The 230,686-nt window shown below is 63.0% G+C and carries 204 protein-coding genes, 1 tRNA gene, 3 pseudogenes and 1 riboswitch (1 of these 209 cut by a window edge); of the genes and pseudogenes, 118 read left to right on the forward strand and 90 right to left on the reverse strand.

Going from position 1 to position 230,686, the window contains the following annotated elements:
• The first annotated feature begins 134 nt into the window (after positions 1-134).
• From EN852_RS06235 to EN852_RS43130, 5 genes are all read left to right on the forward strand, one after another.
• The gene (locus EN852_RS06235; protein ID WP_127874381.1) at positions 135-2,609 is read left to right on the forward strand and encodes an AAA domain-containing protein; all 2,475 of its coding nucleotides are present in this window, start codon (positions 135-137) and stop codon (positions 2,607-2,609) included.
• Positions 2,610-3,195: 586 nt separating this feature from the next.
• Complete coding sequence (locus tag EN852_RS06245; protein ID WP_189545752.1) at positions 3,196-3,636, forward strand: P-loop NTPase fold protein; 441 nt, start codon at positions 3,196-3,198, stop codon at positions 3,634-3,636.
• Positions 3,528-4,196 (forward strand): P-loop NTPase fold protein, encoded by a 669-nt coding sequence (locus EN852_RS06250; RefSeq protein WP_127874379.1) that lies wholly within the window; start codon positions 3,528-3,530, stop codon positions 4,194-4,196. The genes EN852_RS06245 and EN852_RS06250 overlap by 109 nt, the downstream gene beginning before the upstream one ends.
• Positions 4,154-4,444, forward strand: a complete 291-nt coding sequence (locus EN852_RS06255) for a hypothetical protein (RefSeq protein ID WP_127874378.1) — start codon at positions 4,154-4,156, stop codon at positions 4,442-4,444. Before EN852_RS06250 ends, EN852_RS06255 begins: the two co-directional genes overlap by 43 nt.
• Before the next feature lie 50 nt (positions 4,445-4,494).
• On the forward strand, positions 4,495-4,629 hold the full coding sequence (locus EN852_RS43130) for a hypothetical protein (protein ID WP_281407777.1): 135 nt from the start codon (positions 4,495-4,497) through the stop codon (positions 4,627-4,629).
• A gap of 90 nt (positions 4,630-4,719) precedes the next feature.
• On the opposite strand, the gene EN852_RS42180 is transcribed toward EN852_RS43130, so the two are convergent.
• Entirely contained in the window at positions 4,720-5,328 is a 609-nt protein-coding gene (locus EN852_RS42180) for a S24 family peptidase (protein ID WP_246694193.1), read from the reverse strand.
• A 942-nt stretch (positions 5,329-6,270) separates the two neighbouring features.
• A complete protein-coding gene (locus EN852_RS06265; RefSeq protein WP_127874377.1) occupies positions 6,271-6,951 on the reverse strand; it encodes a recombinase family protein in 681 nt (226 codons plus the stop codon).
• A gap of 148 nt (positions 6,952-7,099) precedes the next feature.
• Between EN852_RS06265 and EN852_RS06270 the strand changes: the two genes are divergently transcribed.
• Positions 7,100-7,294, forward strand: a complete 195-nt coding sequence (locus EN852_RS06270) for a DUF3072 domain-containing protein (RefSeq protein WP_348643423.1) — start codon at positions 7,100-7,102, stop codon at positions 7,292-7,294.
• A 9-nt stretch (positions 7,295-7,303) separates the two neighbouring features.
• Here the strand turns inward: EN852_RS06270 and EN852_RS42185 are convergent.
• The 3 genes and pseudogenes from EN852_RS42185 to EN852_RS42195 all read right to left on the reverse strand — a co-directional run.
• Positions 7,304-7,474 (reverse strand): annotated as a pseudogene (locus EN852_RS42185) (PBSX family phage terminase large subunit); the annotation flags it as partial.
• Between the two features lie 447 nt (positions 7,475-7,921).
• Entirely contained in the window at positions 7,922-9,931 is a 2,010-nt protein-coding gene (locus EN852_RS42190; protein ID WP_246694194.1) for a hypothetical protein, read from the reverse strand.
• A 17-nt stretch (positions 9,932-9,948) separates the two neighbouring features.
• Complete coding sequence (locus EN852_RS42195) at positions 9,949-12,726, reverse strand: winged helix-turn-helix domain-containing protein (RefSeq protein WP_246694195.1); 2,778 nt, start codon at positions 12,724-12,726, stop codon at positions 9,949-9,951.
• A gap of 214 nt (positions 12,727-12,940) precedes the next feature.
• On the opposite strand from EN852_RS42195, the gene EN852_RS06290 reads away from it, so the two are divergent.
• On the forward strand, positions 12,941-13,771 hold the full coding sequence (locus EN852_RS06290; protein ID WP_189545754.1) for a DUF1194 domain-containing protein: 831 nt from the start codon (positions 12,941-12,943) through the stop codon (positions 13,769-13,771).
• 183 nt (positions 13,772-13,954) lie between these two features.
• Here EN852_RS06290 and EN852_RS06295 read toward each other — a convergent pair whose 3' ends face one another.
• A complete protein-coding gene (locus EN852_RS06295; protein WP_127874374.1) occupies positions 13,955-15,142 on the reverse strand; it encodes an acetyl-CoA C-acetyltransferase in 1,188 nt (395 codons plus the stop codon).
• Between the two features lie 131 nt (positions 15,143-15,273).
• On the opposite strand from EN852_RS06295, the gene EN852_RS06300 reads away from it, so the two are divergent.
• From EN852_RS06300 to EN852_RS06365, 14 genes are all read left to right on the forward strand, one after another.
• The gene (locus EN852_RS06300; RefSeq protein ID WP_127874373.1) at positions 15,274-17,220 is read left to right on the forward strand and encodes an acetoacetate--CoA ligase; all 1,947 of its coding nucleotides are present in this window, start codon (positions 15,274-15,276) and stop codon (positions 17,218-17,220) included.
• Complete coding sequence (locus EN852_RS06305; protein WP_127874372.1) at positions 17,217-18,368, forward strand: thiolase family protein; 1,152 nt, start codon at positions 17,217-17,219, stop codon at positions 18,366-18,368. Before EN852_RS06300 ends, EN852_RS06305 begins: the two co-directional genes overlap by 4 nt.
• The gene (locus tag EN852_RS06310) at positions 18,368-18,808 is read left to right on the forward strand and encodes a Zn-ribbon domain-containing OB-fold protein (protein ID WP_127874371.1); all 441 of its coding nucleotides are present in this window, start codon (positions 18,368-18,370) and stop codon (positions 18,806-18,808) included. The genes EN852_RS06305 and EN852_RS06310 overlap by 1 nt, the downstream gene beginning before the upstream one ends.
• Complete coding sequence (locus EN852_RS06315) at positions 18,805-19,257, forward strand: MaoC family dehydratase (protein WP_052458707.1); 453 nt, start codon at positions 18,805-18,807, stop codon at positions 19,255-19,257. Before EN852_RS06310 ends, EN852_RS06315 begins: the two co-directional genes overlap by 4 nt.
• Positions 19,254-20,495, forward strand: a complete 1,242-nt coding sequence (locus EN852_RS06320; RefSeq protein ID WP_127874370.1) for an MFS transporter — start codon at positions 19,254-19,256, stop codon at positions 20,493-20,495. Before EN852_RS06315 ends, EN852_RS06320 begins: the two co-directional genes overlap by 4 nt.
• Positions 20,496-20,548: 53 nt before the next feature.
• Positions 20,549-21,403 (forward strand): GntR family transcriptional regulator, encoded by an 855-nt coding sequence (locus tag EN852_RS06325; protein WP_127874369.1) that lies wholly within the window; start codon positions 20,549-20,551, stop codon positions 21,401-21,403.
• 201 nt (positions 21,404-21,604) lie between these two features.
• The gene (locus tag EN852_RS06330; RefSeq protein ID WP_127874368.1) at positions 21,605-22,381 is read left to right on the forward strand and encodes a glucose 1-dehydrogenase; all 777 of its coding nucleotides are present in this window, start codon (positions 21,605-21,607) and stop codon (positions 22,379-22,381) included.
• Positions 22,382-22,407: 26 nt separating this feature from the next.
• Positions 22,408-23,067 carry an L-fuculose-phosphate aldolase gene (locus EN852_RS06335; protein WP_127874367.1) on the forward strand — a complete coding sequence of 220 codons (660 nt, stop codon included), beginning with the start codon at positions 22,408-22,410 and terminating at the stop codon, positions 23,065-23,067.
• Between the two features lie 105 nt (positions 23,068-23,172).
• On the forward strand, positions 23,173-24,174 hold the full coding sequence (locus tag EN852_RS06340; RefSeq protein WP_210238224.1) for a sugar ABC transporter substrate-binding protein: 1,002 nt from the start codon (positions 23,173-23,175) through the stop codon (positions 24,172-24,174).
• A 68-nt stretch (positions 24,175-24,242) separates the two neighbouring features.
• A complete protein-coding gene (locus tag EN852_RS06345) occupies positions 24,243-25,769 on the forward strand; it encodes a sugar ABC transporter ATP-binding protein (RefSeq protein ID WP_246693133.1) in 1,527 nt (508 codons plus the stop codon).
• The gene (locus tag EN852_RS06350) at positions 25,766-26,797 is read left to right on the forward strand and encodes an ABC transporter permease (RefSeq protein WP_127874366.1); all 1,032 of its coding nucleotides are present in this window, start codon (positions 25,766-25,768) and stop codon (positions 26,795-26,797) included. The genes EN852_RS06345 and EN852_RS06350 overlap by 4 nt, the downstream gene beginning before the upstream one ends.
• The gene (locus EN852_RS06355; RefSeq protein WP_127874365.1) at positions 26,794-27,777 is read left to right on the forward strand and encodes an ABC transporter permease; all 984 of its coding nucleotides are present in this window, start codon (positions 26,794-26,796) and stop codon (positions 27,775-27,777) included. Before EN852_RS06350 ends, EN852_RS06355 begins: the two co-directional genes overlap by 4 nt.
• A gap of 21 nt (positions 27,778-27,798) precedes the next feature.
• Positions 27,799-28,764: a sugar kinase gene (locus EN852_RS06360; protein WP_127874364.1), complete on the forward strand. Its 966-nt coding sequence runs from the start codon at positions 27,799-27,801 to the stop codon at positions 28,762-28,764.
• Complete coding sequence (locus tag EN852_RS06365; RefSeq protein ID WP_127874363.1) at positions 28,761-29,528, forward strand: SDR family NAD(P)-dependent oxidoreductase; 768 nt, start codon at positions 28,761-28,763, stop codon at positions 29,526-29,528. Before EN852_RS06360 ends, EN852_RS06365 begins: the two co-directional genes overlap by 4 nt.
• A 358-nt stretch (positions 29,529-29,886) precedes the next feature.
• Here the strand turns inward: EN852_RS06365 and EN852_RS06370 are convergent.
• The 5 genes and pseudogenes from EN852_RS06370 to EN852_RS06390 form a co-directional block, all read right to left on the reverse strand.
• Positions 29,887-30,497: pseudogene (locus EN852_RS06370) on the reverse strand (VOC family protein).
• Between the two features lie 56 nt (positions 30,498-30,553).
• Entirely contained in the window at positions 30,554-31,069 is a 516-nt protein-coding gene (locus EN852_RS06375) for a cytochrome P460 family protein (RefSeq protein ID WP_127874362.1), read from the reverse strand.
• A gap of 162 nt (positions 31,070-31,231) precedes the next feature.
• Positions 31,232-31,564 carry an SH3-like domain-containing protein gene (locus tag EN852_RS06380; RefSeq protein WP_127874361.1) on the reverse strand — a complete coding sequence of 111 codons (333 nt, stop codon included), beginning with the start codon at positions 31,562-31,564 and terminating at the stop codon, positions 31,232-31,234.
• Positions 31,561-32,241 (reverse strand): nitrile hydratase subunit alpha, encoded by a 681-nt coding sequence (gene nthA, locus EN852_RS06385; protein WP_127874360.1) that lies wholly within the window; start codon positions 32,239-32,241, stop codon positions 31,561-31,563. Before nthA ends, EN852_RS06380 begins: the two co-directional genes overlap by 4 nt.
• Positions 32,238-32,585 carry an SH3-like domain-containing protein gene (locus EN852_RS06390; protein ID WP_127874427.1) on the reverse strand — a complete coding sequence of 116 codons (348 nt, stop codon included), beginning with the start codon at positions 32,583-32,585 and terminating at the stop codon, positions 32,238-32,240. The genes nthA and EN852_RS06390 overlap by 4 nt, the downstream gene beginning before the upstream one ends.
• Positions 32,586-32,757: 172 nt before the next feature.
• On the opposite strand from EN852_RS06390, the gene EN852_RS06395 reads away from it, so the two are divergent.
• From EN852_RS06395 to EN852_RS06415, 5 genes are all read left to right on the forward strand, one after another.
• On the forward strand, positions 32,758-32,964 hold the full coding sequence (locus EN852_RS06395; protein ID WP_127874359.1) for a CbtB domain-containing protein: 207 nt from the start codon (positions 32,758-32,760) through the stop codon (positions 32,962-32,964).
• Between the two features lie 10 nt (positions 32,965-32,974).
• Entirely contained in the window at positions 32,975-33,691 is a 717-nt protein-coding gene (locus EN852_RS06400) for a CbtA family protein (protein ID WP_127874358.1), read from the forward strand.
• A gap of 168 nt (positions 33,692-33,859) precedes the next feature.
• Positions 33,860-36,109: a PAS domain-containing sensor histidine kinase gene (locus EN852_RS06405; RefSeq protein ID WP_246694196.1), complete on the forward strand. Its 2,250-nt coding sequence runs from the start codon at positions 33,860-33,862 to the stop codon at positions 36,107-36,109.
• Positions 36,106-36,753, forward strand: coding sequence for a response regulator (locus EN852_RS06410; RefSeq protein WP_127874356.1), 648 nt, complete (start codon positions 36,106-36,108; stop codon positions 36,751-36,753). Before EN852_RS06405 ends, EN852_RS06410 begins: the two co-directional genes overlap by 4 nt.
• A gap of 93 nt (positions 36,754-36,846) precedes the next feature.
• Positions 36,847-37,203, forward strand: a complete 357-nt coding sequence (locus EN852_RS06415) for a response regulator (protein WP_246694197.1) — start codon at positions 36,847-36,849, stop codon at positions 37,201-37,203.
• 21 nt (positions 37,204-37,224) lie between these two features.
• On the opposite strand, the gene EN852_RS06420 is transcribed toward EN852_RS06415, so the two are convergent.
• From EN852_RS06420 to EN852_RS06435, 4 genes are all read right to left on the reverse strand, one after another.
• Positions 37,225-37,527 carry a hypothetical protein gene (locus tag EN852_RS06420; RefSeq protein ID WP_127874354.1) on the reverse strand — a complete coding sequence of 101 codons (303 nt, stop codon included), beginning with the start codon at positions 37,525-37,527 and terminating at the stop codon, positions 37,225-37,227.
• 65 nt (positions 37,528-37,592) lie between these two features.
• Complete coding sequence (locus EN852_RS06425) at positions 37,593-38,537, reverse strand: AraC family transcriptional regulator (protein WP_127874353.1); 945 nt, start codon at positions 38,535-38,537, stop codon at positions 37,593-37,595.
• A gap of 39 nt (positions 38,538-38,576) precedes the next feature.
• On the reverse strand, positions 38,577-39,350 hold the full coding sequence (locus EN852_RS06430) for an alpha/beta hydrolase (RefSeq protein ID WP_127874426.1): 774 nt from the start codon (positions 39,348-39,350) through the stop codon (positions 38,577-38,579).
• 416 nt (positions 39,351-39,766) lie between these two features.
• Complete coding sequence (locus EN852_RS06435) at positions 39,767-40,579, reverse strand: response regulator (RefSeq protein ID WP_127874352.1); 813 nt, start codon at positions 40,577-40,579, stop codon at positions 39,767-39,769.
• Between the two features lie 464 nt (positions 40,580-41,043).
• On the opposite strand from EN852_RS06435, the gene EN852_RS06440 reads away from it, so the two are divergent.
• The 8 genes from EN852_RS06440 to tehA all read left to right on the forward strand — a co-directional run bounded on the left by EN852_RS06440 (position 41,044) and on the right by tehA (position 51,735).
• Complete coding sequence (locus tag EN852_RS06440; RefSeq protein ID WP_127874351.1) at positions 41,044-42,012, forward strand: MBL fold metallo-hydrolase; 969 nt, start codon at positions 41,044-41,046, stop codon at positions 42,010-42,012.
• Between the two features lie 203 nt (positions 42,013-42,215).
• Positions 42,216-42,629, forward strand: coding sequence for a DUF983 domain-containing protein (locus EN852_RS06445; protein WP_127874350.1), 414 nt, complete (start codon positions 42,216-42,218; stop codon positions 42,627-42,629).
• Positions 42,630-42,638: 9 nt separating this feature from the next.
• Positions 42,639-43,043 (forward strand): DUF302 domain-containing protein, encoded by a 405-nt coding sequence (locus EN852_RS06450; protein WP_127874349.1) that lies wholly within the window; start codon positions 42,639-42,641, stop codon positions 43,041-43,043.
• Between the two features lie 384 nt (positions 43,044-43,427).
• Complete coding sequence (locus EN852_RS06455) at positions 43,428-44,264, forward strand: alpha/beta hydrolase (protein WP_127874348.1); 837 nt, start codon at positions 43,428-43,430, stop codon at positions 44,262-44,264.
• 858 nt (positions 44,265-45,122) lie between these two features.
• Positions 45,123-48,017 (forward strand): winged helix-turn-helix domain-containing protein, encoded by a 2,895-nt coding sequence (locus EN852_RS06465; protein ID WP_127874346.1) that lies wholly within the window; start codon positions 45,123-45,125, stop codon positions 48,015-48,017.
• Positions 48,018-48,352: 335 nt separating this feature from the next.
• Entirely contained in the window at positions 48,353-49,543 is a 1,191-nt protein-coding gene (locus EN852_RS06470) for an ATP-binding protein (RefSeq protein WP_246694198.1), read from the forward strand.
• A 326-nt stretch (positions 49,544-49,869) separates the two neighbouring features.
• Positions 49,870-50,748: an MBL fold metallo-hydrolase gene (locus tag EN852_RS06475; RefSeq protein ID WP_127874345.1), complete on the forward strand. Its 879-nt coding sequence runs from the start codon at positions 49,870-49,872 to the stop codon at positions 50,746-50,748.
• A 3-nt stretch (positions 50,749-50,751) separates the two neighbouring features.
• Complete coding sequence (tehA, locus tag EN852_RS06480; RefSeq protein ID WP_189545756.1) at positions 50,752-51,735, forward strand: dicarboxylate transporter/tellurite-resistance protein TehA; 984 nt, start codon at positions 50,752-50,754, stop codon at positions 51,733-51,735.
• Between the two features lie 139 nt (positions 51,736-51,874).
• On the opposite strand, the gene EN852_RS06485 is transcribed toward tehA, so the two are convergent.
• Positions 51,875-52,630 carry an SDR family oxidoreductase gene (locus EN852_RS06485; protein WP_127874424.1) on the reverse strand — a complete coding sequence of 252 codons (756 nt, stop codon included), beginning with the start codon at positions 52,628-52,630 and terminating at the stop codon, positions 51,875-51,877.
• 1,013 nt (positions 52,631-53,643) lie between these two features.
• Between EN852_RS06485 and EN852_RS06490 the strand changes: the two genes are divergently transcribed.
• Positions 53,644-53,973 carry a hypothetical protein gene (locus tag EN852_RS06490; protein ID WP_127874344.1) on the forward strand — a complete coding sequence of 110 codons (330 nt, stop codon included), beginning with the start codon at positions 53,644-53,646 and terminating at the stop codon, positions 53,971-53,973.
• Positions 53,974-53,991: 18 nt separating this feature from the next.
• Here EN852_RS06490 and EN852_RS06495 read toward each other — a convergent pair whose 3' ends face one another.
• From EN852_RS06495 to EN852_RS06535, 9 genes are all read right to left on the reverse strand, one after another.
• Positions 53,992-54,807, reverse strand: coding sequence for an IclR family transcriptional regulator (locus EN852_RS06495; RefSeq protein ID WP_127874343.1), 816 nt, complete (start codon positions 54,805-54,807; stop codon positions 53,992-53,994).
• Between the two features lie 137 nt (positions 54,808-54,944).
• Entirely contained in the window at positions 54,945-55,982 is a 1,038-nt protein-coding gene (locus tag EN852_RS06500; protein WP_127874342.1) for a histone deacetylase family protein, read from the reverse strand.
• Positions 55,983-56,022: 40 nt separating this feature from the next.
• On the reverse strand, positions 56,023-56,373 hold the full coding sequence (locus EN852_RS06505; protein WP_127874341.1) for a cupin domain-containing protein: 351 nt from the start codon (positions 56,371-56,373) through the stop codon (positions 56,023-56,025).
• A gap of 1 nt (position 56,374) precedes the next feature.
• The gene (locus tag EN852_RS06510; RefSeq protein ID WP_210238225.1) at positions 56,375-57,109 is read right to left on the reverse strand and encodes an aldolase/citrate lyase family protein; all 735 of its coding nucleotides are present in this window, start codon (positions 57,107-57,109) and stop codon (positions 56,375-56,377) included.
• 41 nt (positions 57,110-57,150) lie between these two features.
• Positions 57,151-58,056, reverse strand: coding sequence for a DUF6282 family protein (locus EN852_RS06515; protein WP_127874339.1), 906 nt, complete (start codon positions 58,054-58,056; stop codon positions 57,151-57,153).
• A gap of 15 nt (positions 58,057-58,071) precedes the next feature.
• Positions 58,072-59,130 carry a dihydroorotate dehydrogenase gene (locus tag EN852_RS06520; protein ID WP_127874338.1) on the reverse strand — a complete coding sequence of 353 codons (1,059 nt, stop codon included), beginning with the start codon at positions 59,128-59,130 and terminating at the stop codon, positions 58,072-58,074.
• A gap of 78 nt (positions 59,131-59,208) precedes the next feature.
• On the reverse strand, positions 59,209-60,573 hold the full coding sequence (locus EN852_RS06525) for an aminotransferase (RefSeq protein ID WP_127874337.1): 1,365 nt from the start codon (positions 60,571-60,573) through the stop codon (positions 59,209-59,211).
• A 112-nt stretch (positions 60,574-60,685) separates the two neighbouring features.
• Positions 60,686-62,095 carry an NAD-dependent succinate-semialdehyde dehydrogenase gene (locus EN852_RS06530; protein WP_246694217.1) on the reverse strand — a complete coding sequence of 470 codons (1,410 nt, stop codon included), beginning with the start codon at positions 62,093-62,095 and terminating at the stop codon, positions 60,686-60,688.
• A gap of 151 nt (positions 62,096-62,246) precedes the next feature.
• Positions 62,247-63,008, reverse strand: a complete 762-nt coding sequence (locus tag EN852_RS06535) for an IclR family transcriptional regulator (RefSeq protein ID WP_210238226.1) — start codon at positions 63,006-63,008, stop codon at positions 62,247-62,249.
• Between the two features lie 421 nt (positions 63,009-63,429).
• Here EN852_RS06535 and EN852_RS06540 point away from each other — a divergent pair, with 421 nt between their 5' ends.
• The 5 genes from EN852_RS06540 (at position 63,430) to EN852_RS06560 (ending at position 69,466) form a co-directional block, all read left to right on the forward strand.
• On the forward strand, positions 63,430-64,638 hold the full coding sequence (locus EN852_RS06540) for an ABC transporter ATP-binding protein (RefSeq protein ID WP_127874423.1): 1,209 nt from the start codon (positions 63,430-63,432) through the stop codon (positions 64,636-64,638).
• A gap of 56 nt (positions 64,639-64,694) precedes the next feature.
• Positions 64,695-65,735, forward strand: a complete 1,041-nt coding sequence (locus EN852_RS06545; protein WP_127874335.1) for an ABC transporter substrate-binding protein — start codon at positions 64,695-64,697, stop codon at positions 65,733-65,735.
• 127 nt (positions 65,736-65,862) lie between these two features.
• Positions 65,863-67,044 carry an ABC transporter permease gene (locus EN852_RS06550; RefSeq protein ID WP_189545758.1) on the forward strand — a complete coding sequence of 394 codons (1,182 nt, stop codon included), beginning with the start codon at positions 65,863-65,865 and terminating at the stop codon, positions 67,042-67,044.
• A 5-nt stretch (positions 67,045-67,049) separates the two neighbouring features.
• Positions 67,050-67,874, forward strand: a complete 825-nt coding sequence (locus EN852_RS06555; RefSeq protein ID WP_127874333.1) for an ABC transporter permease — start codon at positions 67,050-67,052, stop codon at positions 67,872-67,874.
• Positions 67,875-68,368: 494 nt separating this feature from the next.
• Positions 68,369-69,466, forward strand: a complete 1,098-nt coding sequence (locus tag EN852_RS06560) for a polyamine ABC transporter substrate-binding protein (protein WP_127874332.1) — start codon at positions 68,369-68,371, stop codon at positions 69,464-69,466.
• A 50-nt stretch (positions 69,467-69,516) separates the two neighbouring features.
• Here EN852_RS06560 and EN852_RS06565 read toward each other — a convergent pair whose 3' ends face one another.
• Positions 69,517-71,262: an adenylate/guanylate cyclase domain-containing protein gene (locus tag EN852_RS06565; RefSeq protein WP_127874331.1), complete on the reverse strand. Its 1,746-nt coding sequence runs from the start codon at positions 71,260-71,262 to the stop codon at positions 69,517-69,519.
• Positions 71,263-71,524: 262 nt separating this feature from the next.
• Between EN852_RS06565 and EN852_RS06570 the strand changes: the two genes are divergently transcribed.
• Positions 71,525-73,276 carry an adenylate/guanylate cyclase domain-containing protein gene (locus tag EN852_RS06570; protein ID WP_127874330.1) on the forward strand — a complete coding sequence of 584 codons (1,752 nt, stop codon included), beginning with the start codon at positions 71,525-71,527 and terminating at the stop codon, positions 73,274-73,276.
• Between the two features lie 190 nt (positions 73,277-73,466).
• Here EN852_RS06570 and EN852_RS06575 read toward each other — a convergent pair whose 3' ends face one another.
• Positions 73,467-75,251, reverse strand: coding sequence for an adenylate/guanylate cyclase domain-containing protein (locus tag EN852_RS06575; protein WP_127874329.1), 1,785 nt, complete (start codon positions 75,249-75,251; stop codon positions 73,467-73,469).
• Positions 75,252-75,565: 314 nt separating this feature from the next.
• On the opposite strand from EN852_RS06575, the gene EN852_RS06580 reads away from it, so the two are divergent.
• Positions 75,566-76,804 carry an adenylate/guanylate cyclase domain-containing protein gene (locus EN852_RS06580; protein ID WP_127874328.1) on the forward strand — a complete coding sequence of 413 codons (1,239 nt, stop codon included), beginning with the start codon at positions 75,566-75,568 and terminating at the stop codon, positions 76,802-76,804.
• A gap of 191 nt (positions 76,805-76,995) precedes the next feature.
• Here the strand turns inward: EN852_RS06580 and EN852_RS06585 are convergent, their stop codons facing one another.
• On the reverse strand, positions 76,996-78,720 hold the full coding sequence (locus tag EN852_RS06585; RefSeq protein WP_127874327.1) for an adenylate/guanylate cyclase domain-containing protein: 1,725 nt from the start codon (positions 78,718-78,720) through the stop codon (positions 76,996-76,998).
• Positions 78,721-79,037: 317 nt separating this feature from the next.
• On the opposite strand from EN852_RS06585, the gene EN852_RS06590 reads away from it, so the two are divergent.
• Together EN852_RS06590 and EN852_RS06600 are read left to right on the forward strand one after the other, a co-directional pair.
• Complete coding sequence (locus EN852_RS06590; protein WP_210238227.1) at positions 79,038-80,762, forward strand: adenylate/guanylate cyclase domain-containing protein; 1,725 nt, start codon at positions 79,038-79,040, stop codon at positions 80,760-80,762.
• Between the two features lie 1,269 nt (positions 80,763-82,031).
• Positions 82,032-82,982 (forward strand): ATP-binding protein, encoded by a 951-nt coding sequence (locus EN852_RS06600; protein ID WP_189545762.1) that lies wholly within the window; start codon positions 82,032-82,034, stop codon positions 82,980-82,982.
• Here the strand turns inward: EN852_RS06600 and EN852_RS06605 are convergent.
• A complete protein-coding gene (locus EN852_RS06605; protein WP_127874323.1) occupies positions 82,979-83,713 on the reverse strand; it encodes a response regulator transcription factor in 735 nt (244 codons plus the stop codon). The genes EN852_RS06600 and EN852_RS06605 overlap by 4 nt on opposite strands.
• Positions 83,714-84,730: 1,017 nt before the next feature.
• Here EN852_RS06605 and EN852_RS06610 point away from each other — a divergent pair.
• Both EN852_RS06610 and EN852_RS06615 read left to right on the forward strand, forming a co-directional pair.
• The gene (locus EN852_RS06610; protein ID WP_127874322.1) at positions 84,731-85,516 is read left to right on the forward strand and encodes a hypothetical protein; all 786 of its coding nucleotides are present in this window, start codon (positions 84,731-84,733) and stop codon (positions 85,514-85,516) included.
• A 64-nt stretch (positions 85,517-85,580) separates the two neighbouring features.
• Complete coding sequence (locus tag EN852_RS06615) at positions 85,581-85,955, forward strand: hypothetical protein (RefSeq protein WP_127874321.1); 375 nt, start codon at positions 85,581-85,583, stop codon at positions 85,953-85,955.
• Between the two features lie 457 nt (positions 85,956-86,412).
• On the opposite strand, the pseudogene EN852_RS06620 reads toward EN852_RS06615, so the two are convergent.
• From EN852_RS06620 to cbiE, 8 genes and pseudogenes are all read right to left on the reverse strand, one after another.
• A pseudogene (locus EN852_RS06620) lies at positions 86,413-88,029 on the reverse strand (OFA family MFS transporter); the annotation flags it as partial.
• Between the two features lie 615 nt (positions 88,030-88,644).
• Complete coding sequence (cobT, locus tag EN852_RS06625; protein ID WP_127874319.1) at positions 88,645-89,655, reverse strand: nicotinate-nucleotide--dimethylbenzimidazole phosphoribosyltransferase; 1,011 nt, start codon at positions 89,653-89,655, stop codon at positions 88,645-88,647.
• A gap of 24 nt (positions 89,656-89,679) precedes the next feature.
• A complete protein-coding gene (locus EN852_RS06630; RefSeq protein WP_127874318.1) occupies positions 89,680-90,447 on the reverse strand; it encodes an adenosylcobinamide-GDP ribazoletransferase in 768 nt (255 codons plus the stop codon).
• Positions 90,444-91,760, reverse strand: a complete 1,317-nt coding sequence (locus EN852_RS06635; RefSeq protein WP_127874317.1) for a cobyrinate a,c-diamide synthase — start codon at positions 91,758-91,760, stop codon at positions 90,444-90,446. The genes EN852_RS06630 and EN852_RS06635 overlap by 4 nt, the downstream gene beginning before the upstream one ends.
• Positions 91,757-92,554 (reverse strand): uroporphyrinogen-III C-methyltransferase, encoded by a 798-nt coding sequence (gene cobA / locus EN852_RS06640; RefSeq protein ID WP_127874316.1) that lies wholly within the window; start codon positions 92,552-92,554, stop codon positions 91,757-91,759. Before cobA ends, EN852_RS06635 begins: the two co-directional genes overlap by 4 nt.
• Positions 92,555-92,568: 14 nt before the next feature.
• A complete protein-coding gene (gene cobM / locus EN852_RS06645) occupies positions 92,569-93,333 on the reverse strand; it encodes a precorrin-4 C(11)-methyltransferase (RefSeq protein WP_127874315.1) in 765 nt (254 codons plus the stop codon).
• Positions 93,330-93,839 (reverse strand): cobalamin biosynthesis protein, encoded by a 510-nt coding sequence (locus EN852_RS42205; RefSeq protein ID WP_246694200.1) that lies wholly within the window; start codon positions 93,837-93,839, stop codon positions 93,330-93,332. Before EN852_RS42205 ends, cobM begins: the two co-directional genes overlap by 4 nt.
• Positions 93,836-95,077: a precorrin-6y C5,15-methyltransferase (decarboxylating) subunit CbiE gene (cbiE, locus tag EN852_RS06660; RefSeq protein WP_127874314.1), complete on the reverse strand. Its 1,242-nt coding sequence runs from the start codon at positions 95,075-95,077 to the stop codon at positions 93,836-93,838. Before cbiE ends, EN852_RS42205 begins: the two co-directional genes overlap by 4 nt.
• 1 nt (position 95,078) lies before the next feature.
• Between cbiE and EN852_RS06665 the strand changes: the two genes are divergently transcribed.
• On the forward strand, positions 95,079-95,846 hold the full coding sequence (locus tag EN852_RS06665; RefSeq protein WP_127874313.1) for a cobalt-precorrin-6A reductase: 768 nt from the start codon (positions 95,079-95,081) through the stop codon (positions 95,844-95,846).
• On the opposite strand, the gene EN852_RS06670 is transcribed toward EN852_RS06665, so the two are convergent.
• The 8 genes from EN852_RS06670 to EN852_RS06705 form a co-directional block, all read right to left on the reverse strand.
• Positions 95,810-96,574, reverse strand: a complete 765-nt coding sequence (locus tag EN852_RS06670) for a precorrin-3B C(17)-methyltransferase (RefSeq protein ID WP_127874312.1) — start codon at positions 96,572-96,574, stop codon at positions 95,810-95,812. The genes EN852_RS06665 and EN852_RS06670 overlap by 37 nt on opposite strands.
• Positions 96,571-97,320 carry a precorrin-2 C(20)-methyltransferase gene (locus EN852_RS06675; protein WP_127874311.1) on the reverse strand — a complete coding sequence of 250 codons (750 nt, stop codon included), beginning with the start codon at positions 97,318-97,320 and terminating at the stop codon, positions 96,571-96,573. Before EN852_RS06675 ends, EN852_RS06670 begins: the two co-directional genes overlap by 4 nt.
• Positions 97,317-97,949, reverse strand: coding sequence for a precorrin-8X methylmutase (locus tag EN852_RS06680; protein ID WP_127874310.1), 633 nt, complete (start codon positions 97,947-97,949; stop codon positions 97,317-97,319). The genes EN852_RS06675 and EN852_RS06680 overlap by 4 nt, the downstream gene beginning before the upstream one ends.
• The gene (gene cobG, locus EN852_RS06685) at positions 97,950-99,443 is read right to left on the reverse strand and encodes a precorrin-3B synthase (protein WP_127874309.1); all 1,494 of its coding nucleotides are present in this window, start codon (positions 99,441-99,443) and stop codon (positions 97,950-97,952) included.
• Positions 99,440-103,048 carry a cobaltochelatase subunit CobN gene (gene cobN / locus EN852_RS06690; RefSeq protein ID WP_127874308.1) on the reverse strand — a complete coding sequence of 1,203 codons (3,609 nt, stop codon included), beginning with the start codon at positions 103,046-103,048 and terminating at the stop codon, positions 99,440-99,442. The genes cobG and cobN overlap by 4 nt, the downstream gene beginning before the upstream one ends.
• A gap of 17 nt (positions 103,049-103,065) precedes the next feature.
• The gene (gene cobW, locus EN852_RS06695; protein WP_127874307.1) at positions 103,066-104,103 is read right to left on the reverse strand and encodes a cobalamin biosynthesis protein CobW; all 1,038 of its coding nucleotides are present in this window, start codon (positions 104,101-104,103) and stop codon (positions 103,066-103,068) included.
• Between the two features lie 2 nt (positions 104,104-104,105).
• On the reverse strand, positions 104,106-104,528 hold the full coding sequence (locus tag EN852_RS06700) for a DUF1636 family protein (RefSeq protein WP_127874306.1): 423 nt from the start codon (positions 104,526-104,528) through the stop codon (positions 104,106-104,108).
• A gap of 39 nt (positions 104,529-104,567) precedes the next feature.
• Positions 104,568-104,775, reverse strand: a riboswitch (cobalamin riboswitch).
• A gap of 30 nt (positions 104,776-104,805) precedes the next feature.
• Entirely contained in the window at positions 104,806-106,005 is a 1,200-nt protein-coding gene (locus EN852_RS06705) for a winged helix-turn-helix domain-containing protein (RefSeq protein ID WP_127874305.1), read from the reverse strand.
• Positions 106,006-106,339: 334 nt separating this feature from the next.
• Between EN852_RS06705 and EN852_RS06710 the strand changes: the two genes are divergently transcribed.
• The 24 genes from EN852_RS06710 to EN852_RS06825 all read left to right on the forward strand — a co-directional run bounded on the left by EN852_RS06710 (position 106,340) and on the right by EN852_RS06825 (position 132,172).
• Entirely contained in the window at positions 106,340-106,705 is a 366-nt protein-coding gene (locus EN852_RS06710; protein WP_112127345.1) for an NADH-quinone oxidoreductase subunit A, read from the forward strand.
• Positions 106,696-107,277: an NADH-quinone oxidoreductase subunit B gene (locus EN852_RS06715; RefSeq protein ID WP_015317338.1), complete on the forward strand. Its 582-nt coding sequence runs from the start codon at positions 106,696-106,698 to the stop codon at positions 107,275-107,277. Before EN852_RS06710 ends, EN852_RS06715 begins: the two co-directional genes overlap by 10 nt.
• 4 nt (positions 107,278-107,281) lie before the next feature.
• A complete protein-coding gene (locus tag EN852_RS06720) occupies positions 107,282-107,884 on the forward strand; it encodes an NADH-quinone oxidoreductase subunit C (protein WP_127874304.1) in 603 nt (200 codons plus the stop codon).
• 21 nt (positions 107,885-107,905) lie between these two features.
• A complete protein-coding gene (locus EN852_RS06725) occupies positions 107,906-108,289 on the forward strand; it encodes a four helix bundle protein (RefSeq protein ID WP_127874303.1) in 384 nt (127 codons plus the stop codon).
• A gap of 48 nt (positions 108,290-108,337) precedes the next feature.
• The gene (locus EN852_RS06730) at positions 108,338-109,528 is read left to right on the forward strand and encodes an NADH-quinone oxidoreductase subunit D (RefSeq protein ID WP_127874302.1); all 1,191 of its coding nucleotides are present in this window, start codon (positions 108,338-108,340) and stop codon (positions 109,526-109,528) included.
• A 443-nt stretch (positions 109,529-109,971) separates the two neighbouring features.
• On the forward strand, positions 109,972-111,294 hold the full coding sequence (locus EN852_RS06735) for an NADH-quinone oxidoreductase subunit E (RefSeq protein ID WP_127874301.1): 1,323 nt from the start codon (positions 109,972-109,974) through the stop codon (positions 111,292-111,294).
• Positions 111,295-111,304: 10 nt separating this feature from the next.
• Positions 111,305-112,609: an NADH-quinone oxidoreductase subunit NuoF gene (nuoF, locus tag EN852_RS06740; protein WP_112127350.1), complete on the forward strand. Its 1,305-nt coding sequence runs from the start codon at positions 111,305-111,307 to the stop codon at positions 112,607-112,609.
• Positions 112,610-112,678: 69 nt separating this feature from the next.
• Entirely contained in the window at positions 112,679-113,359 is a 681-nt protein-coding gene (locus EN852_RS06745) for an NADH-ubiquinone dehydrogenase (protein WP_127874300.1), read from the forward strand.
• 72 nt (positions 113,360-113,431) lie between these two features.
• Positions 113,432-115,513: an NADH-quinone oxidoreductase subunit NuoG gene (gene nuoG, locus EN852_RS06750; RefSeq protein ID WP_127874299.1), complete on the forward strand. Its 2,082-nt coding sequence runs from the start codon at positions 113,432-113,434 to the stop codon at positions 115,511-115,513.
• A gap of 2 nt (positions 115,514-115,515) precedes the next feature.
• Positions 115,516-116,559 carry an NADH-quinone oxidoreductase subunit NuoH gene (gene nuoH / locus EN852_RS06755; RefSeq protein ID WP_127874298.1) on the forward strand — a complete coding sequence of 348 codons (1,044 nt, stop codon included), beginning with the start codon at positions 115,516-115,518 and terminating at the stop codon, positions 116,557-116,559.
• Complete coding sequence (gene nuoI, locus EN852_RS06760; protein WP_042643165.1) at positions 116,559-117,050, forward strand: NADH-quinone oxidoreductase subunit NuoI; 492 nt, start codon at positions 116,559-116,561, stop codon at positions 117,048-117,050. Before nuoH ends, nuoI begins: the two co-directional genes overlap by 1 nt.
• A 130-nt stretch (positions 117,051-117,180) precedes the next feature.
• Complete coding sequence (locus tag EN852_RS06765) at positions 117,181-117,801, forward strand: NADH-quinone oxidoreductase subunit J (RefSeq protein ID WP_027168993.1); 621 nt, start codon at positions 117,181-117,183, stop codon at positions 117,799-117,801.
• 1 nt (position 117,802) lies between these two features.
• The gene (nuoK, locus tag EN852_RS06770; protein ID WP_112100004.1) at positions 117,803-118,111 is read left to right on the forward strand and encodes an NADH-quinone oxidoreductase subunit NuoK; all 309 of its coding nucleotides are present in this window, start codon (positions 117,803-117,805) and stop codon (positions 118,109-118,111) included.
• 11 nt (positions 118,112-118,122) lie between these two features.
• Positions 118,123-120,096, forward strand: a complete 1,974-nt coding sequence (gene nuoL / locus EN852_RS06775; RefSeq protein WP_127874297.1) for an NADH-quinone oxidoreductase subunit L — start codon at positions 118,123-118,125, stop codon at positions 120,094-120,096.
• Complete coding sequence (locus EN852_RS06780) at positions 120,096-121,601, forward strand: NADH-quinone oxidoreductase subunit M (RefSeq protein WP_127874296.1); 1,506 nt, start codon at positions 120,096-120,098, stop codon at positions 121,599-121,601. Before nuoL ends, EN852_RS06780 begins: the two co-directional genes overlap by 1 nt.
• Before the next feature lie 14 nt (positions 121,602-121,615).
• Positions 121,616-123,052: an NADH-quinone oxidoreductase subunit NuoN gene (gene nuoN, locus EN852_RS06785; RefSeq protein WP_127874295.1), complete on the forward strand. Its 1,437-nt coding sequence runs from the start codon at positions 121,616-121,618 to the stop codon at positions 123,050-123,052.
• Between the two features lie 4 nt (positions 123,053-123,056).
• Positions 123,057-123,878: a biotin--[acetyl-CoA-carboxylase] ligase gene (locus EN852_RS06790; RefSeq protein WP_127874294.1), complete on the forward strand. Its 822-nt coding sequence runs from the start codon at positions 123,057-123,059 to the stop codon at positions 123,876-123,878.
• 95 nt (positions 123,879-123,973) lie between these two features.
• Positions 123,974-125,644 carry a ribonuclease J gene (locus tag EN852_RS06795; RefSeq protein ID WP_127874293.1) on the forward strand — a complete coding sequence of 557 codons (1,671 nt, stop codon included), beginning with the start codon at positions 123,974-123,976 and terminating at the stop codon, positions 125,642-125,644.
• Positions 125,645-125,766: 122 nt separating this feature from the next.
• Positions 125,767-126,171 (forward strand): methylmalonyl-CoA epimerase, encoded by a 405-nt coding sequence (mce, locus tag EN852_RS06800; protein WP_127874292.1) that lies wholly within the window; start codon positions 125,767-125,769, stop codon positions 126,169-126,171.
• Positions 126,168-126,452: a DUF1467 family protein gene (locus EN852_RS06805; RefSeq protein WP_127863352.1), complete on the forward strand. Its 285-nt coding sequence runs from the start codon at positions 126,168-126,170 to the stop codon at positions 126,450-126,452. The genes mce and EN852_RS06805 overlap by 4 nt, the downstream gene beginning before the upstream one ends.
• A 573-nt stretch (positions 126,453-127,025) precedes the next feature.
• A complete protein-coding gene (gene proS, locus EN852_RS06810; protein ID WP_127874291.1) occupies positions 127,026-128,354 on the forward strand; it encodes a proline--tRNA ligase in 1,329 nt (442 codons plus the stop codon).
• The gene (locus EN852_RS06815) at positions 128,351-129,637 is read left to right on the forward strand and encodes a lipoprotein-releasing ABC transporter permease subunit (protein ID WP_127874290.1); all 1,287 of its coding nucleotides are present in this window, start codon (positions 128,351-128,353) and stop codon (positions 129,635-129,637) included. Before proS ends, EN852_RS06815 begins: the two co-directional genes overlap by 4 nt.
• Positions 129,634-130,317, forward strand: a complete 684-nt coding sequence (locus EN852_RS06820) for an ABC transporter ATP-binding protein (protein WP_189400917.1) — start codon at positions 129,634-129,636, stop codon at positions 130,315-130,317. The genes EN852_RS06815 and EN852_RS06820 overlap by 4 nt, the downstream gene beginning before the upstream one ends.
• A gap of 604 nt (positions 130,318-130,921) precedes the next feature.
• Entirely contained in the window at positions 130,922-132,172 is a 1,251-nt protein-coding gene (locus tag EN852_RS06825) for an SRPBCC family protein (RefSeq protein WP_127863356.1), read from the forward strand.
• Between the two features lie 156 nt (positions 132,173-132,328).
• Here EN852_RS06825 and lipB read toward each other — a convergent pair whose 3' ends face one another.
• A complete protein-coding gene (gene lipB / locus EN852_RS06830) occupies positions 132,329-133,072 on the reverse strand; it encodes a lipoyl(octanoyl) transferase LipB (protein ID WP_127874289.1) in 744 nt (247 codons plus the stop codon).
• 236 nt (positions 133,073-133,308) lie between these two features.
• Here lipB and EN852_RS06835 point away from each other — a divergent pair.
• Positions 133,309-133,393: transfer RNA gene (locus EN852_RS06835), tRNA-Leu, on the forward strand.
• A 155-nt stretch (positions 133,394-133,548) separates the two neighbouring features.
• Here the strand turns inward: EN852_RS06835 and EN852_RS06840 are convergent.
• The 6 genes from EN852_RS06840 to EN852_RS06865 all read right to left on the reverse strand — a co-directional run bounded on the left by EN852_RS06840 (position 133,549) and on the right by EN852_RS06865 (position 141,448).
• Positions 133,549-136,230: a phosphoenolpyruvate carboxylase gene (locus EN852_RS06840; RefSeq protein WP_127874288.1), complete on the reverse strand. Its 2,682-nt coding sequence runs from the start codon at positions 136,228-136,230 to the stop codon at positions 133,549-133,551.
• 135 nt (positions 136,231-136,365) lie between these two features.
• Positions 136,366-137,265, reverse strand: a complete 900-nt coding sequence (sucD, locus tag EN852_RS06845; protein WP_095815516.1) for a succinate--CoA ligase subunit alpha — start codon at positions 137,263-137,265, stop codon at positions 136,366-136,368.
• 14 nt (positions 137,266-137,279) lie between these two features.
• Positions 137,280-138,467: a malate--CoA ligase subunit beta gene (locus tag EN852_RS06850; RefSeq protein ID WP_112127369.1), complete on the reverse strand. Its 1,188-nt coding sequence runs from the start codon at positions 138,465-138,467 to the stop codon at positions 137,280-137,282.
• 19 nt (positions 138,468-138,486) lie between these two features.
• Positions 138,487-139,440 (reverse strand): CoA ester lyase, encoded by a 954-nt coding sequence (locus tag EN852_RS06855; protein ID WP_127874287.1) that lies wholly within the window; start codon positions 139,438-139,440, stop codon positions 138,487-138,489.
• 10 nt (positions 139,441-139,450) lie between these two features.
• A complete protein-coding gene (locus EN852_RS06860; protein ID WP_127874286.1) occupies positions 139,451-140,641 on the reverse strand; it encodes an aminotransferase class V-fold PLP-dependent enzyme in 1,191 nt (396 codons plus the stop codon).
• 135 nt (positions 140,642-140,776) lie between these two features.
• Positions 140,777-141,448: a response regulator transcription factor gene (locus tag EN852_RS06865; RefSeq protein WP_127874285.1), complete on the reverse strand. Its 672-nt coding sequence runs from the start codon at positions 141,446-141,448 to the stop codon at positions 140,777-140,779.
• Between the two features lie 361 nt (positions 141,449-141,809).
• Between EN852_RS06865 and mgtE the strand changes: the two genes are divergently transcribed.
• On the forward strand, positions 141,810-143,228 hold the full coding sequence (gene mgtE, locus EN852_RS06870) for a magnesium transporter (protein ID WP_127874284.1): 1,419 nt from the start codon (positions 141,810-141,812) through the stop codon (positions 143,226-143,228).
• A 143-nt stretch (positions 143,229-143,371) separates the two neighbouring features.
• Positions 143,372-143,758: a MerR family DNA-binding transcriptional regulator gene (locus EN852_RS06875; protein ID WP_095815511.1), complete on the forward strand. Its 387-nt coding sequence runs from the start codon at positions 143,372-143,374 to the stop codon at positions 143,756-143,758.
• Between the two features lie 6 nt (positions 143,759-143,764).
• On the opposite strand, the gene EN852_RS06880 is transcribed toward EN852_RS06875, so the two are convergent.
• Positions 143,765-144,244, reverse strand: coding sequence for an isoprenylcysteine carboxylmethyltransferase family protein (locus tag EN852_RS06880; RefSeq protein ID WP_127874283.1), 480 nt, complete (start codon positions 144,242-144,244; stop codon positions 143,765-143,767).
• On the reverse strand, positions 144,241-145,242 hold the full coding sequence (locus EN852_RS06885; RefSeq protein WP_127874282.1) for a DUF1624 domain-containing protein: 1,002 nt from the start codon (positions 145,240-145,242) through the stop codon (positions 144,241-144,243). The genes EN852_RS06880 and EN852_RS06885 overlap by 4 nt, the downstream gene beginning before the upstream one ends.
• Before the next feature lie 284 nt (positions 145,243-145,526).
• Between EN852_RS06885 and EN852_RS06890 the strand changes: the two genes are divergently transcribed.
• Entirely contained in the window at positions 145,527-146,726 is a 1,200-nt protein-coding gene (locus EN852_RS06890; protein ID WP_127874281.1) for an MFS transporter, read from the forward strand.
• On the opposite strand, the gene EN852_RS06895 is transcribed toward EN852_RS06890, so the two are convergent.
• The gene (locus tag EN852_RS06895) at positions 146,695-147,885 is read right to left on the reverse strand and encodes an aromatic ring-hydroxylating dioxygenase subunit alpha (protein ID WP_127874280.1); all 1,191 of its coding nucleotides are present in this window, start codon (positions 147,883-147,885) and stop codon (positions 146,695-146,697) included. The two genes, EN852_RS06890 and EN852_RS06895, sit on opposite strands and share 32 nt — an antisense overlap.
• A gap of 103 nt (positions 147,886-147,988) precedes the next feature.
• Here EN852_RS06895 and EN852_RS06900 point away from each other — a divergent pair, with 103 nt between their 5' ends.
• The 3 genes from EN852_RS06900 (at position 147,989) to cobO (ending at position 149,969) form a co-directional block, all read left to right on the forward strand.
• Complete coding sequence (locus EN852_RS06900; RefSeq protein ID WP_127874279.1) at positions 147,989-148,675, forward strand: gamma-glutamylcyclotransferase; 687 nt, start codon at positions 147,989-147,991, stop codon at positions 148,673-148,675.
• A 132-nt stretch (positions 148,676-148,807) separates the two neighbouring features.
• A complete protein-coding gene (gene cobU / locus EN852_RS06905; protein ID WP_127874278.1) occupies positions 148,808-149,353 on the forward strand; it encodes a bifunctional adenosylcobinamide kinase/adenosylcobinamide-phosphate guanylyltransferase in 546 nt (181 codons plus the stop codon).
• A 1-nt stretch (position 149,354) separates the two neighbouring features.
• Positions 149,355-149,969, forward strand: a complete 615-nt coding sequence (gene cobO, locus EN852_RS06910) for a cob(I)yrinic acid a,c-diamide adenosyltransferase (RefSeq protein WP_112127377.1) — start codon at positions 149,355-149,357, stop codon at positions 149,967-149,969.
• Here cobO and cbiB read toward each other — a convergent pair.
• The gene (gene cbiB / locus EN852_RS06915; RefSeq protein WP_127874277.1) at positions 149,966-150,973 is read right to left on the reverse strand and encodes an adenosylcobinamide-phosphate synthase CbiB; all 1,008 of its coding nucleotides are present in this window, start codon (positions 150,971-150,973) and stop codon (positions 149,966-149,968) included. The genes cobO and cbiB overlap by 4 nt on opposite strands.
• Here cbiB and cobD point away from each other — a divergent pair.
• Both cobD and EN852_RS06925 read left to right on the forward strand, forming a co-directional pair.
• Positions 150,972-152,012: a threonine-phosphate decarboxylase CobD gene (cobD, locus tag EN852_RS06920; protein ID WP_127874276.1), complete on the forward strand. Its 1,041-nt coding sequence runs from the start codon at positions 150,972-150,974 to the stop codon at positions 152,010-152,012. The two genes, cbiB and cobD, sit on opposite strands and share 2 nt — an antisense overlap.
• A 74-nt stretch (positions 152,013-152,086) precedes the next feature.
• The gene (locus EN852_RS06925) at positions 152,087-152,596 is read left to right on the forward strand and encodes a tyrosine phosphatase family protein (RefSeq protein WP_127874275.1); all 510 of its coding nucleotides are present in this window, start codon (positions 152,087-152,089) and stop codon (positions 152,594-152,596) included.
• 18 nt (positions 152,597-152,614) lie between these two features.
• Here EN852_RS06925 and EN852_RS06930 read toward each other — a convergent pair whose 3' ends face one another.
• Positions 152,615-153,412, reverse strand: a complete 798-nt coding sequence (locus EN852_RS06930) for a creatininase family protein (RefSeq protein ID WP_127874274.1) — start codon at positions 153,410-153,412, stop codon at positions 152,615-152,617.
• A gap of 66 nt (positions 153,413-153,478) precedes the next feature.
• The gene (locus EN852_RS06935) at positions 153,479-153,862 is read right to left on the reverse strand and encodes a RidA family protein (RefSeq protein WP_127874273.1); all 384 of its coding nucleotides are present in this window, start codon (positions 153,860-153,862) and stop codon (positions 153,479-153,481) included.
• Positions 153,863-154,112: 250 nt separating this feature from the next.
• Here EN852_RS06935 and EN852_RS06940 point away from each other — a divergent pair, with 250 nt between their 5' ends.
• Genes EN852_RS06940 through EN852_RS06970 form a run of 7 tightly spaced genes read left to right on the forward strand, consistent with a single transcriptional unit; the run spans position 154,113 to position 160,692 of the window.
• Entirely contained in the window at positions 154,113-155,117 is a 1,005-nt protein-coding gene (locus EN852_RS06940) for an ABC transporter substrate-binding protein (protein WP_095815499.1), read from the forward strand.
• Between the two features lie 15 nt (positions 155,118-155,132).
• Positions 155,133-155,951 carry an ABC transporter ATP-binding protein gene (locus tag EN852_RS06945; protein ID WP_127874272.1) on the forward strand — a complete coding sequence of 273 codons (819 nt, stop codon included), beginning with the start codon at positions 155,133-155,135 and terminating at the stop codon, positions 155,949-155,951.
• Positions 155,938-156,789 carry an ABC transporter permease gene (locus EN852_RS06950; RefSeq protein WP_127874271.1) on the forward strand — a complete coding sequence of 284 codons (852 nt, stop codon included), beginning with the start codon at positions 155,938-155,940 and terminating at the stop codon, positions 156,787-156,789. The genes EN852_RS06945 and EN852_RS06950 overlap by 14 nt, the downstream gene beginning before the upstream one ends.
• 36 nt (positions 156,790-156,825) lie before the next feature.
• Positions 156,826-158,127, forward strand: coding sequence for a cytosine deaminase (locus EN852_RS06955; protein ID WP_127874270.1), 1,302 nt, complete (start codon positions 156,826-156,828; stop codon positions 158,125-158,127).
• Complete coding sequence (locus EN852_RS06960) at positions 158,127-159,524, forward strand: FAD-binding oxidoreductase (protein ID WP_127874422.1); 1,398 nt, start codon at positions 158,127-158,129, stop codon at positions 159,522-159,524. Before EN852_RS06955 ends, EN852_RS06960 begins: the two co-directional genes overlap by 1 nt.
• A complete protein-coding gene (locus EN852_RS06965) occupies positions 159,524-160,105 on the forward strand; it encodes an NAD(P)H-dependent oxidoreductase (RefSeq protein ID WP_189545764.1) in 582 nt (193 codons plus the stop codon). Before EN852_RS06960 ends, EN852_RS06965 begins: the two co-directional genes overlap by 1 nt.
• Complete coding sequence (locus EN852_RS06970; RefSeq protein WP_127874268.1) at positions 160,105-160,692, forward strand: NAD(P)H-dependent oxidoreductase; 588 nt, start codon at positions 160,105-160,107, stop codon at positions 160,690-160,692. Before EN852_RS06965 ends, EN852_RS06970 begins: the two co-directional genes overlap by 1 nt.
• A 141-nt stretch (positions 160,693-160,833) precedes the next feature.
• On the opposite strand, the gene EN852_RS06975 is transcribed toward EN852_RS06970, so the two are convergent.
• From EN852_RS06975 to EN852_RS06990, 4 genes are read right to left on the reverse strand one after another with little or no spacing between them, the layout of a single operon-like run.
• Positions 160,834-163,281: an FAD-dependent oxidoreductase gene (locus tag EN852_RS06975; protein ID WP_127874267.1), complete on the reverse strand. Its 2,448-nt coding sequence runs from the start codon at positions 163,279-163,281 to the stop codon at positions 160,834-160,836.
• The gene (locus EN852_RS06980) at positions 163,278-164,459 is read right to left on the reverse strand and encodes a pyridoxal phosphate-dependent aminotransferase (RefSeq protein ID WP_127874266.1); all 1,182 of its coding nucleotides are present in this window, start codon (positions 164,457-164,459) and stop codon (positions 163,278-163,280) included. Before EN852_RS06980 ends, EN852_RS06975 begins: the two co-directional genes overlap by 4 nt.
• Positions 164,459-166,912 (reverse strand): FAD-dependent oxidoreductase, encoded by a 2,454-nt coding sequence (locus EN852_RS06985; RefSeq protein ID WP_127874265.1) that lies wholly within the window; start codon positions 166,910-166,912, stop codon positions 164,459-164,461. Before EN852_RS06985 ends, EN852_RS06980 begins: the two co-directional genes overlap by 1 nt.
• Positions 166,913-166,931: 19 nt before the next feature.
• Positions 166,932-167,519 (reverse strand): XRE family transcriptional regulator, encoded by a 588-nt coding sequence (locus EN852_RS06990; RefSeq protein ID WP_246694201.1) that lies wholly within the window; start codon positions 167,517-167,519, stop codon positions 166,932-166,934.
• A 236-nt stretch (positions 167,520-167,755) separates the two neighbouring features.
• Here EN852_RS06990 and EN852_RS06995 point away from each other — a divergent pair, with 236 nt between their 5' ends.
• Positions 167,756-168,460 (forward strand): nitroreductase, encoded by a 705-nt coding sequence (locus tag EN852_RS06995; RefSeq protein WP_127863385.1) that lies wholly within the window; start codon positions 167,756-167,758, stop codon positions 168,458-168,460.
• 25 nt (positions 168,461-168,485) lie between these two features.
• Here the strand turns inward: EN852_RS06995 and EN852_RS07000 are convergent, their stop codons facing one another.
• The 5 genes from EN852_RS07000 to EN852_RS07020 all read right to left on the reverse strand — a co-directional run bounded on the left by EN852_RS07000 (position 168,486) and on the right by EN852_RS07020 (position 175,328).
• Positions 168,486-169,928 carry an MFS transporter gene (locus EN852_RS07000; protein WP_127874264.1) on the reverse strand — a complete coding sequence of 481 codons (1,443 nt, stop codon included), beginning with the start codon at positions 169,926-169,928 and terminating at the stop codon, positions 168,486-168,488.
• A gap of 204 nt (positions 169,929-170,132) precedes the next feature.
• Complete coding sequence (locus EN852_RS07005) at positions 170,133-170,720, reverse strand: sarcosine oxidase subunit gamma (protein WP_127874420.1); 588 nt, start codon at positions 170,718-170,720, stop codon at positions 170,133-170,135.
• A gap of 4 nt (positions 170,721-170,724) precedes the next feature.
• Entirely contained in the window at positions 170,725-173,718 is a 2,994-nt protein-coding gene (locus EN852_RS07010; protein WP_127874263.1) for a sarcosine oxidase subunit alpha, read from the reverse strand.
• Positions 173,715-173,996, reverse strand: coding sequence for a sarcosine oxidase subunit delta (locus tag EN852_RS07015; protein ID WP_127874262.1), 282 nt, complete (start codon positions 173,994-173,996; stop codon positions 173,715-173,717). Before EN852_RS07015 ends, EN852_RS07010 begins: the two co-directional genes overlap by 4 nt.
• 72 nt (positions 173,997-174,068) lie before the next feature.
• Entirely contained in the window at positions 174,069-175,328 is a 1,260-nt protein-coding gene (locus EN852_RS07020) for a sarcosine oxidase subunit beta (RefSeq protein WP_127874261.1), read from the reverse strand.
• Between the two features lie 193 nt (positions 175,329-175,521).
• Between EN852_RS07020 and EN852_RS07025 the strand changes: the two genes are divergently transcribed.
• The 13 genes from EN852_RS07025 (at position 175,522) to EN852_RS07085 (ending at position 192,310) form a co-directional block, all read left to right on the forward strand.
• The gene (locus tag EN852_RS07025; RefSeq protein WP_127874260.1) at positions 175,522-178,011 is read left to right on the forward strand and encodes a mechanosensitive ion channel family protein; all 2,490 of its coding nucleotides are present in this window, start codon (positions 175,522-175,524) and stop codon (positions 178,009-178,011) included.
• 310 nt (positions 178,012-178,321) lie between these two features.
• Positions 178,322-178,585, forward strand: coding sequence for a hypothetical protein (locus EN852_RS07030; protein ID WP_127874259.1), 264 nt, complete (start codon positions 178,322-178,324; stop codon positions 178,583-178,585).
• Between the two features lie 259 nt (positions 178,586-178,844).
• Positions 178,845-180,278, forward strand: a complete 1,434-nt coding sequence (locus EN852_RS07035; RefSeq protein ID WP_127874258.1) for a UbiA family prenyltransferase — start codon at positions 178,845-178,847, stop codon at positions 180,276-180,278.
• On the forward strand, positions 180,278-181,630 hold the full coding sequence (locus EN852_RS07040) for an FAD-binding oxidoreductase (RefSeq protein WP_127874257.1): 1,353 nt from the start codon (positions 180,278-180,280) through the stop codon (positions 181,628-181,630). The genes EN852_RS07035 and EN852_RS07040 overlap by 1 nt, the downstream gene beginning before the upstream one ends.
• A 122-nt stretch (positions 181,631-181,752) precedes the next feature.
• Positions 181,753-182,202 (forward strand): transporter, encoded by a 450-nt coding sequence (locus tag EN852_RS07045; protein WP_127874256.1) that lies wholly within the window; start codon positions 181,753-181,755, stop codon positions 182,200-182,202.
• Positions 182,199-183,206, forward strand: a complete 1,008-nt coding sequence (locus EN852_RS07050; RefSeq protein ID WP_127874255.1) for an NAD(P)-dependent oxidoreductase — start codon at positions 182,199-182,201, stop codon at positions 183,204-183,206. Before EN852_RS07045 ends, EN852_RS07050 begins: the two co-directional genes overlap by 4 nt.
• A 33-nt stretch (positions 183,207-183,239) precedes the next feature.
• Positions 183,240-184,706, forward strand: coding sequence for an aspartate aminotransferase family protein (locus tag EN852_RS07055; protein WP_189545782.1), 1,467 nt, complete (start codon positions 183,240-183,242; stop codon positions 184,704-184,706).
• 13 nt (positions 184,707-184,719) lie between these two features.
• A complete protein-coding gene (locus EN852_RS07060; RefSeq protein WP_127874253.1) occupies positions 184,720-185,952 on the forward strand; it encodes a hypothetical protein in 1,233 nt (410 codons plus the stop codon).
• Positions 185,949-186,701 carry an FkbM family methyltransferase gene (locus EN852_RS07065; RefSeq protein WP_127874252.1) on the forward strand — a complete coding sequence of 251 codons (753 nt, stop codon included), beginning with the start codon at positions 185,949-185,951 and terminating at the stop codon, positions 186,699-186,701. The genes EN852_RS07060 and EN852_RS07065 overlap by 4 nt, the downstream gene beginning before the upstream one ends.
• 155 nt (positions 186,702-186,856) lie before the next feature.
• Entirely contained in the window at positions 186,857-189,418 is a 2,562-nt protein-coding gene (locus tag EN852_RS07070; protein WP_127874251.1) for an FAD-dependent oxidoreductase, read from the forward strand.
• Between the two features lie 209 nt (positions 189,419-189,627).
• A complete protein-coding gene (locus EN852_RS07075) occupies positions 189,628-190,392 on the forward strand; it encodes a site-2 protease family protein (protein WP_127874250.1) in 765 nt (254 codons plus the stop codon).
• 58 nt (positions 190,393-190,450) lie between these two features.
• Entirely contained in the window at positions 190,451-191,392 is a 942-nt protein-coding gene (locus tag EN852_RS07080) for a phosphoribosylaminoimidazolesuccinocarboxamide synthase (RefSeq protein ID WP_127874249.1), read from the forward strand.
• A 75-nt stretch (positions 191,393-191,467) separates the two neighbouring features.
• Entirely contained in the window at positions 191,468-192,310 is an 843-nt protein-coding gene (locus EN852_RS07085; RefSeq protein WP_127874248.1) for a DUF1194 domain-containing protein, read from the forward strand.
• 7 nt (positions 192,311-192,317) lie between these two features.
• Here EN852_RS07085 and EN852_RS07090 read toward each other — a convergent pair whose 3' ends face one another.
• Positions 192,318-193,166, reverse strand: a complete 849-nt coding sequence (locus EN852_RS07090) for a hypothetical protein (protein WP_127874247.1) — start codon at positions 193,164-193,166, stop codon at positions 192,318-192,320.
• Positions 193,167-193,259: 93 nt separating this feature from the next.
• Between EN852_RS07090 and EN852_RS07095 the strand changes: the two genes are divergently transcribed.
• From EN852_RS07095 to EN852_RS07110, 4 genes are all read left to right on the forward strand, one after another.
• The gene (locus tag EN852_RS07095; protein ID WP_127874246.1) at positions 193,260-194,054 is read left to right on the forward strand and encodes a class I SAM-dependent methyltransferase; all 795 of its coding nucleotides are present in this window, start codon (positions 193,260-193,262) and stop codon (positions 194,052-194,054) included.
• Positions 194,055-194,185: 131 nt separating this feature from the next.
• The gene (locus EN852_RS07100; RefSeq protein WP_127863401.1) at positions 194,186-195,136 is read left to right on the forward strand and encodes an ABC transporter substrate-binding protein; all 951 of its coding nucleotides are present in this window, start codon (positions 194,186-194,188) and stop codon (positions 195,134-195,136) included.
• A gap of 167 nt (positions 195,137-195,303) precedes the next feature.
• Positions 195,304-196,077 (forward strand): ABC transporter permease, encoded by a 774-nt coding sequence (locus EN852_RS07105; RefSeq protein WP_127874419.1) that lies wholly within the window; start codon positions 195,304-195,306, stop codon positions 196,075-196,077.
• A complete protein-coding gene (locus tag EN852_RS07110; RefSeq protein WP_127874245.1) occupies positions 196,074-196,865 on the forward strand; it encodes an ABC transporter ATP-binding protein in 792 nt (263 codons plus the stop codon). The genes EN852_RS07105 and EN852_RS07110 overlap by 4 nt, the downstream gene beginning before the upstream one ends.
• Before the next feature lie 20 nt (positions 196,866-196,885).
• Here EN852_RS07110 and EN852_RS07115 read toward each other — a convergent pair whose 3' ends face one another.
• The 3 genes from EN852_RS07115 to EN852_RS07125 all read right to left on the reverse strand — a co-directional run bounded on the left by EN852_RS07115 (position 196,886) and on the right by EN852_RS07125 (position 198,806).
• Entirely contained in the window at positions 196,886-197,824 is a 939-nt protein-coding gene (locus EN852_RS07115; protein ID WP_348643424.1) for a GlxA family transcriptional regulator, read from the reverse strand.
• A 309-nt stretch (positions 197,825-198,133) separates the two neighbouring features.
• Positions 198,134-198,268: a hypothetical protein gene (locus EN852_RS43135; RefSeq protein ID WP_108702985.1), complete on the reverse strand. Its 135-nt coding sequence runs from the start codon at positions 198,266-198,268 to the stop codon at positions 198,134-198,136.
• 352 nt (positions 198,269-198,620) lie between these two features.
• Positions 198,621-198,806, reverse strand: coding sequence for a hypothetical protein (locus EN852_RS07125; protein ID WP_042645026.1), 186 nt, complete (start codon positions 198,804-198,806; stop codon positions 198,621-198,623).
• A 219-nt stretch (positions 198,807-199,025) separates the two neighbouring features.
• Between EN852_RS07125 and EN852_RS07130 the strand changes: the two genes are divergently transcribed.
• A complete protein-coding gene (locus tag EN852_RS07130; protein ID WP_040981895.1) occupies positions 199,026-199,925 on the forward strand; it encodes a LysR substrate-binding domain-containing protein in 900 nt (299 codons plus the stop codon).
• A gap of 267 nt (positions 199,926-200,192) precedes the next feature.
• Here EN852_RS07130 and EN852_RS07135 read toward each other — a convergent pair whose 3' ends face one another.
• The 3 genes from EN852_RS07135 to EN852_RS07140 form a co-directional block, all read right to left on the reverse strand.
• Positions 200,193-201,173 carry an alpha/beta hydrolase gene (locus tag EN852_RS07135; protein ID WP_127874243.1) on the reverse strand — a complete coding sequence of 327 codons (981 nt, stop codon included), beginning with the start codon at positions 201,171-201,173 and terminating at the stop codon, positions 200,193-200,195.
• A 166-nt stretch (positions 201,174-201,339) separates the two neighbouring features.
• Entirely contained in the window at positions 201,340-201,480 is a 141-nt protein-coding gene (locus EN852_RS40765; RefSeq protein ID WP_189545766.1) for a hypothetical protein, read from the reverse strand.
• The gene (locus EN852_RS07140; protein ID WP_127874242.1) at positions 201,480-201,665 is read right to left on the reverse strand and encodes a hypothetical protein; all 186 of its coding nucleotides are present in this window, start codon (positions 201,663-201,665) and stop codon (positions 201,480-201,482) included. Before EN852_RS07140 ends, EN852_RS40765 begins: the two co-directional genes overlap by 1 nt.
• 276 nt (positions 201,666-201,941) lie before the next feature.
• Here EN852_RS07140 and EN852_RS07145 point away from each other — a divergent pair, with 276 nt between their 5' ends.
• Complete coding sequence (locus EN852_RS07145; RefSeq protein WP_127874241.1) at positions 201,942-203,000, forward strand: acyltransferase; 1,059 nt, start codon at positions 201,942-201,944, stop codon at positions 202,998-203,000.
• Here EN852_RS07145 and EN852_RS07150 read toward each other — a convergent pair.
• The gene (locus EN852_RS07150) at positions 202,997-205,066 is read right to left on the reverse strand and encodes an ASKHA domain-containing protein (protein ID WP_127874240.1); all 2,070 of its coding nucleotides are present in this window, start codon (positions 205,064-205,066) and stop codon (positions 202,997-202,999) included. The genes EN852_RS07145 and EN852_RS07150 overlap by 4 nt on opposite strands.
• A gap of 89 nt (positions 205,067-205,155) precedes the next feature.
• Here EN852_RS07150 and EN852_RS07155 point away from each other — a divergent pair, with 89 nt between their 5' ends.
• A complete protein-coding gene (locus EN852_RS07155; RefSeq protein WP_246694203.1) occupies positions 205,156-205,398 on the forward strand; it encodes a hypothetical protein in 243 nt (80 codons plus the stop codon).
• An 80-nt stretch (positions 205,399-205,478) separates the two neighbouring features.
• Here the strand turns inward: EN852_RS07155 and EN852_RS07160 are convergent, their stop codons facing one another.
• From EN852_RS07160 to EN852_RS07190, 7 genes are all read right to left on the reverse strand, one after another.
• On the reverse strand, positions 205,479-205,847 hold the full coding sequence (locus EN852_RS07160; RefSeq protein WP_127874239.1) for a hypothetical protein: 369 nt from the start codon (positions 205,845-205,847) through the stop codon (positions 205,479-205,481).
• A 22-nt stretch (positions 205,848-205,869) separates the two neighbouring features.
• A complete protein-coding gene (locus tag EN852_RS07165) occupies positions 205,870-206,844 on the reverse strand; it encodes a methyltetrahydrofolate cobalamin methyltransferase (protein WP_095815463.1) in 975 nt (324 codons plus the stop codon).
• 78 nt (positions 206,845-206,922) lie between these two features.
• On the reverse strand, positions 206,923-208,014 hold the full coding sequence (locus tag EN852_RS07170) for a methylenetetrahydrofolate reductase (RefSeq protein WP_127874238.1): 1,092 nt from the start codon (positions 208,012-208,014) through the stop codon (positions 206,923-206,925).
• A complete protein-coding gene (locus EN852_RS07175; RefSeq protein ID WP_127874237.1) occupies positions 208,011-208,610 on the reverse strand; it encodes a methylenetetrahydrofolate reductase C-terminal domain-containing protein in 600 nt (199 codons plus the stop codon). The genes EN852_RS07170 and EN852_RS07175 overlap by 4 nt, the downstream gene beginning before the upstream one ends.
• Entirely contained in the window at positions 208,603-208,905 is a 303-nt protein-coding gene (locus EN852_RS07180; RefSeq protein WP_127874236.1) for a virulence factor, read from the reverse strand. The genes EN852_RS07175 and EN852_RS07180 overlap by 8 nt, the downstream gene beginning before the upstream one ends.
• A 134-nt stretch (positions 208,906-209,039) precedes the next feature.
• Complete coding sequence (locus tag EN852_RS07185; RefSeq protein WP_127874235.1) at positions 209,040-209,822, reverse strand: formyl transferase; 783 nt, start codon at positions 209,820-209,822, stop codon at positions 209,040-209,042.
• A gap of 92 nt (positions 209,823-209,914) precedes the next feature.
• Complete coding sequence (locus EN852_RS07190) at positions 209,915-210,490, reverse strand: DUF4893 domain-containing protein (protein ID WP_127863413.1); 576 nt, start codon at positions 210,488-210,490, stop codon at positions 209,915-209,917.
• Between the two features lie 126 nt (positions 210,491-210,616).
• On the opposite strand from EN852_RS07190, the gene EN852_RS07195 reads away from it, so the two are divergent.
• Positions 210,617-211,531 (forward strand): NAD(P)-dependent oxidoreductase, encoded by a 915-nt coding sequence (locus EN852_RS07195; RefSeq protein ID WP_127874234.1) that lies wholly within the window; start codon positions 210,617-210,619, stop codon positions 211,529-211,531.
• A gap of 7 nt (positions 211,532-211,538) precedes the next feature.
• On the opposite strand, the gene EN852_RS07200 is transcribed toward EN852_RS07195, so the two are convergent.
• Entirely contained in the window at positions 211,539-212,168 is a 630-nt protein-coding gene (locus EN852_RS07200) for a DUF1638 domain-containing protein (RefSeq protein WP_127874233.1), read from the reverse strand.
• 51 nt (positions 212,169-212,219) lie between these two features.
• Between EN852_RS07200 and EN852_RS07205 the strand changes: the two genes are divergently transcribed.
• Positions 212,220-212,354, forward strand: coding sequence for an entericidin A/B family lipoprotein (locus EN852_RS07205; protein ID WP_042645015.1), 135 nt, complete (start codon positions 212,220-212,222; stop codon positions 212,352-212,354).
• A 75-nt stretch (positions 212,355-212,429) separates the two neighbouring features.
• On the opposite strand, the gene EN852_RS07210 is transcribed toward EN852_RS07205, so the two are convergent.
• On the reverse strand, positions 212,430-213,128 hold the full coding sequence (locus EN852_RS07210) for a B12-binding domain-containing protein (protein WP_126099636.1): 699 nt from the start codon (positions 213,126-213,128) through the stop codon (positions 212,430-212,432).
• Positions 213,129-213,399: 271 nt separating this feature from the next.
• Between EN852_RS07210 and EN852_RS07215 the strand changes: the two genes are divergently transcribed.
• From EN852_RS07215 to EN852_RS42210, 6 genes are all read left to right on the forward strand, one after another.
• On the forward strand, positions 213,400-214,974 hold the full coding sequence (locus tag EN852_RS07215) for a trimethylamine methyltransferase family protein (RefSeq protein ID WP_127874232.1): 1,575 nt from the start codon (positions 213,400-213,402) through the stop codon (positions 214,972-214,974).
• An 89-nt stretch (positions 214,975-215,063) separates the two neighbouring features.
• On the forward strand, positions 215,064-215,753 hold the full coding sequence (locus EN852_RS07220; protein WP_127874231.1) for a 4Fe-4S dicluster domain-containing protein: 690 nt from the start codon (positions 215,064-215,066) through the stop codon (positions 215,751-215,753).
• A gap of 104 nt (positions 215,754-215,857) precedes the next feature.
• Complete coding sequence (locus EN852_RS07225; protein ID WP_127874230.1) at positions 215,858-216,586, forward strand: dienelactone hydrolase family protein; 729 nt, start codon at positions 215,858-215,860, stop codon at positions 216,584-216,586.
• Between the two features lie 181 nt (positions 216,587-216,767).
• Positions 216,768-217,331 (forward strand): sigma-70 family RNA polymerase sigma factor, encoded by a 564-nt coding sequence (locus tag EN852_RS07230; RefSeq protein WP_127874229.1) that lies wholly within the window; start codon positions 216,768-216,770, stop codon positions 217,329-217,331.
• 2 nt (positions 217,332-217,333) lie between these two features.
• Positions 217,334-219,523: a VWA domain-containing protein gene (locus EN852_RS07235; RefSeq protein WP_127874228.1), complete on the forward strand. Its 2,190-nt coding sequence runs from the start codon at positions 217,334-217,336 to the stop codon at positions 219,521-219,523.
• Positions 219,524-219,674: 151 nt separating this feature from the next.
• Positions 219,675-220,028: a hypothetical protein gene (locus tag EN852_RS42210; protein ID WP_246694204.1), complete on the forward strand. Its 354-nt coding sequence runs from the start codon at positions 219,675-219,677 to the stop codon at positions 220,026-220,028.
• A 9-nt stretch (positions 220,029-220,037) separates the two neighbouring features.
• Here EN852_RS42210 and bmt read toward each other — a convergent pair whose 3' ends face one another.
• Both bmt and EN852_RS07250 read right to left on the reverse strand, forming a co-directional pair.
• Entirely contained in the window at positions 220,038-221,054 is a 1,017-nt protein-coding gene (bmt, locus tag EN852_RS07245; RefSeq protein WP_127874416.1) for a betaine--homocysteine S-methyltransferase, read from the reverse strand.
• Positions 221,055-221,222: 168 nt separating this feature from the next.
• Complete coding sequence (locus tag EN852_RS07250; RefSeq protein ID WP_127874227.1) at positions 221,223-222,080, reverse strand: helix-turn-helix transcriptional regulator; 858 nt, start codon at positions 222,078-222,080, stop codon at positions 221,223-221,225.
• Between the two features lie 248 nt (positions 222,081-222,328).
• On the opposite strand from EN852_RS07250, the gene EN852_RS07255 reads away from it, so the two are divergent.
• Positions 222,329-223,330, forward strand: coding sequence for a fatty acid desaturase (locus tag EN852_RS07255; protein WP_127874226.1), 1,002 nt, complete (start codon positions 222,329-222,331; stop codon positions 223,328-223,330).
• A 77-nt stretch (positions 223,331-223,407) separates the two neighbouring features.
• Positions 223,408-224,247 (forward strand): PhnD/SsuA/transferrin family substrate-binding protein, encoded by an 840-nt coding sequence (locus tag EN852_RS07260; protein WP_127874225.1) that lies wholly within the window; start codon positions 223,408-223,410, stop codon positions 224,245-224,247.
• Here EN852_RS07260 and EN852_RS07265 read toward each other — a convergent pair.
• From EN852_RS07265 to EN852_RS07280, 4 genes are all read right to left on the reverse strand, one after another.
• Positions 224,215-225,555 (reverse strand): Xaa-Pro peptidase family protein, encoded by a 1,341-nt coding sequence (locus EN852_RS07265; RefSeq protein ID WP_127874224.1) that lies wholly within the window; start codon positions 225,553-225,555, stop codon positions 224,215-224,217. The two genes, EN852_RS07260 and EN852_RS07265, sit on opposite strands and share 33 nt — an antisense overlap.
• Positions 225,556-225,570: 15 nt before the next feature.
• Positions 225,571-227,133: a glycosyltransferase family 39 protein gene (locus tag EN852_RS07270; protein WP_127874223.1), complete on the reverse strand. Its 1,563-nt coding sequence runs from the start codon at positions 227,131-227,133 to the stop codon at positions 225,571-225,573.
• Between the two features lie 33 nt (positions 227,134-227,166).
• The gene (locus tag EN852_RS07275) at positions 227,167-229,737 is read right to left on the reverse strand and encodes an FAD-dependent oxidoreductase (RefSeq protein WP_127874222.1); all 2,571 of its coding nucleotides are present in this window, start codon (positions 229,735-229,737) and stop codon (positions 227,167-227,169) included.
• 76 nt (positions 229,738-229,813) lie between these two features.
• On the reverse strand, positions 229,814-230,686 hold the 3' portion of the coding sequence (locus EN852_RS07280; protein ID WP_127874221.1) for a trimethylamine methyltransferase family protein. It continues 705 nt past the right edge of the window; 873 of the gene's 1,578 nt are visible here — the last part of the coding sequence; its start codon lies off the right edge, out of view; it ends in the stop codon at positions 229,814-229,816.

Genomic DNA, 230,686 nt, shown 5'->3' on the forward strand with positions numbered 1-230,686 from the left:
CGCAGCGGTGTGAGACGGGCATTCTTATGGATGTTCATTCGGATCCTCCGATGGATGCTGAAGCGTGGTAACTCCAGTCTCCTCGGTCCGGTCCGAATGGACAACCTCCCGAAAGCTCACAGCTAGCTAGACATGTGAGTGACGCCAATTTGGCTGCCCTTGCGAACCTGGCTGCCGCAAAAATGCCCGCGGTCGGCAAGGCGACTTTCTGGAAATCGCTGGTTGACGCCACCGTTCCTGAGGCCATCGGAAAACAGGCAGCAAACGTATCCGACGATGAAGCCTGGCGGGCCCTGGTTGCCAGCGTGAGATCGTGTGCGCGAGCTGCGGAGTCGGTGCTGGATGCCGAACAGGCATTTGTTTCCGCAACAGGATTGGACGAGCAGATCTGGTTCGGGCATGGGAGACCTGCCCTTGCCGGAGTTGCTAGCCGAGCGCGCCTCGCCGCTGCAAATGCCGGCTTGCTGCCCCAGTGGCTGGACTTCGACCGTTTTCGTCGCTCGTCCGAACAGGGAATAGAACGAGAATTGGTCCATGCCGCCGCAGCCGGCAACCTCTCGACCGAACAATTGGAAGTCAGCCTCGATTTCCTGGTATTCGATACTTTGGCGCGAAAGGCGTTCGCCGACTCGCCCATTTTGCATTCCATCTCCGGAAAGTCGCTCGACACGCTGCGGGAGGAATACCGCTCGCTCGACGCGCAGGTGATGGAGTTTCGTCGCGCCGCGATTGCCGCCAAACTTGTGCAGCGCCGGCCGCCCGAGGGGCGCCAGTCAGGTCTAAAATCCCAGATCACCGAGATGGCATTGCTTCGTGCCGAAATGGCCAAGCAACGTCGGCATATCCCGATACGGCAACTCGTTGCGCGTGCAGGGCAGGCCCTCCAATCGCTGAAGCCTTGCTTCATGATGGGGCCTCTGTCCGTTGCGCAATACATCGCCCCAGGCAGCCTGAAATTCGACCTCGTCATCATGGACGAGGCATCTCAGATGCGCCCGGAAGATGCGATCGGGGCGCTTGCGCGAGGCGGACAGGCTATAATCGTTGGCGATCCGAAACAGTTGCCGCCAACCTCATTTTTCGATCGGATCGCCGAACGGGTAGGGGAGGACGAGGACGACGACGAGATTACGCTGGCCGAAGACAGCAAGAGCATCCTTGAGCTCGCCTCCAGCATCTTCGACCAGCGAATGCTTCGCTGGCATTATCGCTCGCGCCATGTGGCCCTGATCGCGTTCTCGAATCGCCAGTTCTACAAGGACGAACTGATCGTCTTCCCCTCGCCGGCCGGGCAAGCCGATCGTTTCGGTATAGGCTGGAGTTTCATAGCCGATGGGATCACGACGAAAGGCGTTAACCCGGTGGAGGCCCGAGCGGTAGCGGCGGCAGCGGCGAAATTCCTCATCGAGCAACAGAGCCGCAGCCTCGGCGTCGTCGCGATGAACATCAAGCAGGCGCAGCGCATTGCTGACGAACTAGCTGCGATGGCAGATCGCGATCCAGTCCTGGCGAAGGCGCTCGCCGAAGCAGAGAACGAGGCTAGCGGCGAGCCGTTCTTCATCAAGAACCTGGAAAACGTTCAGGGCGACGAACGTGACGTCATAATGATCTCCGTCACATACGGGCCCGCGTCCTCCGGCGGGAGGCCGCCACAGAACTTTGGCCCCGTCAATCAGGAAACCGGGTGGCGACGCCTCAACGTGCTCTTCACGCGAGCCAAGGAGCGGATGGAGATATTCAGCTCCATGCGGTCATCGGACATCTTGCCGAAGGAAGGTACCGACAGGGGCCCGCGCTCGCTGAAGTTGTTCCTCGAATATGCCGGAACAGGCTCGCTGGGCGTGGAGCCAGTTCGGTCGGGCAGGGACCCCGACAGCGACTTTGAGGACGCTGTGCTTGAAGGGCTGCGGGAACTGAACTTCGATTGCGTGCCACAGGTGGGCGTCGCAAACTTCTTCCTGGATATTGGAGTGAGGGACCCGTCCTCCCCAGGCGAGTTCATTGCGGCAATCGAATGCGACGGCGCCGCATATCATTCTGAAAAGTCGGCACGAGACCGAGACCGATTGCGTCAGGAGATATTGGAGAACCTTGGCTGGAACATAATCCGCATCTGGTCGACGGATTGGTTTCGCAACCCCGATGGGGAACTTGACCGAGTCTGCCGAGAACTCAAGGGGCTGATATCGGAAAGAGAAGAGACGCGAGTTCGCAGGGTGCAAAGGAGCGCGGTTTCGGAACAGCCTGCAGCACCCGTCGCAAAGGAACCTTCCGCACCGCCATTGCGACAAGGCACCTTATTCGGCGATCAGGTTACCGGGCGCTCAGCCGCAACGAAGAGGCCATCCGGCGGCATCTCGGTCGAGCAAGCGCGAGCCAAGCTGATTGACCTGCGAGAGCGCACGATCAAGGAGCGGTTCCCTGACGCAGACCCCGCCAGCGGCCTTCTCAGGAAATCGATGCTCGACGAACTTCTGAAGAAGCGCCCAACGGACATGGATGAGTTCCGCAACATGGTTCGGCTCGACCTCCGGCAGAATACTGACGCCGCCCAGGTAAAGGAGTTCAGCGAGCGCGTATTCGATATCGTGGCTGAGATCGACGCCTGATTGCCGCAGGGATGCTGGTTTTCCGGGTTCCGATTTCGCCTCAATATCGGTGAGGCACTTTATGTGACAGCGGCCGGCGTGGCGAGCTTGAAATGCCGAACCCACCCACCCATACAGCGCGGCACTATCAATTGAGCGGCTTCTACGAGAGGAGGCCCTCAAGAAACTCCGAACCTGGATTGATGCCAGATACGAACAGCCGATCCCGTGCCCGTGTTGCAGCCACGCAGAGCAACTTTGTTTGCATCGGCACCAGAGCGCGGAAAGCGACGCGTACAAACAATGCCGGGCGACGCAGTCAATTGCAATTGCACGGCTTATACAGGGCATGCGGGCGCTACCTGATCAATCAGCCTTTGAAGCTCTCTATAAACGATGCTTGATGAACGGCCCGGACATGGCCGCTGGCCTTCCTGACTTTGATGACGGCCTAAATTGCGTGGTTGCACAAGACCCAGCCACGCGAAAAGTGTTCTTCAGTGACGAACAGTAGCGGGCGGACGATCCCAAAAGAGAACGGTGGTTGGCTCGGCAGCGGTCGCGGCGCCTGGCGGTTATCGGCAATACGAACAAGGGGGGGATGATTGTGAGCGAACTAGACGAGATTTGGAGCAAAGATCTTCTGGGCCGGCGAGGCGACGCTGACTTTCTGGAAAAGTTCATAGCCGGTCAGGTGCGAATCAGATTGGAGAAAGGCGCTCACGGATCATTTGCGATCAACATTGATGCCGACTGGGGAGCGGGCAAGACGTTCTTCATAGAATGCCTTGCGAAGCAGCTTCAAAATTCCGGTCACGTTGTTGCGGGGGTCAATGCGTGGCGTGATGACTACCTCGACGATCCTTTCGTTGCGGTGCTTGCCGCCATCGACGAAGCGATTTCGCCTTTCGTGAAGAAAGACAGTGCCATTCAGAGCGCGTGGAAAGGCGTCAAAAAGGGCGCCGCTCCCGTCCTTGGGAGAGTTTTATCGGGGGTAGCGAAAACGGTCGTCAGGAATACGTCGGCGAGGAGATCAATGAGCTTTTAAGGAGCGATCCCGAAATCGCGGGGGATGCGGAGACCCCAAGTCTCATAGGAGAAATTGTTAAGTCGGGCACTGAGAAGGTTACAATCGAGATCGAGAGCATTATCGATCAAGGCACCCAGAAGGTGATTGATCAGTTCAACGGCAAGCGCAAAGCGGCCGATGATTTCCAGACGCGTTTGACCAGCGCTGTTGCGGCAATCGGTCACGAAAAGCCGTTACCTTTCTATGTGATCGTCGATGAGTTGGATCGTTGCCGTCCCTCATACGCAGTTGCCCTATTGGAGAGGGTCAAACATTTGTTTGGCGCCCCAAACATCGCGTTCGTTTTTGCTACCAATTCCGACCAACTTAGGCATGGTATCGCCGGATTGTACGGCCCTGCCTTCGACGGCTTCAAGTACCTGAAGCGATTCTTTGAAACTACCTATCAATTATCGACTCCCGATATCTCCCGCTTTGTCTCAGCAAACGCTCGTCAAATATTAGAGTACGGCCTGCGCGCGCTCCAGGAAACGATGTGGAACGGTTCCTGCAATTTGGATTTGACGCTTACAAGTTAAAAGCGCGAGATATCAAACGAGTTTTGGCGTTGATTGAAAACGTGGTCATTGCTTGGCCTCACATGCGGGTAGTTGACCTATCGTTGTTGCTGCCCCTAGCAATAGCATATTACAAGGAGGGTGACGCCAGCTGGAGCGGCGCTCTTGCGAATATCCCTGACAATCTGATGGTGCACGTCCAAGGCGACAATAGATATCGCGCTTACGATCTGAACATCCAAAATATGTTTCCCGATTCATCAAGATAAACAGTGATAAAACCGCTTTCAAATTGTTCATGGAGCGGGAAAACAACGATATGGAGGACAAGTATGTTTTCGATATCGTGCGTGAGGATTGGGATCGCCTGATGAACGAGGGCCGGCGAACTGTTCACGACGAGCTCGTTGCACTTGTTGCGCACGCCGGCAGCATTACGCCAACCAAAGAGTGAGGCGGGCAACCCCACGCGACGATAAAAAAGCACCCCTGCAATTACCCTCGCAGCATACTGCTGATACTGTCCGCGTCCTGACTATTGAATTCATTGGAGTTGTCGTTCGTTGGACCGGCCCGGCTTCTGTTCGGGTATTTGGTGCTCTCGCGGTAACTCGCTTCGGTTCACCGAGCATTGTACTTCCCCACTCACCCGATGGCAGATCGGCCAGTCGACCCGGCTCTCCGTAAACGTCTTCGCCGGCCGGTACTGCTCCAACGTCCACTCGCAATCGTTCATGCCGACCAGACGCTTGATGATCGCTTCCTCGTCGCAGCGCTCCTTGGGCGGCGTGTGGAAGAACACGGCGTCCGAGTCGCGCGCCGGCTGCAGATGCGGGTTCACAAGCGCGGTGTCGCCGGGCCAATAGGCGGGGATCATGGACTCGCCGCGCACCAGGATGCCGTAGCCGCCGCGGACATTCTGCAGCACTGCCGGCCGTTTCACCCAGTCGATCGCCTCGAAGGTGACGATCATATGGCCTTCGCCGCCCATGGCCGCGGCGTAGATCGGCAGGTCGCGCCCGCCGACCAGCTCGTCGCCGGGGATTATCGGCGTGCGCGAGGCTCTCGGCTTCGGCTCGCGCACGATCGGGGGTCCGGCGCCGGCCGAAATTTCCGAGGAATGTGCAAAGGAACTGGTCGAGATGATCAGCACAGACTAGCCTCCGGCTGATGCAGAGGCTCATTAGCAAGGCTGCATGGAGATCACGGTTGGTAACGTTCCACTGATTCTCTGTCCGGACGCTGTGCCGGCTGCCCGGCGCGAAGCGGCGTAGGCTCCGCGAGCCGAGCCTGACCGACGGTGCAACGGCGGAACGGCCCTTGCCCTTAATGGCCGATCTGCTGCCGTTTATTGGCGGTTAGCCATGTGAAGCACTTCACAAATCGCTAATGCAACCGAGTGGTATGCTTTACAGTCGGAATTTACCGACCGCTCAAAAACTGGGAGAACGTCCATGCCTGGTGAAATCGTCAAGAAAGTGGACCCGTTTGACGAACACAGTATGGCCCACACCTGGAAGCACGGTTCCGGCTTGGAGCCCGGCGGGGGTGATGGCACACAGGATGCTGCTGGATCGCAACCTTATTATGCCAACTGCGGAGATTGTCCGAGGAACGGGATAAACGGCGGCTGGGTAGGGCCAAATCGCGCAACGCGAGCTGAAGCTCAGGCCGATGCTAACGCCCACAACAGGAGCAATCCGGGTCACGGGGCTGTGGTAATGTCGCTGACGTAGTTGACACAACAAGGCCGCTGAACTGCCAGGGCCCGCACCTTGCGAATAAGCCGCCACTTATGCGCCGCATGCGCCACGGACTTACGGTCCGCGGCGTAACCGTTCCGCCACGAGGTCGCCGCCTCACCCCTAGCCGTGAGGCACTGAGGCGCTCAACAGATGGCTGTAGACGCGGTGAACGAGCCGTTACTATCCACAGCTCGGTTTTAGGCAAGGACAGTCTTCGCCGAGTCACGCGGTGCTGAGGCGGCTGAGCGTCGGTCGAGCGCGATAAAGGCTGCGCGCCTTCCGCGCGGTTCGGCGCCTCCATCGGATAGTCCTAGCCAATCCCGACGCCATTTTCCCGCCTATCAAAACCCTCAAGCGCCATTGATCTGGCGCAGCAGCAAATTCCTTACGTTCGAAACCTGCCACTGCCCTCCGCGAGCTGTGCGCACGCCTCGATTGTTGAGTGCGATGGCGAGGCCGCGCAGGCTGGCGATGCCTGATCGTTGAATGGACTCTATGATCGGCAACACGGTCTCAGCGAAACGATCCGCCTCTTCAGCCGAAACCGCGCGCCCCTTTGCTGCGGCTACGGCAGGATTTGTCGGGTTGCCAAGCTTGGCGCCGATGGACTTGCGGGAGGCGAGGGCGGCCTTAGTGCGTTCAGAGATCAGTCGCCGCTCTTTCTCGGCCAGTGCCGCGTAGAGATGCAGCATGAATGGATCAGCATCGGCTCCGAGTTCCGCGACGATGAACGGCACGCGCTGGACCATAAGCCCGGCGATGAATGCCACGTCACGGGAGAGTCGGTCCAGCTTGGCGACGATCACTGGACACTTGGCCTGGCGCGCTCGCGTGAGGGCGGCTGCGAGTTGCGGGCGCCGATCGAGCGCGTCTGATCCTTTGCCAGTCTCGACCTCGGTGAACTCCTGGATGATCAGGAGGCCTTCAGTCTCGGCGAAGCGAGCGACAGCAGCACGTTGTGCCTCGATGCCCAAGCCTGAACGACCTTGCCGCTGGGTTGAGACGCGATAGTAGGCAACCGCGCTGGACATGCACTCAGACTCCGCTGGTGTTCAAACTGCAAACCACCGTTTGCAGTGTGCTCACTATCCACGCAAAGCCAAGTCCGGAGAGGAACAAAAGCAGATCAAAGGCATTCCACCTCCTCAGACGTTGGAGTGTGTCATGCAGGACTCGAATGTGAAGAGCGATCTCAATGTCTCCAAGGACCCCGACGAGTGGGTGAGCGGCGATGATCCGATGACGCCGTCACAGGCATCATACTTGAAGACGCTTTGTGAGCAGGCCGGCGAAGAGACAGACTTCGATGAAAGGCTAAGCAAGGCGGAAGCGTCAAAACGGATCGATGCTCTCAAAGCCAAGCTGAAGCTCTGAGGCAGAAGCTCAGACCACCCAGCTCAAACTTGGCGCCTGATGGGCTAACGGGCGCCTTAGCTCTTCGTACGCTACGCTGATCAAACCAAATGCATCTGCACCATGACTTGACCAATCGTGTTCAAGGCCAAGCCCGATATTGCGGGCCTCGTCGTAATTCCCGTGATACCAGCCGAGGGCATCAAGACCGGGCGAGCAAGTTGCTTCATTGAACCAGAATGCCGTTTGTCCGCTGTGCCTCTGCAATGTTCGTTACGGGCATCGACGCAAGCGTTTCAGACGCGCTGGATGGCTTGGTCCGCTTCTCGACCCAGCTTGCAGAAAGCCGACAGTCTGTTCTCGGCCCCCTTTCCGACTACTAGTCTGATGGAGTTGAGCGAATGGCAGCTTAGCACCTCATTTCGGTCGTTGAGGTCGCCACCGCCGCTTTCCAAAAGCAGACGTCAAAAATGAACGCTTTGGTGATCGTGGTCGGGCCCGACCGCTAATCCGACGGGCAAGCGAAACAGTGACTGTTAAGCGCCACGCCGTCCGGAGGCGGGGCCGATCCGCCCGGTCATCACTTAGGTAAGACGGTTGGAGTTTCGAGCAGCCGGCCCAAGGGGCGAAGTCTGACCGTTGTCGACGCTAGCCCGGACAGGTGCCCTTTGCAGGGTCTTCAGGAAGGAAGAAGCTTCGCCGCTCGCAAGGCGTTAGTTCGCGAGGGACGGTATGGAGGGCGAAGTCAATAAGCTCCTTGGGTGTCTGGAAGAGGCGAACGATGCTCACTCTTTGTTCGCCGGAAATAATCGCGACGTGGTTGCCGTCGGCGCTGAGAGCTGCACGTGTAAAGCCCGGTCGAAAGGTTGCTCCGTCCTGGCTGCCAAGGACGGCAAGCTGGCGCCCCGATTGCGCCGCCCATAGCCGCACCGTTCGATCTTCGGTCGACGCGGTCACGACATACAAGCCATTGGGGCTGAACTCGGCGCTATCCAGCGCGCCGCTGTGGCCCCTAAGAACCTTTTCCAGATCGCCTGAGACGCTCCATATCCGGGCGGTTCCATCGCGCGAAGCGGTTAGCAACGACTGACTATCGGGACTGAAGGCGACCGCCGTGACCGCGCCGGTATGTCCCTCCAGCGTTCTGACGCTTATTCCCTCCGTGGTCGACCAAATTCGGGCCGTGTGGTCGAGTGAGCCCGTTGCGACCAGTTGACTGTTCGGGTTGAAGGCCGCTGCCGTGATGCGATCCCGATGCCCAACCAGAGCCCTGAGTTCGGCTGCGCTCGTCGTCAAGAGGCGTCCCACATTGTCTTCCCTGGCCGAGAGGATCAGACGTCCGTCAGGGCTAAGAACGGCTTGGGGCAGATTGCTGCTTGTCGCGATGACGTCCAGCTCCGTGCCGGCCGTCGCGTCCCGCAGTTGGGCGGTACCGTTGATCCATGCGCAAACAAGCGATTTGCCATCGCGACCAAACTGGATCTTGATCAGTCCGGCATCTGATCGGAACTGGGCGGTCTCGTGTCCCGTGGCCACATCAAAAATTCGGACCACGCCCTCAAGAGATGCTGTGGCGACGCGCTTCCCATCTGGGCTGAACGAGGCGCTTTGAATGATCTCATGCGTGTCGAGGCGGATTATCTCGCGCCCGCTCACGACATCCCACAGGTGCGCCGCGCTGTCGCCGCCGCCGGTAAGCAGGTGGACGCTGTCGGGGCTGAAGACCGCGAAAGTCGGCCGATATTTATGTGAGAGCGCCGTCGTCAGGGCGCCGTCGACATCCCAAAGCCGAGCGGTGCCATCGTGTGAAGCAGTCAGTAGAATGTTGCTGTCGACCGGGCTGAATTCCAAATGCTCGACCAAGGCTTCATGACCGGCGATCGTCGTCACCAACGAGGCCCGTTCAGTGTCCCAGATGCGGATCGGCCCATTGATCGAGGTCGTCGCAAGGAAGCGGTCGTCATGGGAGAAGGCACCGTTCATCTCCACATCGCGTTCATCTGTGTCGATGTCAGGCTTCAACCCCGAAACCTCTTGGCCGAGCACCTCATCCAGCGTTCCCAACGTTCCATCCCAAATCCGGGCAGTGCCGTCGAGGGATACCGTGGCGATCCGTTGACCCCCGTGGCTGAAAATCACGCCGTTTAATTGCATGTCGCTCTTGCTGCCGGCGAACTTTGCGATCTCCGTTCCTTTTGACACATCGAAAAGGCTGGAAGTGTCGCGATGTGAATGCCAGCCCCACGGGCCGGCCAGCATCCGGCTTCCGTCCGGGCTGAACGCCAGGGTGTATGGCCAGGAGGTCACTCGGATCGACTGCGTCAGTGCGCCGTCCGCGGTATTCCAGATAGACACAGAATGCTTGCCTGCCGTCGCGAAGCTGCGGCCGTCTGAACTGAAAGCAGCACGCGTATATGCGTCGCTGCTTACAGCCAGGACTTTCTTTCCGGTCCGAGCATCCCAAAGCGTCGTATTGCTGTTCTCCCCCGCCGTCAGCACCCGGGTGCCATCCGGGCTGAAGATTGCCGTCGGGTAATTGCCTACCGGCCGCAGGATGGAGAGCTGCTCTCCCGAGACGGCGTCCCAGAGACGTGCGGTGCCGTCCCTCGCGGCCGTCAGGATACGGCTTCCGTCGGGGCTGAATTCGGCCCTCTCCACGGCCCCATCATGACCCTTTAGAATTGCAGTTTCGGCACCGCTGGAGACGTCCCAGACGGCTGCAGTTTTGTCGTAGGATGCGGTGCGACGCGATCGCCTGTAGGATTGAATGCCGCATGCGCCACACCGCCGCCGGAGCGGAGAATTTCGATCTGCCGGTGCGCCAGCAGAGCCTTGTAGAGAGCTGCCTCCGCTTCAAAGAGATATGGCCGCTCGGGTTGCTCTTTCGAGGGTAGGGCCTCAAGCGCCAACCGGATCGCAGCCTCTGTGTTGCCTGCCGCGGCGGATCGCTCCGAGAGGAACGAGAGCGAAAGGAACTGATTGCGTAGCGCCTGATCGCGTTGGCCTCTTGCTTCCTCCCGCGCTTTAAAGGCGACCAGTGCGCCTGCACCCGCCATAAGAGCGAGCATTATTGCCACGACAGCGGCGTTCCGTGTCCGCCGGGCAAGCCGGTTTGCTGCGGCAGCCGCGAGGCTCCGGCGTTCGGCCTCGCGCTCCAGGCGCTCGCGTTTTGCCTCTTCGGCAGCCGCGACCAGCGCTAGCTCTGCCTGACGATCCTTCTCCTCCTTCTGCCGATGGGCACGCAAGGACTCCTCGATGTATTCAAGGACGGCAGCGTCGACCTCCTCCCGCCTTGAAAGCATCAACTCTTCGCCCTCCGCCAGGCGTTTGCCGGAGGGAAGGAGAAGCTCTCGATTCCTGCTTTCCAGGTGCCATCGTTGGGCGTCGGCCCGCAGGCGTTCGCGCGTCGCGATAAAGGTCCGGTTTGCATTCACAATGTCAGCGGCGCGCGGCCAACGGCTCAACAGTGCTTCATGCGCTAGACGAACAAAAACACGCCCCGCGGCGTCCTCGTCGCTGACGAGGAGCCGTGCGTCGATCAGGGCCCTGACGAGGGCCGATCGCGCGGGAGTGCCCGCAACTTCGGTATACGAGGCCGGACGTGCCGTGACTGTTTCATCGCCCAGGCTCGCAGTGGTGAGGGCGCGCAGCACCGCGGGCAAGGCCTCCTGGATGCCGGGCGCCAGCAAGTCCAGGACTTCGTCAGCGCGGCGCGCGATTGCGCCTTCGAGCCCGCCGAGCGCACGATAGTGCGCAAAGGTGAGAACGCGTCGGTCGCCACTGGCTTGGTACAACGCGTCGAGGACAAACTCGAGAAGCGGCAATGATCCGGGATCGGCAGTTGCTGCCGCCTGCAGCACGTCATCGAGCCGCCCCAACTCGGCACTCTCCTCGAAGCGGAGCCCGGCCACGACCGCAGGTTCGCGGATCATCTGCGCGATCTCTGGGCCGGTTGGTGGCAGAAGTTCGTAGCTGGCGAGGCCGTCCTTGAGCGCCGAGAAACCTTGGACCTCACCGCAGCGGTGAAAGAAATCCGAACGGATCGCCGCTATCACCCAGACCAGTCCGCTCGCGGCCAGCACAGCCATGAACCGCACAAGGGCCTCGCGCGTCGCCGGCTGCTTCTCCGTCGTGAACAGCTCCTCCAGTTGATCGATGACCACAAGCAGTCTGATCTGCGAGCGGGCCGGCCCGGCGGCCTTGCGAAGTGCCTGTCGGACCATCGCCAGGGCTCGATCCGGCCTGTTCCTGCAGAGTCGAGCAAACTCCGCGGCCGTTGCTTCTGAGGACAGCTCCGGCACAGCAGCGTCGTGAAGCAGCGCCGCAGCCAACACAGCGAATGCATCCGGTCCCTCGGAGAGGCGGATCAGGCAGCGGCGCCACAAGGATATGCCTGCCACGGCTCCAGGTCGCGTCAATGACGGCAGCAGGCCGGCGCGCAGGAGCGAAGACTTGCCACAACCGCTCATTCCGTAGATGAGCAGGAATGCCGTGCCGCTTGCTGCCTGCTGCTCCAGTCTGGCCGCGCAGGCGGCAATCGCCCGGGCTCGGCCGAAGAATAGATCGGCATCTTCGAATTCGAAGGCATCGAGACCGCGAAATGGCGACCTGACCGGCTCCTCGGACGCAAGACATACGCCGTAGATGCGCAAGGCACGGGCGACATCCTTCAGTTTGTGCTCGCCGAGATCGATGAATTCCAGCGAGAGGTGGTCCTGAGCCTGGGCGCGGACCGCTTCCGTGATGCAAATCCCGCCGGGGCGTGACAAGGTTTGAAGATGAGCTGCGACCTCGATGGCCTCGCCCCTGAGGTGGTCACCCTCGGCGACGACGTAACCGAGATCAACGCCGATGCGGAAGCGCATCTGCTTTGTCTCGGGAACCTCGCAGTTCCGCCTATCGACCTCATGCTGGATCTCGTTCGCACACCGCAGTGCCTCGACAGGGCCAGCAAACTCCGCAAGGACTGTCTCGCCGACGCTCGCGAAGACACGACCGGAATGTTTTATCAGCAGCCGATCAAGGACCTCCCTGTACGCCGGGGTAGGTGCAGCAATGCTCCGCTCATCCTTGCCTGCCGGCCGGACTTCGGCGGCCAATTCTGCCGCCAGAATTGTAATCAATCTTGGTCCGGCATTTGAGGGAAGGACCAACCTGTAACCGCGCCTCGGCACTGTCTGCACGACGGCCTGGCGACTGTCGTTGAGCGCCGCACGAATCTCGTGAATGCATTGGACCAGGCTGTCATCGGTGACGGCTAGCCCATTCCAGACCGCCTTCATCAGCTCGTCCTTGGTGATGACGCGATCAGCGTTCTCCAGAAGGTGGCGAAGTACCGCGAAGGTCTGGTGGCGAACTGCGATTGTCCTGTTGAACTGGTCGCGCAAGGTCTCCCTGCTCACGTCGGCGGTCACGCCGTTGAGCACGAACGTCGTGGGCGGCGAGCTGTTCAAGCCGGTTCCCCTCAAGCACGAAGCCGCAGTCCCATACTAGCACGGTTTCGCGCTGCGCAGAGTGATCATCATCCAGACCGTGTGGGGAGCGCGGATTTCGGCGAATGATCGTAAGCCGTTCGTGACTTGGCAAATGCCCCGGACCGACAATTTCACATTCCATTGTCGGTAAGAGGGGTTCGCTATGGACTGCTTAGTACGGATTGCTGCAAGCATGGGTGCAAGACCGGTGCTGCGGCTCACGGGCGCCTTCCTGCTCACCCTGATCTTCGCGACCGCGCCACAGGCTCACTCGACGGGCCGTCCCACGGGCGGCCTGGCCGAAGTCGATTTGCAATTGATCCTTGCCGTGGACGTCTCGCCGTCGATGAGCAGAATTGAGCAAAAAGTGCAGCGCAACGGCTATGTTGATGCCTTCCGCCACGCTGACATCGCGATGGCAATCAGGGCCGGAGAACTGGGAAGAATAGCGGTGCTCTATCTGGAGTGGGCGGGCCCAAATCAGCAAACCGTCATCGTGCCGTGGACCATTGTCGAAAGCCGCGAGGACGCTCTGACTTTGGCGGACAGGCTCGCTGCTCTGTCGTTGACTGAAGGCCGCGGAACGTCGATTTCCGCCGCATTGCAGGCCGCGAATGGACTGTTCGCAAAGAGCGGCTTGCGCAGCCCGCGCCGTGTTATTGACGTCTCTGGCGACGGACCCAACAATGCCGGAGCACTCATTGACCCCATCCGGCAGCTTCTTCTGGCGGAAGGTGTGACGATCAACGGGCTGCCTATCGCACTACCCCGCATTGGCGAGGCCGACGGGTTTGCGCGGTACGACCCCTCCAGCCTGCAATCCTATTTCGAGCGCTGCGTCATCGGCGGACCGGACGCATTCGCAATCGGCGTCACCGACGCCGCGATGTTCGCCACAGCGGTCCGTCGAAAGCTGGTTCGTGAAATCTCCATGAACGTGGATCAGGTGATCTACGCCGCGTACACGGAGCGTTCCGGCCGCACGGTCGATTGCAACATGATTGGTCAGTTGCCAGGTCGATAGGCTGCCCGCAGTCAAACAGGGCAGGTAGCAAAAACGGCGATTAACGCCGTCAAAGGAACTGAAGGGCTGCTCGTCGATAAGTTCGTTCCGAACCGAAAAGGCAAGTTTTGGCCCCGAAGATGACATGGCAGCTTTGCGCCGCATGTCGGCCATAAGCTAAGCACTTCCGTTAGTCTATAGCTGTCAAGTCGTGCCTGACCGCTCCAGGCAGATTGCAACGCCCTGGCCGCCCCCGATGCAGAGCGAAGCCAGCCCTTTTCGCGCATCGCGGCGGACCATCTCGTGCAGCAGCGTCACCACGATGCGGCACCCGGAGCCGGCCAATGGATGTCCAAGCGCGATGGCGCCGCCGCTCATGTTGATGACGTCCTCGTTCCAACCCATCTCGCGGTTGACCGCTATGGCCTGTGCGGCGAAAGCCTCGTTGATCTCCATCACATCGAGTTCGGACGCGCGCCAGCCAGTCTTTTCGAGCGCCAGGCGTGAAGCAGCGACGGGGCCGAGGCCCATATCCATAGGTTCGACGCCGGCGGACGCATAGGAGGCGACGCGGGCGAGGGGTGTCAGGCCGAGTTCCTTCATCCGCGCTTCAGACATCACCAGCACCGCCGCGGCGCCGTCGTTGAGACCGGAGGAGTTGCCGGCCGTGATCGTTCCAGCCGCATCGAACACCGGTTTCAACCGGCCGAGGCCTTCCATGGTGATAGATGGATTGGGATGCTCGTCACGGTCGACAATGAGATCGCCCTGCCTGGTCGTTATCGAGATCGGGACGATCTCTTCGTCGAATCGACCGGCCCGGATGGCGGCGTCCGTTTTCTCCTGCGAGCGCAGCGCGAACCTGTCTTGTTGCTCGCGGGTGATCTGGTAGCGCTGCGCCAGCGCCTCGGCGGTCACACCCATATGCACCTGATGGAAGGCGTCCCACAGCCCGTCGGTGATCATGGAATCCTTGACCGTGCGGTCGCCCATGCGGATGCCGGCGCGGACGCCGGAAACGACATGCGGCGCCGAGGTCATCGAATCCTGCCCACCGGCGATCACGCAATCGGCGTCGCCGCAGCGAATGGCCTGGGCTGCGAGATGGATCGACTTTTGGCCGGCGCCGCACACCTTGTTGACGGTCATGGCGGGTACGCTGACCGGAAGGCCGGCCTTGAGCGCGGCCTGCCGCGCTGGGTTCTGCCCGGCGCCTCCGGTCAGCACTTGGCCCATGATCACCTCGCCGACAGTGTCGGGCGCGAGTCGCGCCTGCGCCAGCATCGCCTGGATAAGCTGCGCCCCCAGCTCCGCCGCCGACAGGCTGGCGAACACGCCGTTCAGCTTGCCGATCGGCGTCCGATTGGCCGCAACGATATAAACGGCGTCCATTCCAGCCCTCCCAAAAGCCGATTGCCGGCCTGCGATCATCGCTTGACATTCTGGTTATAACCAATAATCTGAAACGCATCGGCAGGCAAGGCTGCGGCATCGAGTCCGGCCTGCATTGCGGGAGGAAATCCATGTCATCCGTGCTTTGGACGCCGGCGCCGGCCGCGTTCCGATCGTCCAACCTTGCGCGCTTTTCGGCAGCTAACGGCTTCGACCCGCATGACTACGAGACGCTGCATCGCTGGTCGATCGGCGATCCGGGGGCCTTCTGGCGGGCGGTGTGGGGTTTCGCCGAAGTGATCGGCGATCCTGGTGCGATCTCCTTCCTGCGCGACGACAATGCGCCGATGACAAGGAGCCGATTCCTGCCGGAAGCCTCGCTCAATCTCGCCGAAAACCTGCTGCGTGGTGACGAGGAGAGGGTTGCTCTCATCGAGGCCGACGAAAGCGGTCATTTCCGCGCCGTCACGCTCGGCGAATTGCGCCGGCTCGTCGCCAGGACGGCGCATGGCCTGCGCGCGGCCGGCGTCGGCAAGGGCGACTGCGTCGGCGGCATCCTGCCCAATCGCGTCGAGGGCCTCGCAGCGCTTCTGGCGACGCTCTCCATCGGCGCGGTCTGGTCGTCCTGCTCGCCGGATTTCGGCGCCGCCGCGATCGTGGACCGCCTCGGCCAGATCGGCGTCAAGGTGCTGTTCGCCGCGCCGCGCTACCGCTATGCGGGCAAGGAGCACGACATTTTGGGCAGGCTGGCCGAGATCGTCGCCGCCATGCCGGCGGTGACGACGCTGGTGCTGACCGGCGAACCTGGCGTCAAGCCGGGCTGCGCCGCGGATTGCATTTTGTTCGACGATTTCGGCAGCGACGCCCCGCTCACTTTCGAGCGCGTGCCATTCGACCATCCGGCCTATGTGCTCTACACCTCCGGCACCACAGGCGCGCCGAAGGCGATCGTCCACCGCGCCGGCGGCGTGCTGCTGCAGCATCTGAAGGAGCATCTCCTGCATGGCGACGTCCGCACAGGCGATGTCATGAGCTGGTACACCAACACCGCCTGGATGATGTATCACTGGCTGATCTCGGGCCTCGCCTGCGGCGCCTCGGTTGTCCTTTACGACGGCGCGCCGATCCTGAAATCGGGGGATGGCCTGGACCCCAGTCCGCTCTGGAAAATGGCCGAGCGTGCCCGCGTCACGCATTTCGGCACCAGCCCGAAATATCTGGCCACACTTGCCGCCGAAGGCTACGCGCCGGGGCGCCTGCATGATCTCTCGTCGCTGCGTTCGCTGCTGTCTGCCGGCGCGCCGGTCTCACCCGGGCAGTTCGACTGGGTCTACGAGCATGTGAAGCGCGACATGATCTTCGCTTCGATCTCCGGCGGCACCGAGATCATCGGCTGCTTCCTGCTGGGATCGCCGATCCATCCCGTGTGGCGCGGCGAGCTGACCGTGAAAGGGCTCGGCCTCGCCGTCGGCGTCATGGACGAGCGCAATGCGCCGGTCATCGGCCGGCAAGGCGATCTCGTCTGCACCGAGCCGTTCCCTTCCATGCCGCTGACCTTCTGGGGCAAGGACGGCGATGCGCGTTATCACGCCACCTACTTCGCCGCACGCCGCGAGATCTGGACACATGGCGACGTCGCCGAGATGACGGCTTACGGCTCTGGCGTCATCCACGGCCGCTCCGATACGACGCTGAAGCCCGGCGGCGTTCGCATCGGCACCGCCGAGATTTACGCTGCCTGCGAGAATTTTGCCGAGATCGAAGATTGCCTGGTCTTTGGCGCGCCGGTCGAAGGCGACGAGGAGATCGTGCTCTGCGTCAAGCTCAATGACGGTTATGCGCTGAGCCCCGAACTCGCCATGCGAATTCGCAAAGCAATCCGCGAAGGCGCCTCGCCCCGTCACGTGCCGCATCGCATCCACGCGGTGCAAGCCGTGCCCTACACACTGAACGGCAAGCGCGTCGAGGGCGCCGCCCGCACCACGCTCGAAGGCAAGCCTGTCAAGAACATGGCTTCGCTCGCCAATCCGGCATGTCTCGAGGAATACCGTGCGCTCGACCGGAGCAAGGCGGCATGAGCCGGGCAAAGGGAGCGATCGTCGGCATCGGCGAGTTGAAGCCGCAGCGCCTGACCAGCGGCGTGACGACGCTTGAGATGATTGCCGAGGTCTCCCGCCTGGCGGTGCTCGACGCCGGGCTGGAGCCGGCGGCGATCGACGGGCTGCTGGTCGGGCCGCAGGTCGGCGAGACGCCGCAGCATGTTCCGGCGACGATCGCCGAATATCTGGGTCTCGCGCCGACGATGGCCAATGTCGTCGACCTCGGCGGCGCATCAGGCGCCGGCATGGTCTGGCGCGCGGCCGCCGCGATCGAGGCCGGCATGTGCGAGGCGGTGTTGTGCGTGCTCGCCAACAACCGCGAGGAGGTTGCGCCCCGCTCGCCCAACCGCAATCCGATCCGCGAGTTCGACGTGCCTTTCGGCGCCTCGGGCGCCAACATCTCCTATGCGCTGCTGATGCAGGCGCATATGGCGGAATACGGCTCTACCGCGCGTGATTTCGCGCTGATCGCCGCAGCCGCCCGGGCCAATGCCCAGCTCAATCCCGACGCCATCTTCCATGGTAAGCCGGCCGATGTCGAAGCGGTGCTGGCCTCGCCGATGATAGCCTCGCCGCTGCATCTCCTCGAAATCGTCATGCCGGTCGCCGGCGGTGAAGCTGTCGTCGTGACTTCCGCGGAACGCGCGCGCACGCTACGCGAGCCTCAAGTTCATCTGCTTGGCGCCGGCGAGAAGGTGACGCACCGCGCGGTCAGCCAGGCACCGAGTCTGACCTCAGGTCCGCTGAAGAGCGCCATGGCAAGGGCCTTCGCTCAGTCCGGCACGCGAGCAGATGAGATGGACCTTCTGTCGCTCTACGACTGCTACACGATCATGGTTGCGACGACGATCGAGGATGCCGGCCTCTGCGCGCCGGGCCAGTTCGGCGCGTGGCTCAACGAGCACGATCTTTCGCACAAGGGTGACAAGCCGCTCAACACGCATGGCGGCCAGCTCGGCTTCGGCCAGCCCGACCTTGCCGGCGGCATGACCCATGTCGTCGAGGCGGTGCGCCAGCTGCGCGGCGAGGCGGGCGAACGCCAGATCGGCAAGGCCGGGCTCGCGCTGGTCACCGGCAATGGCGCGACGATGAGCGAAGCGACCGCGCTGGTGTTGGGAGCCGCCTGATGGCGATCGATTTGAATACGCTCAAGACCGCTGGACCGACCATCTCCGGGCTCACCCGGCCATTCTGGGATGCCGCCGCCGAGGGCCGGCTGACCATCCAGCGCTGCGAGGATTGCGGCAAGGCCATCTTCTATCCGCGCTCGATCTGCCCGCATTGCTGGAGCAGGCACCTGCTGTGGAAAGACTCATCGGGCAGGGGACGGCTCAAGTCCTTTTCCGAGGTGCATAGGCCCGGCCATCCCGGCTGGCTGCCGGCGGCACCCTATGTGGTCGGCCTGGTCGAGTTGGCCGAAGGCCCGACGATGCTGAGCTTCATCCTGCCCGGCACACGGCCGCTACAGGTCGGGGCCATGCTGCTTCTTGCGCCGACCGCCATCGGCGGCCGTGTCCTGCCGGCCTTCAGACAAATCGAACTCGCAACAGAGGAGCAGCCGCGATGAGCACCGAGACGAAAGACGGTTGGGTGGGTGTCGTGAAAGGCCGTCCGCAGGTCGGCGCCTTCGCCGAGCGCACGCGGCGCACGAGGATGAGCGACATCGAGGCCTTCACCGATATCACCGGCGACCGCAACCCGCTGCACTACGACCGCGCCTTGGCCGAGAAGTCGGTGTTCGGCAAGCTGATCGTCCAGGGCGGCGTCACCTCCGGCATCCTCAACGCGCTGGTCGCGGAGGATCTGCCCGGACCCGGAACTGTGTTCCTCGAAGTGGCGTGGAAGTTCGTCAAGGCCGTCGGCGTTGACGAAGAGATCACCGGACGCGTGGAGGTCAAGGAAGTGCGGCCCGACAAGCCGATCTGCAAGATCGAGACCAGCGTGCGCAACGGCCAGGGTGAGCTTTGCCTCACCGGCACAGCCACGGTCTTCACCGTGCCGCTGCAGAGCGCATGAGCACGGTCGGCGGCGGCCGGCTTGGCGTGGCGGCCGACAGCGAGCGCTGGCGCGTGCTGTCGCTGCTTTGCCTCGCGGTCGTCCTGTCGCTGACCACTTGGTTTTCGGCGACCGCGATCCTTCCCGAACTGAAGCAGGAGCTCGCGTTGGGCGCGAGCGCCGAAGCCTGGCTGACCAATGGCGTCCAGGTCGGTTTCGTCATCGGCGCGCTGGCGGCGAGCCTGGTCAATCTGCCGGATCTTGTACGGCTGAGCCGCCTGATGGCGGCGGCGTCGCTTGTCGCCGCTTTAGCCAACGCGACCTTGCTGCTTCATCCGGGGCCTGGCGGCATAATCGCCGCGCGCATCGTCACCGGCGCTGCGCTTGCCGGCGTCTATCCGCCGGCGCTCAAGCTGGTGGCCACCTGGTTCACGCGCGACAGGGGGCTGGCGCTCGGCGCGGTCATCGGCGCGCTGACAGTCGGTTCGGCGCTGCCGCATCTCTTCCGCGCCGTCTCGACCGTGCTTGACTGGCGTCCAGTGGTCGCCGCGGCAAGCTTGGCCACTGCTGCGGGAGCGCTGCTCTTCCTGCTGTTCGCCAAGGAAGGGCCCTATCCTTTCGGCAAGGCGGTGTTCGAGCCTTCGCGCATCGGCCAGGTGTTTCGCGAAAAGCCGCTGCTGTTAGCCAATCTCGGCTATCTCGGTCATATGTGGGAGCTCTATGCCATGTGGGCGTGGCTGCTTGCCTATACGCGCGCCGCTTTCGACGCGCAGGCGATCGGGACCGCCGCCGCCTCGCTCTCGACCTTCTTCGTCGTCGCATCCGGCATCCTAGGCTGCCTGCTCGGCGGCTATCTGTCGGACCGCGTCGGCCGCACCGCCACCACCGCCGGCATGATGGTCATCTCGGGAAGCTGTGCGCTGCTGATGGGCTTTCTGTTCACCGGACCGCTCTGGCTGTTCATGCTGGTCGCCATCGTCTGGGGCGTTTCGGTGATCGGCGATTCGGCGCAGTTCTCCGCCGCCGTCACCGAGCTCACCGACCGCCGCTTCGTCGGCACCGCTCTGTCGGTGCAAATGGGCGCGGGCTTCGCACTGACGGTGCTTGCCATCTGGCTGACGCCGCGCTTCGCCGATTTCATCGGCGGCTGGCGCTGGGCCTTCCTGCTGCTGGTCCCCGGTCCGCTTCTGGGCGCCGTCGCCATGCTATGGTTGCGAAACTTGCCGGAGAGCGTGAAAATGGCGGGCGGCCTCCGGTAGGGAGGCGCTGCCGCTTATCTGAGTCGCGGCAAGTGATTTGCGGCGGGACCCGAATGGAACAGGCAACCAGAACGCGCGGGCGTCCTCGTTACGACCAGGAAGATGCCGAGGCGGCAGAGGCTTTCCGCTCGATCGGCTCCAAGGTTCAACTTAACCGCGACGAGGCGGCTCCGCTCTGGGTGCAGTTGCGCAACCAGGTCGAGGAGGCGATCAACACCGGCCTGCTTGCCGCCAATTCGCGCATTCCGTCGGAACAGGCGCTTTGCGATTTCTTCGGCGTCTCTCGTCCCGTCGTGCGCGCCGCGATCGGATCGCTCTCCAACGAAGGCCGCATCATCAAGATGCCGCGCAAGGGCATGTTCGTCGCCGCTCCCCGCGAACATGTAGACTTCATGACCGCCAATCTCGGCGTGTTCGACGATTTGACCGCCAAGGGCCACAAGGTCTCGACCCGCACGCTGGAGATCTACCGCTGCCCGCCGAGCGAGAAGGAGTCCAAAGTCTTCGGCATTCCCGCCAATGGCAGCGTTGTCCGGATCAGCCGCGTCTACATGACCGACGGCACGCCGATCACCATGACGCGCATCAGCCTGCCGGGGCATCGGGTGCCGGGGCTGGAGAACATCCTGTCGGAAAACCAGTCGATCTTCGGCACCATCCGCGCCGTCTTCGGCCTGACGGTGAAGCGTGCCGACCGCTGGCTGCGCGCCGCGCTTCCCACCAAGGAAGAGGCCGATGAAATGGGTGTCGCCGCCAACACGCCGCTGATCGAGATCGAGTCGATCGCCTATGATTCCGACGGCGCCGCGCTTGAATATTACGAGGCCTTCTACAACTCCTCCGTCGCCCGCATCCACATGGCGGTCGAGCAGCCGTCGGCGACGGTGAACGGTCTCGATCGCACCTGAATTGCGCACCTCCAAAAAAGATTCCGTTTTCTGGTTATAACCAGATTGACGGGCCCGGAAAGCTTCTGTAACGTCCCTGTCATGGGGTCGGGAGGAGCCTGGCCCAGGAGGCATTATCAGGACCGGTTGGCTTGCGGCGCTGCTTCGGCGGCGAGGGCAGCGTTTTGCCCGCGCTCAAGCCTGTCCTGATGGAGGACGTGCATGGATTACCGGTCGCAATTCGACCTGACAGGCGAGGTCGCGGTCGTCACGGGCGGCGCCAGCGGGATCGGTCTCGAGGCTGCGAGGGCGCTCGGAACTTGCGGCGCGCGTGTCGTCCTGCTCGACATGAATGCGGATGGGCTGAAAGCCGCTGCCGAAGCGCTCAAGGCCGCTGGCGTCGCAAGCGTCGAGGGTCGCGCGCTCGACGTCACCGATCCGCAAGCCGTCGAGGCGATGGCTGCCAAGGTCGTCAGCGATTTCGCCCAGGTCGACATCCTGGTCAACAGCGCCGGCATCGCGCGTCTCAACACCGCGCTCGACACGCCGGACGAGGAATGGCGCCTGGTGATGGATGTGAACGTCAACGGCATCTACTGGGCCTCTCGCGCCTTCGGCCGCTCGATGGTTGCCCGCAAGAAGGGCTCGATCGTCAATCTGGGCTCGATGTCGGGCCTGATCATCAACCGCCCGCTAACCGCGCCGTCCTACATGGTGAGCAAGGGCGCCGTGCACATGATGACCAAGGCGCTCGCGGTCGAATGGGCGAAGTCGGGCGTGCGCGTCAACGCGCTGGCGCCGGGCTATGTCGGCACCGAGATGACGCTGAAGATGCGCGAGCGTCCCGAACTATTCAACACCTGGATCGACATGACGCCAATGGGGCGCTTGGGCACGCCGCAGGAAATCGCCTCGGCGATCCTGTTCCTGGCGTCGCCGGCGTCGAGCTACGTGACGGGCGCGATCCTGTCGATCGATGGCGGCTACACCGCTTGGTAATTGGCCTCGCAAGGATGGAATATCGCATGACCCTTTCGGACCGAGATGTGCGCCAAGCCATCATCGACGCCTGCATCGAGATGAATGCGCTGGGCATCAACCAGGGCACATCCGGCAACATCAGCTGCCGCCATGGCGAGGGCATGCTGATCTCGCCGACCAGCACGCCCTATCACACGCTGCAGCCGGAAGACATCGTCTTCATGGGGTGGGATGGCGAGGTCGACGGACGCCTGCCGCCGTCGAGCGAATGGCGCTTCCATCTCGACATCATGAAGGCGCGGCCCGAGGTCAACGCGGTCGTCCACGCGCATCCGACCTACTGCACGACGATCGCCATCATGGGCCGGAAGATACCGGCGGTCCACTACATGGTCGCGGTCGCCGGCGGCAGCGACATACGCTGCGCGCCTTACGCCACCTTCGGCACGGCCGAGCTTTCGGCGCATGCGGTGGAGGCGCTGCGCGACCGCAAGGCCTGTCTGCTCGCCCAGCACGGCATGATCGCCGTCGGGTCGAGCCTCGCCCAGGCGATGTGGCTCGCCGTCGAGGTCGAGACGCTGGCGCGCCAGTATCACGGCGCCCTGCAGATCGGCGAGCCGCCGGTGCTGTCCGACGAGGAGATCGAAAATGTCATCAAGCGCATGGCCAGCTACGGCCTGCGTGACAACGACGCCGCTGCCTGAGCGGAGGGCTCTGCCCGAAGCGACCAACAAGGGGCTGGAGCAGCAACCTACTGTTTCGCATATCCTCCGGGAAGGCCTGGAGCGATCAACAAGGGAGGAAATGAAATGACGAATTCAATGAAAGGCCTCGTCAAGGCGCTCGCTCTGGGGTTGGCGGCGGCTTGCAGCCTGGCCGCGATCTCCGGCGCGAGTGCCGAGGAGCTCTCGCTCAAGGGCAAGCGCATCGGCGTGTCGGCAATAGGCACCGACCACTATTGGGACCTGATGGCGTTCAAAGGCATCCAGGACCGCGTCAAGGAGCTCGGCGGTGAAGTCATCGCGCTCGATGCCGGCCGCAAGGACCAGCAGCAGATCGCGCAGCTGCAGACGCTGATCGCCCAGAAGCCCGATGCCATCATCGAGCAGCTCGGCAACCTCGAAGTGCTGAATCCGTGGCTGCAGAAGATCCGCGACGCCGGCATCCCGCTGTTCACGGTCGATACCGCGACCCCGCACGCCATCAACAACACGACCTCCAACAACTACAATATCGGCGCCGAGATCGCGCTGCAGATGGTCGCCGACATGGGCGGTAAGGGCAATGTGCTGGTCTTCAACGGCTTCTACAGCGTGCCGGTCTGCAAGATCCGCTACGACCAGCTGAAATATGTGCTGACCTCGTTCCCGGATGTGAAGATCGTCGAGCCGGAACTGCGCGACGTCATCCCCAACACGGTGCAGAGCGCCTATTCCAACGTCACCGACATGCTGACCAAGTCGCCCGAGAAGGGTTCGATCGGCGCGGTCTGGGCCTGCTGGGACGTGCCGCAGATCGGCGCCACGCAGGCGGTCGAAGCCGCCGGCCGCAACGAGGTGAAGACCTATGGCATCGACGGCAGCCCGGAAGTCATCAAGATGGTGATGGACGCAAAATCGTCGGCCGGCGCGGTCGCGGCGCAACAGCCCTATGAGATCGGCAAGACCTCGGTCGACAACGCCGCCAAATATTTGGCCGGCCAGAAGGTGCCGCCGTTCACTTTCGTGCCTTCGGTGCTGATCAACAAGGAAAATGCAGCCGAAAAAGGAAAGCCGTTCCTCGACGCCGCCGAGAAGGCTGGCGTTAAATAGAGCGGAACGAAACGACGGGCAGCCGCACCTCTATGGCTGCCCGTCACATCCAACCAGGATTGACGGCCATGCAGACAGCAAAGCGTGACATTGCTGTGTCAATGACGGGCATATCGAAGCGGTTCGGTCCGGTGCGCGCCTTGGAAGACGCGAATCTCGAGATTGTGCGCGGCTCGATCCTCGGCCTTGTCGGCCAGAACGGCGCCGGCAAGTCGACCATCATCAAGGTGCTGGCCGGTATCATCAAGCCGGACAGCGGCTCGATCGTCATCAACGGCGAGACCGTTACTTCGCTCACGCCGGCTTCGGTCGAAAAGCTCGGCGTACACTTCATCCACCAGGACAGGCTGCTGGTGCCGACCGCGACCGTCGGCGAAGCCGTGTTCCTCGGCCACGAAATCGGCTTCGGCCCGTTCGTCAGCCGCCGCGTCATGGAACGCAGGGCCGCAGACCTGCTGCAACGCTTCTTCGGCATGGAACTGCCAGCGGGCACGCTGGTGAAAGACCTGACCACCGCGCAGCAGAAGGTCGTGCAGATTACCCGCGCGCTGGCGCAGAAAGCGTCGGTGCTGGTGCTCGACGAGCCGACCGCGGCGCTGGTCAAGCGCGAGGTCGACAGCCTGTTCGACGTGCTGCGCCGGCTGCGCGACGACGGCATCGCCGTGGTCTTCATTTCCCACTACATGCAGGAGATCGAGAAGCTCTGCGACCGCGTCACCGTGATGCGCAATGGCACTGATGTCGGCACCGTCGATCCGCGCCAGACGCCGATCGACGAGATCATTGCGATGATGATTGCCCGCGATGTCGGCGAGATGTTTCCGAAGCGCTCGGTTACGCTCGGCGCGCCGGTGCTGGAGGTTTCCAACCTGCGCCTCGGCGGCAGCTTCGAGAATGTCGGCTTTAATGTCCGCGCCGGCGAGATCGTCGGTCTCACCGGCCTGCTAGGCTCCGGCGCGAAGGAAATCGTCCAGTGCCTGTTCGGCCTCAAGACCGCCAATGGCGGCCAGGTCAAGGTCGAGGGCAGAGAGCTTGCGTTATCGACGCCGGTCAGGGCGGTGCGCGACGGCATCGCCATGCTGCCGGAGGACCGCCGCGCGCATGGCGTGGCGCTTGGCCTTTCCGTGCGCGAGAACATTTCCCTGGCCAGCCTACGCCGCTATTCGCGCAGCGGCATGGTCAGCCGTGGCGCTGAGAACCAGGCGGTGGACAGCCTGATCAAGGAACTGTCGATCAAGACACCGCATCGCGACGCGCTGGTGCGCGAGCTCTCCGGCGGCAACCAGCAGAAGGTGGCGATCGCCAAATGGCTGAGCTGTCAGTCGCGCGTCTATGTGCTGGACGAGCCGACGGTCGCCGTCGATGTCGGCGCCAAGGTCGAGATCTACAATCTGTTGAATCGCCTGGCGGGCGAGGGCGCTGCGATCCTGCTTCTGTCCTCTGACCTGCTCGAGCTGGTCGGCGTCTGCGACCGCGTGCTGGTCGTCTATCGCGGCAGGCTTGCCGGCGGCTTCTCCGGTCCCTCGATGAACAGCGACGCGCTGCTCGCGGCCTCGTCCGGCGCCCGCTCGAACGCCGATGGAGTGGCCGCATGAGCGCGAGCGTTCTCCACTCGGAAGTCGGCGTGTCCGACGAAAAGCAGGCCGCCGCCAAGAGCGCCGGCCGGCGCTTTGGAGCGCTCGTCGTGCGGCTTGGCGCGATCGCCGCCTTCGCCGCGATCATGGCCTATTTTGTCATCTTCGCGCCGGGCTTCACCTCGACCTTCAACCTGATCAACGTCGTCGAGCAGTCGGCTATCCTCGGCGTGCTCGCCTATGGCATGACGGCTGTCATCATCGGCGGCGGCTCCGACGTCACCGAAGGCGGCATCGATTTGTCGATCGCCGCCAATATGGGCCTGTGCGCCGCCGTCTACGCGACGCTTCTGTCGATGGGCTATGGCGACTTCTTCTCGGTGATCGCGGCCATTGCCGTCGGCATGGCGGTCGGCGCGCTCAACGCCTTAGCGGTGGTCGGCCTCGGCATCCTGCCGCTGCTCGCAACGCTTGCCGTGCTTAACGTCGCAGCCGGCATGGAACTCACGCTCACCCAGAACACGGTTGTCGGCGCATCCTCCCCGCTGCTCGGTGTGCTGGTGTCGGGCAGCTTCCTCGGCATCTCCGCGCTTGCCTGGGCGCTGATCGTCTTCTCGGCGATCATGATCGTGGTCGTTCACGGCACCTCCTTCGGGCTCAGGCTCTACGCCGTCGGCGGACACCCCGAAGCGGCGCGCGCGGCCGGTATCAGCGTGCCGTTCTATGTGTCCTTCACCTATGTTCTCAGCGGTTTTTGCGCGGCGGTGGCGAGCGTCCTCACCGTCTCACGCCTGTCGGCGAGCACGCCCGGTTCCGGCGAACTGCTCCTGTCGGTGCTGGCGGCGGCGCTGCTCGGGACCGTCTTCTCGCGCCGCTTCGTGCCGACCATGGGCGGCACGCTGCTCAGCGTGCTGTTCATCGGCCTGCTCGCGAACGGCTTCCAACTGCTCAACGTCTCCAGCTACTGGGTCAACGGCGTGCAGGGCGCGCTGATCCTGCTGGTGGTGGCGATCACATCCTTTGCCCGCGGTTCGGAGGGTTCGCGATGAGCGTCTCGGCCAACGACAACAGCTCAGCCAGTGTGCGCGGCTTCCTCGCCAAATACAGCGTGCTCATCGCCTTCGCGGCGATCGTCGTCTTCTTCGCCGTGGCGAGCCCAACCTTCCTGACGCCGGCTAACCTCTTCAACGTGCTGGTCAACAATGTCGTCATGCTGGCGATCGTGGCGCTGGGCCTCACCATCGTCATCTCGTCGGGCGGCATCGATCTCTCGGTCGGCGTCTCGGTCGACATGGCAAGCATGATCTTCGTCATGCTTCTGGCCGCCGGCTATAGCGGCGTGGTCGGCGTCGCGGGAGGCCTCGGCGCCGCGCTGATCGTGGGCGTGCTGAATGCGATCCTCATCACCAGGCTCAACATCAGTCCCTTCCTGGCCACACTCGGCGTGCTCTTCATCGGTCAGAGCACGCAGCAACTCGCCACCAGCGGCGGCCAGCCGATCTATCTCACCAGCGGTTATGCAGCAGACCAGTTCAACGCCATCGCCCGCACCGCTCTGTTCGGCGTGCCGACCCCGGTGATCGTGCTGATCGTGCTCGCCGTCGCCGTCCATCTCCTGCTGCACCGCTCGGTCTTCGGCCGCTATGTCCAGGCCATGGGCGCGCAGCCGGGTGTGGCCTGGTATTCCGGCATCCGCGTGCCGCGCGAATTGTCGATGGTGCATGTGCTGTGTGCGCTGCTCGCGGGCGTCACCGGCATCCTCTTGTCGGCGACGGTGAAGTCGTACGTGCCGCTGTCGGGCAACGCCTTCCTGCTCGACGCCATCGGCGCCACCTTCATCGGCACGACGCTCAGCCGCGAGCGCAAGCCCTCGGTCATCGGCACGCTGCTCGGCGTGCTGCTCCTCGCCATCGTCAAGAACGGGCTGCTGCTGGTCGGTTGGAATTTCTACTGGCAGCAGGTCGGCATCGGCGTGCTGGTCTTCCTGGTGCTGGCCGCGAGCTTCGGCCTGCGCCGCGCCGCCCATTGAGTTCGAAAGGTCAATGCAGCCATGCCCCAATTCGACGTCAGCTCGATCGGCTTCTACGTCCTCGACATTCTCGGACGGCCAGTCTCGCGCATCCCCGAAGGCGGCCGCGCCGACTATATCGAGGAGATCCGCATGACCGTTGCCGGCACGGCGGGTGCCACCAGCATGGACTGCGCCATCCTCGGGCTGAAGACGCGCGCCGTCACCACGCTCGGTACCGACGACATGGGCGACTGGTTCCTAGCCAAGCTGAAGAAATATGGCCTGGAGACCAGCCTCGTGCGCCGCGACGGCAGCGTCCAGACCTCGTCCACCATCCTGCCCGTGCGGCCGAACGGCGAGCGTCCGGCACTGCATGTGCCGGGCACCGCCACCTTGTTCGAGGTCGCCGATGCCGATCTCGACGCCGCGCTGGATGCGACCGTCGTCCATGTCGGCGGCACCGGCCTGCTCAAGCGGTTCGACGGCGAGCCGACCGTCAGGCTCTTGAAGCGCGCCAAGGAGCTTGGCCGCATCACCACTTTCGATCTCATCCAGGCGACGCCGGAGACGTGGAAACTGGTCGAACCGTGCCTTCCCTATATCGACTATTTCGTGCCGAGCATCGACGAAGCCGGTGAGATGGCGCATGACCGCGACCCGGCCCGCGTCGCGTCCTTCTTCAAGGCGCGGGGCGTGAAGAACTGCATCATCACGCTTGGTGCCGGCGGCGTTTATGTCTCGCCCGAGCATGCCGAGGATTTCCATCTGCCGGCCTTCGAGGTCGAGGTCTTCGACACCACGGGCTGCGGCGATTCCTTCACGGCCGGCATCATCGTCGGCATCGTCAAGGGCTGGGATCTGAAACAGTCCGCGCGCTTTGCCAGCGCGGTCGCCGCCAAGGTGGCGATGGGGCTCGGCTCCGATGGCAAACTCGTTTCGTTCGACGACACGATCGCGGCGATGAATTCGCTCCCAGTCAAGGCATCAAAGGTTCAAGCAGCATGACCATTCTTCCTGAGGCCAAGGGCAAGACGGCTCTCGTCACCGGCGCCAGCCGCGGCATCGGCAGGGCGCTCGCCAAGGGGCTCGCCGAAGCGGGCTTCGACGTCGCGATCACTGATCTCCCCTCGCAGGCTGCCGAGCTCGACGTGGCCAAAGGCGAGATCGAAGCGGCCGGCCGCAAGGCCTATGTCTACACGATGGACGTCAGCAAGAAGAAGGACATCGAGGCGACCGCGCAGGCGCTGCTCGAGGCCGCCGGCAGCATCGACGTGCTGGTCAACAATGCCGGCATCTTGAAGCCCAGCCTGCTGCAGGATCTCGATGAGGCCAATTGGGATGCGCATTTCGACGTCAACGCCAAGGGCGTGCTGATGATGTGCCAGGCGGTGCTGCCGCATATGCGCGCCAGGAAGTCGGGCAGGGTGATCAACATCGCATCGATCGCCGGCCGGCAGGGCGTGCCGACGCAGGGTCACTACGCCGCGACCAAGGCGGTGGTGATCACGCTCACCCGCGTCCTGGCGCAGGAAGTCGGCATGGACGGCGTCACCGTCAATGCGATCTGCCCCGGCATCATCCTGACCGAGATGGGCAAAAACAATCTGGGCAGTGAGGCCGCGATGCGCCATTGGGAGGATGTCGCTGCGCTGAAGCGCCTTGGTGCTCCGGAAGACATCATCGGCCCGGTGCTGTTCTTCGCCTCGGACCTCTCGGCCTTCGTCACCGGCCAGGCGCTCAACGTCGACGGCGGCATTTACTACCACTGACCGCTCGCTGGGTTGGCCGCGCGGTCGCCACATCCGCTTCGTTGCGAAGCGTCGAGACTGTGCGGGCTGGAAGGTCAGCTTCATCGCCGAACCGGACCTTCCGCTTCCGGCCCCAAAGACGACATGGCTATGCGCTTGATGTCAGCCATAGAGGCAAACTTTGCCCCGCCCCGAAGCGGCTGACCAGGATTGGAGGTACGGTCGCGCGACAGGCCGACCTGGCATCCTCAATCAAAGGGGGTGCCCCTTTTCGTACACGACGACCAGAACCGCGACGCCGGTTACCAGGCCAAACCTGATCGAAATGCCACCTTTGTTTCAACCGGCCGCTGCAGAGTTCAATCATAAAGGGGAAAGGCTAGCCTGCTTGCTCCGCCACCAGGAATTCGGCGTACCACTTCGGCCAGTCTGCATTGTGTTCGCCGCCCGATTGCCTCTCGTACTCCCCATGTGCCGCAGCGGCACGACGTAAAGCCGACTCGAGTTCAGTCGGAGAGGTGAAGGTGGTCACATTTTCGTCTACGCGGCCCGGCAGTCTTCGGGTAACCTCCTGCAGCGTCCACTGGTTGCCATCCGGATCGCTGAACGATGCGAGGGAACCGTAGCTGCGCCGTTCCGGTTCTGGCCCGCTGACACGGCCTTCGCCGCCTAGATGGAAGGCTTCGCTGACGTCTATCCCTTTTTGCGCGAGCTCTGCGCGCGCTGCCACTATGTCGGAGACGACGAGATAGTGCGCTGACTTTTTGCCAAGGTGTATCGATGCCGGAGACCCGGGCGGGGTGAATTGAACCGCGCGCGAGCCATCAATTCTGGTGAAATCTGCATCGAGGCGCCAACCCAGCTTGCTATAAATTGTTGGGCGGTCTCCACATCGGCTACCGGAATGACGGCAATTTCCAGCTTCATGTCGATCCCCCGTGGTTCCGAGAGGCCAAGAGGGGGGTCACCGGCTGCGGTATTGTTTGTCATTCTCTGTTCTCCCTAAAGCGACCGCGTTGTTTTAGTGGGCGCCGCCCGCGGCGCCATCAAGGGGAGTAGTGGGAGAATACGAAATCCTTAGAGGGATCGAGCTTCACGTGACAGGCGAAGCACGTTTTGATCAGCGGCTCGCTCGGGTTCGTTACCCCGTTCTCGAACTGCCCATATCCCCAGCCGCCGGTCTCCGGATACTTCTTCGAATCCTTGATGCTGATCTGCACGTTCGTTGGCTTCCCGGCGACAAACGATTGGGGAGCCGTAACGACTTGGTCGTTCTCCGGAGAAGACTCGTAGAAGTAGGCGAGACGGGCGATGATCGTGCCGTCCGGGAATGGCCGGGTACCGTCCCGAAACGCCTTCAGCGCGATGTCGTTGCCCAGAACCGCCCGGATATCGTTGTTCTCCCCTGCTTCGTGGGCAACGGTGATGACTTCCCAGTGGCGATAGCCATCCGGTACCTTCACTCCATAGACCGGGGAGGAGTCGCCCGTCAGGCCGCTCGCAGCGACCGACGAGAGAACCACGAAGGCGCACGCCGATGCTAGGATTTTCAGTTTCGACATTTGTTTTCCTTCGTCAGGGGGTACATGAATTCCGCACATTGGCCGGGGGACTAGGTGACGAAGCAATCGACGGCGACATCAGCAGGCCGATACCATCGGCCGTCGCACGCATAGCCGGAGGCGCCTTCGACGAAGCAGCGGGCTGCTCGATAGGGCGGACCCTCAGATGTGTGACCTCCATCTTTCCTCCACCTCCGCCATCTTCGTCGCCAGTTCCTCAGGGGTGATCAATTGCTTTTGGAAGGCGACGTTCGCGAATGTGGCGATCCAGCGCTCGTAGTAGGTCAGCTTGCCCACCATCTCCGCTCCTAGGGCCTCAACACCGCGCCGCTTTTCCTCGGTGTTGATGATCTTGTGGAAGTCGAGAACGTCCGCGAGGGCGTGGCATCGCTTTTCCCACGGCAGGAGTTCGTGATCGGTCTGCTCGATCTCCGGAGCTTCAAGACCACCGATGTCGTTCGGTAGCCTTTTCAGAAGTTGCTCGCTACCGTTCATGACGATGCTCCTTGTACTGGCGGTTTCACCGGTATCACACCGATCATGGCGTCCCGCGTCACGAGGGAAGCGAGCTGCTCTTCGGACATGTGTTCTGTTCCTTCAGGGCGCATCGGAAGCACGAGATACCGCTGGATCGCGGTGGAGTCGCTTACCCGGACCTCGACGTCGTCGGGGATGACCGTGCCGAACTCGGCAAGCACCTTCCGAGGTTCGTAGACGGCGCGAGCACGATAAGGCTTCGCCTTGTACCAGTCCGGCGGCAATCCCAGCACCGGTCGAGGATAGCAGGAGCACAACGTGCAGACGATGAGATTGTGTACTTCGGGGGTGTTCTCGAGAACGATGAGTTCGGTGAGATCGTAGAAGGTGATGCCCAGCTCCTCACAGCCCGTCCGGCCATTCGCCAGCAGTCGCGCCTTGAAGTCCGGATCCGTCCACGCCCGCGCCACCACCTTGGCGCCGAGAGCGGGGTTGCGGGAATCCAGCACCTCGATCTGATGCCGGATCTCGTCCGCGCTAATATAGCCCTTCTCGATCATCAGCTCCTGGAAGGCAGTCTCCATGAGGTCGAAATAGCCAGGCATACCGGAGCTTTCGACGGGAGCGTGGCCATGCTCTTGATCGTGTCCGTCTTCGTGGCCATGCGAGGGTCCGTGATCTCCGTGCGCGGTCATCGCGACATTCCTTTGAGCCAGGTTTCGAAGACTTCGATGCGGAGGTTGTCACCGGGCTGGCCGGCGTATTGCTTCCAAAGTTCCGTCATCGGTACCGCGACGCGATAATAAAAGCCGAGCGATCCGGCGTTGCGGCCGAACCCTTCCTCCTCGTTGTTGACGGCTTTCGGCGACATGACGGCCTCGATCACCGCTTCCTTGCCGCGAAGGTAGGTGGGAACGCGGTAGTGTCCGACGGGAACTCGGTCATCGATGCGGACGTGCTGGCCAGCGCTGAGACGCGGCAGATCGGCGGGTGCGGGAACGAGGCCTCCGATCTGTTGTCGCGTAGGAGATGATGCCATGGTTGCCTCCTGAAGTTTCGGAGGAGGGTACGAAGAAGAGGTCGGGCTATCTTTCGGAAACGTGCGATCACAAGGTGGGAACCGAAAGACGGGCGAGATCGCACGCTTTCGAAAAACAGGAACAGGCGATCCGCCCATCATGCTCCTTCGGTTACCTCAGAAGGAGAACGTCATGACGTACATCACAACCCATGCCGCCCCGGCAACGCCTCTCACGGCAGCGGAGCTGCTTCCATGGATCGCTTTCATCGGCCTCCTTTCGCTGATGATGCTGTACTTCGTCGGAGCGGAGCAGGGGGCGACGTCGCTGATCCAGGGCAACGCCGTCCACGAGTTCGTGCACGACGGACGACACCTGCTCGGCTTCCCCTGCCACTGAGAATACGTCCATGATCGAGAGGCTTCTGGTCGCCGGGATGATCTCCGGCCTCATCGTTGCTATTGCGGGGTTTGCATTTGCGCGGGTGTTTTCCGAGCCGGCGGTCGAACGTGCGATCGTCTTGGAAGACCAAAAGCCACATGACAACGCTGAGGAGGAAACCGTCAACCGCGTCACGCAACGCAATCTCGGCCTCCTGACGGGTTTGGCGAGCTATTCTATCGCGCTTGGGGGCATCCTGGCTATCGGATCCGCATGTCTGCTCGGTCGCCTGGGCATCGGGCCTCGGGCCACCGTCTGGACGTTGGCGTCGCTGGGGTACGTTTCCCTCGTTTTGGTGCCGCAGTTCAAGTACCCCGCAAATCCTCCCGGAATCGGAAGTCCTGAGACGATCGGCAGCCGCACCGAATTGTACTTCCTGATGCTCGCCCTTTCGGTAGCATCGATGGCCCTTTCCTTCTGGGTCGGCTTTCGGTTGCGAAGACGCTTGGGCCGAATGTTCGCGGTTACGGTTGGAGTACTTATGTTCGCGGTGCTAGCACTCTGTCTGACAGCGGCCTTTCCAGAGGCTTCGAAAGTCCCGAGCGATTTCCCAAGCGGGCTTCTACTGACGTTCCGGATCCAGTCGGCCCTGTTGCAGGTGATCGTCTGGGGCGGTCTCGCAACGGTCTTTGGACAGGCTTCACTCTGGATCGTTGAGGAGAGGTCGGTCCAGAGCCGATGCTAGGGGGGGGTTCCAAATGCCTGATTTTAGGCGACCAGCGCTGTTGTGGTAACGTGTGGCGACCGAACCCGCTTCAGCGATCGCAGCGGCGGACCTGATGGACGAAGCGTCCCCGAAGGCGTTCGCATCATGCGACACAGACGTGCACGAGGTCGGACCGTTCGCGCGGCGGTGAAGCTTTCCGACGCCCGACGGGGATTCCTCTTGATCTTGCGGGGCGACGAACTGGCCGTGATGGCAACGGCGACCGGCGGCTCGACCGCTGTATCCTTCGTCTCGGGCAAGCCGGAGGACTTCGGCCTTGGCGAAAATTTCATCCGGTCCGTAATCGGGGCAGGGCGAAGCCGGATCATATCCCACGCAGAGCTTTCGATGGTATGTCTTCCGCTCACCTTGGCAGATCCGTGTGACGGCGCGCTCTATCTAGAGGTGGAAACTGCACCTGCCAACGTTTCCGATCTCGAGTGGCTGACAACAGCACTCTCAGCGGCTGCCATCGCAGATAAAATCCCCGGGCGCCCCTCTGCGGCCGAAAGTCCGCCGACCAACCTCGTCGGCGATCCCAAGCTTGCACTCGACATGATACCAGCCTTGACCTGGATCGGTGGCGTTGACGGGAGCCTCGAGGACGCGAACAGCCAGTGGTTCGACTACACCGGGTTAAGTCGGGAGGCTGCGCTTGGATGGGGTTTCATCAGGGCGTTTCACCCAGACGACGTGGAGAAGGTTACCAGGGTCTGGACAGAACTGCTGGCGTCAGGCGAGCCCGGTAGCATAGAAGCTAGAATGCTCAGGCACGACGGCGAGGCCCGGTACTTCATGTTGCGGGCGGAGCCACTCGTAGGCGACGACGGCACGATCCTCAGATGGTACGGGGTCAACACCGATATCGACCACTTGAAAAGGGTCGAGTTCGAGCTCGCCCAGAGCCAGCTGGTGATGGCCGTGGCGCAGCGGATCATCGAAACCGGGAGCTTCTCCTGGGACATGGCGTCCGACGTCTTCACCTGTTCGGCCGAGTGCGCCAAGATCGTCGGCCTCGAAGCCCATAAAATCAATTTCGCGTCCCTGAACGAAAGGGTTCACCCGGACGACCGGGAGATGGTGGCCGAAGCGCATCGCAAGGCGCTGCAGGGAGAAGATCTCAATATCGAGCATCGGTTCCTGCTGCCAGACGGAACGGTCAAGTTCATCCATGCACGCGGCCGTCTGATAGTCGAGGACCACGTCGGACCGCGGGCCTACATCGGGACGATCGTCGACGTGACGGAGACGAGGCGTTCCGAGGAGAGAATACGGAACTCGTTGATCGAAGCACAACGCGCCCAGGCGTCACTGGCCGAAGCACAGAGACTCAGTCACGTAGGCAGCTATCGCATCAACCCGTCGACAGGCGAAGTCACTGGGTCGGAGGAAACCTACAATATCTACGGGCTGGATCCCGCACTACCTTTGTCCCGAGAAGCGATCACCGAACGGGTCCATCCAAGCGACCGCGACAAGGTCGCGGCGGCTTTCGAAAAGGGCGTCCGAGAGCGCCAGCCCTGGGAGATTGAGCACCGACTGCTGATGCCGGACGGATCGATTCAGCACGTGCGTTGCGTCACGCGCGTTGAGACCAATCCCGACGAAGAACCTGAAGTCTTCGGGGCGATCATCGACCAGACCGAACGGGTGAAGAGCGACGAGGCGCTGCAGCGAGCGCAGGCCGACATTGTCCGGATGAACAGGCTCACTGCAATGGGTGCGGTCACGGTGTCCATCGCCCATGAGATGAACCAGCCACTGATGGCAATAGTGACCAACGCGGCGACTTGCATGAGTTGGCTCGACCGCCCAAATCCGGATGTCGCCGAGGCGAAGCAAGCCGCCGAACGCATCGTCGAGGAAGGAAAGAGGGCGGGTGACGTTCTCCTGAATATCCGCAGTATGGCGCGGAACTCGAGGCCTACGGCCATGACGACGGTCGACCTGGGCGAGGTTGTTGCCCACGTTCTGACGATCCTCAGGAGCGAGCTGCGGCTTCGCCAGATCGACGTCAGCGTCTCGCTCTCGCCGGGCATCGCTTCAGTGCGCGGAGACAAGGTTCAACTGCAGCAGGTCTTGCTGAACCTCATGTTGAATGCTGCCGAGGCCATGGCCGCGAATGACCAGACCCGCCGGATAGAGGTGTCCGGCGAGAACGACGAAAAGGGGTTTGTGGTCGTCCGGGTAGAGGACAACGGCGAGGGGATTGACCCCATTGCATCCGAACGCATTTTCGAAGCATTCTTCTCGACCAGGCAGGATGGCACTGGCATGGGCCTCGCAATTTCCCGTTCGATCATCGAAGCGCACAGGGGAACGCTATCCGCCCGTCCGCGTGAGGGAGGAGGAGCGGTCTTCGAGCTTTCGATACCGTTTGCGCGGGAGGGCGCATGAACCAAAAGCAACGCGACGGTACCCAGATCGTTGTGATAGAGGACGACGTAGGTGTCCGTGAATCTCTCGTCGGCCTGCTGCGGTCGATGAAGTTCAGCGCGACCGCATTTTCCTCAGCGGCCGAATTTTTGTCGAAGGGAAAGCTCGCGGCAGTGGGCTGCATGATCCTTGACGTTCGCCTTCCGGGCCAGAGCGGCATCGAATTCTTGCAGGAAGTAAGGGCGAATGGATTTCAGAGGCCCGTCATCTTCATGAGCGGGCACGCGGACGTTCCCATTGCTGTCAGGGCGATGAAGGCCGGTGCCGTGGAGTTCCTGACCAAACCCGTCCGCGAGCAGGATCTTCTCGACGCGGTCCATTCCGCAATGAAGCGGGATAATCGGGACACGATGAAGGAGCAGGCCGCGGCTCACGCTCGTGCCGATTTCCAGTCGTTGACAAGACGCGAGCAGGAGGTGCTGGTCCGAGTGGTCGAAGGCCAGAGGAACAAGCAGATCTCGGCCGCCTTAGGGATTTCGGAGGCCACTGTGAAACTTCATCGCGGGAAGGTGATGCAGAAGATGCACGTGCAGACCTTGCCGGAACTCGTGCGGTACTACGATATGCTTGACCTGAACCTGACCATGGTCGCTGCGAAGGACTGAGTGAGTGTCTGAAGGTCAACCGTCGGGTCTCTTGAATGTCGAGCGCATCTCGTTGCGAGGTAGGATGCAATGACCGTAGACCCAAGTCAGCTAGTGGTCTGCGTCGAGGACGACGAACCAGTTCGGGACGCGCTCCGTGGCCTGTTGCGGGCTTCCGGGATCAAGGTGGCGGCGTTCGCGTCTGCCGAGGAATTCCTTGTTTCGGATGAATTGCAGTCCGCCGCTTGCCTGGTCACCGACATCCAGCTCGGCGGGATTTCGGGTCTCGATCTGCTTGATCGTCTGGCCGGCATGACGGTGACGATCCCATCGATCCTGATAACGGCTCACTCGGACGTCGCAGCCGGCGACCGGGCACGGAACTCGGGCGCATCCCACGTTTTCCTGAAGCCTGTCAGTCCGGTCGAACTGCTTCAGGCTGTCCGGACCGCGCTCTCAAACGAGCATTAACGTCGTCACATATTATCTCACTTAGCGTCGCGTTCCCGCCGTCGCATAGGGCTTCTGATCGATGACGAAGGGCTTCGATCGCTCTATCGACGAGATGTTTTCCTGGAGGTAGCTGCCGATCCGCGAGCGCACCGCAACTGCTCGACGGAAGCGAAGCGGCCGATGAATTTCGTCGTCCTCGACAACATCCCGAATGACACGCTGCGCGCGCTGGGGATGGCCAGCGGAAAGCGACAAAAGAATCATAACGCTGCCGAAGACGGCAGGTCGATGGACGGTGCTTTCTTGATGGTTGGACGGGTCGCTTTCCGGCGCGACGTCCATGAAGTGGAAATTCGGTTAGTTACGGATCTTCCTCGGCTGACAGGCGACGATCGTGCCGTTCTACTTCATTGAAGGTTGAGACTGTCCGCTGCTTGATGTTCGAGCAGTGGAATGGCCGGAAGACGGTTTAAGCTGACGCCAGAGACCGAGCGGGCTTCCTCTCTGCGCGCGTTGTTCCGCCATCGACCTGGTGTTGTCGAGATCATCTTCTTAAAAACGGTCGTGAAATGCGCCTGGTTCTGAAATCCGGTCTGGAGCGAGATGTCGACCAGAGAGAGGTCGGTGCCAAGGAGGAGCTTCGCCGCCCTCTGGATACGAAGCCGCAGCAGGAACTCGTGGACGCTCATCGAGGTCGCGGCCTTGAAAGTGGCCGCGAAGTGGGCGCGCGAGAACCCTGCGACGTCGGCGAGTTCTTCGAGGGTCATCCGTTGGTCAAGCCTCGCTTCCGCATGTCGCTTCACGCGGTTCAGCCGCCATGACGACAGAGGGTGAACCCGTGGAAGGCGCTCGTATCGTTCGAATGCCATCCGCGAGAAGTTGCGCGCAATGTCGCCACGGCGGGCGGTCGATACATTGGCGACCTCCGCAATGAGTTCCGCGAGCTGGATGTCACGAATGCTGAAGTGGCCGCCGACCACCGGGCGGGGACCCTGATATCGTTCGTGCAGGTAAGTCAGGACGTAAAGGCAGGCGTCCGACTGCAGTTCGACCGAAATCGGATCCGATCCTTCGATGAAGGTCACGCTGTCTTCGACCATGATCCCATGATAGAGAAGTCGCCCCTTCTGCTCGAGGCGAAGCTCGGAATCCCGCGCGGCTATCAGGAAGGTTCCGACGCCCGATCCGAGGGATGTCGTTATGGCCCTGCTACCATTTTCTCGCGTCAGCTTCGCGAGGAAGATGTTTGGGTCGTCGACTTTGTAGTGCTCGACGTGTAGGCAGTCGTCGCTCGTCTCGAAGACGTCGCCGATTGTGCCGAGACTCACCTTGATGGCGATATCGGTTTGCATTGCTTTACCTTTCACCCGATCTGTCGTCGACTTAACCGGTTACCTGTCGCCGGCGGCCCGCTCGATCATCGCGGACACGAGATCGGGGTGAGAGATCATCACGACGTGTGAGGAACCGTTGACCTCGACTGCCTCCTTGGCACCGGCCCGCTTCGCCATGAAGGCGTGCAGCGCGGGAGGCAGATTCTTGTCCTCTGAGCCGTAGATGAAATGCGAGGGCAGGGTCTTCCACGCGGGCTCGGACGAGGGTTCCTCGAAGGCCTCGGCCGCGATCGGCCGCTGTTCGGCGCCCATGAGGGCCGCCTTGTCCTTGGGCACATCGGCCGCGAACTGCTTCCAGAACTTGCTCTGCTCGATGTAGAGATCGTGCTTGCCATCCGGCTGGAGAACTGGCGGTGCGAGCGTGCCTCCGAGCGTGCTGCCGGGGAACTTCTTTCCGAGCTCAGAGACGCTTTCGCCCTTCTCCGGTGCCAACCCCGAAACGAAGACCAGAGACATGACGCCCGTATCCTTGACCGTCACGTCGCTGATAACTGAGCCGCCGTACGAGTGGCCGACGAGAACGATCGGCCCCTTGATCGACTTCAGCACTTCGTTGACGTAATCGGCATCGTATTTCAGGCCGCGGAGGGGGTTGGCGACTGCCACAACCGGGTAGCCGTCCTTGAGCAGCTTTTCGGCGACGCGGTCCCAGCTTGCGGACTCCGCGAAGGCGCCGTGGACGAGTACGACGGTGGGCTTCGACGCGGCGAGCGCGGAGCCGCTCAGCAGGAGCGCCACCAGTATGGCGGAACCGGACAGGAACTTTTTCATCGGGATCACCTCTGTGAGCGCGGGGACCACACGCCCTGTGGCGCTGGGGTTTCATTGAGGTGAGGCTACATCTTGGGGCGCAGAGATGGTGTGAGATGTCGGGAATGGATGTGAGAAGCGGTTGGGCTCCGGCGTTGGGCAATCCACGTCGGTCCGCTTGCCTTACCGCCTTAAATGAGGCCAACAGCCTACCAAATGTCGAACTCAATCAGCCGCGACAAACCCGATCCGCATCTAACATCTGTCTGCTGGTGACCGACCGAGGGTATCCTGAACGTGCGGGGCACTGCAGGGCTGCCCCATGCAGAGCCTGATATCTTCGACGCTATGAAGCATTGGTCACGGCCATCGATGGCTAACGGTAGCCGGCGCGTGATTTTCCTGTCATGCGTGACGGAATGCGATGCGGGTGATGATCACGAGTTGATCGCGAGATCGACTGCGGACAGAAGATCCTGGTATCGCACGGGCTTGGTAAGGAACTCGACCGCGCCAGCCTTCATCGCGCGAACGGACATCGGAATGTCGGCGTGTCCGCTGATGAAGACTATTCTCTGCCGCAGGCCCGATTTGATGAGTTCTGCCTGGAAATCGAGGCCGCTGCGACCCGGAAGGCAGACGTCGAGGATGAGACAATCGGCGCGATAAAGTGTGTCGCTCTCCTCATACGCCGCCACTGAGGCGAACGTGCCTACGGCAAGGCCGACCGACCGGAGCAATCGGGCGATTGCATGACGGACGCCGTCTTCGTCCTCGATCAGAGCGACATATGGTTTCTCCATCTCCGATCCCAGAGGCATGCGGGTCCTCGCGGTGCTCGGCGTTGCTGGTTCGATTTCCTCGGCAGCGCCTTGCTGGACGAGCATGTAGCCCCGGCGAACGATCGTCTTGATCATGTCACGATGATCGCCAAGCGCCCGGCGAAGCGACCCGATCTGGAAGCGCAAATTGCATTCCTCGACCACCATCGAGGGCCACACCGCGTCGAAGATCTCCTCCTTGCTCACGATGCTGCCGCGCGATCGAAGCAGAAGCATGAGGAGGTCGAACGCTCTTCCGCCGATCTCACAGGGATTTCCGTCAAGAAGAAGCTGGCGCGAGTGCGGGAGTGCGCAGAAACGACCGAACCTTATGGCGTTTTCACCGCCGGCTCGCGGTGGTCCTTCCAAATCGAAGGGCAGGGCGTCGCCTGTGGGGAGATGGATGAGGGTGTCCGACGGAACTTGCATGGCTGTCTCCTGCCCACTGCAATTGTTCACCGCAACCCGCAGACCGTTTCGTTCCTTGCATTCCCCAAGGTGGATCGACTTCGGAAGCGGCTGCGAGGTCAGCGTACCTCCTTGTGGTTAAAGCTCACAATCCGACTTACGTCCGGAGAACACGGCGAAGGTCGAGGCAGACTAGACGATTGTCTAGATTTTCCAATGCCAGGCGGATGACCCGCCGGCTCACTCAAACTCACGAGACCTTGCGACAACTAGCTCGTGAACGCCCCTTAGCGGGCGTACCGTTCTAAGGATTGGTTTCGAGATTCCCCAGCAACGAGGAAGCCGAAAGCCACCTGATCTTCCACCGCATGACTTACTACTTCCTCGATCGAAGTCGGCCGAAACTATGATCGAGGGCGCCACCACGCCTCCTCCCGGCGTGGTGGCAATTCCTTTTCGCATCGACTGGAACCATGGAGCGGAAAATGACCAAGCACGGTAACGCACTTTCAAGACGTGGCTTCTGCCTTTGTTGCCTCGGCGGCGCCGCACTGGCGGCGACAGGAGAATGGCTCACCCCTCGGCAGGCGTTCGCCGCCGCCAAGAGCCAGGTCCTGATCATCCGCGAGGCGGCCGCCAAGGCGGACATAATCACGACGAAGCTGCGGGGCGGGGTCAACGTACTCACAGGCTCCGGAGGGAACGTCGCTGTCCTCGCCGGCACGGACGGGAAGCTTCTCGTCGACGCCGGAATCACCGCGACCCGTCCCCGAATCGAGAAGGCGCTCGCCGACATCGGGCCCCAGCCTGTCACCCACCTGATCGACACGCACTGGCACTTCGACCACACGGACGGAAACGAATGGCTCAATTCGGAAGGAACCGTCATCATGGCACACCCGAACACGCTCAAGCACCTCGAGGCCGCGACCCGCGTCGACGACTGGAACTTCGACTTCCCGCCGTCGCCGAAGAGCGCTCTTCCCACCCAGCTCATGAAAGAGGACGAGGAGACGCTGAAGCTGAACGGGAAGACGATCCGGCTGAAGTACTACGGCCCCGCGCACACCGACAGCGACATCCTAGTCTTCTTCGAAGAGGACAACGTCATTCATGTCGGCGACACGCTATGGACCGGACTCTATCCGTTCATCGACTCCTCGACAGGCGGCAGCATCGACGGACAGATCAAGGCAGCCCAGGCGAACATCGACCTGATCGACGACGACACCATCGTAATCCCCGGCCACGGGGACATCGCGAACCGGAAGGACATAATGGTCTGGAGGGACATGCTCATCGGCGCCAGGGAGAAAGTGGCGAAGCTCAAGAAGGCAGGCCGCACGGTCGATGAAACGATAGCCGCGAACCCCACCAAGGAGTGGGACGCCAAGTTCGGCCAGTGGGTGATCCCTCCAGCGCTGTTCACACGGGTTGTCTATGAAGGCGTCTGACGCATTGTCTGCCGAAGGTCCTGCCCGAGGGAGCACAATGGACACCATGCATCAGGTCTCGAGCACGCGTCTATAGTCGAGCATCTCATTACTGCGAATGAGCGAGCGTTCAAGTGACCGCTCGGCCCTAAGCCAGAAGGCCATTGGGGGCTAAGCCGCTTTGGATATCGACCCTATGCGATAGCGCGCACGGAGACGGACAGATGTCAGATGGACCCGTTAAGGTAGAAAGCAACGGCGACTACCCGCCACTCCCGCCTTTGCAGACGGGCGTTCGGGGCCTTTGTCCACGGTGCGGAAAAGGGCGCCTGTTCCAGGGCTTTCTGACCCTTCGGCCGAGCTGCGACGTCTGCGGTCTCGACTACTCCTTCGCCGATCCGGCCGATGGCCCCGCCTTCTTCGTCATCTGCTTCGCGTCGATTCCGACCGTCCTTCTGTCCGTATGGCTCGAAGTCGCGCACCAGGCCTCGATTTGGACGCAGCTTTTCGTCACGGGCCCTTTCCTCGTCGCGACTTGCATTCCGCCGCTGCGACCGCTCAAGGGATGGCTGGTCGCGAGCCAGTACTTCTACAAGGCCGAAGAAGGCCGACTATCCCGCGAGACCGCCACCGATTAGGAGAACGCAATGCTGGTCAAGATCCAGGAGCATCGGACGATGCAGGGGTTTCAGCAGACGCTGACCGCCGTCACGAAGGCGATCAAGAACGCAGGACTTACGATTTTCGCCGAGATCGATCACGCCGGCGCGGCGCGGGAAAACGGCCTCGACATGCCGGAGACCCGCGTCATCCTGTACGGGAACCCCAAAGTAGGAACCCACGTGATGACGCACACGCCTTTATCGGCACTGGATCTTCCACTTCGCGTTCTCGTCCGCGAACTACCCGGCCACCGAGCGGCGATCGCATTTCATCCTGTCACCGATATGTTTGAGGCACTCGGCGTGAAGATTCATGATGCTGAGAAATTCGACGTCGTCCAGAATTCGATCGCAAGCTCTGCCGCGGACTCGAAGAAGCTGCAGGCGTGAAACGATTGCCATTGCTCCCCTTTCTATCAAATCATCGGCCTGTCAACGACCGGACATTCTCAGACTGAAGGGCTGCGTCGAGCCCGCTGGTCGCCTCCCCAGCGCCACCCGACGATTCAGAAAGACCAAGCCGCATTGAGCCGGAATACTGCAGTCTCAAGCAACGCCGACAGCGTCCGCGAGATTGGAGACCGGGAATGCAGCTGCGGAGGCTCCGCACATGAAACAGAGGATGCATCGATGACATCGAAGATAGGTTTCGAACTTACAAGACGGGACGCGATGATCGCCGGATCCTCCGCAGTCCTTTCTCTGGCGATAGGCCCGACGGCGTCGGCCGCAAGCAAGCAGAAACAACAGCCAAAACGAACGGAGGATAAGAGTATGGACAGAGTAAAGGTGAAGGACGGCACGGAAATCTTCTTCAAGGACTGGGGTCCGAAGGACGCCCAGGTCATCATGTTCCATCACGGCTGGCCGCTCAGCAGCGACGACTGGGACAATCAGATGCTGTATTTCATCGCCCAGGGTTACCGTGTGATCGCACATGACCGCCGTGGCCATGGTCGTTCGTCGCAGAGCCGCACCGGGCACGAGATGGATACGTACGCCGCCGACGTTGCGGAAGTCGTCGAGGCGCTCGACCTCAAGAACGCGATCCACATCGGTCACTCGACCGGAGGCGGCGAGGTCGTACACTACGTGGCGCGCGCGAAGCCCGGCAGGGTATCGCAGGCGGTCATCGTCGCCGCGGTGCCCCCGGTCATGCTCAAGTCCGAGAAGAACCCCGGGGGCCTACCCATCGAGGTGTTCGACGGCCTCCGGAGGGCGCTAGCGGCCAATCGCTCGCAATTCTACATCGACGTCCCGACCGGTCCGTTCTATGGGTTCAACCGGCCAGGCGCGAAGGTCTCGCAGGGACTGATCGACAGCTGGTGGCACCAGGGTATGATGGGTGCCGCCAACGCCCACTATGAATGCATCAAGGCCTGGTCGGAGACCGACTTCACTGAGGATCTCAAGAAGATCGAGATTCCCGTGCTAGTGATGCATGGCACGGATGACCAGGTCGTGCCCTACGCCGACGCCGGACCCCTTTCGGCAAAGCTGCTGAAGAACGCCACCCTCAAGACCTACGAGGGTTATCCGCACGGGATGCTATCGACCAACCCGGATGTCCTGAACCCCGACATCCTGGCCTTCATCAGGGACAAGGCATAAAGCATACTGGGCGGGAGCCGGTTCACCGGGTCTCGCCCACGCCAGCGGCCGAAACCCTAGAAATTTCTGTGCCCGCTTGGGCGGGCGGCGTAATATGTCAGCTCCAATAATGTCGGACAGGCCGTGTCGCCTCCGCAAAATTCGATTAAGATCACGAGCCGCCCCTTTCGAGGAGATACCGGAGCTTCGTGATGAACCTGTCGGACAGGCGACTTTGTGGGAGGGCGGTGCGGAAAGCAGACATTGCACTTGCCTTCGAATCCGGCAGCACGTCCGGACGCCTGCATTAGTTCGAATGCGTCCAGCGGCGCCATCCTCAAGCGCCTCACGGCAAGGCTGGGCAGATGACGCATGGCGCGCGAACAAAGCCGGTGCTCGGTGTGCAATCGTCTTCGCCCTCGAATTCGCGGGAGAGCGGATATCCGACATCCCAGGGCGACGTCACCGTGAGGTCACCTGTCGGAAACTCGCCCCTGAAACCTCTCTTTCTATGATCCGTTTGAATGCCTCGACCTAGGATCGCCCGACGTCCGTGAGCGACAGCCGCCGCGACGACGTCTGAAACAATTGCGTACTCAATCGCGCTTGGAGTTCAGAGAGCTTGCGGCTGACTGTTGGCACCGGCATGCGCAGCTTCTGCGAGGGCGTGGATAGGCGGCTCGCCTCAGCGATGCTGACGACCACCGACATGGATTCGATGCAGTCCACGCGACCGTATTCAAGCCTTCGTGAGGCTGTTTCTCGGTTTACGGACTACCATCGGACGGGACAATAGTTTACACGCGGGGTGACCGTTAACCTCTCCTAACCCATCGTGACGAATTGTCGGGGCACGAGGCATAGCAAGACGAGTTTGGCGTGGCTGCACCGGATGCCTCTCGCATTGCACCTATCCGCCTGTTCGGACCTTTCCGGCTGTCAATCTTCGACAGAAAGCTGACGGTCGGTTCGCGCGAGATCGCCATCGGAAGCCGTGAATTCGAAATTCTAGCAGCGCTGACGGAAACGCCGCAGGAGGTTGTCAGCCACAAGACGCTTTTCGATCGCGTCTGGCCGGGACTGCACACATCGGAAAGCCTTCTCAGAGTCCATGTCACGGGCTTACGGAAAATTCTCTCGGCAGAAGACCGCACAACCTATGTGCTCACAGTCACCGGGCGCGGTTATCGCTTCGCCGGGGCAGTCGAGACGGTGGAGGACGATAAGCCGCGTTGGTCATCCGAGCCCGTTCTTCCGGCCATGCCGGTCCGCGTTATCGGCCGGGACGCTCAAATTGAAGAACTCATGGAAATTCTCTTCGAGCACGGATTCCTGACCGTGGCGGGCCCTGGGGGGATCGGCAAGACGACCGTCAGCCTCGCGATCGCTCATCGCGTGGCCGGCCGCTTTCGCGACGGCGTGCATTTTGTCGACTTCACCGGACACTCCGAGCCTAATCTCGTACCCAGCATCGTTGCCTCGGCAACGGAAGGCAGGCCGGTGGCGGCTCACACAGCTGAACAGCTTGCCGCCGACCTGCGCTCGCGGAACATGCTGCTCATTCTCGATAGTTGCGAGCATTTGATCGAAGCGATCGCTCAGGTCGCCGAACGGCTGCGCGCGAGCGCGCCAGGGGTGCACATTTTGGCGACGAGCACCGAGCCGCTTCGCGCGGCCGGTGAGTGGATCTATCGACTGCCGCCTCTCGGGTTGCCGAACAAGACGCCCGAAAACGAGCCAGAGGACATGTTCACGGCTCCGTCCGTGCAGTTGCTGATCGAGCGCGCTCACGCATCCGGCAACCGGGTGAAATTCGGGATGAGCGACGCAGCCGGTTTGGCGGAGATCTGTCAACGGGTCGATGGAATTCCGCTCGCGATCGAGTTCGCCGCCGCCCGGCTTGAGCTGCTCGGAGTCGAGGGCGTCGCCTTGCAACTGAAAGAAAGCTTGGCCCTTCTCAGCACGGGCCGAAGGACGGCGCTCCCACGCCATCAAACCCTGAGTGCGACGCTGGACTGGAGCTATCAGCTGCTTCATGAGGAGGAGCAGGCGCTCCTCCGGGCGTTATCGATTTTCCGCGCTCCGGTCACGCTGGAAGCGGTAGCGGCGGTAGCCGTCGATACGGCGGCCGTATCACCGGGCCTGCTCGACAACCTGGCGAGACTTGTTGCGAAGTCGCTTTTGGTCGTCGACGGCGCTTCGGCCCCACTACGCTATCGCCTTCTGGAAACCACTCGGGTCTACGCGTTCAAACAATTGATGTCCTGCCCCGACTACGCGACGGTCGCTCAGCGCCATGCGCGGTTCCTGATCGGCGTCTTTTCGAAACTAGGGTCCCCGTCTGGCGTCGAGCACGACGCCGTAGAAAGGCAAACCGCCTGGACGTTGATGAACGACGTGCGCTCAGCTCTTGAATGGGCTTTTTCCGAAGTCGGGGACCAGGCAGTCGCAGTAAGTCTGACAAAAGCTGCAATGCCGCTGTGGCGTCATCTCATGCTCTCCAACGCCTCCATCGACAGGCTCGCCAACGTCTCCGCCGACAAGCGTCACGATTTCCAATGGGCTCTGTCGGACGGCGGCCGATCGCCAGCGCGCAGCAGCATCGGCCTCTATGCGACGCTGGCGTCGCGGCAGCTGCTGGCGGGCGAGGACGCCGAAAGGTTGATGGCTGCATGGCAAAACGCCTTCACAATCACGCGTGATCAGACGGAAGACGAGAGAGAATTCTGGGCATTGTGGGCGTGCTGGTTGCAGAATTATCCAGCTGGCGAGCACCTCGTCGCTCTTGCATATGCAACGCGGGCGCACGCCCTGGTGGCGAATTCGAGCTATCGACTCGAGGCCGTCTGCGCGGAGTTCTTTATTGCGGTGTCGGAATTCGCGCTAGGTCGTTTCGCGTCGGTTAGCAGGCGTCTGGACCGTGCGACGCAGTTCGATCATCTCCCCATGAAACCGTCCGTTTTGATCAGCTTTCAATGGAACCCCTTCGTCGCCATGCGCTGCTACCATGCGGATTCGCAATGGCACCTGGCGAATTTCGATAATGCGCTCGCTTTGGTGAAGGTCAACTTCGAGATTGCGCGTGGTCTCAATCATCCGGCGTCGCTTTGGTGCGCGCTCGCGCATGGCGGATGCGCGATCGCGCTCCGATGGGGCGATATTGCACTCGCGCACACGTTTTCGGAGGCTCTGAAAGAGGTTTCGGCGCATAACCCGCCCTGGGGAGCCTGGGGCCGCTGCCTTCATGGCTGGCTGACCATTCGTCGCGGCGACGTGGCGGACGGCGTCTCGGAAATGCAGCAGGGTCTGAGCGAGCTGGAGCCTCGGGCGTACGGGCACCGCTATCCCGAGTTTGTTGGAGTCTTGGCGGAAGCCCTGTCTGCAACGGGAAATGAGGAGGAGGCGCTCGAAACCATCAACCACGCCATCAATTGGGCGAGAGAGTACAACGCCCTCTGGCACGGCGCGGAACTGCTACGGATAAAGGGCGACATCCACTTCAAGCAGGGAAACGCGGAGGCGGCGAACACCGACTTTGCGGCCGCCCTCAAAATCGCCGACGAGCAAGGGGCGCTCGCCATACGCCTTCGGGCCGCGACGAGCCTCGCCCGTATGCGGGTTGAACAAGGAAACTTCGCCGAGGCGCGCACCCTCCTAGAACCAATGTGCACGCGTTTTAAAGGTACTTCCGGAGCCCACGACGTGCGCAGAGCCAAAGCTGTGCTTGCCTCGACCGACCCTTCAGCTCCGCCGAGCGCGCCCACGTCGCTGTAAGGGAGCAGCCTTGTCGATTTAGCGCCCACCCGCGCAGATGCGTCGCGGGTTAACGTTTCTTACCGACGTTAAGCGCGACTTAGCGACACTTAACGTGCGACTCCAAGAGCTTTCATGCACTCTGCGTATCAGCCCGCTGTGGCCGTCGCGCGGAACTCAGTGACTATGGAGACGTGCTTGTCGCGGTTCGAGAAAAGGTTGCAACACTGAAGCGACAGGGTCGAACGCGAGACGAAGTGGTTGCCACCAGGCCACTGCCCCTTCGACGCTCGTTGGGGCAACTTCGTCATTGATGCAGGCTTCTACACCCGTTTGGTCTACGAGGGCGTTTGACGATGGGCAAGCTCGACCGGAAGACCGCTGAAATCACTGGCGCTACAACCGGTATCGGCCTCACCGCCGCGAAGCTTTTTGCCACCGAGGGGGCCCGCCGCGCTGCGGAAGAACTGCGCCTTGCATACGACATGATCCCGGCACTTGCCTGGACCAGCGACAACGATGGCACGCTCCTGAGCTTCAACAAGCAATGGTACGACTTCACCGGACTGACGCGGGAGCAGTCGATGGGCGATGGCTGGGCACGGGCCATCCATCCTAAGGATATCGGCAAGGTCAAGCGGAAGTGGACGGAGGTGCTGCATCTCGGCGAAGCCGGCGAGATCGAAGCGCGCATGCTTCGCTCCGACGGTGCCGTCCGGTCGTTTCTGATCCGGGCTACCCCCATGCGGGACGATCACGGAGCCATCATCAAGTGGTATGGGACCAACATCGACATCGACGATCTTAAGAGAATGGAGGAGGCCCAGAGGCTTCTCGCGCGAGCGGGCCGCTTGACGGCGCTGGGGGAACTTACGGCATCCATCGCACACGAGATCAACCAGCCCCTAATGGCTATAATCATGAACGCGGCTACGTGTCTGAAGTGGCTGAGCGAAGAACAGTTTGACCTCGGGGAGGCACGGGAGGCCGCCGAACGGATCATTCGCGATGGCAACAGGGCTGGGGATGTTATCGCTAGCATCCGCGCGCTGGCAAGGAAGGCGCCGTTGTCCATGGAGATCATCGAGGTCAACCCGATGATCGAGAGCGTGATCGTTCTGACGCGCAGCGAGCTTCAGCGGAATGACATTGCGCTTTCGACGGATCTCGATCCCGAAGCCGGGACGGTGGTCGGCGATCGCATCCAACTGCAGCAGGTCGTGCTCAATCTGATATTGAACGCTGCTGAGGCCATGGGATCGATGGAGAGAAAGCGCCTGCTTCATCTTCGCACGGAGCGACGGGCCGATGGCAAGACCCTCGTCGTGGTGGCCGACAGTGGTATGGGGGTCGACCCGCTGAAACGCGATCAGATCTTTGATGCGTTCTTCACGACGAAAGAAGCGGGTCTGGGCATAGGCCTGTCGATTTGCCGTTCGATCGTCGAGGCGCATGGCGGCACCATCTGGGTCGATCCGAACAAACCTGCGGGCAGCGTGTTCTCGTTCACGCTTAAGGGCGGAGCCGTCGTTCAGACCCAATCCTGACGGCGACGTGCGCTACTGCACGGACGGGGTTGCTTCGTCCGGACAAATGATCCCTCCAAACTGAGTCATGTCACGTTCGACGCGCGGGAAACACCGATCTCGTCGCACGCGCGACTGACGCGGGAGCTATAGAACCACGCCAGTCTGACTTCGGTGGTTTTGATACCCCATCCGATCCTGATCACCACATTTCTTTTGCCTGAGGCAGGCACCTTCTCGATGCTCACAAAAACTCACAGCAACGCATTCGCAATAAGGGCCCGGAGGCGACAAACTCCGGATTGGAGGCGCGACGTCCTCGCCCGCTGCAAGTCAAGGATTTGATCATGAATCCAGAATGCGAAATGCTCCCGCCCGGCGTCTTCTCCAGCGGCTTCCACAGGCTTCGGCACGGCCAATTCGACATTACGATCTTGAGCGATGGCTACATCACGCTGCCAGCCGAAATTCTCATGCCTGAAGCTGGACGCGACGAGCGCATGGCCACCCTCGGCCGGCTCGGCGGGAGTATGGACAGCGCTCCGTTGCAAACGAACGTTCCGTTGATCCGGAAAGGGACTGAGCTCATCTTGGTCGACACCGGAGCGGGAGCGAATTTTCAGCCAAGCGACGGCCGCCTCGCCGCCAATCTCGCTTCTAACGGCACGGATCCAGCATCCATCACCCAGGTGATCTTCACCCACGCCCACCCCGACCACTCCGGCGGCACGACGAGACCTGACGGATCGCTTTTGTTTCCAAAAGCACACTACTACGTCAGCGAAGCCGAATGGTCGTTCTGGAGGGATCCGGAATTCGAAACCAAGATGCCAGAGCCGCTGCATGAGTTTGCCCGCGGAGCCCAGCGGGATCTGTTCGCGGTAAAGGACAGGCTCACCCTCGTAAAGCCGGGAGACGAAATCTTGTCCGGCATGCACGTTGTCGGCACACGCGGGCACACGCCCGGCCACATTTCACTGGAACTGGCCGGGGATGGCAACCTCCTCATCGCCGGAGACGTCATCCCAAACAACATCATTTCTTTCGAGAACCCCACCTGGCACTTCGGCTTCGACACTGAGCCCGAAATAGCGCTCGCAAACCGCGCAGCGCTTCTGGACAAGGCGGTGAACGAGAAGCTCCGAGTCTTAGGCTACCACTGGACATACCCCGGCGTCGGTTACGTCGACAGAAAAGGGACCGCCTACAGGTTCGTGGAGGGTTAGGACATGCATGCAGGAGATCATGCGGGCTTCCCAAGAGTGCCCGCCAGCATGTACGGCATGGTGCTGGGTCTCGCTGGACTTGGTGGCGACTGGAGGCTGGCGCACGAACTATGGGGCCTTCCTGCCATGATCGGCGAAGCCATCAATGTCGTCGCGATCTGTGTCTGGGCGATCATCAGCGTCTTCTTCGCCGCCAAGTGGATCTTTGCAAGGGAGGAGGCAATGGAGGAGGCGGAGCACCCCGTCCACTGTTGCTTCATCGGTCTCGCCGGCGTGGCGACAATGCTGGTCGCGCGCGCCTTCCTTTCCTACTCGCATTCGATGGCAGTGGCGCTTCTCGCGCTGGGTATGGGGTTCTCGATCGTCTTCGCCACCTGGCGGACAGGCATCATGTGGCGTGGTGGACGGGCTCACGAAGACACCACAGCGATACTCTATCTGCCGACCGTTGCCGGATCGTTGGTGTCCGCTCTCGTGCTCGGCTCGTTCGGCTATGTTGCGCTTGCGCAGCTTCTGTTCGGCGCCGGGATGTTCACTTGGGCTGCGACGGAGTCCGTGCTTCTCCAACGCCTTTTCACTGCTCCGGAGATGGCGCTGCCACTTCGGCCGACGCTGGGAATCCTTCTGGCCCCGCCCGCGGTGGCCTGTGCCGCGTATCTAAGCCTGACGGCGCGTCCTCCGGATCTCTTCGCCAACGGATTGCTGGGCTACTCGCTACTTCAGCTCGCGATGCTGATCCGGGTTACGCCCTGGATCATGAAGCAGCCGTTCGCCCCATCCTACTGGGCAGCAACTCTTGGCATGACCGCCCTGGCGTCAGCTTCCATGAGGATGGCGTCAAGAGGCGGGGAGAGCATCGGTGGCCAGCTCGCGCCGTACCTGTTCTTCTTTGCGAACCTTCTGGTTTCAGCGATTGCCGTGGGGACGATAGCCTTGCTGGCACAAGGAAGACTATTGCCCACTTCGCACGTTGGGGCGGCCGAGTAGCTCACTAACGAAACTGCGACCGGCTTCCGCACTTCTCCGACCACAGCCGGACCCCGGTGCATTACCCTCGGCAGATAATCCTTCTATTTGCGACCGTCCCATTCTCTGGCGGCCGCAAGAAGCGGCCGCCACTGCAATTTCAGACCTGAGCCTTGCCGCCATCGGCGAAAAGCTCGACGCCGTTGACGAAGCTGGAGTCGTCGGAGGCGAGGAAAAGCGCGGCCTTGGCGATCTCCTCGGGCTCCCCGACGCGGCCGAGCGGGATCGTGGACGCCAGCGCCTCAAGGAAGCCCTGCTGTGCGTTCTTGTCGTCGCCGACGAGCTCCACGAGACCGGGGGTGCGGGTCGGTCCAGGCGACAGCACGTTCACGCGGACGCCCGTGCCCTTGAGGTCGAGCGTCCAGGAGCGGGCAAGGTTGCGGACCGCTGCCTTAGAAGCCGAGTAGATCGAGAACGCCTCTGTTCCTTCGATGCTCGTTGTGGAGCCGATCAGGATCACCGAAGATCCCTTGCCAAGTAGAGGAAGCGCCTTCTGCACCGTGAAGATAACTGCCTTCACGTTGCGAGCAAGAGTATCGTCGACCTGCTCCTCGGTGATCTGGCCAAGCGGAAGCACGGTACCGCCGCCCGCGTTGACGACTATGGCGTCCAGGCGGCCGTGGTCGACCTTAACCTGCGCAAAGAGGCGGTCGAGGTCTTCCATTTTCGTGGAGTCGGCATTTACAGCGGTCACCTTGCCGCCGATCTCAGCGACGGCTGCATCAAGCAGCTCCTTGCGGCGCCCGGTGATGTATACATAGGCGCCCTCGGCCGCGAACAGCTTGGCGGTGGCCAACCCAATTCCGCCGTTGGCACCAGTGACGACGGCGATCTTGTTTTCAAGCCTCTTGGTCATTCTTTTCTCCTTAATGAGGACGTTCAAAAGCATTCGGCCGGAGCACGCTCGGGCGGTTGAGGGTTTTGATGCGGGCAGGAGGAGCCATTGGTTGCGCTCTCGCCCTTCAATGGTCATGAGCTTGCGGCCTCTCGGAAATGTCCCGTATGTCACGGCCTTGATCGCCCGCCCTTCGACGACAGTCTGACAGTACCCTCAGCGTCGTTTCCGGGCTTTCGATTACGTCGGATTTATGTGTCTGGCGTCATCAATGGATTCCCCGAGACCGAAAGCGGAGCTTCAGCTAAGCCTAGATGCGGGGAAGGCCCCCATCGCTTGCACGGGGGCCTCTGTCGGACTGACCGGGTGGCCTACTGCCGGTTTCTTGGACACCGAGATAAAGTGTTTGACGGAATTGGAGAGTAGGAATGCGCATGACGCGAATGCTCGAATGTCTGTTATGACCGTTTTTGCGACCTAAGCGGCCATGCCGGTTGCGGCCTCACAACTGCCTTTCTGCAATGCGCCGCAACTTGGCCGTTCAGCCTCACCGGCGTGGATACTAAAGGCGGCCGTTCGTTCAGCGCCGGGAAGTCCTCGCCGAGATCGATCTCGACGATTTCACCCCTGCCGCGGCGAGGCGCAGAAGCGTTTTTTGGAACCGCGCCTCGACTCAAGGTCCACCATGTTCAGGCACTGGCGCGTCGCAAAGGCTAAACGGATCCCTTCAGATCAACGCGCGTCCAGCTCCGCCTCGGGCGCACTGGCGAGACCTGGTCGATCAGCAATCAAATCCTCGACGGCGGGCGAAGGCGCGCCAGGCGCCGCTTTTTGGCAGCGCTCGCGGGTATCGAATCCTTCAGACGGTTGACGTTCCCTGCACTTCGTTGTTGTTTAAAAAACGTTGTTTTGTTATACAAAACGACGTGCGCGCAGGCCCTACTTTGCCGATGTGCCGAAACTCGGACGCATCAACAAAGGGTCCTCGGCCAAATGACTACTACGCCCAGGTGTCTGCGGGAGCGCTGAGCGAAATGTACATTGACCACCACCATTTGCTCCCGGGCAGCGCGCCGTCGCTGCGCTTTGGACCGGCAACCGCTTCCCGCATTGATGGGCTCCTCGTGGAGGCGAAGGGCTGCGTGGTCGGTCGACAACGCGGTCGGTCTTTTGTCGACATCAACGTCGACGGCGCGCCGCAGCGCGTGGAGTTCGATCGCGATGCGGATCTGGGGCTGCTCCTTGCAAATATAAAGGCACGCGGTATCCCGCTGCATCGCGATCGCGAAGTTATCGCAGCGGTGCTCGGTATGGGCGGCGTCTTGATCTTGGCGATCGCGCTTGCCGTCTGGCTGAGGCCCTGACTTCCGATAGGTTTGCCGTCAGGAAGCGGCCGGTTGCATGCGCTTGCGCGCGTCGATGGCGCCGCGATCGTAGCCGAGGTTCCAGGAGATGCGCAGACTGGCCTTGAGCAGGGCCTCGATCTGCGCCTGGTCCGGCGTCGGTTTTATGTTCTGAACCGAGCCGACGATAGCAACTGTGCCCGCAACATCCCCCATGCGATCGAAGATCGGAGCCGCCACCGCATTGATGCCGAAGGTCTCCTCGTTGGGCGCGGTGATGAACCCCTGCGCGCGCGCCTGCTCCAGCTCGGCTTCCAGTTTCGCCGCATCGACGATGGTGTGATCGGTAAGGCGGGTGAGGCCTTGGCGCAGCACATGTTGAAGCAGCGAGCGATTGCTGAAGGCGAGCGCCACCTTGCCCTGAGCGGTGCCGTGCAGGATCAACTCGCTGCCCTGCCTGACGCCGATCTCAAGGTTGGATTTGCCGAACACGGTGCGCAGCACGACCAGAGAACGATTGCGCAGTGCCGAGACGACGACGGTCTCACCGATCTCGTCACGCAACGCGGCGATGGCATCGGATGAGGCCGTCAGCAACTCGATGCGGCCGGCGGCGACCTGGCCGATGAGATAGGACCGGGTGCCGAGCTTGTAGCGGGCCGAGACCGCGTTCTGGTCGACATAGCCGCGCTCGACGAGGGTCTGCAGATGGCGAAAGACCGTTCCTTTGGTTGTGCCGAGCAGGGCTGCCAATTCGCTCACACCAACCTCGCCAGGCGCCGCGGCGACCGCCTCGAGCACGTCGAAGGCAAGCTGGACCGATTTCACTCCGCTGTCAGACCGTTCGGTACCCATTCTTTCTTTCCCTTGCGTCCGTGCGCGCCGGCCCATGCTGCGTGAAGCGCTTTCTTGGTGCTAACCCGACGTGTCCTCCAATACAAGATTCGCTCAGGTCGCGGACGGTTGACATATTCCATGCCCGCAGCGGCTCGCTAGCCCTGCTTCGAGGCCGCCGCAAACACGGACAACACCGAGCGCAGTACATGGCCCACCTCCGAGACGGTGTAGCCGCCTTCCTGCACGAGCACCGTCGGCACCCGCAGCGCGGCCAGCCGGCGGGCAACCTCGACGAACCCTTCCGAAGTGACGTTGAGCGAGCCCAGCAAGTCGCTTTCATGCGCGTCGAGCCCGAGCGAGACGACCAGGAAGCCTGGGTCGAACCACCTTATGCGGTCGATTGCGATGTCGAGCGCAGCCAGATAGGCCGGGTCGCCGGAGCCAACTTCAAGCGGCAGGTTCAGGTTGAACCCCTCGCCGCTACCGGCTCCGATCTCGTCGGCGTGGCCGATGAAGAAGGGATAGGTCATATCGGGATCGCTGTGAAGCGACGCGAAGAAGACATCGTCGCGATCGTAGAAGATATGCTGCGTGCCGTTGCCGTGGTGAACGTCGATGTCGATGACGGCAACGCGGGCGTGGCGGGTTCGCGCCAGCGTGGCCGCGATGGCCGCATTGTTCAGGAAACAGAAGCCCTGGCCCATATCGGCATGGGCGTGGTGACCGGACGGGCGGCAGAGCGCATAAGCGACAGGTTCACCGGCCAGCACCAGGTTCGCGGCATAGGCCGCGCTCGAGGCGGACCCGAGCGCTGCAGCCCAGGTCTGCGCCGTCAGCGGTGATGCCGTGTCGCCAAGGTAGTATCCGGCTTGGCCAAGAAAGTGCCGCGGCCGGCGCGCCGGAAAGTGCCGTGTCGGGTAGATGTTGGGCATCAAGCACGTCAGGCCCGGCATCATGTCTGGCCATCGCCTTGGTGCCTGTGTGAGGAATTCCAGGTAGCCCGGATCATGAACGCTTTTGAGGAGGGCGTCAGCGATGACCGGCGGTTCGATCAGATCGATGTTCATCTCCCGAACGACCGCGATGAAGGCCTCCAGCCGCTCCGGCGTGTCCTGGCTTTCGACGAGCTTGCCGCGGAAGAAGACCGGCGCGGATTTGTATCCGCGCTGAAACGAAGAAACGACGGCGCGCATGATCTTCCCTTCCAACGATACAGTGGCTCGCGGTGAGCGGTCAGTCGTTCTTCGGTACAGGCGAGTACTGCGGCCGCGCGGGCGTGAAGACGTCGATGTTGATGACCTCCTCGTTACCGACGACGACAGCGTGGTGCATCACGTTTGGTGGGACGACGATCAGGCTGCCCGGCCCAAGACGCCGGACCTCGCCGCCGACATGGAAATCGACAGTGCCGGAGACGATGTAGGCGATCTGCTCGTACACGTGCTTGTGCGGCTTCGGCTCATGGTCGGGTTGAAGCCGGTGCATCGCGATGGTGGCACTGTTGCCGGAGAAGGCCTTCTGGTCCACGCCGTTGCGGATCGTCTTCCATTCAATCGCGTTCCAATCGATGCCGTGAATGGTCATGTCAGTATCCTCTTTGATCCTCTTGTTGTCGTGCCTCGGTATGGATGGCCCGGGCTGCAGCCGCGATGGCGCGGCCGCCCGCCAGCAGGATGCTCTGGTCGGAGCCGCAAATGAACACGGACACGCCGCGATCGACCCAGCGCGGGATATGCGACGGGTCGCTAACGAAAAGGCCGGCGGCCTTGCCGGCCTTGCGCGCGGCGGCTGCGACGCTGGCGATCGCGGCGTCCAGCTCGATCGACCCAGGGTCGACCTGCATCGACAGGCTGAGGTCGACCGGGCCGACGAAAAGCGTGTCGATCTCCGGCACCGCGGCGATGTCATCGAGATGTTCGAGCGCCTCGCGATCCTCGATCTGGGCCATGATGATGGATCGCTGGTCTGCGTCGGCGCGATAGCCAGGACCGCCGGTGCCATAGGCTCCGCCTCGGACCGAGGGCGAAAAGCCGCGTTTGCCTCGCTCGTATTTGGCCCCGTCGGCAACGTCCCTGGCATCTTCCGGGCCGCGCACATGCGGTACCACGATGCCCGCGCAGCCGATGTCGAGAACGCTGCCGATCGCCTCGGCCCGCCTCGAAGGCACGCGCACCAGCACCGGCATTTGCAGGGCCTTGGCGGCCAGCGCCATCAGGTCCAGCGTTTCGATCCCCAGCGGTGCATGCTCCTGGTCGGCGACCGCGAAGTCCAGTCCCGCCAGCCCGAGAATCTCGACCAGGCGCGGATCCGGCGTTTTCAAGAACGTTCCCGCTAAGACTTCGCCTGTCAGTAGGCGCTGGATCATGCCTCGAGGCCGACGAAACGGGCCGCGTTGTCGGCGGTCATCTTGCGCACGTCGCTGTCGGAATATCCGAGCTTGAGCAATAGCGCCGCGATCTGGCGCATTCCCTCGACCGGGGTGGGATTATTGTTCTGGCCGAGATCGGAGCCGAAGAAGGTGTTGTCCACGCCGGCGGCTGCGATCACCTGCGTCAGATGATCCTCATCGAAAAGATAGAAGGTCGACGGGACGAACATGCAGATAGAGTGCTCGATCATCACACCCATCGCGACGAGGGCGCTGACTTGGTCGATGGACGCGCCGTTCACATAAGTCGGGTGGTTCAGGAAAAGCCGCCCTACGCCGCGCTTCTTTGCCTCCTCGTAAAAGGGAAAGGCCTCGTCGATATGATGATGGCCAGCCGATACGCAGGCATCCGCTTCCGCGATGAGGTCGAGAATGGCCTTGACCTCGTCCAGCACGACGCCCTGGTCGTCGACGAGGCGGAGGCCTTCGGCCTCGATGGTCTTCTTCGTATTCTCCGGGAACTTGCCTTTTAGTTCCTTGGCCGTCTTGACGATATGGTTCTCGGCATGCGCCGTCGGCATCCACACGATCCGCGCGCCCTGTTTCAACGCATAGTCGACCGCTGACGGGTTGAAGCCGCCCAGCGGGTGGTTGAGTACGATGGCGCTCAGTACCTTGGTTTTCTTGCCCATGTTGTTGTTGAGCAGCGTCGCGACAGGCATTGTCGGGTAGTAGTGATCCTTGAGCAGGATCGCGCCCATGCCGGCTTCGTCGGCGGCGCGCAGCGCCTCGATGTGGTCGATCTTGCGAGGGTGCAGCGAGGGACCGGAATGGATGTGAAGGTCCACGGCTCCCATGATGAGCGAGTCGATCCGCGCCTGGTCAATCTCGATGGTCATGTCTTGCTCCTCTTGTCATCCGCTCGCGAGCGGAGCGGGAATGTAGTTGCGCCAGTGCTCGTTGAGCTCGGGCATGTCGGCAAAGCGCTTGCGGGCGTCGGCTGCGCGGCCGACAAGGTCGCGAGCGGATTGCGATTTCGCGTCGCAATAGGCGTCGAGTTCGGCGACGGCCTGGGTAAGCACCTGCCAGCCGCGCAGCATCACTTCCGAGGCCATGCCGACCGCCGAGGCGCCGGCAAGCATCATACGCGCCACGTCTTGGCCGTTGGTCGCGCCGTTGATGCCGATCAGGTCGCGGCCGGCTCCGAGTGCGGCGCGCGAGTTGGCGAGCCAGTGGCACGTGAGGGGCAGGTTCCAGGACCCACCGATGCCACCGCTGGTGGAGAGGAGGGGAGCCTGGGTTTCGAGATCGGGCAGCATGCCAAGCGCGCGCCCGGCCATCACCACGCTCTCGGCACCGTTGGCGAAGGCCGCGGTGGCGAGATCCGGCACGCGTTCGCTTTGACCTGTGATCTTGATCCAGACCGGAATGCCGAGAGCCCTGGTCATCATGCGGGTCAGCGCTCCCACCCGCTCGGGCGACAGAACGGTGGAGACCGCGCCCTTCGCTGCCTCGCTCGCGTAGGGCGTTCCGACGTTGAACTCAAGCACGCGCAGCCCTGCGGCTTCGATGCGGCGGGCCATGTCCAGGGCCGGCTCGTCCGCGGCGAGGATGATCGAGGGAACGAAGAGGCAGTCGTGCCTGCGGGCGAAGGTGTCCATGGCTACGGCCTGCGCCAGCCAGGCCTCGAAATCCATAGGCGGCAGCCCCGAGCGCGACAGGACCGTCGTCCCCGCCGGCGCTGAGGGCCCCCATGGCGCCTCTGTCCAATCCGGGCTGAGCGCAACGTATTCGGCGCGCCGCAATTGCGATTTGGCCGCCTGCGATTCATTGATCGATTTGCCGACCACCGCGCCCGCTCCTGCCAGGATCGCGGAGCGGATCCCCACCGCGTCGATCAGGTGTTCGCCCGGCGCCGCGATGACCGGGTTTTTCAGCGCGGTCCTGCCGACCTCGACGCGAAGGTCCGCCACCGCGTCACCTGGCCAGGCGCGAAATGGACGCGCAGACCCGGCTCCCGTCCATCCAGCGTTCGTCCGTCGGGCGGCCCGTCATTGTGCCAACTCCGGCTCGGTAATGCGAGCCAGCGTCGATTCCAGCGCGTCCAGCACCTGCGTGAGTTCTTCCTCGCTGACGACAAGCGGCGGGGCGACGACAAGCGTGTCGCCCAGCGCGCGCAGCAGGACGCCTTGTGCCTGGAGATCGGCGGCAATCCTGGCGCCAAGCCTGCCGGATTTCTCGAACGGCGTCTTGCCGGCCTTGTCGGCGACGAATTCCAGCGCGCCCATCAGCCCGATACCACGGACCTCACCCACCAGCGGATGGCCGGCGAGGCGGCGCAGGCCGTTCTGCAACTGCGCCTCGCGGGCGCGGACCAGGCCAACGATATCAATCTCGTCATAGATGGCCAGCGTCTCCAGCGCGACAGCAGCGCCGACCGGATGACCGCCGTAGGTGTAGCCGTGGCCGAAACCGCCGAACACGGCGGTGCGGTCAGCCAGCACCTGATAGATACTTTCGCTCAGCATGAGGGCTGAGATCGGGAAATAGGAGGCCGACAGCCCCTTGGCGCAGGTGAGCATATCGGGCTTCATGCCGACGCTCTGGGAGCCCCAATAGTTGCCGGTACGGCCGAAGCCGCAGATCACCTCGTCGGCGACCAGCAGTATGTCATGCTTCGCCAGAACGGGCTGTAGCAACTCGAAATAACCCGCGGGCGGCACGACGACGCCGCCCGTACCCATGACCGGTTCGGCGAAGAAGGCTGCGATCGTGTCGGCGCCCTCGCGTTCGATCGTTGCTTCGATCTCGGCCACGAGTCGCGCTGCGAAATCCCGCTCGCTCTCTCCGGCGAGGCCGCCGCGCCAGTGGTGAGGCCGCGAAACGTGAACGAAAGTGTCGATCGGCAGGCCGAAGCCGCGGTGCATGTTGGGCAGGCCGGTCAAGCTGGCCGAGGCGATCGTGCTGCCGTGATAGCTGCCCTGCCGGGATAGGATTTTGCGGCGCCGCTCGTTGCCCTTGGCCGAATGGTAATACCAGGAGAGCTTGATCGCCGTGTCGACGGCCTCCGAGCCCGACGTTTGGAAGATCACTTTCGACATGGGCGAGGGCGCCTTCTCGATCAGGCGGCTGGCCAGTTCGATGACCGGCGGTGTCGAGCGATGCGCGAATGTCTGCTGGTAGGGCATGGTCAGGAGCTGACGGTGCGCGGCGTCCGCGAGCCGCCGGTTCGAGAAGCCGAGGGAGGCGCACCATAGCCCCGAGACACCCTCGATATACCAACGACCGTCCGTGTCCTGGACCCGGACCCCATCGCCCTGCTGAATAATCAGCGGCCCAAATTCCTCGTGCCGCCGAAAATTCGTCTGCGGATGCAGGTGGGTGGAAATGTCACGATCGCGGAGCAGGTTGGTCATTGTATCTCGTTCAATAATACAAAACGACGTTACTTAATATGAAACAGCGTCTTGCTGCAACCATTTTCGATTGGGCCAGATCTCCGAGGGCCGATCCATGGCCTGCGCGCGCTCAAGCATTCAGTTGGCTGACGAATTTCGGCGTGAGATAAGCCTGAATGCCTTCTGACCCGCCCTCGCTGCCGTGACCTGAGTCCTTGATGCCGCCGAACGGTGTCTCCGGCGCGGCGAGCCCGAAATGATTGATCGACACCATTCCGGCCTCGATCCCGCGCATCAGCCGGTCGGTGCGGTCTACCCGCCGCGAGAAGGCGAAGGCGGCCAGGCCGAATGGCAGGCGGTTGGACTCCGCAATTGCATCGTCGATCTCGGAGAAGCGGTTGACGATCGCGATGGGACCGAACGGCTCGTCGTTCATGATCCGGGCCGAAAGCGGGACATTGGTCAGCACGGTAGGCTCGAAGAAGAAGCCTTCATTGCCGATGCGCTTGCCGCCGGCGCGCAGTTCGCCGCCTGCCTCGACCGCATCGCGCACGAAGCCGGCCATCGCGTCGAGCCGGCGGGCGTGGGCGAGTGGGCCCATCTGGGTTCCCTCAGTCGCTCCGTCGCCGACCTTCAGCTTGCCGGCGCCGACGACGAAGGCCTCCACAAAGGCGTCGAAAACGTCGTCCTGCACCAAGAAGCGGGTGGGTGCCGCGCAGACCTGCCCGGCGTTGCGGAACTTGAGCGCGACGCCGGTAGCACTCACCGCGGCCGGATCGGCATCGTCGCAGACGATAAAGGGAGCGTGGCCGCCCAATTCTATGGTCGTGCGCCTGAGATGGCGCGCCGACAATTCGCCAAGGTGGCGGCCGACCGGCACGGAGCCGGTGAAGGAAACCTTGCGGATGACGCTCGACCCGATGAGATGCTGCGATATCTCCGCGGGATCGCCGAACACGAGGTTGAGCGCGCCGGCTGGAACGCCGGCCTCCTCGAAGCACTTCACCAGTTCGATGACGCAACTCGGCGTCTCTTCGGGCGCCTTCGCGATGATGGAGCATCCGGCTGCCAGAGCGCCGGCGATCTTGCGCACGATCTGCCCGATGGGAAAGTTCCAGGGCGAGAAGGCGGCCACCGGTCCGACAGGCTCCGGCAGCACCATCTGCAATGTGCTCGGCGTGCGCGCCGGGATGACGCGGCCGTAAGCGCGGCGTCCTTCTTCGGCATACCAATCGATGTGATCTCCGGCGCCGCGTGCCTCCATCAACGCTTCCGACAACGGCTTGCCCTGCTCGCGCGTGATGGCATGGGCGATGGCTTCGGCGCGTTCCCGGGCAAGGTTCGCGGCCCGACGCAAGATGTTGGCCCGCTCGTATGCGGAGACGTCGCTCCAACTTCGGAAGCCCTGCTGAGCGGCGACCAGCGCCGCGTCGAGATCCGCCTTCTCGGCAAAGGCGACCTCGCCGATGCTCTCGCCTGTGGCCGGGTTGAGGACATGTCCCCGGCGAGTGCCGGAGCCCGCGGACCATTTTCCATTGATGAAGAGATTTGCCGACACGCGATCCGCTCCGCTCGAGGTGATGTCGCCCGTGGACAGCCGGGTCCGCCCGCAGAAGCGGCCGGAAACCTCGCTGGTTCCTTTCGGGTAACGGAATGGCAGCGCATGGCACCGCCGATGATCTGGCAAAACACTAGCCGCGATCAGATGTCTCGTCAATCCATATGGACCGTACTGCGACACGTCGTTTTATAATAAGGAATGAAAACCTGCAGATGACGCTTCGCTGGCCCATGGCCTTCTTCGCCGGCATGCGCCCATTGCGCGGCTCGAAGGGGAGGTGGCCGACATAGCCGAGATTCCACGAAACCCTTTGCGCTGCACGCAGCACCGCCTCGATCTGCTCGGGCGTCGGCTGGCGGCCGATGTTCTGTATCGACCCGACGATTGCGATTGAGCCCGCTGTCTTGCCGGAACCGTCCATCACCGGCGCGGCAAGCGCGCTGATGCCGAGCAGCATTTCTTCCGCCGCGGTGGCGTAGCCTTGCGCGCGCACCGCCTCCAACTGCCGCTCGAGCTCGTCAAAGTCGGTCACTGTGTGCGGCGTCAGTCCGGCAAGGCCTCTGCGCCGCAATTGCTTCGCAAGCCCCTGGGTGTCGAATGCCAGGACTGCCTTGCCCTGCGCGGTCGCATGCGGTTCGAGGATGCTGCCTACCCTTACGCCGATCTCGAGCGAAGACTTGCCGATCATGGTGTTCATGACGATGTTGCCGCGGTTGCTGAGGCTCGAAACGACCACCGTCTCGCCGGTTTCGTCACGAAGCGAGCGCATCGCATCCTGCGAGCCGGCAATGATGTCCACGCGTTCAGCCGCCGCGCGGCCAATCAGGTAGGCCCGTGCTCCAACCCGATAGCGCTGGGTCGAGGCGTTCTGGATAAGGTAGCCCCGATCCACCAGTGTCTGCAGATGGCGAAATACTGTCCCCTTCGTTGTCTGCAACTGTTGGCAAGTTCGCTGACGCCGATCTCGCCCGGTTCGAAGGCGACCGCCTCGAGCACTTCGAAGGCCAAATGGACGGATTTCACGCCAAGCCTCTGATCGTCGGATTGGGTCACGGTCTACCTTTCGTTTGAGGGATTGCTCGGGCTGTGTTCGGCTGTTGACTTGGCGATTTCTTGTATCATAGTACGGAACATAGTTTTCTCAAGCGGAACAAATCGCGATGGGACAGCTGCGAGGACCGGAGCAGTGCTTTTGGGGGCATGCGTCTTGTTATGAGATACGCCGTTTCTCTTGACAATACGGTTTTGGCGATCGTAGATAGGCTCAAGCTGGATTGAAACGACCCGTCGGGGAGATTTTTGCCTTGATCCCAATGCTTCGTCGTGAGCAGAGCGGATTGCTCCCCGGGGGTGCCGGCAAAGGTGCCGCCAACGGGCCGGAACTGCATGACTTCGAAAAGGGAGGCGTAAGAGTGGTGCATGCCCGCGGCAGTGCTGTTCCGCAGAACAAATTCGTCGAATTCGCGGGTGTCCAGAAGAGCTACGGCAGCGTCAATGTCGTACGCGACTTAAACCTCGGCATCGAGCGCGGCGAGTTCATCACCCTGCTCGGACCCTCGGGTTCCGGCAAGACCACGTGCCTGATGATGCTGGCCGGTTTCGAGAGCCTGTCGGCCGGCGATATCCTGCTCGACGGCGTCTCGATCGGCTCGATGCCGCCACAAAAGCGCAACATCGGGATGGTCTTCCAGAGCTATGCCCTGTTCCCGCATATGACGATCGCGGAGAACATCGCATTCCCGCTTCAGGCCCGCCGGATCGGCAAGTCCGAGGCGGCCGAGCGGGTCGCCAAGGCGTTGACGATGATACGCCTGGACGGCCTCGGCGGACGCCTGCCGGGGCAACTCTCGGGCGGTCAGCAACAGCGTGTGGCGCTTGCCCGAGCGCTGGTGTTCGAGCCGTCGCTGGTGCTGATGGACGAGCCGCTCGGCGCGCTCGACAAGCAGCTTCGCGAGGAGATGCAGTACGAGATCATGCACATCCAGCAGCGGCTCGGCGTCACAGTGGTCTATGTGACGCACGACCAGACCGAAGCGCTGACGATGTCCAGCCGCGTGGCGGTTTTCAATCGCGGCAAGATCGAGCAGTTGGGACCGCCGAAGCAGATCTACGAGGAGCCGGTCAACAGCTTCGTCGCCCGCTTCATCGGCGAGAACAACAGGCTGAACGGCACTGTGCGGACCGTCGAGGGGGGCGATTGCACGATCGATGTCGGCGGCGACCGTAGCATCCGCGCCGCCGCAATCAACGTCTCGGCGATGGGGGAGCGGACCACGCTGTCCATCCGGCCCGAGCGCGTCGTAATCGGCACTGCCGCCGCGAATGCAGAGAACTGCTTCGAGGCGACCATCGACGAGGTCGTCTTCCATGGCGACCACCTGCGCATGTCGGCGACGCTGTGCGGACAGCCCGGCTTCATCGTCAAGATCCCAAACAGCGCTGGCGTCGGCATGGGTTCGCCGGGCGATCGCATCAAGATCGGCTGGGCGGCACGGGACTGCCGCGCCCTTGACCATGGCTGACGGCAGGGTTGGCCTGGCACCATCAACTTCAAACGAAAACGAAAAGGGGAACAGGAATGAAGAAATCGAATCTCGCGGGCGGCGTGCTGGCCGCGTTGATCTTGGGCGCCGGCATAAGCCACGCCTTCGCCGAGGACGTCACCGTCGCCACATGGGGCGGCACCTATACCGAGAAGCAGCGCAAGTCGATCTTCGATCCGTATACCGCCAAATCGGGCAGCGCTGTGCTCGATGCCGTCTACACTGGCGGGCTTGGCCAGATCCAGGCGATGATCGAGTCCGGCAACACCACCTGGGACGTCATCCAGATGGGGGCACCTGAAATGTTCAACGCCTGCGCCCAGGGCCTGATCGAGGAGCTCGACACCAGCAAGCTCTCCTCGGCGGCCGACTTCAAGGATCCCGGCATCACCAAATGCGGCATCGGCGCGATCGGCTGGAGCATGGTCATCGCCTACAATACCAAGGCCACTGGCGACCAGCCCAAGAGCTGGAGCGATTTCTGGGACCTGAAGAAATATCCAGGCAAGCGCGGCATGAAGCGCGAGCCGCAGAACAATCTCGAGGGAGCTTTGCTCGCCGACGGCGTCGCCCCCACCGACGTCTACAAGGTCCTGTCGACACCGGAAGGCGTCGATCGCGCTTTCAAGAAGCTGGATGAGATCAAGCCCGACATCCAGTGGTGGGAGGCCGGCGCGCAGCCGCCTGAATGGCTCGCCAATGGCGGCGTGGCCATGTCCACCACCTTCGTCGGTCGCATTCTGGAAGCGCAGGCAGAAGGTGCCGCCATCAAGTTCGGCTGGCCTGGCTCCCTCTACAACGTCGACTACTGGGCCATCGTCAGCGGTACCAAGAAGAAGGATGCCGCCTATGCCTTCCTGAGCTATGCAACCTCGCCTGAGGCGCAGGCTGAATTCTCCAAGATCCAGCCGGTGGCGCCGGTCAATTTAAAGGCGTCGGCGCTACTGTCGCCGGAGCGGATCGCAATCATGCCGGTGGGCGACAATCTCAAGGAAGCCGTTCCCACCGACAGCAATTTCTGGAACGACAATCTGGAAGCGCTGACCGAAAGGTTCAACGCCTGGGCCTCGAAATAAAAAGTCCGTCCCCGGCGCGGTTCGCCAAGCCGGGGACGCCTAGCGTCTGCAGCGATAGTCGAGCGAGCAAAAACCAAGCATGGCAAGCATATCGATCTCCGCGGAGCAAAGTGGTTGGGCAGGCCTGATGAAGGTTTGTCGCCCGCTTACGCGCCACGGGCTCCTGCTGCCCTGCCTGCTGTTCATGGCCTTCATCTTCGTCTGGCCGATCCTGTCGCTGCTGGCCAAGGGCGTCTACAGCCCGGAAGTACGCGATACCTTGCCGCAGACTGCCGCGGCGGTGCTTGCATGGGATGGCGCCGGCGATCCGCCGGAAGCGGTCTACGCCGCGCTGGTGGCCGATCTGCGCGTCGCCGATCGCCGCGACGTCGCCAATGCCGGCCGCCGCCTCAACTACGAGATCCCCAGCTACCGCAGCCTGCTTATCAAGACGGCGTCCGCCTTGCAGAAGAATTCGACTGAGCCGCCGCGCCAACAACTGACGACGATCGACGCCAAATGGCAGGACAGGACTTTTTGGACGGCGATGCGGCGGGCGGCGCCTGCCGTCACGCCCTACTACATCCTGAAGGCTTTAGATCTCGAGCAGAAGGACGATGGCAGCATCGGCAAGGTCAAGCCGGAGGAGGCCACCTTCGTCGACGTGCTGGGTCGCTCGCTTTGGATATCGGCTGTAGTGACGGGCATCTGCCTGGTGCTTGCCTTTCCGGTCGCCTTCAGGATTTCAGCCGCCTCGCCTCGCTGGCGCGGCCTGCTGCTGCTTCTGGTGCTGCTGCCCTTTTGGACGTCGCTGCTGGTCCGCACCAGCGCCTGGGTAGTGCTGTTGCAGGACAACGGCATCATCAACTCGCTGCTGTTGTGGAGCGGCATCGTCAAGCAGCCGGTGCACCTGATCTTCAACCGCATCGGCGTCTATATCGCCTTCGTCCATGTCATGCTGCCGTTCATGATCCTGCCGATCTACAGCGTCATGGTCGGCATCTCGAAAGACTATACGCGCGCCGCCTATAGCCTTGGCGCCAGCGGGCCGCGCACCTTCTACAAGGTATATTTGCCGCTGGTGTGGCCCGGCCTATGGTCCGGCTGCCTGCTGACCTACGTCATCGTCGTCGGCTACTACATCACCCCTCTGCTCGTCGGCGGCAGCCAGGACCAGATGCTGAGCTACTTCATCGCGTTCTATACCAAGCAGACGATAAACTGGGGTCTGGCCTCCGCGCTGGCGATCCTGCTGACAACTTGCGTGCTGGTGCTGGTTGGCCTCTACGGCCTGCTCGGCCGCCAATCCCAAATCGTGGTGAAGGCTTGAGCACGATGTCCGCTTCGTCAACGCAAAAGCCGAGGCCCGATGTCTGGCGCTTGCTGGCAAGCGTGGTGACCGTGCTGGTCTTCCTGTTCCTGTTGGTGCCGATCGCGGCCGTGCTGCCGCTTTCCTTCAGTTCCGGCTCGTTCCTGTCCTATCCGATGCCCGGACTGTCGCTGCGTTGGTACGAGGAACTGCTTACCAACTACAAATGGCTGCTCGCGCTGAAGAACAGCGCGGTCGTCGGCGTCGGCGCAGCGGCGCTGTCCACCTTCCTGGGCCTGTCGGCAGCCATCGGCATGAACGGGCTTGGCCCACGGGCTCGCGCCATCGTCAACGGCTTTCTCATCGCGCCGCTCGTCATGCCGGTCATCATCATGGCTGTCGGCCTATACCTGTTCCTTTCCGATATCGGTCTCGCCGGCACGATCATCGGCATGATCCTGGCCCACACCGTGATCGGCACGCCCTATGTCGTCATCTCCGCCACCGCGGCGCTTCAGAACTTCGACATGCAGTTGATCCGTGCCGCCAAAAGCCTGGGCGCGTCGCCCTGGATGGCCTATCGGCGCGTGATGCTGCCGGCAATCCGCCCGGCCATAGTCGCGGGCTCACTTTTCGCCTTCGTCGCCTCGTTCGACGAGGTCGTGATCGTGCTCTTCCTAGCCGGCCCCGGTCAGGTCACGTTGCCGGTGCGTCTCTTCGAGGGCATCCGCGACGAGCTTACGCCGGTCGTCATCGCCGCCGCGGTGGTGATGATCTCCATCTCGATCGGGCTGATGGCGGTCATCGAGATCCTGCGCCGCAAGTCCGTTGCGCGGCGCGGCATGGCCTGAATGGGTACGCAACAAGGATGAAAGCCGCTGAGGGTCTCGTTCTGCCTTGCGGTCAATGCCCTAGCATTCGATGAGATAAGCTAAATAAGGCGAGCCAGCTCTACGCAGCTAAGCGGCAAACCCGTCACGAGAAATGCTGTGATGGCAATTCGAGCGATGGGACAGGGCGCCTTCCTTGCAAATTCGCGCCCTCAACCGGACCGTCTGCTTCCGGCCCCTTTCCGACTACTAGTCTGATGGAGTTGAGCGAATGGCAGCTTAGCGCCTCAAATCAGTCGTTGAGAAGACCCTAGCCGCAGCCCGAAAGCGGACATCTGAGCGAACAGCCGAGCAGACCATCTGGGCTGCACCGCAGCGCATGGTCGGGCGCATTCGATGATCGAGTTGCACATTCCGCGCTTAATCTTTTCAGCATGTACTAATATTGGAACGGTGGACGGTGGTGTACAATGTGGAGCGTTCGCAGCTTGGGAACTGCAAACAATGGTGAGAACATGATCCGCAAGGGGCTTTTTTGGTCGGTTGCGTCGTTACTTGTCGGGGCCATGACCCTGTCCGCGCACGCTGCTGATAAGGTCGTCAACCTTTACGACTGGTCGGACTACTTGGATCCCACGGTCATCGACGAATTCACCAAGGAAACCGGCATAAAGGTTGTGTACGACGTCTTTGACTCCAACGAGATCCTCGAGACCAAGCTGCTCACTGGCGGCTCCGGATACGACGTCGTCGTGCCAAGCGCTAGTTTCCTGGCCCGCCAGGTCGCGGTGGGAGTTTTCCGAAAGCTGGACAGATCGAAGTTGCCCAACATCGCCAACATGTGGGACGTCATCGAGCAGCGCACCGCCAAGTACGACCCGGGCAACCAATATTCGGTGAACTACATGTGGGGCACGGTGGGTCTGGGGTACAACACCTTGAAGATCAAAGCCGCGCTTGGTGTCGACAGGCTCGACAGTTGGGGCTTCTTCTTCGATCCCGAGAAGCTGAAGAAGCTTGCCGATTGCGGTATCTACATGGTCGATTCGCCCACCGAAATTCTGCCCATCACGATGAACTATCTCGGGGTGAACCCCGAGAGCACCTCGCCGGAAGACTTCGGCAAGGCTGAAGAGGCATTGATGCGTATTCGTCCCGACATCCGCAAAATCGAATCATCCGAGTACATCAACGCTTTGGCGGACGGCGACATCTGCCTGGCGATCGGCTGGTCGGGCGACGTCCTGAAGGCGCGCGACCGTGCTGCCCAAGCTGGTAACGGTGTCATAATCGCCTACTCGATCCCCCGGGAAGGCACTGTGATGTGGTTCGATCAGCTAGCAATCCCCGCAGATGCGCCGCACGTGGACGAAGCGACTGCCTTCATTAACTACCTGATGAAGCCTGAAGTGGCTGCGAGGAACACAAATTATGTGTTTTTCGCCAATGGCAACAAGACTTCGCAAAAATTCGTTGAAAGAAACATTCTTGGCGATCCGGCGATCTACCCTGACGATGCCACGCTAAAGAAGCTTTTCACCGTCTTTCCGTACGATCAGAAAACGCAGCGTGTGGCTACGCGCACCTGGACGAAAATCGTCACGGGTCACTGATTTGCGGCCGTTGCGCTTCTGGGAACCGCCTTTCGTTAGTCGGTCATCTCTCAATCCGCAATGCCTGCTTTCCGCAGCCCATCAAGCCAATGCTCCAAGTCCTCGTGGCGGCGATATGGCGAGTCGCGCTTGTAGTCGGACAGAGTGAAACCCGGCTTGCATTGAAGGCATCTGGCCCAGGCCGATCGTGCCTCTTCGGCCCGTCCTAGCTGGCCTAAACATGCAGCCAGATTGGCAAATCCCCGATCATAGTTGTTGTTATCCCAACGGCGGAAAGACCGCAGTGACGCCTCATAGTCGCCGAGTAAATAATGCGTAAAGGCGAGTAGCTCGTGAATATCACGGTCTTCTAGCGGATTGAGCCGTTGCAGCCGCTCGCCTATCTCGCGAGCCATGGCGAGCTGACCGTCCCAAAGAGAGATGTAGCCAACCCAGTTGAGTGCCAAAGCATTTGTAGGTCCGAGGACGAGCGCGCGTTGCCCATGAGTCTCCGCAGCCTCGAAGTCGCCTTTCCATGCGTATAGTGCAGCAACAACCGCCTCTGCGAGTCCGCTCGTATCGCCGAGTTCAATCGCCCGCAAGGCCGACTGCATCGCCAACGCCTTGAGACCCTCGTCGGCCCTGAAGGCGGAGAGCATCGCGTAGGCGTCCGCGAGGCATGCATGCGCCCGCGCCGAGTCGGGCTGCTCGCGCAGAGCCAACTTGAAGAACTCAATAGCGGCGATGGTGTCGTCTTCCGTAAATCGGTGCGCGGCCTCGATACCGCGCAAGAATGCGTCATAAGCGCCCAGACTTGTTTTCGTCTGCCTGGCCCGGGCAATCTCTGCGGTTCCAACCTTGCCGACCAATGCCCAGGCGATCCGTTCTGTCACTTCGTCTTGCACGGCGAAGAGGTCGTCGATGCTTCGATCATAACGCTCTGCCCAGACGTGATTTCCGGACGCCGCCTCAACAAGCTGCGCCGTAATTCTTACGCGTGCTCCAGCCTTTCGAACGCTGCCTTCGACAACGTAGCGTACTCCCAGCTTCCTCCCGACCTCCGTGATGTTTACCGTTTGGCCCTTGAAGACGAACGAGGAGTTGCGCGCGATCACGAACAGGCTTTGACTGCGGCTCAGCTCGGTGATGAGGTCCTCGCTTATTCCATCTGAGAAATAGTCCTGCTCGGGGTCCGCAGACATGTTTGTGAAGGGAAGCACCGCTACGGATGGCTTGAACGGAAGCGGCAGGTCCTTCGCAGAGGCGATAGCGACCGGAGCTTCTGGTGCCGGCTCTCCCGTTTCGACCCGGTAGGCGCGAACCACCCCAGCAATGTTCTTCATCGCATGATCGCCAAGGTCGACGAGCTCGTAAGGGAGTTTGCCACTTACCTGGTCATAAACGCTGCGCCCAATGACGATGCCTCCGGGCTCGCTGACCTTTTCCAGCCTTGCGGCGACGTTTACGCAATCGCCGTAGATGGTCGTCTCATCCAGTATCACCTCACCAGCGTTAATACCCATTCTGAACGCCATGCGACGTTCCGACGGAAGATCAGTATTGCGTGCCGTTATGCGCTCTTGCGTCTCGACCGCGAACTGCAGCGCGTCGACGGCACTTGGAAACTCGATTAGCAGACTGTCGCCCGCGGTGCCGACGAGCCGACCCCTGAATTGCGCGACCTTTGGGTCGATCACTTCGGCGCGCAGTGCCTTTAGATAGAAGAGGGTCCCGGCCTCATCGGCCCCCATCAAACGCGAGTAACCGGCTACGTCCGCAGCCAAAACCGCTACAAGCTTTCGTTCCGGGCGCGCCATGTCTCCTCGAATACAAAGACGTCACATGGATTTGGTGTGATAGTAACATATCTTTGCCCGACTAGCGGCCTGAGAACCGCCGCTTTGGGCCGGATCAGGCATTTCGAGGCGGCATCGCCTTCGGCTGGACGTGCCTACCGGTGGCCGCATCGAAGGGTTGGGGATTGATGATGCGCAAATCAATCCTCGAATTGCCAGCATTGCCGCGAAAATTCCCTCCATCGCACGATCTTGCTATCCTACCTGTCAAGGAGATCGTGCGATGGGCGAAAATCGCAAGCTAGCCGCAATCCTTGCTGCCGACGTGGTCGGATATAGCCGGCTCGCCAGCGAGGATGAAGACCGGACTTTGGCGCGGCTGCGTGCGCTGCGTAGCGATCTGATCGATCCAACAATCGCTGTGCACAACGGTCGTGTGATCAAGCGCACAGGGGATGGGGCGCTAGTCGAGTTCCGGAGTGTTGTGGATGCCGTGCGTTGCGCCATCGAGGTGCAGAACGGCATGGTCGAGCGCAATGCCGGCGTGCCGCAGGGCCGCCGCATCGATTTCCGCATCGGCGTCCATCTGGGCGACGTGGTCGAAGAAAGCGACGGCGACCTGATGGGCGACGGCGTCAACATCGCTTCGCGTCTGGAGGGCGTCGCTGCCCCCGGGTCCATCTGCCTCTCGGAGGATGCCTATCGTCAGGTTAAGGCGAGGCTCGACCTCTCGGTCACCGATCTCGGCAACACCCAGCTCAAGAACATCCCGGAGCCCATCCGGGTTTATTTGCTACAGGTTGGTATCGCCAAGAAAACGGCCGCAACGTCAGAATCCGCGACAAGCCATCAGGCTAGGGCGACACCGCCGAAGCTCTCCATCGCCGTGCTGCCGTTCGTCAACATGAGCGGCGATGCTGAACAGGAGTTCTTCACCGACGGGCTGACTGAGGACATCATCACCGATCTGTCGAACGTGCCTGGATTCTTCGTCATCGCCCGCAACTCTACCTTTGCCTGCAAGGGCAAGTCGATCGACGTGCGCCACATCGCCCAAGATCTGGGGGTGAGGTACATCCTCGAGGGTAGCGCACGTCGCTCGGTGGAGCGACTCCGTATTAACGTGCAGTTGATTGACGCTGGAAGCGGCGGAAATCATGTTTGGGCCGAACGCTTTGACCGTGATCTAGCCGATATCTTCAGCGTTCAGGATGAGGTCACGCGGCGCGTTGTTGAAGCGATTTCTGGCAAGCTTGGTGAGAAGAATATCGTTGCCCGTTCCCGACCGTCAAATCTCAAAGCGTATGATCTTTGTGTTAGGTCGCGAGGCAAATGGAACATTTCAAGATCAGACAACGACGATGCACGCTCAGCTTTGGAAAGTGCCGTTGCGCTTGATCAAAACTATTGCGAAGCGCACAGCAATCTCGCCCTTGCGCTGTTATTTGGCTGGGTTGTTTGGGGAGAACCACAGATACCCGGTCGTGGAAAGGCGCTGATGCACGCGCAACGAGCCGTGGAAATCGATCCCGGCGATTCCCACGCGCGCAGGATCCTGGGCTGCGTTCAGCTATTTGAACGCAATTGGGATGAAGCAAAATCCGAATTCGATGCTGCCATTCGCATAAATCCCAACAATTCAGATGCGGTTGCGTGGATGGGTGAGCTTGAAATCTACTTAGGTAAGCCGCAAGCGGCGCTGACAGCCTGTGCAGAGGCGCTGCGTCTAAATCCTCGTCCACCCGGTTGGTATTTCTGGATCATAGGAATGGCCCAAATTTCCACCGGTCACTACGAAGAAGCTGTTGCTTCCTTAAGCCGGGACGAAACCTACGGGACGGGTTCGAGGGAGCACCTGATTGCCGCGCTTGCTCTTGCCGGCCGCGTTCCTGAGGCACGGGAGGAAGCCCGTCTATTTCTCGCTGAAAATCCAGACTGGAAAATCGCTGATTTCACGACGAATTTGCCCTTCAAGAGTATGATTACCGCGCAGCCCTTCGTCGATGGCTGGCGTCTGGCAGGCCTGCCAGACTAGACGACATGCCCAAACAGGCCCGTTTCAGAGCCCAATGGCTAAGGCTGACCACGGCTCATGTAGTGTCGACAAGCCCATGGCCCTTTGCAAGGAAACGTTCGACGATCTTGATCGGGGTGCGCTGCAGGCCCATCGTAGATTGTACCGATTGGGTCCTGCTCCTTCCGTGAGAAGAATCAGGCTCCGGCCGTCATTCCAGCAACCCCGCTTTTCGCAGACCGTCCATTAGATGATCGTGATCCGTCTCATGCTGGTACCAGGCAGCGCCGCGCCAGAACTCATCCCAATCCTTGAGCCGGCGGCCTGGGAAGACCACCATGTCATCCTCGGCAATGCGCAGAAATTCTTCCAGCATCGCATTCGCTTCGGCTAACCGTCCGGCATATGCGTAGCTTGCCGCCAATATTCCTCGAACTTCATTGATTGGTTCCGGTATCGACTTCAAAGACACAATTGCGTCATCGTAGCGGCGGGCGGTGAAACATGCCCAACCCATCCCCCACGGATACCAGGCGAAGTCATAGGGGTTCTGCCGCCTCGACAGTTCGAACTGCTCGATCGCCGCCTCGGGCCGTCCGATCGTATGGAGAAAATACGCGTAGTAGCCCCTCGCTTCCGTGTCATTCGGATTGTTTTGAAGGGCCTTCTCGAGATGGAACCGCGCTTCATCGTATTCGCCTCTGGCATTATGCACCATGCCAAGAATCCAGCGAGCGTTGTTGTCGGTATCGTCGAGCTTTACCGCCCGCTTCGCAAATTCGCTGGCTTCAGTTCGCAGTCGATCGCGATGCTTTGACCAATGGGCCATTTGGGTCACAAAACAACAATATGCGTAGCAGGCGTGGGCCTGAGAACTGGCCGGGTCGGCCTCGACTGCTTGGCGCGCCAGCATCCGAGCCTGCTCGCCGTCACTTCTGGTGAACTTGATGATGAACGCCCTTGCACGCAAGACCAGGTCATAGGCTCTGAGTGCATTCGGGCTGAGGCTAATCGCGCGCTCTCGCCAAGCCGCCTCGACCCGACCGCCCACCGTGGCGGCTACCGCGTGAGCCAATTCTTCCTGTATGGCAAAGAGGTCCAACAGGTCGCGGTCGTAGCGCTCAGCCCAAACATGATTGCCGGTGGAAGCGTCGACAAGTTGCGACGTGACGCGGATTCGGCTGCCCGATTTCCTCACGCTTCCCTCAATGACGTAACGCGCGCCCATCTTGCGGCCAAATTCTTTTACTTCGATCGCCTGGCCCTTAAACGCAAAGGACGAATGGCGGGCGATCACGAGCAGCGAACGAAAGCGCGACAGTTCCGTGATGATGTCCTCGGTGATGCCGTCCGAGAAATACTCCTGTTCCGGATCACCGCTCATATTGTTGAAGGGGAGCACGGCGATCGACGGTTTCTCACTTTGGACGGGCGCTGTACTGACCAATTGAGGGTGCTTCGCGTCGGGAAAGAGGTTGACGTTGTAGATGCGTACCGGTCGCTCGATGTTCTTGAGGGTCTGCTCGCCCGTATCTTCAAACTCGAGCGCGAACCTGTTGCCCAGGCTGTCCCGGACCGAGCCGGACACCGCAATACCGCCGGGCCTAGCCATGCTTTCGATCCGCGCCGCGATGTTTACGCCGTCGCCAAAGATGTCGTCGTCCTCGATGATGATATCGCCGAGGTTGATGCCGATGCGGAATTCAATGCGCCTGTCGGCCGGCACTTCTGCGTTACGGTCGTGCATCTTGTGTTGAATCTCGGTGGCGCAGGCCACCGCATTTAGCACGCTCGGGAACTCGACCAGAAAGCCGTCACCGGTTAGCTTGACGATCCTTCCCTGATGCTCAGCTATCTTGGCGTCCACCAGTTCGCGGCGATGGGCCTTGAACGTCGACAGAGTTCCGTTCTCGTCGAGTCCCATGAGCCTGGAGTAACCGACCACATCGGCTGCGAGGATGGCGGCAAGACGGCGCTGACTGCGTTCTTTGGCCATTTGACAAGGCGCTGACCTGGAGCCAAGAAATTGTCGGGATTGTAGGGGCCATAAGGTGTGGAGTCTATCGCGCCCCTTGGCTGCTCTTGGCTAGCTGTAGGGCTCGGGCGCACCGCACCTAGCGCCCGCAAGCGCTCGGGCGCCATGAGCCGACCCTCCGATTTCGGCCCCAAAGACGCCGTGGCAGTTTTGAGCGGCATTTCGGCGGTGTCTACAAACACACGTGACATCAACCGGACCGGGTGCGTTGACTGCGCCCAGCTTGACACCCGGATGGGGCGGCCTGATCCTGATGGCCGTTAGTGGGGGTTTATGTGCGATATCTTCCGAACATAAGGTTCGGCACCGACGGCTATCCGGAAAAGGTCGCGCGCCGGCTGCGGGCCATGAACATCGCGGCGTGGATTTGTGCGGCGCAGGCCGGATATTTTGCGATCCTGCGGATGCTCGACCCAGCGCCCGGGATGTTCACGCGCGGGCTGACTAACGCCGGCATTGCGGCCGGGTTCGCGGCGCTCCCCCTGCTGCACCGATTCAGCCCCCTGGCGGCGCCGCTAGTCTTCACGGCGTTCGGCTATTGGGCCATCTTCCGTTCTGCCTACCAGATCGGCACCGGTGGTGGCGGTTACATGTTCTATTTGACCGCGTCGACTCTCTTCATGTTATTGATTGGCACCGAGCATGTTGTGCTCGCCGCCCTTGCCGGCGCGATTGCGGCCGGCCTGATCATACTCCTGAGGCTTATCACGCCGGACAACACCGGGCTGGTCTCGCCCGAAGTGCAGTTTTGGGGCAGTTTCGTCACCAGTGCGATCATCAACACGGTGCTGCTGTCTACCGTGATGTTCTATGCATTCCGGCAAGTCGCGCGGGCCGAAGCGACGGCGGAGCGCGAGTACCAGCGCTCGGAGGGGCTGCTGGCCAACATACTCCCGCCTAAGGTAGCCAAGCGCCTCAAGGAGCAGCCCGAGACGACGATCGCCGACGCCTATCCGGCTGCCTCTATCCTGTTCACTGATATGGCGGGGTTCACCGCGCGCGCCAGCGATACCACTCCGGAGGAGTTGGTGGCGTTTCTCAATGGCGTCTACAGGTCCCTCGATGGTCTGGTCGAACGACACGGGCTCGAAAAGATTAAAACTACGGGCGATGCCTATATGGTGGTCAGCGGAGTGCCTGAGCCATTATCCGACCATGCAGCGCGGCTCGCCGCGCTGGCGCTCGACATTCGCGATGCTCTTGCGGGGCTCACTGATCCGAAGGGGCGCGCGGTGCCGGTGCGCATTGGTATCGCCTCCGGTCCGGTGGTGGCGGGCGTCGTTGGTACCCGCAAGTTTTTCTACGATGTGTGGGGCGATGCGGTGAATACCGCCTCGCGCATGGAATCGACTGGTGAGCCGGGCAAGATCCAGGTAGCGCCAGCAACGCGCGAACTGCTAGGGGAGCGCTTCGCCTTCGAGGAGCGCGGCACGATCGAGGTGCGTGGCAAAGGGCTGGTGCGTACCTGGTGGTTGCTCGGCCACGACGACACCATCGCAAATCCCTTGGCCTAGCCGCCCGCCCATCGGACAGAGGACCGTGCTCGAAAGCAGGGACAGCTATGAAGGCGAAGAGATATCTTGAAGGCCAGCATCCTAGCCCTCAGGGGGTAAGCTGGCCAACGCCATAAATGGCAAAATGCTGCAGTCAACCTGTCGCAAAGGCCCGGGGCGCCGAGACAGCCGCTGGAAGGGTGGTGGCCTGTTCACTCCGACAAGCCTGCCTTCCGCAATCCGTTGAACAGCGCGTCACCCGCTTCCCTGTGCGCATACGGGTTCATCGCGACGACATCTCGCAAAGAGATGTCCGGCTGGAGCTCCCGCGCCATCCCCAGTGCTCGTGCGGCCTCGGATAGATGGCCAAGTTGGGCGTGAGCGGCTGCGAGCTGGAGCCACGCGCCATATTCCTTCTGTGGGACGTTGCTGAGGGCGGCAACGGCTTCATCGTACCTCTCTAGGTCGATCAATATGCCGCCGCGAATCCACCAAAACCAATGCGGTGGCAATTTGCTCCTCTGCAGCGCTTCGTCGATCTCGATCAACGCCTCTTCTGGCTGGCCGGCAAATCGCATCGCTTCCGCCCGGTCGGCGCGAATCTCCGCGTCAGCAGGATTGAGATCGACGGCGCGGTTGAAATGCATGCTCGCACGTTCGTGCTGTCCCAGCCAGAGCGCGACCATCGCATTGGCCTGCTGGACGATCGCGTCGTTGCTGTCCAGTTCCAAGGCCCTTTGCGCGGCAAGGCGCGCCTCGTCTAGCGTTGATGGTTGGGCGTCGAACCAGTAGCTGCCGAGGTGCGCGATGGCCAGCATAGCGTGAGCCTGCGCAAAATCGGGATCGATGGAAATTGCACGATCCAAGAAGGGCGCAGCTGCCCTGTCGCTGGCCCGGCGGGCGACTTCTCTGCCTTGCAGGAAGAAGTCATAGGCGGTCCAGCTCGACGTTGGCTTCTTGCGCAGTTGCGCTACGGCAGTGCTCATCATGTGCACTTCGAGCGTCGCAACTATCGCCGCGACGACCTCATCCTGCACCGCGAAAATGTCCTGTGTTTCGCGGTCAAATCGTTCGGCCCAAACGTGGTTGCCGCTGCCGGCGTCGATCAGCTGCACGGTTATGCGTATCCGCTCGCCCGTTTTCCGCACGCTACCTTCGACAACAAAGTTCGCACCGAGATCGCGCGCATCCACCACGGGGTTAACGCCTTTGCCACCAAGCTGAAACGAGGCATGACGAGCGGCTACGGAAAGGTTCTTGAACCGGGACAGCTCGGTAATGATGTCCTCGGTGATGCCGTCTGACAGGTATTTCTGGTCGGGATCGCCGCTGAGGTTGTCCAGCGGCAGGATGGCTATCGACGGCTTGTTGGAAACGGGGGAGATCGTCTTGGGTAACATTGGCACGGCGCTAGGTCCGGCACGATAGACCCGGACCGGCGCGGCGATATTCTTGAGCTGTCGTTCGCCCGCGTCCTCGAAGGCGGCGTCGACCTTGCCTCGTACCTCGTCGTGAACCTTGCCGGAAATGCATATACCACCGGGCTCCGCCAGCGTCTCGAGGCGCGCGGCGATGTTGACGCCCTCGCCATAGATGTCCGCACCTTCGCCGATGACGTCGCCGAGATTAATACCTACGCGGAGCACAATGCGGCTCTGATCTGGCAAGTCACCATTGGCTTCCGACATCTTCTGTTGCAGGTCAATTGCGGCGGTCACCGCGTTTACCGCGCTGGCGAATTCGATGAGCACGCCATCGCCCATAAACTTGACGATGCGGCCACCCCTTGCGCGCACCGTGGGCTGCAGGATCAAGGTCCGGCGGTCTTTGAGCGTGGCAAGCGTGCCCGCTTCATCGGACTCCATCAGCCGCGAAAACCCGACTACATCCGCAACGAGGATGGCGGCCAATCGGCGGAGCAGACGTTCTTCGGCCACCTGTGTGGACCTCCTGCAACCAGCTGCGGCGATGGTATTTGTGACGTTAGGCGAAGTCCATTCCGGAGGATTAAGGGCCGGCGCCGCCCTGTTCGCTCGACGTCCGCCAAAAGGTTGCCTTGAGGGACGGGTCCATTCGTTGCTTTCGGTGGGCTCCTGACATCCTCTGAAAACAGACATTGCCGGCAATGACGCTGTAGGTCGAAGTTACGCCACCTCCGGACTTTTGCGGTCCTCCCGAAGCAATCGACTTTCAGACACCAAGAATAGCTCGTACAGTCTCACATTCCTCAGCCATCGACTGTGGGATCGGTATGGTGGAACAGCAGACGACGCGCCGGCTTTCGGCCATCCTAGCAGCCGACGTTGTCGGGTACTCCAGCATGATCGGAATTGACGAGGCGGGTGCTGTTGCGGCGCTACGGGAGGTTTGGCAGAAGACTTTCAACCCCGCTGTCGCCGCGCGTCACGGCCGCATCGTAAAGATGATGGGCGACGGAGCGCTGGTCGAATTTCCTAGTGTAGTGAGTGCGGTTGAATGCGCCGCGGCGATCCAGCGAGCGATGGGCGAGCGAAATCTCGCCGCTATCCCCCCAATTCATTTCCGCATCGGCATTAACCTTGGCGATGTCATAGTTGAGGGCGATGACATTTTCGGTGAGGGCGTGAACATCGCCTCGCGAATCGAGGCGATCGCCAAGCCAGGTGGTGTATCTGTGTCCGCTACCGTTCGGGAAAATGTCGGCAACAAGCTCGAACTGGCGTTCGAGGATACCGGCGAGTACAGCCTTAAGAACATCGAGCAGCCAATACGGGTGTACAATGTCCTTTTGGACACTACGTTGCCCAAGGCCGCGGGCATCGTTCACGCTTCGGTAACGCGGACCAAAGGCAGCGTAGCCGTGTTGCCCTTCTCTGACATGGGAGGAGACCCGGGGCAGGATTACTTCGCTGAAGGCATCGCGGAAGACATTCTGACCGAACTTTCGCGCTTCAGAAACCTTTTCGTGATTGCCCGGAATTCATCGTTTTCTTTCAAAGGGAAGGGCCTTGGTACTCAGGAAATCGCAAGGGCACTGAATGTCGAATATATCGTAACGGGCGGCGTGAGGCGCTTCGGCAAACGGGTCCGCGTGGCGGCCCAACTCATCCATACGCCCACTGGTCAGGAACTCTGGGCTGAACGCTATGATCGCGAACTTGAAGATATCTTCGTCGTCCAAGACGAAGTTGTCCGGACCATTGTTGTCACGCTCGAAGCGCGGCTTCAAATGGCCATAGCCAATGATGCGAGCAACCGGAACATCCCGAACCTAGCGGCCTATGATTGCGTTCAATTGGCAAAAAAATATGTTGCCTTGCACGATGCTCCGCGAGCAATGCCATTTGTTGATAGGGCTCTCCAACTGGATGCTGAATACGCCGTTGCTTATGCTATGCGAGCCGCCACGTTCTACGTGCAGTACCTCGAAAACGCGCAAGCGAGCATTCTCGACCAAATGGCAGCCGCCGCTCGAACCGCCATCGCCTTAGATGAAGGCGACTCCATCGGGCATGCGCTACTCGGAATGGCCCTGATTCTCAAACAACAATACGAGTTGGCAGCCTCTCATCTGGAACGGGCGATCAGCCTAAATCCGGCGAATGCCGTAGCAACTGCGTACCAAGCAGAGTTGTTCTTGCGAAACGGTGACTTCGCAATAGCGCTCAAGACGATGGATGAGTTGCTTCAGCGCGATCCAATTCCGGCGACATGGCACTGGGAAATCCGGGGCATGGCTCTGCTAATGCTGCGACGATACCAAGAAGCGATCTTGGCATTTTCTCGGCAGGTCCACCCATTTTGGTACATTCATGGCGACCTAGCGATGTGCCATGCACGCCTTGGTCACTTAGGTGAGGCGAAGGTGGAAATTGAGAAACTCACGTCGATAATGCCAGAGATGACAATCGGCCAGTATGTCGAAATCGACCCGTTTCGAAAACAGGAGGATCGCGACTTCATCGCCGAGAGCCTTCGACTGGCTGGACTGTCCGAGTAGCAATGCTGGCCGGATTGGCGCGAGTGTTGGCGATGTCGTCCTAACGCCAAGTCACGAACTTCGGGCCTACCGGATCGAATGTCCGCTATCGCTTTTTTAGATGCCAGAAACTGCCGGTCGGCAAACGGCCCGCAGACGACATGTCTGCTTTGCGCCTCCTTTGTGACCGATGAGAGCGACCTCCCGGCCCCGAAAGCTGTCATCATTCGGCGAATGGTCCGAACGGAACTCGCCTAGCGATCGGCAGTCACTGACACCAGGATAGTCCATCGAAAAACTCTGCTGATCGACTTGCGCCGTTAATTGTGCCCGGCCGATGCAAAAAATCTCCAAGCACCCCAAGGAAGTGCCATTGTCTCTCGTCCAACGCTTAGAAACAGGTTGGGAGAACGAATATGATTTTGGATATGAAACTGACAGTGGCCGCTCTCTTGCTCGGGCTCTCTCCCGCGATCGCTGGAGAAAGCCTGGCAAAACGGATTGGCGACGACCCCTCATGTCGGCAGTTCAACGATGGATGCACCATTTGCGTCGTCGAAGACGGGCATGCTCTGTGTTCGACAGCCGGCATTGCTTGCGTGAGGACTAGACGGTCCTGCGTCGAGCACACAAGCGCAAGTCTCCCGGTTTCGCAATCCATCCGAGAGTCGAATTCACTTCCGTCAAGCGCGGGTGGCATCTAAGCGCAGGCTAAAGTATGGTTTGCGATCGGGGCGAGCTGCTCCCGAACTGGTGCCAATGAGGAGGGCCCGCAGGTGTTTGCCGCTCTTTGGGATGCTAGGACTTCGCTTGGAGCAGGAGACGAGGCTGCCATGTTAGAAAAGGGCGGCCCTCCGGATGCAACCTACGATGCCTAGTGATATACGGAGAGGGTTCAAGTCCACATTTAAGCGGCATGGAATTAACCCGCTAACCCTAAGGTTCGAATCAGAGTCAGAAGAAGCGCGATACCAAAGTTTTGTTCTTGATTCCGCGATATTTCATATCCGCTACGCCTACGGTTTCGCCGCGATCCTTACTGTCATCTACGTAACGCTCGACCCGTTTCTTTTTTTAGACAAAGCCTTGCTTGACAGGGCCATACTCGTCCGATTCCTAATTCTCCTTCCTGTTCTATTGTCACAGATTGCACTCACATACTCAAATTTGTACAAGTCATACGCACAGCTATCTGGATCGCTGGCAATTTTCATTTTCAGCGTTGGAATTATAATCCTATCTTTTCGAGCAAACGAAGCGGTTATAATAGACAATTACTCATCTATCATAATGATACTCATCTATGCTTTTTTCGTTGTAGGGCTTTTATTTAGATTTAGCCTCATCGTCTCTGCGCTGGCTATCACAATGTATATAGCTTCGCTGGCATACAGCTCCGACATAGGCCCTGCTATCGCCAGTAGCCTCGAAACTTCCTTAGTCGTTATCTTTTTGCTGATGGGGCTAAGCGCTTACCAGAAGGAGTTGATCTCGCGGCAGCTGTTCCTGACGGAGACTAGGGAACGAGAGCGGCTTTCACGGCAGACCCAGCAAGATGCCACGCATCTGGAATGGCTGCGCACCTTTGCACGCTTCCTTCGACATGAGGTTCGCCAGCCTGTCGCGCAGATCAATTCCAGCCTTGAACTTCTTAGTCTCTTTGCAAACGGTGACGATCGCGTTCCGGAATTTCTGAACCGCGCAACGATCGGAACGCAGAACGTCTGGAACTTGATTGAGCGCGCCAGCCGGGCCACCGACGTCGAGGCCTACGTGCGCGAGAGACAGCATGAGAGGATAGATCTTCATGCTCTCCTGGTCGGCTTGGTCGACGATTTCAGGCAAACCCATTCCGGGCTGGAGTTTTCATTGAAGTGCGATCATCCGATCCTCATCCATGATGCCGACCCGTTGCTCATCGAGCAGGCGATCCAAAATTTGCTTTCGAACGCATCATCGTTCGCCACCGAGCACAGCGTCGTAGACATCTCATTGCAGCCCCGTGGGCTAGAGGCAGTCGTTAGCGTTCGAAATCAGGGGCCGACTGTTCAGCTAGACACCGAAGCGTTGTTTGGCCCCTTTTCATCAACCAGGGCTTCGCCGACCAGCGAACACCATGGACTTGGCCTCTATTTGGTTCGGTTGGTTGCCGAACAGCACGGTGGCAGCGCTGAATTGAAAAATTTGGACGATGGAACCGGCGTGGTTGCGTCGCTGGCAATTCCGGTGCGAGGCGTCTAGTCCTCCACCCAGCGGTATCCCCGGGCTCGCTCCGATTTGATGCAAGCGAAGTCGGGGGCGAACCTTTGGATCTCCTCGCGAATGGCTTTGATGTGAACGACAATGGTGTTCGGCTGAACAGTGATGTTTGCAGCTCGCATCAATTCAGACACCGAGCGCACAAGCCCGGCGTTCGAGAAGAGCTCACGTAGTATCCAGAACTGCGTCAAAGACAGTTCGAGTGGGTTTCCGTCCCAATAGGCACGTGAGAGCCGATCATCAATTCTCAGGAAGGAACCCTTCTCTGGGCCCTTTTCCGGCGAGGGGATAGTAGCTTCTGCTCTCAGTGCATCCACCCTGCGCAATAGGGCATTCACGCGGGCCGCAAGATATGCCCCAGAAATGGTTTTTCCGAGATAATCGTCAGCCCCCATCCGGAGGCCGCTAATTCGATCAGCTTCGTCGTCGTGCTCCGTTAGAAAAATGATGGGAACCGTCTTGTTCATTTCCCGGAATTGCCGGCACAAGTCGAAGCCGGCCTCGTATTCCGAACCCAGTGTGACGTCCAAAATGACGATGTCGAACTGTCCACCGACAAAAGCTGAAATCGCGTCATTGGGGTTCTCGCAAGCCATCACTTCGAAGCGGTGGGCGCCCAGCAATGTTTGGTAGTTGCTTCGCAGCGTAGGATCGTCTTCCACCAGCAGGATCCTGCGCCTTGGCGTGTCGGGCAACTTCTGCATTGCAAGCATTTCGAGTGGAATCTCCGAACCCGAGCCGAACGCTCGACGACACGGTGCTCGCGTTGGAGACGGATTGCAACTGCGGCTGGATGATCGTCTATGAATTATGATGAATTATGATGAATAGCGCGATCTATTTAAGCGTCGCAGGGTTCTCCGCAATAATCTAAACAAATCTCCGCAAATACCTCACTGAGCGAATATTGATGGATTGGGCCTGGCAAGGCACCTTTTGCAAATCAATACCGACCGGAGAGGAGAGATGAAATGCGTATTATACTTTCAGCATTGTTGCTGGCAACCCTTACCGGCTGCACAACAGCCCAAGTCAACAGCACCTTAAACAACACCGCCAATGCCATGTTGGCGAACCCAAGCCTATGGCAGCCGGCTCGCAGGGCACCCGTCCGTCGACCAGCGCCTTACATCCCGCCCCCGACAGTGCCCTACAGGCCAACAACCAATCCAAGTTGGAATCCATCCGGCGGTGGGTATACGCCTGAATGTGTGGGCCCCGATGCCTGCTCTGCGCAGTAAGTGGCCGAGATTCAGTCGGCAGTTCTGATGCAAACCTAAGAGATCTAAGCACCTGGCTTAGCCAGAAACAATAGGAGAAGTGCAATGAAATTGCTTAAAACGAAGCTGGCTGCATCTATCGTCATGTCCGTATGCGCAGTAAGTTATTGCGAAGCTTGCGCACAGTTCTACTTTCAAAACGGACGATCCTACGTGAAGAACAACTGCAATAGGACGATAATGGTTACTTGGCAGGACCAGGGATATTGCTCAACAAGATGCGCAGCCTATCTCAGGCCTGGCGGGTGGGAAATGATCACGTCCATTCAAGGCTCATACAGCGCCTCTGAGAGATATTGGCCATAACCCGCAACCGGCTCTGAGCCAAGCCTCCCTCGCCTTGCTGATTGCAGTCGCCGTAAGAACGTTCACTCAAGAGAACGGGATACGGAGAACTAAGCGGGGGCGGGACGCATAGTGGATATCAATGCAAGAAATGGAGGTCAGGTCATGAAACGCACAGTAGGGCTTGTCGTCGCGCTAACAATGTCGACTGTCCACCACTTATACGCCCAGGATGCTTTCAACGACGGTCGGTACTGCCAACAGAAGCCAGGGGCATGTCGCGCTTCTCCCCCATCATCAGGCGGCGCCAGAGTTTATGTGCCGTCAGTACCCAGTGGCGGGAGTGGCGGCGGCGGGCTCAGCGCCGGCGAGGCAGCGCTGATCGGTGTAGGAATTGGCCTGTTGGGGCAGGTCATTCAACAGGCAATCAGTAACCCGCAACCACGCCAGCCGTCCCAGTCCACACAGGGTAAATGGAGGCCGACCATGCCTCACACGCGGCCGGTGACTTACGCGCCAATCGAACCGTCGGCCGAGGAGCTCAGACTACGGCAAATCGACGCTTTCCGCCGACAGCAAGTGAAAGAACAGATTGAAGCCGAGAACGCCGCGAAACTGGCGGCCGACAGCACGACGTGGGGTAAATTCAAGCAGAACGTCGGTTGGACAAATGATGACACACGCACAGTGCAGAAGGGTGTAGCCAAAGGGATGGTCAACAATGCCGCCAAGCGGACCTTAGGTGCTTGGATCAACGACACTTTCGGAAACGGCACCGCAGACACGGAGGATCTATCCAACAAGGCAGCCGACACCATGCTGGACCTTAAGCAAGGTATCTGGGGGGTCGGCGAGCGTGTGGGTAACGTGCGCGAAGCGCTTCAGAAAGATATCCAGAAATGGTTGGACGACGAAGTAATTAGCCCGGTCAAGGAATTCAAATCTAAGTAACACAAATAGTAACCAGGCAGAGAGACGGCGCGCTATCAGCTGCAGCTGCAGAGGGAGTACGAAAATGAAGAGGGCTATCTTTGTCCTTATCGGACTATTCACGCTTGCTGGTTGTTCAACTACCAGCAGTGGCACGAAAACTGACTCCGCTATCACCAGCACAATCAGTGGCTATCGGAGTTGCACGGTCAATACCATGGCGCAGAACCTAAGCAACTCCAAACGCCTCGAAATTGGCGAAACTATAGATCGCGCTTGCGGCGATTACATGGACAAGTTCGGCGCGGAACTCAAGAAGGCCGGCGTCAAATCTAGACAGGTAACTTTGTACCAGAGTCAGCTACGCACCACGACCATAAAATACACAACAGCTGTCATAACGGCGGTCATGTACAAAGAGTATCAGAAGCTAACGAGTCGTACCAAGAAACCATCATAACGTATCGAGTGATGACGTACTTTAACCTGTAGTTCAGTGCTCGCGTAAACATCAGAGATACGACAATTTACAGAAATTCGTCGAGTCATATTGCCTGTTGATGTCGGCTAGGCGCGCGCAGTTACCCCCGCAGACGTTCCGCTCGCCCCAGTCGCCTTCAAAGGTCCGAATTTGAAATTCCGAGTGACAAGCTGCCGGTCCACTCTTGGTCCCATTCCAGACTACTAGTCCAAATCGATCTCGGATCCTCCAAACTGGTACCGTCCTCCTTCATGACTATTCATCTGGAGGCTATAAGACCGCACCGGCCGGCCTACCGCATTACTGACATGTCTCTTGGTACTGGGCGGTAGTGAACGTCGCGATCAATATCGACGTCGTGTTCACCGAGTTCGAACATAGAGCGGACCATGGCAATGCGGAAGGTTGTCATGATGCGCGGATCGGCCAAGAGCACGAACAAAGCGGCGGTGCTCTTCAGCGTGTTCCAGACGCCCCAGAGGACCGGGATTCCGACCGCAGTCCAGGCAAGCAGCGCCTTGCCGTCGAGCCCACCCTTGCCGATGCCGAAGCCGCCGCTGGGACCGGGCTGCGATACCGCGGATTTGGCTTGCAGGGCGGCGACCTCCTCATCCGACATGTACCATTTGTCGCTGAGCGGTCTCACGAACGTGTTGGCGATAAGGCCAAGCAGCAGGATGCCGGCCAGGATGTACATGGTGAAATCGTACACCTGCGCGCGCGGCACGCCCGCCGCGAGCTGAAACTCGCGGATGTAGTTCACGATGACTGGACCCAGGATGCCGGCCGTGGCCCAGGCCGTCAGCAATCGCCCGTGGATGGCACCGACGAACTGGGTTCCGAAAATATCCGCCAAGTAGGCGGGTATCGTGGCGAAGCCGCCGCCATACATGGACAAGATGATGCAGAAGATCGCCACGAACAGCACCTGGTTGCCCATATGCGCGGCGGTTGGAGCCAACGCATAGAGCGCGATGCCGAGGATGAAGAAGGTGTAATAGGTATTCTTGCGCCCGATCTTGTCCGAGAACGTCGCCCAGAAGAAACGCCCGCCGATGTTGAACAGTGAAAGCAATCCCGCAAATCCGGCCGCGATCGCCGCGATCGCTGCCTTTTGCTCTGCCGACAGGTCATTGAAGGCCAACTCCGGCTGGCCAAGCAGGCGACCGCCAAAGATTTCCTGGAGCATCGGCGAAGCCATGCCGATAACGCCGATGCCGGCCGATACGTTGAGGCAAAGGACAAGCCAGATCATCCAGAACTGCTTTGTTTTGTGCGCGTCGCGCAGATGCACATTGCGGGTGGTTATCATGGACGTCTTTGTCGCGGATGGAGGCGTCCAGCCTTCGAGGCGCCATCCGGCCGGGGGGATCCGGTAGCCGAACGCACCGGCGATCATGAAGGTGAAGTAGATCGCGGCCATCACGACGAAGGTCTGCCAGACGCCGGCGGAATCCACGGTCTTGAAGTGGCTGATCAACAGATTGGCGAGCGGCGCGCCAATCATCGCGCCGCCGCCGAATCCCGTGATCGCCATGCCGGTCGCCATCCCGCGCCGATCTGGGAACCATTTTATGAGCGTCGACACCGGCGAGATGTAGCCGAGGCCGAGACCGATGCCGCCGATCACGCCTGCGCCAAGCCACATCAGCCAGAGCTGGTGCACGGCGATCCCGCTGGCCGCTATCAGCATTCCACCGCACCAGCAGCACGCCGCCACCACGGCCGCCTTGCGCGGCCCGACCCTCTCGAGCCAGCCGCCCCAGATCGCTGCGGAGCCGCCGAGCAACACGAAGAAGAGCGTGTAGATCCAGCCAAGGTCGGATATGCGCCAGTTACAGCTTGTCGTGAACAGCGCGGAAAGAAGGTTCAGGTCGGCGCACGCGGCCGGCTGTTGCGCATCGAGGACTTGTGACAAGGGCAGCCAGAAGACGCTGAAGCCGTAAGCCATGCCGATGCACAGATGTATCGCCAGCGCTGCAGGCGGCACCAGCCACCGGTTGAACCCGGGCCTGGCCACGATCCTCGCCCGGTCGAGCAGGCCGGCCTGCATCGGAAAATCCAACTCAATTTTAGCGTCGGTTGTCACAATGTTCCTCCCCGTTGCAGTGGCCGTTCTGTGGCGGTCGCTCGCCTTGGTGTTTTCAAGGCAGATCCACCCCTCGACCATTGACGACACGGACGCTGAAGATAGTGTCGACGAACTGGGCGCAATAGTTCGCCGCTGCGGTCGGAGTGACAAAGCCGCGTGTCACGAGGAGCCTTTCCGTTGTCGCAAGAGCACCGTCGGGAAGTGGATCCTTAGGATCATTTCACCGTCGGGCGGCCTCCGTTGGAAAAGCTCGGAGCGTTTCCCTGTTAGGGCCTGGTTCATTTCCCTGTTAGGCCGAATAGGGAATTGCCTGCCAAGGTGCTGAAACTGCTGCCGGATTCAAAGTCGAATTTGATCCCGGGGCCTAATGTGTCCCAAAATTCGCTGTTTTTCGGCGCCTAACAGGGAAAATCAGACAGAGACTAGTTCGCCACTGACTGCCAGCACCACCAAATTTCTCTTTGATTAGATGGAAGTCCCGCTGGCCAAGTCGATCGGCTGCTTTGGCCGTTGGCGACTTGTTGTAGGCTTGGCGGACGGGCTGCCCCAGAAGGGCAACCCGCCATTTGTTGCAGCCTATTTCTCCGAAACCCCCGCCTCGGCAAAGCTCGCCATCCTCGTATGGCACTCCAGCGCCGAGCGGACGATGTTGATAGCAAGGCAGGCGCCGGAGCCTTCGCCGAGCCGCATGCCTAGATCGAGCAGCGGAGGCAGGCCGAGCGCCTCCAGGAGGCGGCGGTGGCCGGCTTCGGCCGAGACGTGGGCGGCAATCGTATGGGCGAGGCCGGTTGGATGCAGCCTCGCGAGCGGAGCGGCGGCGGCGGTGCACACAAAACCGTCGAGCAGCACCGGCACGTTGTTCTTACGCGCGGCGACCGTGGCGCCGAGAATGGCGGCGAGCTCGCGTCCGCCGAGCGCCGCGGCAATCTTCAGCGGGTCGGAGAGCGAATCGGCGTGGCGCTTGAGGCCAGCTTCGATCGCCACCACCTTGCGCTTCAGGCCGGCGTCGTCGACGCCGGTGCCGCGTCCGGTCCATTTTTCGGCGCCGCCGCCGAACAGCGCCGTCGAGATCGCGGCAGCCGGGGTGGTGTTGCCGATGCCCATTTCGCCGAAACAGACGAGATCGAGGTCCTTGGTCACCGCATCGTAGCCGGTCGAGACGGCGGCGAGGAATGCCTGCTCGTCCATCGCCGGCACTTGCGTGAAATCGCCGGTCGGATGATCGAGATCGAGCGGAATGACGTCCAGCTTGGCGCCGGCAATGCGGGCCAGCTGATTGATGGCAGCACCCCCGCCGGCGAAATTCGCCACCATCTGCACCGTGACTTCCGACGGATAGGCTGAGACGCCCTGCGCGGTGACCCCGTGATTGCCGGCAAAGACGAAGACTTTCACCGCATCGAGCTTCGGCATGTCGCGGCCCTGCCAGCGGCCAAGCCAGGCGGCGATCGTTTCCAGCCTGCCAAGGCTGCCCGGCGGCTTTGTCAGTGTGTCCTGGCGGCGGGCGACGGCGCCGGCGGCGGTGTCGCTGCCAGCCGGAAGATCGAGGCAGGCGGCACGCAGTTCATCGAGGGATTTGAAGGACATGGGGGCAAGGTCTCCGAAAAAGAATCAGGAAAGGCAAACGGAAGCGACGAGCAGCACCGCGATCTCGCCGAGCTGCTGCAGCGCGCCGATCGTGTCGCCGGTCTGGCCGCCGATCTGGCTGAGGCAAAGTGAGCGGAAACCGGCGAAGAGCAGGCCGAGCAGGATGAGCGCCGCGATCGCGCCGCCGAGGCCGAGCGCCAGCAGCGCCACCGCTCCGAGCGCAGCACCTATGACGGCGGTCTCGGCAGTGACGGAGCCCGCATTGGCGGACAGGCCGTCGGCTCGGGCAGGCGGCAGAAGATGCATGAAGGCGCCGAACAGGCCGCGCGAGGCGGCATGCGCGGCAAGCAGCGCCAGGAAGATGTGGCCGGGACCGGCGAGTTCGGAGAGCGCGCTCCAGCGGATGAGCAGCGAGGCGCCGAGCGCCGCGGCGCCATAAGCGCCGATGCGGCTGTCGCGCATGATTTCCAGTTTCCTGTCGCGCGTCCTGCCGCCCCAAAGGCCGTCGGCGATGTCGGAAAGTCCGTCCTCATGCAGACAGCCGGTAACGAGCATCGTGGCGGCGAGCGTCAGCGCCGCCCCCGGGCCGCTGGCAAGACCCAAACTATAAGCGATGGCGTAGACGAGCGCGCCGATGATCGCCACGGCGAGACCGGCGAAGGGCGCCGCCCAGATCGCATCCGCCAGGCTGCGGCCGCCGAAATCGCTCGAGGGCAATCTCAGCCGGGTGAAGAAGACGAGGCTGAGGCCGATATCGTCAAGCAATTGCCTTGGGGCGGAAGGGCCGCTCATGCGCCCCTCGCTATGGCATGGAAGAATGTGCCGCTGACATGGCCGCGCCGGCAGCCGGAAGCGCCGAGCGGATTGCCCTGGCCATCGGCAAGGTCGGCCAAGGGCTCGTCATTGCCGGCGGCCGTCATCTGCGCATAGTGGAATTCGTGGCCACGGATCAGCGTGCCTTCCGGTCCCAACGGGCAGGCGGCGCGCAGCCGCGCCTCGCGATAGCCAAGGTTCATCTTGCGCTTGGCGAAGCTGGTGGAATGGCCGAGCAGGCCGAGCATCTTGTGGCTCTTCCCGTCCGCATCCTCGAGCACTTCGCCCAGCACCATGAAGCCGCCGCACTCGCCGTGAACCGGTTTCGTCGCCGCAAAGCGCGCCATTCCCATCTGGAAGTCCGTCGCGGCCGCAAGCTTGCCGGCATGGAGTTCGGGATAGCCGCCGGGCAGCCAGCAGACCTCGCAGTCCTGCGAGGGCCCTTCGTCGGCAAGCGGCGAGAAAGGCACGATCTCCGCGCCGGCCTTGCGCCATTGCGTGGCGACATGCGGATAGAGGAAGGTGAAGGCGGCGTCCTCGGCCAGCGCGATGCGCTGCCCAGGCGGTTGCAAGGCGTCGGCAAAGTCGCCGGGCGAGGGCTGCAGAGGTGTCGCCAGCTTGAGGATGGCATCGATGTCGAGCGATTTCTCGACCATGTCTGTCAGCCGGTCGAGATGCGCCATCAGGTTCTCGTATTCGCCGGCCTGGACGAGGCCGAGATGCCGCTCCGGCAAGTTGAGCGTCGGATCGCGCAAGATGGCGCCGACCACAGGCAGGCCGATCGCCTCGATGGCGTCGCCCGACAGACGGCGGTGACGTTCGCTGCCGAGCCTGTTGAGCACGACGCCAGCCATGCGCACATCCGGATCGTAGGTGGCAAAACCCTTGGCGACGGCGGCCGCCGTCGTCGACTGTCCGGACACGTCGAGCACCAGCAGCACCGGCAGACCGTAGAGCCGGGCAAGATCGGCGGCCGAGCCGGAGCGGCCTTCCGGCGCAGGAATGCCGTCGAACAGGCCCATGGCGCTTTCGAGGATGACGTATTCGGCGTCGTCCGCGGCCTGGGCCGCCAGCGCGTTGAGCAGGTCAGGCGACATCGCCCAGCTGTCGAGATTGACGCCGGAAAGCCCGGTCGCGGCGGTGTGGAAGCCGGGATCGATATAGTCCGGTCCGGACTTCGCGCCACGCACCTTCAAGCCGCGCCGGGCGAGCGCGCGCAACAGGCCGATGGTGACGCTGGTCTTGCCTGAGCCGGAGCGCGGGGCACCGATGATGATCGCACGCGCCGTCATGCGCCGCCCGCCAGTGCCGCGCGCATGGTGACGATGCCTCCGACCACGATCAGCGCCGGGGACGAGAGCCCGGCGGCGGCGGCTTCGTCCGCTATGGTGGCGAGCGTGGCGACAACGATCCGCTCCTGTGCGGTGGTCGCAGCGACAATCACCGCGGCGGGTGTCGATGGCGCGAGACCGCCCTCGAGCAGCTTTGCCGCGATCACCGGCAGATTGGCCATGCCCATATAAACGACGACCGGCTGTCCGGTGCGGGCGATGGCTGCCCAATCGATGTCATCATCGGTGCCTGCGGCGTGGCCGGTCGCCAGGATGACGGCCTTGTTGATGCCGCGCATGGTGGCGGGAATGCCGGTGGCGGCCAATGCACTGAGGCCCGAGGTCAGGCCGGAAAGCACCCGGAACGGAATTTTTTCTCCTGCGAGCGCCAAGGCCTCTTCGCCGCCGCGGCCGAAAATATAGGGATCGCCGCCCTTAAGCCGCACGACGCGGCGACCTTGGCGCGCCAGCCGCACCAGCAGGGCGTTGATGTCGTCCTGTTTCATCGAGGGCTGGCCGCCGCGCTTTCCGGCGTAGAAGAGCTCGGCGCCCTGGGCTACCGCCACGACTTCGGGCGAGACCAGCGCGTCGTAGACCAGCGCGTCGCATTGTCCGAGCGCGGCCAGCGCTTCCAGCGTCAGGCAGCCGGGGTCGCCGGGGCCGGCGCCGGCCAGCCAGACATGGCCGGGTTCCAGCTCACGCGGCTTGAAGTTCAGCCGCGCCAACGCCTGCTCAACCGTAGCCCGTCCGTTCATGTTGGCGCTGCCGTTCACAATCCGTCCCGTCCGCGAAAACGCCGCTGGTAGTGGGCGTCGTAGAGTGAGCTTTCGTCGAAATCCTGCGCCGCGAGCGCGCTGCCGACGAAGATGATCGCCGTGCGCTCCATCGGGTTTTCCGCCAATTGCGCTTCGATGGTGCCGAGCGTGCCGGTCAGGATGCGCTCGTCCGGCCAGGAGGCGCGGAAGACGACCGCGACCGGACACTCGGCGCCGTAAAGCGGCGTGAGATCGGCGACGATGCGGTCGATGGCGTGGATGGCAAGATGGATGGCAAGCGTGGCGCCGGTGCGACCGAAGCCGGCCAGCGTCTCGCCGGGCGGCATCTTCGAGGCGCGGCCGGAAACGCGCGTCAGCACCAGGCTTTGCGCGAGTTCGGGAATGGTCAGCTCACGGCGAAGTGCCGCCGCCGCCGCCGCGAAAGAGGGCACGCCTGGGGTGAGCGTGTAGGGGATGCCGTGGTTTTCCAGCCGCCTTATTTGCTCGGCCACCGCGCTCCAGACCGAAAGGTCGCCGGAATGCAGGCGTGCAACGTCCTGGCCGGCCTTGTGCGCGGCGACATATTCGGCCTCGATCTCGTCCAGCGACATCGGCGCGGTATCGATCAATTTGGTGCCGGGCGCACAATGCTCGAGCAGCTCCGGCGCGACGATCGAGCCGGCATAGAGGCAGACCGGGCAACTGGCGAGCAGCCGCGCACCGCGCAACGTGATGAGGTCGGCCGCACCTGGACCCGCGCCGATGAAATGGACCGTCATGGCGCGTCTCCGCTGATGGCGATGGCGCAGGTGACCGGACCAAGCACCGTGCGAGGCCCGAGCAGTCTTGCGCCGGCTCCGGCAACGGCCAGGGCGGACGCCTCCGAAACCGACGGCGTGCCGGCGCGGCTCTGCGAGAGATCCGAATGACTGAGCAGAGACGCCCCCTCATCCGGCCCTTCGGGCCACCTTCTCCCCGTGGGGGAGAAGAGATTGGCGGCGGCGCCTGTCATCTCCTCTCCTCTTGGGGAGAGGTCGGCCGAGCGAAGCGGAGGCCGGGTGAGGGGGAGTGACGGTTCGGCGCCGGAAGCATCAACCACTATTACGGGAAGGTTGAGTTCACGGCCGGCGGCGAAAATGGCTTCTTCGTTGCGTTTGAATTCGGTCGTCGCCAGCGCCGAAAGCGCCGTAATGGCTAGGCCATGCGCCTCAAGCGCGGTCTCGATCGCCGCCAATACTTCTTCGACGCTCACGCCTTTGCGGCTGCCGATGCCCGCGACCATCATGGTTTTGTCCAGCTCCACTGCGTGACCGGCATGGCCGGGCGCCAGGCTTGCATGGAGCCAACTGGCGCTGCGCGCGACAGCGCGATGCGGGTCAGGTCGCCGCCGCGCCTGTTGCACTGGTCGAGCAGCAGCGCCTCCATCTCCAGCGTCACCGCGTTGGCGACCAGCCGGCCGCCGGAACGCAGCGCCTTGATCGCTTTCTCCAACACGCCGGCATCGCTGCCGCCGCCACCGATGAAGATGGCATCCGGCGTCTGCAGTTTGGCGAAGGCTTTGGGCGCGGCGCCTTCAACCACGACAAGGCCGGGCACGCCGCAATGGGCGGCATTGCGGGCGATGCGGGCGGCGCGTTCGCCGTTGGCTTCGATGGCAATGGCACGCAGCGAAGGATGCGCCAGCATCCATTCGATGCCGATCGAGCCGGAGCCGGCGCCGATGTCCCACAACAACTCACCGCGCCGCGGCGCCAGCGCCGAAAGCGTGATGGCGCGGATCTCGCGCTTGGTGATCTGGCCGTCATGCTCGAACAAGTGGTCGGCGAGGCCGACGGTCAAGGGCAGGATGCGCGCATCCGGCGTTGATTCAATTTCAAACGCCAGCACGTTGAGCGGGTTGATGTTTTTGAGATCGAAGGCGTCGGCGCGGGAGGTTCGATGCGCTTCATCGGCACCGCCGAGCGCTTCGAGGACCGTCAACCGCGACGGGCCGAAGCCGAGTTCGTCGAGCAGTGCGGCCATGGCAGCCGGGGCATCGCCGTCGGAGGTCAGTGCGAGGATGCGCGCGCCGGGGTGGAGCAGGGGGCGGATCAGGTCGATCGAATGGCCATGCAGCGAGATGGTCTCGATGTCCTGCAAGGCCCAGCCGAGACGGGAGGCGGCCAGCGATAGAGACGACGGCGCCGGGAGAACGAGCATCTCATCCGGCTTCACCTTGCGCGCCAGCGTGACGCCGACGCCGTGAAAGAACGGGTCGCCGGACGCGAGCACGCAGACGTCCTTGCCCGCGAGTGCCAGCACGTCGCGCATTTCCGCGTCGAAGGGTGTCGGCCAGGAGCGGGTTTCGCCCCTGGCCAGGGATGCGACGAGCGCAAGATGCCGCTTGCCGCCGAAGACGACATCCGCCTGCGCGATGCGCTGCTTGGCCTCGTCGCCGAGACCCGCTACACCGTCCTCGCTGATGCCGACGATGGTGAGCCATTTTGAGGCGGGCTTGGCGGCGCGCGGACCCTTAGCAGGCATGATGACCCACCGCATTCTGATCCTCGGCGGAACCACGGAAGCCCGGCAACTGGCCGGAAGGCTGGCTCGTCGCAAGGATTTTTCCGTCACGCTGTCGCTCGCCGGCCGCACCGAAAGTCCGGTCGCGCAAGGCGTGCCGGTGCGCGTCGGCGGTTTTGGCGGCGCGGAGGGATTGGCCGCCTATCTTCGCGACGAGCAAGTCGATCTGCTGATCGACGCCACGCATCCATACGCTGCTCGTATTTCCGCCAATGCCACCGAGGCCGCCGAGCGAGCCGGCGTGCCGATCCTTGCCTTGAGACGGCCCGGCTGGGAGCCTGTGGCAGGCGATCGTTGGACGATGGTCGACAGTGTCGCCGAGGCGGCAAGTGCGCTCGGCACGGCGTCGCGCCGCGTTTTCCTCGCGATCGGCCGGCAGGAGGCCGGCGCCTTCGAGGCTGCGCCGCAGCACGGTTACCTGATCCGCAGCGTCGATCCGGTCGATCCGAAGCTTGCCGTGCCCGATGCGCTCTACCTGTTGGCGCGCGGGCCGTTCGCCGAGGCGGATGAACGAGCGCTGCTCGAACGACACGGCATCGATGCGATTGTGTCGAAAAACAGCGGCGGGGAGGCGACCTATGGCAAGATCGCCGCCGCGCGGGCGCTCGGCATCGAGGTGGTCATCATCCGCCGACCGCCTTTGCCGGACGTGCCCTCGGCTGAAACCGTCGATGCGCTGGCGGCAAAGGTCGATCATCTTTTCGACCCCGTTGCCGAACGCGGCGTGTAGACCAGCGCGGGTTTTTCGCCCCGCTTGATGATCCGGGTTTCGGGCGAGCCGATGATGATGCAGGTCGACATGTCGGCTTTTGCCGCATCGGCGTCCGCGAGCAGGAAAACCTCGATGCGCTCGTCCGGCCGGCCGGCGGCGCGACCGAAGATCACCGGCGTGGTGCCGGGCAGGATCGCCTTCAGGCATTCGAAGGCGCGGCCAAGCTGCCAGGGGCGGGCCTTGCTGATCGGGTTGTAGAGCGCGATGACGAAGCCGGCGCCCGCTGCCGCCAGCAGGCGCAACTCGATCAGCTCCCACGGCTTCAGATTGTCGGAGAGCGAAATGGCGCAGAAATCATGGCCGAGCGGCGCGCCGATGCGGGCGGCGACCGCCAGCATGGCGGTGACGCCGGGGACGACCGAGAGGTCGATGGCACGCCATTCCTCAGGGCCAGCCTCGATCGCTTCGCAAACGGCCGCGGCCATGGCGAAGACGCCGGGATCGCCGCCGGAAACGACTGCCACGCTGTGGCCCTCGGCGGCCTTGGCCAACGCCTCATTGGAACGGGCAAGCTCTTCGCGGTTGTCCGAAGCGATGCGGGTCTGATCCGGCCGCAGCTCCAGCCGGTCGAGATAGGGCTTGTAGCCATAGAAGAAGGAAGCCCCGGCGACGGCATTGGCAGCCTGCGGCGTGACCTGGTCGGCGTTGCCGGGTCCGAGACCGATGACGGTAAGGCGGCCGCTCATGCCTTGGCTCCAGGCTTGGCCGACCAGCCGGCGACCAGCACGATGGCGAAGTAGGGGGCCTTGTCGTCCGGCTTTTCGGCCAGCCGCATCGAGACGCTGCCCGGCATGGTGCCGCGTTCGACATAGACGGCTTTCGTCAGCTTGCCGGCGGCTTCCAGCGCGCGGCGGATTTTCGGCAGGTTGCGGCCGACCTTCATGATCACGGCAGCATCGGTGTCGGCGAGGCGCCGGGTCAGCTCGAACTCGCTCATCGTGCCGGGCAGCACGGTCAGCACGTCGTCGCCCTGGACGATCGGCAGGCCGGTCGTCGACCAGCAGCCGGACATGGCGGTGATGCCGGGGATGACTTCGGTCGGGAAGCGATGCGCCAGGCGCACATGCAGATGCATGTAGGAGCCGTAGAAGAGCGGATCGCCTTCCGAAAGCACCGCCACCATCCTGCCGGCGCCGAGATGCTCGGCGACCTGTTCGGCCGACTGCTCGTAAAAATCGCTGATCTGCGCGCGGTAGTCGTCGTGATCCTTGTCGATCTCGGTCGTCACCGGATAGAGCAGCGGCAGCTCGATCATGTCCGGGCGAAAGCGCGCCTCGACGATGGCGCGGGCATTGCTGTTGTTGCCGCGCTTGGCGAAATAGGCAACGACGTCGGCCTCAGCCAATGCCCGCGCGGCCTTCAGCGTCAGAAGCTCCGGATCGCCGGGGCCGGTGCCGACGCCGACGAGGCGTCCTTTCGGGAGAGCGTTCACAGGCCTGGCCTCGCCAACGAATTGAGCGCGGCCGCCGTCATGGCGCTGCCACCGAGCCTGCCGCGCACGATGGCGTAAGGCACGCCATAGGAATTCTCGGCCAGCGCATCCTTGGATTCGGCTGCACCCACGAAACCGACCGGCATGCCGATGATCGCGGCCGGCTTAGGCGCACCGTCGCGTAGTTTTTCGAGCAGATAGAAGAGCGCGGTCGGCGCGTTGCCGATGGCGACGACCGAGCCGGCCATGCGCTCGCCCCAGAGGTCGATCGCCGCGGCCGAGCGGGTGTTGCCGATTTCCCTGGCGATGTCATGCGTGCGCGGGTCGCGCAGCGTGCAGATCACCTCGTTGCCGGCCGGAAGGCGCGCCCGGGTGACGCCATTGGCGACCATCTCGGCATCGCAGAAGATCGGCGCGCCGGCGGCGAGGGCAGTACGAGCGGCGGCGACGAAATCGCTGGAGAAGACGAAATTCTTAGCGGCTTCGACCTGTCCGCAGGCGTGGATCATGCGGATAGCGACATCGGCCTCGGCCTCGGAGAAGCGCGACAGGTCCGCCTCGGCTCGAATGATGGCGAAAGAGCGCTCGTAGATCGCCATCCCGTCATGGATATAGTCGTAGGCGGCCATTCACTGGTTCCGTCGATAGAGTTCGGCGATGCCGATAGCGCCAAGCCTGGTGAGGCAAGCGGCGGCGGTTTCGCCTTGATGTCGTTCACGGCGGATCGCGGCCGCAATGGCGGCGACCCCGCGCGCGGCGTCATAGCCCGGCCTGTATCCGGCAGGAAGGGCCTTTGCCGTCCCGTCCACGACAAGTCCGGCTTCGTTTTCGTCGCCGACCAATGTCAGTGCGGCTGCGCCCGGATGCGCGCAGCCCTTGGCGCAGCCGGAAATGTGGAGCGTCAGCGAGGTGTCGAGGAGTTCGGGGCTTTGAGCAGCGATTGTCTCGGCAATGGCGCGCGTGGCGATGCGGCCGGAGGCGCAGGCCGGCGTGCCGGGACAGGCGGCAATGCGGGTGCGGGGGTCGGCGGGGGAGGTGACGAAGCCGAGGGTGGTGGCCGAGGCCTGTAGTGAGACGCAGGCGGATGGCGAGAGGCCGAGGACAAGCAGGGCGCGGCCTGGGGCGAGGCGGATTTCGGCGGCGCCGAGGATTGAGGCTTGGCTTGCGAGGTCGATGAGATTTTGGGCCGGCATGCTGCCGTAGGGGAGGACGATGCCGAGGGCGTGGCCGGTGTTGAGTTTGAAGGTGCCAATGGGGGAGCGATGGCGCTCCACGGCGCCCCCCTCTGTCCTGCCGGACATCTCCCCCACAAGGGGGGAGATTAGGCTGTCGCCGCCGGTTTCGCGAATCGCCGACCTGGAAAGATGAGAGTTCGCTGCAGTAAGTGAGCCGGCGGCGAAGCTGCCAATCTCCCCCCTTGTGGGGGAGATGTCCGGCAGGACAGAGGGGGGCGCGAAGGAATGCCAGCCTACGAGAGAGGCCAACTGCCGCTCCGACAGATCCCGCGTGTGTGCCTCGCGGCCCTTCTCGGCGACCATCCTGAGCGCAGCCACAGCAATGTCGCTCGCCGCATCAGCATCGACCGTTGCGAGCGGCTTCGCGCTTCGGCCATCGCCCGCAACCGACACGCTCCACTGGACGTCTGCGGTAGCGCGTACAGCGGTCAACCTCACATCCGCAGTGACCGCATCCATCGTAAGCTGCCCGCCGCCATCGACAATCACCGACACCTTCGGCCCCAGCCGTGCCGTTTGCCCGGCCTCTTCAATCGCCGCCCTGATCCGCTGGGCCAGCGGGCGCGGGTCGACAATCTCCTGCGGATCAATCCCCGCCAGCGGCCCGGTCTCAATCGGCACGCCGCTGCGCACCGCAATGCCCATCGCATCGACCTCAGCCGCCAGCAGCCTAGCGCTTTCCGTGCTCAGCCCGCGGATCTGCAGGCTGCCGCGCGCGGTCACTTCCATGATGCCGTTGCCATGGCGCAGGGCGGATTCACCGAGTCCAATCAGCGACTTGGGCGAAAGTCCTCCAGCGACCGGATTGAGTCGCACCAAAAGGCCGTCGCCGGTCTGCATCGGCGCGCTGAGAGCAGGGCAGGCGCCGCGGCGCGAGAACGCGTTCATGCGGCAACTCCGCTTCCCTGAGCCTCGACGATCAGGGCCGCGAGATCGTCGTCGATGGAATTCCTGAGCGGATGCCAGAGGCCACGCCGCCGGGCGGCGAGTAAGCGCTCGGCAATAACTTTTGCGGCAGCAGGGTTCTCGCGCAGCAGGAAGGCGCGAACGTCCGGATCGCCGATATAAGCGTCATGCACTGCCTCGATCAGCGCGCCTGAAATGGCATGGGTGGTCTCGGCGAAGCCGACGAGACGGTCGACCGTCTCGGCGAATTCGGAGGCGCCGCGCGGGCCGTGGCGCATCTGGCCGGCGATGAAGCGCGGATTGACGGCGCGGGCGCGCACCACGCGCGACACCGCTTCGCCGACCGAGCGCGGCTTCGGCTTCTTCGGGTCGGTGGTGTCGAGCACGATGACATCGGCATTCCGGCCGAGCGCGGCAAGCGCTGCCGAAAAGCCGCCGATGAAGGCGACGTCGGCCGAGCCCTCGAGGATATCGCGGCCTGGATCGTCGCCGGTGTGGACGAGGAGATCGGCCTCGGCGATCCGCCCCTCGAAGGCGCCGGGCGCGGAGATCGCTTCGCCGTCGGCGCCGCCATAGGCGTGTGAGGTGGCGTCGAGATAGGCGCGGCCAACCTCCTCGCGCGCGCCCCATTCGCCGCGCGACAGCAAATCCTCGATGCCGGCGCCGTAGGTGCCTGGCGAAGTGCCGAAAATGCGCGGGCTGACCTTGCCCTGGGCGCGGGTCGCGGCGGCAAGTGGGTTCTCGGAATCGTCCTCGTCGCGGCTGGCGACCGCGTTGGCGGCGGCATCGATCAGCGCGATCTGGGTCGGGAACATGTCGCGGAACAGGCCGGAAATGCGCCAGGTGACATCGACGCGCGGGCGGCCGAGCGTGGCCGGGGGCAGCACCTCGATGCCGGTGACGCGGCCGGTCGCGGCATCCCATTGCGGCCGGCACCCCATCAGCGCCAGGCCTTGCGCGATCTCCTCGCCGCCGGTGCGCAAGGAGGCCGAGCCCCAGAGGTCGATCACCAGCGAGCGCGGCCAGTCGCCATGGCTTTGCATATAGCTGCGCACGACCTCTTCCGCTGCCGCCTGGCCGAGATCGTAGGCAGTCCGCGTCGGCATGGTGCGCGGATCTGAGGTGAAGAGGTTGCGGCCGGTGGGCAGCACGTCGGAGCGGCCGCGCGCCGGCGCGCCGGCGGGGCCGGCCTTGATGTGGCGGCCATCGAGCGCGGCGAGCAGGTTCGCTTTTTCGGTCGCCGCGCTTTGCCGGCGCAGAGGATCTGTCTCGTCTTCCGGCGCGCGGCCATAGACATGCAGCCCGTCCTTGACGGCGAAATCCTTGAGATCGCAGAGCCAGGCATCGATGCGGCGCAGCGCTTCGTCAGGCTGGTCGGTCTTTGCAACGCCGGCTTCCGAGGCAAGTCCAGTCTTCCGTGCCGTCTCGACGATCAGCTTTGCAAGGCGGTCACGGCGGCGGCGGTCGAGACCATCGGCCTGGGCGTATTCATCGACCAAGCGCTCGAGTTTCTGTTGCGCCTCGTCGAGGCCGGCGCCGGTCAGCGGCGGCGGCAGGTGGCCGAGCGTGACGGCGGCAATGCGGCGCTTGGCCTGCGCAGCCTCGCCGGGATTGGAGACGATGAACGGATAGATGACCGGCAGCGAGCCGGTGACGATCTCGGGGAAGCAGGTGTCGGAGAGCGCGACGGTCTTGCCCGGCAGCCATTCGAGCGTGCCATGCGCCCCGACATGGACGATGGCGTGCACGCCGAGCGATTTCCGCAGCCAAAGGCCGAAAGCGATCAGTTCGTGACGCGGGGGGAGCGTCGGGTCGTGGTAGTCGGCGCGGCGGTCGGCGGAACGGCCGCGATCGGGGGCGAGTGCCACGGTGACGTTGCCGAAGGTCGCGGCGTTGAAGGGGGTTTCGAAGTTTTTTTGCGAAGGTCGGCGTTCTGTCGCGCCCCCCTCTGTCCTGCCGGACATCTCCCCCACTTGGGGGGAGATTGGCAGTTCCTCTGCCGGCGCTCTCCCTGCAACGTTGGAGATTGGCGAAAGCGCAGACGAGAGCTCAATCTCCCCCCTTGTGGGGGAGATGTCCGGCAGGACAGAGGGGGGCGCATTGACGTGAGCTTCGTCATTTGCCTTGCCCCAAGCGGCCTCAACCGCATCGCGCGCAGCTTCGGGCAATTCGGCCGAGAAACGCAGGTAGTCGTCCAGCCTCAACCCATGCCCACCCACCTCCAGCGCGTCCAGCAACTCGCGCGGCGATTGCGGAATCCCGTCAACCGCATAGCCCTGTTCTTTCAGGTCGTGCAGCATGGCGAGTACGCTGGACGGAACGTCCAGCCCAACCGCATAGCCGGTCCGGCCAGGCGCGCTCGGATAGTCCGGGATCAGGACCGCCAGCTTGCGTTCGGCCCGCCCGGTCCGCTGCAGGCGAATGAACGCCGCGATCCGCCTGGCGACCTGCGCGACGCGATCCGCTTCCGGACGGTTGGCGAAAGCGCGAAAAGCCAGCGCCGGGTCAGTCTCGACCTCGCCCTTGAAGGAAATCGCGCCGGCGAGGATGCGGCCGTCGAGCTCGGGCAGGACCACATGCATGGCGAGATCGGCGGGCGCCAGGCCGCGCTGGTTCTTCTCCCAGACCTCGCGCCGCGTCGTGGCGACGATGACCTGGAAGACCGGCACGCCGGCACGGTCGAACAGGGTTTCGGCGCCCGGTTCCGCGCCGGAGGCAAAGGCGGTGGCGGTGACGATGGCTGCGGGGTGCAGCGAGGCGAGGGCGGCTTCGACGAAGGCCAGGGATGCTGGGTCTTTCAGGCTGGAGACGAAGATCGGCGCCGGAGCCAGGCCATGTTGGCGGAGCGCTTCCACCAGCGTGTCGATGGGCGCCACGTCGGCGGCCAGCAGCATCGAGCGGTAGAAGAGGATGGGAACAATGGGGGTGCCGAGGCTGCCAGCGCCGAGTTCCTTCGCCCCCCTCTCTGTCCGGCAGGACAGAGAGGGGGGCGAAGGATCGCCAACGCTCGATAAGATAGGGTTCTCTACAACGCCTAGCCCAGGCTGATAAAACCCCGCCTTCGGCACGCTCACTGCCTCGGCCACCGCCGCATCCGATCCCGCAAGCCTTGCCAGCCTTTGCACCAGCGCCGCCATGTTTGCCGGGCCGCCTTCGCGGAAATAGCCGAGCAGGGCGTCCAACTCCGCGCGCGGCAGGGTCGAGGCTTCGATCAGCCGCTGGTCCTCGTCATGGCTTTCGCCGGGCAGCAGCGCCAGCTTGATGCCGCGCTCGCGCGCCATCGCGGCGAGCTGGTCGCAGCCGTAGCGCCACCAGTCGTAACCGCCGAGGATGCGGACGAGGATTACCTTGGCATGGCGGGCGACGCTGTCGATCCACAGGTCGACCGACATCGGGTGGCGGAGATCGCGCAGCGCCGCCAGCCGCATCGAGGGCAGCCGCTCCGCATCGGCCTTCCAGGCGGCGGCGAGGCCGGCGAGATCGCTGTCGGTGAAGGACAGCGCCACGACATCCGCAGGCGTCTGCCTGAGGTCGACAGGCTCGGCGAGATCGTCGAGCGAAGCGGATGTGGTGGCGAGGATATGCATCGCAGCCCGGATTTCCCTCAGCCGGCGAGGATACGCTCGATTGCCGGGCGGTTCAGCCCCTTGAGGCCGATGACGACGAGCCGCGAGCGGCGGTCGTCCTCGGCGGTCCAGGCACGGTCGTAATAGTGATTGACGCGCGGGCCGACAGCCTGGAGCAGGAGCCGCATCGGCTTGCCGCCGACCTCGACGAAGCCTTTGACGCGCAGCACGTTCTCCTGCTCGGCGGCTACAGCGACGCGCTTGGCCAGTTCGTCCGGATTGGCGATCGACGGGATATCGATGACGAAGGAGTCGAAATCGTCATGCTCATGGTCGAGCTCGTCGTCGTGATGGGTCTTGCGGTTCTCGATATCGTCCTCGACGGCAAGGCCGAGGCCGAGCAGCACGGACGGATCGACCTTGCCCTGCGCGGTCGGTACGACTTTCACGGCGCGCGCGACGTGTTCGCCGATGACGGCATTCGCGCGCTCAGAGCCCGCCGCATCCATCAAATCGCTCTTCGACAGGATGATCAGGTCGGCGCAGGCGATCTGGTCCTCGAAGACCTCCTCGACCGGATCGTCATGGTCGAGCGTCACGTCCGCCGCGCGCTGCGCCTGGAGGGCATCCATGTCGGAGGCCACGCGGCCGTCGGCCAGTGCCGGGCCGTCGACCACGGCGACGACGCCGTCGACCGTGACGCGGCTCTTCACCGTGGGCCATTGGAAGGCCTGGACCAGCGGCTTCGGCAGAGCGAGGCCGGAGGTCTCGATCAGGATGTGGTCGACTTTCGGCGTGCGGGACAGGATTTGGTCGAGCGCCGGCACGAAATCGTCGGCGACGGTGCAGCAGATGCAGCCATTGGCGAGCTCGACAATGTTTTCCTCCGGGCAGGTGTCGACGCCACAGCCCTTCAGGATCTCGCCGTCGATACCGACATCGCCGAATTCGTTGACGATGATCGCCAGCCGCTTGCCCTTGGCGTTTTCCAGCAAGTTGCGGATCAGCGTCGTCTTGCCGGCGCCGAGGAAGCCGGTGACGACGGTGCAGGGCACGCGGGAAACGGAAGCGTTCATGGTTAGTCCTTCATGTCGAGGGGAGGGATGCGGGCAACCAGGCCGCGTTTGAGGGAATCGGGCCGGCCGCGCCAGGGGATGAGGCCGTCGGTCGAAGTGGCGAAGAGCTTTGCGCCGGCGACGAGGTCGGCGCCGCTGGTCGTCTCCAGATCGCCGAAGACGTAGCTCCAGCAGCCGTCGCGCAGCAGCGCCGCGCTCAGCCGGCGCTTGCAATTGCCAAGGCATTCGACGGTGCGGATGCGGATGTTTTCGCCCGATGCGGCACAGCGTGTGTCTTCGGCCAGCAGCGCGCCGGCGCGCGGATGGGCGTCCGAGCCGGTCTCGTCGCGGCAGGACGAGCAGACGATGACGGTCACGCCAGCCAAAGCGTCGGGCTCGGACGAAATGTCCGCGATATTTGCCGAGAAGCTGCCGTTGCGATCCAAAACCAGGCTCCTTGCCCGGAAAACCCGCCGGGCATTCGGATACTTAAAGTCTCAGACGGCAGGTCTCCTGGCTCGCGGGTCGTCGCCTTGAATGCCGCCTTCCCGGGAACATCCCAGTGGTTTTCGGCCGGGGCTCGTCGCTTACAGTTGCGGGGACAGCCGCGGATTTGGAATTTTTCAACTCCGCACCGCATTCCCTCTTGGCTCCTCCCTTTGCCGGGAGAAGACCGTCTGGGTCAGGATTTAGGCTTACGGCTAGGCGCCTGTCAACGCGTGGCTACGACACCGCGATGTCGGCCAGCGCCGGTCCGAGGTCGCCGGCCGGCGTCACTTCGATCGCCTCCAGGCCAAGCCAGCCCTGCATCTGCTTCAACTCTTCGTAGAGCTGGGCTGCCGTCTCCGGTGGCGCGTCAGCCTCGGCATAGGCTGCATGGACGCGTAGCACGCTGGCCGGGCGGTCGGCGCGGAGGTCGACGCGGGCGACGATGCGGTCGCCGAGCAGAAAGGGCAACACGTAGTAGCCGTATTGGCGCTTTTCGGCCGGCGTGTAGATCTCGATTCGGTAACGGAAATTGAAGAGCTTTTCGGTGCGCGTGCGTTCGAAAACCACGGGATCGAAGGGGGCGAGCAGGGCGCGCGCGTCGATCCGGCGCGGGATGCGCGCGTCCTTATGAAGATAGGCTGTCTTGTCCCAGCCTTCGACCTTGACCGGCAGCAATTCGCCGGCTTCGACCAGTTCCTCGATGCGGTCCTTGGTGTCGCCCGGCGCCAGGCGAAAATAGTCGCGAAGGTCGCCATAGGTGGCGATGCCGTGGGCACGGGCGGAAATGCGCAGCAATTCGCGATGCGCGTCCTCGACCGAGGGCACCGGCAGGTCGAGCACCGCCTGCGGCAAAACGCGCTCGGGCAGATCGTAATAGCGTTCGAAGCCGCGCCGGTAGGCGGTGGTGATGCGTCCGGCCCAGAACAGCCATTCGAAAGCATGCTTGGCCTCGCTCCAGCCCCACCAGCCGCCATTGCCCTTGTGGCCTTCGATATCGGAGGCGGCGATCGGCCCGCGATCGGCCACCTCCTTATAGATCTCGTCGATCATCGCCTTGCGTTCGCGGCCCCATTTGGCGAGGCCGAGATACATCTCGTCGCCCTGCTCGGCGCGCTGCATGCGCCAGCGCATCAAGGGATAGGTCTCGACGGGTAGGAACGAGGCCTCATGCGCCCAATATTCAAAGACCGCGCGCTTGCGGCCCACCGCGGCATTGTCGAGCAGCGCAAGCGGGTAGGGGCCGAGACGCGAATAGAGCGGCATATAATGAGCGCGCACCACCGCACTGACGGAATCGATCTGCAACAGGCCGGTTCGCGAAAGCACACGCGCAAGATGCCGGCGATCCGGAACCCCTCCGGGACGAGGGTCGTTGAACCCCTGTGATCCAAGCGCGATGCGCCTCGCCATGGCGAGCGAGATTTTCTCCTTCATCAAGCTGTCCTTGCCCCGATCGTCCGTTGGATTCTTAGCCGGTGATTCCGGCCATGCTAGCAGGCAAATGGCGGGAGATATGTCAGGAGAGAAAAGTGGAGTAAAAAGTGAAGGAAATCAAACAGGAGCGGATCGGACCAGTTTCTTCCGATAAGGCGTCCAGGGTCGCGATTTGAACAAGGTTTGACTTGCGTCACCGAAACCGCTGCGCTAACCCTCGCCGCGTTGCAGCATGGGCCTCTTAAAACGGTTCAGCGGTTAAACTGTCACGCTTCCGCATCAGAGTTCGTTGCTGTAATCAAAGTGAACTGCCCCGCCGAAGGAAAGCCGCCGCATGAGCGCACTCCTGAGTTCATATCTGCCCATCGTCCTGTTCATCGCCGTGGCGATGGTCGTGGGTTTGGCGCTCATCATAGCCCCCTTCCTGGTGGCGTATCGCAATCCCGATCCGGAAAAGCTTTCCGCCTATGAATGCGGGTTCAACTCGTTCGATGACGCCCGCATGAAGTTCGACATCCGCTTCTATTTGGTGTCGATCCTGTTCATCATCTTCGATCTCGAGGTCGCCTTCCTGTTCCCGTGGGCGGTGTCCTTCTCCAAGCTCGGCATGCTCGGCTTCTGGTCGATGATGGTGTTTTTGGCGGTGCTGACCATCGGCTTTGCCTATGAATGGAAAAAAGGAGCGCTGGAATGGGATTGAACGACAGTTCAGGCACCCTCGTCGCGCCGAAGCCCAAGGGCATTATCGACCCCAACACCGGCAGGCCGGTGGGGGAGGACGATCCCTTCTTCCTCGAAATCAACAATGAACTGGCCGACAAGGGCTTCCTTGTCACCTCGACCGAAGCGCTGATCACCTGGGCGCGCAGCGGCTCGCTGATGTTCATGACCTTCGGCCTTGCCTGCTGCGCGGTCGAGATGATCCACACCTCGATGCCGCGTTATGACTCCGAGCGTTTCGGCGTCGCGCCGCGCGCGTCGCCGCGCCAGTCCGACATCATGATCGTCGCCGGCACGCTGACCAACAAGATGGCGCCGGCGCTGCGCAAGGTCTACGACCAGATGCCGGAGCCGCGCTACGTCATCTCGATGGGCTCCTGCGCCAATGGCGGCGGCTACTACCACTATTCCTACTCGGTGGTGCGCGGCTGCGACCGCGTCGTGCCGGTCGACATCTATGTGCCCGGCTGCCCGCCGAGCGCCGAAGCGCTGCTCTACGGCATTCTCCTTCTGCAGAAGAAGATCCGCCGCACCGGCACGATCGAACGGTGAGCCGATGACCCTGGCGTTGAACGAACTCTCCACCTATCTCGGCGAGAAGCTCTCCGGCCGCATCGGCGAAGCCGTGCTTGCGTATGGCGAGCTGACCGTTCCCGTCGAGCCGGGCAATCTGATCGAGGTGGCGACCTTCCTGCGTGACGATCCGCGCTGCCAGTTCATCTCGATCATCGACATTTGCGGCGCCGACTACCCGTCGCGCGCCAGGCGCTTCGATGTCGTCTATCACCTCCTGTCGCCGAAGCAGAATGTCCGCATCCGCCTCAAGGTACAGGCCGACGAGGAAACGCTGGTGCCGTCGCTGACCACCGTCTACCCCGGCGCCGACTGGTATGAACGAGAGACATACGATCTCTATGGCGTGCTGTTCAGCGGCCATCCGGATCTGCGCCGCATCCTCACCGACTACGGTTTCGAGGGGCACCCGCTGCGCAAGGATTTCCCGCTGACCGGCTTCGTCGAGGTTCGCTACGACGACGAGGCCAAGCGGGTCATTTACGAGCCGGTCGAGCTCAAGCAGGAATTCCGCAATTTCGATTTTCTTTCTCCTTGGGAAGGGACGGACTACGTCCTGCCGGGGGATGAGAAGGCGAAGCAGTGAATGGTGAATAGTGAATGGTGAATGGACGAGACGCCGGAAAAGATACGCGACTATCGCGATCTCATCGTCTGGCAGGAGGCGATGGATATCGCCGAGGCCATTTACGTCGTCACGCGCGGGTTCCCGCGCGAGGAAATGTATGGAATGGCAGCTCAGATGCGGCGATGCTCAGCTTCTATGCCGGCGAATATTGCGGAAGGGTTCGGCCGAGCTCAGCGGCGACCGTTCATTCAATTCCTTCGTATCGCGCAAGGCTCTTTGAAGGAGTTGGAAACACATACAATGCTTTGCGGGCGCGTTGGGCTGCTGACCAGGGAGCAGGCTGCAAGTCTGGAACCAAGTTACACCAGGCTGGGCAAAAGACTGGTTTCATTCGTTCGATCGCTCGAGGCAGAACGCGAATGACCATTCACCATTCACCATTCACCATTCACTATTCGCCAAGGGCGACCCATGGCTGAAACCTCCGTCCGCAACTTCAACATCAACTTCGGTCCGCAGCATCCTGCGGCGCATGGCGTTTTGCGCCTGGTGCTGGAGCTGGACGGCGAGGTGGTCGACCGCGTCGATCCGCATATCGGGCTGCTTCATCGCGGCACCGAAAAGCTGATCGAGGCCAAGACCTACCTGCAGGCCGTACCTTATCTCGACCGGCTCGACTATTGCGCGCCGATGAACCAGGAACATGCCTTCGCGCTCGCGGCCGAGCGTTTGCTCGGTATCGAGGTGCCGAAGCGCGGCCAGTTGATCCGCGTGCTCTATTCCGAGATGGGCCGCATCATGTCGCACATCTTGAATGTGACGACGCAGGCGATGGACGTCGGCGCGCTGACGCCGCCACTGTGGGGCTTCGTCGAGCGCGAAAAGCTGATGGTGTTCTATGAACGCGCCTCCGGTTCGCGCATGCACGCGGCCTATTTCCGGCCGGGCGGCGTGCACCAGGACCTGCCGCAGAAGCTGGTCGAGGACATCGGCAAGTGGATCGATCCGTTCCTGAAGTCGATCGACGATCTCGACGCGTTGCTCACGCCCAACCGCATCTTCAAGCAGCGCAATGTCGATATCGGCACGGTCTCGCTGGCCGACGCCTGGGCCTGGGGCTTTTCGGGCGTGATGGTGCGCGGCTCGGGCGCCGCCTGGGACCTGCGCAAGGCGCAGCCCTATGAATGCTATTCCGAGATGGAGTTCGACATCCCGATCGGCAAGAACGGCGACTGCTACGACCGCTATCTCGTTCGCATGGAAGAGATGCGCCAGTCGGCCAAGATCATGCGTCAGTGCGTCGATCTCCTGCTCGGCAAGGAAAGCGCCGGCCCCGTGTCGAACCTCGACGGCAAGGTGGTGCCGCCGAAGCGCGCGGCGATGAAGCGCTCGATGGAAGCGCTGATCCATCACTTCAAGCTCTACACCGAAGGCTACCGCGTGCCGGCCGGCGAGGTCTATGCGGCCGTCGAGGCGCCTAAGGGCGAATTCGGCGTCTATCTCGTCTCCGACGGCACCAACAAGCCCTATCGCTGCAAGCTGCGCGCGCCCGGTTTCGCTCATCTGCAGGCCATGGACTTCCTGTGCCGCGGCCACATGCTGGCCGACGTCACCGCCGTGCTTGGCTCCCTCGACATCGTGTTTGGTGAGGTCGATCGGTGAGATTCGGAGCAACCCAGCTATCCAAAGCGCTTGTGGCTGCAGCTTGCTTTGCTGCTTCTGCAGAGGCGCCATTGGCTGGACCTAAAGACGGTCTTACGTCGACTGATCTTCTGAATGATGGATTCAAGCTGGTGGCCGAAGGAGACCTTCTGGCTGTGCGCGAATTCGGCGGAGACGTGCTCCTGGATGAGGGAATATTCGTTCTTCCATACGGTCCGTCGGGGCGGTCAAATTGCAATAGAGAACGGACGTTTATTGCGGAGATGCCGAGCTTGGCAAAGCCTCGTGATTGCGGGCATGTCACTTGGTGGAATGACCGCTTTGACGAGTTCATGCGTTTGAAACGAGGGCCTGAGGAGTTTGTGTGCGTGGTCGGTCCTACCGAAAATTGTTATCGCGCTTACAATTAATCCGGGTCAGCAAGAAACAACAAAGCGAAGATCATGTCAGTTCGTCGTCTCGCAGATGCCAGCGTCCAGCCAGCCTCCTTCGCCTTCAACGAGGCAAATGTGGCGGCGGCCCAGCAGTGGATCGCCAAATATCCGAAGGGGCGCGAGCAATCGGCCATCATCCCGTTGCTGATGATCGCGCAGGAGCAGGAAGGCTGGGTCACCAAGGCGGCGATCGAGACGATCTCCGACATGCTCGGCATGCCCCGCATCCGCGGCCTCGAGGTCGCGACCTTCTATACCCAGTACCAGCTCAATCCGGTCGGCACCCGCGCTCATATCCAGGTCTGCGGCACTACGCCCTGCATGTTGCGCGGCTCGGAAGCGCTGATGGATGTCTGCCGCTCGAAGATCCATCACGACCAGTTCCACACCAACGACAAGGGCACGCTGTCGTGGGAGGAGGTCGAATGCCTCGGCGCCTGCGTCAACGCGCCGATGGTCATGATCTTCAAGGACACTTTCGAGGATTTGACGCCTGAGCGGCTGGCCGAGATCATCGATCTCTACGACGCCGGCAAGGGCGCCGAGGTCAAGCCGGGCCCGCAGAATGGCCGCCACGGCTCCGAGCCGGCAACCGGGCTGACGACGCTGACCAGCGAAAAGGCGATCCTGAAGTCGACGCGCGACAAGGAAGCCAAGGCTGCCGCGAAGGCGGCCAAGGATGCCGCCGCGGCGGCGCCCGCTGCGGCCGCTGCCAATGTCGTCTCGCAGGCGGCACCTGCAGCGGCGCCCGCCGAGCCGCCAGCTTCCGGCCCGGTTGCGCCGTCCAAATCCGGCAAGCCGAAGACCGATGCGCCGGAGACCAGCCCGGCCTTGGCGACGCCGTCGCCGGTCAAGGTCGCTCCGGCCACCGAGAAAGCGGCCAGCGTCAGGGCGCCGCGCCATTCGGCCGCCAATGCCAATCAGGCTTCCCCGGAAGTCGAGGCGGTTTCCAAGCCGCGCAGCGGGCCGAAGAACAAGGCCGAACCGGCCAGCGCTTTCAAGGCGCCGGAAACCAAGCAGCCGGTCGCCAAGACGGCAAAACCATCGCTGGACGACAAGAACCGGCCGGCCGGCATCGAGCGCCCGGCGACGGTCGACGATCTCAAGCTGATCTCCGGCGTCGGGCCGAAGATCGAAGCGACCCTGCATACGCTCGGCATCTACAGCTTCGCGCAGGTCGCCTCCTGGAAGAAGGCCGAGCGCGAATGGGTCGACGGCTATCTCAATTTCCGCGGCCGCATCGAGCGCGACGACTGGGTGAAGCAGGCCAAGGCGCTCGCCAAGGGCGGCGTCGCCGAGTACATCCGCGTCTTCGGCAAGAAGCCGGTCTGAGGGACGACAAATGCTTCAGGACAAAGACCGCATCTTCACCAACATCTACGGCCTGTTCGACAAGTCGCTGGCCGGCGCGCAGTCGCGCGGCATCTGGGATGATACGCCCGGCCTCATCGCCAAGGGGCGCGACTGGATCGTCAACGAGATGAAGGCGTCCGGCCTGCGCGGCCGCGGCGGCGCCGGTTTCCCGACCGGGCTGAAATGGTCGTTCATGCCCAAGCAGAGCGACGGCCGTCCGAGCTATCTCGTCATCAATGCCGACGAATCAGAGCCCGGCACCTGCAAGGACCGCGACATCCTGCGCAACGATCCGCACACGCTGGTCGAGGGCGCGCTGGTCGCCGGCTTCGCCATGGGCGCGGTCGCGGCCTACATCTATGTGCGCGGCGAGTTCATCCGCGAGCGTGAGGCGCTGCAGCGGGCGATCGACGAGGCTTACGCGGCCAAGCTGATCGGCAAGGGCAACACGTCCGGCTACGATTTCGACGTCTACATGCATCACGGCGCCGGCGCCTATATCTGCGGCGAGGAGACGGCGCTGCTCGAAAGCCTCGAGGGCAAGAAGGGCCAGCCGCGGCTGAAGCCGCCATTTCCGGCCAATGTCGGCCTCTATGGCTGCCCGACCACCGTCAACAACGTCGAGTCGATCGCCGTAGCGCCGACCATCCTGCGTCGGGGTGCCGCCTGGTTCTCGTCCTTCGGCCGGCCGAACAATGCCGGCACCAAGCTGTTCTGCGTCTCCGGCCACGTCAACAATCCGTGCACCTTCGAAGAGGCGATGTCGATCCCGTTCCGGGAGCTGATCGAGACGCATTGCGGCGGCATCCGCGGCGGCTGGGACAATCTGCTCGCGGTCATTCCGGGCGGCGCTTCGGTGCCGCTGGTGCCGGCCGAGCAGATCATGGACGCGCCGATGGATTTCGACGCGCTGCGCGACCTCAAATCCGGCCTCGGCACGGCGGCCGTCATCGTCATGGACAAGTCGACGGATGTCGTGAAGGCGATCGCCAGGCTCTCCTACTTCTACAAGCATGAAAGCTGCGGCCAGTGCACGCCGTGCCGCGAAGGCACCGGCTGGATGTGGCGGGTGATGGAGCGGCTGGTGCGCGGCGAGGCGCAGAAGCGCGAGATCGACATGCTGCTCGACGTCACCAAGCAGGTCGAAGGACACACGATCTGCGCGCTGGGCGACGCGGCGGCCTGGCCGATCCAGGGCCTGATGCGGCATTTCCGCGGCGAGGTGGAACGCCGCATCGACGAGTTTTCGCGCAACGCGCACCGGGTCGAGCCGGTGATGGTGGCGGCGGAATAAGACTTACGGGCGCAAGCCCGAGACGGAAAGCAGGGGCGGGGCATACGAAGAAACGACCAGGAGAATTCTATGGCGCCGTATTCGATACCCTATCCGTTTATGCCTGATTTGGACCAGCTCGAGAAGATGAACCAGGACCTAACCAAGATGATGCCGAAGGAGATGGCCAGCGCCGTCAACCTTCTGGCGCATCCGGTCGCGGGCGCGGCGGCGATGTCGGCGCTCGGCATTGGTGTTGCCAACCATGCCGTCGGCATGTGGATGGGCGCCTTCACCGGCGCGCTGGAAGCTTCGCAGCGCATGTTCCAGCCCTTCCTCGACGATCTCGAGGCGCAGAGCGAAGCGGCCGCCAACGCGTCCAAGGCGCGCAAGGCGACCGAGACGCTGATCGCCGAGGCGCAGACCTTTGCCAGGGACGTGACCGATATCGCGGTGAACGCGACCGAAAAGGCGCTCGACACGACCGGGGCCGATATTGTCGCCCAGCCGGCAACGGCCGCATTGATGCCCGAGGATTTCAGGCAGCCGAAGGCCGTCGACAAGCCGGCGAAGCCGTCGGACCTGAAGGTGATTTCGGGTATCGGACCGAAACTTGAGAAGGTGCTCAACGGTCTCGGTATCTGGACCTATGAGCAGATCGCGGCCTGGACGTCGCAAGAGATCGCCTGGGTGGAAGATTATCTGTCGCTCGCCGGCCGCATAGGCCGCGACGACTGGACTGCGCAGGCGGCGGCGCTCGCCGCGAAGTGATTTGAAAAGCCGGGCGCGGTGCAAACCGCGCCCGGAAGATAGATTGCGGACATCCGCAGAGGTTTGAGGCGAATGGCAAAGCTAAAGGTCGACGGGAAAGAGATCACGGTACCCGACCATTACACGCTGCTGCAGGCGGCCGAGGACGCCGGCGCGGAAGTGCCGCGCTTCTGCTTCCATGAGCGGCTGTCGATCGCCGGCAATTGCCGCATGTGCCTGATCGAGGTGAAGGGCGGCCCGCCCAAGCCGCAGGCATCTTGCGCCATGGGCGTGCGCGACCTGCGCGCCGGCCCGAATGGCGAGCCGCCGGAAATCTTCACCAACACGCCGATGGTCAAGAAGGCCCGTGAAGGCGTGATGGAGTTCCTGCTGATCAACCATCCGCTCGACTGCCCGATCTGCGACCAGGGCGGCGAGTGCGACCTGCAGGACCAGGCGATGGCCTTCGGCGTCGATTCCTCGCGCTATCACGAGAACAAGCGCGCGGTCGAAGACAAGTATATCGGCCCGCTGGTCAAGACGGTGATGAACCGCTGCATCCACTGCACGCGCTGTGTCCGCTTCACCACCGAAGTCGCCGGCATTTCCGAGCTCGGCCTGATCGGCCGCGGCGAGGATGCCGAGATCACCACCTATCTCGAGCAGGCGATGACGTCGGAGCTGCAGGGCAATGTCATCGACCTTTGCCCGGTCGGCGCGCTGACCTCCAAGCCGTTCGCCTTCCAGGCGCGGCCGTGGGAACTGACCAAGACGGAATCGATCGACGTCATGGACGCCGTCGGCTCGGCGATCCGCGTCGACTCCAGAGGTCGTGAAGTGATGCGCATCCTGCCGCGCGTCAACGAGGCGGTGAACGAGGAGTGGATCTCCGACAAGACCCGTTTCATCTGGGACGGCCTGCGCACGCAGCGCCTCGACCGCCCCTATGTGCGCAAGAACGGCAGGCTCGCTCCGGCAAGCTGGGCGGAAGCCTTCGCGGCGATCAGGGACGAGGTGTCGAAGACCGCGCCCGAGCGCATCGGCGCCATCGCAGGCGATCTCGCCGCGGTCGAGGAGATCTATGCGCTGAAGCTTCTGATGAGCGCGCTCGGCTCGAAGAACATCGACTGCCGCCAGGACGGCGCCGCGCTCGATCCGTCGCTCGGCCGCGCCAGCTACATCTTCAACCCGACCATCGAAGGCATCGAGCAGGCCGACGCGGTGCTGATCATCGGCGCCAATCCGCGCTTCGAGGCCTCGGTGCTCAACGCCCGCATCCGCAAGCGCTGGCGCGTCGGCAACCTGCCGGTCGGCGTCATCGGCGAGATCGGCGACACCCGCTACGACTATGAGTTGATCGGCGCAGGTCCCGAATCCCTGAAGGGTCTTGCGGACGGCAACGGCAAGTTCTTCGAGGTGCTGAGCAAGGCCACGCATCCGCTGATCATCGTCGGCCAGGGCGCGCTGGCGCGCGCGGATGGCGCGGCGGTGCTCGGCCAGGCGGCAAAGCTCGCCACCGCCGTCAACGCGGTCACCGCCGAGTGGAACGGGTTTGCGGTGCTGCACAATGCGGCGGCGCGCGTCGGCGGTCTCGATGTCGGCTTCGTGCCGGGCGAGGGCGGCAAGAACGTTGCCGGCATGCTGGGCGACACCGATGTGCTCTTCCTGCTCGGCGCCGACGAGATCGACATGGCCAAGACCGGCGGCGCGTTCGTCGTCTATATCGGCACGCATGGCGATGCCGGCGCGCATCGCGCCAATGTCATCCTGCCGGCCGCCGCCTATACTGAGAAGTCCGGCACCTATGTCAACACGGAAGGCCGCGTGCAGCAGACCAACCGCGCCGGCTTCGCGCCTGGCGAGGCGCGCGAGGACTGGGCGATCCTGCGGGCGCTGTCGGATGTGCTCGGCAAGAAGCTGCCTTTCGATTCGCTGGCGCAGCTGCGTGCCAAGCTCTATGGCGAGTTCCCGCATCTCGCCCGCATCGACCAGGTGCAGGCCGGTAGCGGCGACGATATCGCCAAGGTAGCGAAGCTCGGCGGCCGTTTGAACAAGGGCACCTTCACCTCGCCGGTGAAGGACTTCTATTTGACCAACCCGATCGCGCGGGCGTCGGCCGTGATGGCTGAATGCTCGGCGCTGGCCAAGAGCGGCTTCAAGCAGGCGGCGGAATAAGCATGGAAACCTTCTTCTTCCTCTATGTGGCGCCGGCGTTCTGGATTCTGGCCGAGTCGGTGCTCCTCATCGTCGTGCTTCTGATCGGCGTCGCCTACCTGCTCTATGCCGACCGCAAGATCTGGGCGGCGGTGCAGCTGCGTCGTGGCCCGAACGTCGTCGGCCCATGGGGAACGCTGCAGGCTTTCGCCGACCTTTTGAAATTCGTCTTCAAGGAGCCGGTGATCCCATCGGGCGCCAACAAGGGCGTGTTCCTTCTGGCGCCGCTGGTGTCGGCGGTGCTGGCGATTTCGGCTTGGGCGGTCATTCCGGTCAATGAGGGCTGGGCGATCGCCAACATCAATGTCGGCATCCTCTATGTCTTCGCCATCTCCTCGCTCGAGGTCTATGGCGTGATCATGGGCGGCTGGGCGTCGAATTCCAAATATCCGTTCCTCGGCGCGCTGCGCTCGGCGGCGCAGATGGTGTCCTACGAAGTCTCGATCGGCTTCGTCATCGTCACCGTGCTGCTCACCGTCGGCTCGCTCAACCTCTCCGACATCGTCATGTCGCAGCAGGACGGTCTCGGCACGCGGCTCGGCCTGCCCAACACCTTCCTCGACTGGCACTGGCTGTCGCTGCTGCCGATGTTCGTGGTGTTCTTCATCTCGGCGCTTGCCGAGACGAACCGCCCGCCTTTCGACCTGGTGGAGGCGGAATCAGAACTCGTCGCCGGCCACATGGTTGAATATTCGTCGACGCCATTCCTGCTCTTCTTCCTCGGCGAGTATGTCGCCGTCGTCCTGATGTGCGCGCTGGCGACCATCCTGTTCCTCGGCGGCTGGCTGCCCCCGTTCAATTTCGCGCCCTTCACCTGGGTTCCAGGCGTCATCTGGTTCGTGCTGAAGATCTGCCTGATGTTCTTCATGTTCTCGATGGTGAAGGCTTTTGTGCCGCGCTACCGCTACGACCAGCTGATGCGGCTGGGCTGGAAGGTGTTCCTGCCGATTTCGCTGTTCATGGTCGTGGCCACCGCGGCCTTCCTCAAGATCACGGGGTTTGCGTGATGTCCGCTCTGGCCCAGGCCGCAAAATCGCTGCTGCTAAAGGATTTCGTCAGCGCCTTCTTCCTGTCGATGCGCCAGTTCTTCGCGCCGAAGGAGACGATCAACTATCCGCATGAAAAGGGGCCGACCAGCCCGCGCTTCCGTGGCGAGCATGCGCTGCGCCGTTATCCGAACGGCGAGGAACGCTGCATCGCCTGCAAGCTTTGCGAGGCGATCTGCCCGGCGCAGGCCATCACCATCGAGGCCGGCCCGCGCCGCAATGACGGCACGCGCCGCACCGTGCGCTACGACATCGATATGGTGAAGTGCATCTATTGCGGCTTCTGCCAGGAGGCCTGCCCGGTCGACGCCATCGTCGAGGGGCCGAATTTCGAATTCGCGACCGAGACGCGCGAGGAGCTTTACTACAACAAGGAAAAGCTGCTCGCGAACGGCGATCGCTGGGAGCGGGAGCTGGCGCGCAACATCGCGCTGGACTCGCCGTATAGGTGATCAGCGTGCTTCTCCCCGCAGACGGGGAGAAGGAACAAGAAAGTGGACGGCGCAACGTCGTCCGTCTAAGGAACACGCGGTTTCGAACCGGAAGCGGGTCGGAGTCGGAATTTGGAACCCGGGGAATCCCATGCTGACTGGATTAGAGGCGGCTTTTTTCTACCTCTTCGCCTTTATCGCCGTGGCGTCGGCCTTCATGGTCATTTCGTCGCGCAACCCCGTGCATTCCGTGCTGTTCCTGATCCTCACCTTCTTCAACGCCGCGGGCCTCTTCATGCTGACCGGGGCCGAGTTCCTGGCGATGATCCTGCTGGTCGTCTATGTCGGCGCGGTGATGGTGCTGTTCCTGTTCGTCGTCATGATGCTCGACGTCGACTTCGCCGAGATGAAGCAGGGCGCGCTGCAGTACGCGCCGATCGGCGCGATGGTTGGGTTGATCCTGGCGGCGGAGCTGATCGTCGTGCTCGGCGGCTACACATTCGCGCCGCAGCTTGCCTCGACGGTCGCTAAGGCAACGCCGGACCTCGCCACGCGCTCCAACACGGCGGCGCTGGGTGACATCCTCTACACGGACTACCTCTATTACTTCCAGATTTCCGGCCTGGTGCTCTTGGTCGCCATGATCGGCGCCATCGTGCTGACGCTGCGCCACAAGCCAGGCGTCAAGCGGCAGTCAATCGCCGCGCAGGTCGGCCGCACCCCGGCGACCGGCATGGAAATCCGCAAGGTCAAATCGGGCGAGGGGATCTGAGATGGTCGTCGGCATTGCACATTACCTGACCGTATCGGCGATCCTGTTCACGCTCGGCGTGTTCGGCATCTTCCTGAACCGCCGCAACATCATCGTCATCCTGATGTCGGTCGAGCTCATCCTGCTCGCGGTCAACATCAATTTCGTCGCTTTTTCGGCGGCGCTGCATGACCTCGTCGGACAGGTCTTCGCCCTGTTCGTGCTGACGGTCGCGGCCGCCGAAGCGGCGATCGGTCTTGCCATTCTTGTCGTCTTCTTCCGCAACCGCGGCTCGATCGCGGTCGAAGACGTGAGCTCGATGAAGGGTTGACGGGAACCACCATGTATCAGGCTATCGTCTTCCTTCCGCTGCTTGGCTTCCTGATTGTCGGCCTGTTCGGCAATTCGCTTGGCGCCAAGGCTTCCGAATACATCACCTCCGGCTTCCTGGTGATCGCGGCTATCCTGTCCTGGATCGCCTTCTTCACCGTCGGCTTCGGCCATGGCGAGGTGTTCACCGTGCCGGTGCTGCGCTGGATCCAGTCAGGCGGTATCGACGCCTCCTGGGCGCTCAGGATCGATACGCTGACGGTGGTGATGCTGGTCGTCGTCAACACCGTGTCGGCGCTGGTTCACATCTATTCGATCGGCTACATGCACCACGATCCGAACCGGCCGCGCTTTTTCGCCTATCTGTCGCTGTTCACCTTCGCCATGCTGATGCTGGTGACCGCCGACAACCTGATCCAGATGTTCTTCGGCTGGGAAGGCGTCGGTCTCGCCTCCTATCTGCTGATCGGCTTCTGGTACAAGAAGCCGTCGGCCAACGCCGCGGCGATCAAGGCCTTCGTGGTCAACCGCGTCGGCGATTTCGGCTTCGCGCTCGGCATCTTCGGCGTGTTCGTGCTGTTCGGCTCGGTCAATCTGAGCACCGTCTTTGCCAATGCGGCATCATTCCTGCCGGCCGAAGGCGCGCCGGCCGGTGCCGCCGTGCTCACTTTCCTCGGCCATGCGCTCGACAAGCAGACGGCGTTGACCGTGGTCTGTCTGTTGCTCTTCATGGGCGCCATGGGTAAGTCGGCGCAGGTGCCACTGCACACCTGGCTGCCGGACGCCATGGAAGGCCCGACGCCGGTCTCCGCGCTCATCCACGCGGCGACGATGGTGACCGCCGGCGTGTTCATGCTGGCGCGGCTGTCGCCGCTGTTCGAGCTGTCGCACTCGGCGCTGACCGTCGTCACCTTCATCGGCGCCTTCACCGCCTTCTTCGCGGCAACCGTCGGTCTCGTCCAGAACGACATCAAGCGCGTCATCGCCTATTCGACCTGCTCGCAGCTCGGCTATATGTTCGTGGCGCTCGGCGTTGGCGCCTATGGCGCGGCGATCTTCCACCTGTTCACGCACGCCTTCTTCAAGGCGCTGCTGTTCCTCGGCTCCGGCTCGGTCATCCATGCCGTTTCTGACGAGCAGGACATGCGCAAAATGGGCGGGCTGCGCAAGCTGATCCCGGCCACCTACTGGATGATGATCATCGGCACGCTGGCGCTGACGGGCGTCGGTATCCCGGCAACCGTGATCGGCACCGCCGGCTTCTTCTCCAAGGACGCCATCATCGCAACCTCCTTCGCCAGCCACAATGCGGTCGCGGCCTTTGCCTTCATCCTGCTCGTGGTCGCCGCCTGCTTCACCAGCTTCTACTCCTGGCGGCTGATCTTCATGACCTTCCACGGCGAGCCGCGCGCCAGCCACGAGGTCATGCACCATGTTCATGAATCGCCGCCGGTGATGCTGGTGCCGCTCTATGTGCTCGCTGCCGGCGCGCTGTTCGCGGGCATCATCTTCCATGGCGCCTTCATCGGCGAGGGCTATGCCGAGTTCTGGAAAGCGTCGCTGTTCACGCTGCCGGACAACCACATCCTGCACGAGATCCACGAGCTGCCGCTCTGGGTGGAACTGGCGCCGTTCGTGGCTATGGTGATCGGGCTTGCGGTTGCCTGGAAGTTCTACATCCGCTCGCCGGAACTGCCTCGCAGCGTCGCCGCCAACCACCGCCTGCTCTACGCCTTCCTGCTCAACAAGTGGTATTTCGACGAGCTCTACGACTTCCTGTTCGTGCAGCCGGCCAAGCGCCTCGGCAGGTTCCTGTGGAAGACCGGCGACGGCACGATCATCGACGGCCTCGGGCCCGATGGTGTCTCGGCGCGCGTCGTCGACGTCACCAACCGCGTCGTCAAGCTGCAGACCGGCTACCTCTACCACTATGCTTTCGCCATGCTGATCGGCGTGGCCGCTCTCGTCACCTGGATGATGCTCTGATGACCGACTGGCCAATCCTCTCGCTGGTCACCTTCCTGCCGCTGGTTGGTGTTCTGCTCATCCTGTTCATCAGCGACGACAGCGAAAACGCGCGCCGCAACATCCGTGCGATCGCCTTCATCACGACGGCGTTCACCTTCGTCGTCTCACTGTTCATCTGGAAGGGTTTCGACAATTCGCAGGCCGGCTTCCAGTTCGTCGAGAAGCACGCCTGGCTGGATTCGGGCATTTCCTATCACATGGGCGTCGACGGCATATCGATGCTGTTCGTCATCCTGACGACCTTCCTGATGCCGCTTTCCATCCTCGCCTCCTGGGAAGCGATCGAGAAGCGGGTCAAGGCGTATATGATCGCCTTCCTGATCCTCGAGACCTTGATGATCGGCGTGTTCTGCGCGCTCGACATCGTGCTGTTCTACGTCTTCTTCGAGGCCGGCCTGATCCCGATGTTCATCATCATCGGCGTGTGGGGCGGCAAGCGGCGCGTCTATGCCTCGTTCAAGTTCTTCCTCTACACGCTCGCCGGTTCGGTGCTGATGCTGCTCGCCATCATGGCGATGTTCTTCCAGTCCGGCACGACCGACATCACCACGCTGCTGACGCATCACTTCCCGGCCAACATGCAGACCTGGCTGTGGCTGGCCTTCTTCGCCTCCTTCGCGGTGAAGATGCCGATGTGGCCGGTGCACACCTGGCTGCCCGACGCCCACGTCGAGGCGCCGACGGCGGGCTCGGTCATCCTGGCAGCCATCCTCTTGAAGATGGGCGGGTACGGCTTCCTGCGCTTCTCGCTGCCCATGTTCCCGGAAGCGTCGGCGATGTTCGCGCCTCTGGTGTTCACGCTCTCCGTCGTCGCCATCATCTACACCTCGCTGGTGGCGCTGATGCAGGAGGACATGAAGAAGCTGATCGCCTATTCGTCGGTCGCCCATATGGGCTTCGTGACCATGGGCATCTTCGCCATGAACCAGGAAGGCGTGCAGGGCGCGATCTTCCAGATGCTCAGCCACGGTCTGGTCTCGGGCGCGCTGTTCCTGTGCGTCGGCGTCATCTACGACCGCATGCATACACGTGACATCGATGCCTATGGCGGCCTCGTCAACAACATGCCGAAATACGCGACCGTGTTCATGATCTTCACCATGGCCAATGTCGGCCTGCCGGGCACCAGCGGCTTCATCGGCGAGTTCCTGACCATGCTCGGCGTGTTCAGGGTCAACACATGGGTGGCGTTCTTCGCCGCCACCGGCGTCATCCTGTCGGCGGCCTATGCGCTCTGGCTCTATCGCCGGGTGATCTTCGGCGCGCTGACCAAGGACAGCCTGAAGAACCTGCTCGATCTGTCGCCGCGCGAAAAGGCGATCATCTACCCTCTCGTAGTGCTGGTCATCTTCTTCGGCGTCTACCCGGCGCCGGTGTTCGACGCGACGGCCCAATCGGTCAAGTCGCTCGTCACCAACGTCACCGCATCCATCAATTCCGCGCAGACCGCGGCGGCGAACTGACTGGGGAATAGACCATGACGCCGGACCTTCTCTCCAGCCTTTCGCTCTCGACGCCGGAATTGATCCTCGCCGTCGGCGCGCTGGTGCTCCTGATGATCGGAGCCTATTCGCGCTCCAACAACACCATGACGGTGACCGGGCTCGCCGTCCTCGTTCTGGTTGTGGCCGGACTCTGGCTCGCCTTCTCCGGCGGGCAGGGCGCTGCCTATGGCGGCGCCTTCGTGCAGGATTCCTTCGGAGCCTTCATGAAGATGCTGGCGCTGATCGGCTCGGCGGTGACGCTGGTCATGTCGATGCGCTTTGCGCGTCAGGAACATTTCGACAAGTTCGAATTCCCAGTGCTTATCCTGCTCTGCACGCTCGGCATGATGCTGATGATCTCGGCCAACGGCATGATCGGGCTCTATCTCGGACTCGAGCTGCAATCGCTGGCGATCTACGTGCTGGCGGCGATCAACCGCGACAATTTGCGCTCGACCGAAGCGGGCCTGAAATATTTCGTCCTCGGCGCGCTGTCCTCGGGCATGCTGCTCTACGGCATCAGCCTCGTCTACGGCTACACCGGCAACACCGGTTTCCAGGAGATCGCGACGGCTCTGGGCAGCGGCGAGCGCCAGCTCGGCCTCGTCTTCGGCTTGGTGTTCGTGCTCGCCGGCCTCGCCTTCAAGATCTCGGCCGTGCCGTTCCACATGTGGACGCCGGACGTCTATGAAGGCGCGCCGACCCCAATCACCGCATTCCTGGCGGCGGCGCCGAAGATGGCGGCGATGGCGTTGATCGTGCGTGTGACCATGGGCGCTTTCAAGCCGATCGCTTCGGACTGGCAGCAGATCGTCGTCTTCATCTCGATCGCCTCGATGGCGCTCGGCGCTTTCGCGGCCATCGGCCAGACCAACATCAAGCGGCTGATGGCCTATTCCTCGATCGGCCATATGGGCTATGCGCTGGTCGGCCTTGCCGCCAACAGCCAGGCCGGCGTACGCGGCGTCGCCATCTACATGCTGATCTACCTGGTGATGACGCTCGGCACCTTCGCCTTCATCCTTGCCATGCGGCGCAAGGAAGGCAATGTCGAGCAGATCAGCGATCTTTCCGGCCTTGCCTCGACCAACCCGGTCATGGCCACCATCCTCACCATCCTGATGTTCTCGCTGGCCGGCATTCCGCCGCTCGCGGGCTTCTGGGGGAAATGGTATGTATTCCTCGCCGCCATCAATGCGCATCTCTACGCGCTGGCGATCATCGGCGTTCTGGCCTCCGTGGTGGGCGCCTACTACTACCTGCGCATCATCAAGATCATGTGGTTCGATGAGCCGGTCGGCGGCTTCGTGCCGATGGCCAGCGAGTTGCGCCTCGTGCTCGGCGTCAGCGGCGCCTTCGTGCTGTTCTACGTGCTGATCGGCGGACCGATCGGCAGTTATGCCGAAGCTGCCGCCAAGACCTTCTTCTGACGGGATGGCGTTTCGGCTGGCTCCAACCGCGGCTTCGGAGGGGTTCCGGCTCGAGGCGCATGACAGCGTCGGCTCCACCAACGCGCTGGCGTTGGAACACGCGCGCGCCGGCGATCCGGGAAAACTCTGGGTCGTGTCGAAGAAGCAGGAGAGCGGTCGCGGCCGGCGTGGCCGCGCCTGGGCGACGCCTGAGGGCAATCTGGCGGCGACGCTGCTCCTGCTACCCGGCGGCGAGTTGCGGCTTGCCGCGACCCTCGGCTTCGTCGCGGGGCTGGCGCTGGCCGACGCGCTCGACGCCGTCGTGCCGAAGGGCCGGATCGCCGTCGCCCTGGATGGCGCAAGCCAGGGCCGCAACCGGTTCGAGCTGAAATGGCCGAACGACGTGCTGGCTTCGGGCGCCAAGCTTGCCGGCATCCTGCTGGAGTCGGCGATGCTGGAAGGCGGCCGTTTTGCCGTTGCCATCGGCATCGGTGTCAATGTCGTGGCTTACCCCGAGGATCTGCCTTATCCGGCGACATCGCTGCAGGCGCTGGGCGCCAATTGCGATGCCGAAACGCTGTTCCTGGCGCTATCGGATGCCTGGAGCGAGAATGCCCGGATCTGGGACGATGGGCGCGGTCTCGATGCCATCCGGAAGCGCTGGCTTGCCCGCGCGGCGGGGCTCGGGGGCGAGGTTGCTGTCAGAATTGACGGCAATGTGGTGCGCGGCGTCTTCGAAACCATTGACGAGGACTGCCGTTTCGTGATCCGCGACGATGAAGGATCGGTTTTGACGATCGCGGCCGGCGACGTGCATTTCGGCGCGGTCGCCTCGGCCCGGGTATAGTTTTGTTTTGCGCCATTCCGGACGGAAGTCATTGACCACGCTTTTCCCGGAATTGCTCCAACGGCTTGGCCGGACGGCCAGGAAGGAAAGGATTCATGGCGAATAGAGAAAACGCCGAACTCGTTTTCGCGCCGCTGGGCGGCGTCGGCGAGATCGGCATGAATTTCGCCCTTTACGGCTATGGGCCCGCTGATGCGCGCGAATGGATCGTCGTGGATGTCGGCGTCACCTTTCCCGATAGTGCGCATCCCGGCGTCGATCTCATCCTGCCCGATACGCGCTTCATCGAGGAGAACATCGACGGCTTGCGCGGCATCGTCATCACCCACGCGCATGAGGACCACTACGGCGCGCTGCTCGATATCTGGCCGAGGCTCAAGGCGCCGGTCTGGATGACGCCGTTCACCGCCGGCCTGCTCGAAGCCAAACGGCAGGGCGAGCAGAACGCTCCGAAGATTCCGGCGTCGATCTACCGGGCCGGGGAGAAATTCACCATCGGGCCTTTCGAGATCGAGGCCATTCCGGTGGCGCACTCGATTCCCGAGCCGATGTCGCTGGCGATCACCACGCCGGCCGGCACCGTCATCCATACGGGCGACTGGAAGATCGACCCGGAGCCGACGATCGGGCCGAAGACCGACGAGGCGCGGTTCCGCGCCTATGGCAACAAGGGCGTGCTGGCGCTGATCTGCGATTCCACCAACGCGTTGAGGGAAGGGGAGTCGCCGTCGGAAGTGGCGGTGGGCGAAGGCCTCAAGGGCGTCATCGAGAAGGCCAAGGGCCGCGTCGCGGTCACCACTTTCTCTTCCAATGTCGGGCGCATCGTCTCGATAGCGCGCGCGGCGCGCGATGCCGGCCGGCAGTGCCTGGTGCTCGGCCGCTCGCTGAAGCGCGTCATCGATGTGGCGGGCGAGCTCGGCTACATGGATGGCCTGCCGGAGTTCATCTCCGAGGAGGACTATGGCTATATCCCGCGCGAGAACCTGGTGATCATCTGCACCGGCAGCCAGGGCGAGCCGCTCGCCGCGCTTGCCAAGCTGTCGCGCGACGAGATGAAGTCGGTAGCGCTGACGGCCGGCGACACGGTGGTGTTCTCCTCGCGTACCATTCCCGGCAACGAGAGGGCGATCCTGGAAATCAAGAACCGGCTGATCGACCTCGGCATGAAGATCATCGAGGATGGCGACGCGCTGGTGCATGTGTCGGGCCATCCGCGCCGCAGCGAATTGCGCAAGATGTATGAATGGGTGCGGCCGCAGATCGGCGTTCCCGTGCATGGCGAGGCGGCGCATCTGGTGGCGCAGGGCTCACTGATGTCGATGTCGGGCATCGGCCAGGTGGCGCAGGTGCGCGACGGCGACATGCTGAGACTCTGGCCCGGCCCGGCGACGATCATCGACCAGCTGCCGTTCGGCCGGCTGTACAAGGACGGGTTCTTGATCGGCACCGACCAGGCGATGGGCATACGCGACCGCCGCAAGCTCTCCTTCGCCGGTCATGTCGCGGTCAATGTCGTGCTCGACGACAAATATGAGCTTGCCGGCGACCCCGACCTGGTGGCGATCGGCGTGGCCGAGGCGGATGCCAGCGGCGAAACGCTGGAGGACCTGATGCTCGATGCGGCAATCGGCGCCGTGGACTCCATTCCGCGCCAGCGCCGAAAAGACCTCGACCTGGTGCAGGAAGCGGTGCGCCGCGCCGTGCGCGCCGCCGCCAACGAAGCCTGGGGCAAGAAGCCGCTGGTGACAGTGTTTGTGACGCGGTGAATGGTGAATGGTGAATGGTCAGTAGTGAGTAGTGAGTAGTGAAATCCGCTGTTCGGTGCCGGGCAACCATTCACCATTCACTACTGACTACTGACTACTCACCACTCCCCTGGAGTGAACCAATGCTTGGACGCCTGAACCATGTCGCGCTTGCCGTGCCGGACCTAGCTGCGGCGGTGGCCGCCTATCGCGATACGCTTGGCGCGCGATTGAGCGAGCCGCAGGCGCTGCCGGAGCATGGCGTGACGGTGGTGTTCGTCGATGTCGGCAACACCAAGATCGAGTTGCTGGAGCCGCTGGGCGATGCCTCGCCGATCGCAGCGTTTCTCGAGAAGAACCCTTCGGGCGGCATGCATCATGTCTGCTATGAGGTCGACGATATTCTGGCTGTCCGCGACCATTTGAAGGCGAGCGGCGCGCGCGTGCTGGGCGACGGCAACCCAAAGATCGGCGCGCATGGCAAGCCGGTTCTGTTCCTGCATCCCAAGGATTTCTTCGGCACGCTCGTCGAACTGGAGCAGGCATGAACTGGGTGCTGCTCTGCGCGCTGTTCTTCGTCACCTGGTGGCTGGCGCTGTTCATCGTCCTGCCGTTCAGCCTGCGCACGCAGGACGACGACAAGGATGTCACGCTTGGCACGGTTTCCAGCGCGCCGCGCGGTCCGCATATGCGGCGCGCCTTCCTGCGCGCCACGGTCGTGACGGTGGTTGTGATGGGCACTTTCTACGGCCTGACGACGGGGCTGGGGTTCAGCTTCGACGACGTCATGCGGATCATGCCGGACTTCACGCCGGACACCAGCCACTGAGGCTGCAGACACAGTCCCCGCAAGTATTTCGAAGCATCCGCGCGCAAGGGTTGAAATCGGAAGCCGGCTTCCGATTTTCGCGAGCGCAGATGGTCAAGCTGTTTGGCAGAGGGCTGGGCTAAGCAGATGATTGCACAAAAAAAATGCAAGGCACGAGGCCTTGCAATTTAAACGCGTCCGATCCGTTTCCGGTGTCCGGCGGCAGCGAGTTACCGCGCCTAGATCGCATCCTCCCAAGACTTTGACCGCGTAGGAGAGCAGATTTTTCTCCGCCCTCTCGGTTATCGGCGCACACTAGACCAAGGCAGGTGAAAATGTCACGAAGAATTTTGCCCGGAAACGGGCAATATCGTGCTGCACTGCACAATACTGCGGCAGGGCTTGCTTGTGAATCGATCAAATAGCCATTCGAGGCACTTTGCCGCCAAAATCGGCTTTTTGGTAAGGTGCAGAAGGCCCCCGATACTTTGGGGCGTTCGGGTTCCCATTCCGCCATGAAATGGCTATGAAGCCGGGGCAAGCAGCCCCTTCGCACCGATTCCGGCGCGTCATTTTTCATTCACGGACCAGTCCATGCGTTTGTCGCGCTATTTCCTGCCCATTCTCAAAGAAAATCCCCGCGAGGCCGAAATCGTCTCGCACCGGCTGATGCTGCGCGCGGGCATGATCCGCCAGCAGGGGCAGGGCAGCTTTTCGTGGCTGCCATTGGGCAAGCGCGTGCTGGACAAGGTTTGCCAGATCATTCGTGAGGAGCAGAACCGCGCCGGCGCGCTGGAAATCCTGATGCCCACCATCCAATCGGCCGATCTGTGGCGCGAAAGCGGCCGCTACAACGACTACGGCAAGGAGATGCTGCGCATCAAGGATCGCCAGGATCGCGACATGCTCTATGGTCCGACCAACGAAGAGATGGTCACCGAGATTTTTCGCGCCTACGTGAAATCTTACAAGGATTTGCCGCTCAACCTCTACCACATCCAGTGGAAGTTCCGCGACGAGGTGCGCCCGCGCTTCGGCGTCATGCGCAGCAGAGAGTTCCTGATGAAGGACGCCTATTCCTTCGACCTCGATTTCGAGGGCGCCAAGGCCGCCTACAACCGCATGTTCGTTTCTTATCTCAGGACCTTCACACGCATGGGACTGCAGGCCATACCGATGCGCGCCGACACAGGTCCGATCGGCGGCGACCTCAGCCATGAGTTCATCATCCTGGCCGAGACCGGCGAGAGCCAGGTGTTCTGCGACCGCGCCTATCTGTCGCTCGACGTGCCGGGCGCGAACACCAACTTCTCCGACGATGCCGAGATCGGCGGCATCGTGACGAAATGGACGACGCCTTACGCGGCCACCGACGAAATGCATGACGAGGCAGCCTGGGAGAAAGTCGCCGAGGGCGACCGGCTCTCGGCGCGCGGCATCGAGGTCGGCCACATCTTCCATTTCGGCGAGAAGTACTCCAAGCCGATGAACGCCAAGGTGGCCGGTCCCGACGGCAAGGACCATTACGCCTCGGGCGGCTCCTACGGCATCGGCCCGTCGCGGCTGGTCGCGGCGATCATCGAGGCGAGCCATGACGAGAACGGCATCATCTGGCCGGAAGCGGTAGCGCCCTTCGACATCGGCCTGATCAACATGAAGGTCGGCGACGGCGAATGCGACCGCGTCTGCGACGATCTCTATGCGGCGCTGACTTCGGCCGGCAAGGACGTGCTTTATGACGACACCGACCAGCGGCCGGGCGGCAAGTTCGCCACCGCCGACCTGATCGGCCTGCCGTGGCAGGTGATCGTCGGCCCGCGCGGCGCGGCCGCCGGCGAGGTCGAGATCAAGAACCGCAAGTCGGGCGAGCGCGAGACGCTGCCGATCGCCGAAGCCAAGAAGCGCCTGGGTATCGCCGCATGAGCGAGGCGGCGGCAGCGGCCAGGTCAGGGGCGGGCGCCTTTTCCGGCTTCGAGCGCATGGTGGCGTGGCGCTATCTGCGCTCGCGGCGCAAGGAAACGGTGATCTCCGTCATCGCCTCGATCTCCTTCCTCGGCATCATGCTCGGCGTCGCGACGCTGATCGTCGTCATGGCGGTGATGAACGGGTTTCGCGCCGAGCTGCTCACCCGTATCCTCGGCGTCAACGGCCATCTCATCGTGCAACCGCTCGATTCGCCGCTGGAGGATTACGCCCAGGTGGCGAGCCGCATCAACGGTGTGTCGGGTGTCAAATACGCGATCCCGCTGATCGATGGCCAGGTGCTGGCGCAAGGCAATGTTGGCGGCGGTACGGGCGCCCTGGTGCGCGGCATCCGCGGCGAAGACCTTAGCAAGATTTCGATCGTCGCCAGCAACATCAAGCAGGGCACGCTGGACGGTTTCGACACCGGCGAAGGCGTGGCGATCGGCAAGCGCATGGCGGAAAGCCTCGGGCTGGTGCTCGGCGACACCATCACGCTGATCTCGCCGGACGGCGACGTGACGCCGCTCGGCACGACGCCGCGCATGAAGGGCTACAAGGTGGCGGCGATCTTCGAGGTCGGCATGTCGGAATATGACAGCTCGATCGTCTACATGCCGTTCTCGGAAGCGCAGCTCTATTTCAACATGGACGGGCGCGCGCAGACCATCGAGATCTATGTCGACAATCCCGACAATGTCGACGCGCTGAAGCCGCTGGTCGAGCAGGCGGCGCAGCGGCCGGTCGACCTCGTCGACTGGCGCCAGCGCAACGAGACCTTCTTCTCGGCGCTGCAGGTCGAGCGCAACGTCATGTTCATGATTCTCACGCTGATCGTGTTGGTGGCGGCGCTTAACATCATTTCCGGCCTCATCATGCTGGTGAAGGACAAGGGTCACGACATTGCCATCCTGCGGACGATGGGCGCCTCGCGCGGCGCGATCCTGCGCATCTTCCTGATGACGGGGGCAGCGATCGGCGTCACCGGCACGATCGCCGGCGTGCTGCTCGGCGTCGTCATCTGCATCAACATCGAATCGATCCGCCAGTTCTTCTCCTGGATGACCGGCCGGATCCTGTTCAACCCCGAGCTCTATTTCCTCAGCCAGCTGCCGGCGAAGATGGACCCGCGCGAGACGACCTATGTCGTCATCATGGCGCTGGCCCTGTCGTTCCTCGCGACGGTGTTTCCGGCCTGGCGTGCCGCCCGGCTCGATCCGGTCGAAGCCTTGAGGTACGAGTGATGGCCGAAGCCATTATCGAGCTGAAGGGCGTCGAGCGGCACTATGTCCAGGGGCCGCGCAAGCTCACTATTTTGAATGGCGCCGACTTTTCGCTCAGGCGCGGCGAGATGGTGGCACTGGTGGCGCCGTCGGGAACCGGCAAATCCACCTTGCTGCACACGGCCGGACTGCTCGAGCGGCCTGACGCCGGCGATGTGATCCTCGCCGGCCGCGCCTGCGGGCGGCTGTCGGACGAGGAACGCACCGCGATCCGCCGCAACGATGTCGGCTTCGTCTACCAGTTCCATCATTTGCTGCCCGAGTTCTCGGCGCTCGAAAACATCATGATGCCGCAGCTGATCAAGGGGCTTTCACGCAAGGAGGCTTCGGAGCGGGCGGCGCAGCTTCTCGACTACATGCAGATCGGCAAGCGCGCGCAGCACCGGCCGGCCGAGCTTTCCGGCGGCGAGCAGCAGCGTGTCGCCATTGCCCGCGCGGTCGCCAATGCGCCGCTGGTGCTTCTGGCCGACGAGCCGACCGGCAATCTCGATCCGACGACCGCCTCCTATGTCTTCGACGCACTCGAAGCGCTGGTCCGCCAATCGGGGCTGGCGGCGCTGATCGTCACGCACAATCACGAGCTGGCCTCTCGCATGGACCGGCGGGTGACGCTGGCCGAGGGCAAGGTCGTGCCTCTGTAGGCCAAACCGATATTCGGATGAGGCTGGCCTGCGGACGGTAGTTTCCTGCGCTTCCGGTACTCACGTACTTTAAGTACGCTCCGTTCCGGTTCTCGGAACCTAACGTCCTCGACTCAGCCTGATCCGAATCTCGGCTTGGCCTGGCTCCGCGTAAGTGCGCCCAGCGGCCCGCTAACCTTTCCTTAACCCTGCCCAAACGCGCCGCCCGGATTCGCACCGACGGGCCATTGGCGATCGTTGACATTCGAACAAAATTAGAACAAATTACGAACATACTAACAACGGAGAGAGTTATGTCTGATCTGGTTCAGGATGTCGTCTCGCTGGTTTGCATGAGCACCTTTCTCGTTTCCATGGCGATCTGGATCGGCGCCATGTGATCAGGCGGTTTGACCGCCGCTGTTTTCGGGCGGGCAGGGCCTGCCCTTTGCGGGCCGGGAAGACCCGCCCGTTTGGGACGGGCAAGGCCTGCTGGGGTGGGCAAGAGCCCGCCTTGGGACGGGCAAGGGCCCGCCTTGGGACGGGCAAGGGCCCGCCCATTATTGTTAAGTCTTTCTTGGCTACGCACCGTTAGGCTCCTCTCTTAAGTTAGGGAGCGGCTTCAGTGTCGGTCATCGTCACGGTCACCCTCGTGGCCTGCAATCTCGGACTGATCTTTCTTTTGATGACCGTGCCGCTCGGGTTGCGCACGGTGACGGTCAGCCGCGTCATCAAGGCCGACCGCGATCGCCTCTGGCAGGCGCTGTGGCCGTTCGGCAGCGATGCCGGATGGTCCGGCGAAATCCTTTCAGCCGAGCCGCTGGACCAAGAGGGGACGGCGCTGATCAGATTGTCCTGGGACGGCCGGGACGGCCGACCGATCGAACGCAAGGCGCGGTTCGAGGATGTCAGCGAAGGCAGCCGCTTCTCGATGACCGTCATCGAGGACACGGCGCTCGATCCGTCGTTCTGGGCGAACTATCGCGAAACCGCCGAGCTCGTGCCGGAGGGGGATGCTACGCGGGTCACGCTTACCCAGACCGATCGCTATCGCGGGGTTGCCTTCCTGGTCTTCCGCTTCTTCGCCATGCGCCGCGAGATACGCAAGCTGGATGTCTGGGCGGCAACCGGCACCTATCGCAAGGGCGGCTGGTTCGAGCATCCGCTCAGCCAGATCGGCTTTGCCGTGCTCTCGGCCCTGATCCTGTGGCCGTTCTTCGGCCTCAATATCGGCGGCCTGGCCCTGGCCGCGATCCTGACCTCGGTGGTCGCCCTGCACGAGCTTGGCCATATGGCCGCTTTCCGGCTGACGGGGCATCGCCGGGCGCGCATGATCTTCATACCGCTGCTTGGCGGCATTGCCATCGGCGGCAGGCCTTATGACAGCCGCTTCGAGGTGGCATTCGTGGCGCTGATGGGGGCCGGCTTTTCGGCTTTCCTGGTGCCGGTGCTGATCGCCGCCAGCGGCCTTGCCGGCAGCGAAGGACATCGCCTGGCCGCGGCGCTTTTGGCCACGCTTGCCGGCTGCGCATCGCTGTTCAACATCGCCAATCTGGTGCCGGTGTGGAAGTTCGACGGCGGCCAGGTGCTGCGCCAGATCTGTCCTGGCCCGGCAGCGCTCGCGCTGGCGTCCTTCCTGCTCTTGTCCGCGCTTCTTGCGCTCGGCTGGCGGGCAGGTTTCTCGCCGAGCTTCCTGCTGATCGCCGGCGCGGTGTTCTCGATCCTCAGCCTCATCACCATGGGCAGTGGCGTGAAGCCACGTCACGAGCTGAAGCCGATCAAGACCTTCGACCGACTGGCCATGGCCGGCGCGTTGCTCGCCGTCTTTGCCATCCATGGCTATGGGATGCTGTGGGCTTCCGCACAGTTGATGTAAGGGTGTGCCGATATTCAGGTGAGGCCGGCCTGCAAACACTGGCTTCCTGCGCTTCCGGTGCTCACGTACTTAAGTACGTTCCGCTCCGGTTCTCGGAAGCCACCGTTTTCGACTCGGCCTGACCTGAATCTCAACACACCCTGGGCCGGAGACAGTTCAGCCGGCCTTGCGGGCAGGCTCGGCGACTGGAACGGCGGCGGGACCAAACACGTCCTCAAAGGCTGATTTCAGCGCCAGGTCGAGATCGGCCATGGTGACGGGAAGGCCGAGATCGACCAGGCTGGTCACGCCATGGTCCGAGACGCCGCAGGGCACGATACCACCGAAATGGCCGAGGTCCGGCTCGACATTGATGGCGATGCCGTGAAAGCTCACCCAGCGCCGCAACCGGATGCCGATGGCCGCGATCTTGTCCTCGGCCGGCGTGCCATCCGGCAAGGCAGGGCGATCCGGCCGCACCACCCAGACGCCGACGCGGTCCTCGCGTCGCTCGCCGCGCACATTGAAGGCGGCGAGCGTGGCGATGATCCATTGCTCGAGCGCCGCGACGAAGGCGCGCACATCCTCGCGCCGGCGCTTGAGGTCGAGCATGACATAGGCCACGCGCTGGCCGGGACCGTGATAGGTGTATTCGCCGCCGCGGCCTGCCGCGAACACCGGGAAGCGGTCGGGATCGATCAAATCCTCGCTGCGGGCGCTGGTGCCGGCCGTGTAAAGCGACGGGTGCTCGACCAGCCAGACCATTTCGCCCGCCGCGCCGCTGCGGATCGCCTCGGCGCGCGCCTCCATGAAGGCCAGCGCGTCCGGATAGGCGGTGAGACCGGGTTCGATCACCCATTCCACCGGCGCCGAACCGGGGAGAGGAAGGAACGACGTGGCGATCTGGCTGCGTTCTGTCATGGGTTGTTCGTCTATCGGCTATGCATGCCGCGATCCCAAAATCGCGTTTCACCTTTGGGCGGCATGCGTCTGCGCTTATATGGCGGCAATCTGCCGAAACGTCCAGTTCCGGCCGTGCGCCGCCTGCCTGCAGAGGGTTGTGCAAATGACCGACGAATATTCCGCACAGCGCACTTGTTTCGCCGGAAACGATTTGCTACAGGCCCCGGGCCGGACGGTTCCGGCTCCTACCACGTGCGGTCGTGGCGGAATTGGTAGACGCGCAGCGTTGAGGTCGCTGTGGGGCAACCCGTGGAAGTTCGAGTCTTCTCGACCGCACCATTCTCCCAAATGTGCTACTTGGATGACCTCGCAAGCCGACGGACGGTTGGCGCTGCGTCTGTATTGCGCGGGCCAAAACAGAAGCGGCGCCAGGCCCTGAGGACCGCGCCGGTGCTTTGAGTTTTCCAGTCAGTCACTGAGCAAAAAGGCCGAGGCTACCCAGTCCAACCCAAGCCGGCCGAGATACAGTTGATCGATACCAGCAGAGCGTCGGTCGCCCGCTTCCGATCCGCTGTGCCGCTGCTTGCGCGGACCTCACCCAGCAGATCGACCTGCAGGCGGTGGATGTCGTCCATCTGCCGGCGCAGATTGTCGAAGCGCCGCTTGAACATCGGGAAGCGCGCGGAAAGATCGCCGCCCGTGAGGTCGCCGATAAGGCGTCGCGTCAGCTCATATTCGGCGGCGATGCGGGCGTGGATTCGACTGGCCGCATCTTTGTCGGACACCAGGCCGGCATAGAGCCCGGCGATCTCCATGTCGGACTGGTAAAGCGTCTTTTCGGCCTCGTCGACGATCAGGCGAAAGAAGCGCGAGTGCTCGAACATGCGGGCCAGAAGCTCGCGTCCGGCCTCGCCGCGCACCGTGACGAAGGCGCTCAGCGCGCTGCCGATGCCGTACCAGCCGGTCAAAAGGTGACGGTTCTGGCTCCAGGCGAACACCCATGGAATGGCGCGCAGGTCGGCAATGCCGCTGGCGCCGAAACGGCGGTCCGGCCGCGAGCCCATTTTCAAGAGCGCCAGTTCGGCGATCGGGCTCGCCTGGTTGAAATAATCGAGGAAGCCGGGCTCGGCCATCAATCCGGCGTAGGATGCCTGTGACATGCCGGCCAGCGCTTCCAGCGCCTCGTCGAACTCCGGTGATTCCTTTGTCTCAGTATCGCCGCTAGATCGGACACCGTGCGCCAGCACGGCGGCGGCGAGAACCTCGAGCTGGTTGAGGCCGGTGCCGCGATTGGCGAATTTCGACGACACGACCTCGCCCTGCTCGGTCACCCGCATGGCTCCGGCGACGGTGCCCTGCGGCTGCGCCGCGATCGCGCGGCCGGTCGGCGCGCCGCCACGGCTGACGGAGCCGCCGCGGCCGTGGAAGAAGCTGATCCTGATGTTGTGCTTGCGGCCGATGGCGGCGAGGCGCTTTTGCGCTTTTGCCAGTTCCCAATTGGAAGCGAGGAAGCCGCCGTCCTTGTTGGAATCGGAATAGCCAAGCATGATTTCCTGGCGCGCGCCGAAATCGCGTACCGTGCGCCGCACCAGCGAAACGCCGAGCAGCCCGTTCAGGATAGCAGGGGCGGCCCGCAGGTCGGCGATGGTCTCGAACAACGGCACGATCCGCAGACTGATCGTGCCACTGCCGGGCGCGGTCGATAGGCCGCAATATTGCGCCAGCAGGTAGACCGCGAGCAGATCGTCGGCAGAGCGGGTCATGCTGAGCACGAAGGAACCGATCGCGTCGGCATCGGAGCCCGAGATCTGCCTGGCGATAACCGAAAATGTCGACAGCAGTTCGGCTGCTTCCGACGAGAGCCGCCCTTCGTCGATCTCCAGCCGCTCACCCTGGGTGAGCGCTCCGCGAATGCGCGCCGACCATTGCGGCGTGCCGGGGACGACGGGATCGGCCGGGTCCATCAGCGCGAACAGTTCGGCCAGCACCCGGTTGACGACCGTGGAGTTCTGCCGGATGTCGAGCGAGATGGTGCGGAAACCAAAACTTCCGACCTGCCAAAGCAGCGGCTGGATGAAGCGCCTGGCCACCGCGCGCCCGCCGATCGCTTCGAGAACCGAAGACAGCGCGCTCAGATCGGCGCGAAACGCCTCGGCGGACAGGTACGCCGCCTCGCCACCGTCGCGCGTGGCGACCAACCGGGCAAGCAGGGCCGAAGCGAATTGGCGCAGCGGTTCGTCGGGGTTGCGCGCGGCGATCTCTTGCGCATCGCCGCTCTTCTCAAGCGCGGTTTGCAGCACCGGCTTGAAGCTCGCCGGCAGCTCGATGACGTTCGAGCTGGCGCTGAGCACCGACACCAGCCGCTGCACCTGCGCCAGGTACCAGCCGATGGCGGTGTCGCGGTATTCGGCCATGGCGTGAGCGGTGACTTCGGCCGTCACATTGGGGTTGCCGTCGCGGTCGCCGCCGATCCACGAGGCATAGCGCATGAAGGAGGGAATCTTGATCGACTCGCCCGGGTAGTGGCGTTCGAAGGCGCTCTGAAGCTTGCCATAAAGCTGCGGCGTTGCCTCGAAGATGACTTCACGGAAGAAATGGAGGCCCCAGGCGATCTCGCGCTCGACCGTCGGGCGCTCCAGCCGCAACTCGCCGGTCATCCATAGAAGCTCGATCTCGCTCTCCAGATCGGCGACCAGCAGGTCGCGTTCGCGCGGCGCCCACCGCGGCTGGTCGAGCTCGGTTAGCTTGCGATAGATACGGCGATGGATCTCCAGCACGGTGACGCGCTTGGCCTCGGTCGGATGCGCGGTCATGGTCGGGCCGACACAAAGCGCGTCGAGCGCCGCCTGGGCTTCCGCCGCCGAGTGGCCGGCGGCCGCCATCTCAGCGATGACGCTGGAGAACGACCCGGGCACCTCGTCGGCACCCGCGCCCTGTTCGAGTTCGCGCCGCGCCCGCATGGCCATCAGTTCATCGGCAATCGTCAGCAACTGGAACCAGACGCCGCTCGCCTGAAGCGCCGGGATGCGCTGCCCGGGGGCAAGAGAGACAAGCGACCTGCGTCCGCTCAGGACCGCGGCGATCTCGGGCTCGCGCGCCCTTGCGACCTGGAGCAGCAGGCGCAACAGCAGGCTGCGCTCGTCCTCGCGAAATTTTATGCGTTTGCTCTGTTCCAAAGCCGCTGTCCGGATAGAAATTGCTGCGCAGCTTGCCTCGAATTGCCGCAAGGCGAGCCGATCGGGTGCCGGCGATCGCGAAGATCGCCCGCCGGCTTCACATTCCGCTTTCCGCGACTTTCGCCTGGCCGGCCGTCACGCCGCCTTCTTCGTCCGCGCCAGCGTGTCAGCCACCACCTCGCCGAAGGAGGCGGGGGTGGGCACGATGACGACGCCGGCTTCCTTGAGGATCTCGACCTTTTCCTGAGCCGACTCCCCGAAGGCGGAGATGATGGCGCCGGCATGGCCCATGCGGCGGCCTTTCGGGGCGGACAGGCCGGCGATGTAGGCGATCAGGGGCTTCCTCATGTTATCGCGCGCCCAGATCGCGGCTTCGGCTTCCTGCGGGCCGCCGATCTCGCCGATCATCACCACGGCGTCGGTGTCGTCGTCGCGCTCGAAGAGCTGCAATATGTCCTTGAAGGACGAGCCGTTGATCGGATCGCCGCCGATACCGACGCTGGTCGACACACCGATGCCCAGCGCCTTCATCTGCGAGGCGGCCTCGTAGCCCAGCGTGCCGGAGCGGCCGACGATGCCGACGCGTCCGGGCAGATAGATGCTGCCCGGCATGATACCCATCAGCGCCTGTCCGGGCGTGATGACGCCGGCGCAGTTGGGGCCGACCAGGCGCATGCGATCCTCGAAGCGGTAGCGGCGCATGTAGCGCTTCACCTGCATCATGTCCTGCGAGGGAATGCCGTCGGTGATGCAGACGCAGAGTTTTATCCCCGCATCCGCCGCTTCCATGATCGAATCGGCGGCGAAGGGCGGCGGCACGAAGACGATGCTCGCCTCGGCGCGGGTCTCGCGCACCGCGCCCTTGACGGTGTTGAAGACCGGCAGGCCGAGATGCGTCTGGCCGCCCTTGCCGGGGGTGACGCCGCCGACCAACTTGGTGCCGTAGCGTTTCATGTCCTCGGCATGGAAGCTGCCGATCTTGCCGGTGAAGCCTTGCACGATCACGCGCGTGCTGCGGTTGAGCAGGATTGCCATTTTCTCGACCTCCCTCAGGCTGCTTTTTTGTTCTTGGTGGCTTCGCGCCAGGCGGCGACGGCCTTTTCGGCGGCCTCGGCCAGCGTATCGGCGACGATCACCGCCTCGCCGGAATCGGCCAGGATCTTGCGGCCTTCCTCGACCTTGGTGCCGGACAGGCGCACCACCAGCGGCACGTCGACGCCAACCTCGCGGATCGCCTTGATGACGCCTTCGGCCACCCAGTCGCAGCGGTTGATGCCGGCGAAGATGTTGACCAGGATCGTCTCGACATTCTTGTCGCCGAGCACGGCGCGGAAGGACTTCGCCACGCGCTCGGGCGAGGCGCCGCCGCCGATGTCGAGGAAGTTGGCCGGCTCGCCGCCGGCGATCTTGATCATGTCCATCGTCGCCATGGCGAGGCCGGCGCCATTGATGATGCAGCCGATATTGCCATCCAGCCCGACATAGGAGAGGCCACGGTCGCTGGCGAAGGTCTCGCGCGGGTCTTCCTGGCTCTTGTCGCGCAGCTCGGAGATTTCCGGGCGGCGGAACAGCGCGTTCTCGTCGAACGACATCTTCGCGTCGAGCGCGACCAGGCTGCCGTCGCGGGTGACAACCAGCGGATTGATCTCCAGCATCGAGGCGTCGTAGTCGCGGAACACCTGGTAGCAGCCGAGGATGGTTTCGGTGGCCTTGCCGATCAGGTTGCTTTCAAGGCCGAGGCCGAAGGCGATCTCGCGGGCCTGAAAACCCTGCATACCGACGCCGGGGTCGACGGTGGCGCGGATGATCGAATCCGGTTGCTTCTCGGAGATATCCTCGATCTCCATGCCGCCGGCGGCCGACGCCACGATCATGACGCGCTCTTCCTTACGGTCGAGCACGAAGCCGAGATAGAGCTCCTGCGCGATGTCGACGGCTTCCTCGAGATAGAGGCGCGAGATCAGCTTGCCGCGCGGGCCGGTCTGGTGGGTCACCAGCTTGCGGCCGAGCATGGCTTCCGCCGCGTTGGAGATCTCCTCGTCGTTCGAGCAGAGCTTGATGCCGCCGGCTTTGCCGCGCGCGCCGGAATGGACCTGCGCCTTCAGTACCCATTTCGAGCCACCGATCTCTCGGGCGCGGTACGTCGCCTGCTCGGGGCTGTAGGCGAGGCCGCCGCGCGGCACATGCACGCCGTGGCGGGCAAGCAGTTCCTTGGCCTGGTATTCGTGGATGTCCATCTTGTCCTCCCGGTATTTTCTACTGCGCGGCGGCGTGTGCCCGCTCGATCGCCTCGTTGACCCCCAGCACATTGCGCGCCATGCGTTCCGACGCGGCGTCGATCATCTTGCCGTCGAGCGCGGCCGCGCCCTTGCCGGCCGCCTCGGCCTCCTTCAGCACCTCGAGGATGCGGCGGGCGCGCGTGACCTCTTTCTCAGGCGGCGAGAACACGTCGTTAGCCAAAGCGATCTGCGAAGGGTGGATCGCCCATTTGCCTTCGATGCCGAGCGCCGCGGCGCGCCTGGCGGCCGCCTTGTAGCCCTCCGGATCGGAGAAATCGCCGAACGGACCGTCGATGGCGCGCAGGCCATAGGCACGGCAGGCGACGGTCATGCGCGACAAAGCGAAATGCCACTGGTCACCGGGATAGTCGGGATTGAGCCCGCCGATGTTGACGGTGCGCGCCTTGTTGCTGGCGGCATAGTCGGCGACGCCGAAATGCATCGCTTCGAGACGCCCCGGCGTGGCGGCGATCGCCTCGACATTGGCCATGCCGAGCGCCGTCTCGATCAGCGCTTCCAGGCCGACACGGGTCTTGAAACCCTTGGCCATCTCGATCTGGTTGACCATGGCCTCGACCATGTAGAGGTCCGCGGGAACGCCGACCTTCGGCACCAGGATGGTGTCCAGACGGTCGCCGGCCTGTTCCATGACGTCGACGACGTCGCGGTACATGTAATGGGTGTCGAGGCCGTTGATGCGGACCGAGACGGTCTTGCCCTTGGCACGCCAGTCGATGTCGTTCAGCGCCTGGATGACGTTCTTACGGGCGCGCTCCTTGTCGGGCGGCGCGACGGCGTCCTCGATGTCGAGGAAGACGAAGTCGGCGGCGCTGTTTGCCGCCTTGTCGATCATCTCCGGGCTGGAGCCCGGCACGGCCAGCTCGCTGCGCTGGAGCCGCAGCTTCTTCAGGTGGTTGATGGTGTGGCTCATGGTCCGCTCCTCACGCCGCCTTGGCGACCGGCATGTCGGCGGTGCGGCGGAAGTGCTCGATCGCCGCCGCCACGCCTGAGCCCGGCGCCAAGCGTACGCCGCAATCGAGCAGCGTCATTTCGGCGGCCGACAGCGAGGCCAGCACCATCACCTCGTTCAGCCAGCCGAGATGGCCGATGCGGAAGACCTTGCCGGCAACCTTGTTGAGGCCGCCGCCGAGCGACGTCTGGTAGGCGCTGTAGGCGCGCTTGACGACGTTGGCGCTATCGATGCCTTCCGGCACCAGGATGGCGCTGACCGTGTCGGAGTGCCATTGCGGCGCCTTTGCGCAAAGCTTCAGGCCCCAAGCGTCGACCGCCTTGCGCACGCCTTCGGCGAGGCGATGGTGGCGGGCGAAGATGTTTTCCAATCCTTCCTCAGCGATGAGGTCGAGCGAAGCGCGCAGGCCGCGCAGCAGCTGCGTCGCCGGCGTGTAGGGGAAATAGCCGGTGTCGTTGGTGCGGATCATGTCCTCGAAGGAGAAGTAGCAATGCCGGTGCGTCGCGACCCGCGAAGCGGCAAGCGCCTTCTGGCTGACCGACAGGAAGCCGAGACCGGCCGGCAGCATGAAGCCCTTCTGCGAACCGCTGACGGCGCAGTCGACGCGCCATTCGTCCTGACGGAAATCGATCGAGCCGATCGAGGAGACGCCGTCGACGAAAAGGAGCGCTGGGTGGTTCGCCGCGTCGAGCGCGGCGCGGCAGCCGGCGATGTCGCTGGTGACGCCGGTCGCGGTCTCGTTCTGGGTGCAGAAGACGGCCTTGATGCGGTGCGCCTTGTCGGCGCGAAGCTTCTCGGCATAGAGGTCGAGCGGAACGCCGGTGCCCCATTCGCAGTCGATGATTTCGACATCGAAGCCGAGGCGCTCGGCCATGTCCACCCACAGATGCGAGAACTGGCCGAAGCGCGACATCAGCACGTGATCGCCGGGGCTGAGCACATTGGTCATCGCCGCTTCCCAGGCACCGGTGCCGGAGGAAGGATAGATGAAGACGCGGCCGGTCTCGTTCTTGAAGACCTTCTTGATGTCCTCGAATAGAGGCAGTGTCAGGTTGGGGAAGGAGCCGGCGCGCATGTCCTCCATCGGCAGGTTCATGGCCTGCCGCACCTGCTCGGGAATGTTGGTGGGCCCCGGGATGAAAAGATGCGTGAACCCAGCCATGCGCGAAATTCCTCCGATCGTTTTTGGATTGTGGAGGAATTCTCGTTTTGAACAGGCTCGCCAACAACACCTTGCCGGGTAAGTTGTTGGCCCTTGCGGGTGGGCTGGTCCTACCCGATTGGCGACCTCGGCGGCCTACCCGATAGGCGATTTGGCTGCGCGTTGTTTCTCGCTGGAATAGAGCGCGACGGCCATGGCGCGGTTGCGCACGTCGAGCTTATCGTAGAGATTCTTCAGGTGGTACTTCACCGTGTTCTCGGAAATCCCTGTCCGCGTGGCGATCTGCAAATTGGTCCAGCCGTCGGACAGCACCGCCAGCAACTCGCGCTCGCGCACGGTAAGCCGGGACAAAGGCGTGTCGTTGACCTTGTTGATGTCGATATAGGGGATGCAGATGCGGCCATGCGCGACCGCCAGGATCGTCTCGAAGATCACCGGCGGATCGTCGAACTGAAAGCAATAGCCTTGAGCGCCTAGGCGCACGCATTGCTTCAGGATGCCGATATCGTGGTCGTTGGAAAAGATCGTGATGCGCACGCCAAGCTCGCGGTTCTGAACTTCCGTCAGCACGTCGGCGCCGTCCATATCGGCGAGCTTCCAGCCGATGACCCCGACATCGAACTGTGTGCCGGCGGCCAGTTCCAGGAACTGCGCGCCGCTGTGCATGGTCCCGAGCAAATCGAAGCGGCCGTCGCATTCCAGCATTTCACGCAGCGCCGAAACGACGAAAGGATTGCGTTCGGCGACGACGACGCGAACGCGCCGCTCGGTATTTGCCTCGCTCGTCTTTGCGGACTTGATGTTCAAGGGCAGCGTTTGTCCTCGACCGGTTAGGGGATGTGCAGACCCCTGATGGATCCTGCATCACGACAATTCTGCCTCAACGGGGAAGGGGTGCTCTTTCCCCAGCGACATGCGCTGTCGCGTCGGCTGGAGGGATTGTCACAGCCGCGACGCGTAGTGAGCCAGCGACTCCGTGGGCAAGATCGCCGCGATATTTCTTCGGCTATTCCGGGCTCTAGCGTGACATCTTCCCAAGACGAATCCCAATGCCGCGCTATCTGCCGCAAAGGTCTGGGATTTCTCCGAAAGCGGTTTCCCGTTCTTGGAGTCATGCGCTAGACCTGATTTTGAACCCTTTCCGAATCCCTGTTGGCGGGAGGCGCTGGTGGAAGGCCAGGACAGACAGACGATCGACGTCGCGCCCGCCGAGGAGCACCACGCCGACATCTATGGCGAGGACGGCGCCGTGCGTGCCTCCTTCCTTGCCCAGATCGGCGCGGCGATCGCCGACCGCGACACGATCACCCTCAAGCGCGAAGTCGACGACCTGCACCAGTCGGAACTCGGCGACGTGCTGGAGGCGCTGCATCCCGAACAGCGCCGCGCGCTGGTGGAGTTGCTCGGCTCCGATTTCGACTTCTCCGCGCTGACCGAAGTCGACGAGGCGATCCGTCTCGACATCGTCGACAATTTGCCCAACGCGCAGATCGCGCAGGCGGTGCAGGAGCTCGATTCCGACGACGCCGTCTACATTCTCGAGGACCTCGAGAAGGAAGACCAGGACGAGATCCTGTCGCAGCTGCCGTTCACCGAGCGCATCAGGCTGCGGCGCGCGCTGGACTATCCGGAAGAGACGGCCGGCCGGCGCATGCAGACCGAGTTCGTCGCCGTGCCGCCATTCTGGACGATCGGCCAGACCATCGACTACATGCGCGAGGACAAGAACCTTCCCGACCGCTTCAGCCAGATCTTCGTCATCGATCCGAGCTTCAAGCTGCTCGGCGCCATTGACCTCGACCAGATCCTGCGCACCAAGCGCGCGGTCAAGGTCGAGGAGGTGATGCATGAGACGCTGCACGCGATCCCGGCCACGATGGACCAGGAAGAGGCGGCCCGCGAGTTCGAGCAATACAATTTGCTCTCCGCCGCGGTGGTCGACGAGAACGGGCGGCTGGTCGGTGTGCTCACCATCGACGACGTGGTCGACGTCATCCAGGAAGAGGCGGAAGAAGACCTTCTGCGCATGGGCGGCGTCGGCGACGAAGAACTGTCGGATACGGTGCTCGCCACCTCGCGCTCACGCGTGCCCTGGCTGCTGGTCAATCTGCTGACCGCTTTTCTCGCCGCTTCGGTGATCGGCCTGTTCGACCGCACGATCGAGCATATCGTGGCGCTGGCCGTGCTGATGCCGATCGTGGCCGGCATGGGCGGCAATGCCGGCTCGCAGACCATGACGGTGACCGTGCGCGCGCTGGCGACCAGGGACCTCGACATCTACAACGCCGCCCGCATCATCCGCCGCGAGCTCGGCGTGGGGTTCATCAATGGCGTGGTCTTTGCCATGCTGATCGGCATGGTCGCCGGCTTCTGGTTCCGCGATCCCAATCTGGGCGGCATCATCGCGGCGGCGATGATCATCAATATGTTTGCCGCCGCACTTGCCGGGATCCTGATTCCGCTGGTTCTCGACCGCTTCAAGATCGATCCGGCAGTGGCCTCGGCGGTCTTCGTCACCACGGTCACCGACTGCGTCGGTTTCTTTGCCTTTCTTGGGCTGGCGACGTGGTGGTTTAGAGTGCCCTAAAATCAGCAAGTCGCGTTAATTGACTTTTACGTAAATGCCGTGCGAGGTTGCCGCGGGGTCAGGTGCCGATTCCGGCGCTGCATGGGTATCATCGGAGGGAAGGGCGACGCTTAAGGCGGCGATGCTCGGGCTGGGGAGTGGGAATGCGGGAATATTACACGATCACCGAGCTGACACGCGAGTTCGACGTGTCGACGCGGACGTTGCGTTTTTACGAAGACGAAGGGCTGGTGCAGCCTGTAAGGCGCGGCCGTACGCGACTGTTTCGCCCATCCGACCGGCATCTCATCCGTCAGATCATGCGGGGAAAAAGGCTCGGCTTCTCGATCAACGAGATCCGCGAGATCATCCAGATGTACAAGGAGCCGCCCGGCGAGGTCGGCCAGCTCAAGCTGATGATTCGCCGTATCGAGGAAAAGCGCGAGGACCTGCGCCAGAAGCGCCGCGACCTGGAGGAGACGCTGGCCGAGCTCGACCAGGCCGAGGAGTCCTGCGTGGAGCGGCTGGCGGAACTGGGCGTGAATACCTAAACCTGCTCAGATCCAGCGCCGCACCCTCTTTGCATAGTCGCGGTATTTCTTGCCGAACTTCGCCGTAAGGACTTTTTCCTCCTTCTCGATCGCCAGTTTCTGCGTCGCGAAAGCGGCGAGGAAAGCGAAGACCAGGAACCAGGCGATGCCGGTGATGAAGGCGACGCCGATCAAAAGCAGCGTGTTGGCGAGATACATCGGGTTGCGGGTGATGCCGAAGGGACCGGACGTCACCAGATGGTCGGGCTCGGCATTGGGGTCGAGCGTCGTCCTGGCCTTGAACATGGCGCGGATCGCGGTGATCCACAGCATGGCGACGCCGAACAGCGCTACCCAGCCGACGCCGAACATGAGATCGCCAAAAATGTCGCCGATCCAGGGCAGCGGGTAGAGGATGCCGAGCACGATGCTCGCCGCGATCGCCGCGACATAGATAACCGGCGGCCAGGGAATGATCCCGTGTCTGGGCTTTGCGATGCCTGTCATTGCTGCCCTCCCTCCCTCTGGTCCTCGGTCGCTGCGGTGCAGGTTTCCGCAAGGTCCGCCAGATGCGATTTCCAGACGCTGGACTGGTCGTTGGCGTAGAGCTTGTCGAGAGACCCTTCGCCCTTCAGCGTGTCCAGCATGCAGCCACAATAGCTCGTACAGAACTTGCTGTCGCGCTGCTGCTCGCACTGCGCCTGGCAGGCCGGCAGGAAGCCGGCTTCCTTGTCCTGGGGGGCGGCGGGCATGACTTGCGAGAACAGCCAGACCGAGCCGAACAGAAGCGGCTGGTGGATGAGGTAGAAGGCCAGGCTGTGACGGCCGATGAAGGTCAGGGGGTTCGACCAGCGGCCGGGCCCCCATGTTCCCAAGCGGGCAAGCAGGCCTGTGGCGGAAGAGAGCTTGACCGCGGCGATGCCCGCAAGCACGGCGCCGAACCAGGGAAAGAGCGGCACATAGTCGTTGGAACGCGGGTTGGTGGCGGAAAGGCCGATCCACCACAGCGCCGGATGATCGAAGAATTCCGACCGCAGATAGTACGGGGCCGCGATGACGGCGGCCGCGATGATTGCCGTCAGCAGCCAGGGCAGTCTGAGAAAGGCGAGGCCGAGCAGGCTGGCCAACGCGATCTCGTGCAGGATGCCGAAGAAGATGAAGCCGTCCGGCGTGACGAGATAGGTGACCGCCGAAATGGCGATCGCCGCCACGGCGACCATGGCAAAGCGCTTCCAGAAGCTCGGCCAGCGGATTTTCCTGCCATGGGCGAGGAACAGGCTGACACCGACCAGGAACAGGAAGGTCGAGGCGATGCAGCGCGCGTAGAACTTCCACCAGCCGAAAGCGGTGAGCGCGGGCGCGGTATAGCCGAAGTTCTCGAGATCCCAGGTGAAGTGATAGCTCGCCATAGCGATCAGCGCGATGCCGCGCAGGATGTCGAAGGCGGCGATGCGGCCCTGCTTGGGCGCGTCCTGAACGGGTTCGCTCGTCGTTTGAAGGCTCATGTCTGGCAATCCGATTCAGTCGTGCCAAACGACTATCACGGTTCAAGCCGACGACAGAAGCAGGCGGCCCTCAATGCGTTTCATGGCAGCCATCAAATTCCGCTTTAGGCCAGTGGCGGAAAGCCTTTGGCAGGCTTCGCTTTTCGGCCTCCGGGGGTCGGTTTCCTGCTACTGGCCGGCGGCTGGTCCGGCCAGATTTGGCAAAGTTTGGATGCATGTCGTTGCCCCAGAACCGCAGCACACTTCTGGGCGACATGCATTGCGATTCACGTCCCGGAGGGCCGATGTCCACCCATGTGCGCCATCCGATCTGGCTTCCGGCCCTGCGGCCGGCGGACGCGCGCACCTTCGCCTCGCTCTATGCGACGGAATCCTTCGCCCGCGCCACGATCTCCAGCGTGATCCCGATTCAGGCCTACGAGATCCTGCACAATGAGCGGATCGTCTCGATCCTCTACACCATCGTGTCGCTGATGGGCCTTTCGGTGACGCTGTTCATGCCGATGCTCATCCGCCGCTTCGCGCGACGCTGGGTCTACACGGCCGGCTGCGTGCTGCTGGCGATCGGCTCCGCCTTCTTCGTCACCCACACGCTGCCCGGGCAGATCGCCGGCATGCTCTGCCGCGTCATGGGGGCGAGCGCGCTGTCGATCACGCTCAACCTCTACATCATGGATCACATCCGCAAGACCGACTTCATGCAGGCGGAATCGCTGCGCATGGCATGGTCGATGTTCGCCTGGACGGGCGGGCCGACGCTGGGCATCTTCCTCTACACCCATTTCGGCATCTATGCCGCGCATGGCGCGGTCGTGGTCTTTGCGTTCGCGCTGCTTTGCCTGTTCTGGTTCTACCGGCTGAGCGACAACCAGTCGATCCGGCCCGGCAAGTCGCGTCCCGCCAATCCGCTCGCCAATATCGGTCGCTTCGTGAAGCAGCCGAGGCTGAGACTTGCCTGGCTGATCGCCTTCGGCCGCTCCTGCTTCTGGACGACGTTCTTCGTCTACGGCCCGCTGTTCATGGTGATCACCGGCGAGGGCAAGCTTGCCGGCGGTTTGCTGGTTTCGGCCGGCAACGCGCTTCTGTTCATGGCGATCTTCTGGGGCAGGGCCGGAAGGCGTTTCGGCGGGCGCCGGGTCATGACCTTTGCCTATTTCGCCATGGCGGCCATGCTGTTCGCGGCAGGCGGTATCGGCGAGGCCGCGCCGCTGCTCACGGCCGTGCTGCTGCTCTTCGGCGCGCTCTTCACCATCGCGCTCGACGCGCTCGGCTCGACCGCCTTCATGCGCTCGGTGCGTTCTTACGAGAAGGCGCAGATGGCGGCGGTCTACCGCACCTATCTCGATTTCTCCGAGCTGACGCCGCCGCTCGTCTATTCGGTGGTGCTCACCTTCTTCGGCCTGGGGTCGGTGTTCGTCACGCTCGGCATCCTTGCGGCCTTCTGCGGCTTCGTCACCTGGCGCTATCTGCCGAAGACGTTTTGAACGCCGCGTGGCGCTCGCGCACCCAATCGTGGAAGCGGTGCAGGTCGTATTCTTCCGGCATCAGCACGCCGACCTCGTGGCGCATCGAGCGCAGGCCTTTCTGGTTGACCTCGCAGATCGCGGCGTCTTCCTCCAGCACCTGCGTGCCGAAGGCGACGATGTTGTCGATATCGGTCTTTCCCAACGCTTCCGGCGCGAACAGCCATTCGGCGGTGAGCTCGGTCTGCTCGGGGCCGAGCGGGGCGAGCCGCACGGTCCGCATGTAGTCGACATGGCCGACGATGAACATTGAGGGCAGTGACGTGGCGTAGGTCTGGCCGGCGGCGCGCTCGGCCGGCGTCAGGCCTGAAAAAACCGGGCCGTGGACGTGGCCGTCCCGCGACCAGGTTTCGGCGCCGGCGCGCAGGCGGCCGGAGAATTCCGGATCGTCATTGTCGGCGTGGCGCGCCCATTCCGGATCGTCATGCCTTGCCATCAGCCCGCGGCCATAGATCGGCACCAGCCGCGACAAATCCTTGTGCACGCCCGGGCAATGCAGGCATTCGTTGAAGTTTTCCCAGAAGATCTTCCAGTTGCAGTTCATCACCTTGGTGAGCCGGTGGCCTGTGACGAGGCTTTCCAGCGGCCAGTTGGACAGATTGCCGGAGGCCCGATCGAAGGAGGTCTCCGCAAAGCCCTCGGGGTCCTCGGCGAGGTTGACGAAGACAAAGCCGCGCCAGACCGAGAGCGCCACCCGGTAAAGCGGATAGTCGGTCTTGTCGAAGCCTTCCGGCAGCGATTTCGACGGCACGCGCACCAGATCGCCGCGCAGCGAGTAGGACCAAGCGTGGTAGGGGCAGGTGAGCAGCCTGGCCTTCAGCCGCCCGGCGCTGTCCTGGCAAAGCTGCGAGCCGCGATGCCGGCAGGTGTTGTGGAAGGCCTGTAGCGCGCCGGTCTCGTCGCGCAGCACCACGATCTCCTGCGTGCCGATGCGCACCGTGCGGAAGGCAAGCGGCTCGGCGAGATCGGCCTCGCGGCAGACCATCAGCCAGCTCCGATACCAGATGGCGTCCAGATCGCGCCGGTAGGCGTTGGCGTCCCAATAGGCCGCCGACGGCAAGGTCGGCTGAAGGCTGGTCAGGCCGTTGTAAGGATCGCGTTCGCTCGGATTGGGCTGCATGGGCGTCTCCCTAGCTGCCAACAGCCGACACCCGGGCCAAGGAGTTGTCAATCGCGAGGCGGCCGCATTGTTTCAGTCGCGCAGGAACCTTAAGGTCGCGCCCATGCTGCCAAGAGCCATGTCGCTTACCGAGGAGCTGGTTGCTCGCTGCTTTCGCGTCGTCGAGGACAGCGGGCCCGATCCTGATGCCGAGCATCTGGATGACGCCGACTATGACGCGATGGTGCGCACGCTGGAGACTCAGCTCCCCGCCAACGAACCGCTCTGGCTGTTTGGTTACGGCTCGCTGATCTGGAAGCCCGAGATCGAGCATGTCGAGGAGCGCGTCGCCCTGCTACGCGGCTGGCACAGATCCTTCTGCATGAAGATGACGCGCTGGCGCGGCACCAAGGAAAGTCCGGGCCTGATGATGGCGCTGGACCGCGGCGGACAGTGCAAGGGCGTCGCCTTTCGGATCGGCGACGGCAACAGGCGCGCGCAACTCGACAAGATCCTGCGGCGCGAGGTGACGCTGAAGCCGACCAGCTATCATCCGCGCCTGCTCAATATGATGAGCGATGCCGGTCCGTTGCGGGCGCTGGCCTTCGTCATCAACCGGCAGGGCACTACCTATGCCGGCCCGCTCACCGAGGAGGAGGTCGTCGAAAGGCTTGCGACGTCCTGCGGCCATTGGGGCTCGGGCGCCGATTATCTCTACAACACGGTGAAAAACCTCGAGCAGCGCGGTATCCATGACGCGCATCTGTGGCGGCTGCAGCAGCTCGTCGCCGCCCGGATTGCGGCTTCGTAGCATCGAAAGCATTGCCGCAATCGCGCCTGGACACGGCGGAATTTGGTTTGCCGGCCATAGCGGTTCCGCCTAAGGTCGCGCGCCGTCGGCTTCCGGCCGCGACAGGATCTATCCGAAGGCAAAAGGCAGGGAATGACCGGCGCGACAGCCGCGAGCGGCAACAAAACTTCCGATCGGAGACTGACCCTCATCCTGGGCGGCGCGCGCTCGGGAAAGAGCTCGCATGCCGAGAGCCTGACGACCGCCTATGCAGCGCCCTGGGCCTACATCGCCACGGCGCAGGCCTATGATGACGAGATGCGCGAGCGCATCGCGCTGCACCGGTCGCGGCGTGGCGAAGGCTGGGTCACCGTCGATGCTCCGCTCGACCTGGTGGGCGCAATCGAGGCTTTGCCGAATCACGAACCTGTGCTGATCGACTGCCTGACGCTGTGGCTCACCAATCACATGCTGGCCGAGCATGATGTCGAGGCCGAATGCCGGCGGCTGGCCGACGTGCTGTCGCGGCCGCGCGGGCCTTGGTTCGTGGTTTCCAACGAGGTCGGGCTCGGCATCGTGCCCGACAATGCGCTGGCGCGCCGTTTCCGTGACGCCGCCGGCCGGCTCAACCAGAAGGTCGCGGCGACAGCCGACAGCGTTTTCATGATGGTGGCGGGGCTGCCGCTCAAGGTGAAATGACATGGCCGAAATCGAGGAAAAGGACGCCGAGCGCCATCGCGCCAAGATGGCCAAGCGCAAGGCGGTGCAGGATGCCGAAGTCGCCGGCAAGACGATCGAAAAGGGGCTGCTGATCGTCAACACCGGTCCGGGCAAGGGCAAGACCACGGCGGCTTTCGGCCTGGCGCTGAGGATGCTCGGCTACGGCAAGCGCGTCGGCGTCGTCCAATTCATCAAGGGCAAATGGCATACAGGGGAGAAGGACGCCTTCGCGGCCTTCGGCGACCGCGTCGTCTGGCATGCGATGGGCGAGGGGTTCACGTGGGAGACCCAGGATCTCAAACGCGACATCGCCGCCGCTGAAGCGGCCTGGGTCAAGGCGCTGGAACTAATGGCCGATCCGTCGATCAGCCTCGTGGTGCTCGACGAGCTCAACATCGCGCTGCGCTACGATTATCTCGACCTGGAAAAGGTGGTCGCGGCATTGAAGGCGCGCCGGGACGATCTGCATGTGATCGTCACCGGCCGAAACGCCAAGCCGCTGCTTGTCGAGGCGGCCGATCTGGTCACTGAGATGGGCCTGACGAAGCACCATTTCTCCGCAGGCGTGAAAGCGCAGCAAGGAATTGAGTTCTAAAACGCGTTGGCGCCTTGGCCGCTGATTTGGATGGTCAGATAGATCATGATCGCCGACAGCACCGCGAACAGGCCAAGCAGCAGCCGGTCGGCGACGAGATAGAGCTTCAGCGCCTGGCGGATGTCGGTGCTTTCGGCCTCGCGGCGGCCGCCTTCGCCCATGAAGGCGTCCTCCACGACCTCGCCGCCATAGCTGCGGGGCCCGGCGAGGGAAAGCCCCAGCGCGCCAGCCATCGCGGCTTCCGGCCAGCCGGCATTGGGCGAGCGGTGCTTCCTGGCATCGCGCCGCATCACCTGCCAGGCGCCGTATGGGTCGGCGCCCGGGACCAGAAAGGCCGCCAGCACGATGAGCAAGCCCGTCAGCCGCGATGCGGGCAGGTTGATCAGATCGTCGAAACGAGCGGCCGCACGGCCAAAGGCTTCGTGATTCGGCGTGCGGTGGCCGATCATCGAATCGGCGGTGTTGGCGGCCTTGTAAGCAGCGCCGCCGGCGAGACCACCGACGCCGGTCCAGAAGGCGGGCGCGACGATGCCGTCGGAGAAATTCTCGGCCAGGCTTTCGATCGCCGCGCGGGCGACGCCCGCTTTGTCGAGCTTTTCGGGGTCGCGGCCGACAATGCGCGAAACGGCGATGCGGCCGAGCGTCAGGCCGCCGGTCTCCAGCGCGTCGGCGACTTCCTCGACATGCTCGGCGAGGCTTTTCTGCGACAGCAGCGTGGAGCCGAGGATGGCGGCAATGACCAGACCCGACGGGAAGATCAGCCAGAGCAAGACATGCAGCGCCAGACCGATAAGGCCTGGCACCAGCAAAATAATGAGCAACGCCCCCACACCCTGACGGCGACGTATTTCGTCGGAATCTGTGGCGCGGTTGAGCCGGCGATCGAGAAAGGATATCAGCCTGCCGATCCAGGTGACCGGATGGCCGATGGCATTGAACAGCCAGTCCGGATAGCCGAGGATCCGTTCGGCGGCGAGTGACAGGAAAGCGATCAGGACTGACATGAAGCTTCTAAGCGGCGCGATCGCGGCGGTTGATCATGGCGGCAGCCTTGGCCGGGCAAGCGCGCTTTTTCCTCATGCGCCACAACCTTTCGTGGACCTCTCGACAGGTATCAACCCGCACTCCTATCCGCTTTTCGAACTGCCCGCCACCGCCCTGACCCGATTGCCGGAGGCAGCACAACTGCGCGAATTGGCCGAAATTGCGGCCACGGCCTATGGCGCGCCGTCGGCGGCGCATGTAGCGGCGGCGCCCGGCACGCAGATTCTGCTGCCGCGCGTGGCTTCGCTGGTGCGGCCCGGTAGGGCGCTGGTGCTCGGCCCGACCTATGCCGAACACGCCCGGGCTGCTGCGATAGCCGGCCATGCGGTTGCGGAGGTCAGCGATTTCGACGCGCTGGTCGAGGCGGATCTCGCGGTGCTGGTCAATCCCAACAATCCGGACGGTCGGGTGATCGAAAAGGCGCGCATGCTGGAGCTTGCCGCGCGGCTTCGCGCCAAGGGCGGGCTGCTCGTCGTCGACGAAGCTTTCATGGATGTCGGCCCGATCGAGCAAAGCCTAGCCGGCGATGTAGGCTCAGGGGGCGTCGTGGTGCTGCGCTCCTTCGGCAAATTCTTTGGCCTTGCCGGGGTGAGACTGGGCTTCGCGCTGGCGGACCCGCTGACGGCCGAGCGGCTGGATGCGCAGCTCGGGCCCTGGGCGGTGGCCGGTCCGGCGCTCGAATATGGCATCCGCGCCCTGTCCGACACGGCGTGGCAGGCCGATATGCGCCAACGCCTGGCGCAAGATGCCGGGCGGCTCGACGTCCTGCTTGGCCGATTCGATGTGCCAGTCGCCGGCGGCACCAGCTTGTTCCGCTATTTGTCGTTTGCCGAGGCGCAGAGCCTGTTTTCGGCACTTGGTTCAAGTGGCGTGCTGGTCCGGCATTTTGCCGAGCGGCCTGGAGTGCTGCGTGTCGGCTTGCCGGGCAGCGAGGCGGAATGGCAGCGCCTTGAAAGCGCTCTTGCCGCTTGGGCCCAAAATCAAAGAGAAAGAGCATGATGTCGCCCGAAAACCGCTTCACACTTTTCGGCATCATGCTCTAGGCGCAAGGATGCGCCGAAGGAGTTCGCACAATGATCCATGTCTGTTCGCTGTCGAAGGTCGACGAGACCGTGGCAAGGACCGGTGCGCAGCGGCTGCTTTCGCTGCTTGCCGCGGGCACGGAAGTGACGCGCCCGGCCTCGATCCTGGCGGAAAACCATCTGCACCTCGTCATGCACGATATCGCTGTGGCGCAGGAAGGCATGACCATGCCCGGCGAGGAGCATGTGCGGGCCTTGCTGGATTTCGCCTATCGCTGGGATCGCGCGAAGCCGCTGGTCGTGCATTGCTATGCCGGCGTCAGCCGCTCGACGGCGTCGGCTTACATCATCGCGGCGGCGCTGGCGCCGAAGCGCGACGAGATGGAACTGGCCAAGACCCTGCGGTTTCTCTCGCCGACCGCGACGCCCAATCCAAGGCTGATCGCCGTCGCCGACGCGCTGCTTCAGCGCGACGGCCGCATGATCGCTGCGATCGAGGCGATCGGCCGGGGCGCCGATGCGTTCGAAGGAGTCCCCTTCGAATTGGGGATCGAAGCTTAGATCACAGCGGACGCACCGCTACGACAGCCAGTCGGTTAGCTTCGCCTTACGCACATCCTTGACCAGGCTGATAAAACCGTCTGCCTGATGCTCGGCGGTGAGCCGGCCCTTCTCGGCCGTGGCGATCGAGGCATCGCCGACCACGCCGTTGGGGTTGAGGTCGCTGGCGATCCAGGCGAAGGCATGCGTGCCGGTGTGGCGCAGCAGGGCGAATTCCTTCTCGGCGCGGCCGACATTGGAGACGAAATTGTCCGCCTTGCCCATGTCGACGAGGTCGGGCCGGAAATGCAGCATCAGCGATGTCTCGACATCGCCGCCATGGATGCCGTGACGGTCCTCCAGCTCGGTATACATGCCCGCCGGGCGGCCGAAACGCTGCCAGCTCGTCTTCACCGACAGCATCTTCGCGCGCACGCGCAGTTCGCGCGAGATGATGCCCATGATCTCTTCATTGCCGCCATGCGAATTGACGATGATCAGTTTCCTGACCCCGGCGCGCGCGATCGACACGCCGAGTTCGGTCCAGGCGTCGACCAAGGTGGTGGCGGGCAAGGTCAGCGTTCCCGGCGCATGCAGGTGCTCGTTCGATTTACCGACCGCCTGCACCGGCAAGATGCGGATGTCGAGATCGTCAGGCAGGCGCGCGATCACCGTCTCAAGCATGCCCATCATGATCGAGGTGTCGGTCGAGACCGGCAGATGCGGGCCATGCTGCTCGATCGCCGCCAGCGGCAGCACGGCGATGGTCGCCTCCGCGTCGATCGAGGCATATTCGGTCGTCCGGTAATCGCCCCACCACACACGTTTTTTAGTCACTTCTGTCTCCGATTGCTCTGCCGTCCGCTCCGGTCGGTGTAATGCGCTTGTTGACCACGGGCAACGCTATCCTGCCGCCAGAACCTCCACCTCGACCTTGAATTCCGGACGGGCGAAGCCGGAGACGATCATCAGCGTCGAGGCCGGCGCGGGATCGGAAAAGAGCCGGTTGCGGACATCCATATAGGCCTGCAGATAAGCGCGATCGGTGACGAAGGCGTTGATGCGCACGGTGTCGTTCAAGGTCAGCCCGGCTTCGCTCAAGATTGCGGCGATGTTCTTGAAGCAGAGTTCGGCTTGCGCGCCGGCGTCCTCGGGAACATGGTCGTCAGCCCCGATGCCCAACTGACCGGAGCATAGCACAAGCCGCTTTCCGGCAGGTATTTCAACGCCGTGGGTGTAACGGGCGAAGGGCGGCTTGATGGTCTTGGGGGCGAGGTATTTCAGCATGGCATTCTCCTGCGCCTTGAGACTAAGGCTCGATTCATGAAAGCTACAAGATGCGGTGCATGCCGCCGGGGCGATTATGGACAGGCGTCCAAAAAATAGGCACGATGCCTTTCGTACAGCATGACCCTTCCGGTCTCGGCAATGACTGCCGCGCAAGCGGGCGGCCCGGGCGGTGGCATGTGTCTTGCTTCTTGAACCAATGGTGTCGAGCCCAGCGCGCTGCGCGCCGGAGCCAAGAGAGGGTGAGTTTATGATCGGAAATGGGAAGATCCTGGCGGGCTCGATCGCCTTGCTGGTGGCGGGCACGCTGGCTGCTGCCGCAAACGAGAAGGTGACGTTCGGCACCAACTGGCTGGCCGAGCCGGAGCATGGCGGCTACTACCAGGCCGTTGCCGACGGCACCTATGCCGCGTGCGGCCTCGACGTCACCATCATGCAGGGCGGCCCGCAGGTCAGCGGCCGGCCGATGCTGCTTGCCGGCAAGATCGATTTCTACATGGGCGGCAATTTGCTGTCGGCCTTCGACGCCGTGCAGCAGGGCATCCCGATGCGCGTCGTCGCCGCCGATTTCCAGAAGGACCCGCAGGTCATCATGTCCCAGCCGGGGCAGGGGCTGGACAAGTGGGAAGACCTCAAGAACGCTGACCAGTACATCCTCGGCGACGAGGGCGCGCAGACTTTCTTCCAGTGGATGGTGACCGAGCTCGGCTTCGATGCGGCGAAGCGCGTGCCCTACACCTTCAACCCGGCGCCCTTCATCGCCAACAAGAAGTCGATTCAGCAGGGCTATGTCACGTCCGAGCCATTCGCGGTGCAGAAGGCGGGCGGCTTCGTGCCGAACCAGTTCCTGCTCGCTGATTATGGCTGGGATACCTATGCGACGACCGTCGAGGTGATGCAGGACACGATCGACAAGCGGCCGGAGGTCGTGCAGTGCTTTGTCGATGGCTCGGCCAAGGGCTGGTATAACTATCTCTACGGCGACAACAAAGCCGCCAACGACATGATCAAGAAGGATAATCCGGACATGACGGATGAGCAGATCGCCTTCTCGATCGAGCAGTTAAAGAAGTTCGGCGTCGTCGATTCCGGCGATACGGAAAAGCTCGGCATCGGCGCCATGACCGACGCGCGCATCCAGAGCTTCTACGACAAGATGGTCAAGGCCAAGGTCGCGCAGCCGGGTATCGACATCAAGAAGGCCTACACGCTGGCCTTCGTCAACAAGGGTGTCGGGCTGGAGCTGAAGAAGTAAGGCGGCCTGCCTGAGATGATCCAGGAGAAAGTGGCTGAGAAAGCGGCATCGGGCGAGGCCCCGATGCTGCTGTCGCTGCGTAATGTCGGCAAGGTCTTTTCCAACGGCGTGACGGCGCTGAGCAAGGTCGACTTGGCGATCCGCGAGGGCGATTTCCTGAGCCTGCTCGGCCCGTCCGGTTGCGGCAAGTCGACGGCGCTCCGGCTGATCGCCGGCCTGTCGACGCCGACCTCCGGCCAGCTCGACTGGCGCGGATCGATCGACCGCTCGAACATCGGCTTCGTCTTCCAGGAGCCGACGCTGCTGCCTTGGGCGAGCGTCTTCGACAATGTCTGGCTGCCATTGAGGCTGAAGGGCGTGTCGCGCGCCAAGGCCGAACCCGCCGTCATGGAGATGCTGGCGCGCGTCCATCTCAACGGTTTCGAGAATGCTGTGCCGCGCGAGCTTTCCGGCGGCATGAAGATGCGCGTCTCGATCGCACGGGCCATGGTGACCAAGCCGCGCATCCTTCTGATGGACGAACCCTTCGCGGCGCTCGACGAGATCACCCGCTTCAAGCTCAACAACGACCTTCTGGAGTTGTGGCAGGACGAGCGCTTCACCGTGGCCTTCGTCACCCACAGCGTCTTCGAAAGCGTTTTCCTGTCCAGCCGCGTCGTCGTCATGGCCGCGCGGCCGGGCCGCGTTTTCGGGGAGCTCCCCATCAGCGCGCCCTATCCGCGCGACGAGGTGTTCCGGACCTCGCCCGACTATGCCGCGCTTTGCCGGCAGGCCTCGGACGTGCTGGTGAACGCCATCAACTCAACCGCCGGACCGCACCATGACGGCCATTGAAGACAATGCATTGAAGCTCGACCCCGAGGAGGCGCGCCGCGCCCGCCAGGAGCGTCTTGAGCGTATCGGCAAATGGGTGCTGCCGCTGGCGATCATGGTGCTGGCGATCTGGCTGTGGGACCGCATCTGCGTCTGGAATGAGATTCCGCAATATATCCTGCCGCGGCCGGGCGTGGTGCTGCAGACGCTGCATAGCGATGCCGGGCTGTTGTTCTCCTCGCTGCTGGTGACGCTCAGGATCACCTTCCTCAGCTTGGCTCTGGCGGTCATCGGCGGCGTCGGGCTGGCGGTGCTGTTCGCGCAGTCGAAATGGGTGGAGATGTCGTTCTTCCCCTTCGCCATCGTCCTGCAGGTGACGCCGATCGTCGCGATCTTCCCGCTGATCAACATCTATGTGAATAACCAGACCGTCAAACTGCTGCTCTGCGCCTGGATCGTCGCCTTCTTCCCGATCCTTTCCAACACCACGCTCGGGCTGAACTCCGTCGACCGGAACCTGCGCGACCTGTTCAAGCTCAACGGCGCGACGCGCGGGCAGCAATTGCGCTATCTGCGCCTGCCGGCGGCGATGCCGTATTTCCTGGGCGGGTTGAAGATCGCCGGCGGCCTGTCGCTGATCGGCGCCGTGGTCGCCGAATTCGTCGCAGGCGCGCAGGGGCAATCGTCGGGACTTGCCTCGCGTATCATCGAGGCCGGCTACCGGCTCAACGCGCCTCGCCTGTTCGCGGCGCTGATCCTGATCTCGCTCACCGGCATATTGATCTTCCTGGTGCTGTCGCTGGTGTCGCATCTGATCCTGCGCCGCTGGCACGAGAGCGCGCTCAAGCAGGAGCGCTAGGGTGGTGACAGGGAAAATCGCGAAGAGGACCAGATCTTGATACCTGCCTCTGGTTCCTACCGGCTTGCCAATGCCCGTGTTCATCGGTCGCTGACGCCCGGCCTTGCAGCACCGTTCGACGCGGACGGTTTTGCGCTCGCTGAACTGGCCGTCGCCGACGGCAAGATTGCGAGCATCGTCGCCCAAGCCAAATCCAACGCGCCGGCCGATGCGATCGATCTTGCGGGACGGATCGTGCTGCCATGCTTCGTCGACTGTCACACCCATATCGACAAGGGCCATATCTGGCCGCGCAAGCCCAATCCCGACGGCACCTTCATGGGGGCGCTGAATGCCACCGGCGCCGACCGCACCGCGCGGTGGAGCGCGGAAGATGTCGCGCGGCGCATGGATTTCTCGCTGCGCTCGGCCTACGCGCATGGTACCAAGGCTGTGCGCACCCACCTCGACAGCGTGCGACCGCAAGAAGAGATCTCCTGGCCGGTGTTCGAGACGATGCGCGAAAAATGGCGCGGCAGGATCGATCTGCAGGCCGCCTGCCTGCTCGGCGTCGAAGGCGTGCGTGACAAAGCCTGGTTCGAGCGGCTGGCGAAGCGCGTCGCCGCGGCCAAGGGGGTGCTTGGCGTCGTCACCTATATGGTGCCGGATCTCGAGGAACTGCTCGACCAGGTTTTCGCTGAAGCGATCACGCATGGGCTCGATCTCGACTTCCATGCCGACGAGACCGACGATGTCGCTGCCGTTTCACTGAAGAAGATCGCCGAGGCGTCGCTGTGGAACGGCTTCGAGGGCAACATCCTGGTCGGCCATTGCTGCTCGCTGGCGCGCCAGCCGGACCTCGAGGTTTTGGATACACTGGACAAGGTGGCGAAGGCGCGGCTTGCCGTGGTGTCGCTGCCGATGTGCAACCTCTATCTGCAGGACCGGCGCAACAACCACACCACTCCGCGCTGGCGCGGCGTGACGCTGCTGCATGAGATGAAGGCGCGCGGCATCAAGGTGGCGGTCGCCTCCGACAACACGCGCGATCCGTTCTACGCCTATGGCGATCTCGACATGCTCGAAGTCTACCGGATGGCGACGCGCATCCTGCATTTCGACCATCCGGTCGGCGACTGGCCGAGGGCCGTCGCGGCGACGCCGGCCGAGGTGATGCGGCTCGACGGCGCCGGCACGCTTGCCGCCGGCGGCAGCGCCGACTTCATCGTCTTCAAGGGACGGAGCTGGACCGAATTGCTGTCGCGGCCCGAATCGGATCGCATCGTGGTGCGCGAGGGCAGGGCGATCGAACGCCAACTGCCCGACTATGCCGAACTCGACGAATTGATGGTGGGATGATGGACATCGCAGCGCTGAAGCGCGATCTCGACGGGATCAAGATCGACGACCATCCGGCCATCGTCCAGCAGAAGAGCCGCGACTTCTACTGGTACAGCCCGGTGCTGAAGGCGCAACTCGATCATGTCAAAGGCGACCTGATCGTCACACCGAAGACCGAGGACGAGGTGGTCCGCGTGCTTGCAGCATGCCATCGGCACGGGGTTCCGGTGACGCCGCGCGGCAGCGGCACCGGCAATTACGGGCAGGCGATGCCGTTGTCGGGGGGCGTGGTGCTCAACCTCGCCGAAATGAACGCGATCAAGTCGATCGCGCCGGGACGCGTGGTGACGGGGCCGGGCGCTGTTCTGGCCGAGATCGACAAGGCGACCCGGGCGCATTCCAGCCAGGAACTGCGCATGTCGCCCTCGACCTACAACACCGCCTCGATCGGCGGCTTCGTCGCCGGCGGATCGGGCGGCGTCGGCTCGATCCGCTGGGGCGGGTTGCGCGACCTCGGCAACGTCATTCGCCTGCGGACGGTGACGATGGAAGCCGAGCCACGCGTCATGGACCTGACCGGCGAAGAGGTGCTCAGGGTGATGCACGCCTATGGCACCAACGGCATCATCACCGAGGTCGAGATGCCGCTGACGGCTTCCTACGATTGGATCGACGTCATCGTCGGCTTCGACGATTTCATGGATGCGGCCGGCTTCGGCAACGACCTCGCCGTGCAGGACGGGATATTGGCCAAGCTGATCACGCCGATCGCCGCGCCGATCCCTTACGACTATTTCAAGCGGCACCAGAAATTCTTCCGGCGCGAGCAGAGCATCGTGGTGTGCATGATCGCGCCGCACGCGATGGACGCCTTTGTCGCTTTCGTGCGCAGCACCAGGGGCGAGATCGTGTTCCGGGCCGACCAGGAGGCCGATCTCAAAGGGCTCCCGCCGGCCTATGAACTGACCTGGAACCACACGACGCTGCGGGCGATCCGGGTCGATCCGACGATCACCTACTTGCAGGCGCGCTATCCGTCGCCGGATCACCTCGCCCACGTCAAGGCGATGGTCGACCGCTTCGGCAATGAGGTGCCGGCGCATCTCGAATTCATACGCTTCGACGGCGCGATCGGCGCCGCCGGCCTGCCGCTGGTGCGCTACACCACGGAAGAGCGGCTCAATGAGATCATCCGCATCCACGAGGACAATGGCTGCTGGATCTTCAACCCGCACCGTTACACGCTGGAGGAGGGCGGCATGAAGCGGACGGACGATGTGCAGCTTGCCTTCAAGCGCGAGACCGATCCGCAAGGCCTGCTGAACCCGGGCAAGATGATCGCCTGGGAAAACCCTGCCTACGATTATCGCTCGGGCAAGCCCTTCCTGTTCAAGGGCCTGCAAAAGGCGGGCTGATGAACATCCTAGTGCTTTACGCGCATCCGGTGGAGACCAGCTTCAACGCCGGCCTGCACCGGACGATCGTCGAGCGCCTGACCGCGGCGGGTCATACGATTGATGACTGCGATCTCTATGCCGAGGATTTCGATCCGCGGCTGACACGGACTGAGCGGCTCGGCTATCACGACCAGCGCAGTCCTGCAGACGCAGTCGCCGGCTATGTCGAAAGGCTGCAAAATGCCGAAGCGCTGGTGCTGTCTTTCCCTGTCTGGAACTACGGCTATCCGGCGATCCTGAAAGGTTTTTTCGACCGCGTCTTCCTGCCAGGCGTGTCGTTCAAGCTGGTCGACGGCAAGGTGCGGCCGACGCTGCATAACATCCGCAAGATGGCGGCCGTCACCACCTATGGCGGCAGCCGCTTTCGCGCCATGCTGATGGGCGACCCGCCACGCAAGATCGTCAAGCGCATGCTGCGAGCGACGATTCTGCCCGGCGCTCCCGTCTCCTATCTCGCGCATTATTCGATGAATCTTTCGACCGATGAGACGCGCAAGGCCTTCATGGCGAGGGTCGCAGCGACAATGGACGCCTTCTGATGCGCGTGCTGGTGGTCTATTGCCATCCGGTTCCCGAAAGCTACTGCGCAGCGATCCGCGACACGGCGATCGAGGTGCTGACGCGAAGAGGCTGGGATGTGCGTTTGCTCGACCTCTATGCAGAGAATTTCAATCCGGTGATGAGCTGCGAGGAGCGGCGCTTCTACAACGACCGGGCACCTGAGGATCCGGCGCTCAAGCCGCATTTCGACCTTCTTATGTGGGCAGAGGCGATCCTCTTCATCTATCCGACCTGGTGGTACGGGTTGCCGGCGATGCTGAAGGGCTGGTTCGACCGGGTCTGGGCGACCGACATTGCCTTCAAGCTGCCGACGGGGAAGGGGCGGATCACATCGCTGATGCGGCATGTGACGAAGGTCGGCGTCATCACCACCTGCGGCGCGCCGACGTGGTGGAGCGTCGTCGTCGGCCAGCCGGGCCGCAAGACGATTTTACGCGGCATGCGGGCGCTGTGCGCCACGCGCTGCAAGACATTTTTCCTGGCGCACTATCTGATGGATTCGTCCACGCCGAAGAGCCGGGCGGCGTTTTTGGGGAAGGTGAGGGCGAAGCTGGAGCGGTTTTGAGGTTAGCCATCTTCTCCCCGTTCTGCGGGGAGAAGATGGCGGCAGCCAGATGAGGGGCGGCGCGAACTTGCGAGAGGCTGGCGCTGCCCCTCATCCGCCCTTCGGGCACCTTCTCCCCGTGGAACGGGGAGAAGGAAGAGATCACATCCTGACCCGTTCCGCCTTCGGATCGTACATCGGCTTAAGCGAAGCCTCCGCCGCGAACCGCTCGCCGGCGATCTCGACCTCGTAGGATGAGCCCAGCACGTCCGCCTCGCTTTCGCCGTGGCAGGGCACATAGCCAAGCCCGATCGCGCCGCCGAGATGGTGGCCGTAATTGCCCGAGGTGATCGGGCCGACAATCCGGCCGTCGCGCAGGATCGCCTCGTTGTGGAAGAGCAGGGGCTGGGGGTCCTTCAGGCGGAACTGCACCAGCCTGCGTGACAGGCCGGCCTCCTTTTTCCTGAGCACGGCGTCGCGGCCGATGAAGCCTGCTTTGCTCGTCTTGACGGCAAAGCCGAGGCCGGCCTCCAGCACATTATCCTCGTCGGTGATGTCGTGGCCGAAATGGCGGAAAGCCTTTTCGATGCGGCAGGAATCCAGCGTATGCAGCCCGCAGAGCTTCAGGCCGACATCGGCGCCGGCATCGGTGATCGCCTCGAAGACGTGGGTCGCCTGCTCCGTCGAGACATAGAGCTCCCAGCCGAGCTCGCCGACGTAGGTGACGCGATGAGCCCGGGCCAGCCCCATGCCGATCTCGATCTCCTGGAACGTGCCGAACGGATTGGCCTCGTTGGAAAAATCGTTCGGGCTGACTTTCTGGATCAGTTTCCGAGCCTCCGGACCCATGACGCAGATCACGGCTTCGGCGGCGGTGACGTCGGTGATGACGACGAACTCATCCGCGACATGCTTGCGCAGCCAGGCAAGGTCGCGTTGCAGCGTGGCGCCGGGCACGACGAGGAAATAGGCCGTCTCCGAAAGCCGCGTCACGGTGAGGTCGCTCTCGATGCCGCCGCGCTGGTTGAGCATCTGGGTGTAGACGATCTTGCCGGGCGCGACGTCCACGTCGTTGGCGCAGAGCCTTTGCAGGAAGGCGCAGGCATCGCGGCCCTCGACGCGGATCTTGCCGAAGGAGGTCATGTCGAACAGGCCGACGCCGTTGCGCACGGCGAGATGCTCGTCGCGCTGGTTGTCGAACCAGTTCTGCCGCTTCCAGGAATAGCGGTATTCGCGCTCCTGGCCTTCGCGGGCGAACCAGTTGGCGCGCTCCCAGCCCGCCACCTCGCCGAACACCGCGCCGCGCGCCTTCAGGTGCTCGTGCAGGGGTGAGCGCCGCACGCCGCGCGAGGTCGCCATCTGGCGGTAGGGGAAATGGTCGGCATAGAGCAGGCCGAGCGTTTCGGAGACGCGCTCCTTGAGGTAGCGGCGGTTCTTCTGGAACGGCTGGGCGCGGCGGATGTCGACTTCCCAGAGGTCGAAGGGCGCCTCGCCGTCATTGATCCATTGCGCCAGCGCCATGCCGGCGCCGCCGGAGGAGACAATGCCGATCGAATTGTAGCCGGTCGCCATCCAGTAGCCGGCGAGCTCCGGCGCCTCGCCGAGATAGTAGCGGTCGTCGGGAGTAAAGCTTTCGGGGCCGTTGAAGAAGGTATGGATGCCGGCGGTGCCCAGCATCGGCATGCGGTTGACGCCCATTTCGAGGATCGGCTCGAAATGGTCCATGTCCTCGGGCAACTGGTCGAAGCAGAAATCCTCGCGGATGCCGTCCATGCCCCAGGGTTTCGCGACCGGCTCGAAGGCGCCGAGCATCATCTTGCCCGCGTCCTCCTTGTAGTAGGCGCATTCGTCCGGGACGCGCAGCACCGGCAGGCGAGAGAGGCTGGGGATCGGCTCGGTGACGAGATAGAAATGCTCGCAGGCATGCAGCGGAATGGTGACGCCGTTCTGCCGGCCAAGCTCGCGCGCCCACATGCCGGCGCAGTTGACGACGATGTCGGTCTCGATCGTGCCCTGATCCTCGCCCTGCGCCCATGACACGCCGGAGACGCGGCCGTTCTTCGTATGAACCTTGGTGACCTTGACGTTCTCGATGATTGTCGCGCCGCGCTGGCGCGCGCCCTTGGCCAGTGCCATGGCGATGTTGGCCGGATCGCACTGGCCGTCGAGCGGCAGGTGCACCGCGCCGACCACATCCGCGACATTGAGATGCGGGTACATCTCCTTGACCTCGCGCGGCGAAATCTCACGCACGTCGACATCGAAGGCGCGGGCCAGCGAGGCCTGCCGGTAGATCTCGTGCTTGCGCTCCTCGGTCAGCGCCACGGTGATCGAGCCAACCTGGCGCATGCCGGTGCCGACATCGGTTTCGGCTTCGAGTTTGACGTAGAGGTCGGCGGAATACTTCGCCAGCCGCGTCATGTTCTGCGAGGCGCGCAACTGGCCGATCAGGCCGGCCGCGTGCCAGGTTGTGCCTGAGGTGAGCTGCTTGCGCTCCAAGAGCACGATGTCGGTCCAGCCGAGCTTGGCCAGGTGATAGGCGACCGAGCAGCCGGAGACGCCGCCGCCGATGATCACGGCGCGGGCTTTGCTGGGGATGGTCTTGGTCATGCGGCCTCGCGGCGGTAGTTGGAGGCGAAGCGGCGCAAGCGAAGCGCTGCTTCCTTGAGGATGGGCTCGGGCTGGCAGAGGCTGATGCGGATGTGGCCGGCGGCGGCTTCGCCGAAGCTCGATCCGGGCATCACGCCGACCTTCTCCTTGTCGAGCAGGCCCCAGGCGAATTTCTCGTCGTCGGGCTCGATGGACGAGATGTCGAGCATGACATACATGCCGCCTTCCGAGCCGTGCACGGTGACGTCGTTCATGCCGCGCACGGCCTCCAGCATCAGGGCGCGGCGCGCCGCGTAGCGCTCGGCGATCTCTTTCACGCCATAGTGGTTCTCGAGCGCTTCGGCGCAGGCGATCGAGATGAAGGCCGGCAGGCCGTAGGTCGTCACCAGATTGAGGTCGGTGAGCAGCCGGATCATCTCTGTCGGGCCGGTCAGCCAGCCCATGCGCCATCCGGTCATGCCATGGCTTTTCGACATGGAATTGACGACCAGCGTGCGCTCGGCCATGCCGGGCAGCGAGCGCGGCGAGATATGCTCGCCGCCGCCGAGCGTCCAGTAGACCTCGTCGGACAGCAGCCAGAGATCGTGCTCCTTGCAGATTTTGGCCAATTCCTCCAGCCGCTCGCGTGAATAGACGGCACCGGTCGGGTTGTTCGGCGTGTTGATCAGAATGGCACGGGTGTTGGGCTTCAGCGCTGCGCGGATCATGTCGGCGCGGGGCTGGAAACCGTCTTCCGCAGGCGTTTCGACCACGGTGAAAGTCGCGCCGGCGGCGCTGAAGGTGTTGGGATAGGTGGCGTAATAGGGCGCCACGACAATGGCGTGGTCGCCGGGATCGAGCACGGTCTGCACGGCGGCATAAAGCGCGGCCTGGCCGCCTTGCGTTGCGATGATCTCGTCGGGCTCCGTCTCGATGCCGGTGCATGCGGTGGACGCCGCCGCCATGGCCTTGCGCAGGCGCGGCAGGCCGGGCAGCGGCGTGTAATGATGGTTGCTGCCGCGCACGGCGTTGACGCAGGCTTCGATCGTTTCCGACGGCGTGTCGAAGTCATGGTCGCCGACCGACAGCATGATGATGTCCTCGCCGGCTTGCTGACGGGCCCAGGCGGCCGAATGGACCTCCCAGCCGTCCTTTCCGGAAGGAACGATAGCGGTAATGCGCTTCGATGGTCTTGGCATCAGGCTCTCAGCCTCTCATTCTTCGGATCCCAGAGCGGCTCGTCCTTCTGCACGACGGCCTTGAAGCGATCGCCAAAAATCTCGACCTCGACCGCCGTGCCCGGCTCCGTGAGATCGGCTCGCAGCATGCCTAGCGCGATCGACTTGCCGACACGGTGACCCCAGCCGCCGGATGTCGTCTCGCCGACGATCCTGCCGTCATGCCAGAGCGTCGACATATAGGGCGCGTCGCAGTCGCCGGGGTTCTCGACGACCAGCGTGACGAAGCGCTTCTTCACGCCTTGCTGCTTCTCATTGAGCAAGGCCGCCTTGCCGCGGAACTCGGGCTTATCCCATTTGACAAAGCGCTCGAGTCCGCCCTGCAGGATCGAATAGTCGGTCGACAGATCGCCCTTCCAGGCGCGGTAGCCTTTTTCGAGCCGCAGCGAATCCAGCGAATACATGCCGAAGGGTTTCAGGCCGTGCTTCTGGCCGGCGGCCCAGACGGCGTCGAAAACGGCCGTCGTGTCGGCAACCTTGGTGTGGATTTCCCAGCCGAGCTCGCCGGCGAAGGAGACGCGCACCAGCTTTGCCCAGCGTCCTGCGATGGTCGTTTCCTGATGCGTCAGCCAGGGCAGGGTCAAGTCGGCGTCGCAGACCTCCGCCAGGATTTTTCGCGAGTTCGGGCCGGCGAGGATTTGCGTCGAGTATTCCTCGGTCCGGTCGGTCAGCGTGAAGGCAGCGTCTGCGGGCATGCGCGACTTCAGCCATTCAAAGTCATGCCATTGCGCCACAGCGGCGGTGATCAGTGTCATCTGGTCCTCGCCGTGACGCACGACCGACATTTCGGTGACGATGCGGCCCTTGTCATCGGAGAAATAGACGAGGCCGATGCGGCCAGGCTTCGGCACAAGGCCGGTGACCTGCAGCGACAGCCAGTCGGCGGCGCCCGGACCTTCGAGGTTGAAGCGTGAGAAGCCGGGTAGATCAAGGATGCCGGCGGCATCGCGCACGGCGAGGCATTCCTCCCGCACGGCCCGGTGCCACGGCCCTTCGCGTCGGAAAGTGAGCGTCGCTTCTTCGGAGGTATCGTCGCCCGGCCTCGCATACCAGGTGGCGCGTTCCCAGCCATTATAGGCGTCGAACTGGCCGCCCAGCGCCTTGATGCGCTCATGCAGCGGCGACAGCTTGCGATTGCGCCCCTCCGGCCAGGCATGGCGCGGGAACTGGATGGCGTATTCGTTGCCGTAGATCTCCATGCCCTTGGCGACGCAATAGTCAGGCGCCGAGGCGAAGCTGGTGAAACGGCGCGGATCGCAGGACCACATGTCCCATTCGGTCTGGCCCTCGGTGACCCATTCGGCCAGCACCTTGCCGGCGCCGCCCCCTTGCGCGATGCCGAAGGTGAAGACGCAGGCCTCGAACGCGTTGGGCACCCCGGGCATCGGCCCGATCAGCGGGTTGCCGTCCGGCGCGTAAGGGATCGGCCCGTTGATCACCTTGGAGAGGCCGGCGGTGCCGAGGATCGGCACGCGGGCGACAGCGTCGGCGAGATAGTGCTCGAGACGGTCAAGATCGTCGGGGAAAAGCTGGAAGGAGAAATCCTCCGGCATCGGATCGTTGTGGGTCGCCCAATGCGCGCGGCAATTGCGCTCATAGGGGCCGAGATTCATGCCGCTCTTTTCCTGGCGCAGGTAGTAGGACGTATCGACGTCGCGCAGCAGCGGCAGCTTGTGACCCTGCTCCTTCGTCCAGGCCGCAAGCTCGGGAATCTCCTCGAACAATATGTACTGATGGCTCATCACCATCATCGGCACGGCGCGGCCGAACATTTTTCCAACCTCGGCGGCGCGGTAGCCGGCGGCGTTGATCACGATCTCGCAGCGGATATCTCCCTGCGGTGTTTCGACCACCCATTCGCCGTTCTCGCGGCGTACGCCGCTGACCGGGCAGAAGCGGATGATCTTTGCGCCCATGTCGCGCGCGCCCTTGGCTAAAGCCTGTGTCAGCTGCGCCGGGTCGATGTCGCCGTCGCTCGGATCGTAGAGCGCGCCCTTCAATTCATGCGTCTCGATGAAAGGGTAGCGGCGCTTGATCTCGTCGAGGCCGACGACGTCGATATCCATGCCCTGGTAGCGGCCCATGCCCTTGGCGCGCTGGAATTCCTGCATGCGCTCCTTCGTATGGGCGAGCCGCAGCGAGCCGGTGACATGGTAGTTCATCGGATAGTCGACCGCTTCGGCCAGACCCCGGTAAAGCTCGGTGGAATAGCGCTGCATGTTCATCAGCGACCAGGACGACGAGAAGGTCGGCACATTGCCGGCGGCATGCCAGGTCGAGCCGGAGGTCAGCTCGTTTTTTTCCAGAAGCACGCAGTCGGTCCAGCCCGCCTTGCAGAGATGATAGAGCGATGAGCAGCCGACGACACCGCCTCCGATGATCACTACGCGTGCCGTGGTCGGTAAACCGGCCATATTTGTCCTCCAAAATAAATCAATATACCGGCGGTGAGACCACCCAGATGACGACCGCCGGCTCGGTGCCCGGATTGCGCCAGCGATAAGGCTTGCCCTCGAAACGAAACGAGTCGCCTTCACCAAGCCGATGCCAGACGCCCGCTATCTCGATGTCGAACAGTCCGGAGACGATGTATCCGGCCTCCTCGGTCGGCCGAAGTGCCGCGGCCTTCATCTCGGCGCCGGCCGCGAATACCGAGCGAACCACCTCGAAACTACCGCCGAGATCGGGCGACAGAAGCTCTTCCACCAGACCCGATTCGCTTGTGCCAAGCACGCGGCGGCGGCCGGCGCGCACGATCACGCCACGCTCTTCCTCGGCCGGCACGTCATGACTGAAGAAAAGGCTGATCGGTACATTGAAGAGGTCGGCGAAGGCCCGCAAGTCGCCGACCGAAGGCACCGAGAGGCCGCGCTCGACCTGGCTGACCCAGCCGACCGAACGGCCCAACTTGAGCGCAATTTCACTGAGCGTGAGGCCGCGTGCCTTGCGCAGCGCGCGGATGTCGCCGGCCAGCAGCCGGTCGCCATTGTCCTGCTCCGATCGGGCCGTGGTCGAGCTCAAAGGCTTCTCGTGAAAAAATCCGGATAAATTTCATGAGAGGGCAAAACCATGAAAAAATCAAGGAGATTTTCATAGGCCACAAGATTTGCTTGCGCGTTTTCGGCGGTTGATGCAAAGGCTCGCGCACGAGCGGCGAGTGGGGTGCCCGGTCGGAGACCAGTTTTAGTTTATAGTCTGCGGATGGTCGTCAAGGAAACCGGGTTGCGGGTTTCTGGCCATGCCGAAAGGGACGACCCATGCTTGAGAAGAACATCCGGATCGCGTCGGATGCGGAGATCGTCGATGAGGCGATCACCTCGCGCCGGTCGGTGCGCGCTTTCCTGCCCGATATGGTCGATGACGATACGATCCGGGCGATCCTGGCGGTCGCCGCGCGCGCGCCGTCCGGCACCAACATGCAGCCCTGGCGCGTCTATGTGACCAAGGGCGAGGTCAAGCAGCGCATCAGCGACGCGATCCTCAACTCCGGCATCCGCGCCGAAAAGGCGGAATGGGACGAGTACCGCTATTATCCCGACCAGTTCTTCGAGCCATATCTGACGCGCCGGCGCGCCAATGGCTTCGGCCTTTACGGCGCGCTGGGCATCGGCCGGCGCGAGGTCGACAAGATGCGCGCGCAGCATGACCGCAATTTCATCTTCTTCGATGCGCCGGTCGGCATGATCTTCACGATCGACCGGAGACTGAACCAGGGCTCGTGGATCGACTACGGCATGTTCCTGCAGAACATCATGGTCGCTGCACGGGGCAGGGGGCTGCACACCTGCCCGCAGGCGGCCTTCGCGCCCTACCATCGGCAGATCCGGCCGGTGCTCAACATTCCCGACGAAGAGATCGTCGTCTGCGGCATGGCGCTCGGCTACGAGGACACGTCCAAGCCCGAAAATGAGTTCCGCACTGACCGCGCGCCGCTCGAGGACTGGGTGACTTTCTCGGAGTAACCCGCTCGCCGAATATCTCGGCCAGCTAATCGGTGCTCATATGCGCGCCGTGGCCGCTGACATGCGCGCCGTCGCGCGGCGTCAGCCGCAGGTAAGCCGACAGCGCGCAAAGCGTGATCAGCCCTTCGACGACGAACAGGATGCGATAGTCGTCGACGCTGGCCTTGCCGCCGCCGGCAAGCAGCGACAGTAGCGCCGCCGCGAGGCCGACGCTGATCGCCACCGCAAGCTGCCACAGGATGTAATAGAGCGCGCTGAAGCGAGCGAGCTGCTCCGGCGCGATGTCCGAATAGGAAAGATTGCCGGTCGAGGCCCATTGCACCGAGCGGAAGACGCCGAAAGTGAAGATGTAGGCCAGAACGATCCAGGCCGGTGTGCTCGCCTGCATCAGGGCAAAGCCGGCGACCAGAGAAGCCACGATCGGCGTGTTGGTGACCAGCACGCGCCTGAAACCGAAGCGGTTCAAAAGCCGCGGCATGAAGAAGCGCATGATCAAGGACCCGATCGCGGCGACGAAGGTCAGCGATCCGGCCTGCACGGCGCTCATGCCGAAGCCGAGCTGGAACATCAGCGGCAGCAGGAAGACCACGGAGCTGAGGCCGATCGTGTCGAGGCTGCCGCCGGTGAGGAAGGAGATGCGAAAGGTGCGGATGCGCAACAGGTTGAGGTCGAGCAGCGGGTTGCGGGCGCGCAGGCAGTAGAAAGCGGCAACCGCCAGGATGACGATCGCCAGGCCAAGCTCGATGCCGATCAGGCTGCCCGCGGCATCCTTGGCCGCAAGCGAATCCATGCCGAAGACCAGCAGCCCCATGCCGCTGCCGACGAGCAGGAAGCCCGGAAAATCGAACGGCGTGCGCACCGGCTTGGTGGTCGTCGGAAACAGCGAGGCGGCGAGCAGCGCCGCGGTCAGCGCGATCGGGATGTTGATATAGAAGATCCAGCGCCACGAGACGTAAGTGGTCAGCGCGCCGCCGACGAGCGGCCCGACCAGCGGCCCGGACTGGCCGGCCAGCGAGATATACATGTTGATCTTGAGCGTGCGGTCGCGCGGGAAGCTCGACAGGATCACGACCTGGCCGAGCGTGCCCATCAGCGCGCCGCCGCAGCCCTGCAAGGCGCGCGAGCCGACCAGCATCCAGATGTTTTCCGAAAGGCCGCACAAGGCCGAGGCGCTGGCGAAGACGAGCAGGGCGAAGCAATAGACGTTGCGCAGTCCGAAGCGGTCGGCCAGCCAGCCGCCGAGCGGCATGGTGACGATGAGGCTGGCGACATAAACGGTGATCAGCAGCCCAAGCTGGCTTGGCGGACGATCGAGGCTCTCGCCGATGCCGGGCAGCGCGGTGACCACGACGTTCTGGTCCAGGCTGGTCATGAACACGCCGCAAGCGACGGTTGCCGGCAACAGCATCGACGGACCCTCCGCCGGAGCAAAGCGGGTCGTGGCCGTCGCCGAAGTCTCAACAGTCATGGAAGGGTATGGTCGAATTGGTTGCCTGAGCGGACGTTTGCCTGGCAAACGCCCGTGATTCCTTACCTATCGCGCCTGCTGGCCCAAGCCTCAAGCAGCAGTTGTAGCCGTCCATAGTGCCAGATAGCGGCTGGACCAAAGGTGCGTTGATTTTCAGGTGAGCCGGCCTTGGCCTGACCTGAATCTCAACACACCTTAAGTGCTCTACTGCACCTCGTAACCGACTTCCTCGCTGGCGTGGCATAAGGCCTTCCAGAAGGAGCGCGCGAAGGAGCGGAAGACGTAGATGTCAAACTGGTCGGCGCCGCTGCGCTGGATCTGGGCGAAGATGTCGTGATGATTGGTCGAGCGGCCGGCGCCGAGAGAGAAGGCCGGCAAGGCGAAGTCGATGGCGAAGAACTTCGCCATCACCCATTCGGCCTTCGGGCCGGCGATGCGGATCGCGGCACGGCCATGCGACAGGTCGGTGAGCGTGCCGATGGCCGGCGTGATCGACCCGACAAAGGCTTGAGCCAGGCCCTCAGCCTCATCCACCACAGTGAACTTTCCCGGCGCGAAACCGAAGACGGCGCGGGCGCCGCTGTTCACGCCGCCGCCGGCGCCGTCGGGCAGCGCGAGACCGGTGACCTTGCGGATAACCTCGATCAGCCGCTTCTCTTCGCCCGGCCAGGCGGCAAGCTGCAGGATCGAGCCTGGCCGCGTCTCGGACAGGATGACATCGACGCCATGTTCGAAATTGCCATGCGAGCCAGGATGATACTCCGGCTCGAGCGGCGATTGGCGTTCGGGCAAATGCTCAGCCATGCATGCGGCTCCCGTCCGGGTCGTAGAAATGATTGGAGACGATCTCGACCGGCCCGAATCGGTTGCGCAGCGGATCCGAGACGAAGGCGCGGGTTCCGTGACGCGCCTTGCCGCCCTTGAGCAAGGCCAAGGCGATGTATTTGCCCAGCGCCGGCGAATAGCAGCAGGCGGTGATGTGGCCGAGCGAATCGTGCGGGTTGGCCTCGTCCAGTTCCTCGACGATATGTCCGCCGCCGTTGAGCGGCCGGTTGTCGAGCGCGACCACACCGACGAGTTGCAACCGGTCGGACGCGATCAGGCCTTCGCGGTCCATCATGGCCGAGCCGATGAAGGGCTTCTTCTTCGACAGCATCCAGTCGAGATGCAGATCGCGCGCCGTGGTGCGGCCGTCGATCTCGGCGCCGGTGACATGGCCCTTCTCGATGCGCATCGTGCCCAGCGCCTCGAGCCCGTAGGTGACCAAGCCGAAAGCTTTGCCGGCCTCGATCAAGGCTTCCCAGACGCGGGTGCCGTAGCCGGCGCCGGAATAGACCTCGAACGCCATCTCGCCGGAGAAGGAGAGGCGGCAGATCATCACCGGCACGCCGGCGATCCGGCCGTGGACGATGCCCATGAAGGGCAAGGTGGCGTTGTCGACGGCGGTGCCGGTGACGCAAGCGGCAAGAATGGCCCGCGCGTTCGGGCCACCGATCGCAGCACCCGCCCATTCGTCGGTGACCGAGGTGACGGTGACCTTCAGCTCCGGCCAGATAACGTCGAGGAAATACTCCAGATGCTGCATCACCTTGCCGGCATTGGCGGTGGTGGTGGTCATCAGGAATTCCTGCTCGCCGAGCCGCCAGGTCGTGCCGTCGTCGAAGGCAAGCCCGTCCTCGCGCAGCATCAGGCCGTAACGGGCCTTGCCGACCGCAAGCGTGGAGAACATGTTGGTGTAGACGCGGTCGAGGAACTCGGTCGCGTCCGGTCCCTGCACCGCGATCTTGCCCAGCGTCGAGACGTCGACGATGCCGGCTCTCTCGCGCGTTGCCCTGGCTTCGCGGACATAGGCCTGCTCGACCGTCTCGCCGGGGAGGCCGTAGATCATCGGCCGGTACCAGAGGCCTGCCGAATACATCCTTGCGCCATTCGCGATGTGCCAGTCATGCATCGGGGTCAGCCGCTCGGGCTTGAGATCGCCGAAGCGCTCGGCCGCCAGCGAGCCGATCGACACTGCCGTGTAGGGCGGGCGGAAGCGCGTCGTGCCGACTTCGGGAATTGGCTTGCCGAGCGCCTCGGCCATGATGGCGAGGCCCGGCACGTTGGAGTTCTTGCCCTGGTCGGTCGCCATGCCGAGCGTGGTGTAACGCTTCAGATGCTCGACCGAGACGAAGCCTTCGCGATGCGCAAGCCGCACATCCTCGGCGGTCACGTCGTGCTGGAAGTCGACGAAGCTCTTGCCCTTAGCCTTGATCTCGAAGACCGGCGCGGGATTGGGATCGCCCGGAGCCGCCTCGACGACGGGCAGAGGAGCGGACGAAACCGCACCGCCAGCCGCCTGCAGACCGGCAGCGCGGCCTTCGGCGATCGCCTCGGCAGTCGAGAAACTGCCGGTGAAGGCGCCGGCTCCAATCCAGCGTTGCGTCGGCTTCGGCGGCAGGAAGGCTTGTCTCGCCGGGTCCCATTCGGCCTTCGCGCCGGCCTGGCTGGCCAGATGGATGGTTGGCGACCAGCCGCCCGACATCAGGAGGCTGTCGGCATGGATGCTGCGCTCGTCGCCGGTTAGCGCCCCGCTCATGGCGTCGAAACGCTGCACCTTGAGGCCGCTGAGCGCCTTACCGCCTTCGGTCGCGATCACGGCGTGACCGGCAAGCAGCTCGGCCTCCGCGTCGCTTGCCAGCCGGCGCATCTCGTTCGAGACATCGCCGCGGACGTCGATGATGGCGACCACCGCGGCGCCGGCCTTCTTCAAGGCGACGGCCGAGCGGTAGGCGCTGTCGTTGTTGGTGAAGAGCGCGATGCGCTGTCCAGGCAGCACACCATACTCATTGGCGTAGCGTTCCGCCGCATGGGCCAGCATGACGCCGGGACGATCGTTGCCGGGGAATACCAGCGGCCGCTCGAAGGAGCCGGTGGCGAGAACCACCGTGCCTGCGCGGATCGCCCAATAGCGCTGGCGCGGCTCGCCCGTGGCGGCCACTTCCTTATGGTCGGTCACCCGTTCCAGGGCGGCCAGCGTGTTGCCGTCGTAATAGCCCCACACGGTCGTGCGCGGCAAAAGCCGCACATTGTCATTGCCTTCGAGCTGTCCCACCATGCGCTGGGCCCAGTCGGCGGCGGGCATGCCGTCGATGGTTTCGCCAGACCAGTTAGCCGAGCCGCCAAAATTGGCTTCGAGATCGGCGAGGATGACGCGGGCGCCCTGGTCGGCGGCCGCCTTCGCCGCCATCAGGCCGGCCGGGCCGGAGCCGACCACCAGCACGTCGCAAAACGCGTTCATGCGCTCGTAGCGGGCCGGGTCTGGGGCGGTGCCGGCCTTGCCCAGGCCGGCGGCGCGACGGATGAAATGCTCGCAGAACATCCAGAAGCGCGTGCCCTTCAGCGGACCGATCACCGGACCCATGAAGGTCTTGTAGTAGAAGCCGGCGGACAGGATCTTGCCGCCGAGCTGGTTCACCGCGCCGATGTCCCAGGCGAGCGAAGGCGTGCGGTTCTGGCTGACGGCAACCAGCCCGTCATAGATCTCGACCATGGTGGCTGCGATGTTGGGTTCGCGCACGTCGCCGCGCAGCACCGTCACCAGCGCGTTCGGCTCCTCGACGCCGGCTGCCAGCAGGCCGCGCGGGCGGTGATATTTGAACGAACGGCCGAACAGCGTCACGCCGTTGGCGAGCAGCGCCGAAGCCAGCGTGTCGCCGGCATGGCCGGTGTAAGGCGCGCCGTCGAAGGTGAAGCGGATGGTGCGCAGCCGGTCGATGCGGCCGCCGGTCTCCGTGCGGCGCGGACTCACGAGCGGCCCTCCGCCTTGTGATGACCGCCACGAGCGAAGGCTGTGCTTCGAATTTCGTGGGTGAGCGTGTTGCGCACGACCCTCAGATGAGCGCGGCAACCACCGGAATGCTGCCAGATCTCATTGTGATCACCGGCCGGGTTCAGCCGGTCGTAGACATAGGCGTTCCAGGCGTCGAGATTCTGCGAGGCCGGCTGCGGCCGCTCGCGGTTGCCGTCGCCCTGGTAGGTGAATTCGATGACGTCGCGCGGGCCGCAATAGGGACAGGTGATCAGCATCTTTTATGTATCTTTTCGTTCAACCATGATCTTTCCAAAAACCGGCTTCCACTTTTTGGGATCATGGTTCCCCTAGTGCAGCCTCGGCGTCGCGCCCTGGCCTTTGTCGTCGATGATCAGGCCGCGGTAGAAACGGTCGAGCGTGAAGGGCGCGTTGAACTCGTGCGGCTCGTCCTTCGCGATGGTGTAGGCAAAGCACCAGCCCGAGGCGGGCGTTGCCTTGAAGCCGCCGTAGCACCAGCCGCAATTGAGATACATGCCGGGCAGCGGACCGGTGGTGATGATCGGCGAGCCGTCCATCGTCATGTCGCACAGCCCACCCCAGGAGCGCAGCATGCGCACCCGCGCCAGGCCCGGGAACAGCGCCAGCATCTCGCTCATCACCTCATCGACGATCGGCAGGCTGCCGCGCTGGGCGTAGCTGTTGTAGCCGTCGAGATCGCCGCCATAGACGAGGCCGCCCTTGTCTGATTGCGAAATGTAGAAATGGCCCATGCCGAAGGTGAGAACGGTATCGATGACCGGCTTCAGCGATTCCGAGACGAAAGCCTGCAGCACATGGCTTTCGATCGGCATGTGCGAAATGCCGGCAAGTTGCATGACGTGGCCGGTGCTGCCGGCAACAGCAAGCGCGACCTTCTTGGCGCGGATTTCGCCGCGCGTCGTCGAAACGCCGGTGATGCGGTCGCCGTCGCGCAGGAAGCCGGTGACCTCGCAATTCTCGATGATGTCGACGCCGCGCCGGTCTGCGCCGCGCGCATAGCCCCAGGCGACCGCGTCGTGCCGGGCCGTGCCGGCCCGCGGCTGCATCAGCCCGCCAAGCACCGGGAAGCGCGCGGAACCCGAGACGTCCAGCGCCGGCACGAGCCGCTTGATCTGGTCGACGCTCATCAATTCGGCGTCGACGCCGAGATGGCGCATGGCGTTGCCGCGCCTCGCATAATCGTCGAGCTGGGCAGGCGTATGCGCAAGATTCAGGCAGCCGCGCTGCGAGAACATGACATTGTAGTTGAGGTCGTGCGAGAGGTTTTCCCACAGCTTCATCGAATGTTCGTAGAAGCGGGTGTTCTGCGGCAAGAGATAGTTGGAGCGCACGGCGGTGGTGTTGCGGCCGACATTGCCGGAGCCAAGCCAGCCTTTTTCCAGCACCGCGACATTGGTGATGCCGTGTTCCTTGGCAAGGTAATAGGCGGTCGAAAGGCCGTGGCCGCCACCCCCGATGACGATCACATCATAGGAAGCCTTGGGGTCAGGCTTGCGCCAGGCGGGCTTCCAATCCTTGTTGCCGGCCAGCGCATTCTTGAGCAGCGAAAAGGCTGAATATTCCGCCATTCTTCCTATCGTCCTTATGATGCGAGGCGGCAGACTATAGAGCAGGCGGGAAGCGCAAAGCCAAGATTACGCCATCGCTTTTCGACAGGCCGACTCCGCCCGACACGACCGGGACGGCTTGCCGCCCGATAGGCCGGTCTTTATCAAGGGCGGAAATTTCGAGGATTTTTCGGCCGCGAGTCGCCACAACGCCATGTTTTTCCGACTGCTACGCCTGATCTTGGTCGTCATCGTCGCTGTCTTCGGTCAGCCGGCGTTCGAGGCGTCGGCGCAGGCGATCGGTCACGGCTCGTCGCAGCTCATTGCCGACCAGACCAAGGTCATCCAGGACCTGACGACCAAGACCGACGGCCTGGAGAAAAAACTCAGCGACCCCGACCAGGACGATGCAGGGCTGGTCGACATTCGGTTGCAGCTGGAAGATATTTCGCGGGCGGCGCTGACGAGCGCGCTGGCGTTCCGGCAACGCCTCAACGACATCAACGCTCGCGTCCAAGTGCTTGGACCGCCGCCGGCGCAGGGGCAGCCACCCGAGCCGGCGATCGTCAGCAACGAGCGCGGCGCGCTTGCCTCGGAGAAGGCCGAGATCAACGCCGTCGTCGCGAGCGCGCAAAACCTGTCGATCCGCGTCAACGGGCTGCTCGACAAGATCGCGGTGATGCGCAGCGAGCTTTTCCGCAACGTCATCACCAAGCACTACGACCTGACCGACGCGCTGAGCCCGCAGGCTTTTTCCGACGCGCATGACCAGTTCACGGGTCTCTATAAGGCGGTGTCGTCCTGGCTGAGCTTCGCGCTCAAGTTCAAGTTCCAGGCAATCCTTGCCGCGACGTTCATGGCGCTGGCGTTGGCGGCGGTGCTTTTCATCGGCGGCAGGCGCCTGTTCGGCCGCATCTTCGAGCCCGATCCAACCGTTGAAGAGCCATCCTATCTCAGCCGGCTTTCCGTCGCCTTCTGGTCGACATTGCTGCCGACCGCGGCGCTTGGCGCCTTTTTCGCTTCGGCCGTGTTCTTCTTCAACTACTACACCGTGTTGCGTGGCGATATCGGCACGTTCCTCAACGCCTTGCTGGCCGTGATCGGCACGGTGTTCTGCGTCAACCGGCTGACCAATGCGGCGCTCGAGCCACGCCTGCCCAACTGGCGGCTGATCCCGATTGCGACCGGTCCGGCGCGCTGGCTCGTTGGTCTGGCAACGGCAATGGCCATCGTATTGGGCCTCAACTACTTCCTGTCGGTAGTCAACGAGAAGATGGGGTCGCCGCTTTCGCTGACGATCGCCAGGAGTTTCGTCGCCACCATCATCGTCGGCGTCATCCTGATCCTGATGGGGTTGCTGCGGCCGTTCAGGGCGGCCGACGGTTCATGGCGCCCGTGGCCGGCTTGGCTTCGCTTCATCGCCATCGGGCTCGGCCTGTTCACCATCGCCGCGGCGCTGCTCGGCTATATCGGCCTGGCGCTTTTCGTTTCGTTCCAGGTCGTGGTCACCGGCACCGCGCTGGTGACGGCCTATATCGGCTTCCTGTCGGCGCGCGCGATCGGCGAGGAAGGCGGCTTCGCCGACACGTCGGTCGGGCGCTGGCTTTCGGAAAAGTCCAGCTACGAGGATACCGCCCTCGACCAACTCGGCCTGGTGGTCAGCATCGCCATCAACCTGATGATCGTGCTGGTGTTCCTGCCGCTGATCCTTCTGATGTGGGGTTTTCAGCCGGGCGACATCGAGGCCTGGGCCTACAAGCTCGCGACCGGCATCACGATCGGCTCGGTGACGATCTCCTTCCTCGGTATCCTCAGCGGCATCGTCGTCTTCTTCATCGGCTATTTCCTGACGCGTTGGTTCCAGGGCTGGCTGGACGGCTCGGTGATGGCGCGCGGCAAGGTCGATGCCGGCGTGCGCAATTCGATCCGGCTCGGTGTCGGCTATGCCGGCGTGGCGATCGCCGGCCTCGTCGGCATCTCGGCCGCCGGCATCGATCTTTCCAACCTGGCGCTGGTTGCCGGCGCCCTTTCGCTGGGCATCGGCTTCGGCCTGCAGAATGTCGTCTCGAATTTCGTTTCGGGTCTCATCCTGCTTGCCGAGCGGCCTTTCAAGGTCGGCGACTGGATTGTCGCCGGCGATGTCAGCGGCACGGTGCGCAAGATCAGCGTGCGCGCCACCGAGATCGAGACCTTCCAGCGGCAGTCGGTGATCCTGCCCAATTCGAACCTCATCAACAACGCGGTCGGCAACTGGACGCATCGCAACAAGCTGGGGCGGGTCGAAATCAAGGTCGGCGTCGCCTATGGCAGCGACGTGAGGCGCGTCCATGCCATCCTGCTGGATATTGCCCGCGCCCATCCTATGGTGCTGAAGAATCCGGAGCCGTTCGTCCTCTTCGCCAATTTCGGGGCTGCCGCGCTCGAGTTCGAAATTCGCGTCTTCATTGCCGACATCATGAACAGCAGCGTCGTGCAGAACGATATTCGTTTCGCCATCTTCGATATCTTCGAGGACGAGCGGATCGAAATCCCGTCGACGCCGCGCGCCGTGGTCGAGACGAACAAGCACGAAGCCTGGCCGATCGACGACGACAAGATCGAAGCCGAATTCGCGGAGCGCGAGAGGCTGGAAGAGGAAGCCGCGGCAGAGCGGGAACGGCTCGCCAAGATGAAGCGGAGGGGCCGCAAGCCAGATCCGGGCTAAGGCGCATTGATATTCAGGTGAGGCCGGCCTGCAAATGACGGCTTCCTGCGCTTCCAGCTTTCGCCGGCCGAAGCCCTCATAAATGTTTCCGCCCCATGAAGGCTACAGTCGGCGTAGGCCGGTTCTCGGAGACCACCATTTTCGGCAAGGCCCGACCTTCTGTGGTGTCGCCTGCGCAGCCCAAACCGATTGTGGCATGAATGCGGCATTCAGTTGCGGTTCATGTAACATCTCATATAAGCTCCGACGCAAAGGGCGAGAATGCCTTGCAAATTTGAACAGAGGCGGTGTGTGAAACACCGGAATTGCAATGTGGAAGTCTGTCGTTGCCGCCATCGCTTTCTTGGCCTTGGGCGGTTCGGCTTTCGCCGCCAGCGCGATCAACAGGGACGCTCAGACGCGGACCCTGGTCGTGACCGAAGGCGGCGCCAAGAGCGAGCTGACGCTCGGTGCCGGCGAGACGGTGGAGTTCTGCCCGAACGGCTGCTTCGTGACCCTCCCCAATGGTGACCTCGAAGCGCTGACCGGTTCGGAGACGGTCGAAATTTCGGGCGGGACCGCCCGCATCAAGTAACGCGCAACGGATCGGCGCGACAAGATTGGCAAAGGCCGGACCGATGTCCGGCCTTTTATCGTTTCCGGTAGCCGACGCTTAACGATGACACCCGAAAAACCGGTATGACCATGCTCTGCAACCGGACGTTTTAACGTTCGCTGCGTCATCCCCGGCTATATCTGCCCCAAGGACGCCGGCACACGGCGTGGGTTGAATTGGCGCGTGGTCCTTTCCGAGAGCGGAGTTCCGGGATCCTGCGCTCGATCGGGGCAGGACAATGGACGCGAGGTCGGACAGGAACGCAATTCCGCTCGCGGTCGATCTCGACGGTACGTTGGTTGCAACGGACCTTCTGTGGGAAGGCCTGTTCATCCTCCTCAAGAAGAATCCGCTCTATTTCCTTCTGCTGCCGCTCTGGCTGACGGGCGGTCCGGCGCGGCTTAAGCAGGAAATATCCCTGCGCGTCGACATCGACCCGGCCTCGCTGCCTTACCGCCAGGAATTGATCGACCGTTTGCGCGCCGAGCATCGGGAGGGCCGCAAAATCGTGCTGGCGACGGGAACCCCCCGCAAGTTTGCGGAATCCATCGCGGCACATCTCGGCATTTTCGATCGCGTGCTGGCGACCGACGGCCCGACTAATATGACCTCGGGCCGCAAGTGCGCCGCTCTGGTCGCCGCCTATGGCGATGCCGGCTTCGATTATGCTGGCAACAGCCGCCACGACCTCAAAGTGTTCGATGCCGCGCGCAACGCGCTGGTGGTGGCGCCCGACCGCAGCGCCCGGCGCTGGCGGGAGGCGCATCAAGCCGAGGCCGTGCCGGCGCCGAAGCCGACGCTCACAACCTACGTCAAGATGCTGCGCATGCATCAGTGGCTGAAGAACGCGCTGATCGCCGTGCCGATGGTGCTGTCGCACGAATATTTCAATCCCAATATGATCTGGGAATGCCTGCTGGCGTTCGTGTCCTTCAGCGCCGTGGCGTCCGCCATCTACATCCTCAACGATTTCTTCGACCTGGCCCTCGACCGCAAGCATCCGACCAAGCGCAACCGGCCTTTCGCCAGCGGCGCATTGTCCATTCCGTTCGGCATGGGCGCGATCGTGGCGCTGCTTGCGATCGGCGTCGCGGCGGGCCTCTTCCTTCCGATCGAATTCCTCGGCGTGCTTGCCGGCTATCTGGTCGTCACCACTGCCTATTCGCTATCGTTCAAGCGCATGCTTCTGATCGACGTGCTGACGCTTGCCGGCCTCTACACGATCCGCGTGCTGGCGGGCGCGGCCGCCACCGGCGTCGACGTTTCCTTCTGGTTGCTCGCCTTCTCGATCTTCTTCTTCCTGTCGCTGGCGCTGGTGAAGCGCTTCGTCGAATTGCGCACCACCGCCATTCCGCCGGGCGAGCGCATCGCCGGCCGCGGCTACCGCACCGAGGACCAGGAGATCGTCGCCCAGGCCGGCATGGCGTCGGCCTTCTCCTCGGCGCTGGTCTTGGCGCTCTATATGGATAGCCCGGCGGTGCGCGAGCTTTACCCGCATCCCTGGCTGATATGGCCGCTGGCGCCGATCGTGCTCTATCTCACGATGCGCGTCTGGATCCTCGCCCGGCGCGACGAGATGCATGACGACCCGGTCGTCTTCATCATCCGCGACTGGCGCAGCCAGATCGTCGTCGCCATCGGCGCGGTCTTCCTCGTCGCCGGAGGCTGGTGATGGGCCAAGAGCGCTTCGGCAGCTTTGGACGGGCGACGCCGCCTGCGCGCAACACGATTGCAGCGGATGAGGCTATCGCGCTTTTGAAAGGCGGCACGGCAAGGCCGGGATCGCTGCTCGGCTACGGCAACGGCCGCTCCTATGGCGACAGCTGCCAGAACGCTGCCGGCGTGGTGGTCGACATGCGGTCGCTCAACCGCATCCGTTCCTTTAACGCAGAGACCGGTGTGCTCGAAGCGGATGCCGGCACGCTGCTTTGCGACATCATCGCTTATGCCGCGCCCTACGGCTTCTTCCCAGCCGTGGTTCCAGGCACGCAGTTCGTGACGCTGGGCGGCGCGATCGCCAACGACGTTCACGGCAAGAACCACCACCGGCGAGGCACCTTCGGCAGCCATGTCGAGGTCTTGACGCTGCTCAGGTCCGACGGCCGGACCTATCGCTGCTCGCAGACCGACAATGTCCACCTGTTCGGGGCGACGATCGGCGGCATGGGGCTGACGGGGCTGATCCTTTCGGCATCGATCAAGCTGATGCGGGTGCCGTCGCTCGATATCACGGAAAGTGCGACGCAGTTTCGCGATCTCGGCGAATTCTTCGATCTTGCCGAGGCGGCCGACCAGGCCAACGAATATGCCGTCGCCTGGATCGACCAGCTTGCCGGCGGCCACGGGCGCGGGCGAGGGCTTTTGTTGACCGGCAATCACGCAGAGCACGGCTCGCACGCCGCCGCGAATGCCGGCAGCCGGCTTTCCGTGCCGGTGCAGCCGCCATTCAATGTGCTGAACCGGCCCTTCCTCACTGTCTTCAACGCGGCCTACCGCTGGAAAAAGGGCAAGTCCACGGCCCCACGCCAGGCGGGCTACCAGGGTTTCTTCTTTCCGCTCGACGGCGTCCGCGACTGGAACCGGCTCTACGGGCCGCGTGGGCTTTTCCAGCATCAGAGCGTGGTGCCGGAGGCCAATGCGCGCCGCATCGTGCCGGCGCAGCTCGAGACGGCCCGGCGGGCGGGACAGGGATCGTTCCTGACGGTGCTCAAGCGCTTCGGCGATGTCCGCTCGCCGGCGCTGCTGTCGTTCCCGCGGCCCGGCTACACGCTGACGCTCGATTTCCCGAACCGGGGCGAAAGGACATTGCGGCTGCTCGCCGAGCTTGACCGCATTACGGTCGAGGCGGGCGGGGCGGTCAACCCCTACAAGGACGCCAGGATGGGGCCCGAGACATTCGCCGCGTCGTTCCCGCAATGGCAGCGGCTGGAGGCGCTTCGCGACCCGGCTTTCCTGTCAAGCCTCTGGGCGCGTACCGCCATGAGATTGGAGATCGGACAAGGGACAGCTGAAGCCGCGGAATAGCTAAAAGTCGAATAGATCATGGTAAGCGAAGTGTTACGCCATGGTTTACTCAAAACAAAGTCGAGACTTCACGAAATATTTGCAGGTTTGTAATAGGACCGCCCGAGGGCGGGGTGGCAACAATGAAATACATAATCTTTATTCTCTTCACGGTCATGACCAATGCCGCGGCGCAGCTGATGCTGAAGCAGGGCATGATGTCGATGGGGCCGATCTCCTTCGAAGGTGTCAATCCGCTCGTCAAGCTGCTGCAGATCGTGTTCAGCCCCTGGGTGTTCCTCGGCCTGTGCACCTTCGTCATCTCGATGGCGTCACATCTCTATGTGCTGTCCAAGGTCGAGCTCAGCTTCGCCTATCCGTTCCTCAGCCTCGCCTATGTCGCCGTGGCGATCTTTGCCTATTTCGTCTTCCGCGAGGACCTCAATGGCTGGCGCATAGCAGGCATCGCCTGCGTCTGCGTCGGCACGATCCTGATCGCCCAGAGTGGCAGAGAAATGGGTGGGCGCGGGCATGAGGATCGGACCGCGTCCATCAATCCCGACAAGATCGGCACAAGCGAGATCGTTCGATGAGACATGTGATTTTCGGCGGCGACGGTTTCGTCGGCCGTCATCTTGCCCCCAAGCTTGTCGCGGATGGCGAGACCGTCGTGGTCGCCGACATCGTCAAGAGCGATTTGCCGCATTACCGTTCGATGCGCTTCATCACCTGCGATGTCACCGATCCGGTCTCGGTCGCGGCGGTCGGGCTCAGGGCCGACGACATGGTCTACAATCTGTCGGCCAAGATGCTGTCGCCGATCCAGGTGCGCGCCAAGCGGCACGACTTCTTCTTCCCGGTGAATTTCCACGGCACCGAGAACATCATCCAGGCGATGGACAAGGCCGGCGCCTCGAAGCTCGTCCACTACACGACCGACATGATCTACGGCCACACGGTGGTGCTGCCGATGACCGAGGACCATCCGGTCGCGCCGCTCGGCGAATATGGCCTGTCGAAGCTCAAGACCGAAGAGCTCGCCGCCGAATGGCGCAAGCGCGGCATGTCGATCTCGCTGTTTCGGCCGCGCCTGATCATCGGTCCTGGACGCCTCGGCATCCTGGAAAAGCTGTTCAAGCTGATCGACTGGGGCCTTCCCGTGCCGATGATCGGCTCGGGCCGGAATCCCTACCAGTTCATCTCGGTGTTCGACTGCGCCGAGGCCGCCCGCGCGGCCTGGAAGGCCGGCGTGCCGAACGAGGCCTATAATCTCGGCTCGCTCAATCCGCCGCCAGTCAAAAAACTGCTGGGCGATCTGATCCGCCATGCCGGCTCGAAGTCGATCCTGCTGCCGACGCCCAGCTGGGCGGTCAAGCGCACGCTCGACCTGCTCGATCTGTTGAACATGCCGATCATGGACCCGGAGCAGTATCTGATCGCCGACGAGGAATGCGTGCTCGACGTGTCCAAGGCCGAGCGCCAGCTCGGCTGGGTGCCGCAATATCACGACGAGGACATGCTGATCGCCGCCTACAGCGAATACCGCGCCAAGAAGGACGGCCACGCCCTCGCCACCGAACACGTGCCTGCCGAATAGGGCGACGAAGGGGAGATTTTTCAGATGACTGTCATGGCCAAGCCGGAACAGACAGGCGCGCGCACGCTGGTCGAAGCGCCGGCACTGTCGCCCGCTTCGATCGCCAAGCCCGATTTGATCAGCGTCGAGCAGGCCAAGGCGATGGACGTCGCCCGCATCACTGACCTGTTCAAGGCGCATCTCAACCCTGGCCAGCTGCATTTCATGAAGCTGCTCGGCTTCCACAAGGTCAAGATCGAGCGCGCCGAGGGCATGTTCTATATCGACCAGAACGGCCGCAAGATCCTCGACTTCTTCGGCGGTTTCGGATCGCTGGCTTTCGGCCATAACCATCCGCGCATCCTGGAAGCGCGGAAAAAGTTCCAGGAGGAGAAACGCCAGGAGATCGCCATCGCCTTCATGTCGCAATATGCGGCGGCGCTCGCGCACAACATCGCCAAATGCTCGCCCGGCGACCTCGACATGGTGTTTTTGGGCTCCTCCGGTTCTGAAGCCATGGAAGCGGCGGTGAAGCTCGCCGAGCGCGCCGCAGGGCCGAAGCGGCCGAAAATCGTCTATGCCGAGAATTCCTTCCACGGCAAGACCAAGGGCGTGTTGGCGATCACCGACGGCCAGCTCTACCGCGCCGACTTCAAGGTGACGGACAATGTCGTGCGCGTGCCCTTCGCCGACATCGACGCCGTCGAGCGGCTGTTCAAGAGCGATCCCGAGATCGGCGTCATCGTGTTGGAAACCATCCAGGGCGGCGGCGGCATCATCCAGGCAGAGGCGCAATACTGGCAGAAGCTGCGCGCGCTGTGCGATCGGCACGGCGTGCTGTGGGTCGCCGACGAAGTGCAATGCGGCTATGGCCGCTCCGGCCGCTTCTATGCCTTTGAGCATTACGGCGTGGTGCCGGATGTGACGGCGCTGGCGAAATCGCTGGGCGCCGGCAAGGCGGCGGTCGGCGCCATGATCGCCAGGCGCGACGTCTACATGAAGGCCTATGGCACGCCGAAGACGGCGATGATCCATGCGATGGCGACCTTCGGCGGCATGGGCGAGGCCTGCGTCACCGCGATCGAGGGCATCAATGTTCTCTATGACGAGGGGCTGATCGACAACGCCGCCTCGACCGGCGAGTACCTTCTGCAGCGGCTCAAGGCGCTGAAGGAAAAATATCCGAAGATCATCAAGGATGTGCGCGGCAAGGGTTTTATGATCGGGCTCGAGTTCCACGATTTCTCGCAGACCCTGCCGATGGTTCTGCGTCCGGTGGTGAGCGTGCTCGACGACAAGCTCAAGGGCTCGCTGTCCGGCTTCGTCGGCTCGCTCTTGCTGCGCGATTACGACGTGCTCGTCGCGTTCACCGAATACAACCGTAACGTCATCCGGCTCGAGCCGCCGCTGATCTGCCGGCCCGAGCATGTCGACCGCTTCGTCGACGCCTTCGACAGCCTGTTGTCGCGCGGCATCGTGGCGATCGTGAAGGATTTCGTGAAAAGCCAGGTCGGTAAATAAGAGGCCGCCGAGCATGCTGACCAGGCCGTCCGCTCCGACCAATCCGCTGGAACGATTGACCGGCGCCGGCCTGGCGTGGGGCGAGGGGGTTTACGCGAAATGGGCAGCATCGATCGGAGCGGTCGCCTTCTCGCTCTATATCCTGCTCACCGCCGCGACCGCCTGGTTCATGGCCGACGCCAATTGGGACATGCTGCCTTATCTGGCGATCGCCGAGGAAGGCGCCTATCCCGATCAACAGGCGCTGCATGACTACGCCTACGGCACGGTCAAGGCCGGCGTGTCGGCCGGCGACTACAAGACCCTGACCGACGATGGCGGCGGCTTCCGCAGCCACATGGCGCAGAACGCCGCCGACTTTCATTCGCTGCTCGGCATGTACCGAATCAAGTTCCTTTATGCGGAAATCCTGTCCAGCCTCAGCCAAGTCGTCTCGCCGGTCGAGGCGATGCGGCTGGTGCAGGTTTTTTCGGTGCTGCTGTTCGGCGCCATCACGCTCGCCTGGCTGCGCGCGGAAGGCGCGCTGGCGCTGGCGCCGGTCGTCGGCGCGATCCTGATCATGGCCGATTTCGGCGACGCGGCGCGCGCCTCGACGCCCGACCTTCTGTGCTCGGCGTTGTTCCTTGGCGGGCTCTTTGCTTATGTGCGCAGGCGCGAGGCAGCGACGGCGGCCCTCCTTTTCCTCGCCTTCATGGCTAGGCCGGACAACATCGTCTTCCTCGCCATCTTCGCGGTGCTGCTCGTCGCCTTCCGCGAGAGGGCATGGGGCGCGCTGGCCGGCTTCGTTGCTTCCTTTGTCGCCTATTTCGCCATCTCGCACTGGGCGCAACACCCGGGCTGGTGGCCGCATCTGTGGTTTTCCAGCATCGAGCAGCACTACAATATGGACGGGTTCGAACCGCCTTTTTCGATCGCGGCTTATCTAAAGGCCTTCGCCGCTTCGGTGGTGCGCGCCATCAGCGTCAACAGCTGGGTCGGTGTCTCGGTACTGGCTTTGGCCGGCTGGTATGGGCTGGAGCGCGCCGGCTTCCGGCTGGATCGCCGCGCCAGCATCCTGCTGGCCGCGCTGGTGCTCGGCGTGCTGGCGAAATTCGCGGTCTTCCCGATCCACGACACCCGCATCTACTTCCCCAACCTCCTGCCGCCCTTCCTGCTGCTCGCCGCGCCGTTGATGGCCCTGTGGGCGGCCGCAAGTCAGAGCGGGCGCCGCGCGGCGCTGCAGGCCGTTCCCGGAGACAAGTCATGAGCTCGCTTTCCAGCCTCGCGCGCGTTCTCCTGTCGCTCGTTCTCCCGGCAGGCCTGCTCGATCGCGGCCCGGCTTTGCACGGCACGAAATTCCTCGCCAAAGCTGCCTTGGGGGCACGTTTCGGTGGTCGGCCATTCCAGATGGTCAATGTCGGCGCTTGCGACGGCGCGCTGTTCGACGACGTGACGCCCTGGCTGCACCGGATCCCCGGGGCGCGCGCCATGCTGGTCGAGCCGATCCCCTACAATCAGAAGCGGCTTCGCGCGAATTACCCGGACACCAGCCGCTTCGTCATCGAGCCGGTGGCGGTCACGAAGACCAGGGGCACGATCACCGTCCACACTTTCGATGCCGCGGCGCTCGAAGCGGGCACGCTGCCGATCGAGTTCATCGGCTGCTCGTCGGTCACCGACACCAATCTGATGTCGGGCAAGAATGCCTGGGGCGAGGCCGACGCCAACTTCAACAAGTTCGCGCCGCATCTGAAGGACATCGAAGTGCCGTCCGAGACCTTGCAGACGCTGCTCGACCGCAACGGCATTGCCCATATCGACGCCTTCCTGGTCGACTGCGAGGGCGCCGACTGGATGGTGTTCGAGCAGCTCGACCTTGAGCGTTACCGCCCCCGCATGATCAAGATCGAGGTCGGCGCGCTGCCTGCCGCCGAGATCGGCCAGGTCGTGGTCAAGCTCAAGACCGCTGGTTATCAGGTCGGCTTCCAGGCCGAGGACATCTGGGCCTTCGCCTGAGAGGAATTCCATTCCGAGCCAAGTCCGGACGCGGGGTCGCGCCGCACCTGCGGCGTGTCGCAAACAGGCGGTAGCCCGATCCGCGTCCTCTGCATATTGTGCGCCATTCGAAAGGGCGCAGGCGCGCCCGTTTTATGCTTCTGGAGTCGCGGGCAATGGCAGAGTTTCCGAAAAAGGCGAAGGTCGTCATCGTCGGTCTGGGCGGTATCGTCGGCGCGTCCGTCGCCCACCACCTGATCGAGCGCGGCTGGGACGACATCGTCGGCATCGACAAGTCGGGTATCCCGACCGATATCGGCTCGACGGCGCATGCCTCGGACTTCTGCTACACGACCAGCCACGATTTCCTCTCCTGCTGGACGACGCTCTACTCCATCGATTTCTACGAGAAGATGGGGCATTACGCGCGCGTCGGTGGCCTGGAGGTGGCGCGCGTCGGCGACGATGCCCGCATGGACGAGATCAAGCGCAAGATCGCCTCTGCCAAGGCGTTCGGCACCCGTGCGCGGCTGATCGAGCCGGCCGAGATCAAGGAAAAATTCCCGCTGATTGAGGAGCATCTGGTGCAGGGCGGCCTGTGGGACCCGGATGCCGGTCTCGTCATTCCGCGCTCGCAGACGGTGGCCGGCAAGCTGGTCGACCAGGGCGTCGCTTCCGGCAAGCTGCAGGCTTTCGCCAACACCTCGGCCAAGGAACTGATCGTCGAAAACGGCCGCATCAAGGGCGTGGTGACCGAGCGCGGCACGATCGAGGCCGATTATGTCGTGGTCTGCACCGGCATCTGGGGGCGGCTCACCGCAGCGCTGGTCGGCGAGGACCTGCCGGTCATGCCGATCGACCATCCGCTGACCTTCTTCGGCCCCTATAACGAGTTTGCCGGCACCGGCAAGGAGATCGGCTGGCCGCTGCTGCGCGACCAGGGCAATTCGGCCTATATGCGCGACACAGGCGATCCGAAGACCGCCGAGGGCGGGCAGATCGAATGGGGTTATTACGAGGAGACCAACCCGCGCCTCTGCCACCCGCGCGATCTGCTCGAAAAGCATGAGGCGCGGCTGTCGCCATCGCAGCGCGACCTCGACATGGAGCAGATCCTGGCGCCGTTGGAGCGGGCCATGGAGCTGACTCCGATCCTGGGCGAGCTCGGCTACAATGAAGGCCATTCCTTCAACGGGTTGCTGCAGGTGACCACCGATGGCGGCCCGTCCATGGGCGAGAGCCAGAAGGTGAGGGGCCTGTGGTACGCCGTCGCCATCTGGGTCAAGGATGGCCCCGGCATGGGCAAGCTCATCGCCGACTGGATGACCGACGGCCGCACCGCGATCGACCATCACCAGATCGATTATTCGCGCTTCTACCCGCACCAGACGCAGGAACAGTTCATCTGGGATCGCTGCACCGAGACGGCGATGAAGGTCTACAATCCGGCCGTCCATCCGCGCGAGCCCTTCTCGAAGGGCCGCAACATCCGCCGCTCGCCCTTCTGGGAGCGCGAGAAGGAACTCGGCGGCTATTTCATGGAACTCGGCGGCTGGGAGCGCGCCCATGGCTACGCCGCCAACGAGCATCTCCTGGAGAAATACGGCAACCGCGTGCCGGTGCGCGAGAACGAGTGGGACAACCGCCATTTCTGGCGTGTCTCCAATGCCGAGCATCTGGCGATGAGCGAGGATTGCGGTATCGTCAACCTGTCGCATTTCTCGATGTATGACGTCGAAGGGCCCGACCATGTCGCGCTGCTCGAATGGCTATGCGCGGCCAAGATCGGCGGCGACAACAATATCGGCAAGGGCATCTACACCCACTTCCTCGACGAGGAAGGCATGGTGCGCGCCGACTTCACCGTCATCCGCATGGCCGACCGCTGCCGAGTGATCGACGGCGCCGACGCCGGCCCGCGCGACTTCCGCTACATGCAGCGCACCGCGCAGGACAAAGGCTTCGATGTCACCGTCACCGACGTGACTGAGAAATACGTCACCATCGGTATCTGGGGGCCGAACGCCCGCACGACCTTGCAGAAGGTGGTCGAGGATCCGAACGGCCTGACGCCGGAGAATTTCCCCTTCGCGGCGATCAAGCCGATCAGGATCGGCGGCAAGGATGTGACGGCCTTCCGCATCTCCTATGTCGGCGAGCAGGGCTGGGAACTGCATATGCGCTACGAGGACGGTCTTGCCGTCTGGGACGCGCTGCGCTCCACCGGGGTCATGCCGTTCGGAGTCGAGACCTATGCCAACACGCGCCGGATGGAGAAGAGCCTGAGGCTGCAGAACGCCGATCTCTTGACCGAGTACAATCTGCTCGAGGCCGACCTTGCCCGTCCGAAGGTCAAGGAGAACGACTTCTGCGGCAAGGCCAAGCATCTGGAGTATCGCGCCCGCCAGCATCAGCCGGCGATGCTATGCACGCTGGTGATGACCGAGAACACCGATTCCAAGGGCGTCGCGCGCTATCCGGTCGGCACCATGCCGGTGATGGACCCGGCGACGGGCGAAACGCTGGTCGACGAGCTCGGCCGGCGTTCCTTCACCACATCGGTCGCCTACGGCCCGACCATCGGCAAGAACATCGCGCTTGCGTATCTGCCCTGGGCCTATGCCCAAGAAGGCCGCAAGCTGCAGGTCGAGTATTTCGGCGAGACCTATCCGGTCGAGGTTGCGGGAGTGGGTTACAAGCCGCTCTACGACCCGGAGAACCGCAAGCCGAGGAGCTGAGATCGCGGACGTCGCGGAGCGTCGATGCAAAAGCCCGGCTTCGGTCGGGCTTTTGTTTTTGTGCGGACCGAGAATGTCACCTGGAGCGGGTCACCGTCGAAGGAAACGGCGAACCGCTCCAGCTCTTTGTTTTGACGCAATTCCGGACGGAAAACCGCTCACACTTTTCCTGGAATTGCTCTAGCGTCGCACCGGGCGGAGGAAGCGGCTTGCAACGGTTCGGCTGGGACAGGAAGAACGATGCGTTCGTCTTCACGATGAAGGGGAACATTCCCGTTCACGTCAGCTGGACGTTTGCCATCCCCGCCGCCTTGCCGTTCCTGCATGAGTGGTCGAGACGTCCCCAGGTCGCCCTGATCCACACCGCCATATTCGCCGCGCTGCTGTTCCTGTCGGTGTTTCTGCATGAACTTGCCCATGTCTGGGCTGCGCGACGGCGCGGCATCGGCACCCAGCGGATAGACCTGTACCTGTTCGGCGGAATTGCCTGGTTCAAGCCCGGCACGGCTTCGCCCTATGGCTGGGCATGGATCGCCTTCGCCGGGCCGTTGGTGAACATCATCCTGGCGGCAGGTTTCGCAACTGCCTATTGCCTTTTTGCCCGGCCCTTGCTGCCTGTCGATCCGGACGGTCTTTTCAGTTCGCCGCCGCCGAGACCGGACACACTTTTGGAATGGACGCTTTGGTTTGGCGCCCTGGTGAATGCGGTTTTGGCCATTCTCAACCTGCTCCCGGCCTTTCCGCTCGATGGCGGGGCGATCGCCCGGCATCTGCTTGCGCCGCGTTTCGGCGCGGATACCGCCGTACGGATCGTCGGTTTCTGCGGCGTCGTGCTTTCGATCCTGCGCTTCGCGGTCATCGTGCCAGCCGCCATGGCCGGAATTCTGTTGTGGTTTCCGCCTTCCTTCAGGCCGAACTGGCGGGCGTTTCGCGCCGCCGGCAATAAGAAGCCCGTTCCGCAGCATCCGGCTTGATGTGCAGGGGCCAGCGGCTTATGTGGCCCGATCAGAAGCCTGCGAAAGCCTAACGCCCATGCGCATCCTGTCCGACGCCTTCATTCCCGAACTTCCCAATCACTATCACGGCAAGGTGCGCGAAAATTACGATCTGCCGGACGGGCGCCGCGTCATCATCGCCACCGACCGTTTGAGCGCGTTCGACATCATCCTGGCCTCGATCCCGTTCAAGGGCGAAGTCCTTACCCAGACAGCGCGCTACTGGTTCGAGGAGACCGCCGACATCTGTCCCAACCACGTGCTGGAATATCCCGACCCCAACGTCGTCGTCGGCACGCGGCTCGACATGCTGCCGGTCGAGATGGTCGTGCGCGGCTATCTGGCGGGGACCACCAGCACCTCGATCCTGACCAAGTACCGGAAAGGCGAACGGAGCTTCTACGGTCACAGCTTTCCCGACGGGCTGCGCGACAATGAAAAGCTGCCGCAAGCGATCATCACGCCAACCAGCAAAGCCGCCCATGGCGGCCATGACGAGCCGCTGTCGGAAGCCGAGATCATCGGCCGGCGGCTGCTCACGCAGGAACAGTGGGATACGGTATCGCGCTATGCGCTGCAGCTGTTCGCCCGCGGCCAGCAGCGCGCCGCCGAACGCGGCCTGATCCTGGCCGACACCAAATATGAATTCGGCACCGCGCCGGACGGCACCATCGTGCTGGCGGACGAAATCCACACGCCCGACAGCAGCCGCTATTGGATCGCTGCGAGCTATGACGAGGCGTTCGCAAGCGGCGGGCGGCCGCAGAGCTTCGACAAGGATTTCGTCCGGTCATGGGTGTCGGCGCGCTGCGACCCCTACAAGGATCCGATCCCCCCAATTCCCGACGAGATCATCAACCAGGCCTCGGCGGTCTATGTCCAGGCCTATGAAGCGATCACGGGGGCGAAATTCGTGCCCGACCTTTCCGGCGATACGGTGCTGGAGCGTATCCGTTCGAACCTCGCGCGGTATTTTTGAGGTTGCGCGCCGTCGGATTCGGCGCCCGGGAATTCCCGGCTTTTGTACGCGGTGATTTTCGCCTAACCTTCCGTCATGTCTGCTTATGCCCGCGCAAGGCATATCTTTCCAGGCGGCGCCGCGCTGGCGCTGGCGCTTTGGCTGACGCAAGCGGCTTCTCCCGCCGAGCCTGTCGATGTCGAGCTGGTGCTGGCGGTCGATGTCTCTCTCTCCATGTCGCCGGCGGAGCTGGAGATACAGCGTCACGGCTACGCGGCGGCGCTGACGCATGACAATGTGCTCAAGGCCATCGCCGACGGCGCCTATGGCAAGATCGCCGTCACCTATGTCGAATGGGCGGGCACGACCTGGCAACGAGTCGTCGTGCCGTGGACCGTGATCGCCAACCGCGCCGACGCCGATGGGTTCGTCGCGAAGCTCGACGCCAACCCGCCGGACAGCGCCCGGCGCACCTCGATTTCCGGGGCGCTGAGCTTCGGCAGCGACCTGTTCGCAGAGAGCGGATTCCAGGGAACCAAGCGCGTCATCGACGTTTCCGGCGATGGACCGAACAACCAGGGCGCGCCGGTCGACCTCACGCGGGACGAGGTGGTCAAGCAAGGCATCACCATCAACGGCCTGCCGCTGATGACGCGCGGCGGCTTCAGCGGCGCCTTCGATGTTGAAAATCTCGACCGTTATTACAGCGACTGCGTCATCGGCGGACCGGGCGCATTCATGGTTCCTGTCAATGACTGGACGCAATTTCCCGAAGCGATCCGCCGCAAGCTGGTGCTCGAGCTTGCTGGTCCAGCTTCACCGCAATGGGCGGCGGAAGAGGCCGCTCACCCGCCGGTTGTGCGGATCGACGACAGGCCGGCCGCCGACTGCCAGGCCGGCGAGAAGATGTGGCGCAACCGCGGCTGGGGCATGCCGTGAGCAACGCTCAAGCAAGTGCCTGCCTCAGCATCCGCTCAAGGGCGTCGGCCATGCGCGGCATGGAGGCGACTTCGCCGGCGTCTTGAGGCACTCTGCCGGGCGTCTTGTTGGCGTCCATCAAATAGGTCTTGCCGTCATGCACGGCGAAGTCGAACTTGCCGTAGTCGAAGCCCAGTTCCTTGCGTCTTCGGCGAAGATCGTCCGGAATGGGGCACGGCTCGCTGCGAAACACGCCCGCGCCTTTCACGATACGGTCGCGTGAGACAAAACGGCCGCAGAAATCATAGTCGCCGCAAAAGAGCCAGTAGCGCAGCGCAAAGCCATCGGGCTCGACTTCCGGCAGGAAACGTTCGACCAGAAGGTCGGGGTCGTCGAAGACATCTCGCGGCACTTCGGCAGCGTGGTCGAAGATCTGGTACTCCTTCAACACCCGGGCGCCGGGGAACGGTGGAGGGCGGCCGGCTCGCCGGGCGCGATGGTTGAGGCGGCTCTCCGGCATGCCGCCGCAATTCAGATCCCCTTTGACGATGACAGGGCCTTCCCAGCCATCGTGCGGAGCAACTCTGGCCATGCTGACGCGTGATTTCGAAATGTCGGTGACACCGACATTGAGGCAAAAAGGGAAGCGGCTCCCAAATTCGATGTAGGCGGAATCGACAGTCGTTGAGTCGACGTGAAGGATTGCGGCATCCCCGGCGATCTTCGCCGAGAAGCCCTGGGCAATGGTCCAGGAATGGCCGCGGCGGCGCAGATCCTCGAGGATTGCATGGATCATGTAGCTGCTTTCGGCTCGCCGAAACAGCTTGCGCTCGAGCAACCGGTCGTGCTCGTGCGTGATTACCACAATGTGCGCCACTCTGGCCCCCCGGCCTTCTTCCGTCCAAGCTATCGATAATATAGAGGACTGCGTCAGGGGAAGTGCAATGCACTACAAAAGGGGGCGAGAGGCATGTCCGATCTGTGGGCAAATCTTTTTCGTACGTGGGATCTCATCGGGGCGCCCTTGCGGCCGCACCCCGATGCGGTCGCGGTCATGAAACGCGAGCTGAGGACCGACGACGCGGAGATGGCGCTGCTCGGCGTCACGCCTGAGTTCGCCAGGCTCGGCAAATCGCTCACCGCTATCGATGCCAATCCGAACATGATCGGGGCGCTGTGGATTGGCGACGATGCCAGCCGCAAGGCGGTGGTCGGCAACTGGCTCGACCTGCCTCTGTCGGACCGGAGTGTCGATGCGATCATCGGCGACGGTTGCCTTTCCGCCGTCATCACCGAAGCCCAGCGCCTCAGATGCCTGGAAGAAATGGCTCGTGTGCTGAAGCCTGGCGGTCGCGCCGCCATCCGGCTGTTCGCAAGGCCGAAAGAGACAGAGCCGCTCAGCGCCATCAAAGCCGATGCCCTGGCTGGCAGGATAAAGGCGCTGGCCGAAATCGTGCTGCGCACGGCGCTGTCGTTGCCGGCCGCCGCGCCCGACTACGGCCTCAAGATGTCGGCCGTCCTTGATGGCATCAACGAGATGTTCGGCGACCGGACGGAACTGATGGCGGCGGGCGGGTGGCAGCCAGGGGCGTTTGCCTTCATAGACCTCTATAAAGGCTCCGACACGATCTGCTGCTGGCTGAACGAAGACATCCACGTGGGGGAGGCTTCACGTTATTTTGATGATTTCCGCCTGGTCGCCAGCGGCGGCTATCCGGTCGCCGAGCGCTGCCCGATCCTTGTCCTGAGCTCGCCGCGAATCTGACACGCGGAGCGCGCGATGAACCGGCGCAACGCCGGCGATTGGACCATCGTCGACTGCGGCTTCTGCTTCATTGACAAGCCTTTTGGCGTCTGTGAGACAATCTGAGCTCACCACAAAAAAGGGGAACCACAATGAACAGAACCACCATTTTCGCGGCGGCGCTGACGGTGGCCGCCGTGCTCGGCGCGCCGGCGATGGCCGCCACCTCGCTCACCATCGGCATCAGCGGCTGGACCGGCTTCGCGCCGCTGACTCTGGCCAAGCAGGCCGGGCTTTTCGAAAAGCACGGGCTCGACGTCACGCTGAAGAAAGTGCCGCAGGCGAGCCGCCCGCTGGCCATTGCCAGCGGCGACCTGCAATGCGCGGCGACCACGGTCGAGACCTGGATGGTGTGGAACGCCAGCGGCGTCACCACCAAGCAGATCTTCCAGCTCGACAAATCCTATGGCGCCGACGGTATCGTGGTGCGCAACGACATCAAGTCCGTCGCCGACCTCAAGGGCAAGAATGTCGCCTCGTCGGCGCCCGGCACGTCGCCCTATTTCCTGCTCGCCTGGGTGCTCAACAAGAACGGCATGTCGACCAAGGACGTCACCGTCGTCAATCTGGAGCCGGACGCGGCGGCGCAGGCCTTCCTGGCCGGCCAGAACGATGCCGCCGTGACCTACGAGCCATTCATTTCGGCCGTGCGCGACAAGGCCGACCAGGGCCACATCCTGGCGACCACGCTCGACTACCCGATGGTGCTGGACACCGTCGGCTGCACGCCGGATTTCCTCAAGGCCAACCCCGACGCTGCCAAGGCGCTTGCCGACAGCTATTTCGACGCGCTCGACCTGATCAAGAAGGATCCGCAGAAATCCTACGAGATCATGGGCGCCGATGTGAAGCAGTCGGCCAAGGAGTTCGAGGATTCGGCCAAGTACCTGAAATGGGCCGACAAGGAGGAGAACAAGCAGTTCTTCACCAAGGAGTTCCAGGATTTCTCCAAGACGGCTGCCGAGCTTTTGCTGCAGATGGGACTGATCAAGGAGGTCCCGGACGTGTCGACGCTTGCCGACACCAGCGCGGTGGCCAACTGATCGCGCATCATCCGATCGGCGGCGCAAGGCCGCCGGTCCCTTTTCTCTAAAGCGCGTCGCGATCCTCCGGATACGCCCCTCGCGCTTTAGCTCTTTGATTTTGCGCATGTCTTACCCGAAACCGGTTCCCACTTCCGGGAGACACGCTTTAAGGACTGGGCCTGATGCTGCGTCCCTTGCATCCCGTTCAGCCGGGCACTCGAACCGTGCTCGGCATCGCCTTCTTCATACTGTTCGTTGTGTTCTGGGCATGGATCACGCTCGGCGGCCATGTGAACCGGATCTTCCTCGCCGATCCGCTGTCCATGCTGAAGGATGGCTGGCGGCTGCTCACCGAGGACCGCTTCTGGCTCGATATCCTGATTACCATCTGGCGCGTCTTCGGCGGCTTCGTGCTGGCCTCGATCGTCGCGGTGCCGATCGGCATCGCCATGGGCGCCTGGAAGCCGGTCGAAGCCTTCCTCGAGCCGTTCGTGTCCTTCGCGCGTTACCTGCCGGCATCGGCCTTCATCCCGCTGCTCATCCTGTGGGCCGGCATCGGGGAATTCGAGAAGCTCCTGGTGATCTTCGTCGGCTCGGTGTTCCAGATCATCCTGATCGTCGCGGTCAAGGTCGGCGGCACGCGGCGGGACCTCGTCGAAGCCGCCTATACGTTGGGGGCGACCGACAACGGCATCGTCAAGCGCGTGATCATGCCGGCCAATGCGCCGGAGATCGCCGAAACGCTGCGGCTGGTGCTCGGCTGGGCGTGGACCTACGTCATCGTCGCCGAACTGATCGGGTCGTCGTCGGGCATCGGCTATATGATCATCAACAGCCAATCGCGGCTGGCGACCGGGCAGATCATCTTCGGCATTATCGTCATCGGGCTGATCGGACTTCTGTCCGACTTCGCCTTCAAGGCGCTCAACCGCTGGCTCTATCCATGGAGCCTGGCATGAGCAAACTTCTGATCGAAGGCGTCTCGCGGACCTTTGCCGGGGTCGGGGGCGGGCAGCCCGTGCGGGCGCTGCAGCCGGTCGACCTCGCGGTCGCGGCCAATGATTTCATCACCATCCTGGGGCCATCAGGCTGCGGCAAGTCGACCTTGCTCAGGATCGTCGCCGGGCTGGAAGCGCCGAGCACGGGCCGCGTGCTGCTCGACGGCAAGGCGGTCACAAGGCCGGGACCGGATCGCGGTATGGTGTTCCAGTCCTACACGCTGTTTCCCTGGCTGACGGTCGCGCAAAACATCGGCTTCGGCCTGCGTGAGCAAGGCAGGCCCGAGCGCGAGCGCAACGAGATCGTCGCCTCCTATATCGATCTCGTCGGCCTGAAAGGCTTCGAGAACCACTGGCCGAAACAGCTTTCGGGCGGCATGCAGCAGCGCACGGCGATCGCGCGGGCGCTGGCCAACGATCCCGAAATCCTGCTGCTCGACGAGCCGTTCGGCGCGCTGGACAACCAGACGCGCGGGCTGATGCAGGAATTGCTGCTCGGCATCTGGGAGCGGCGCAAGAAGACGGTGCTGTTCGTCACCCACGACATCGAAGAGGCGATCTTCATGGCGTCGCGGGTGATCGTGATGAGCGCGCGGCCTGGCCGCATCAAGTCGGACGTGCCGGTCGACCTGCCGCATCCGCGCCACTATACGCTGAAGACCAGCCCGGAATTCTCGGCGCTCAAGGCGCAGCTCACCGAAGACATCCGCATCGAGGCGATGCGAACGGCGCAGACGCAGTCGGCCTAGACGACTGCGCTCCTGCCTGCTTAAGCCGCCAGCAGCTGCTTGCGGTCGACGCGCTCCTGCTGCGGCGAGCGGGCATAGAGCTCGCGGTAGCATTTGGAGAAATGCGAGGCGGAGACGAAGCCGCAGGCCACCGCCACTTCGACCACCGGCATCGACGACTGGATGAGCAGGTGCCTGGCGCGGTCGAGCCGGATCTCCAGATAGTAGCGGGCGGGGGAGCGGCCCATCTCGGTGCGGAACAGGCGCTCGATCTGCCGGCGGGAAAGATCGACATGGTCGGCGATTTCGATCAGCGACAGCGGCTCGGAGAGGTTGGCCTCCATCAGCTCGATGATGGTGAGCACCTTGGAATTCTGGACGCCGAGGCGGGCGCGCAGCGGCAGGCGCTGGCGGTCGGTCGGGCTGCGCACGCGGTCGGTCAGCACCTGCTCGCAGACGCGGTTGACGAGGCTCTCGTCGAAATCATCGCCGATCAGCTTCAGCATCATGTCGAGCGCGGCGGTGCCGCCGGCGCAGGTGTAGATGTTCTGGTCGACCTCGAATAGGTCGGCGAAGACATTGGCTTTCGGGAAGGCCTCGGAGAAGCCCGGAAGGTTCTCCCAATGGATGGCGCAGCGCTTGTTGGAGAGCAGGCCGGCGGCGGCCAAGATATGGGCGCCGGTGCACAGGCCGCCCACGGCGACGCCGCGATTATACTCCTCGCGCAGCCAGGCAAAGGCCGATTTGTTGTGGTAGCGCTCGACATTGATGCCGCTGCAGACGATCGCCATGTTCGGCCGGTCCGGCCCGGCCATCTTCCTGCGCTCCTCCTCGAGCGAGGTGTTGACGGCACATTCGACGCCGTTCGAGGCGCGAACCGGCTTGCCGTCGATGCTTGCCAGGCGCCAGCTATAGGCCTCATAGCCGAGCATCCGGTTGGCCGAGCGCAGCGGATCGAGCGCTGTCGCGAAAGCGATCATGGTGAAATCGGGAATGAGGAAGAATACAAACGATCTCTTGATCGGGTGCTTTACGGCATTCACGGTGAAACCTCACGCAGCCATGACGCGAACAGGATGTCGCGAACAGCATAGCGACAACAGGAAAAACCATTCCTGTCAATCGGGTAGGCGGCTAAGTGAAGATTAAATTTGCGACACGGGTCGCAAATGGGCAATAGGTGCAACCGCAGGGCGTCACTGCGCGGGCGGCAACTTCCGGGCCCAAATGAAAACGCCGCCTCGGCAAGCCGGGCGGCGTTGAATTCAGCTTATCGGTGCTGGATTGTCTCAGGCAACAAAGCCGAGACGGGCAGCGGCCACGGCGCCGGTCTGGCCGGGCATGGTCTTGGCAAGGCGCTGACGCTCGAGAGCGGTCGTCAGGTTCATTTCGCGGCGTGCGAAAAGGCGGGCAAAGAGCTTCATCATCATCTCCATTTGGTTGCTCAGACGGGTCGCCTTCGCTTGATGGAGTGGGGCAGCTCGTTTTTGCTGGCGCTGATATAGGCTCGCTTCGGCAAAAACTAAATCGCAAAAACGAAGCGCTTGATATGAAAAGCGACACGATTTGCGACATTTTTGGGCAGTGTGCCCATAATTTCCTATTGTTTACAGCGCTTTAGCCGATCCGTTAACCCGCTATGCGAGTGGTTCATATGCGTCATGCAGCGGCGGCATGGCTGGAAAAGTCGTTTGAGTGCAAACAAAAAAGGCCTAAACAAACAAAAAGGCCCGCCGAGCTGACGCGGCAGGCCTTCAGAACTCCATACACACGTGATTACTTTGCTCCGGCCCAGCTTCCGACACCGTGGCGCAGGCCGGTCTTGACGTCGGCCGCTTCCGGCCAGCCGATATCCTTCTGCAGTTCGATCGGCAGCGCATGGATGGCGCGTTCGGTCTGGTAGCGGGCGCGGGCCGCGCTGAATTCGGTCGCAAGCCGACCGATGGACGACAGGATAGACATTTCTTTCTCCTCTATGCGGGCAGGGAGGCGCCCGTCACTGCGTTAAGTCAGGTCTGTTTCAGCTTCATTTCATGTCGATTGCAGGACTGTGTCAGGGTCGTTTCATGGCTGTTTTTGGCAGCATCCTGCATCGATCGAGTTGACTATGCGCCTGGAGTGATGTTCAATCAAACGAAATGGAATGATGGATTGCATCAGAAAAATTGAAGGCACGCTCCCATGAATGCCCCGCTCAATCATCCCTTGCCGCTGCTTGACCTCGATGTGCTGCGCACCTTCGTGGCGATCGCGGAGACCGGCTCATTCACCACCGCCGCCAACGCGGTGTTCCGCACGCCGTCGGCCGTGTCCATGCAGATCAAGAAGCTGGAGGATATCCTCGGCCGTTCCGTCTTCGCGCGCGACGCGCGTTCGGTGACGCTGACCACGGATGGCGAGATGCTGCTCGGCTATGCGCGCCGGCTGCTGTCGATCAACCGCGAGGTGGTGTCGAAGTTCATCATCCCCGACATTGTCGGCGTGGTACGGCTTGGGTCCCCCGACGACTATGGCGAGCGCGTGCTGCCGCATGTGCTGAAGCGCTTCGCGCAGTCGCATCCCTCGATCGCCGTCGATGTGACCATCGACCAGAGCATCAATCTGCGCCGGCGTATGGACGACCGCGCGCTCGACATCACGCTGCTGACCAATTCCTACAAGACCAGCGCGATCGGCGCCGAGGTTCTGCTAACCGAACCGATCGTGTGGGCCGGCGCCAAGGGCGGCTGCGCGCATCTGCGCGAACCCTTGCCGGTGTCGCTGTGGGAGGAGGGCTGCGCCTGGCGGGCCGGGGCGCTGGAAGCGCTCGGCCGCGAAGGCCGCAATTACCGCATCGCCTATATGAGCGCCCACACGGCCGGCCAGCGCGCCGCTATCATGGCCGACCTCGCGGTGGCGCCGCTGCCGAAGTCCTTCCTCGGCGATGAGATGGTCTCGCTGGGCGCCAAGGACGGCATGCCGGAGATCGGCACCTACAATCTCGCCATGGTGGTGGCGCCCGACGCCAGCGCGCCGGTGAAGGCTGTTGCCGACCATATCCGCGCGACGTTCGAATTGTTCCGCGAAACCGGCAAGTTCTGACGAGCCTTGTCGTGAGCCGTGCCTCAGTTCTCGACGATCTCATCGCGTTCAGAAAGCCGCTCAATCTTCTGACCGAAATGATGGGCGACGTGGGTTGGTCCGAGACGCCAGTGGCTGTCCTGACGGCGGATATATCGTGAGCGTTCTCCAACGGTTTCGGTCGGGAGCACTCACCGCGGCCGATGTGGAAGGTTGGGCGGATCTGATCGAATGCAGGGAGGACATCGACTATCAGTCAGATCGCTATGAGGAAATATTGCAAGCGATCTACGTGTTGGCCAATCCGGTCTTGAATGGGTTGCCTGATGAAGCTTCGACCGACCAGGTGATCGGCTCGCTCTTGCGCTGACCAGTGGTTTTGCCGCTGCTCAGAAATGCGACGATGCTGTCGCGCGCGCGGCGAGCCTCGGGCATCTCGATCAGCGGCCACACATGGAACATACCTTCCTCATAGACCACGTCCACCTCGACGCCGGCAGCCCGCGCCCTTTCGGCGAAGATGAGATTATCTGGTGTCAGCATGTCGCGTGAACCGGTCAGCAGCAGCGTCTTCGGCAGCACGGATAAGTCGCCGTAAAGCGGGCTGATGTGCCAGTCTTTGCGGTCGAAACCGGCGCTGTAGAGCCGCACCGCTTCCAGCCCCCCCGGAATACCCAGCCACGGATCCTGCCGCTCGGCCTCGAAGACTTCAGGATTTGCAAGCGAAACGTCGAGGCCGGGCGAAATCAGCACGTGATGCGACGGCGAGGGCAGGCCCTCCTCGGCCGCCATCATGGTGAGCACGACCGCCATGTTGCCGCCGGCGGAATCGCCCATGAAGACGATGTCCTCGGCGTCGGTCTCTTCAAGCATGCGCCGGTAGACGTCGCCGACCATGCCGAACATGTCGTGGAAATCGTGCTCGGGCGCGATGGGGTAGATCGGCACGGTGATGCCGAAACCGAGACGCTCGGCCATCTCGGCGATCATCCGCCAGTGGTAGGACGTGATCTGAAAGACATAGGCGCCGCCATGCATGTAAAGGATGCGCCGGCGCTCGCCCGCCTTCGGCGCGATCTCATAGACGGGAAAGCCGCCGATCTCGGTCTCGGTGATGTCCAGCCGCGCCTTCAGCAAGGCCGGCGGGTGATAGTCCTCGGTCTTGCGGGCGTAGGCGATCCAGCGCTGCAGGTTCTCGGGACTGGAAAAGGCTTTCTTGCGGCTGTGCCGCAGAACGAACGAAACGAGATGGCTTTTCAAACTGGGCATGCGGATACACGGATCTCGGCAGAGCCGACTAAGAGAATTCCCCCGCTCCGCGAAGATCGTACCGCAGTTAAAAATGTCAAGGATTCACGCTGGCACATCGGCGTGATCCGATGGCACCAGTTCCTTGTTTGCGCAATTCTGGACGAACTACGGCAAGCCGCCGAGCTCAATCGCTGCGCGCTTTTCCTGGATTTGCCTGGCGCCGCCTCGGCAGCAGCGCGGCGCGCAGTTTGTTGTCGCCGGTCGCCAGGGCCGCCTTGCGACCCCGGCGCTTGCCAAGCAGCTTGCATTTGTCGGCGAAGGTCATCAGCGCGGCGTGCCCAGAAGCAGCTTGTGCAGTGCTGCCTGCGGGTCGCTCGGCGGCGAGGCCGGCCAGCCGATATCCTTCTGGACATGCGCCGGCAGATCGTTGAGCGCGCGGATCGCTTTGTTCCTGGCATGAGCCTGCCTGACGGTGACACCGAAGCGGCTGAGATTTCCGAACATCGACATTTTCATCTCCCTTGAAGAGCAACGGCGGCCGAAATTGTCGCTGCCGCCATGCGATGGCCGCTAAATGCGTCATGCATGTATCGGGTCGATTTCGCGAGAACAGGGTTTCGGTTTCGGGATCGCGCGGATCCGGAAACATTCGCATGCAAATGAATTAGGCCGATCGGCATGCCGAGTCCGGTCCGAATAGCTGCCATGGGCGGTTGACGGGGGCGAGTGGCTGCATAGTTAGTGTGCAATGCGGCGTGGGGTAAGTGCACCGCAGCATGATGCGAGATGGGTCAGGGCATCGTGACAAGCATACATAGCATCCAATATCTGCGCGGCCTCGCCGCATGCGCGGTGGTTTGCTTCCATGTCAGCGAGCAGTTCGGCGGTCCGTTCGATGTAGGAGCAGCCGGCGTCGACGTTTTCTTCGTCATCAGCGGCTTCATCATGTGGGTGACGACGGCGGGCAGGCCGGCCAATCCCTGGCGCTTCATGGGGCGCCGTATAACCCGCATCGTGCCTCTCTACTGGATCGTCACGCTCTTGACCGCGGCGGGGATCCTGCTCAAGCCGCAGTTCTTCTACGGCCATTTCCTCAGTGTGGCGAATTTCGCCGGCTCGCTGTTCTTCCTGCCGGTCCTGCAGGACGATGCGCTGCATCCCATCGTCATACAGGGTTGGACGCTTTGCTATGAGATGATGTTCTATCTCGTCTTCACGCTCGTCCTGTTTCTGGGCGAGCGCTGGCGGTTCGGCGTTCTCGTGGGCGCACTTGTCGCCATCGTCGCGCTGCATTTCGTCCTTCCCGAGGGATATGCGCATGCCTTCACCGATCCTGTCGTGATCGAGTTCGCGGCCGGCGTCGTCGCGGGGCGCTTGTGGCTTCACGGTACCAGGCTGCCGCTCGGGGCGGGGCTGGCGATGTCTGGCGCGGGATTCTTTCTGCTTGCGGCCGGCCAGCCGTTCGATGCCGATTTGCCTCGCGCCTTGCTCTGGGGGCTTCCGGCCGCATTGATCGTGGCGGGCGCGGTCTTTGCCGAGCGGGCGCGGCCGTTCAAGCCGGCTGCCTTGCCCACTTTTCTCGGCGACGCGTCCTATTCGATCTATCTGTGGCACGTCGCGGTTGGCGTGCTGGCGACGGGCGTCGTCCTGAGGATCGGAATTCCCGCGGCTTTGCAGCCGGCGACGATCCTGGTCGCCACGCTTGCATTCTCGGCGATGCTTTATCTGACTGTCGAAAAGCCGTTGATCGGGCTGCTGCACCCGCAAGGTCCCAAGGGCGCCGCCAAGGCAAGCAACGCCGCGGCCGCAGGGGCCGCGGCAAGGCCGGCTAAAGCCTTGTTCTAATCGCGGCCGCGGCGTGCCGCGCGCTCCTCGCGCGAACGCCGGCGCGGGGTGGCGTCGCCGGCGGTGCCGTCCTCGCTCATTGCCTTGCGCGGCGGCAGCTTCACCGCTGCAGCCAGCTTCGGGAACGGGTCGACCTTGTTTGGCAGCGCCATGGCGTAGACGAAGTGTTCCTGGAACTTGGGCTCCAGCGCTGTCTCGATCTTCTCGATCCTGCTCACGGTTTCCTCGATCTCGCGCCGGTAGCCACGATTGAGCAGCGCCATGCGTGCGCCGGCGCCCGCGGCATTGCCGACGGCCGAGACCTTGTCGAGATCGCAATCCGGGATCAGGCCGAGCACCATGGCGTATTTCGGATCGATGAAGGAGCCGAAGGCGCCGGCGAAATGGATGCGGTCGACATGATCGGTATGCTGCTTTTCCATCAACAGTTTGGTGCCGGCGTAGAGCGCTGCCTTGGCAAGCTGGATGGCGCGCACGTCGTTCTGGGTGATGGTGATCTTCGGCTCGCCTTCCTTCAGCACGTAGGAAAAGGTGCGGCCGTTGGGCACGATGCGCGGCGAGCGCATGCTTAGCGATCCATCGACGACGCCGTCCTCGGAGATGATGCCCGACAGATACATCTCGGCGATCACTTCGATGATGCCGGAGCCGCAAATGCCGGTGACGCCCGTCGCCTGCACGCTTTCGGCGAAGCCCGGCTGATCCGACCACAGTTCCGAACCGATGACGCGGTAACGCGGCTCCAACGTGTCGGGATCGATGCGCACGCGCTCGATGGCGCCTGGCGCGGCGCGCTGGCCGCCGGAGATTTCCGCGCCCTCGAAGGCCGGACCGGTGGGCGAGGAGGCCGCGACGACCCGCGTGGAGTTGCCGAGCACGATCTCGGCGTTGGTGCCGACGTCGACGATCAGCATCATCTCGTCCTGCCGGTGCGGACCTTCCGACAAGGTAACGGCGGCGGCATCGGCGCCGACATGGCCGGCGATGCAAGGCAGCATGTAGAGGCGGGCGCCCTGGTTGAGCTTGAGACCGATATCGGAGGCCTTGATGCGCACCGCCCCGGAGACGGCGAGCGCGAAGGGCGCGCCGCCGAGCTCGGTCGGATCGATGCCGAGGAACAAATGATGCATGATCGGATTGCCGACGAAGACGGAATCCAGGATGTCGGCGCGGTGGACACTGCCTTCCGCGCAGACCTTGTCGACCAAGCTGGAAATGGCCTCGCGCACGGCCACCGTCATGCCTTCGCGGCCGTCCGGATTCATCATCACATAGGAGACGCGGCTCATCAGATCCTCGCCGAAGCGGATCTGCGGATTGGACGTGCCGGAGGATGCGGCGACGCGGCCCGACAGCAGCGACACCAAATGCATGGCGATGGTGGTCGAGCCGATATCACAAGCGAGGCCATAGGCTTCGTTCTTGAGGCCGGGCCACAGCGCGATGACGCGCGCGACGTCGCTGTCGGCATCCTTGTGGATGGCGGCCGTCGCGGTCCAGTTGCCCTTGCGCAGGATTCCCTGCACCTGCGGCAGCAGATAGAAGTCGAATTCGAGATTCTTGAGGCCCCAGTCCTTCATCAGGGCGATCTTGAGCCGGTCGAGATCGCCAAGCGGCTTGTGCATGTCGGGCTCTTCGATCTCGACATAGCACATGCGGATCGCCGTATCGCGGGCGATCACCCTGGTGTCGGCGTCCTTGCGGATTGTCTGGGCGTTGATGACCGTGTCCTGCGGCACGTCGATGACGAGATCGCCGAGAATCTGGGCGGAGCAGGAGAGGCGACGCCGCTCGGGCAGGCCGCGGACGCGCTCGTAGCGTTCCTCCTTGGCGCCCTTGGGCGAAATGTGGTCGTTGGACGAGACGATCTTGTGCTTGGCGAAATTGCCTTCCTGCACCTCGATCTGGCAGCGCCCGCAGGTGGCGCGGCCCCCGCACACGCTTTCGACATAGACGCCGAGCTGGCGCGCGGCATCGAGCACCGGCGTTCCGACCGGGAACCGGCCGCGCTTGCCCGATGGCATGAACAGCACGAGCGGATCGGTGATGTTGGGCGGAGGGTTCATGCTGGCACGTGTCTCGATGGCAATTGCCGATGCCGTTTAACGGATCGTTTTACTGTTGGGTGGAGAGTCTGCTGGTCCAGGGGCCAACCATGTCGGATCTGCTGCTCTCCGCCGTCCTCACCGCCTTCACCATGGTGCGCGTGATCAAGGGCTCTTGGCTGCGCAACCCGCAATACCTTGCCGCCGGAATTCTCGGCGCGGTCGTCGGCGCGCTGCTGCTGCACGCCTACTGGCCAGCCTATGATGATGATTTCATCGTCGGCGGCGTCACGGGCATTTTCGGATCGTGGACGGGCATGGCGCTGTTCGACGCCATAGTGGGTATGGCCTGAACGCAAAGCAGAGCTGTCCGACCGCATCGGCAGCACGGTCGGATAGATGATGTTTGCAGGAGAATTCATCGGTTTGCCGTTCAGCCGCCCGTACTGTCGATTGTCAATTTGAAATAGGCGGTAAGCGCAGCAAAAGCTAATATATTGAACGTAAGGAAAAATCTGGGGAAATTTCTTGCATATGCCACATGCCGGGGAAGTGTCTTATTTATTCTAACGGCCCATCCGACGAACAATAAGAAAAGCAGGACGTCAGCGTAGACAATATAAGGCCCTAACCGCAGCACGCCAGCAGAAAACAAGTCAAAATGCTGCTTGTCAGGGAAGATGAAGAATCGCGTTGCGCAAAAAATGGCAATGCCCGGGACCGATAGGATTCCAAGCAGACCAAGCTGGACCTTGCCTACGGAGATCGGCTGTTTTCCCATTTCTTGATCAGGTTTCTTCATCTTTGGAGGCAAAGCTCCTTGCTTATCCCCTGGCCATGCGGGCTTCACGGCCGCCGCGGCGGCGGCCGCCGGCGGCAGCGCCGTCACCAGGAGCGGTGACCGCGACCGGAGCGGCAACGGCATGGCCACCTTCGGCCGGCTTGTAATCCTTGTAGGTGCGGATCCAGTTGGTGCAGTTCTCGTCGGTGCCGTTCAGCACATTGGCGCCGCGCACGGCTTCCATTTCCTGCGGACGGACCGGGTTCATGATTGCCGAGGTCATGCCGGCGCCGATCACCATCGGGATGAAGGCGGCGTTGATGCCGTGGCGGTGCGGCAGGCCGAAGGAAATGTTGGAGAGGCCGCAAGTGGTGTTGACCTTGAGCTCCTCACGCAGGCGGCGCAGCAGCGCGAACACCTGGCGCCCAGCATCGCCCAGCGCGCCGATCGGCATCACCAGCGGGTCGACGACGACGTCATGCGCCGGGATGCCGAAGTCGGCGCAGCGCTCGACGATCTTCTTGGCGACGGCAAAGCGGACGTCCGGGTCCATCGAGATGCCGGTCTCGTCGTTGGAGATGGCGACGACCGGGACGTTGTATTTCTTGACCAGCGGCAGGATGGCCTCGAGCTTTTCTTCCTCGCCGGTGACGGAGTTGACCAGCGGGCGGCCCTTGGCAACCTTCAGCGCGGCCTCGATGGCGGCGGTGACCGAAGAGTCGATCGACAGCGGCAGATCGACTAGGCCTTGCACGATCTCGAGCGTCTGCACCAGAAGCGCCGGCTCGGTGGCGTTGGGGTCGACGGCGGTGACGCCGGCATTGACGTCGAGCATGGTGGCGCCGCAGGCGGCCTGCTCCAGCGCGTCCTTGATGACGGTTTCGAAATTGCCGGCCACCATCTCGGCGGCGAGCTTCTTGCGGCCGGTCGGGTTGATGCGTTCGCCGATTACGCAGAAGGGCTGATCGAAGCCGATGACGATTTCTCGGGTCGCTGAGGCGACGATGGTGCGGGTCATGCGATCTCTCCGTCGGGATATAAAGAGTTCTTTATATCGTTATCTGATTTTGTTCAAGCGGATGGTGCCGACCACGTCTCAATGCGCGGTCTTCACCATGTCCACCTGGGTTTCGGTAAGCTCGTCGTGCAGTATGTGGTCGAGACGCTCGGCGACGATCTGGTCGTCGCGGCGGATTTCGCGTTGCCAGGGCTGGCGGCCTTTCAGCACGCCGGATTCATCGACGATCTCGGCGACATATTCCTCCTGGCGGTAGGCCATCACATGGATGCCGGCGACACCTGGGATTTCCTTCACCTCGTTGATGATGTCGATGCAGAGCTGCTTGCCTTCCTTCTTCTGATCCTGCGCGCCTTCCAGCCGCTTGAGCACCGCGTCGGGGATGTGGATGCCCGGCACGTTGGAGCGGATCCACTTCGCCGTCTTGGCGGAAGCCAGCGGACCGACACCGCAAAGCAGGAAAAGCTTTTCGGTGTGGCCGAGGTCGCGGGCCTTCTGCATGAAGGTTTTGAACATGGGCACGTCAAAGCAGTACTGCGTCTGCGCGAACTGCGCCCCGGCGGCGATCTTCTTGCCGAGATGGATCGGGCGGAAGTCGTAAGGCGGCGCGAAGGGATTGACCGCGCAGCCGAGGAAGACCTGCGGCGGCGTCGTCAGCTTGCGGCCGGACAGGAACTTGCCATTGTCGCGCATGATGCGGATGGTTTCGAGCAGCGACATGGAATCGAGGTCGAAGACAGGCTTGGCGCCGGGCTGGTCGCCGGCCTGCACGCCGTCGCCGGTGAGGCAGAGCATGTTGGCGACGCCCATCGCGGCGCCGCCCAGCACGTCGCCCTGAATGGCAATGCGGTTCTTGTCGCGGCAGGCGATCTGCATGATCGGCGCATAGCCCATGCGGGTGAGCAACGCGCAGATGCCGACCGAAGACATGTGGCAGTTGGCGCCGGAAGCGTCGACCGCGTTGATGGCGTCGACCCAGCCGTCGAAGATCTTGGCGCGGTTGTAGACGTCTTCCGGATCGGCGCTGTCTGGCGGGTTGAGCTCGGTGGTCACGGCGAACTCGCCGCGGCGCAGCACGCGCTCCAGCCGGCCGCGCGAGGTGTGGCCGGGCAGGGGATCGAGCGGCAGGTGGATGCCGGCCGGATTCTCGTCGCGCTGGCGGACGGTCATGCGGAGGCTCCGGGCTTGGGCGTGTTCTGAGCAGCCTCGCGGGTGGAGGCAGCTTGCGCAGTAACGCGCAGCCAGGCCGAGGTTTCGCGCAGCGACTGGTCGACCGGCTTCTGCACGTCGAGGATCTTGTCGCCATGCACCATGTTGCGCGAGCCTTCCCAGGCCTTGACCCAGACGCAGGGCATGTCCGGCTCGACCTCGCAATTGCCGTTGGCGCGCACGCCGCCGCACGGGCCGTTGCGCAACTGCTTGGGGCAGTTCATCGGGCAGGACATGCCGGTCGACGACAGCACGCACTGGCCGCACATGCGACAGTCGAACATGAAGCCCTTGACGCGCTTCTCGACGAATTTCACCGGGGCCTCGACGCGGCTGTAGCCGATACCCTTCCACAAAGGATGCAGGAGCAGGAAGGCGTCGGCGAACCGACCGTAGAACCATTCGAGCAGTCGCGAGTGCCGGATGGACCAAAGCCGCACGGCGAAGGTCCGCTGGACGCGGCGCTGCGGCGACACGTCGGCCGGCTTGTAGTCGGATTTCGGCGCTGCCTTCTTGACCAATGTGGCCTGGGTAACCGTCGGCTGCTTGTCAGACATTTTCTTTCCCGCCAGCCTTGACCAGAGCGACCAGCCGCTCGCGGTCATATTTCGCGTCGAGTTCCTGGAAAGCCTTCTCGACCTCGGCCTCGATGTCATCGCCGACAGGGATCGGGTCGGCCTTGCGCCATTCCGCCAGATAGTCGTCGGTGCCGCCGGCGCCGGTGCGCATGGCGCACATGTCGATCGCCTCGGTGAAGCGCAGCGGCAGCTCGCGCTTGGCGTTCTGCCGGCCCTTCCTGACGATGACCTGGGCAGGAATGTCGCGCCAATAGACGACGATCAGATCGGCCATAAAACTCTTGCTCCTTGATGCTGCGAGCATTGCCGCAAGCGCCATGAGGCCGCTTGTTATGGGACGACGCGCGCGCCTTCAAAAGCGACGCTGGCGATGGCGCAAAGCGAATGCTGGAATCCGTTACCTGCCGATCACCAGACGCGCTTGGTCAGGCCGGTCCAGAGATAGAACCAGATCGTCGGGTGATACCACTGCTTCGACGGCAGGTCGGGATCGATCGTTTCCAGTCTGCCAGCCAATGCGTTGCCGACCGCTTCGACACAGATATCGCGCGAAAAGGCGGCCTGGCGCAGCGCATAGCTGGCGATTGTGTCGCCCATCTTGGGCTTGCCGCGCGCCTGCTTCAGCACGCCGCCGGTGTCGACGCCGGCGTCGACCAGGTGAACGGTCGTGCCGAAGTTCTGCGCGTCGCCGGAGGCCAGCGCCCAGTAGCCGCCATTCATGCCGCGATATTTTGGCGCGATGCCGGCGTGATAGTTGAGCACCGGGCAGGGCATCTCCCTGAGCGTGTCTTTCGACAGCAGCCTGCACCCGGCCAGCAGGACGACGCCTGGTTCGATGCGCGTGATTTCCTTCAGGCATTCCGGCCCGTTGGCCGACGGCACATGGATGATCGCCTGGCCTTGCCGCGGCTCGGTCGCGAGCTTCTCCTCGGCGATCAGCCGCTCGGCGTGGTCGGCAAGGAAGCGCTTACCGAGCCTGGTCAGCACCATGGTGCCGAACTGGCCGATGGCCGAGATCCAGCCCTGGCGCCGCGCGCGGCCCATGAGCAGGCGCTTTTTGGATTCGGGCGCTTCGAGGATGACGCTGACGGGGCCGACCCGATCGGCAATCGCATTGACGATGGCCCAGATATGCGGGCCACCTTCGGTGACGACCACGATCGGTCGCGTACTCGATTCCGACGCTGCCATGGCAAGCACCCGCTCTGAAGACCGGCGGATGCTATTCGGCGCGGGTTAATCCTTGGTGTGCCGAAGGCTTTCAGTCAGGCGTCAGGCCCGGCTCAGCGCTTGAACTCCATGATGTCGAGTTTCGATTCGTAATAGGGCGCGGGGAATTCGATCCGCCATTCTGTGGCGCTGTTGCGGAAGGCGTAGCCGACCTGGTCGCTCTCGGGGCCGCTGCCATAAGGCTTGGCCTTGTCGTCATTGACCGAGAACGAGCCGAGATAGATGGCGCGCTTCTCATTGTCGTCGAAGAAGCGGCCAGTCGTGCGCTGCGAGCCGCTGATCTTCGCAAGCCGCCAGCCCGAGCCGTCGTCTGTCACCTTGCACTTGAACCAGCCATAGATGACGAGCGGGCTGATACCGCCTGCCTTGATGGTGCGGCACTTCCAGTTGCCGGTGAGATCCTTGTCGGAGAAGGCGACGAGCGGCTTGGCGAGCAGTTCATCCAGTTGCTTGACCTCGGCCGGATCGCCGGCCTTGGCCTCGTCGAGGGCCGCCTTGCGCGTCTCGCCGTACTTGTCCAGCCGCGCCTTGTCGGCGGCGGTAATCAGCTTCTGCACCTCGCCATCGGCATGAGCGGGCAAAGTGAGGACGATGAGGCCGAGGGCAGCGAAAAGCAGGCGAGGGGTCATGAAATCCGTTTCCTCAATCAATGGCTGGAACAAAGTTCTTTCTGTCACTGGCGCACAACTTACCGGTTCGCGATCGTCTGTCATCCGTGCTTAACAGCGTGGGCTCGGAAAAATGGTGTTCGATCGATGCGGATCTTGCTGACGGGATCGTCCGGCTGGCTGGGTAGCGAGCTTGAACCAAGGCTCAGGGCGCTCGGCCATGACGTCATCGGCCTCGATCCGGTTGCCTCGGCGCGCACGCAAGTCGTCGGCTCGATCGCGGATCGCGATCTTGTCCTGAGAACCGTCCGCGAGCACAGCACCGAGGCCATCATTCACAGCGGCGCGCTGCACAAGCCGAACATCGAGCATTATGAGAACAGCGCCTTCGTCGCGACGAATGTGCAGGGCACGCTCAACCTGCTCGACGCAGCGGTTGCCTGCGGCGTGCAGCGCTTCGTCTTCACCTCGACGACGTCGCTGATGATCTCGCAGGCGATCCGCGCCGGCTTCCAGGGCGGCGCGCGCCAGGCGGCCTGGCTGACGGAGGAGATGTCGCCGGAGCCGCGCAACATCTATGGCGTGACGAAGCTTTCGGCCGAGCATCTGTGCCGTCTTTACAACCTTCAGCATGGATTGCCGGTGGTGGTGCTGCGCACGGCACGCTTCTTTCCCGAAGCGGACGATATGGCGCATCCGATCGAGCAATCGGATGCCAACACCAAGGCCAACGAATTGCTGTTCCGCAGGCTGACGGTGGAGGATGCGGCGGAAGCTCATGTCGCGGCATTGAAGAAGGCGCCGGAACTCGGCTTCGACGTCTTTATCGTCTCGGCGCCGACGCCGTTCAGGCCGCAGGATTGCGCGGAACTGATCGCCGATGCGCCATCCGTCGTGGCGCGCTATTTTCCCGACTATCCGCGGCTCTATGCCAAAAGGGATTGGACGATGTTCTCCTCGATCGACCGCGTCTATGATCCGTCGCAGGCGAGGGAGCGACTGGGCTTCGTCTGCAAGACCAGCTTCGCCGATGTGCTTGCGGCGCTGGAAGCGGAGGCGTGAAGCCCCCTCAGGCGCGAACCGCCACCCGCGCAAGTTCGCTCGTTAGATCACCGTAGCCGGTCGGTCGGCGCTCATAGGTAAGCCCGAGCATAATTGCGGCTTTCTCGGCGACCTTGTCGAGCTCCGGATCGTCGGTCTGGGCGAGATAGATGAGCTTCTCGTAATTGCCGAAATAATCCTTGATCAGCTCGGGATGCCGGTCGAGGCCGAGCGGCCTGATGAAGAAGGCCTCGAACTGGCGACAGAGGAAGTCGGTCATGTAAAACGACATCATGTCGCCATCGGCCACCTTCGCATAGGCGTCCATGCCCTGGTAGAAGGCAAAGCAGTGCGGCCCGGCCATGCGCTCGACGCCGTGTTTCTCGATGACACGGTCGAGCAGGCCGCCGGTGCCGCAGTCGGCATAGCCGACGAAGATGTGATCGTAACCTTCGGCCTTGGCCTTCTCGATCGCCTTATCCATCGCCGGCGCGATGCGGTCCGGATAGAAATGGAACTCGGCCGGCAGGCAGGTCAGTTCGAGATGGTCGAGCTTTAGCTGTTGCTTGACGGCCAAAACTTCGCGCGCAATCATTCCGCAGGCGATGACGAGCAGCCTGTCTGTTTGATTCGGTTCCGTTTTTTGCGTCTTGACCAAGTCGGGCCGGCTTTCGCTGGGGCTTAATATTTGTCGAGGGAGACACCGTCCATGAAACTGCTACGCGTCGCGCCGATCGCCATCCTGGCCTGCGCGCTTGCACTCACCGCCTGCGCCAACACCATCCGGGGCGTCGGCAAGGACGTCAAATCGACGGCAAGGGCGGTCAAAGACACTGTCAACTGATCTTCTCCCATCATCTGGGAACAAAAAAGCCGCGCTGCAAGGCGCGGCTTTTTTGATCCATCCTGATGCCTTGGGTCAGGCGGAAGCGCGAACGTTGTGCTTGCGCTTCATGAAATCCTTGGCGGTCTCGACGGCCACCGCCGCGTCGCGGCAATAGGCATCGGCGCCGACGGCCTTGCCGAATTCCTCGTTGAGCGGCGCGCCGCCGACCAGCACGACGTAATCGTCGCGGATGCCCTTTTCCTTCATCGTGTCGATGACGACCTTCATATAGGGCATGGTGGTGGTGAGCAGCGCCGACATGCCGATGATGTCGGGCTGGTGCTGTTCGATCGCATCCAGGTACTTCTCGACCGCGTTGTTGATGCCGAGGTCGATGACGTCGAAGCCGGCGCCTTCCATCATCATGCCGACGAGGTTCTTGCCGATGTCGTGGATGTCGCCCTTGACGGTGCCGATCACCATCTTGCCCTGCTTCGGCGCGCCGGTGGCGGCAAGCAGCGGACGCAGGATCGCCATGCCGGCCTTCATGGCGTTGGCCGAGAGCAGCACTTCCGGCACGAACAGGATGCCATCGCGAAAATCCTCGCCGACGATGCGCATGCCTTCGACGAGCGCTTCGGTCAGCACCTTGTAGGGCGCCCAATTGCGCTCGAGAAGGATATGCGTGCCTTCCTCGATTTCTTCCTTCAGCCCGTCATAGAGGTCGTCGTGCATCTGCTGCACAAGCTCCTCGTCGGAAAGCTCGGAAAGGATGATCTCGTCGTCGGACATTTTTCTCGGGCTCCTTGCTGCTCGGAATGACTGCGGCAGCCTAAAAATCGATGCGCCAATACCTAACCCGCGAGGGCAAGCTAGCCATAGCTGATTTGCGACTTCCCGCAAAAGGAAAGCGACTGAAAAGTTGGCGCTTTTCTTGTCGATTTTGCGACAGGCGTTGGCGCTGGCTGGCCGTTTCCAATAGGGTGCATGGCTACGATCCGGCAAGAAGCGGCGACGATGAGCCGCCCCAGCCAATTCAGGCCAAGTTATAGGAAGAACGATCATGAGCGATAACGCGGCAGTCGAGCAGGAAGCGTCGGGCGGACGGCGCGGACGCGGCGCCAGCGGCGGCGCGGCGGCACGCCGTGCTGCCCGTTCGGGCGGCGGCCCAGGCACCCAGCTCACCTACATCAAGCGCAAGATCAACGTCTACGAGGTCCTCAACGAGGAGGGCCTGGCGCTGATCGAGAAGAACACCGACACGGTGCTGGAAGAGATCGGCATCATCTTTCGCGACGACGCCGAGGCGCTGGCGCTGTGGAAAGAAGCGGGCGCCGACGTCAAGGGCGAGCGCGTGCACTTCCCCAGGGGGCTCTGCCGCTCGCTCTTGAAAACCGCGCCTTCGATCTACACCCAGCATGCGCGCAACCCGGAGCGTTCGGTGCAGATCGGCGGCAATGCGACCGTGTTCGCGCCGGTCTACGGCCCGCCCTTCGTGCGCGACCTGGACGGCAACCGCCGCTACGCGACGATCGAGGATTTCCAGAATTTCGTGAAGCTCGCCTATATGGCGCCGTCGATCCACCATTCGGGCGGCACGGTCTGCGAGCCGGTCGATGTGCCGGTCAACAAGCGCCATCTCGATATGGTCTACAGCCACATCCGCTATTCGGATAAGCCGTTCATGGGGTCGGTGACGGCGCCGGAGCGGGCCGAGGACACGGTGGCGATGGCCAAGCTGGTGTTCGGCGACGACTTCGTCGAGAACAACACGGTGCTGACCAGCCTGATCAACGCCAACTCGCCGATGGTATTCGACGAGACCATGCTCGGCGCCCTGAAAGTCTATTCGCGCCATAACCAGGCCTGCATCGTCACGCCCTTCATCCTGGCCGGCGCGATGAGCCCGGTGACGGTTGCCGGCACGCTGACGCAGGTGCTGGCAGAAGTGCTCGCTGGCGCCTCGTTCACGCAGCTGATCAAGCCCGGCGCGCCGGTGCTGTTCGGCACCTTCGCCTCGTCGATCTCGATGCAGTCGGGCGCGCCGACCTTCGGCACGCCGGAGCCGTCGCTCGTCTCCTATGGAGCGGCCCAGCTCGCGCGGCGGCTCGGCCTGCCGTTCCGTACCGGCGGTTCGCTCTGCGCCTCGAAGATCCCGGATGCGCAGGCGGCCTATGAGAGCGCCAACACGCTCAACTCGACCATCCTCGCCGGCACCAATTTCGTGCTGCATTCGGCCGGTTGGCTGGAGGGCGGTCTCGCCTCCTGCTACGAGAAATTCATGATGGACATCGACCAGCTCGGCATGCAGCAGAAGTTTGCCGAGGGCGTCGATCTGTCGGAAAACGGCCAGGCGATGGATGCCATCCGCCAGGTCGGCCCGGGCAGCCATTATCTCGGCTGCGACCATACCCAGGCGAACTTCCAGACGGCCTTCTACCGCTCCAACATCGCTGACAACAATTCCTACGAGCAGTGGCTGGCCGAGGGCGAGAAGACCGCGCCGCAGCGCGCCAACGAGCTCGCCCGCCGCTGGCTGGAAAGCTACGAAGCGCCCCATCTCGATCCGGCAATCGATGAGGCACTCAAGGATTTCATCGCCAAGAAGAAGGGCTCGATGCCCGACGCCTTCACTTGAAAGGAGCCCGAGTCAGGCCGGGCTAAAGTGGCCGACATCATCCACAAGGAAGTCTGGCGGAGCGCTTTCTCCGAACCGGACCGGAAGCGATGATTTTTGCGCGCGGCCCGGTCGAGGAGATTGCGGCCGCGCTCGCGGCCCATGGCCTGATCCTTCGCGGCGGCTTCAGCTTTGGCGACGATGAGACGGCGCCGGCCGTAGGGTCTGCTGCGCTGGCCAGATCCGTCCTGCTGGTCGGGCAAGCGGGCGCGGCGCCTTGGCCGCATTTCCAGCGCTGGCTGGGGCAGCAGGCGAGGGACATTGCCAATCCGCTCGACAGCTGGTCGCGCGAGGTGATCGGCGCGGTGGCGAAGGAATTCGGCGCCCGCGCGGTGTCGCCTTCGGATCGGCCCTATCTGCCGTTCCAGCAATGGGCGATGCGGGCTGAGGGGCTGAAGCCGTCGCCGCTCGGCGTTCTGATGCATCCAACCTACGGGCTATGGCATGCCTATCGCGGGGCGCTGCTGTTCGAGGACGAGATTTCTCTCGCCCAAGCTCACAAAGCGATTCACCTTTGCGACGCATGTGTCGAAAAACCCTGCCTGAAATCCTGTCCGGTAGACGCCTATTCGGTGGATGGCTTTGCGCACCAGGCGTGCCTGGCGCATGTGCGTGGCACGCATGGCGCGCCCTGCCGCGCCGGCGGCTGCCTTGACCGCAACGCCTGTCCCTATGGCGCTGAGTATCGCTATCCGGCTGACGTGCAGGCTTTCCATATGGCGGCGTTCGCCGGGGTGTAGGCACTCTTCTGATCCGCACGGAAACTTGACCACCATTGAGATGTCGTGGCTTGCCCTGACGGGCGACGCGGATATCTATCGCGTGGCAACAAGCGGAGCGCGCAATGACGAAGCAGGACGTCGAGATCAAAACCCAGGACGGTACGGCGAAAGCACGGCTATTTCGTCCAGCCGCGCCGGCCAAGGCCGGAATCATTTTCTACATGGATATTTTCGGTCCGCGTCCGGTGCTCGACCAGATGGAGCGCATCGCCGGGCTTGGCTACGCCGTGCTGGTGCCTGATCTCTTTTACCGCAATGCGCCCTATGGTCCGTTCGATCCCAAAACCGCCTTTGCCGAGGAAAAGAGCAAGGCCGCGCTCTCTGCGTTGAGCGGCGGCACGACGCAGGGCATGACCATCCGCGACGGCGAGGCTTTCCTCGACGGGCTCGCGGCCGAAGGGGTTGAGGGGCCGATCGGCGTCGTCGGCTATTGCATGGGCGGCGCGCGGGCGCTCAACGCGGCCGCGGCCTATCCCGACCGCATTGCTGCCGCGGCAAGCTTCCACGGCGGCAACCTGGCCAGCGACGCGCCCGACAGCCCGCACCGCAGGGCGGCCTCGATCGAGGCTCGCGTCTATGTCGGCGTCGCCGGCATCGACCGCAGCTTCCCGCCGGAGCAGTCGGCGCGGCTGGCGGAGGCGTTGAGGGTGGCCGAGGTTGACCATGTGATTGAGAACTATGTCGGCGTCGGCCATGGCTGGTGCGTGCCGGATCATAGCGTCTATGACGAAGCGGGCGCCGAACGTCACTGGAAGCGGCTGACGACGTTTTTTAACGAGACGCTGAGTTAGGTTTCTTTTGCAAATTGCCGGAAGGGCACCTCGTAGTGCGAACCTTCGACGGTTCGCGCTGCCCCTCATCCGTCCTTCGGACACCTTCTCCCCGTGAAACGGGGAGAAGGAAAAAACGCTGCCGCAGAAAAATCTTTCCATCACCCCAAGGATTGGTCATTAGCGTTCGTCCAACAGGCAAATGACGGCGATGATGCTGGACGACAGCGAAGCCTCCGATGCCGATTTGATCGGGCGGGCGAGGGGCGGAGACAGGGGGGCTTTCGGCAAACTGGTCGAAAGGCACTATGGCTTCGTCTATCGCGCCGCCTATCGCTGGTGCGGCAGAAAAGCCGACGCCGAGGACATCGCCCAGGATGTCTGTGTGCGGCTCGGCCGCGCGATCCGCGACTATCAGGGCAGCGGCGCCTTCACCACATGGCTCTACGCCATGACGCTGAATGCTTCGCGCGACATGATGCGCAAGCGCGCCCGCGACACCGCCAAGACCGATGCCTATAGCGCCTATGCGTCGATCGCGGGCGAAGCGCGGGCGGAGAGTGACGATCCCGCCGAAGTGTTGTGGGCCGCGGTACGGATGCTGCCCGACAAGCAGCGCGATGCGGTGCTGCTCGTCTATGGCGAAGGTCTCAATCACGCGGCGGCGGCGGAGGTGATGGCGATCTCGGAGACGACGGTTTCCTGGCACATCCATGAAGCGAAGAAACGGCTGAAGGTGCTGATGCGTTCAGCCGGGGAAGTGTGACCATGGTCGACGACAACGAACTCGAAAGGCTGAGCGACATCGCTGTACCGGCGCCGGACGGCGAGGCGAAGGCGCGCGCGCTGGCCGCCGCAATGCAGGCGTTCGACCTCGATGAAAAAAATTCGACGGCCTCCCAAGGAACGTCCGCAGGCCTTCGTCTCACGGAGCGAGCACAAAAGCTCTGGAGAGACATCATGCAACGGAAACTCATTGCCACCCCGGCCATTACCGCGCTGGTTGCGCTGCCTATCGCCGGCTATGCCGCTTTCGAGATACTGAAGGAGCAGCCGCCCGTCATTACCGGCAACGGCAAGATCACCGAGACGCTGGCCGACAAGCCGGTGGCGCAGAAGCCCGCGCCGGCGCAACCGGCGATCAACGAGCCGCTGGCGGCGGCGCCGGCGAAGGAGAAGAAGACCGACGCTGACGCTGAGACCCGGGCCAATTCACAAATGGTGCCGGCAGCTCCCAAGCCGGCGACCGAGGTCGACAGCCTGCTCAAGCAGGAGGCGGCGCCTGAAGCCGAGCCTGCCCTGCAACCCGCGCCAGCGGAGAGTGGCCAGCTCGCGGCCGGCGGCAAAGACGGGGTAGGGGTAATTGCGGGCTATTCCGCGAAGCGGAGCGCCGACGAGTTGCAGCGGGCCGACAAGGCACCGGCCGGTGTCGCTGCCGCCATACCGGCATCTCCGCCCACGGCCGCCGATTCCAAGCTGATGGTGCAGCCCGCGCCCATGCCGGCTGATCAGATGCAGCCCCAGGAGGAAAACCGCGACCGCATCGAGACCTTCAAGACCAACCCGGTCCATGAGACCGCGCAGGACCCGGTCTCGACCTTCTCGATCGATGTCGACACGGCCTCCTATTCCTTCGTGCGGCGCTCATTGAAGGAAGGCAGTCTGCCGGACCCGGACACGGTTCGCGTCGAGGAGATGATCAACTACTTCCCCTATGACTGGAAGGGGCCGGATTCGGCGTCGACGCCGTTCAACTCGACAGTCACCGTCATGCCGACGCCGTGGAATGAGCACACCAAGCTCATGCATGTCGCTATCAAGGGTTTCGACGTGAAGCCGGCCGAGCAGCCCAAGGCCAACCTTGTCTTCCTGATCGATGTGTCGGGCTCGATGGACGAGCCGGACAAGCTGCCGCTGCTCAAATCGGCCTTCCGCCTGCTGGTCAGCAAGCTCAAACCCGACGACACCGTCTCGATCGTGACCTATGCGGGCAATGCCGGCACGGTGCTGATGCCGACCAAGGCGGCGGAAAAGCAGAAAATCCTCGCGGCCATCGACAATCTCGAGCCCGGCGGATCGACGGCGGGCGAAGAAGGCATTCGCGAAGCCTACAAGCTTGCGCAGCAATCCTTCGTCAAGGACGGCGTCAACCGCGTGATGCTTGCCACCGACGGCGATTTCAATGTCGGCCAGACCGATGACGAGGATCTCAAGCGGCTGATCGAGAGCGAGCGCAAGACCGGCGTGTTTCTCTCGGTGTTCGGCTTTGGCCGCGGTAACCTGAACGACCAGATGATGCAGAGCATCGCCCAGAACGGCAACGGCACGGCCGCCTATATCGACACTTTGGCCGAAGCCGAGAAGGTGCTGGTCGAGGATGCCTCCTCGACGCTGTTCACCATCGCCAAGGACGTCAAGATCCAGGTCGAGTTCAATCCGGCCAAGGTTTCTGAATATCGTCTCGTCGGTTATGAGACCCGGGCGCTGAAGCGCGAGGATTTCAACAACGACCGCGTGGATGCCGGCGATATCGGCTCGGGCCATTCGGTGACGGCGGTCTATGAGATCACGCCGAAGGGCAGCGGCGGCGAGCAGGTCGATCCGCTGCGCTACGGTCAGGCCAAGGTCGACAATGGCGGGGTCGCCAGTGCCGACGAATATGCCTTCGTCAAGATCCGCTACAAGCTGCCGAGCGAGAATGTCTCGAAGCTGCTCACCACGCCGGTGACAGCTGCCAACGAGGTCAAGTCCTTCGACGCGGCCGGCGCCGACCAGCGTTTCTCGGTCGCCGTCGCCGCCTTCGGGCAGAAGCTGCGCGACGAGGATCAGACGGCGAATTTCGGCTATGACCGGATCGCCGAGATCGCCAATGCCGCGCGCGGCGCCGATCCGTTCGGCTACAGGGCGGAGTTCCTGTCGCTGGTGCGCCTGGCCTCATCGCTGGACGGCAACAAGTAGAGCGTGGCGAGTTTAATGAAGGGCCGGCGGGACTAAGCGCATCGCGGTGCGACGCGCTTAGGTCTTTTTTGATGCATGTCGTTGCCCCGGAACCGCTGCACACTTCTGGGCGACATGCATTGTCCCGCCGGCCTTTCTTGCGATCATTAAATTGCGCGGCTTTTCCGGAACCTCGTCGCAATTAACTTTTGTTAGTTCGTACTCATGGAATTTTGGGGGACCAGCAGTGCATATCACGACAATCGGCAATGCGAACGCGACGGCGGCCAATGCGCCGGTGCGGGGATCGCCGGCGGCTTCGGCTGAATCGGCGCGCATCCGAAACGATGTCGATGCCGCCCGCAACACGGCGCTCTCGGCACTTAACAATGACCGGTTTCGCGTGATGCTGGAGCAGATCAGCGACCCCGGCGCATCGGGCACCCTGATGACGATGGGCGCCGACAGCCAGAACGTCGTCGATTTCAATACGGCGCTGTCGCGCTACGCCGAAAACAGCAAATAAGCAGGCCCGTCAGGCGCGGCTGCGCCTGCGTTCGCGCCTGCCTTCGCCGGCTTCACCAGCGCTTGCCGTCTTGTTGCGCATGGGGCCGATGCGCTCGATGATCGTCTCGACGGTCGGCCGCGACGCCTTGGTGTGCGCGTCGAGCGCCTTGCGCATGGCGGCGAGGTGCGCGAAGGAGGTGCCGCAGCAGCCGCCGACGATCTTCGCGCCAGCATCGACCGCCAGCCGCACATAATCGGACATCAGCTCCGGCGTGCCGGAATAATGGATCTCGCTACCGCGGAATTCCGGAATGCCGCAATTGCCCTTGACGATCACGATCGCCTCCGGCTTCGCCTCGGTCATGTCAAGCAGCGAAGCGAGGATATCGGAAGCGCCGACGCCGCAATTTGCACCGACACCGAGCGGAGCCTGCGACAGGCCATCGACAACGCCGTGGATGTCCTTCGGCAGCAGGCCCATCATGGTGCGGCCGGCAGTGTCGAAGGAGCCGGTATAGGTATAGGGCAGGCCGACGCGGATGGCGGCTTCGGCCGCGGCGCGGATCTCGTCGGGCGCCGACATGGTTTCGATCCAGGCGACTTCGGCGCCGCCGGCCCTGAGGCCTTCGATCTGCTCCGCAAAGGCATCGACGGCGTCGTCATAGGTCAGCGCGCCGAGCGGCACCAGCAGCTCGCCGGTCGGGCCGACGGAGCCGGCGACGATGACCTTGCGGCCGGCCTGGTCGGCGACGGACCGGGCGATCTCGGCAGCGCGTTTGTTCAGTTCGTGCACACGGTCCTGCGCATGATGCAGCTTGAGCCGGTGGCGGGTGCCGCCGAAGGAATTGGTGAGGATGATGTCGGCGCCGGCATCGACGAAGTTCTGATGCAGGCTGGCAATGGTCTCGGGCGCCGTCTCGTTGAGGAGTTCGGGCGCTTCGCCGGCCGGCAGACCCATGGCGAACAGGTTGGTGCCGGTGGCGCCGTCGGCCAGAAGCACACCCTTTTCGGCCAGCAATGCGTGGATGGGGTTGGTCGCGGTCATGGCCATTAGCTTTCGTATTTGGAATTCAAATAACGATATAAAGAAGTCTTTATGTCCAGTCAACGAGCTTGCGGCCGGGAAGACCTTATAGGCCGGCGTGATCTCGACCTCGATCTCAGTGCAGGCGTCACCATTGGTCGGATGGTGGTCGACGAGGCAGGCAAGCGCTCAGACAGCGCCTGACGGGAAGGACATTGCGGCCAGCTTCTGCGCGAAGCTCGCCGCCTCATGCGCGTTGATGTCGGCGGCGCGGATCAGATTGTCGAAATGGCTGGTGAGGGTGCGGATCGGCTGGGTGGCGTTCAACACCAGATACATGTCACCGACATAGATGGCAGCGCGGTAGGGGCCGAAGATCGTGTAAGGGATCGAATAGCGCATGCGTCCATCATAGAGGAACAGGCGGAAGGTCGGGTAAAGGTCGTCAAGCAGCGCTGCCATGTGCAGCAACTGGGCACGCCGGTCGGCTTCGGGAAAACGATCCCAGACGCCGAGACCGCGCGCGAAGATCTCCAGCGTGTGGCGCGGCATGCAGACCTCCATGTCGGTCTCCGGCCGACGGTTGTAATCGATGCGGTACTGCGTTTCGCCGGCCTGCGCCTCACGGCTCTTGTTGGTTATCCCGGCCTCATATTCGACCAGCGCCTCGGTGCGCAAAAGGTCGGGGATGCCTGCCGGCACGTAGCGGATTTTCGTGCCTGCCGCCTCGGCATGCCACTTGGCCAGCAACGTGCGGTCGAAACCGTCCGGCGCCTCCTCGATCTCCAAGCTCTCTCTGATTTCGCCAGTGACGCCCTCGTCCTGGGAGAGGCCCAGCAGCCAGTCGAGCGACACCTTGAACTCGGCCGCGATGTTGAGAAGCGTCTCGGCACGGGGCAGGCGGGTCGAGGCGCCTGACAGGAGCTGCGACAACGCCGAACGATCGATGCCGACGGTGGCCGCGAAGGCCGACTGGTTAAGGTCGGATCTTGTCAAGAGCATTTTCAACCGCTCCCGGAAGAGGGTCGACAGATCGCGCTTGTCCATCACGCTGCTCCTGCTTCGGAGAGGAAAAATTTGCGCCGAGACCGCTTTGAACACGGCTCAGGCGGAAATGAATCCCCATATTTGTTTACAATGTATAACATATGCGGCTGAAAATGCGCACTCGCAACAGTTTGTGCGCATTGTCGCGTTGATGTCACGATAGGCTCCTGACACAATGCTGTCAGGAATCGAGGGGTTCCGGCGACTGAAAGGCAGTGGTCGATAGCATGGCAAGCGTGAATACCGGCATGAACAAGAGACGTAGCAGCACACCGGCAATCGAATGGCCGACGGTATTCCTCGCACTCTTCTGCTACGGCGCATGGCTCGCCGCGGGCTTGCTCCTCTGGCCATCCCATCCGCTGATCGCACTGATAGTCCTGGCAGTGATCCTGGCATTGCAATCCTCGCTGATGCATGAGGTGCTGCACGGCCACCCGACCCGCAGCGCCCGCATCAACGAAGCCTTCGTCTTCCTGCCGATCGGACTTGTCTGGCCGTTCCGGCGCTTCAAGACCATCCACCTTCGCCACCATGCCGACGAGCGACTCACCGATCCGCTCGACGACCCGGAGAGCTACTACCAGGCGCTCTGGATGCATGAGGAACTGCCGCCGGCGATGAAGTTCCTGCTCAAGGTCAACAACACCATGGTCGGCCGCCTGATCCTCGGCCCGTGGCTGTCGTCGGTCGGCTTCTTCATCGATGACGCCAAGCAGATCGCAGCGGGCGACAAGGCAATCCGCAAGGCATGGTTGCTGCACGCCATCGGCATTGCCGTGGTTGCGCCGATCGTTACCTTCGGCTTCGGCATCCCGCTCTGGCTCTACGTGCTGGTGCCGGTCTGGCTCGGACAGTCGCTGATTTCGGTGCGCACCTATGCCGAGCATCAGTGGTCCGAACATCCCGAAGGCCGCACCATCATCGTCGAACGCTCGCCGCTGTCGTTTCTGTTCCTCAACAACAACCTGCATTTCGTGCATCACAAGAGCCCGACGGTTGCTTGGTACAGATTGCCGAAGCTGTTTCGCGAGCGCCGCGAAGAATGGCTGCGGATGAACAACGGCTATGTCTATCCGAACTATCTGGCCCTGATCAAATCCTTCGCCTTCAAGGCCAAGGAGCCGGTCATCCATCCGGTATTGCGCCGTTCGCCCGAACCTGGCCGCGCCTTCAAGCCACGCGTCAGGGCGCGCAATGTCAACGGGCTCGGAACGGCGCCAGTTCCGGCGGAGCCGCCGAAGGAGTAATCTCGGCTTTCCGCGACCGCTTTTTCGCGGCGGAACGCAGGCGCCCGAAGATCGCCTGTCTTTGAAAGCTATTCGACATGAGCAAGTTCGTTGCGGCCCTGCCGATGTATGATTGGCCCGAAACGCGTGGCGAGGTCGACGCGCAATGGGCGCTTCTCCGCGACGCCTTCCGGCAACGCGGCATCGATGCGCCGGAGTCTGTCGTGCGCAGCAATCGCGAGCTGCCGGCGGTGCCCGGCGGCATCCTCGACGCTGCAGGCGAGCTGATCGCGCCCGACCCGGCGACGCTGCCCCCGGACGAGTTCGATTTTCACCAGCTGTGGCTGAGCCCGGCGCTGCTTTTCGGGCAGACCTGCTGGGGGCCGATGGAGCTCGGCCTTGCCCGGCATGTGCGGGTGGTTGCCCAGCCGAATTACGATGCCTTCGAAGGCGGGCAGGGAGAACTCTATTCCAGCGCGCTGGTCATGGCCGCGGATGGCGGATCCTCGGTCGCCTCGCCGCGGGACGGCAAGGCGCTCATCCCGATCGATCTTCTGCGCGGCAAGCGCTTCACCTTCAACAATCCCGATTCGATGTCCGGGCTGATCGCGCTGACGCGCGACCTGCAGGCGATGGGCGAAAGCCTGGATATCTTCGCCTCGTGCGGCGAGAGCGGAGGCCACCGGTCATCGATCGTGGCGGTCGCGGAAGGCCGTGCCGATATCGCGGCGATCGACTGCGAAAGCTGGGCGCTGGCGCAGCGTTTCGAACCGGCTGCGCGGGGCGTCAAAGTCGTTGGCTGGACGGCGCGTCGCAAGGGCCTGCCCTATATCACCGCGAGGACCATCCCGGCCTCGGTCGTTGCCGCGATGCGCGAGGCCGTCGCGGCGGTCGAAGGCGGCGCGTCAGAGCAGCCGCTCGTCCAGAGGGTAGGCTGACAGTTTCTCGTTGCCGGTCTCGGTGATCAGGATCTGCTCCTCGATCTTGACGCCTTCGCGCCCGCCCAGCCTGCCGATATAGCTTTCGACACAAAGCACCATGCCGGGTTCGAGCACGCCGTCCGGCGTGTCGTCGGTCCAATCGCTTGCGTGCGGCAGTGTCGGATATTCGTCGGCCAGGCCGACGCCATGGTAGAGCACGCCGTAGCGGGCAGGGAAACAGTCGCCCGGAGGCACGGCCGAGCGCTCGACGAGGTCGCGGAAGGAGATGCCCGGCCGCAGCAGGTCCGTGTTGTGGGCGATCTGGTCGGCGGCGATGCGGAAGAGGTCGCGCTGCTCGTTCGACGGTTGCCCGTCGCCGCAGAGCCAGGTGCGTGAAAGGTCAGCGCAGAAGCCATAGGGGCCGATGAGGTCAGTGTCGAAGGCGACGAGGTCGCCACTCTCGATGACGCGCGAGGAACATTCCTGGAACCAGGGATTGGTGCGCGGGCCGGACGACAGCAGCCGCGTCTCGATCCATTCGCCGCCGCGCGCGATGTTGCCGCGATGCAGCTCCGCCCATAATTCGTTCTCGGAGATGCCGGGCTTCAAAGCTGCTTCCATCTCGCCCACCGCCGCCTCGCAGGCGACGATCGAACGGCGCATGGCAAGGATCTCGTCCGGCGATTTGATAAGCCGCGCATCTTCCATCACCGCCTCGCCGTTGCCGACGGAAATGCCGCGACGGGCGAGTTCTTCAACCCCTTCCGGATTGATGTGGTCGATGGCAATGCGGCGATTGCCGCCTCCATGCTCGGCAACGAGTTCAGCGATGCCGCCGGCCCAGCGGCGGACCTTCGCATCGGTCAATTCGCCGCTGTAGAGATACATCCAAGACACCGCCGGCCGCACCTCGTCGACGACGCTCGAATGATCGGACAGGTGCTCGCAGGAAAAATAGTCGAACAGCACCACCGGGCCTTCGGTGGCGACGAAACAGTGGCGCGTCGGGTTGTGCGCGACCCAGAGCTGCATGTTGGTAGAGTCCGTCGCGTAACGGATGTTGACCGGATCGTAGAGCAGGGCGCCGGCATAGTCGCGGCGCTTCAGCTCGGCACGGATGCGCTCCAGCCGGTATTTGCGCATGGCGGGCAGGTTGGGCGCCGCAATGCCGGCCGCCGCCCATTCGGCTTCGGCCTGCGCGCCATAGCCCAGCACATGCTGGTTGAGCGAGGCCGCCTTCTCGCGCGAGGCTTCGCGCAGCGCTTCGACCGAGCCGGGCTCGAAGGGCATGATCTTGCGGTGGCGGCCGAAGCGTTGCTTGTCCATTCGTTCCCCTGAAACTTACGGCGCGGTCTTCTTGTGCAGTCTGGTGATCGTGACCCTGCGCGGCGGGAAGCCGAGCGCCTGCGGCACCTCGACAGTGCGGTGGACGGTGTCCATCGCATAGCCGGCCTTCGCCATCTCCACGAAAACATCCGAGACCGGTTCCCTGTCGTTAGCGAGCACAAGCACCGCCGGCTCGCGGATGAGGCGGGCGAAATCCGGTATCTCGTCATCAAGCACGATGAGGTCTGCGTCGACGAGGCGCAGATTGCCGACCCAGAACCAGCTCGAGACCACGGTCTTGACCGGACCGTCGGCGCTGATCTGGTCGTAAAGCGACCGGTAGTCCATGCGCACGATGCCGCCACGGCTGTCGCCGCCGTTCACGTGCATGTACCAGCTTACCGGCAGCACAAGGATGGCGAGCACCGCGCCGACGAAGACGATGGTTGCTTGCGCTTTTCCGCCTCTTTGACCGATCGCGTCAAAACGCATGGCAAGGGCGGCGGGCAAAAGGACGAATATGGGCAGCACCCAGCGATCGCGAAACTGGGTGATGCCACCGACCAGAACCACCACCAGCGTGACCAGCAGGGCAAGGGCGATCGTGCGCCACAGCAGCTTTTCGGGCCAGCGCGCCGGCTGTGGCGTTGTCACGGTTTTTCGTGCGACCAGGAAAAACGCGACGGCAACGATAGCTATCGGCAGACCCGCGAAATTGAGCATCGCGTTGCCAAGCCCCCGCAGCGCGAACGCCGCCGTCTCCAGGAGGCTGTCGCCTTGGCCAGCGCCGAAGCCGCCGCTATGCGCCAGGAAGTCATCCGGGTGCGCGATGTTCCAGTAAAGCGTCGGCAGGCAGGCGAGGGCCGCCACGGCCACGCTGACCAGGAAACGGCGGTCGAAGATCGCCTCACGCGTCTCGCGAACCGACAGGGATGCCAGGAACAGGGAGGAAAGGAAGATGACGATGTTGTATTTCGACAGCATCGCAGCCGCCGTCGCCAGGCCGAAAAACGCATAGGCGATGGCCGATCGCCGCTTTTCCACCTCGACCAGCGCGAGAAGCAGCACCGAGGTGAAACAGAATATGGCGACCGAGTGGGTGAGGGCATGCTGCATCTCCCAGAAGATCTGAGGAAACAGAAGCAGCCCGAACATGCCGGCGGCTGCGGCGCGGTTCGAGTAGCCGAGGCGGCGTATCGCGGTGAAATACGCCGCCAGCCCGGCGGCCAGCAGGCCGTATTTGACGATCTTGAGGGCAAGGACGCTGGTTCCGACCACCGAGGCCGCGAGCATGGCGAGCCAGGTGTATAAAGGCGGCTGCGAGCTGCCGTAGCCGGCGGACAGGAACCGCATTTCCATCAGCTGCTCGGAATCGTCGACGCCGACGCCGGTGCCCGCGACATGGGACAACAGCGCCATCACCACGATCTGGATCAAGCAGTAGAGGAGGGCAAATGCGACCGCGGCGCTGAAGGGACCGACCCATTCATCGCAGAGCCAGTCGGTCCATTTCTCTAACTGCCGCAAAGGGATCGTCTTCTCATGCTGATGCGCCGGTAGCAGGCTCGACCATGCCATGGCAACCGGCTCAATCCAACAATAGCGGGCGCGTCAGGTCCGCATCTTCTCGCCGCTCGGGTCGAAGGGCGGCTCGACATTGATGCGGGCCGGGCGGCGGTGGCCGAGGATCTCGATCTCGAACAGGCCGGCGCTTTCGTCCTCGGCGAGGGCAGCGGGCACGTAGCCTTGCGCCATCGACTTCTGGACGTAATGCGCATAGCCGCCCGAGGTCACCCAGCCGACGACACGCCACTCGCCATCGACGATGCCGCGCACGGCCGATGCCCCTTCGGCCGCTTTGGAGCCGCGCACTTCCTTACCTGTCGTGTCGAAGCGCGGCGCGCCATAGCCATGCGGCTTCTCGACCGTGCCGAAGTCCTTGCTGACCCTGGCCCAGATCGGCTCGTCGCCCATAACGTCGGCATCGATGGCGTCGACGATGAAGGAGACACGGCGCAGCTTCGGACCTCCGGCATGCTCCTTGGCCGAAGCCTCGCGGCCGATGAAGTCGTTCTTCTCGAGCTTGATGAAGCGATCCATCGAGCCTTCGAACGGTCCGTAGATCGGACGCAGCTCGCGGAACCAGGTCGGGAAGTTCTTTTCGAGGCGCATGGAGAGCAGCGCGCGCATGCCGAAATCGACAATGCCGAATTCCGCGCCGGCTTCCTTGATCGCCTTATAGACCAGGCGCTGGTAGGCCGGCGCCATCCAGATCTCATAGCCGAGGTCGCCCGTATAGGTGATGCGGTTGACCATGCAGGGCGCGCCGCCGACTGCCATCTCGCGGAAATCCATGAAGCGGAAGGCCTTGGTTGAGACGTCGACATCGACCAGCTTCTGCAGCAGGTCCCTCGATTTCGGACCGGCAATGGAGAGACCCACCAGCGTCTGGTCGAAGCGATGGATGCGGACGGAACCGTCCTTGGGCAGATGCTTCTCGAACCAGCGCATATGGTATTTCTGCGCTGCCGACGAGCCCCAGATCATGAAGCGGTCCTCGCCCGATTTGGCGATGCTGAAGTCGCCGATCAGCTTGCCGAATTCGTTGACCATCGGGGTCAGCACGATGCGGCCGGTCTTCGGCATGCGGTTGGTCATCAGCCGGTTGAGGAAATCCTCCGCGCCCGAGCCGGACACCTCGTATTTGGCGAAGTTGGCGATCTCGGTAACGCCGACTTTCTCGCGCGTGGCGCGCACTTCCTCCCCGATCGGGCCGAAATCGTTGGAGCGATGGAAAGAGACAATGTCCTTCGGCTCCGTGCCCTTCGGCGCGAACCAGAGCGGGGTTTCCAGGCCCCATGAATCGCCCATGACGGCGTTGTTGGCGAGCATGGTGTCGTAGAGTGGCGTCGTCTGTGCCGGACGCGCGGCCGGCAGTTCCTCGTTCGGGAAGCGGATCGAGAAGCGGCGCGAATAGTTCTCGCGGACCTTGGCGTTGGTGTAGCGCAGGCTCGCCCATTCGCCGAAGCGGGCGACATCCATGCCCCAGACGTCGAAACCCGGATCGCCATGCACCATCCAGTTGGACAGCGCCAGGCCGACGCCGCCGCCCTGGCTGAAACCCGCCATGACGGCGCAGGCACACCAGAAATTGGTCAGGCCCTGCACCGGGCCGACCAGCGGATTGCCGTCGAGCGCGAAGGTGAAGGGGCCGTTGATGATCTGCTTGATGCCGGCCTTTTCGATGCCGGGGAAATGCTTGAAGCCGATCTCCAGCGACGGCGCGATGCGGTCGATGTCGGGCTGCAGCAGTTCATGGCCGAAATCCCACGGCGTGTTGACCGGCGACCACGGCTTGCACGCCTTCTCATAAGTGCCAAGCAGGATGCCGTTGCGCTCCTGGCGGGTGTAGATCTCGCCCTTGAAGTCGAGCACGCCGATCATCTCGCGGCCGGTCGACTTGTTGAATTCCTCGACCTCCGGCATCGGCTCCGTGAGGAGATACATGTGCTCCATCGCCAGCACCGGCAGCTCGACGCCGACCATGCGGCCGATCTCACGCGCCCACAGGCCGCCGCAGTTGACGACATGCTCGGCATGTACCGTGCCCTGCTCGGTGACGACGTTCCAGGTGCCGTCCGGCTGCTGCGTCAGGTCGACGACGCGGTTGCGCAGCACGATCTCGGCGCCGAGTTTCTTCGCCGCCTTGGAATAGGCGATGGTGGTGCCGGAAGGATCGAGATGGCCCTCGACGGGATCCCACATCGCGCCGACGAAATTCTTCTCGTCCATCAGCGGGAACATTGCCTTCGCTTCCGAAGGCGTGATCAGCTCGGTGTCCATGCCGAGATAGCGGCCCTTGGCGTGTGCCAGCCGCAGGAAGTCCATGCGTTCGGGCGTGTCGGCCATCATCACGCCGCCGGTGAGGTGCAGCGAGCAGGACTGGCCGGAGAGCTCCTCGATCTCCTTGTAGAGCTGGACCGTGTAGGCCTGCAGCTTGGCGACGTTCGGATCACCGTTCAGCGTGTGGAAGCCACCCGCCGCATGCCATGACGAGCCGGAGGTCAGCTCCGAGCGCTCGATCAGCATGATGTCTGTCCAGCCGGCCTTGGCGAGATGATAGAGCACCGAGCAGCCGACGACGCCGCCGCCGATGACAACCGCTTTTACATGAGATTTCATACAGATAGGTCCGTCTTGTGCAATGTGGAGTCAGAAATGAAGGCGAGCGGCGGGCAGTTGCCCGACCGACCGCAGATCAGAAATCCGTCGGCGCGCCGCCTTCGGCGCGGCGCTTCTCGACGAAGTCGTTGAGTTCCTCGCGGATGGCCGGATCCATATACGGCTCCTCGTAAGCGGCAAGGCGCTCCTTCCACACCTTGTTGGTGCGTTCCATTGCCGTCGGCGAGCCGGCCTCGGTCCAGGTCTCGAAGTTGCGCCAATCGGAGACGATCGGCGAGTAGAAGGCGGTCTTGTAGCGCGCCTGCGTGTGCTGGGTGCCGAAGAAATGGCCGCCCGGACCGACCGACTGGATGGCGTCGAAGCCGAGCGCGTCTTCGGAGAGGTCGAGCGGGGTGAGGTATTCGGCCACCATTTGCAGAAGATCGATGTCCAGGATCGTCTTTTCGTAGGAGCAGCGGAGGCCGCCTTCCAGCCAGCCCGCGCCATGCATCATCAGGTTGCCGCCGCCCTGGATCGCGCCCCACAGCGAAAAGACACTCTCATAGGCGGCCTGCGCGTCGACCGTGTTGGCGGCACAGGTGTTGGAGGTGCGATAGGGGATGTTGTAGCGGCGGGCGAGTTGGCCGCCGACGAGCTGCGCCTTCATGTATTCGGGCGTGCCGAAGGCCGGCGCGCCGGACTTCATGTCGACGTTGGAGGTGAAGCCGCCATAGCCGACCGGCGCGCCCTTCTTCACCATCTGCGCGAAGGCGATGCCGGAGAGCGCCTCGGCATTCTGCTGCACCAGCGCGCCGGCGACGGTGACTGGCGCCATGGCGCCCGACAGCGTGAACGGCGTGACGATGACAGCCTGGCCCATGCTCGACATCTGGATGATGCCCTCCATCATCGGCACGTCGAGCTTGAGCGGCGAGTTGGTGTTGATGATGGTGAAGACCGAGGGTTCGGC

It is taken from the genome of Mesorhizobium sp. M2E.F.Ca.ET.209.01.1.1, assembly GCF_004010375.2.
GTDB lineage: Bacteria > Pseudomonadota > Alphaproteobacteria > Rhizobiales > Rhizobiaceae > Mesorhizobium.

Coding starts and splice junctions, on each gene's coding strand:
- EN852_RS06600 (WP_189545762.1), top strand. CDS start 82,032: ATGATACTCATCTATGCTTTTTTCGTTGTAGGGCTTTTATTTAGATTT.
- EN852_RS07275 (WP_127874222.1), bottom strand. CDS start 229,737: ATGAAATCTCATGTAAAAGCGGTTGTCATCGGCGGCGGCGTCGTCGGC.
- EN852_RS06555 (WP_127874333.1), top strand. CDS start 67,050: ATGTCCGCTTCGTCAACGCAAAAGCCGAGGCCCGATGTCTGGCGCTTG.
- EN852_RS06960 (WP_127874422.1), top strand. CDS start 158,127: ATGGACATCGCAGCGCTGAAGCGCGATCTCGACGGGATCAAGATCGAC.
- EN852_RS06805 (WP_127863352.1), top strand. CDS start 126,168: ATGAACTGGGTGCTGCTCTGCGCGCTGTTCTTCGTCACCTGGTGGCTG.
- EN852_RS43135 (WP_108702985.1), bottom strand. CDS start 198,268: ATGAAGCTCTTTGCCCGCCTTTTCGCACGCCGCGAAATGAACCTGACG.
- nuoF (WP_112127350.1), top strand. CDS start 111,305: ATGCTTCAGGACAAAGACCGCATCTTCACCAACATCTACGGCCTGTTC.
- EN852_RS06455 (WP_127874348.1), top strand. CDS start 43,428: ATGGACAGAGTAAAGGTGAAGGACGGCACGGAAATCTTCTTCAAGGAC.
- EN852_RS07065 (WP_127874252.1), top strand. CDS start 185,949: ATGAGCTCGCTTTCCAGCCTCGCGCGCGTTCTCCTGTCGCTCGTTCTC.
- EN852_RS06295 (WP_127874374.1), bottom strand. CDS start 15,142: ATGGACGCCGTTTATATCGTTGCGGCCAATCGGACGCCGATCGGCAAG.
- EN852_RS07230 (WP_127874229.1), top strand. CDS start 216,768: ATGACGGCGATGATGCTGGACGACAGCGAAGCCTCCGATGCCGATTTG.
- EN852_RS06440 (WP_127874351.1), top strand. CDS start 41,044: ATGACCAAGCACGGTAACGCACTTTCAAGACGTGGCTTCTGCCTTTGT.
- EN852_RS06995 (WP_127863385.1), top strand. CDS start 167,756: ATGCTTGAGAAGAACATCCGGATCGCGTCGGATGCGGAGATCGTCGAT.
- EN852_RS07060 (WP_127874253.1), top strand. CDS start 184,720: ATGCTGACCAGGCCGTCCGCTCCGACCAATCCGCTGGAACGATTGACC.
- nuoG (WP_127874299.1), top strand. CDS start 113,432: ATGGCAAAGCTAAAGGTCGACGGGAAAGAGATCACGGTACCCGACCAT.
- EN852_RS06375 (WP_127874362.1), bottom strand. CDS start 31,069: ATGTCGAAACTGAAAATCCTAGCATCGGCGTGCGCCTTCGTGGTTCTC.
- cobN (WP_127874308.1), bottom strand. CDS start 103,048: ATGCATATCCTCGCCACCACATCCGCTTCGCTCGACGATCTCGCCGAG.
- EN852_RS06320 (WP_127874370.1), top strand. CDS start 19,254: ATGAGCACGGTCGGCGGCGGCCGGCTTGGCGTGGCGGCCGACAGCGAG.
- EN852_RS06745 (WP_127874300.1), top strand. CDS start 112,679: ATGGCGCCGTATTCGATACCCTATCCGTTTATGCCTGATTTGGACCAG.
- EN852_RS06730 (WP_127874302.1), top strand. CDS start 108,338: ATGGCTGAAACCTCCGTCCGCAACTTCAACATCAACTTCGGTCCGCAG.
- mce (WP_127874292.1), top strand. CDS start 125,767: ATGCTTGGACGCCTGAACCATGTCGCGCTTGCCGTGCCGGACCTAGCT.
- EN852_RS07170 (WP_127874238.1), bottom strand. CDS start 208,014: ATGACCGTCCGCCAGCGCGACGAGAATCCGGCCGGCATCCACCTGCCG.
- EN852_RS07180 (WP_127874236.1), bottom strand. CDS start 208,905: ATGGCCGATCTGATCGTCGTCTATTGGCGCGACATTCCTGCCCAGGTC.
- EN852_RS07085 (WP_127874248.1), top strand. CDS start 191,468: ATGTCTGCTTATGCCCGCGCAAGGCATATCTTTCCAGGCGGCGCCGCG.
- EN852_RS06475 (WP_127874345.1), top strand. CDS start 49,870: ATGAATCCAGAATGCGAAATGCTCCCGCCCGGCGTCTTCTCCAGCGGC.
- EN852_RS43130 (WP_281407777.1), top strand. CDS start 4,495: ATGGAGGACAAGTATGTTTTCGATATCGTGCGTGAGGATTGGGATCGC.
- EN852_RS06735 (WP_127874301.1), top strand. CDS start 109,972: ATGTCAGTTCGTCGTCTCGCAGATGCCAGCGTCCAGCCAGCCTCCTTC.
- EN852_RS06575 (WP_127874329.1), bottom strand. CDS start 75,251: ATGGCCAAAGAACGCAGTCAGCGCCGTCTTGCCGCCATCCTCGCAGCC.
- proS (WP_127874291.1), top strand. CDS start 127,026: ATGCGTTTGTCGCGCTATTTCCTGCCCATTCTCAAAGAAAATCCCCGC.
- EN852_RS40765 (WP_189545766.1), bottom strand. CDS start 201,480: ATGACCTTCGCCGACAAATGCAAGCTGCTTGGCAAGCGCCGGGGTCGC.
- EN852_RS06550 (WP_189545758.1), top strand. CDS start 65,863: ATGAAGGTTTGTCGCCCGCTTACGCGCCACGGGCTCCTGCTGCCCTGC.
- EN852_RS07050 (WP_127874255.1), top strand. CDS start 182,199: ATGAGACATGTGATTTTCGGCGGCGACGGTTTCGTCGGCCGTCATCTT.
- EN852_RS06985 (WP_127874265.1), bottom strand. CDS start 166,912: ATGGCCGGTTTACCGACCACGGCACGCGTAGTGATCATCGGAGGCGGT.
- EN852_RS06855 (WP_127874287.1), bottom strand. CDS start 139,440: ATGAGCCACACCATCAACCACCTGAAGAAGCTGCGGCTCCAGCGCAGC.
- EN852_RS07100 (WP_127863401.1), top strand. CDS start 194,186: ATGAACAGAACCACCATTTTCGCGGCGGCGCTGACGGTGGCCGCCGTG.
- EN852_RS06355 (WP_127874365.1), top strand. CDS start 26,794: ATGAGCGTCTCGGCCAACGACAACAGCTCAGCCAGTGTGCGCGGCTTC.
- EN852_RS06935 (WP_127874273.1), bottom strand. CDS start 153,862: ATGCTGAAATACCTCGCCCCCAAGACCATCAAGCCGCCCTTCGCCCGT.
- EN852_RS07070 (WP_127874251.1), top strand. CDS start 186,857: ATGGCAGAGTTTCCGAAAAAGGCGAAGGTCGTCATCGTCGGTCTGGGC.
- EN852_RS06950 (WP_127874271.1), top strand. CDS start 155,938: ATGACGGCCATTGAAGACAATGCATTGAAGCTCGACCCCGAGGAGGCG.
- EN852_RS06420 (WP_127874354.1), bottom strand. CDS start 37,527: ATGGACGTCGCGCCGGAAAGCGACCCGTCCAACCATCAAGAAAGCACC.
- EN852_RS07020 (WP_127874261.1), bottom strand. CDS start 175,328: ATGGCGGAATATTCAGCCTTTTCGCTGCTCAAGAATGCGCTGGCCGGC.
- EN852_RS07235 (WP_127874228.1), top strand. CDS start 217,334: ATGGTCGACGACAACGAACTCGAAAGGCTGAGCGACATCGCTGTACCG.
- EN852_RS06890 (WP_127874281.1), top strand. CDS start 145,527: ATGTCCACCCATGTGCGCCATCCGATCTGGCTTCCGGCCCTGCGGCCG.
- EN852_RS06815 (WP_127874290.1), top strand. CDS start 128,351: ATGAGCGAGGCGGCGGCAGCGGCCAGGTCAGGGGCGGGCGCCTTTTCC.
- EN852_RS06680 (WP_127874310.1), bottom strand. CDS start 97,949: ATGGCCGCCTACGACTATATCCATGACGGGATGGCGATCTACGAGCGC.
- EN852_RS06545 (WP_127874335.1), top strand. CDS start 64,695: ATGAAGAAATCGAATCTCGCGGGCGGCGTGCTGGCCGCGTTGATCTTG.
- EN852_RS42205 (WP_246694200.1), bottom strand. CDS start 93,839: ATGATGGTCGCGGGCATCGGCAGCCGCAAAGGCGTGAGCGTCGAAGAA.
- EN852_RS07115 (WP_348643424.1), bottom strand. CDS start 197,824: ATGATCGCTTTCGCGACAGCGCTCGATCCGCTGCGCTCGGCCAACCGG.
- EN852_RS06885 (WP_127874282.1), bottom strand. CDS start 145,242: ATGAGCCTTCAAACGACGAGCGAACCCGTTCAGGACGCGCCCAAGCAG.
- EN852_RS06310 (WP_127874371.1), top strand. CDS start 18,368: ATGGCGATCGATTTGAATACGCTCAAGACCGCTGGACCGACCATCTCC.
- EN852_RS07270 (WP_127874223.1), bottom strand. CDS start 227,133: ATGGCATGGTCGAGCCTGCTACCGGCGCATCAGCATGAGAAGACGATC.
- EN852_RS06340 (WP_210238224.1), top strand. CDS start 23,173: ATGACGAATTCAATGAAAGGCCTCGTCAAGGCGCTCGCTCTGGGGTTG.
- EN852_RS06410 (WP_127874356.1), top strand. CDS start 36,106: ATGAACCAAAAGCAACGCGACGGTACCCAGATCGTTGTGATAGAGGAC.
- EN852_RS07000 (WP_127874264.1), bottom strand. CDS start 169,928: ATGACTGTTGAGACTTCGGCGACGGCCACGACCCGCTTTGCTCCGGCG.
- EN852_RS06715 (WP_015317338.1), top strand. CDS start 106,696: ATGGGATTGAACGACAGTTCAGGCACCCTCGTCGCGCCGAAGCCCAAG.
- sucD (WP_095815516.1), bottom strand. CDS start 137,265: ATGGCAATCCTGCTCAACCGCAGCACGCGCGTGATCGTGCAAGGCTTC.
- lipB (WP_127874289.1), bottom strand. CDS start 133,072: ATGACAGAACGCAGCCAGATCGCCACGTCGTTCCTTCCTCTCCCCGGT.
- EN852_RS06970 (WP_127874268.1), top strand. CDS start 160,105: ATGCGCGTGCTGGTGGTCTATTGCCATCCGGTTCCCGAAAGCTACTGC.
- EN852_RS06315 (WP_052458707.1), top strand. CDS start 18,805: ATGAGCACCGAGACGAAAGACGGTTGGGTGGGTGTCGTGAAAGGCCGT.
- EN852_RS07040 (WP_127874257.1), top strand. CDS start 180,278: ATGGGCCAAGAGCGCTTCGGCAGCTTTGGACGGGCGACGCCGCCTGCG.
- EN852_RS06895 (WP_127874280.1), bottom strand. CDS start 147,885: ATGCAGCCCAATCCGAGCGAACGCGATCCTTACAACGGCCTGACCAGC.
- EN852_RS06940 (WP_095815499.1), top strand. CDS start 154,113: ATGATCGGAAATGGGAAGATCCTGGCGGGCTCGATCGCCTTGCTGGTG.
- EN852_RS07210 (WP_126099636.1), bottom strand. CDS start 213,128: ATGTCCGACGACGAGATCATCCTTTCCGAGCTTTCCGACGAGGAGCTT.
- EN852_RS07225 (WP_127874230.1), top strand. CDS start 215,858: ATGACGAAGCAGGACGTCGAGATCAAAACCCAGGACGGTACGGCGAAA.
- EN852_RS07135 (WP_127874243.1), bottom strand. CDS start 201,173: ATGCCCAGTTTGAAAAGCCATCTCGTTTCGTTCGTTCTGCGGCACAGC.
- EN852_RS06965 (WP_189545764.1), top strand. CDS start 159,524: ATGAACATCCTAGTGCTTTACGCGCATCCGGTGGAGACCAGCTTCAAC.
- EN852_RS07260 (WP_127874225.1), top strand. CDS start 223,408: ATGAGCAAGTTCGTTGCGGCCCTGCCGATGTATGATTGGCCCGAAACG.
- EN852_RS06395 (WP_127874359.1), top strand. CDS start 32,758: ATGACGTACATCACAACCCATGCCGCCCCGGCAACGCCTCTCACGGCA.
- EN852_RS07250 (WP_127874227.1), bottom strand. CDS start 222,080: ATGGACAAGCGCGATCTGTCGACCCTCTTCCGGGAGCGGTTGAAAATG.
- EN852_RS06435 (WP_127874352.1), bottom strand. CDS start 40,579: ATGCAAGTTCCGTCGGACACCCTCATCCATCTCCCCACAGGCGACGCC.
- EN852_RS06505 (WP_127874341.1), bottom strand. CDS start 56,373: ATGACCATTCACGGCATCGATTGGAACGCGATTGAATGGAAGACGATC.
- EN852_RS06780 (WP_127874296.1), top strand. CDS start 120,096: ATGACCGACTGGCCAATCCTCTCGCTGGTCACCTTCCTGCCGCTGGTT.
- EN852_RS07175 (WP_127874237.1), bottom strand. CDS start 208,610: ATGTCTGACAAGCAGCCGACGGTTACCCAGGCCACATTGGTCAAGAAG.
- EN852_RS06290 (WP_189545754.1), top strand. CDS start 12,941: ATGGGTGCAAGACCGGTGCTGCGGCTCACGGGCGCCTTCCTGCTCACC.
- EN852_RS06380 (WP_127874361.1), bottom strand. CDS start 31,564: ATGAACGGTAGCGAGCAACTTCTGAAAAGGCTACCGAACGACATCGGT.
- bmt (WP_127874416.1), bottom strand. CDS start 221,054: ATGACCGCGACCAACCCCATCCACGCATTGCTGGCCGAAAAGGGTGTG.
- nuoI (WP_042643165.1), top strand. CDS start 116,559: ATGTCCGCTCTGGCCCAGGCCGCAAAATCGCTGCTGCTAAAGGATTTC.
- EN852_RS07080 (WP_127874249.1), top strand. CDS start 190,451: ATGCGCATCCTGTCCGACGCCTTCATTCCCGAACTTCCCAATCACTAT.
- EN852_RS06665 (WP_127874313.1), top strand. CDS start 95,079: ATGACCCACCGCATTCTGATCCTCGGCGGAACCACGGAAGCCCGGCAA.
- EN852_RS06605 (WP_127874323.1), bottom strand. CDS start 83,713: ATGCTTGCAATGCAGAAGTTGCCCGACACGCCAAGGCGCAGGATCCTG.
- EN852_RS06705 (WP_127874305.1), bottom strand. CDS start 106,005: ATGAAGGAGAAAATCTCGCTCGCCATGGCGAGGCGCATCGCGCTTGGA.
- EN852_RS06365 (WP_127874363.1), top strand. CDS start 28,761: ATGACCATTCTTCCTGAGGCCAAGGGCAAGACGGCTCTCGTCACCGGC.
- EN852_RS06570 (WP_127874330.1), top strand. CDS start 71,525: ATGGGCGAAAATCGCAAGCTAGCCGCAATCCTTGCTGCCGACGTGGTC.
- EN852_RS07215 (WP_127874232.1), top strand. CDS start 213,400: ATGAGCGATAACGCGGCAGTCGAGCAGGAAGCGTCGGGCGGACGGCGC.
- EN852_RS06515 (WP_127874339.1), bottom strand. CDS start 58,056: ATGACCATCGAGATTGACCAGGCGCGGATCGACTCGCTCATCATGGGA.
- EN852_RS06860 (WP_127874286.1), bottom strand. CDS start 140,641: ATGGCTGGGTTCACGCATCTTTTCATCCCGGGGCCCACCAACATTCCC.
- cobM (WP_127874315.1), bottom strand. CDS start 93,333: ATGACGGTCCATTTCATCGGCGCGGGTCCAGGTGCGGCCGACCTCATC.
- EN852_RS06540 (WP_127874423.1), top strand. CDS start 63,430: ATGCTTCGTCGTGAGCAGAGCGGATTGCTCCCCGGGGGTGCCGGCAAA.
- EN852_RS07025 (WP_127874260.1), top strand. CDS start 175,522: ATGTTTTTCCGACTGCTACGCCTGATCTTGGTCGTCATCGTCGCTGTC.
- EN852_RS06400 (WP_127874358.1), top strand. CDS start 32,975: ATGATCGAGAGGCTTCTGGTCGCCGGGATGATCTCCGGCCTCATCGTT.
- EN852_RS06710 (WP_112127345.1), top strand. CDS start 106,340: ATGAGCGCACTCCTGAGTTCATATCTGCCCATCGTCCTGTTCATCGCC.
- EN852_RS06335 (WP_127874367.1), top strand. CDS start 22,408: ATGACCCTTTCGGACCGAGATGTGCGCCAAGCCATCATCGACGCCTGC.
- cbiE (WP_127874314.1), bottom strand. CDS start 95,077: ATGCCTGCTAAGGGTCCGCGCGCCGCCAAGCCCGCCTCAAAATGGCTC.
- EN852_RS06430 (WP_127874426.1), bottom strand. CDS start 39,350: ATGAAAAAGTTCCTGTCCGGTTCCGCCATACTGGTGGCGCTCCTGCTG.
- EN852_RS07110 (WP_127874245.1), top strand. CDS start 196,074: ATGAGCAAACTTCTGATCGAAGGCGTCTCGCGGACCTTTGCCGGGGTC.
- EN852_RS07145 (WP_127874241.1), top strand. CDS start 201,942: ATGGGTCAGGGCATCGTGACAAGCATACATAGCATCCAATATCTGCGC.
- EN852_RS07255 (WP_127874226.1), top strand. CDS start 222,329: ATGAACAAGAGACGTAGCAGCACACCGGCAATCGAATGGCCGACGGTA.
- cobA (WP_127874316.1), bottom strand. CDS start 92,554: ATGAACGGACGGGCTACGGTTGAGCAGGCGTTGGCGCGGCTGAACTTC.
- EN852_RS06725 (WP_127874303.1), top strand. CDS start 107,906: ATGGACGAGACGCCGGAAAAGATACGCGACTATCGCGATCTCATCGTC.
- EN852_RS07130 (WP_040981895.1), top strand. CDS start 199,026: ATGAATGCCCCGCTCAATCATCCCTTGCCGCTGCTTGACCTCGATGTG.
- EN852_RS06615 (WP_127874321.1), top strand. CDS start 85,581: ATGAAGAGGGCTATCTTTGTCCTTATCGGACTATTCACGCTTGCTGGT.
- EN852_RS06610 (WP_127874322.1), top strand. CDS start 84,731: ATGAAACGCACAGTAGGGCTTGTCGTCGCGCTAACAATGTCGACTGTC.
- EN852_RS06500 (WP_127874342.1), bottom strand. CDS start 55,982: ATGCGCGCCGTCGTTTCTTCGTTTCAGCGCGGATACAAATCCGCGCCG.
- EN852_RS06975 (WP_127874267.1), bottom strand. CDS start 163,281: ATGACCAAGACCATCCCCAGCAAAGCCCGCGCCGTGATCATCGGCGGC.
- cobW (WP_127874307.1), bottom strand. CDS start 104,103: ATGAACGCTTCCGTTTCCCGCGTGCCCTGCACCGTCGTCACCGGCTTC.
- EN852_RS06445 (WP_127874350.1), top strand. CDS start 42,216: ATGTCAGATGGACCCGTTAAGGTAGAAAGCAACGGCGACTACCCGCCA.
- EN852_RS06360 (WP_127874364.1), top strand. CDS start 27,799: ATGCCCCAATTCGACGTCAGCTCGATCGGCTTCTACGTCCTCGACATT.
- nuoN (WP_127874295.1), top strand. CDS start 121,616: ATGACGCCGGACCTTCTCTCCAGCCTTTCGCTCTCGACGCCGGAATTG.
- EN852_RS07045 (WP_127874256.1), top strand. CDS start 181,753: ATGAAATACATAATCTTTATTCTCTTCACGGTCATGACCAATGCCGCG.
- EN852_RS06390 (WP_127874427.1), bottom strand. CDS start 32,585: ATGGCATCATCTCCTACGCGACAACAGATCGGAGGCCTCGTTCCCGCA.
- EN852_RS06350 (WP_127874366.1), top strand. CDS start 25,766: ATGAGCGCGAGCGTTCTCCACTCGGAAGTCGGCGTGTCCGACGAAAAG.
- EN852_RS06765 (WP_027168993.1), top strand. CDS start 117,181: ATGCTGACTGGATTAGAGGCGGCTTTTTTCTACCTCTTCGCCTTTATC.
- EN852_RS06880 (WP_127874283.1), bottom strand. CDS start 144,244: ATGACAGGCATCGCAAAGCCCAGACACGGGATCATTCCCTGGCCGCCG.
- EN852_RS06450 (WP_127874349.1), top strand. CDS start 42,639: ATGCTGGTCAAGATCCAGGAGCATCGGACGATGCAGGGGTTTCAGCAG.
- EN852_RS07160 (WP_127874239.1), bottom strand. CDS start 205,847: ATGAAGAAACCTGATCAAGAAATGGGAAAACAGCCGATCTCCGTAGGC.
- EN852_RS07030 (WP_127874259.1), top strand. CDS start 178,322: ATGTGGAAGTCTGTCGTTGCCGCCATCGCTTTCTTGGCCTTGGGCGGT.
- EN852_RS06565 (WP_127874331.1), bottom strand. CDS start 71,262: ATGGCGCGCCCGGAACGAAAGCTTGTAGCGGTTTTGGCTGCGGACGTA.
- nuoK (WP_112100004.1), top strand. CDS start 117,803: ATGGTCGTCGGCATTGCACATTACCTGACCGTATCGGCGATCCTGTTC.
- EN852_RS07165 (WP_095815463.1), bottom strand. CDS start 206,844: ATGACCCGCACCATCGTCGCCTCAGCGACCCGAGAAATCGTCATCGGC.
- EN852_RS06795 (WP_127874293.1), top strand. CDS start 123,974: ATGGCGAATAGAGAAAACGCCGAACTCGTTTTCGCGCCGCTGGGCGGC.
- EN852_RS07015 (WP_127874262.1), bottom strand. CDS start 173,996: ATGCTGATCACCTGTCCCTATTGCGGCCCGCGCGACGTCATCGAATTC.
- EN852_RS07185 (WP_127874235.1), bottom strand. CDS start 209,822: ATGGCAGCGTCGGAATCGAGTACGCGACCGATCGTGGTCGTCACCGAA.
- EN852_RS07220 (WP_127874231.1), top strand. CDS start 215,064: ATGATTTTTGCGCGCGGCCCGGTCGAGGAGATTGCGGCCGCGCTCGCG.
- EN852_RS06305 (WP_127874372.1), top strand. CDS start 17,217: ATGAGCCGGGCAAAGGGAGCGATCGTCGGCATCGGCGAGTTGAAGCCG.
- EN852_RS06635 (WP_127874317.1), bottom strand. CDS start 91,760: ATGACGGCGCGTGCGATCATCATCGGTGCCCCGCGCTCCGGCTCAGGC.
- cobG (WP_127874309.1), bottom strand. CDS start 99,443: ATGAACGCGTTCTCGCGCCGCGGCGCCTGCCCTGCTCTCAGCGCGCCG.
- cobO (WP_112127377.1), top strand. CDS start 149,355: ATGGCCGAAATCGAGGAAAAGGACGCCGAGCGCCATCGCGCCAAGATG.
- EN852_RS07265 (WP_127874224.1), bottom strand. CDS start 225,555: ATGGACAAGCAACGCTTCGGCCGCCACCGCAAGATCATGCCCTTCGAG.
- EN852_RS06325 (WP_127874369.1), top strand. CDS start 20,549: ATGGAACAGGCAACCAGAACGCGCGGGCGTCCTCGTTACGACCAGGAA.
- nuoL (WP_127874297.1), top strand. CDS start 118,123: ATGTATCAGGCTATCGTCTTCCTTCCGCTGCTTGGCTTCCTGATTGTC.
- EN852_RS07205 (WP_042645015.1), top strand. CDS start 212,220: ATGAAACTGCTACGCGTCGCGCCGATCGCCATCCTGGCCTGCGCGCTT.
- EN852_RS07095 (WP_127874246.1), top strand. CDS start 193,260: ATGTCCGATCTGTGGGCAAATCTTTTTCGTACGTGGGATCTCATCGGG.
- EN852_RS06875 (WP_095815511.1), top strand. CDS start 143,372: ATGCGGGAATATTACACGATCACCGAGCTGACACGCGAGTTCGACGTG.
- EN852_RS06525 (WP_127874337.1), bottom strand. CDS start 60,573: ATGACCAACCTGCTCCGCGATCGTGACATTTCCACCCACCTGCATCCG.
- nthA (WP_127874360.1), bottom strand. CDS start 32,241: ATGACCGCGCACGGAGATCACGGACCCTCGCATGGCCACGAAGACGGA.
- EN852_RS07150 (WP_127874240.1), bottom strand. CDS start 205,066: ATGAACCCTCCGCCCAACATCACCGATCCGCTCGTGCTGTTCATGCCA.
- cbiB (WP_127874277.1), bottom strand. CDS start 150,973: ATGTCAGTCCTGATCGCTTTCCTGTCACTCGCCGCCGAACGGATCCTC.
- EN852_RS06330 (WP_127874368.1), top strand. CDS start 21,605: ATGGATTACCGGTCGCAATTCGACCTGACAGGCGAGGTCGCGGTCGTC.
- EN852_RS07035 (WP_127874258.1), top strand. CDS start 178,845: ATGGACGCGAGGTCGGACAGGAACGCAATTCCGCTCGCGGTCGATCTC.
- EN852_RS06560 (WP_127874332.1), top strand. CDS start 68,369: ATGATCCGCAAGGGGCTTTTTTGGTCGGTTGCGTCGTTACTTGTCGGG.
- EN852_RS06345 (WP_246693133.1), top strand. CDS start 24,243: ATGCAGACAGCAAAGCGTGACATTGCTGTGTCAATGACGGGCATATCG.
- EN852_RS06850 (WP_112127369.1), bottom strand. CDS start 138,467: ATGGACATCCACGAATACCAGGCCAAGGAACTGCTTGCCCGCCACGGC.
- cobT (WP_127874319.1), bottom strand. CDS start 89,655: ATGTCCTTCAAATCCCTCGATGAACTGCGTGCCGCCTGCCTCGATCTT.
- EN852_RS06495 (WP_127874343.1), bottom strand. CDS start 54,807: ATGGGTACCGAACGGTCTGACAGCGGAGTGAAATCGGTCCAGCTTGCC.
- EN852_RS06720 (WP_127874304.1), top strand. CDS start 107,282: ATGACCCTGGCGTTGAACGAACTCTCCACCTATCTCGGCGAGAAGCTC.
- nuoH (WP_127874298.1), top strand. CDS start 115,516: ATGGAAACCTTCTTCTTCCTCTATGTGGCGCCGGCGTTCTGGATTCTG.
- EN852_RS06630 (WP_127874318.1), bottom strand. CDS start 90,447: ATGAGCGGCCCTTCCGCCCCAAGGCAATTGCTTGACGATATCGGCCTC.
- EN852_RS06790 (WP_127874294.1), top strand. CDS start 123,057: ATGGCGTTTCGGCTGGCTCCAACCGCGGCTTCGGAGGGGTTCCGGCTC.
- EN852_RS06470 (WP_246694198.1), top strand. CDS start 48,353: ATGGGCAAGCTCGACCGGAAGACCGCTGAAATCACTGGCGCTACAACC.
- EN852_RS07155 (WP_246694203.1), top strand. CDS start 205,156: ATGTCGGATCTGCTGCTCTCCGCCGTCCTCACCGCCTTCACCATGGTG.
- EN852_RS06900 (WP_127874279.1), top strand. CDS start 147,989: ATGCTGCCAAGAGCCATGTCGCTTACCGAGGAGCTGGTTGCTCGCTGC.
- EN852_RS06980 (WP_127874266.1), bottom strand. CDS start 164,459: ATGCCAAGACCATCGAAGCGCATTACCGCTATCGTTCCTTCCGGAAAG.
- EN852_RS06670 (WP_127874312.1), bottom strand. CDS start 96,574: ATGAGCGGCCGCCTTACCGTCATCGGTCTCGGACCCGGCAACGCCGAC.
- tehA (WP_189545756.1), top strand. CDS start 50,752: ATGCATGCAGGAGATCATGCGGGCTTCCCAAGAGTGCCCGCCAGCATG.
- EN852_RS07195 (WP_127874234.1), top strand. CDS start 210,617: ATGCGGATCTTGCTGACGGGATCGTCCGGCTGGCTGGGTAGCGAGCTT.
- EN852_RS06490 (WP_127874344.1), top strand. CDS start 53,644: ATGTACATTGACCACCACCATTTGCTCCCGGGCAGCGCGCCGTCGCTG.
- EN852_RS06265 (WP_127874377.1), bottom strand. CDS start 6,951: ATGTCCAGCGCGGTTGCCTACTATCGCGTCTCAACCCAGCGGCAAGGT.
- EN852_RS07190 (WP_127863413.1), bottom strand. CDS start 210,490: ATGACCCCTCGCCTGCTTTTCGCTGCCCTCGGCCTCATCGTCCTCACT.
- EN852_RS06300 (WP_127874373.1), top strand. CDS start 15,274: ATGTCATCCGTGCTTTGGACGCCGGCGCCGGCCGCGTTCCGATCGTCC.
- EN852_RS07140 (WP_127874242.1), bottom strand. CDS start 201,665: ATGTCGATGTTCGGAAATCTCAGCCGCTTCGGTGTCACCGTCAGGCAG.
- cobU (WP_127874278.1), top strand. CDS start 148,808: ATGACCGGCGCGACAGCCGCGAGCGGCAACAAAACTTCCGATCGGAGA.
- EN852_RS07125 (WP_042645026.1), bottom strand. CDS start 198,806: ATGTCTATCCTGTCGTCCATCGGTCGGCTTGCGACCGAATTCAGCGCG.
- EN852_RS06945 (WP_127874272.1), top strand. CDS start 155,133: ATGATCCAGGAGAAAGTGGCTGAGAAAGCGGCATCGGGCGAGGCCCCG.
- EN852_RS07055 (WP_189545782.1), top strand. CDS start 183,240: ATGGCCAAGCCGGAACAGACAGGCGCGCGCACGCTGGTCGAAGCGCCG.
- EN852_RS06485 (WP_127874424.1), bottom strand. CDS start 52,630: ATGACCAAGAGGCTTGAAAACAAGATCGCCGTCGTCACTGGTGCCAAC.
- EN852_RS06425 (WP_127874353.1), bottom strand. CDS start 38,537: ATGCAAACCGATATCGCCATCAAGGTGAGTCTCGGCACAATCGGCGAC.
- EN852_RS06925 (WP_127874275.1), top strand. CDS start 152,087: ATGATCCATGTCTGTTCGCTGTCGAAGGTCGACGAGACCGTGGCAAGG.
- cobD (WP_127874276.1), top strand. CDS start 150,972: ATGAAGCTTCTAAGCGGCGCGATCGCGGCGGTTGATCATGGCGGCAGC.